The organism is Gardnerella sp. DNF01144, assembly GCF_049244245.1.
GTDB classification, from domain to species: domain Bacteria; phylum Actinomycetota; class Actinomycetes; order Actinomycetales; family Bifidobacteriaceae; genus Bifidobacterium; species Bifidobacterium piotii.
In genome coordinates this window covers 1,037,218-1,267,903 of the sequence record NZ_CP058390.1, presented here as the reverse complement: position 1 = coordinate 1,267,903, position 230,686 = coordinate 1,037,218, and the positions used below count along the sequence as shown (strand labels likewise).

Here is a 230,686-nt window from a genome sequence, read left to right as displayed (position 1 = left end):
TATTTATCGCTATCGCTTGTTGTTGTAGAAGATGAGTCAGATGTTGAAGTTCTTCCAGGCTTTGTAGTGGTGTCTACAGAAGTCTGAGGAGTTTTTACAGTAAGCGTTATTGTAGAGCCTTTATCTATCTTAGACCCTTCCTTTTCCGACATACTATCAACAATATCGTCATCTGTAGCGGAGCCATCAGCAACAACCTTAAAGCCCTTTGCTTCTAGTATTTGCTTAGCTTGCTTTAACGTTGATGTTCCAAGAGCAACATGAGGAACTTCTACCTTAGGCTTTCCTTTAGAAACATACACAGTTATAGCGCTATGAGGTTTTACAGCAGCTCCAGAAGACGGATTCATTTTAGTAACCATTCCTTCTGCAACAGTGTCGGATTCTTCTTCTACGGTATTAACAGTAAATCCAAGATTTTGCAATTCTCCAGCAACAATATCTTTGGACTGCCCAACCATTCCATCTGGAACCTTAGTTAAGCCAGAAGAAATGTACAAAGTTACCATTGAACCTTTATCGGCAAACGAATCTGCAACTGGGTCAGTTCTAGTAACGTGATTCTTTTTAACGTCTGTACTATCTTCCACTCTAACGTTAGAAATCTTAAATCCTGCACGCTCAAGAGCTTTTCTAGCCGCTTCTTGCGACTTTCCAGTAACATCTGGAACCTTAGTTGATTGAGGACCAATAGAGAACCAAACGCTAACTCTAGACCCAGACGCAACCTTCTCTCCACCTTTAGGAGATTGCTTGGTAAAAGTACCTTCTGGCTTAGTAGACTTATCGTCTTCCAAAATATCTGGAATAAGACCAAGCGCGCGAAGTTTTTCTTTAGCAGCATCTTGAGTTGTAGTTTCGCTAAACGTTGGAACAACAATATCTCCAGCTAGCTTACTGCGATTTAGCATAAATAGAATTCCGCCAACAACAATCGCGCAAACAATCGCAGACACAACAGAAGCAATAACAATTCGCTTACTTCTTTTTGCCTGATTTGCAGCGCGCTGAGCGGCTCTTGTGTTGTAGCCCGTATTTGGATACGCATCAAACTGGCCTGTAATCGCGCCAAAACTTTGAGTAGAGGCAGTGTCTGCCGCTCCAATAGCTTGAGTTGCAGCATTCTGCTCTGCCTGCTTTCTTGCGCGCATATTAGCTAAATCGGTTAGCGGATTAAAAGCTGCTGCAACAGGAACACCGCCGTTCATAAACGCTAATATGTCGTTCTTAAATTCAGCAGCCGTTGCATACCTATTCTGCCTATCTTTTGCCATTGCTTTTGCGCAAATCTTATCCCACATTGAAGGAAGACCTGGAACAAGCGTACTTAGAGGAGTTGCAACTTCTGAAACATGCTGATATGCGATTGCAACTGCAGAATCGCCAGTAAAAGGCGGCCTTCCAGTTAGCATCTCGTATAAGACGCATCCTGCAGAATACAAGTCGGACCTCATATCCACCTGTTCTCCACGCGCCTGCTCTGGAGACAAATATTGCGCAGTTCCAACAACACCTTGCGATTGTGTCATTGTTGTTGCAGAATCGTCTAGCGCTCTTGCGATTCCAAAATCCATAACCTTAACAATGCCCTGCTCGGAAATCATAATGTTTCCAGGCTTAATATCTCGGTGAATCACGCCCATTCTATGCGAATACTCCAGGGCGTTCAAAACTCCAAGCATAACTTGTTCGGAATCTCTTTGACTTAAAGCACCATTCATCTTAAGAATATCGCGAAGCGTTTTGCCTTTAACGTATTCCATAACAAGATACGGCAAATGCTCTTCTACGCCATTGTCGTCTACAACAGACTCTTCTCCAGAATCATAGATATTCACTATGTTTGGGTTATTCATTTGCGCAATCGAATGTGCTTCTCGGCGGAAACGAGACAAAAAGATTTCGTCATTTGCCAAATCAGAACGCATGATTTTAACAGCAACGGTACGACCCAAGCGCTTATCTTCTGCGACTCGCACTTCGGCCATTCCACCGCGGCCAATCAATTCACCTAATTGGTACCGTCCATTCGCTAATGAGGTAGGCATTGTATTACTCATTGCTGCTCCTTGCGGTCGTTATTATTCAAAATGTTAATAATATTAACTTGTGTTTTTGGAACACTTCTAACGCTGCGTTTAATGCGCTGAGCATTGGAAGAATCTATTGTGTTTTTATTGTTAAACGCTGTTTGCTGATCCAAAAGTCTTCTTTCAATTTTTGCAAGCACTTTTGAAACAACAAGAGCATCTTTAGGTCTATCTTTTGGATTCTTAGAAAGCATTGACATTACAAACTGTCTTAATTGAAGGTCAACACTATCTGGAAGAGGTGGAACAGGGTCATTAACGTGTGCGGCTGCAATATCTACAGGCGTAGTTCCAGTAAATGGCCTATGCCCACAAAGTCCTTCGTATGCAACAACTCCAAGAGAATAAATATCGGATTGTGCAGTTGCCTGCTCTCCTTGAGCTTGCTCTGGGGAAATGTATTGAGCTGTTCCAACAACCATTCCATCTTGAGTAATCTGCTCTTGGTCGCTAGAGTACGAAACACCAAAATCTGTTATCTTTACGCTTCCCGTTTCGGAAACCATAATATTTGCTGGCTTAACATCTCTATGAATAACACCGTGAGAATGTGCAACAAAAAGACCTCTTGCAGTTTGAATAAGTATAGGCAGCAATCGCGTTGGCTCAACAGTTTTTTCTTTATGATATAAGTCTGCTAAAGACTTGCTGGGAACATACTCCATAATCAAAAAGCCAATGCCATCATGCTCGTAGTAGTCAAACAACGCTGCAATATTTGGGTGAGCAAGATTGGCTGAATTATGCGCTTCTGCTCTAAGTCTGCGTAATTTAGCTTCAACATTGCTTGTATCGGTTCTAAGCGCTTTAACGGCAACAATCCTGCCGAGCTGTATATCAAAGCCCTTCCAGACTTCCCCCATGCCTCCTTGTGCAAGTCTTCTATCTAGTCTGTATCGATGATGAACTAACTGTCCTTCAACAAGTTTCATTGCTTAAGCGCCTCCTTCATCACCTGTCTCATAATTGGCCCTGCTGTAAGCGTTCCATACGTACTAGCGTTGTGAATAACAACTGCTACAGCTATTTTAGGATCTTGTGCAGGAGCAAATCCAATAACCCACCCATTAATAGCTTGATTTCTAAACCCAATTTGTGCTGTTCCCGATTTTGCTGCAACAGCAACATTTGGCAAAGAAAGATTTTGATTACTTTTTACAACTACACTTTGCATCATAGCATTGAGTTTTGCAGCACTTTGTGCGCTTAAAGCTTGACTCATAACGGTAGGCGTTGTTTGAGAAATAACAGACAAGTCACTAGACCTTACGCAATCAACAAGCGTTGGCTTCATAAGTGTTCCATTATTTGCAATAGCAGCTGCAATCATAGCATTTTGAAGAGGAGTAACCCTAGCATCTCCCTGACCAATTGACTGAAGAGCAAGTTTATCTTGCGTAGGCTTTTGATTAAGCAAAGACGCAACAACCCTCATTGGGAATCCTGTTGAATCAGATCCGTCTAAAGTAAATGAGCTAAATAATCCAAACTTTTTAGCCTGCTTAACAATCGCATCTGCTCCTAAAGAAACTCCTAGTTGTGCAAATGCAGTATTTGAAGAATAAGCTAGAGCATCTTCAAAAGATATTTGACCATTCAATCCGCTAGCGCTTGGAACAACATTTGTAAGATGAGTTTGCGTTCCTGGAAGAGTGTACGAAGATCCAGCTGGAATCGAAGTATTTAAATCATATTTTCCAGTTTCTAGCGCAGTTGCCGCAACAACCGTTTTGAAAGTAGAACCAGGAGCATAAAGTTCAGATATTGAATGATTTAGCATTGGATTATATATGTTAGATATAAGATCCTTATATGCTCTGTTTACTAAAGAAACATTGTGAGATGCAAGAGAAGAAGGATCGTAGCTAGGCGTACTAACCATTGCTAGTATTCTTCCAGTTTTTGGCTCTATTGCAACTAAAGCGCCATTCTTGTCTTTTAGCAGATTGTATGCAAGAGTTTGAAGCTTAGTGTTAATAGATGTTTCTATAGAAGCACCTCTGTTTTCTGCTCCTGTAAATAGAGACTTAAACTTTTGAAGGAATAGCGCGTCGGATTCTCCACTTAAAAGCTGATTTCTAGAAGCCTCTATTCCTCTATCTGCTCTTTGACTTATTGAATAATAACCCGTTATTGGAGCATAAGCAGGGCCGTTAAAATATGACCTTTGATACACGAATGCATCTTTAGATGGATCTGATTTCGCTAAAACAGTTCCATCGGATGCAAGAATTGCTCCTCTTGGAGCGCCAAATTCGTGATATAGCGCGCGCCTATTTCTAGGATCAGAATTTAATTCGTTTGCTTTTATAGATGTTATATACGTGCTAGAAATACATAAAACAACAAACAACACAATTACTGCACTAAAAAGCTGCTTCAAACATTTATTCATAAGATTCACCCCCATCTTCTTTAAGATTAGAGGAGTTAAGATTAGAGGACTTATTTTCTCTTTGCTTAAGCTCTCTTTCCCTAAGAGCAGCTAAAGCTTCGTATTGGAAAGTATCAGACGATATAGCAGCCTCTGGCTTATTAGCAGCATTAGATATAACAATCAAAATAGATGCAAGCAAATAGTTAGCAACTAGAGAAGACCCGCCAGCTGCCATATAAGGCATTGTTAAACCAGTAAGTGGAATAACAAGCGTGATTCCGCCAACAACAGTAAATACTTGGAACGCCATTGTAAAAACAAGACCAGATGCAAGAAGCTTTCCAAAACCGTCTTTAATCTTCATAGCAGTAATCATGCCCGACGCAATAATAATCATGTAAAGAATTAAGACTATAAACAAACCAGTTAATCCTAATTCTTCCCCAACCGAAGCGTAAATAAAATCGGAATTAGCAAGTGGCGTTAAAGAAGGATGACCTTGGCCTAATCCTGTTCCAGTTATACCTCCTGCAGCAAGGCCAAATAATCCAGTAACAATTTGAGCAGACCCACCTGGGAATCTGTTGTAAATAACTGGGTCGTATGGGTTAAGCCAAGCGTCAACTCTGTATTGAACGTGTGCAAAAAGCTTAACAGCAACTAAACATCCAATTATAAATGCTATAAAGCCTATTGCAAGCCAGCCTTTTCTTCCAGTTGCAACGTAAAGCATAGAAACAAACATTGCAAAGAACATTAATGATGTTCCTAAATCGTGTTGCACAACAAGCACACACATTGAAGCAGCCCAAACAAGCGCTATAGGACCCATATCTTTGAATCGTGGAAGATGAATTCCAAAAATCTTTGTTCCACCAACTGCAAGTCTGTCTCTATGATCAAACAAGTATGCTGCAAAGAAGAAAGCTAAGAATAGTTTTGCAAATTCTCCTGGCTGAATAGTGTGGTTTCCAAAGCCAATCCAAATTCTCGCTCCGCCAATTTCCTTACCGATTATTGGAAGCATTGGAGATAAAAGGAGAACAAGACCAATCACCATGCTAACGTACGAGAATCTTCTAAGAATCCTATAATCTTCTAGAACCATCACAAAAATTATGGATAATACAAGAGCAACACAAACCCAAATAAGCTGTTTCATAGCAACATTAGTGTTGTGCTGTTTATCTATTCTTGCAATCATAACAGTTCCAATAGCTGTAAGAAGAAGAATACAAGGGAGTATTACCTGACTAGAATAAGGCTTTTTTACAATCAAAACGCCCCACAAAACAAGGTATAACGCCGTTGTTAAAACAAGCATACCAACATAGTTTGCTGGAACGAATCCATCAATCCTTAGAAACATTTGTAAAAATGCTATTGAAGATATAATTACAGAAAACAGCAACAAAGATATTTGCTTAATGCGCATACTAAACATGTTCACGAGGTTTTACCTCCTGAATCATTGCTTGAATCTACAACTCCACTATTATTTCCGTCTTTATTATCTGAATTAGAAATAATACTTTTTGGCTTATTACCACGCTTCTCGTTTTCTCGAGCGCGCATTTCTCTTCCAATTAGCCTTGCATGACCTCTTGCTTCTTTAAGACTGCTAAAACTAATACCTTCATCAAGCTGATCTTGCCAAGACTTATCCAAATTCTTGACTTTAATATTTGTTTCTTCAATCTGGTGTGAAAGCTCTAATCCAAATATGTTAGTAGGAACACCTTGGTAAATAACTACTTTGCCGTTTCCCTTGCCAATGTAGTATTGCTTTTGAGTCCAAGAATAAACAAGATAAGCTCCACAAGCAACAATCGCACACACAACAAGCGTTGCAAAAGCAACACCTATTCTCATCCATCTTCTTCTAATTCTATTTGCTTTGTGTGCTTCTGCCTGTTCTCTTTTTACAGCACGCTGAACATCTGGATCCCTAGGATCTGTTGATATTCTACCGTTCTTCTTTTTTACAATAGGAATCTCGTTTGTGTCTGTAGACCTTAGCTCCTCTTCATTTCTTAAATGCGAAGGCTGCACAAGTCGAGTAGTTTCTACAATTTTCTCATCTTTTTCCGCCGATTTTGCGTCTGTTTGTATAAGAGCAGCAGCTCTTTGAGCAGGAGAATCCTTACCTTCACGCAATGGTGGCGTAGAAGAAACAGCCTTATTAACAATATCTGCTATAGACTCTAAATCTTTGCTTGCAGCACCGCCAATTAATGGAGTTTGGTGAGGCAAGTCAAAAGCATCTGCGTCTAGTGCCAAAGTTGCATCCGCTATAACAGCAGTCGCATTATCTGTGCTTCCTGCTTTAAGTGCCATAGAAACAAGTTTTTGAGCACACTCTTCTTGATTAGATACAGTGCTCATAACTTCTTGAATTGTGGAATCTTCTAACACTCCACACACACCGTCCGAGCATAAAAGCCAGCGATCGGAAGGGTGTGCCTGCCTAATAGCAATATCTGGCCTTGGGTCAATATCAAAATCACCTAAAACGCGCATAACAACATTTCGCTGCGGATGATTTCTTGCTTCTTCTGGCGTAATGTGACCCGTGTCTATTAAATGTTGAACGTAACTATGGTCGCAAGTCATTCTTATAAGATGATTATCTCGCAACAAGTACGCTCTAGAATCACCCAAATGTGCAAGAACCCAGTAACCATTTACAAGAGATACGGCTGTTACTGTTGTTCCCATTCCAGCAAGTCTGCGCTCTCTTTTGGCTTTGCCAACAATTGCGTCGTGGGCAGCCATAATCGAGGTTTCCATCATTGAAGAAACAGCTTTTACATCATTTGGCCTTGAATCTTGCTCAATGTGCGCTAAAGACCTAATTGCGATTGTAGAAGCAGTATCTCCTCCAGCATGACCGCCCATACCATCGCAAATAGCGGCCAATCTTTCTCCAGCAAACGCAGAATCTTGATTATTGCTTCTAACAGTACCAACGTCGCTAACAGCTGTTGAATACATAAACAACGCTTTGTCTATAAAATAGGCCTTATTTAAGTTTTGTTCTTCACTTTTTACAGCATTATTTACTGGATTATTATTTGTATCGCTGCTATTTGCAGACTCACTACTTACAACATTTGCAACGTCACTACTTGAAACGTTATTACTTGCACAATCAACTTGATCTTGCTGCTTTTGACTACTTGTTTTATCTTCAATGTTTGAATCGAATTGCGCCATTTATTTACCTCAATTCAAACATTGTTGCTCCGATTCGCACAGACTTGCGCGGAGGCAAAACAACAGGTTCATTAACTCTACTATGACCTATCATAGTTCCGTTAGTGCTACCTAAATCTTCAAGAACCCAAGAATTTACAGATTGATTAAAATACACGCGCGCGTGATGAGAAGAAACAAACTCGTCATTTAGAACAACCGTATTGTTTGCAGATCTTCCAAGAGTTACGCCAGAAGGCTCCAACGGGAATGACGAACCAGCTAAAGGACCATCAATAATAACAAGCAAAGTTGGCATTTCAGCTTGATTATTCTTCTCTAAATTAGCAGAAGCAATATTGTTATTTCTTAAAGATTCATCATTAGAAGGATTTGGTCTGCGATGAGACTTATTCTTCCAAGCTTTAGACTTTTTAGGACTAAAAATTTCAATATCTTTTCGTAAAGATCGAACAGCAAACCATACGAATACCCACAAAAGTACTAAAAAACTGTACTTAAGTATAGCAAAAGTCAACTCGGTTAATATCATGCGTGTACTCGTATCTCTTTACGTATTCGTCTACTACTCCTGATCTTGATCCGAAGCCCAATAAAGAATACGGGTGCGCCCAATAGTAATAGTGTTTCCATCTAATAGCGTTGCTGCTGGAGTTTGATGACCTTCAACATAAGTACCATTAGTGGATCCAAGATCCCTAGCAATAACACCATCTGGTGTAACGTCTATTCCAAGATGTCTACGAGAAATTCCAGGATCATCAATAACAATATCGCAACCAGAACCTCTGCCTAATATTGTGCGATCTTTTGTTAACAAATACCTATTCCCATTAATCTCCAGCATTGGATGATTTTCTGACTGCTCTTGAGTTGTTACAGGAACAGCGTTTCCTGGAACAGAATCAGAAGTTAAATTGAAATTACCTTTTGTAAGATCGGTATCTTCTTCAAAAATAACTGCAACTGGGCCAACAAAAGCATAATGCTGACTTTTTGCATACTGTGTAAGATTATCCGCAAGCTCATTTGCTAAAGCTTCACTACCAAGCTGATCAAAGTCTGGAGTACTAAGCTTAAAGTGATACTCATTTGGTGCAACCGTACGATCGCGATCAATTGGCATAGACTGGTTATCAATTTCTCGCTCTAATGCACTAGAAAGATCAACAGGTTGCAAGTCTTTAGACCCGAATTTTGCGAAGACTCCATTCATTGCACCTTCAACGCTCTTCTCAAGTCTGTCAAGCACGCTCATTGTAAACCCTTTCTACCTTTTCCTCATATTACTCGTCACCTCGTACGGTGTACAAATCACATCTAAATACCAAACATGCGTTTGCTAAATTTATTTACATACTTGTTTATATACTACATTTTTACAAAATTATGCAAAATAAACAAATAAAACTTATAAACCAATTTAATATTACAAGTTTATTATATATTTCTAAGTGTAATCTTTAATTATGAATCAAAAAAATAAGCTTTACGAATTTTTAGAAAAAATAAAGTTCTATATAACTAATAATAAGAAGTGTTCTACTGTTATACTTCTTGCGATTTTAGTTCCTTTAATTGGAAAACTTTTGCTTGTTAATAGTGCAGAAAGATCTTTTGAAGCAGGAATCGTAGCATTTTTCCACAACTATTCTCCGTCTTTTATAATGGCTCTTTCTAAATTGCTTGCAATAGTTTTTTCTACAAAATCATGCATTGTTATACTTTTTATTTTGGCTGTTATTTCTTATTTTATAAAACGAGATTGGCGCATAACTCTAATACAGCTTGCGACTTGCCTTTTGCCAATGATTTATATTTTTGCTGTTAAATTCATAGTTCATAGACCTAGGCCATTTATTGGTGTAAAAATTAAAGTTCCACCAGATCCAAGTTTTCCAAGCGGTCACACTGCAGCAGCAGTAGCTATTTGTTCAATGACTCTTATGATTATTTATATTGCAAATAAGTCTTTCTTAAGGCTTGGATTAATCGTTAGCATTATTATTGTTGCTATTGTTGCAATTTCTAGACTTGTTGTTGCAGCACACTTCCCTAGTGATGTTTTAACTTCTGCAATAATGTACCCAATACTTGTTTTGTCTATTCTTAATCTATCTAAAAGTAATAGTTTTATTTACAACAAAATATTAAGAAAATTAAAATAATATAGATATCAAAATAGACATAAAATATTAAATACCAGAAGGGATTTTCTATGTTTAATGGTTTCAAAAAATTTATTGCACGAGGTAGTGTAATCGACATGGCGGTTGGTGTTGTTATGGGCAGCTCCGTAACTTCCGTTGTTACTTCGATTGTTAAAAACATTATTAATCCGCTTATAGCAATGATTTGTGGAAAGCCAGATCTTGATGGTGTTTTAACAATAACAATAAATGGTGCAACAATATCATTTGGTGCCGTTCTTGGATCAATCTTAAACTTCCTTATTGTTGCTGCAGCTGTTTATTTTTGCATTGTTCTTCCTATTAATAAGTTAAGGGAGATTGGTCTTCCTTTCTTACAATTTGAAAAAGAAAAGAGTGATGAAGAAAAACGCAAAGATCGCGAAGAAAAAATGATTAAAATTTTGGAAGATATTCGAGATCTATCTTATAAAAAATAGTTTGTTTAATGATTTTTATAAATGATTTTTATAAAAACTAATCCCCACTAATCTACTTAAAGTTTAGTGGGGATTAATTTTATGAGATTAAATTATTAATTATAAGTGCTTTTGCTTTAGTCATCACCAAGAGTTAAGTGAATTCCACCAACTAATGATCCAACAACGTTATAAAGCAAAGATCCAATTGCAGATAATAATGTTGCAATAACTATTTCTACAACAGAAAAAATTATTACAGCACTTAAAACAGTTGGCAAAGAAAAAACGTCTGCAAGGTTAAAACCGTTGCTATTTAAGCCTGTTGATGAAACAATCTGTGTTACTTGATCAAAAACACCAATCATGTTTAGAAATAGCCAAACTAATCCCGCTGCAATAACTTGTATTATTCCGCCAGCAACACTTAGCAAAAATGTTACTTTTGCAACACTCCAAGCATCTACTCTAACTAGGGAAAGACTCATCCTTCTAGCTCTTGGTTGAGTAGATTTTCTAACGCTATACGCATTAGAAGAAGACGTAGCTGTTGCACCTACTGTTCTTGGAGAACTAGTATTAGATTCTCCACTAACTTTGCTATTGGATGCTTCAAAATCTTCACTCATCTAAGTTCCTTCCAATAGTTTTTTCTGATGATTCTTCATTTTGAGTTTCATCATCATCTCTTTCCTCGTTTCGAGCAATCGAGATGATTTCATCACCCTTATCTGGCTTTGCTAAAGTCACTCCTTGAGTGGTTCTACCTGTGCGCTTAACTTCGTTAACGTCGGAACGAATCACTTTACCAGACTTCATAATTGCCATTACTTGATCTGTTTCTTCAACAATCAAAGCACCAACCAAAGAACCGCGGCCTTCTGTAAGCTGTACCGCTTTAACACCGTAGCCGTTTCTTCCTTGCAAACGATACTCTTCAATAGCTGTACGCTTAGCAAATCCTTCGTTTGTAACAACAAGAAGATCTTTGCTTGTATCTACCGACACAACATCCATATCCAGCAGTTCGTCGCCTTCTCTAAATCTCATGCCTTGAACGCCTGCAGTTTGACGGCCCATTGGTCGAAGTTGCTCATCATCTGCTCTAAACTTAAGGCTCATACCAAGTTTAGAAACAAGAATAATGTCATCTTCTGGGTTGCACAAAGCTGCACCAATCAGCTCGTCTGTTGGCTCCCCAGTTTCTTCGTTTGCCATTAGTCGAACAGCAATCAAGCCACCTTGTCGTGGAGAATCATATTCTTGCAAAGCAGTTTTCTTAACTTTTCCAGAACGAGTTGCCAAAACCAAATACTTTGCTACATCATAATTTTGAATTGACAATACCGCTTGAATTGTTTCTCCAGGAGTAAATTGAAGAAGATTTGCAACATGCTGACCTTTAGAATCTCTTGATCCTTCTGGAAGCTCATATGCTTTAATGCGGTAAACGCGTCCGCGATTAGTGAAGAACAAAAGCCAATTGTGAGTAGATGTTAAGAAGAAGTGATCTACAACATCATCTTCACGAAGCTTTGCGCCCTTAATACCCTTACCTCCACGGTGTTGTGCGCGATACTCGTCTGCTTTTGTACGCTTAATATAGCCTGCGCGAGTAACTGTTACAACAACGTTTTCTTCGGCAATAAGATCTTCAACGTTCATTTCTCCCGAGAATGGAAGAATCTTAGTTCTGCGCTCATCTCCATATTTTGCTACGATTTCGTCAAGCTCATCGCCAACAATCTTGCGCTGACGCTCTGGGCTTGCAAGAATATCGTTGTAATCTTCAATCTTGCGCATTAATTCTTCATGCTCGTCGAGAATCTTTTGACGTTCCAAAGCTGCGAGCCTACGAAGTTGCATTGCAAGAATAGCATCTGCTTGAACTTCATCAACATCAAGCAAATTCATCAAACCAGTGCGAGCTGTTTCAACATCTTTAGAAGATCTGATTAATGCAACAACTTCGTCAATCATATCCAAAGCTTTTAAGTAGCCTTGCAAAATATGATCTCGCTCTTCTGCCTCGCGCTTTAAGTAGCGTGTACGCCTATCAATAACTTCAAGCTGATGACTTACCCAATGACGAATAAACGCATCCAAGCTCAAAGTTCTAGGAACACCATCAACAAGCGCAAGCATGTTAGCGCCGAAAGTTTGCTGCAATTGCGAATGCTTATACAAGTTGTTCAAAACAACTTTTGGAACAGCATCTCGCTTAAGAACAAGAACCAAACGCTGACCAGTACGGCCAGACGTTTCATCGCGCATATCTGCAATGCCTTGAATCTTTCCATCTCGCACAGCTTCTCTAATAGAAGCAGCTAAACGATCAGGATTAACTTGGTATGGAAGCTCAGTAACAACCAAGCACATACGACCCTTAATTTCCTCTGTATTAACAACAGCGCGCATTGTAATTAAGCCGCGACCCGTACGGTACGCTTGCTCAATTCCCTTATGACCTAAGATTGTTGCTCCAGTAGGAAAATCAGGACCTTTAATTCGCTGAATTAAAGCTTCAAGAAGCTCGGAATTACTAGCATCTGGGTGATCTAAAGCCCAATGTACGCCATCGGCAACCTCACGCATATTATGAGGCGGAATATTAGTTGCCATACCAACAGCAATACCTGCAGAACCATTAACTAAAAGATTCGGGAAACGAGATGGTAAAACTGTTGGCTCTTGAGTTTTACCATCGTAGTTTGGTAAGAAATCAACAGTATCTTTGTCAATATCTCGAACCATTTCCATAGCAAGAGGCGCCATGCGGCATTCCGTATAACGCATTGCTGCTGCAGGATCGTCACCTGGGGAACCAAAGTTTCCTTGGCCATCAACAAGCATGTATCGCATTGACCAAGATTGAGCCATACGAACCAAAGTGTCGTAAATAGCAGAATCACCATGAGGGTGGTACTTACCCATAACATCGCCAACAACGCGAGAGCACTTGTTGTACCCTCGATCTGGCCTATATCCGCCATCATACATAGCGTAAATAACGCGACGATGCACTGGTTTTAAGCCATCTCGAACATCTGGCAAAGCTCGCTCAACAATAACAGAAAGTGCATAAGCAAGGTAGGATTCGCGCATCTCTTGTTGCAAATCCATGTGCTTTACGCGAGCACCTTTCATTAAGCCATAATCAGTACTATCTGCTTCTTGCGGGCTTTGTGGTTCCATTGAACCATCAGGCAACTGATTTGGCTCTTCGCTATTATTAGCGGCATTTATTTCGTCTACCACTGTAATTCCTTTTTATTTAGCTTTAAGTTTATTTGCTTTAAATGCTTTTATTGACAATTTTTTGACTTTTTAAGCGTCAATAAATCTTGCATCGTGAGCATTACGTTGAATAAAGAGCCTACGAGGTTCCACTTCGTCTCCCATAAGCATTGAGAAAGTTTCATCAGCTCGAGCAGCATCTTCAATATGAATTTGCTTTAGGATTCTGTGCTCAGGGTCCATTGTTGTTTCCCACAATTCCTGATAGCTCATCTCACCCAAGCCCTTGTATCGCTGAATGCCTTCGCCTTTAGGAAGTTGTCTGCCTGCAGCTTTACCTTCTGCAAGAACTCTGTCTCGTTCTGCATCCGTATAAACAAAATCATGCGCACCCTTGCTCCACTTCAAACGATAAAGCGGAGGCATTGCAACGTAAACGTAGCCTGCTGTAATCATTGGTCGCATATAGCGGAAGAACAGTGTTAAATTCAATGTTGCAATATGAGCACCATCAACATCAGCATCAGCCATAATAATGACTTTGTGATATCTAACTTTGCTTAAGTCGAAGTCTTCACCGTAACCGCCACCAACAGCAGTAATTAATGATTCAATAGTTTCCGACTTCATCATTCTGTCGATTGATGCGCGCTCAGTATTCAAAATCTTACCGCGCAATGGCAAAATTGCTTGAGTAATAGGGTCTCGTCCTTGAATTGCTGAGCCACCTGCGGAATCACCCTCCACTATAAACAGCTCGCATTCTTCTGGATTATTAGACTGGCAATCCTTCAATTTATCTGGCATTCCAGCAGTTTCAAAAATCGACTTGCGACGAGTATTTTCGCGAGCTTTCTTAGCTGCAAGACGCGCACGCGATGCTTCAATTGCTTTTTGAATAATGTTCTTTGCTTCACTTGGATGAGCGTCGAACCAATCTCCAAGCTTTTCGGTCATAACTCGCTGAACAAAAGTCTTAGCTTCGGAATTACCAAGCTTTGTTTTAGTCTGACCTTCAAACTGTGGAGTTGTAAGCTTTACGGAAACAACTGCTGTTAAGCCTTCTCGAACATCGTCTCCAGAAAGATTGGTATCTTTTTCTTTTAATATGTTCTTTTCTCGAGCATAACGATTTACAAGAGATGTAAGAGCAGCACGGAATCCTTCTTCGTGAGTTCCACCTTCTGTAGTAGAAATCGTGTTTGCAAAAGTATGAACTGCTTCCGAATATGCAACAGTCCATTGCATAGCGATTTCTGCAGAAATACCAATCTCAAGGTCTTCTGCCTCAAAATCAATAACATCTGGCTCTACTGGAACAGCTTTACGAGATTTAACTAAGTAATCAACGTAATCTTTAATTCCGTGATCATACTTGTAGCTAACGCTTTGATGCTTTTCTTCGCTAATTGATTCATTTTCTCCAGTGACTTCATCCCCTGCTTCATCGGGTTTACGCAAATCGGTTAGAGAAATCTTCAATCCCTTGTTAAGAAAAGCCATTTGCTGGAATCTAGATCGCAAAGTTTCAAAATCGTACGTAGTTGTTTCAAAAATTGCGCCATCTGGCCAGAACGTTACAGAAGTTCCCGTAGATTCACCATCTTCCATTGGCTGACCTTTTTTAAGAGGAGCCGTTGGATGCTGATCTACATACGTTTGAGTCCAATGGAATCCTTGACGACGAACTTCGATTTCTACACGCGTAGAAAGAGCATTAACAACAGATATGCCAACGCCGTGCAAGCCGCCAGAAACAGCGTATCCGCCGCCGCCAAACTTTCCGCCAGCGTGAAGCTTAGTCATAACTGTTTCAACACCAGAAACACCTTCGCCTGGTACTTCGTCAACTGGAATACCACGTCCATCGTCCACAACTTTTATTGCATTGTCTGGCAAAATTGTCACTTCAATGTGAGAAGCATAACCAGCCAAAGCTTCATCAACTGAATTATCTACAATCTCGTATACAAGATGATGCAATCCTCTAGGGCCAGTTGAACCAATATACATACCTGGCCTAATTCGAACTGCTTCCAATCCTTCTAGAACTCGAAGATCACTAGCATCATAATGTTCAGGAGAAAGTGAATCATCTAGCTGAGCATCATCTAGTTTATGTTCTTCAACAGAATTTTCCATTGAATTATCTTCAGTGTTTAACACTTTAGATCCCTTCCCGTATTACCTCATGCCAAGAGGCATTTACGAGGTCTATACACGCTAGAAAGCACAAAAAAGGGTCTTCTAGCGATTTAACTATATTACATAACATTCTACACATGCATAATGACCGCTCTTTATTAAGAGCCATTATTAGTGATTCTTAATATTAAACCTACTGTTTATTGATTTTTTGCCTGTTTTTTGCAAAGATGGGCCAACTATTTTGACTTCTTTAATATTAATATTCTTAGAATATTCAAATATTTTTTTCTCAAGCATAGGCTTGCAATAGCTAAGTTGCGTATACCAAACATTTGATTTTGTTCTAACAATTAAAACGCCATCTTTTATTTTGTCTATATAACAATTCAATGATGCGCTTTTTCCAACTATTTTCCACCAATCTTCGCGCATTTTTGCTATAGAAAGTTGCTCATTCCAATTGTTTTGATTAGCAAAATTTGCAAGTAAAGAATAAAGATTTTGTGGATCTCTACCAGGTTTTCCAAAACTTTCTAAAGCTTTATAAGCATTCTGCTCGTTAACTACCTTTTTTATTGCTTTCTTTTTAATAGGCGTAAAAATTAGTTCTGGAAGCTTTCTTGTATCTAATTTTAGTATTTTATTTACGGGAATTTTCATCTAATATCCCCTAAGTCAGTAGATTTATTTTGGTTATTTTCAATATAATCAACACTATTTTTACGACTATTAACAATATTTTCCAATAAAATTTTATGATTAATATCAATATTGTTTTCTAAAGATTTAGAATCATCTTCATTTTGATCTTTTGCTATTTTAGACACATCAATAATCGAGTTTTCTAACACACTTTTATCTTTTGGTATATCACTTAAAGACGCAACAGTAATAAAAACTTGATCTTGATTTTTTGCAAATTCTAAAATTTGTTTTCTTCTAAACTCGTCTAATTGTGCAAAAACATCATCTAAAATAACAATAGGTTTTTTCCCATTCTTTTTTTCTAATGACTTAAATAAAGCCATTTTTAACGCTAATGCAAGAGTCCAAGATTCACCGTTTGAAGCGAATTCTTTTGCATTATAATTATTAAGCAATATAGTAAAATCGTCTCGATGAGGCCCTATTAGATTGTATCCTCTTGCAACTTCTCCATTATAAATTCTTTGAAAATGCTCACTAATCGCAAGCCTAATAGAATTATCATTATTTTCTTCAAAATCGTTTTCGCTAAAATCAATCTCACTAAAAGAAGGATTATATTCGATTGAAGCAAAATTAGATGAGTTAGAAAGATGTTTAACAATATTTGAAAAAACATTATTAAGTAACTCTATTATTTGTTTGCGTAATTTTGTAAGAATTATTCCAGTTTCAATAAACTTAGCAGTCCATACTTCTAAATCAGAAACCGTATTGTAATTATTCATTGAATTTGGTGAATAATTATTAGATAAACTTTTTAATAGTGCAGAACGCTGCTTTGCAATATGATTATATTCTTGCAAAATAGGCAAATAGTTTGGTATTAATAATGCTCCAGCTTGATCAATGAATGTTCTTCTAACAGTAGGATCTGAAACAATCAAATTTTGGTCTCTTGGAGTAAAAGAAACACAAGGAACTAAGCCAACTATATCTTTCATATATAGAGATTTTTTACCATTAATCCTTGCTCTATTAGCACCCTTTAGATTAATGCTTAGCTCAAATGTTGTTTCGTCTAAATTATCTAAATTATCTGAACCATCTAAAGTATTGATATTGCAAGTATTGCTAAAATCCTTAACATTTGCTCGTATTGTAGCGCAATTATGATTTATCTCTATTAATGGCGTTAAAGAAGATACTCTATGACTTGTTCCTGTTGAAATAACTTCTAACGATTCAACAACATTAGTTTTACCTAAACCGTTTGAACCTACTAGAACATTCATTTTGGGGGAAAAGTCGAGTACACAACTACTCCACGAGCGAAAATGGTCTAATGCAAGCTTTGAAACATACATTTATTTAACTACAGTGATTCGTTATAAGTATTTGTTTTAAGGATGCATTGGAACAACAAGATATCTGTAATTCATTGATTCATCGCCATCTGCTTCTTGTTGACCATTAAATTCAACAGCCTTAATAGTAGATGTGATTTTTACGTGAACAAATGGCTCACTAATAACGCTTAATCCTTCAATCAAATAATTAGGATTAAAAGCAACAATAATATCTTGACCATCCATATCTATGTCAATAGTTTCTTTTGCTTTAGATTCACTTTCATTTCCAGCACTTAAAGTAAGTTCATTTTCCGCAAAAGACATATAGATTGGAGCATATTTTTCTGCAACAATAGCAACGCGCTTGATTGCGTTAATAAGCATTTGTCGATTAATAATTGCGTGAATAGGATACTCATCAACAAAAAGACTATCTACAGAAGGAAATTCTCCATCAATAAGTTGAGAAGTACTAATTCTTCCAGAATTTTCAAATCCAAGAACAGAAGGTTCTTGCTCATCTAAGCTAATAACAACATTTTGATGCTCGTCAACAGAGCGTGAAATATCTTTAAGAATACTTCCCTTAATAAGAGTTGAAGTGTTTATATCGTTATGCTCTGGAGTCCATCTAAAGGTGGAACGAGCAAGACGATATCTGTCTGTAGCTGTAAAAGTAACAGTATCATCTTCAAAACGAGCATGAATTCCTGTTAAAACTGGCCTATCTTCTTCTCTAGAAACTGCTACAGAAGCTTGATTTACAGCTTGAACAAAAGTAGGAGCATCTACTTGACCAAGTTTTGAAGGAACTTCTGGTAAATCTGGATATTCTCCTTCTGGCATAAGTTGCAAAGTAAATGTTGACTTACCAGAAGTAATCGTAAGAGTTGTTTCAGTAGAAGATAAATACGTTTTTTCTGCTGGCAAAGATTTTGTTATATCTGCAAGTAGTCTGCCTAAAACGAGCACACTCCCTGCTTCGTCTACACCTGCTTCAATGTGATGACGGCTAGAAAGTTGATAATTAAATGCGCAAAGTTGCAAAGTTCCGTCTTTTGCTTCTAACTTTAATCCTGCAAGAATAGGATTTGCTGGACGATTATCTATAACGCGAGTAGTCCAAGATAGTGCGTCTGCAAAAGAAGCGGAATTAACTTCAACTTTCATATTTCCTCATTTCATTAAAACTGTGTTTATTCTATCTCATTGGCTAATGAAAATCTAATTTAGAAATAAATGCTAAGTGTTAATAAAAAATATTATTATTCAAAAAATAAAGTAATAGTAGTAATAAGCAATGTGGAAATGTTGACATGTGTCTAGAAAGGCTTTGTTAAAGCCGTTATCCACATAAGAAAAATGTGGATAACCTATGGGTAATTGTGTGCAGAAAGAGCCGAGTTATCCACAATCGAAGCTATTTTTTCGTTCATCCACATTTCGAGCTGCTTTATAAACAGTTTATTCACTTTTTCAACGGCGTTTTCCACCGCTTATTCGCAGGGTTTAACCACATTTGTGACTAACTATGTGGATAACTTTTTTTATTTTAATTAACAGAGTTGCACAGATTTGTGTAAAACTACTTTTTGTTTGCAGGATTTTGTTTTAATCTAACAGTTAATTCCATAACATAGTTATAGATTTCCTGCTTTTCTTGCATCTCTCCGCTAATTCGAGTATATGCATGCATAACAGTCGTGTGATCGCGCCCGCCAAAGACTTCGCCAATATCAACAAGACTCATGCTTGTCATTTCTCTAGCTAAATACATTGCAATTTGACGCGCCAAAGCAACATTCTTAGTTCTAGATCTGCCAACAATCTCGTCAAAAGTCATGTGGAAGTACTTAGCGACTTGACCAATAATATCTGTTGGGCGAATTTCAATATCGGAAGCAAAGAAGTCTTGTAAAGCTTGTTCTGCCAAGGCTTTGCTTACGGGTTGATTACTTAATGATGCAACGGCTGTAACTCTAGTTAAAGCACCTTCAAGCTCACGAATATTCTCTGTAAAACGTTCCGCAATAAGATCTAGAACATCGCTAGGAACGTTAGAATTATTCATTAATGCCATCATTCTTAGAATGGCTATTCGAGTTTCTAAATCAGGCGGCTTAATATCAACAGTTAATCCAGATTCAAATCTAGAAATAAGTCTTGATTCAAATCCTCTAAGATTTTTAGGAGCAACATCGGAAGCAATAACAATTCTTTTACTTGCTTGATAAAGAGCATTAAAAGTATGGAAGAATTGTTCCAGAGTTGCTTCTTTTCCTCCCAAAAACTGAATGTCGTCGATTAAAAGAACATCAACCTCGCGGAATCGCCTATTAAAATTAGCGATTTGACCCTGGTTTTGACTTGTATTTTGCAAAGCCTCAATAAATTCGTTAGTAAATTCCTCACTTGTAATATAACGAACCTTAAGTGAAGAATCCTTAACAAGAGCATAATTGCCAATAGCATTAAGCAAATGTGTTTTACCTAAGCCAGATCCGCCGTAAATACATAAAGGATTAAAGTCTTTTCCAGAACCTTCTGCAACAGCTAAAGCAACCGTGCGCGCAAAACGATTAGAATCTCCAGGAACAAAAGTGTCAAAAGTTGCGCAAGTATTTAAGTGAGTAACAGGATCCCTTTTTATTGAAGAAGGAATTTTTGCTTGTGAACTATTAATACCAGAATTAATACCAGAATTAACTAAACCAGTATTTTGCATGGTATTTAAGCCAGTTATGTAGTCAAAATCGTTTTGAATAGGAGCGTTGCTAGCTGAATCAACATTTTCAACACTATTAGTGTTTACAGGAATGCTAGTGTTTTCAACGGTTTGTGCACCAAAATCTGATTTTATGTTTTCTAAATAGTTGCTTTTAGAAGAAGATAAGTCTGAATTAACGTTTGTATTTTCTTCTAAAGATGTTGAAAATACTCGGGAATTCTCGTTTACATTCTGATTAAGATTGCTTAAATCGGAAGAGCTATTAGCGGCATTGATGTTAGTGTCTGTGCTATTAGTGGCAGTATTGTTGTTTTCTGATTGAGGAACAATCTTAAAAGCTGGAAACATATCTTTTCCAGTACAAATTTTTAATGACGTAAGCAACGCTGAACTAAGCTCATTTTGCAAAGCTTGCTGTGTTTCTATATTGGAGACACAAAGAACAATGGTAGTTCCAAAAATAGATTCAGGTTTTACACTTTCAAACCAGCTTTTATCGCGGTTGCTTAATAGAGCGTTATGACGCAATACTGCAAGGGTATTTGACCACACAATAGTGGCTTGCGCATTTGGATCACTAAAAGAATCCGTCATGCTACACCCCCTAAAACTGGCAGAAACATTTTATTTGATTCTTTACACTTAACCAACAGAAATGCACAACAGAATGCATATCTATTCGCGCGCGTAAAGAGTGCTAGTAGAATATGTTTACTCCAACCCTAAGAAGTTATCCACAGTCTCGCGTGTTGAAAATGCTTAATTGTGAATAACATGTGTGTAATTTGTGGATAAAATAAAAGCTGCTAATCCACATTTTTCAAGGCTTTTATAAGTAGTTTGATTTGGTAAAAATGGTACAGAAAATTTTACGGTATTAAAAAATTTGACTTACTCAAGCGCAATTGTAAACACGTTTATAAAAAGATTTTTTGACTCTTGGTGAGGGGTAATAGTAATTTAGTATAGCTTGACTCATACGGAGCCGTGCTTTTGCATGGCTAAATACAGGAGCGTTAGTTATGAAGAGGACATTCCAGCCTAACAACCGTCGTCGTCACATGAAGCACGGCTTCCGCGTTCGCATGCGTACTCGTGCTGGCCGCGCAGTGATTAACCGTCGTCGTGCTAAGGGTCGTAAGACACTATCTGCCTGATATGGAGCGCGTCGTAAAGCATGGATAGGCTGAAAAGCCATCGCGATTTTGTTGCGGTGCTCAAAAAACGACGCAAGGTGTGTTCACGGGATATCGTCGCGCATTACAGCATGCGTGGCGATATAGCCGTGTTAAACGCGCTTAACGAAGGCGAAAAAACAAGTCTGAATCAGATTGCCACGGGTTGTGATGGTAATACACCCGCGGCATTTTGTGATACCTTAAATCAGACTCAACAAAATGAAGCTGACTTAAGGCTAGGGCTTGCTGTATCTAAAAGCGTAGGAAAAGCTGTTGTTAGAAATAAAGTAAAAAGACGCTTTAGAGTAATAGCAAAACAGCATCAATCGTTACTTCCAAATGGTTGTGACGTAGTTCTAAGAGCTAAATCTACTGCTGCTAGTGCATCGTTTGAATCATTAAATGAGCAGATTAAAAAGATTTTTGGAAAAATAGCCAGAAATCAAGATAAAAATCAGGAATCCGCAGAAGTAGATCACAAATTAAATCAAGCAGCAGAACCGCTATTAATCAGCAAAAAACAACAATAAGTTGATTTAATAAGTTGGTTTAAGGAATAGTGATAGCTATGAGCAGCAGAAAAAGTGTTGTAGCGAATTTGATTATAAAAGCAATTCGCTGGTATCAACGCGCGATTTCTGCTAATAGACCAGCTTGCTGCCGATACTACCCAACTTGCTCAAGATACGCTATAGAAGCCGTTAGCCGCTATGGGGCGTTTAAGGGTGGCGTTCTGGCCGTTTTACGGCTATTGCGCTGTAGACCATGGACTAGTTGCAGTATTGACGATGTACCACGCAAATATTCAATTTTTTATCGTTGCGCTTGGTCCAAAGCGCATGAAGAGCCACGGTTAACTCCCTTGGCTGATCAAGACAAGGAAAACTAATGTTTAATCAAGACCACTTTTTACTTGATAACGGACCTTGGGGATGGTTCTATAAAATCCTTACGCCAGTTGAGTGGCTTATGACTCAAGTAATGGCGCTTTTCCACAAGCTATTTGTTCTTATTGGAATGAATGAAATTGGATTCTCCTGGGTTCTTTCAATCGTCTTTCTTGTGCTTGTTGTGCACGCGTGCATATTCCCTGCCTTTATAAAAAGCATTAAAGGTATGCGCAACATGCAAGCGATTGCTCCTAAAATGAAGAAAATTCAGCAAAAGTATAAGGGTAAAAACGATTCTGCTAGCAAAGAAGCCATGCAGCGAGAAATGATGAAGCTGTATCAGGAGAATAACGCAAATCCTGCTGGAAGCTGCTTGCCAATGATGATTCAAGGCCCAGCATTTATGAGTATTTGGTATACGCTTTCTGTTATTCCATTTATTGCTAGAGGCAAGCATACTGCTCTTGGTGCTTTTGATGTTGCTACAGCGCAGCAATTTGTTAAAACTCATGTGTTTGGCGTTGGTGTTTCCGACACGTTTATGACGGTTCAAGCGGGCGGAAAAGTTGTTATTGTAATCTTTGTTATATTGATGTGTGCTGCAATGTGGTACATGCAATTTAACAATATTCGTAAGAATCTTCCGCCAGAATCGAAGCAGGGTCCACAGTATACGATGCAAAAACTTATGATGTGGGGATTCCCATTAATCTATGTTTTCTCTGCATTTGCTCTTCCATTTGCAATGCTTGTTTATTGGCTTGTAAACAACATTATGAATATGCTTCGCTCTATTTGGCAGGTGTACGCCTTCCCAACTCCAGGATCTCCTGCAGCCGAGGAAAAAGAAGAGCGCGATTACAAAAAAGAATCCGAGCGCAGAGAGCGCGAAGGTTTGCCTTCTATTGAAGAAGAAAAGCTTCAACAGGCTCGAGAAGAGGCTAAGCGCAGAGAATCAGAAGGATTCCAACGTAAGCAGCCTAATCGCAAGAGAAAAACAAGTAAATAATGTAAAAACAAGGTAAATGTGAATTTATTTATTAGATTTATTAAAATTATTAAAATAATTTATAAATTTGGATTTATCTTCAGTTAAACTGTACACAGAATTGTGATTCTTGACATTTATTGAAATTAAGGAGTATGTAAATGGCACAAGACGAGACCAGGAGCATTGACCAGCTCAATGAGGAAGCTGATATAGCTGCCGATTACTTAGAAGGACTTTTAGATATTGCCGACTACGAAGGCGATATTGAAATGGGCGTTCGCAACAATAGGCCAATGATTCAAATTGTTGCGGATGATGATTCCGATATTAAGCATTTAATTGGTAGAGATGGAGAGGTTGTTGATGCTTTGCAACAATTGAGCCGTCTAGCTGTTCAGCAAAAAACTGGTGAAAGATCGCACTTAATTGTAGACGTTGATGGGTTCCTTAAGCGTAAGCGTCAACATTTGCGAGATATTGCGTTGGATGCTGTTGATGAAGTTCGCGAAACTGGTGATTCTGTTGATTTGAAGCCAATGAATTCGTTTGAGCGTAAAGTTATTCACGATACAGTTAGAGAAGAAGGCTTAAGGTCTAGGTCTCATGGAGAAGAACCACACCGCTACGTTACTGTTTATATGCCTGCAAGTGCCATTGAAGACGATGATTTAGATGAAGATGTGGATGTAGACATGGATGATGTAGACGTAGAGTTGGACGAAGAATATACAGAGTAGCAATTAGCTTAAATAAAAAGTAACACAATGGAACAAAAATGTTTTATTGTGTTACTTTTTGTTTGAGGGGCTGATTTGCGGAAAAGATTTTAGATATGGAACAGGCTGACAATTTACAAAACAATGTAGATAAAAACAATGTAGATGAATTAGATAACTCCCCTTTGTTGAGTGAAGTCTTAGGCAATGCTCTTGATAAATGTAAGATGTTTCACGTGAAACTTAAGGAAGAGGGATTAGTTCGCGGCCTTGTTGGTCCTAGAGATATGAATATTCTTTGGGAAAGGCATATTCTAAATTCTGCTGCAGTTGTTCCATTTGTTAAAAAAGCAGTTGAAAAGTCAAATAAAAAATCCATCGCAGATGTTGGAAGCGGCGGAGGTTTTCCAGGAATTGTTGTTGCTGCTTGTTTGCCAGATTGCAAAGTAACATTAATTGAACCAATGGAAAGACGAGTTCTTTGGTTAAAAGAATGCGTAGAGGTTATGGACCTAAAAAATGTTACAGTTTTTCATGGAAGATCAGACGAAGTTATTGCTAAAGTTAAGTCTCACGAAATTCCAGCCTTTGACGTAGTTACATGTAGAGCTGTTGCACCTATGACAAAATTGGCTGGATGGACCATTCCACTATTGGGCAAGAATGGCCAACTAATCGCGTTAAAAGGAAAGTCTGCACAAGCGGAGATTGATAAGGCTGAAAAGATGATTAAAAAAGTAAAGGGGTTAAATCCTAGAGTAGTTGATGCCCCTGTTGCTAAAGGCCTTCAATCAACAAGTGTTGTAATAATTGATAAAGGCTGATTTAAGTTTTGTGATTTAGTTCTGTACTTTTATGCGCATTTATTTTGTTGCGTTAATTTTCATTGAATGTTTCACGTGAAACTGAATAAAGATGTTATATGTTTCACGTGAAACTGTGTGTTTTTATAATATTTTTGTAGTATTTTCTGCAATTTTTATGGTGTTTTATGTCCATAGAAGAAAGGAAACTTGAAAATACTACGGTTAAGTCGGTTAGTTTGGTAATTTCCCATAGGTGGGCGGGGTGGTGTGAATGGTGGAATCAGCAGAAGATACAATTAAACGTATTTTTGGGGATTCTGGATCTTCCTTGGGCAGTGAGTTGGCAGATATAACCAGTCGCTTTCACGCCATTGATGGCGTTGTATTCCCTAAGCCGAAGACTACACGTTTTATTGCGGTTGCGAATCAAAAAGGCGGAGTTGGAAAAACCAGTTCCGCTGTGAATTTGTCGGCAGCAATGGCTGTTGGTGGGTCAAAAGTTTTATTAATTGATATGGATCCGCAAGGTAATGCTTCTACGGCAATGAATATACCACATTCTTCCGCAGATCCTTCTATTTATGATGTTATTGAAGGAAGAAAGACTATTGCTGATGTTAAACAAGAGTGCCCAGATATTGCAGGGCTAGATGTTGTTCCAGCTTCGATTGAGTTAAGTGGTGCTGAATTAGAAGTTGCTCAAATGGAAGATAGGAATAATCTTCTTAAGAACGCAATTGATGAGTTTTTAAGCTCTAGCAGCGAACATTACGATTACGTTTTTATTGATTGCCCACCTTCTCTTGGTCTTTTAGTAATTAATGCAATGTGTGCTGTGCACGAGATGCTAATTCCGATTCAAGCGGAATACTATGCTCTTGAAGGCTTAGGTCAGTTGATTAGAACAATTGGTTTGGTTCAAAAGCACTATAATCCTGCGCTTGTTGTTTCTACAATGCTTGTAACAATGTTTGATAAGCGAACTCTTCTTGGTAGGGAAGTTTTTCAAGAAGTTAAAAATCATTATCCAAATATTGTTCTTAATACCACTATTCCGCGAACTGTTAAGATTCCAGAAGCGCCAAGTTTTAATCAAAGTGTTATAACCTACGATCCGCATGGAACAGGTGCTGTTTCTTATAGAGAAGCTGCATTTGAGATAGCTAATAAGTCTGATGTAATTTTGTCTGTTATTGATTCAAAAAGAGAGGGTAATTAGTGATGAGTGCAAGTAAATCGCGTTTGGGTAAAGGATTGGGTGCATTATTCCCTGCACTTCCTGGAGAAGATAGTTTAGATGAGTTTGCTAACAAAAAGATTGAAGATGTTTCACATGAAACATTAGAGAGTAATGACACTTCGAGCACTGTTTCACGTGAAACAGACAGTAAAATCGTAGATAAAAATACGCAAAAAAATGTTTCACGTGAAACCAAAGTGTTTGTCAAAAAGACCGCCAAAGTTCCTAGCGTTGATGACTCAATTTCCCCGCATTTAAGCCAAAAATTGGGGGAAAATATTTCTGTTTCACGTGAAACAGTGTCGTCAACCGCTAGTAAAAATAAGCATTCAGCAAAGCGAACTTCTATGCCGTCAATTGATGACGTTACAAGGCCAATTGACTTTTTCTTTGGTGATTCTGCTTCTAAGTCATTTGTTTCTTCAAAGCAAAAGAACGAAGATAATGATAAAAATAAAGTTGCAGAAAAAATATCGCAAGATAAACAAACAAGCCAAGCGCAAGAGCTAAAGCCCATTGAAGGTGGCTATTTAGAGTATTTAGAGCCGAGCGATATTGTTCCAAACGCTCATCAGCCGCGTACGATTTTTGACGAAGAAGAGCTTCAAGAATTATCTGCTTCAATCAAAGAGGTTGGAGTTTTGCAGCCAATTGTTGTGCGAAAAATCAAGGATGTAAGTAAAGATGATTTACACAATGCTCATTATGAGTTAATAATGGGCGAGCGAAGGTGGAGAGCAACACAGCTAGCTGGTCTTAAAAAGATTCCAGCGATTGTTAGAACCACTTCGGATGAAAACATGCTTAGGGATGCCCTTTTGGAGAATTTGCACAGAGTTGCATTAAATCCGTTAGAAGAAGCTGCAGCTTACGCTCAAATGATTGATGATTTTGGACTTACGCAAATTCAGCTTTCTAAATCCGTTTCTAAGTCCCGTCCTCAAATCGCAAACACCTTGCGACTTTTGAATTTGCCAGCCAGCGTGCAAAAACATATTGCGTCGGGAGTGCTTTCTGCAGGTCACGCCCGCGCTCTTCTTGCATTAGCTTCTACAGAAGAAATGGAAAATCTCGCAAAACGTATTATTGCAGAAGGCTTATCGGTTCGCAGTACGGAAGAAATTGTTTCGATTAAAGTAGACAATGGAGACGATTCTTCTAGAAGAACTAGAGTTAAACGAAACAACAAGTGGGTGTCTTCTCCAATTAGAAAGCAGCTTGAAGATCGATTCTCCACAAAAGTTGCCATTAAAGGAAGCGAAAATCACGGAAGAATCGAAATAGTATTTTCTTCTCCAGAAGAACTGCATCGAATAGTCAATATTTTAGTAGATAAAAAAGATTAATAATAAACCCCCAATAAGCTGCTAATACAACTATTGGGGGTTATTGTTTCACGTGGAACAAAAATTATTCTTCGTTCAAATTAGTTAAATCATTCAAATAGGCTTGTGCATCAAGAGCCGCGCGGCAGCCCATGCCAGCAGCAGATATTGCTTGCCTATACACGCTATCTACAACATCGCCAGCAGCAAAAACGCCAGGAACTGAAGTTTTAGTAGATGCTCCTTGCACAGCAATAGTTCCATCTTCATTAAGCTCTAAAGCACCATTTAAGAAACTTGTAGATGGGGAGTGGCCAATAGCAACAAAAATTCCGCTTGCCTCAATATTTTGAGTCTCGCCAGTTTTAACATTCTTAACAGTTACAGATTGTGCATCTCCATCCACGCCGTTTACAGAGCAAACAACAGAATCTAAAACAAAATTGATTTTGCTGTTTTTGCGCGCGCGGTCAACCATAATCTTAGACGCGCGGAATGAATCGCGCCTATGAATAAGCGTTACGCAAGAGCCAAAACGAGTTAAGAAAAGCGCTTCTTCGAAAGCAGAATCACCACCGCCTACAACAACAATAGGCTTTTCCCTAAAGAAGAATCCGTCACAAGTTGCACAATAAGAAACACCGCGGCCCGAGTACTCCTGCTCTCCTGGAACGCCTAATTTGCGCACTTGTGAGCCCGTAGAAACGATTACAGCCTTAGATGTATAAGTTACACCATCGTCGGTTGTAACCGCTTTTAAATCGCCATTAAAATCTACGGAAACAACATCGTTAAGCAAGATTTGTGCTCCGAATTTTTCTGCCTGTTTTTGCATTGCTTCCATTAAGTCTGGGCCTAAAATGCCTTCTGCAAATCCTGGATAATTTTCCACTTCGGTAGTGTTCATAAGCTGCCCGCCAGGTGTTAGTGCTCCAGCAATAACTAGAGGGCTGTATCCAGCGCGCGCTAAATACAAAGCAGAAGTGTATCCAGCAGGACCAGAGCCAATAATAATTACGTTTTTTTGTACAGTTTTCATAAAATATTCCTAATATTCCTAATAGTTTTAATATTTTTTAGTAAATTCTAACGTAGTTTATATATAGCCCATTCATTGGTATAGACCCTTGTGGAACCCACAAGATAAAGTCTTGCGCAGTTATAGGCTTTTTGAACTTTACGTCTGTTACTCCGCTAGCGTCAAAAGTAAAGTCTGCAACTTTTTCTCCAGCGCTAGGATCGTTCTTGGAATTTGCAATCAAATACCCATGCCCGCCCGAAGAGCGAATCGAAACAACAAACCTGTATGCTTCTTGAGGCTGAGTTAAGTGCATGTAGTAGCCGTAGCCGCGCTGATTGCCCGTATCTTCCAAGAATTGCTGAATATCTATAGGGTAAGGCGTGTTGTTAGTAGGCATTTTAGGCTTTGGTACTTGCTTTACTTTCTTGCGTTTATTTTGTTTCTTATGCTTGTTTTTAAGGCTATTATTATCCTTATTGCTCTTATTCTTTTCGCCAGCCTTCTTTTCGCCAGCCTTACTCGTATTGTTCTTATTTGGTTGCTTTTCTTTAGATGAATCGCTTTTATCTTCCGAAAGAACGCCTTGACTTCCAAAAGGCACATTTTCAACACTTTGCGAATCCCAAGAATTAGATTTTGCAAAGTTTGATGGCGCTTCGTGAGAGTTAAAAAGACTATGCAAAGATATTGCAAAAACAACAACTACCAGCAATGCAACAACGCCAATAGCTAAGACTTTTGTAGAAAGTCCTCCAAAAATCTTAGCATCCGCAATATCTACATTGTTTTGATTTGAAGATTTCTTTGCTTTTAAGTCGTCTTGATGCTCGTGAGGCTGGAAGCTAGGAGGCATGGATGAGTGAGACAATAATCCAGCATTTTGGCTGCTGTAATCGCCATATTCCTCGTTTTCTAGCTCCTCTTCTCGCAATGCTCTAGCGGATTCTTCGCCAGGAGCAACAAAACGCCCATTGCTGTCTACAACAGGCACTCTTCCTGTTGATTCGGCTTCTAATGGCAAGATTTGCGGCTTAGAAAGCAACTCCGTGTGCTTTGTGTTACTGCTTAGAAGGTCTTCAAAGTCGAATCTTCTAGGCATTAGTGGAGAAGATAAGTCATCTTTTTGTGAATAATCGTTTCCAGAAGTTAGCGAGTCTAAAGTGTTTAACGCGCTTTTATTGCCATTTTCTTTTGCGTACGAGTCGTTTGTAGAATTATTGCCAATGTTTGCATTCTTGCTATTCTCGTTATTTTTATTTTCGCCAACCTTATTCTCTTCGCTTGCTTGCGATTTATCGGTTGAATAGCTAGGGAAGCTTGTGTATGTTGAAGACAAATTGTGGAAAATTGAATCATCGGCGTCTAGCTCAGTTGGAGCTAAAATATTCGCCATTTCTGCTGCAGCAATATCGTGGAAGTCGTAGTCTGTTCCAGTTGAATCGGACTCTGGCAAAGAATCAAGTTTTTTCCCAGAATTATCACCATTTCTTTTTAGCAAAGCACTTAAAGCACCAATGGTTTTGCTTGCATTTTTAAGACCAGTATTTTTAGCGTTTTTGCCAAACTTGTTAGGCTTTTCGTCTTCGTTTTTTATTGATAAATCACTTGAATCTAAAATACCAATAGATTCTTGACTTGATAGTTCGTTTTCAAGCAAATCTTCGTTCTTAGATAATCCTTCTGGAAAATCAATAAGATCATTGTCTTTGCAAGGTAAAAGTAATGCTTTTTGAATAGAAGATTCGCTTGCATCGTTGTTAAGAATAATATCTTTTTCGCTAAGCTTTTTAACAGGAGTATATGTGCCTAAAAGTGCCAGAAGCTCCCCAATAGATGCCATTGGAATAATGCTTGAATCCTTAGCAGAAGAAAGGCCTCTTTTGCAAATCATAACAAATTCGCCAGGAACGCCGTCTGCAAGTCTAGAAACGTTAAAAACTGTGTTATTTTGCGTGTATCCAGTGCGCGTAAGAAGAGCATATAAAAGCGCAGAAAGCTGATGTGTTGCAATGTTTTCTACACTTTGTGGCAAGTTTTTAGACTGTTCTTCGCTTTTATTTTGATTTTCGCTTTTGTTTTGCGAATCCTGCGAATTCTGTGAATCCTGCGCGTCTTGCTTATTTTTAGTACTCGGCTTATCTTGTTTGTCTTGTGAATCTTGCTTTGAATATTCAACAGTAATGTCTTTTAGTAGAGGGCTTATTGGCGCGCAAGCTAGCTCTACTCCATTATTTGTGATTCTTACTGTGTTTGTTGAAATAGCATAATGAGTTATTCCAGATGCAAGAAGTTTACTAAGTGCGTTTGCTGCTTCGGCAACAATAGAGCGTATAGCTTCGTAGCTAAGTGTAGAGCTATGTGATTTTATGTAGTCGTCTACAGTTATTCCAGAATCCAACTCAGTTATAATAATTGCAACATCATCTATGTTGTGAATTTTTAGAACTGGCGTAAATTTGCGGATTCTAGATAGTGCAAGAGTAGAAGATATTGTGTTTACTTCGGGAAGGAATCTACGGTCGCGCACAATAAAGAGCTGGCAATCTCTAGCAAGTATGCGGTCGCTAGCTTTCCATACTTGAATGCCTGCTTCTTCTCGCAAAGGTGATATTAGAGCGTAGCGATTAAGTATAATATCTCCCAACTGAGGTTTCATCTACTCCCCGGCTTCCTACATGAGTAATGAATATGCGTAAATAATAAATCCCATCAATTATTGTAATTGAAGAATTTAGTAAACGCTCCTTATTTTTGCAATTATTGTTGTTTAATTATTTTGATTTAATTATTGCTCACTGTGTTGATTTATGATTATCAACTTGTATTGTGACGATTTATTACACATCTGCACTGTTTTTGCCTATTTTTGAACGAACAACACGAGACGAATTATTTTTGTTGCCATTGTAGCTACTGCTTTCGCTGCTGTTTTTGGCATTACTTTTAACAGCATTTGCGCGCTCAAGATTTAGCAAGAACGACCATTTTACGCCGATTTTTTTAAGAATTGGATTAATAATGATCGCCAATTCGCTTGTTCTTAAAAGCAAAAGAGTAGATACGTAAACGATTACAAGAATAATAGTTATAATTGCGCAAACAAAAATCGCAAGCAACCATCGATTAACACCACGAAGGTTTGGTGAATCTAAAGAAATCCATTTGTAAATAAATTCTCTAGTCAAAATTCCAACAACAATAGAAACAATAGAAGCCGCAATCACCTTTATGTGAGTAATAATAAGCTGCTTATCGTCTAAATTATTGTTAAAACGAGACCTAATCATTTTAACAAGAGCAGGGAAAGTAAGAATGTAGCTAAATGATGCAGCTGCTGCTAAAGCGCTAACCCAGTAGTTTGGCGGAAGGAACTTTATGCAAGAAAACACAATAACAAGTTCTACGCAAAGTTGCGCTGCGCAAAACATAAATGGATGCTTTCCGTCTTCAAAAGCGTAGAATGTGCGTTGAATAATCAAATAGGCGCTAGATAGTGGCAAGCCAATCGAAAGCATCATAAGAGGATCGGCCATTAAGTACGCCTCTTTTATGCTAATTGAAGGAAGCAGAGCCAAAGAGATAGGCATTGGAATAACAATAAAAGCAACGCTAAAGAAGCACATTAAAATGCTAACGCTTCTAATGCAAGAGCTTAAATCTGCGCGAACTGTAGATAAATCGTGTTGCGCAATCGACTTGGAAATCTTTGGAAAAACAGCGGTTGCAACCGATACAGCTATAAGCGAATAAGGCAGAATAAACATTGTGTATGCGTTTTGAAAAGTGGCGTTTCCTGCAACATCAAATTGGCTTAATCCCAAGGTTTCTTCGGCTATAGAAGGTGCGCTTGTTGTTATGTGAGTTGTAGCCATTGTAGAAAGCTGGCTAACAGCCACTATTGCAAAGCTCCAAGCTGCAACGGGGCCCATAGAGCGCAAGCCAATGCCGCTAATGCCAAAACTTGGCTTATACTTTAATCCGATTTTTTTAAGAGGAATAAACAAAACAAGTGCTTGAGCTGCAACACCTAAAGTCCAAAAGCCTGCAGTTAAAAGCATTGTAGTGTTGTTCCAAAAATGTGCAGGCTGCCTACTTGCCTTTCCAAAAATCGCAATAAACACGCCAAATCCCGTGCAACTAACAATGTTTGCAGCAACAGAGCTCCAAGCGTACATTGCAAACTTGCCTTTAGCAGCCAGAACTTGGCCGAGTACTGTATAAAGGCCGTAGAAGAATATTTGAGGCATACACCATAGCGTAAAAGCGTTTGTAAGTGCAATCATTGCTGGGTTAGACCCAACGTAAAGCCATGTTAAAACAGGTGTGGCAATCGCCATTAAAGCGGTTACGCCTAAAAGAAGGATAATAGCAAATGTTATTAGCTTATTTAGCCTATTTTTTGCATCTTGTTTTTCTAGAGTCTTAACGATTTGTGGAACAAGAACAGCGTTGAAAATTCCGCCAGAAACAAGCGTATAAATAAGCTGAGGAATCATAGACCCAGCCTGGTAAGCATTTGCTGCTAAACCAGTTGTGCCAAGAGCTGCGGCGAGCAAAATTGTTCTAATCTGGCCAGTTATTCTGGAAGCAGCCGTGCCGCTTGCCATTATAATCGAGTTGCGGCCTACTGAATTCATTCGTCTGGATCCTTTTTACGATTAAACTGCCTGAAAAGCCCAAAAGCTCCAAGTGCAAAAGCAAATATTATAATAATCGTACCGCTTTTATCGCTGATTTGCAGCGTGCTTGTGATTGCCGTCTCTTTAGTGCTACTAAAAACGTTGTGGTTTCTATCTTCTAGAGCAAAAGTGGCTTTAACTTTGCTAGATGTTGTAGATCTAAGTGGCAAAATCACCTGGGATTCGCTATTTGCTGCGATTTTAACTGGTGTTTTTCTTCTAGTTACTATTTCCATAGAATTGGTATACGCAGTTAAATATACGCTAATCGGGTATGGGTTTGTGTTGCTGATTGTAATCGGCATGGTTGCTGTTTCGCTTACAAGAGTAACGTCTTTTGGAGGAATAATATTGATTCCAGAAATGAGCATTTTAGCCAAATCGTGAGTGCCATTTTTGGTTTGTGTCTGCGATTCGCTAGCGCTACTGTTTGATTGGCTGGCGCTATTTAACGTATTATCTAGCTCTCTTTGAGCCATTGCGTCAAAAAGTTTAATAAGATTTTCGCTCCAGATTTTGCTGTTTTGATTAATTTTTAACTTTGCGTTTTGTTTTGCAAGAGACTGAGCATCTGACTCGCATGTTTTATGGTTATTAAGCTCATTTTGATCAAGAATGCTGTTTATAAATTGGTTTACTAGCATTCTATCGGAAGCTAGTTGGCTAATCTTAGATTTGCTTGCGATTAATGATTTTCCTTCGATTGCACTTGCCTTAGGAACTGGGCTATATCCAAGGTGTTCTTTAGTAATAGCTTTTGAGTGTGTTAAAGAATTTATATCTAGAAGACTAATCCAAGGCGATTTTTCTAGAATGCTTACAACTGATTCGATTAAAGGTATAGAAGAATCTGGGCTAAACGTTAGTAGCAAATGCCTAGGCATATAAGGCTGTTCCATCTGGTAGAAGGCGCTTTGTGCTGCAAGTCTGTTTAGAAGTCCTGCGCTAGTAGTTTCTGCTGCCGATTGAACGCTCGTAAAATGTCCATTTATTAATTCGTTAAGCGTTTCTTGGCAAGAAAGCACTTTTACGCTTCCCGAAGATGTTTGAACCTCGTAAACACCATTTTTTACGGCAAAACGGTTTGCTAGAGGGTCGAATCCGCTAGTGGCCACTACTGTTTTGTATCCGTTTGCGGCAGCCTGTTCTAGTGCGCGTAGAGTCCATTTTTCGCCTGTTTGAAAAGCGTAGGAATCAATATTTAGCGGCTTTGTTGTTGAATTTTCTAATACAGATGATTTTTTACTCCAAGAATCTGAGTCAATTCCAGCTAGTTTATAAGAAACATGATTTTCAGATTCCGCATACCTGCTTATGTTAAAACCGTTATTTTGCATAAACACGGAAGGTGTAAATGTTGGTTCACTAAATTTAAGAGTGTTTGGGTCTGCTATTGTTTGCAACTTTGGATGCTTTTGAACAAGATTTATCAAAGAAGTAATGCGCTTAATACTGTTTTTACTAAGTCTGATTTTTTGGTTAGTTGTAGAGCCTGTTGTAGAGCCTGTTGTAGGATTTGATAAATCTTCTTGCGATTCACTAATCGTGTTAATAGAAGGAGAAATATTGTGCTTGCTAATGTTGTAACGCCAATCGGAAGATTTTGCGATTATTGGCATTAGTAAAGTCACATTAATTGGCGGAGTTTGAACGTTTTTAATGCCAATATTTGCTCGAGTTACAAACGATTTAACAGAATAATAATGCTTAAAATCTAAAGAAGAATACGTTATTGAAACAGGTTTTGGACCCCAATAAATAATGTTTGAAAGATTTTGACTGTTTGCATCAACGTCAATTTGCGCACTATAGGATTTTCCGCTTGCAAGCGCTGGAACACTAACTTCGCCTATTAGTTGAGGTGTTGGAATCCTAGACTCGTCTTGGCTCCATTTTTGCAAGTCGGTTCTAGACATAAAAGTGTACCAAGGGTTAAAAGTGACTTGAATTTTGCCTTCTGAAAAATCTTTAGAACTGTTGTTTTTAAGCAGAAGACTAATGTGGTATCCGCTTTTATCTGTAAGAATCGAAGTTGACTTTACGATTTTTAGCGAAATTCCTTTGGATTTTGTGTTATACAAAGAGTAGGAGCTTAGGGAAGACTGATTAGCATACGCGACTTTTGGTGCGAAGAAGAATGGGAAAGTCGCAAGCAAGAGTGCCATTAGAACTGTGGTTACGCAAAGTCTTAAAAACGCGTTTTTTTGCGACTTACGCAACTGGTTTTTTGAAAAATCAATCACATTAATCACATTAGTAACGTTAATCACGGTTTTGCCGCCTATTCGCCTTTTTAGCATACATCCATGCTATTTTTCGTTCGTTTGGGTAGCTTAAAATGTCGTTAAGGTTCTTAAAATCAACCCAAATCGCGTCTTCTGCTTCGTGATCTGGGTCTCCAAGAACAGATAATTCGCCGCTAACATACTTAAGCGCAAAGTGGTGAACAAGTTTATGCACACGCTGGCTTGTTCCAGTAAACCAGTAGTCGATAGTTGCAATTGAATCAACAACTTCGCCAAGAATACCCGTTTCTTCGCGAATCTCTCTAACTGCTGTTTGTTGCGGTGTTTCGCCTTTTTCAATATGGCCTTTTGGCAAGCACCATTCCATGTGTCCACTTCGCGAATGCCGTGCTATAATCGCGACACGCCCAAGAGAGTCAAAAACTAATCCTCCAGCGGAATATTCTCGAACAATAGGCAAATCCTGTGCGTCTAGAGAAGCAAAAGTTTTAGGGCCGTCATTAACTCTTCTTTGAGGCATTAATGCAGGAGAAGGAGCATTAATAGAAGATATTTGCTGCCTGGATTCCGTTATATTAACATGAATGTTTTCAACAGTGTAACTGCCCGAAAAGCCCGAAATATCAACAAAAATCGACTCCTCTTCTTCGGCCTGTTGTGGCTGAATTTTGCTTTTCATTCTAGCAACATCAAGAGGAGTGACTCTAATGCTTGGAGTGTTTTGGGTATGATTATCCGAGGCTCTGGCGAGCATGTGTCTTAAGTCTTTCGGAGTAACCATACACTCCACCTTACTCAATCCGCTGTGCATTGGGGTAACGGTATGCTGGAATGTAGTTTGATTTTTGCTGAAAGGGTGTTTTTAAGCGTGTCTGTGAACTTTGAAGTTTGGCCAGAAGCCATAGAGTTGGGTAAATTATTTGCCGATCACAATTACGAGTTGGCGCTTGTTGGCGGCCCTGTGCGAGACATGCTTTTGCATAGAGTTTCGCACGATCTTGACTTTTGCACATCTGCTAAGCCAGAAGAATTTGAGCCACTTCTTAGGTCTTGGGGTCATGACGGTTTTTGGGATATGGGTCGAAAGTTTGGCACGCTTGGAGCTTTGAAGCGCAGAAAAGACGGAACCGAAGTAAAAGTAGAGATAACAACTTACAGATGCGATGCTTATAATCCAGATTCTAGAAAGCCAGAAGTAAAATATGGCGATACTTTGGAAGGTGATCTTTCTAGGCGCGATTTTACTGTAAACGCAATGGCTTTGCGCGTGCCAAGTCTAGAATTTGTGGATCCATTTGGCGGAGCAAGCGACTTATCTAAAGGTATTTTGCGAACTCCAGTAGATCCACGTCAATCTTTTGACGACGATCCTTTAAGAATGATGCGTGCTGTTCGCTTTGTTGCTCAACTTGGTTTCACTATTGAAGCAAGCACGGCTGAGGCCATTTTGAGCATGGTTTCTAGATTAGATATTGTTTCTGCGGAGCGCGTTCGCGACGAAATAACAAAGATGCTTCTTTCGGCAAATCCGCGCGCTGGAATTGAAGCAATGGTTGATTCTGGTATTGCAGATAGGGTTTTGCCAGAAATTCCTGCTTTGCGCTTAGAAATCGACGAGCATCACAGGCATAAGGATGTTTTTGAGCACACAATGATGGTTCTTGAGCGCGCAATAGCGCTTGAAACAGATGACGAAGGTGCGGTTCCTGGCCCAGATTTAACTTTGCGACTTGCTGCTCTTTTGCACGATATTGGTAAGCCGCGCACTAGAAAGTTTGAAGACGGCGGAAAAGTTAGCTTCCATCACCACGATATTGTTGGAGCTAAAATGACTCGAAAGCGCATGAAAGCTTTGCATTTTGACCATCATATTATTGACGATGTAAGCGAGCTTGTGAATTTGCATTTGCGATTCCATGGCTACGTAGACGAGCCTTGGACGGATTCTGCAGTTAGAAGGTATGTTAAGGATTCTGGCCATTTGTACGAGCGTCTAAATCGCCTAACGCGCGCAGATGCTACTACTCAAAACAAGCGCAAGTCGCTTATGTTTGAGCATGCGATGGACGAGATGGAAGATCGCGTACGCGAATTAAAAAAGCAGGAAGATTTTAACGCAATTCGTCCAGACTTGGATGGCAATGAAATCATGAATCTTCTTGGTTTGGAGCCTGGTCCTATTGTTGGTAAAGCATACAAGCACATGTTGGAATACAGACTAGATAATGGTCCTGTAGAGCACAGTGTTGCTGTTGATGAGCTTAAAAAATGGTACGAAAGTCAAGCTGAATAAAGCGAATCGCGCAAAGCGTCTATATAAGCGTCTATGTAAGCTAGAATCTTACTGAATAGGCTTGTGGTTTGCAGCTTTTGGAAGATTCTTAATTGTGTTATACGCTGCGCAGCCTCTAATCTCGTTAATTGCAGCTCCAGCAGCAGGAACGTCGGTTTTAGGACGAAGATTGCTAAAAGTGGCTCCTAAAACAACGTCAATAAGCTTATCTTGACGGTCATCCATGCGCAAAATGGCGTCCTTAAAATTGGCTACTAGTGTATAAGCTTCGTTAATCGACTGTTTTCCAAAATAGATTGTTGTGCGCTTAACGCGTGTTTCGCTATTTCCAACTTCGATTAAGTTAAAACCGCGATTTCTAAGGCCTTCCCCGACTGCTCGCGCAAATCCGCGGAATTTTGTTCCATTTAGAACGCGTATAGAAACAGCGCGATTATCTATATAAGACGCTTTATTTTCGTCTTTGTTTTTTATAGCACAAGGCGCTTGAATGCCATAGTTGGGGTCTACTTCTGGAGTTCTAGGAGCAGCGATTCCAAAAAGATGCGATTGCACAATAAGAGCTAAAACAAAGGCAATTGCAACTCCGATTGCAACAGACGATAGCACAAATCGTTTTCTTTGATACATGAACTCTCTTCGGGCTAGTCGCTCGTCGTAAAACTGCGTCATGCTAACTTCCGATCTGTACTGTGTGCTTGTATTGTGCGCGTTGTGCGCGCGTATGCGTATGCATAAGTGTTAGCTATTTTACTTACTATGCATGACGGTGTGCTAGCAACGTATTTTAACTGTTAAAAGCTTTACAGAGAGCTAAAAATTCGTCGCAAGTTAAAGTTTCGCCTCGTCTTGTTGAATCAATCTTAGAAAGTTCGTAAGCTTCTTTAGGAACAATGCCTTTTAGTGCTGCGTTTAGCGTTTTTCTTCTCTGCTGGAATGCTGCATCAATAATCTTAAACACTTTTTCTTTTTCTTGCTCGCTGCCTTTTGGATTATCGTTTCTCTTAAAGTACACTAGCGCGGAGTCAACGTTTGGAGCAGGCCAAAATACGTTTCTGCCAATCAAACCAGCTTTTTGAGCAGTACCATACCAAGCCAACTTTACGCTTGGAGTTCCATACGTTTTATTGCCAGGCTGCGCGCATAAGCGATCTGCAACTTCTTTTTGAACCATTACGAGAAAGCTTGTAAGATTATCGAATTTTTCTAAAAGAGTAAGAATAATCGGTGTTGCAACGTTGTATGGAAGATTTGCAACAAGCGTAAAGTGCGCCGCTTTTGCTAAATCGGGAACATCTTGAGCGTTTACCTCTAACGCGTCTTTAAGAATCACATTAAACCGTTCTAAAGCATTAGGCATAAATTCTTTAACAGTACTCGGCAAACGTTTAGCAAGCGGAGGATCTATTTCTACAGCAGTAAGATTTGCGCCCGCTTGAAGAATCGCAAGTGTAAGAGAGCCAAGACCAGGGCCTACTTCCATAACAAAATCGTTTGAATTAATTTTTGACGCAGCAACGATTTTCTTAACTGTTCCAGGGTCAATAACAAAATTTTGACCAAACTTTTTTGTAGGCGTAATGCCCTCTTGCGCTGCGATTGCGCGAATATCAGCTGCTCCAAGAAGACGGCCTTGTTGATTTTCAATATTATCTTTCGTCAATTTAATACCATCCAAACTTTAATACCATCCAATTTCTTGTGAATGCTTCCACGCTTCGCTAGGATTTCCGTATTTACTTCTAATGTAACTAAGGCCCCACGTTATTTGTATTGATGCATCTTCATGCCAGTTTGCTCCCGCGCTCGCCATTTTATCTGCTGGAAGTGATTGCGGAATTCCGTACGCGCCAGAGCTTTTATTTTCTGCGTTCCAGCGCCAATTCGATTCTTTTGTCCACAATTTAACAAGGTCTTCCCACATTGCTCCAGTCCAACCAAGTTGTGCGCATGCTGCTTGAGCGTAAAGTTTTGCTTGTTCGGGCGTTGCATGAACCATGCCGTTTGGGTTATCTGCGGGTGCAGGTGCGGGTGCAGGGGTTGGTGTTGGTGCAGGTGTTTGTTTTATAGCTTGTGAAGTTTCAGCAGTTTGCTTAGAATTTTGCTGATTGTTGTTATTATTTTGTTGAATGTTTTGATTTTGCGCGCCCTGTTGTGCGCTCTTGTTTTGTGTATTTTGTTGATTCGTGTTTGTTTTTTGCGATTGAGTTTGATTATTTGGTTTCTTGTTTTCTTCTTGTTTATTGATTCGTTTGCTTGGCTTAGATTCGTTTTGTGTTCTAGGAGTAGACTTTGCGCCAATTGCAACAATTTGATCAATCGACGGCTTAACAATTGACTGCTTTATTAGCGTTGCACTTTGAGCTTTGCCATCCACATAAGTCACGTTATACAAATCTATGCGCTCGCCATTTGCGCCAGCTTGTTTAATAACTCTAGCTCCGATTGCAAGACTTGAGTCGTTTACGTTTATAGTGCTAAATGGAATAACAACGTTTCTAGATTCTTTTCCATGCGTTACTCTAAGAATGCGAAGCAAAGTTTTTCCGTTTTCTTCGCTAACAGTTACTTGGTCTTCTTTTCCTAAGACTATTCCTAAAGAATCAAGAATTGAGCTTGCTGGCAGTGTTCCGTCTGGAACAACTCTTGTTTTGTTATCGCAAATAACTGTGACTGGTCCTTTTTTGTTTATAGAAAGTCCACCAGTAAGCTTGTTATAAATGTTTTGCAAATTAACAGTTATTTTTGCAGCATGGTCTGCGTTTGCTTGGAAGAATCCGATTAATTGATCAATGCTTGTTGCAACAGTCCAAAATGGTATTGTTACACCGTCTACTGTAATGGATGTTTGATAAGCGCTTCTAACGGTAACAGTTGCGTGATCTGCTAATATGTCTCCTGAAGTACTAATAACTTGGTCGTGTGTTTTAACTGGTACTTTTTGTTCTTGTAGAAGTCTTTGTGTAGTAGATGCATAAGTTGTTACTACTTTAGTTTTGCCATTTATGATTAAAGCAATAGATTTACGCGCAGAAAGTGCAAAAATCCCAGTGCTAGAAATAACAAGAGCTAGAACGCATATAAAAACGCGTAGTCTTCTCATTATTACAAACCGCTGAGGCGTCCATCTGCGTGCCATTCAACCTCACTTTCAACGCAAAACTGAATTTTAATTATAGCAATGATTGCAATCAGCCAAAAAATAAGACTATAAGCATATTATCTAACTCATTAAAAATGCGTTAAGAAGAATCAATCTTAAACTATAAAACTATAAAACTATAAAAGGTAAAGGGGGGCAGGAGAGAAGGGGATTTGTCCTGCCCCCATGAGGAGGAGCTGGTTGGGGGACGCTCCATCCTCTTGCTCGGAAACCCTGAGTTGGGGGAAGGTTCCCGAGAACTTACTCAAGCGAAGTAATCAGCATAAATTGTTCTTGTAAGCTTTACGATTCGTCATACAATAAATTTATTTATGACTTATTATCTTATTATTGTTATTGTAAATTTACTAAAAACTTTTTATATGCTTATGATTCATAATATGCATACAAGTGGATTTTTATAATTTAGATTGTTTTTGTTATGCAAAACGCCTATAAAATGGAGCCTCCTGCCGGGATCGAACCGGCGACCTGCCGCTTACAAGGCGGCCGCTCTGGCCATCTGAGCTAAGGAGGCGAGTTCTTGCACGCTAGTTAAAAATCTTCGCGAGCAAAACATTGATTAGTGTATCAGCACCCGTTGCCAAGTGCAACTTTTGGAACCAACACACTAATCAACAAGAACTAGTCAAGAGGATTTGGCTGATCTTTATCTGTTACCTTTGGCATAACACCTTCAACTCCAACCTTAGACTTGTCTAATCCAATAGACTTAAGAATTGCATCTGGTGTACTAAGCTTCTTCTTGCCAACCTCAACCATATCAAGCAGCTTCCCGTTGATAGTGGTTGTAGGAGTTGTCATAGCTCCCTTATTTGATCCGCTAACATTCCACAAAGCCTTGCGATTTGGTGTATCGGCATTAATAGCGTTTTGCCAATCAAGATAATTTCTGTTGAATGCTTTGTTTGCAACTTCTTCGCTAACGCCAGCGTTTATGGCTTGCTCAATCAGCTTTTTGTTGCTAACAGGCTTGTAGTCGTCGCCTTCTTCTGGCTGGAAGTCTTCTGCAAAAATGTTGTTAATAAATTGAAGTAAGTGCGAAGGATTGTCGTCGTTAGAAGAAATGTATGCGATTGCGCCAGTTACGCGTGTTGAATAGTGGTCGCTAGAAATTCTATCCAAGAACGACATTGGGTGAATCTCAAGGTTGATTTGGCCAGCTTTCATCATTGCAATAAGCATTTGATCGGAATCGCGATTAAAATTACCGCATCCTGGGCACAGAGGATCGGCATAAACCGCTATAGTCGGAGCGTTTGGAGCCGTTGTGTTATAGCCGTTTTTGCTGATTAAAATTCCGCCTTGTTCGTTTGCGTACTTAGGCTTTTGATTAGTCGTAAGATTTTTAACATCTCGTCTTGCTTGTTGAGCTTGCTCGACATTCTTTTGATTTTGCGCATTAGTGGCGTTAAGAGCTGTAATTCCAATTGCTGCAATCATGCCAATTAAAATGACAACAACAATTCCAACGATTGTTTGTTGGCGTAATTCTTTAGCTTTGCGCGCTTGAAGATTTTGATTTGATTGATTTTGCGCGCTTCTGCTACTGTTAGGCATGCCTATCCTTCCCCTGATTTTTACAAATAACATACGTAAGTCAATTAATCTAAAAGAATAGTCTAGTTGACGGTATCAACGGGCTTAATCGCCATCGGTTGTTTGCGATTTTCCCGCGCCGCAAATGGCCCCTGCTCCAACGGCGAATATTTTAGTTTTACCCAATATAAAAGAAATAATCCATCCTGCAATAAATCCAATAATGTACCCAATTGAAGTTGGCGAACAAATATCTGGAGCGTATGTTGGTAAAATCACGCTAATTGACCAAACTTGAACTTTGATTAGTTGACTAGATGCATGTATTAAAATTGGATACACGTATGCGCCAATAATGCCTGCTATTGCAAGAGTTAGGACTTTTTCAATCGAGTATGCGATTGCTTTAATAAAATGCCACGGTATGCTAGCGATTCTTATGAATACGTCTTTTCCGCCAATGGATTCGTTCGCGCGTTTTCTGCGTACGCTTGAGCAAACATTGTATCCGATTGTTGCTGTAATTAGCATAAAAATAAGATTTGCAGCAAGCGCATCTATTGGAGAAATCGCAGCTAGTAAGCTTGCAAGAGTAATGAATACAGCCGCCGCCACTCGCCCGCGAAATAAGTATTTATTTACGTTTGGATGCGGATTTTCATCTAACTCAGGCGGCTCAGCAATTTTGGTTGCTTGTTCTGAGTTTGCGATTTGTTCTGGCTCTGTAACCTGTTCTGGCTCTATAGCTTGTTCTAACCCGTTTGCGTATACCTTGGTAGTGGATGTGCTAGTGGCGTCTAGTAAAGATGTTGGCTCGGGGTCTATTAAATCCGATTCTGTAGAGTGTAACAAAGTTGTATTGTCAACATTCTTAGAAACCCACATTTTTCTAGGGTTTTCTGGAAGCGTTCTTGTTTGAAAAGTCGTGTTAAAATCGTGAATTTTTGCATTATTAGGTACAGTTTCTCCACTAAAGCTGTGCTCAAAAGGGTAGCTTGAATCCTGCCAGTCTGTAGGGTTCATAGCATCTTGGAAAATTGCGTTTTCAAGCTGTTCGGGAGTGCATCTTTCGCTTCTTTTAGGATTTAATGCGCTTTTGAATGCTTGCATTGTTCTTATTGGAAGGCCATTAAGATTTGCGTTCCCAGATGCTGCTCTTTCTAAAACTGCCATTATTGGCTTGGTTCCAAAAACAGGCTTTCCTGTTGCTGCAAAAGCTAGAACGGCAGCTACGCTCCACCAATCTGTAAGTTCGCTCGATTCTCCGCCTTCAATGATTTCTGGAGCAATAAATCCAGGGGTTCCCATTACAAGGCCAGTTCGCGTAACATGCGACTCGCCCTGCCCCATAGATATTCCAAAATCAACTAAAACGGGGCCAGTAGTGGAAATCATTATGTTTGTAGGCTTAATATCTCGGTGAATTATGCCCGCGCTATGAACTGCTTTTACGGCATCGATTAGTTTGTGTGCAAGTCGTTCTAAATCGCCACCAGCGTATGGGCCGTTAATTGCAACGTCTTCTTTAAGATTGTGGCCGTCAATAAGTTCTGTGACTATAAAAGCGATTGAAGCATCAAGCTCCATGTCTACTATTGAGCACACGCCTTCGTGGTGTATTTTTTGCAAAGCTAGCGCCTCGCGCCTAAGTCTAAGTCTTGCTTGCTCTTGCGGATTGCTAACTTCTGCAGATTCCAAATCATCGTCTTGGTTTTCTAGCATTGATGCGCGCAAAATCTTCATTGCGTAAAAATGGCCACCGTCGTCTTTTACTCGCCAAACGGAGCCCATAGCGCCTCCGCCCAGTCGCTCAATAAGCGTGTATCCGCCAACATTTTGGCCAGAGCGCAAGTCAAACATGCTCACATCTTCCATAATGCATTATGTTAGTGTGCAGCTATGCCAATTTGTTTTTTAACACTAAACACGCGATTTTATAAACAAATGTTTATATATCTACTGTAAAAGTAATCGTGTTTATAAGCCTTTGTTTATGCGTGATTTTTATACTCGACACGCCGAAGTGTTAGAAAATACTGTAATTTTGCTGTTTTTACTGAATAAACATGATATATTGAATCATGGCTCAACGAAGAGAACCTTCAATGAACCATGTAAGTAAATGTGGACGATTGACGCCGCCGATGTAGGACTTGGGGTCTTTGGTGCACACCCTTCACAACGGATCGTTCGGCACGTACCTGCCGATGAAAGGAAAATATCATGGCAGAAGTTGTATTTGATCATGTAACTCGAATCTACCCAGGCAACGATAAGCCTTCGGTTGATGATTTGAACATGACTATTAAGGATGGCGAGTTCCTTGTACTCGTTGGTCCATCTGGTTGCGGTAAGTCCACAACGCTGCGAATGTTGGCTGGCTTGGAAGAGGTTAACAAGGGTCGCATTCTTATTGGTGGTCAAGACGTTACTACAATGCAGCCAAAAGATCGCGATATCGCAATGGTGTTCCAGAACTACGCATTGTATCCACATATGACTGTTGCAGATAACATGGGCTTTGCTCTTAAGATTGCAGGCGTAAACAAGGAAGAAATCCGCAAGCGCGTTGAAAAAGCTGCTGAAGTTTTGGATTTGACTGAGTACTTGGATCGTAAGCCAAAGGCTTTGTCTGGTGGTCAGCGTCAGCGTGTTGCAATGGGTCGCGCAATTGTTCGTGAACCAAAAGTCTTCCTTATGGATGAGCCTCTTTCTAACCTTGATGCAAAGCTTCGCGTGCAGACTCGTACACAAATCGCAGCATTGCAGCGTCAGCTCGGCGTTACTACTCTTTACGTAACGCACGATCAGACCGAGGCTTTGACAATGGGCGACCGCATTGCCGTTATTAAGCTTGGCATTTTGCAGCAGGTTGGCGCTCCAACCGAGCTTTATGACCGCCCAGCAAACGTGTTTGTTGCAGGCTTCATTGGTTCCCCATCTATGAACATTAACCAGCATCCAGTGGTTGATGGCAAGGCTCAAATTGGCGAGGATTCCATCACTCTTCCAGCAGAAGCTGTTGATAAGCTTACCGAGGAAGATAAGGATCAGATTATTGTTGGCTTCCGTCCAGAAGATGCAAGCTTGGCAACTTCCGACGATCCAAACGCCTTCTCCTTGAAGGTTGTAAACGTGGAAGATCTTGGCTCCGACGGTTACATCTACGGAAACATCATCACCGATGGCTCTCCAGAAGAGGCATCTACAATGATGAGCGACCAGAACAAGCTCACAACGATTCGCGTGAACCCACGTGCGCTTCCAAAGGTTGGTGACGTTGTAAAGATTAAGATTGATCCATCCAAGATGCACCTGTTTGCACCTTCTACAGAGTTGCGTTTGAACTAGCGTTTTCTTGAGCGCTTGATTCTTGTTTGATTCTTGTTTTAAGCGCTCAAGATTTCTGTATAAGGGTATGGCGGGGTTCGCTAGGCGAGCCCCGTTTTTGCATGATTTAGCCGTTTTTAATTTATATTTAATTTATATTTGATTATTTGCGTTCATCTTTACATGTAGACTAGATTTTATGGAATGGAACGAAACTCCTTTAATGGATCCGCGTGCTGCGCAAGCAACATCGGTTTCTGCTCTTAGCGAGACCGTATCTTCTGCGGAACCGCCAGCGTTGAAGATTACTGCTGCAAGCTCTAATCCTCAAATGTTTATGCTTCCTTGGGAGCTGCCGCTTTCTCAATGGCCTACAAATCTTTTTGTTAACCTTCCTCGAGGCATATCTAGGCACGTTGTGCGTTTTGTGCACGTAGGCGACGAAGTGTACGCAATGAAGGAGATTACTCGTCAAGTCGCTGAGCGCGAATATGAGCTTTTAAGACGTTTGCGCAAGCTGGAACTTCCAACAGTTAAGCCTATAGCAGTTGTTGCTGGTAGAAAAGATAAGAATGGTGAGCCGCTTGAAGCAATGCTTGTTACTCGTCATCTTAAATTCTCACTGCCTTATCGAGCACTATTTGCTAGAACTTTGCGCCCAGATACTGCGGAGCGTTTAATTGATGCGCTTGCTGTGCTTATGGTTCGCTTGCATCTTTCGGGATTCTATTGGGGAGATGTTTCGCTTTCTAACGTTCTATTCTTGCGCGATGCCGACGCGTTTACTGCGTTTTTGGTGGACGCGGAAACTGGAGATTTGCACGGAAGCCTTACCGAAGGTCAGCGAGAATACGATATTGACTTAGCTCGCACAAATATAATCGGCGAATTAATGGATTTGAGTTCTGGCCAGCTTTTGCCTGGAGAAGTTGACGAAATTAGCATTGGAAATAGGCTTGTAGACAGATATCACTCGCTTTGGAGCACACTTACAGACGTAGATAAGTTTAGTCCAGATGAGATGTGGCGTATTGAGCGCCGCGTGAATCGTCTTAATGAGCTTGGATTCGATGTAGACGAGCTTGAAATGAAGACTTCCGAAGATGGGCGAAGAGTTTTGGTTAGACCGCGAGTTGTGGATGCTGGATATGCTTCTAGAAAGCTTTTGCGCTTAACTGGCTTAGATGTGCAAGAAAATCAAGCTCGTAGGTTGCTTAACGATTTAGACGCGTACCGCACTTCTACATGGCGTCAAGGCGAAGAGCTGGAGATTGTTGCTACAGACTGGATGCGCGAAGTGTTTGAGCCTACAGTTCGCATGATTCCGCCTGAGTTTAGATCGCAAATTCAGCCTGCGCAGTTCTTCCACGAAGTTTTGGATCATCGTTGGTTTATGGCGGAACGCGTTGGGCATGATGTTTCTATGCAAGACGCTGTAACAAGCTATATTAAGAACGTTTTGCCACAATACAAGATGGATAAGCGCGTTTTGGCTGCGATTAATGCGGATGCGGATTCTGGCGTTGTAGACGACGAGTACACATATTCTACGCCTGTGCCTGCAGCTGCTCCTGCCGCTGCAGCGAGTGATGACGATGACGAGTACGATCAAGACGCAAGTGTTTGGGCAAGCTGAGCTTTTTGTGAGCTTTTTGCGTGTTTTTGTGAGCATTTTGTTTTGATAGCGTTTTAAGAGATTTCTTACTTTACATCTGTTTTACACCTGCTTTGCACCTGCTTTACTTTTGTTTAGTGAAGTGTGGAATTATTCTCTTTGAAATGTGGAATAATTCGTATTTATTTTAGGAATTTTGTTAATTTCTTTTGTGAATGGTGATAGAATTTTCTTGTTAGTTGTCAATGATTGCCAACTAATCATAGTTATTTATCAATTAATCAAGGGAGATTATTATGTTAAAAGGTGTAGATTCTATAATTCCTCCAGCATTGCTGAAGGTTCTTTGCGAAATGGGCCACGGAGATGTTTTAGTATTGGCCGATGGAAATTTTCCAACTGAGTCTGTAGGAAAAGACGCTATAGTTGTACGCTGCGATGGTCATGGAACTTCGGAATTGCTAACTGCAATCTTAAAGTTGATGCCACTCGATCAATACACCGATAAGCCAGCTACACTTATGGAAGTTGTTCCAGGAGACCCTTGCGAAACTCCAATCTGGAAGGAATATGAAGATATTATTGCTAAATACGATAAACGTGGAGCAAGCACTTTAGGAACTCTTGAAAGATTTGCGTTCTACGATGAGGCAAAGAAGGCATATTGTGTTGTTGCCACGGGTGAGCGTGCTCAATACGCTAACATTATGCTGCGTAAGGGCGTGGTGTTTGCTGGAGAGTAGCGTAAATAGGTAAATAAGTTTATATTTATATGCTATTTATCTGTTATTTGCTTGTTATCTGTTTGTAGAGATATAGAAATCTAAGTGTTATAGCATAAAAGCACTGCATGTAACAAGATGATTTGGAATTTAAGAACCATCTGCTACGTGCAGTGCTTATTTTGTGCCCCCTGTGGGACTCGAACCCACAACCCAAGACTTAAAAGGACTCTGCTCTGCCAATTGAGCTAAAGGGGCAACAAATGCTTAGTGTACTACATTTTGTAGACTAATCCAACTTCTTTGATGTTGGCGTGTTAGTTTGCAAGTTGTCCTAATTGCATAAGCTTATCTTTGATTTGACTTGCAGATGGCTCAACCATAAAGCTGCCGTCGCTAAAAGTCACAACAGGAATATGCTTCTGACCGCTAATCTCAACAGCTTTTTGAGCAGCTCCGTCTTCGGACTCAATATTGTGCCAAGTAAAAGCAACATTAAACTGGTTAAGCGCGGACTTTGCGCGAATGCAATCGCCACACCAATCGGCTCCGTAAACATTGACTAATGGCAAATTTTCCATAAACTATCACCCCAATTCAGTTTGATTGTAAAGTGGCCATTAAAGTGGCTTGCAAATGTAGCATAAATTTGCACTCATAATGGTCTGTAAAATCATTGTATTAGAACACTAATATTTGTGTAATTTTTGCGAATAATCAACAATTTTAACTAAAATTTGAGCAAATTCCCTTTAATGTGTCCCTTTAATTTCATAGGCTTATTATATGAACATGGTTATGGACTTAAATTTGGTTATATGGTTTACTGTTGGCGCAGTTATTTTAGCTGTTGCTTTAGTGGCGGTAGCTGTTGTTTTGCGAATTATTGGAAAATCGAATGGCCCAGTAATACCTACTAGCAAAGAAGACCCATTGTCTAGTAGCGCTGAAAATAATGGCGATTTTAGCGCGCAATTGCCAGAAAATGCAACGTCTAGAATGGCTAGGCTTAGAGGCAAGCTTGCGAATAGTCAAAATCCTTTTGGACGCGCGCTTTTTAACATTTTAAGCAAAGATAATATTAGTGAAGATGATTGGCAAGATGTAGAAGACACGCTTTTAATGGCAGATGTTGGCGCTCAAGCAAGCGAAGAGTTGGTTGAGTCGCTTAAAAAAGACGCCAGGATTTCTGATGCTGCCAGCGCGCAAGAGGTTCGCGAAACATTGCGCGCAAAACTGCTGGATGTTGTTGGAGTCAAAGCAGATAGAAGTCTAAAAGCAGATTTGCAAGATGCAAATAAGCCAAGCGTAATTATGATGGTTGGCGTAAATGGCACTGGAAAAACCACTACTGCTGGCAAGCTTGCGCGACTAATGGTTTCTAAAAATCGTTCTGTAATTCTTGCTGCTGCCGATACTTTCCGCGCGGCTGCTGCCGATCAGCTTGAAACTTGGGCAAATGCTGCAGGCGTTAAAGTTGTGCGTAGTCAAAAAGATGGAGCAGATCCTGCTTCCGTGGCTTTTGATGGCGCTACGGCTGCCAAAGAAGCAAACGCAGACGTTTTGATTGTAGACACGGCTGGAAGGTTGCAAAATAAAGCAAATCTTATGGAAGAGCTTGGCAAAATCCGCCGCGTAGTCGAAAAAACTGTTCCTGTAGACGAAGTGCTTTTAGTTCTTGATGCTACAACTGGCCAAAATGGAATGGCTCAAGCAAAAGTCTTTGCTCAAGCTATTGGAATTACGGGCGTTGTGCTAACAAAGTTAGACGGTTCCGCAAAGGGTGGAATTGTGATTTCTGTTCAACGCGAGCTTGGAGTTCCTGTAAAGCTTGTTGGGCTAGGAGAAGGTCCAGATGACCTTGCTCCGTTTGATCCAGAAAGTTTTGTAGACGGCATTTTGGCTTGAGTTGCTTTTAGCTTTAGTCGCAGTTTAGATTAAGTAATTTTGCTTTAGTAACTTTTAGCTTGAGTTGATTAGAATATAAATTAAATTGCAACCACCGATGGTTGCGTTTGTGAGGTGAAAAATGACCGCAATGGATCCGCAATGGGCGTTACTAGCTGCCGCATTAGTGTTTATAATTACGCCAGGAATCGCACTGTTTTATGGTGGCCGTGAGCGCGCAACATCAATGGTTAATATGATGATGCTTTCCGCTGGTGCAATTGCGGTAACAACCATAGTTTGGACGCTTTGGGGCTGGTCAATGGCCTTTGCTGGCAAAGACATGATTGGCGGCGTTGTTGGAGACCCTGTAAGCGGATTGCTGCTACGCGATTCAATGGTGGCAGATCATGGCATTTTTACTTCGATGGACGCAAACACTGGTCTTGCTGGCGGAATTCCAGCGGCATTTAGACTTGCGTGCGCGGTTGTTGCTGTGGCTCTTATAACTGGAGCGCTTGCTGGTCGTGTGCGCTATGCGATTTGGCTAATATTCGTTGCTGTTTGGGTAACGCTTGTGTTTGCACCTCTTGCGCACATGGTTTGCGGAGGAGGGCTGCTTTCGCCAAATGGCGCTATATCTCAGGCTCTTGGAATCCAGGTTCATGATTTTGCAGGCGGATCTTTGTTGCACGTAGCTGCGGCAGTTTCGGCTTTAGCAATTGTGCTTATTATTGGCGGTCATGCTCATTTTCCTCTTAAGAATTTTGTTTTGCATACCAAGTCTTTTGCGACTTTGGGTGGCGCAAATTCGGAGCACAAGGGCAATTTAGTTCGCGCACTTTTGATGGAAGTCGCAAAGTCTAATAAGACTAATGATTCTGCTGCTTCTAGCGATGATTCTAAAGCTAAGGGCGATTCTTCCTTAGAAAACGCTAGCGAGCTTGTGGCTAATGGCAATTTTGCCAATGTTTCTGCACGCGCTCCGCACAATGTTCCATTTGTTGTTCTTGGAATTTTCATCATTTGGTTTGGCTGGCTTGGCTTAATGATTGGTTCTTCTGTAGGTCTTCCAGGGGTTGCTGGGTACGCGTGGGTTAGCTCAACTATTACAGCGTCTGCGTCTATGCTCGCTTGGGGCGTTACGGAACGCTTGCGCTCGGGGTGCTTTAGTGCCGTTGGTGCAGCTAGTGGAATCATGGCTGGTTTGGCTGCTAGTGCTGCCGCTGCAGACGTTATAGCGCCTTTGTGGGCGGTTGTATTGGGTGCGATTGTTGGAGTTGTTACATGCCTTGCTACGCATTCTAAGACTTTTACTCGCTACGATGGTGCGCTACACGTTGTAAGCGTAAATGGCATTGCCGCTTTTATTGGCATTTTAGCTGTTGGATTATTTGCGGATGCAAGCGGATTGCTTTCTACTGGCGATTGGCATCAGCTAATTGCGCAAATATGCCTTCTTGCAATCACGATTCTTTATTCTGGAGCTGTTAGTGCGTTGCTTGCGTTTGGATTAGAGAAGCTTTTTGGTTGGAGAATATCGGAGGCTAAAGAGCGTAAGGGCGTTGATTTAGCGGATCAAGGTGAGCGCGCGTACGATTTTTCTGGTATTGCTCAAGAAAAATCTGCGATTGACGCTGAAGACAAGACGCAAATGTGACACACTCGGATTGCGCAATGTGGATAAAACTTTTAGTTATCCACATTTTAGGCGTGTTGCTGTGTATATCTATAAAAGTTGTCCACAAATGGGGGATAACTTTGTGGATATCCTGCGGATAACTTTTTTGAAATCATATTCAGTTTGCAATTCAAAAAGTTTTATGATAGCGATTGCATAATTCGAGATAAATGATTCAATTACCAAAAAGGCATGAAAAGGCGTTAAATAGGCCATTATTATGAGCAATCAGAGTGAAAACGTTAACAAAAAAGACCTACTGAAACACATATTTTCTCTAGCTATTCCTACATTTGGCCAGCTTATTGCAGAACCAGCGTTTGTTTTAGTAGACACTGCAATAGTAGGTCATTTAGGTAAAACGCAATTAGCGGGGCTTTCAATAGGCTCAACCGTGCTTTTAACCACAACTGGGCTATGCCTGTTTTTGGCGTACAACACAACAAGCCAAGTTGCAAGGCTATTGGGTGCCGGCAAAAATCGCCAAGGGTTAAGCGTTGGAATGGATGGATTGTGGCTTGCGCTCGCGCTTGGAGTTGTTTTAACGCTTGTTTTAATGGTGTTTGCGAGTCCGCTTTGCCAAAGCTTTGGAGCAAGCGGCGAAACGCTTAAAAACGCGATTATTTACACTCAAACTGTTATGCCAGGTTTGCCTGCAATGTTGCTAATTTACGCTGCAAATGGCATTTTTAGAGGACTTAGCAAAGTAAAAATCACGCTTTTTGCTGCAATAAGTGGAGCTGCACTAAACGCTATTTTAGATATTCTATTTGTGTTTGGAATGAACCTTGGCATTGCTGGTTCTGGAATAGCAACAATGATAGCGCAATGGTATATGGGCATTGTTTTAACGCTTCCAGCGATTTTTTGGGCAGCTCGCGAAAAAGCACGTTTGCGCCCGCAAGCACATAGCATACTTAAAAGCGCTGGAAGTGGCATTCCGCTGTTTATACGCACATTGGCATTACGCGCGTGCATGGTTGCAACTGTTGCAGCGGCTGCGCGACTTGGAACCAACACTTTAGCGGCATATCAAGTTGCAAATTCTTGTTGGAATTTTGTTATGAACATATTAGACGCTATAGGAATTGCAGCTCAAACAATAGTCGCATCTGCGCTTGGAGCTGGTTTATTAAAACGCGCTAATGTAATAACAAAAGTTTGTGCACAGGTAGGAGCATTAAGTAGCGTAATCGTTGGAATTCTAATGATATTTGCAGGATGGTTATGCTCTCCGCTGTTTAGCCCAAATGCCGAAGTTCAACTTTTGGTTTCAATCGGAATGACGATTCTTGGAATTTTCTTGCCGCTATCTGGATTTATGTGGGCGCTAGATGGAGTGTTAATCGGAGCTGGAGATCACAAGTATTTAGCTAAATCATGCTCAATTACAGCAGTTGTTTATCTTCTTGCAATTAGTGCGGTTTGTGTGGCAAATGTGGCTCTTTTTGCGGGAGATGTTACTAAAACAATATCGCTGTGGGTTGCTCTTAATGCTGTGTATATTGGCGGACGCGCGCTTGGAAATTCGCTTAGAGTTAAAACGGATGATTGGATGAAGTGCGCAAATCTGTGAAGTGTGATTTTTAAGTTGATTTGTGAATTGTGATTTGTGACTTGTGACTTTTAAGTTGATTCGTAAAATCGCAAAGCATTTAACTTACGATTTGTGTTAGTTTATATAAACTTTTGTTTGCGTGCTCCGTGCAGACGTTTATACTCGATTTTATGGCAGATAATGATATGTGGCAGTCAAATCGAAAAGACTCAAACCGATTAAACAACGCTAACGCTAATGTTAGCTTGTTTGACAAGGTTCCACCTCACGACGAAGACGCAGAAATGGCCGTTCTAGGCGGAATGCTAATGAGCAAAGATGCTATTGGCGAAGTTTCGCAAATCCTAGAAACGGCAGACTTTTACGTTCCAAAGCATCAAACAATTTACGACGCGATTATAAGCCTATTTTCTGGGTCGCAACCAGTAGACGTTGTTTTAGTTGCAAATGAGCTTCTAAAAGACGAAAACTTAGAGAAAATTGGTGGAGCAGACTACTTGCATAGCCTTGTAGCATGCGTTCCTACAGCCGCAAACGCGCTATATTATGCGGATATTGTGCACAAAAATGCGATTTTGCGAAACGTGATTGCTGCTGGAACAAAGATTGCGCAAATGGGCTATTCGGCCACTGGAGACCAAGCGGAAGATGTTGTGAACCTTGCACAATCCGAAGTCTACGAGATGAGCTCGGGCAAAGTTCATCAGGATTATTCTGCTATTGGTCCTGTTGTGCAAGACGCTCTCGAGCAGTTAGACAAGTTGCAAAGCAACGAGATTGAAAAAGGTGTTCCAACAGGATTTAGAGACATTGACGATAGTACGCAAGGCTTGCAGCCTGGGCAAATGGTAGTCGTAGCTGGTAGACCTGCAATGGGAAAGTCAACTCTTGGAATCGACTTTGCGCGTTCTGCAGCGTTGCATCACAATATGACAACAATAGTGTTCTCGCTAGAAATGAACAAATTGGAGCTTGCTCAAAGAATAATTGCAGCCGAAACGGATATTCCAATGACGGCAATGCATCGTGGAACTCCAGAAGACATTACAACCGATAGGTGGACTAAGCTAAACGCGTTTTGGTCAAAAATGAAGGATGCTCCGCTTTTTATAGATGACAGCCCAAATATGAGTCTTATGGAAATTCGCGCAAAATGTAGGCGACTAAAGCAAACGAACGACTTAAAGCTAGTTGTAATCGACTATTTGCAACTTATGACTTCGGGTAAAAGGGTTGAATCGAGGCAGCAAGAGGTCTCCGAGTTTTCGCGCGCGTTAAAACTGCTTGCAAAAGAGCTAGAAGTGCCAGTTGTTGCACTAAGCCAGCTAAACCGCGGACCAGAAATGCGAAACGATAAAAAGCCGCAGCTTTCGGATTTGCGCGAATCGGGATCTATTGAGCAAGATGCAGACGTTGTGTTTCTTGTGCATAGGCCTGATTTTTACAACAAAGAAGATCGCCCTGGCGAAGCAGACATTATTATGGCAAAGCATCGTAATGGCCCTACAGGAACGTTTAATCTAGCTTTTCTTGGAGCAACATCTAAGTTTAAAGATATGCCGCAAGACTACCAGTCGCAATCATATGCACAAGGGAACGATGCTGTTGGAGGCTATGATGGCCAGTCTGCTTGATGCTTTTATGCCTGCTGTAGGAAAGCTGGTTCGCGCGGTTTCTAGAGCATTGCATCACGGCGGAAGCGCTTTACCAGGCAAAGTTGTAGAAACACTAGACAGTGGGTTTTTAGCTAGAACGCTAGGGAGTTTGCCTTACGGAGTTGTGCTAATTTCGGGAACTAATGGCAAAACCACTACAACTCGCATGGTTGCGTCTATGCTTAGAGATGCTGGATTGCGCGTGTTTACAAATCCTACGGGATCGAATTTTACGCGCGGAGTCGTGGCGTCGCTTGTGCAAGAAATGCCTGTTTTTGGTACAAAGTTGAATGCGGATATAGCTGTTTTAGAGCTTGATGAAGCTTACGCTGTGCATTTTGTAAATCAAATAAAGCCGCGCTATTCGCTTCTTCTAAACGTTATGCGAGATCAGTTAGATAGATTTGGCGAGATTGACACTACAGCTAAATTGTTGAGTAATGTGGCTCGTGCGACTAAGCAGGTAGTTGTACTAAATCGCGAAGATCCGCGAATTTCTGCGCTTTCTAAAGACGTTTTGCCGCCTTGTAAAGTAAAGTATTTTGGTTTGGATGATTCGTTAAGAAGCATGTTTCCAACCGACGACGATTTGCATAATGATTTGGCTGGCGATTCGTGTGATGCTTTGCATGATGATTCGCGCAATCTTTTGCATGCAGATGTTGTGTTGGCAAAAGTTGATGGCAATAAGGCCGATTTTTTGATTGATGGGCGCAGAAAGACTACTAACGTTAAGTTGCGAGGCGTGTATAACGTTTTTAACGCGGCTGCTGCGTCTACGATTTTGCGCGCTATTTTGGCGGATGCTGCTAAAAAAGATGCAACGCTGGCAAAATTTAACGACGATGCGCTTATGGATGCGATTTCTCGCGTAACGCCAGCGTTTGGGCGAGGCGAAGTAATCGAAGTTAACGGCGCTCCTGTGGAGCTTGTTCTAGTGAAAAATCCTATTGGATTTAGACTTGCGCTCGCCTCGTGTGAGCCTGCAAATCACGATACCATGATTGCGATTTGCGACGAATATGCGGACGGGCGAGATATGAGCTGGCTGTGGGACGTTGATTTTACGAGCCTTAGTGGCGTTGGAGTCGCTTGCGTTTCTGGCACACGTGCGTGGGATATGGCTTTGCGTTTGCAATACAACAAAGTTGCTTCTAGAAATGTGAACACCGATTTAGAAGAAGACGTTAAAGCCTTTGTAAATGGCGATTTTAGTAGCAATGTTAAAAACGCAAAACGCATATATTGCACATACACTGCAATGCTTCGCGTGCGAGATACATTGGGGCAAATCGCAAGCGTTAAAGACGTTGGAGTTGGAAAGTAAAGAAAGTAGTCGTCATGAATAATGTTAGTGATGTTAGTCAAGCGAATACTGTAGTTGCAAGCAAAACCGAGAATCGCGTATTAGATATTGTGTCGCTATACCCAAAAGACATGAATATTTACGGCGACTATGGCAATGTGCTTACGATTATGCGTCGAGCGGAATTGTATGGTTACAAGCCCGTGTTGCACGAGTACAACGTTGGTGATGCTTGGCCAGAGCGAGTAGATATGATTCTTGGCGGCGGCGGCCAAGATCATGGTCAAAGCAGAGTTACAGATGATTTATTTGCGCGCGCAGACGCGATTCGGGAGCTTGCAAAAAATGGCGTTCCAATGCTTATGATTTGCGGGCTTTACCAGCTTTTTGGAGAGTATTTTGAAACCGTTGAGGGGCAAAAGCTTCAAGGAATTGGAATACTTGGCGAGCATACGGTTGGTCAAGATGTGCGCATGATTGGAAATCTTGTTGAGCATAGTGCCGATTTTGGTGATATTGTGGGCTACGAGAATCATTCTGGGCGCACAAGCTTGCAAGATGGAACGCAGCCACTTGGATTGGTTGATGGCGAAAATTGTGGAAACAACGGCGAAGATCATACGGAAGGTGCGCGCAAGTACAACGTTATTGGCACTTATATGCATGGATCGGTTTTGCCAAAAAATCCGCGTCTGGCTGACTTTTTAATTCGCACTGCTGCGCAAAATCGTTACGGAGAATTTGCGCCAAAGCAGACTGATTCTCAACGCGCAGAGCTTGCTAAATTAGACGAATTAGCCGAGCGCGCTCGAAAAGTCGCCATAACTCGTCCGCGGTAAATTAACATAGGCGTATGCATGATTTAGTAGAAATTTGATTGATTATTTTATTTTATGCGCATAGTGTGTATAATCTACGCATTAACCCATCTGTTGTTAAGTCAATTTGGCGTCAGGCGGGAATTAGTGAAGCAAAGGTGAAATGATGAAATTAGCGTATCCTGTTATTCTTACTCCATACGAAGATAATAGCGGAGGTTTTGTTGCAGAAGTCCCTGATTTGCCAGGGTGTGTAACTGGCGGTAGTAATCTTGCAGAGGCTCTGATTATGGCAGAAGATGCAGCAAGTGGATGGGTTCTTACAGAACTCGAAAGTGGTAAGACTGCGCCAAAAGCTAGTGATATTAGTGATATTGTTGTAGAAAATCCTAATTCAAAGTTGTCTATGGTTGCGCTTGATATGGATTCCTATGCTGCAAAATACGGTTCTCAGGCAGTTCGTAAAAATGTTACTGTTCCAGCTTGGCTTGACACTTGGGCACAAAAAGCTGGAATCAGCTACAGTGGCACTTTGCGCGATGCTTTAGAAGTCTTATATGCTAAAGGAGCTTATTATCGTGTTCGTCGTTAAATATTGGAAAGAATGGTTTTTACCATTATCTTTTGTATTTTTAGCAGTTTTATTGCTTATTAAAATGCCAGGAAAGTATCCAGCAGATTTTGATTTAAGTCTTTTGGGTGTTGTGTTAGTTTCAATTATTTCACCAATAATTCAAATGATTGTTGGGTTGTGTAATAGAGGATTAATTCGTAAGAAAATATTAATTATTATTGATATCATATTAATACTTGCTGGCTTTATTGAAATATTCTTTGGCCAATTTATTGTTGTACATGTTTTGAATCGTGGAATGGTCAAGTACACAATGGATCGTGGACCGCAAGTTAATGTTGCTACTGTTGCAGCTGCATCTATCGTAGTTGTCTCAATGGTGTTATGGAGTATTCACGAACTGGAATTTAATAGTAATAAAATTAAACGAATATGAGACCGACAAATAATTAAAGATGTAAATACAAAAGCCTGCTGAAGTTTGCAAAGTATTGCAAATCAGCAGGCTATTTTGTAGTTTTATTTCTAGATTTTGATTCTAGTTTTCGTTTGATTTAGCTGGTGATTATTAGTCAATCAAGCCGTACAAGCGATCGCCAGCATCGCCAAGACCAGGAACGATATAAGCTTTGTCGTTCAAATGCTCATCTACAGCGCAAACAACAACCTTAAAGTCAATAGAAGGATCAATCTCCTTCTCAATGCGCTCCAAGCCTTCTGGCGCTGCCAAAATGTTAATAGCAGTAACATCTTTAGCGCCGCGCTCTGCCAAGTAGTGCGTAGCAGCAATAAGAGTGCCACCGGTAGCAAGCATTGGGTCAAGAAGGAAGCATTGACGACCAGTCAAATCTTCTGGTAAACGGTTAGCATAAGTGACGATGTCGAGCGTCTGCTCATCGCGCTTCATGCCAAGGAATCCAACCTCAGCGGTTGGAAGAAGGCGAGTCATGCCGTCGAGCATACCAAGACCAGCGCGCAAAACAGGCACAACCATTGGGCGTGGTCGGTTCAAATGCTTGCCAGTCATCTTGCAAATAGGAGTTTCAATCTCGCGATCGCTAACTTCCAAGTTGCGTGTTGCTTCGTATGCTTCGAGAGTTACCAATTCGGAAACTAACTCGCGGAAAATATTAGATGGTGTATTCTTATCTCGCAAAACGGTGAGCTTGTGGTCCACCAGCGGATGATGTAAAACATGAAGATCCATACCTTCTAGATTAGTGCAAGCATTGCACGTTAAGCTAGCGGCGTGCCGTGATTATTTAGAAAAAATATAAACAATTGTTAATGAAGGTTGAATTTTGTGAATTGTTGGAGAATTTAAAACATCTTAAAAACGCTGACTTGCGAAAGCGCCTGTCGGCGCAAACGCCGCTCGCAGCGGCAAAAAATGGAGCCCGGGGCTTAAGCACAAGCCAGCGTCACTTCCCGAGTATACATGCTTTTTGATTTCAGCGCGCCGCGAATAATCTAATCAAGTTTGCCTGCCTGCCACAATTTTGCGCCGCTAGCAAAGTCTAAAGAAAGCGCGTGCATGTTAGCGCAAGTGTGCAAAACGTTGGCAATTTTTTGCGCGCTGCTGCTTTCAGAATTTTGCGTCTGGCCTAGTCTTTTTGCGTACGTGCGCATTCCGCGCGAAATAATCGCGCTAAACGCAGAAGCGCGATATAGCGCAACAGCAAAATCGCCAGTAAACGCGCCAGAAAGAATCGAGTCGGCAAGTCGCGCAATATCTTCTTTTGTAGGAGACTCGTCAACTCCAGTAATCGCCGAAGCGCTAGTGGCCTCTGGCTCGCCAATGCGCCAATATGCAGCATAAGAGTCGCCATTTTTGCGTAGTGATGTTCTAAGCAAATACAATCGCCAAAGCATTCCAGGAAGAGATTGAGCCTCTGCTTTACTCCATAAATCCGCAATAATTTCAATGCCCTCGTTTTCTACCAAGTTAAGCACGCGCTCAACAATTTCGGGAGTTTGCGTTTTATGAACGCGGTTTAGCAAAACGGCAGCTGAAGTGTGACTAATTTCGTTTACGATTTGTGGGTCTGTGCCGCCCTCAATTTGCGCGAGCATTGCTGGGTCCATTTGCGCTGGCCTGCTAGGGCGATTCGAGCCGATTGGGCTTGGCATAAACGCGGATCTGCTAGAGTGAATTGAACCCGATTGCGAATTAATATTAGTAGACAATTGGCAAAACCTTTTCTATGTTTACGATTTTAGGACCTTTTTTGGAGCTTACAATGTGCAAAATTACGGCACTTCCAGTAGGCATATATGGCGATTTTTGACTAAGTATGCGTTTATTTGCTTTTGGCTTAGAAATATCCCTTAAATGCGCAAAAAATGTTCCAATAATTGGGCGATGCAAGCACATAACTGTTGTTGCGGTTGGTGTTTCTGATTTTGTTTTTGTTTTTGTTGTTGTTTCTGTTGTGTTGCCATCGTTAGTTGTATCTATGAGATTTTTTATTTCACTTGTTAGCACGTTTAGAGTTGATTTTGGATTTTTCTCGTGAAAATCTTCTGTAAGTTCCGCCACTTTTTCTATATTGATTGAAGAGTTTTTTGCAAAAGCGTCTACAGTTTCCAAGCATCGCCTCCAAGGAGAAGAAACAATTTTGTTTGGAGCATAGCAAGCAAGCTCGCGACCGAGCGCGTATGATGCGGCGGACCCAAGAGGTGTGATTGGGCGAGTGGCTTCGCTGCCTTGCCAAGCTTTTCGCGATTCCGCTTTGCCGTGACGCACAAGAATAAGCGTTTTATAATTTGCTTGACCAGACTTTATTCGTTCAAGGAATGCGTCTAAAACAAGTTGATCACTATCGTGCGTAAGTTTTTTGCGAGCGTCTTCGGGTGTAAGCCAAATAACATTGCCAATTTCTGTAGGTTTTGCTGGTTTTATTGGGCCAAATGCTGGAAGTCGCTTTATTGCATCGCCTTCGCTGATTTCGCGCATCATCCAATAGTGAATTCGCTTGATTACTTCTGGCTGATCGTTATTTTGCGAGCCGTTTTTTGTGCTGCTTTTTATGCCGTTTTTTGCAGACGATTTTTTGCCTTCGTTTTCGAGTGGATACTCGATTTGCGCAATATGTGGTCCAAGTGTAACTGCGTAGCCAGTCTCTTCGCCAACTTCGCGCACAGCAGTGTGACGATGCGATTCATTGGCTTCGTTCTTGCCTTTTGGCCAGCTCCAATCGTTGTATTTTGGGCGGTAAACAAGGCAAAGTTCTATGTTGCTTTCGTTTAACACTTGATTACAAGCGTTGGATTCGCTGCCAACATTACCGAAATCTTTATTTGGATTTGTGATGTTCGGATTGCTTGACTTGCTTTCTTTGCTAGCAGTTTTGCGCAAGCGGTAGATAATACCGCCAGCTGCTTCAACATATCTCTTCGCTACTGTTGCACTCATATTCACTATTTTAGCGTTTTTCTTTTGTAACTTTTAGTTGTGCTTTAATGTTTTATATTTTGTACGCAGGCATGACTGGCATAAACGTGCGTAGCAAAAGTGTTGTTATTGTTTGCTAATCTTCCAAATATCCTAAAACTGGCAAATTATTGCGTAAAAAATATCCTAAAACTGGCAAATAATTACTCAAAAAACATCCCAAAACTGGCAAATAATGCTATAATCGTTGTAATATCAACATTAAAAAGAGTAAGCCATGAAACGACTAGCATTACAAAAATTAATCGCCTGGAATAGTAAACCAAATCGCAAGCCACTAATAATATGGGGTGCGCGTCAGGTTGGCAAAACGTATCTAGTAAAAGATCTATTTGCAGAAAAGTATTATAAAAATAGCTATATTTACATCGATCTTAAAAAAGAAGATGAGGTTCGTAACTTTTGCGAAAGCACAGCAAACGCAGAAAAGATTATAGAATACTTGTCTTTGCGATTTTCCAAGGCTATAGATGAAGGCACTTTGCTGATTTTTGACGAGATCCAAGAATGCCCAAATATTATTTCGTCGCTTAAATATTTTTGCCAAGATTTTAGAAGAATTCACGTAATTGCAACGGGTTCAATGGTGCGAATCAAATTGCATCGCGAAGCTCACAAGCAAAATTCGTCGAAATCAGCAGTTGGTCAATTCCTCTTTCCAGTAGGCAAAATTGACCAGATAACAATCTATCCAATGACTTTTGGTGAGTTCCTACTAAACAATAACAGTCTTTTATATTCTAAGGTGCGTGAAGCTTATGATTCTAAGCAAGCGCTTTCTTCCGAAATACATAATCTTGCGTTAAACGAGGTGTATAAATATTTGCTGATTGGAGGTATGCCAGAAGCAGTAGAAGCATATATTGAACGTAAAGATTTACTAGAATCGCGTGAGATTTTGCGCTCGCTTTATGACAATTATCTTGCAGATATGGAGTTGTATCAAGCAAGTAGCGAATCGATTTTAAGATCTCGACTTTTATTTGAGAATATTTTTAGAGAGCTTAATAAGGAATCAAAAAACTTTTCAGCTGGTCTTATTAAAAAAGATAGTAGAACTAGAGATTTTGCTACGTCCATTCAGTGGCTGCTTATGACCCATATTGTTAATCAGTCATTCCAACTCAAAGAGCATATAACCATGCCGCTTATGCAAGAAAACGAAAGTAATTTCCGACTATTTTTGTGCGATATTGGCATGTTCTCGTATCAAAGCGGAGTTAATGCAGCATCTTTTATTTCAAGCGAAAGAGACAATACGCTATCTGGTATTTTCTTCGAAAATTACGTTGCAAACGAACTTAGCGCAAATGGTTTAAAACTGTTTTATTGGCGCGGAAAATCGGATTCGGAATTGGAATTTATAATTGAATCAAATAACAAGCTTTTTCCGATTGATGTTAAAAAAGGCAGAGGAACTCTTAACTCTTTAAATAAGTTTGCAATGCACAACAAGTTTGAGTTTGCAATAAAAGTTTCTAAAAATAATTATGGCTATGATGCAAATCAGAAAATCGCGACTATGCCATTTTATTTTATGACGTTCGTGGCTGGCGATTTGGCTGCTGGAACGCTTGAGATTTAGCGACTGTGACTGTGTGACTGTGACTGTGTGGATGCGTGGATGCGTGCGAAACGCGATTCGTGAGTATGCCTAAAAAAGTCGCAGCTCGTTTGAATCAGCACCGCGCATATCGTCATAATCCAAAATAAGGCAAGTAAATCCTCTATCTTGCGCAAGAACGCGCGCTTGTGGACTAATCGTTTGCGCTGCAAAAATTCCGCGAACGGGCTTAAGAAGTGGGTCGCGGTTTAGCAATTCGCAATATCGAGTAAGCTGCTCAACGCCGTCAATGCCGCCATTTCTCTTAATCTCAATAGCCACGTGAACGCCGTTAGAATCCTTAGCCATAATATCCACTGGACCAATCGCAGTAGGGTATTCGCGTCGAACAAGCTTTGCACCTTTGCCAATGCGTTCAATCTGCTCTGCTAAGTAATGCTGCAAATGCTCTTCCACGCCGTCTTTAACAAGGCCTGGGTCCTCGCCTAAGTCGTAGGAAGAATCGCTATAAACGTGTTGCAAAACAATGCGAAGTATGTCGTTGCCCTTTTTTGCTGCGATTTTTAGAACAGTTCCGTTTGCAAAAACAGATTCGGCATTAGATTTGGCATTTTCGGCATTAGATTCTTCGCAAGATTCAATATCGGATTCGCCAGAATTGCAGGAATCGCCAGAATCGCCAGCCTCGCCAGAATCCTTCTCAACGTGCATCGTGCACGGAGCAACCATCCAATTTAGTGGCTTGTATGAGCCAATCTCCGAAAAAATAAGCACGCTTCCGTCTTCTTTAAGAAGCAAGACGCGCTTAGCTGTTGGAAGACTTGCATTAAGCCTACCAGTGTATTCTGCACTACAATCCGCAACAATAATTCGCACACAAAAAGCGTAGCATAAATAGCGTAATTACTTGCACAAAAACTATCTGCCCAAAGCAGCCGCTAAATCGCGATTCTGCCAGCGCTGATGCAACGCGCAATAGCCTCCAAAAAGCAAGAGCCAAATAAGGCCGCCAATCGCAGATCCGCGAGTGTCTTCGCTAATAAACAGCGTTATGTACACAAACACAAAGAAAGCAATCGTTAGTGAATTAAGCAGCTTATAGTGCGGCATAACAAATCCGTCTGGCATAAAATCAGCCGAAGCGCGGTACTTTCTATGCGTAACCATAATCAAAATGTAAATCATGATTATTACTGCCGAAGACGCAGAAGCAAACACAATAAACGCGCCATGCACTCCAGGAATTGAGTTAATAATCGGCGAGAACAGTATTAGTGCAGCAGAAAAAATGATTGCTCGCGCAGGAACCTTAGTGCGCGAAACTTTGCGCAAATGCGAAAGAACAGGAGAATTAGATTCTAACGCAATTTGATACATGTGCCTTCCTGCAGAATAAAGCAGCGAATTAAGCGCAGAAGACGCTGCCGTAATAACAACAAAGAACACAAGCGCAGAAGCCCAATGAAGCCCCGCATATTGGAAAACCATAATAAACGGAGACATATAAACGCCTTTAGAATCGGTAGCTTTAAATTGTTGCCAAGGAACAATCAGCATGATTGAAGCAAGCGCTCCAACGTAGAAAATCAAGATTCGCATAATAATCTCGTTAATCGCCTTTGGCAAAACTTGGCGAGGATTCTTAGTTTCCGAAACTGTAACGCCTACAAACTCAATAAGCTGGTATGCGTAGAACACCATTTGGAAGCTCATCAAAAATGCCAGCCACCCATTTGGCGCAAGCGAGAAGTTGTTGAAAATATTGTCAAAGCCTGCGTGTCCTGCAGGATTTGCAACGCCACTAATCTGTGTTGCAGGGTAATGGTAGCCAATAATAACCATAACTGCAGCAGTTGCAATAAGAGCCACAATCAGCGTGATTTTAATCATTGAGAACCAAAACTCTGTTTCTCCAAATAGCTTTACAGCAACCAGATTTATGCACACTAAAGCAGCCAAAAACGCTACTTCTATAAGCCATTTCCAGCTGCTAACGTCTATGCCAAAAGTTTGGAAGAAAGTAACGCAATACGTGCTAACTGCCGTAATCTCACTCATGCCAATAAGCACAAGCACTATCCAATACGACCATCCTGCAAAATTGCCCCAGCCTTTGCCTAAATATCTTGTAATAAAGCTAATAAAAGTGTGCTGATTTGGGTCTTTATACATGAGTTCGCCAATGCCACGCATAAGCAAAAACATGATTAAGCCAACAATTATGTACACCAACATAATGCTTGGGCCTGTAAGACTAATGGATTTGCCAGAACCCAGGAATAGGCCAGTGCCGATTGTTCCGCCTATAGCAATGAATTGTACGTGTCTTTTTGTAAGGCTGCGCTCCATCTTGTTAGTGTGACCATTGTTAGTTTGGTCAATATCACTCATTGCTATAACTCCATTCTTTTAGACGTGAGCTTTCAATTTTATAGGAACCCTTAAATATTGGATTATTATTCCACACTTTTAAGCGAGCTTACGGGGTCAATGCGGTCTAGCGCTGGGCTGGTTGACCATTGAACAATAAGAGCAAAGATCAGCGTTGCAAAGCCAGCAATCGCATAACTTAGCCAAGATACCTCGACTTCAAAATACAGTGCTGGCATTCGCAAGGCGTTTGTTAGCAAGCCAGCAACTAGTCTTCCTAGTGGTAAACCAACTAGAACGCCTATTACTGTGAGTGCAAACATCTCTTTATGCACGTAGGCATGAACTTCTTTTTGATAGAACCCAAGAACTTTCAACGTAGCTATCTCTCGAGATCTTTCCGAGATATTGGTGCTTGCCAATGTGAATAGCACGGCTAATGCTAAGCCAGCAGCCAAAGTTACTATAAGCGCAACAACTGCATTCATTAAATCGAAGCTAAAAGCGTGTTTCATACGCGTAATGCTCATAACAGCAAGAACACCTTCTTGGTTAGCAACATTATCGGCGTAACGCATTTTTGCGTCGTCTTTTCCGCGAAGTTGTAGCATTAAAGCGTTGTGTTTAATGGTTTTTCCATTCTTAAAGCCGAATATTTTTTCGTAGCAGCGCGAAGTCATGTATATGTTTGAGCCAATAAGATTGCGAACTACGGCTTGTAACTTTACTTTTGCGTGTTTAAAGTTGGAATTAGTTATTTTAATATAATCTCCGCGAGAAATGTTAAGCGATGATGCCGCGCTTTGAGAAAGAAGAGGCCCGTTATCGTTAAGCGAAATAGTTTGCAAATTGTTATTAACGTCTTGAAGATTAACCATTTTAGACAACGTTGCTGAATCTTTAACAACTACAATCTGCACGCTTTCGGAATCTTCAACGCTGCTGTTATGTGATTTGCTGTTAGATTTACCATTATCTGTATCGCTTTTTGCGATTTCTCCAGAGCTAATGTAGGCAGGCAAAATGGTATCAACAAGATTGTTGGATTTATCTTTTTGCACACTTTTCTTCATATTTTGGAATGCATCTGGAGTGGAAATAGAAATCATATCGTAGTGGTAAATGCCGTCATATTGGCGAATGCCAAGTGTTGCAACGGTATCGTTTAGTGCCAGCGCGCACACAATTAACGCCGTGCAGCCAGCTACGCCGCCAATCGTCATAAATAATCTGCTTTTAAAACGAGCTAGATTTCTTATAGATACTTTGTTTAGGAAGCTTAGACGATTCCAAATAAAAGGTAGATGTTCAAGCAGCACGCGAGCGCCAGCTTTTGGAGATTTTGGACGCAGTAATGTTGCTGGAACCTGCCTTGTTTCCCTCCAACTTACGATTATTGTGCATATTGCAACTGGTATTACAAACGCGAGCACACAAAGCGAGCCGTAAAGCCAATCGTATCGTAAAACAACTCCTGGCACTGTGTACAATCCGCGCAAAATCTTAAGTAGTAAAGATGGAATTGCTAAGAATCCCAGAATATCGCCTATGCCACCGCCTATAAAGCATGCAAAAATCGCAAAGAAAGCGTGCCTTGTTATTGCTGCGCAACGTCCATAACCTAAGCTTAAGTACGTTCCTATTAGCGCTCGTTCTTCTTCTACCATTCTTGCCATGGCTGTAAGGCTCATCATCATTGCCACTACAAGAAAAAGCACTGGGAAGGCATATCCAAGCGACTGAATTGAAGCTACGTCGGATCGCAAGCGAGCATAGCTGCCATTTTCAACGCGAGTAGCAATATACCATTTTGCTTTAGGAACGTTCTTTTTTACTTCTGGCTTAATTTTTGCGTAAATTTGCGCACGAGCCTTAGCTAAAACCGAGTCGGGAGCGTTTTTAAGCATTGGCATGTTGGCTATAGTCTGATTTACTTTTTGATTTGTCTGGTCTTCTATAACTTGATTTCTGCGCGTTTTTTGGCAATCGCTTTGTACGCTATTTTTAATCTGATTTGAAGCATCTGCCACAATTGCGCGATACTTTTGCGAAAAATCATTAACACGGCTAGGCTCTGCTAATCGCACCGATATAGATGTGTATGGGTGGTTATTAGTGCTTTTGCTAGCAGCAGATGTAAAAATTGGATATCTCGATATAACAGAGTTGCGGAAAGCTTTTGACTGATACCCGTTTGGATTGTCTAAATCGTTAACATCCAACACACTTCCCGTAATTAAAATCTTATATTTTTGCTTTTGACTAGTAGCATTAGGCAAACCAGAGTTTTGTTGCACACTTAAAAACAGCGTACTACCTATATTCAATCCACTATCGTGCAAAAATCGCTCAGTTACGGCAGCTTGGTGATTATTAGTTGGCATATTGCCGCGCAGTAGATGCAGTCGATTTAGATTTTTAGAATCGTGATTATATTGAACGAGGTTCATTGCGTAAGACAAACTGGCATTATTTAGCGGGTGGGCGGTGGCTTTAAAAGACTTTTCGCCCTCGGCTTCGCTAACAATGGGCAATTTTTTGATTGCTTTAACATCGTTTTTAGTTAATCCAAGAGTAGATACGATTTGCAAGTCGTAAGCTTTGAGATTTGTGTAAACATTGTTTGCACCAAGAAGCATATCGTTGCAGCCTGCGTAGATGCCTGTCATAACAGCAACTCCAAGCATTGCTATAACGGCGAGTACGCAAAAACGGCGCCATTCATGAATCCACATTCGTACGGCGCTAATAAAAACTATTGGCAAAATGGAGTGTGCGCGCTTAGTGCGAATCGCAGTTTTACGCTTGATTATCTTGGATTTTACGGTTTTGTTATTCACTATAAATCACCACTATGCATCACCCTTCTGCATTACCACTCAATGTCTGCGATTGCAGCGGGATTTTCTTGAACAGTTTCGCTTACGACTTTCCCAGAATGGAATCTCACAACTTTGTGTGCCATAGGAGCAATCGCCGCGTTATGCGTAATAATAAGAACCGTCATGCCTTCTTTTTGGCAAATATCTTGAAGTAATTGCAAAACAGCTTTTCCAGTTTCGTAATCTAATGCGCCGGTTGGCTCGTCGCATAAAAGCAGCTTAGGTTTTTTAGCTAGTGCACGCGCAATAGAAACTCGCTGCTGCTCGCCGCCCGAAAGCTGGGCTGGAAAATTGTTAAGTCTGTTTTCCAAACCTACGTCAATAAGTGTTTGAGCTGGGTCAAAATGATCCGCGCAAATCTGGGAGGCAAGCTCCACGTTTTCTAATGCCGTTAAATTTGGAACAAGATTATAAAATTGAAAAACAAATCCAATATCTTCTCTGCGATACTTTACAAGCCCACGGCCATTGAGCTTTGTAACATTTAAATCGCCAACAGTTACGCTACCGCTTGTTGCTGTATCCATGCCGCCTAAAATATTCAATGCTGTAGTTTTTCCAGCTCCCGAAGCGCCTAAAATAACAGTTAGTTTGCCGCGCTCGGCTGTAAAACTGGCATCATCTAGCGCTCGCACGACGCCTGTACCAGATGGGTACTCTTTTACAACATGATCAAATGTTATGTATGCCAAAATTACACCTTACTTATAGGACTTTTCTGGGTTTTCTGGGTTTTCTGGGTTTGCGGATGCTCTATTGGAACAGCGATACGCCGCGTCTTGCAGTACAATATGCGTTTCCAAGCCAAGTGTGCCTTGAATTTGGCCAAACAGCGCCAAGACGTGCGGCTCCTTGACTTATCCAAATACTTGGAACCCTTCCATCGGAGCTTTTTGAGCCTAAAAGATTAAAGCCATTTTTGCTTTCAAGCCAATCAGGATGCTGCGTTGCAATTGCTAATCCTTCTTCTAAAGTTAAAGGAAGGCGCTCGTCGGAGTCAATAAGCTTTCTAGCAACATCTGGCTCACGGTTCAAATACGACGTACCCGTATGCGGGTCAATCGCAAGGTAAAATGGCCCTTCTGGAGGCTCAAAACCATCTTGTGGCAAGAAGCTGGCAATATCTCTAGGCGGCATTGTTGTAAACCCAGCCATTCGCTCAATGCTAGTTCGAGAAATCAAAGATTCTGGCGAAACCAGCTCGCGAGTAGGCACAAGAAGAATGTTTGTTCCCAAATCGCTTTGCTCAAGCGCGCGAATAAGTGGCAATGCTAAAGCGCGGAACGCCGCTGCACTCATATCTGCAACATCTGGGTAGCCAAGGGCAACAATGCGGTCAAGCTGTTTTTGTATTTCTTGCGAAGCAATAGACATAGTTACATTTTACGTAAAATTTTCTACAATCGCGAGTGCGACTTAGCTTGATTAATACGCAAATCCGCGTTTTTTAGCTACGATTTCCGCCAATTGTACAGCGTTAAGCGCAGCGCCCTTGCGAAGATTGTCGTTTGTAATAAACATTGCTAATCCGCGCTTTCCATCAACCGCTTGATCTTGGCGAATGCGGCCAACGTAGCTCGCAGACTTTCCTGCAGCAAGCTGAGGCGTAGGAATATCGTCTAGTGCAACGCCAGCGGCCGATTTTAGCACTTCGCGAGCCATCTCTGGAGTTACATCGTGCTCAAATTCGGCATTAATGCTCATTCCGTGACCCGTAAAAACGCCAACGCGCACGCATGTGCAGCTTGCTGCGAGCTTTGGCAAGTGCAAAATCTTACGACTTTCGTTGCGAAGCTTTTGCTCCTCGTCGGTTTCTTGCGATCCGTCATCAACAATCGCGCCAATAAATGGCACAACGTTGAATGCGATTGTGCGCGCAACTTTGGTTGGTTGCGGAAAATCAATCGCATCTCCATCAAACACAAGCTTATCTGCGCCCTGATATAAAGCCGCTTGCGCTTCGTTCATAAGCTGCAATGCACCAGCTCTGCCAGCTCCCGAAACCGCTTGGTAGGAAGATACAATAAGTCGCTTTAAGCCAAAAGCGTCAGAAAGTGGCTTTAGAACAGGCATGCACGCCATTGTTGTGCAATTAGGATTTGCAACAATCCCACGCGGAATATCGTTCAAATCTTGCGGATTTACTTCTGCAACTACAAGAGGCACATCGTTATGCATACGCCATTGAGAAGAGTTATCGATTACTATTGCGCCAGCATCCGCAAATCGCGGCGCCCACACTTTGGATGTTCCGCCACCTGCGGAGAAAATCGCAATGTCTATTCCGCTTAAATCTGCTTTTTCCACGTCTTCTACAACAACATCTTTGCCGCGATAGTTCAAAACAGTTCCAGCAGAGTGCGCGGAAGCCAAAAATCGCAAGTTTTTAATTGGAAAATCGCGCTCGTCTAATACGCGACGCATAACCATTCCAACCTGGCCCGTGGCACCTAAAACCGCAAGGTTTACGCCTGTGTTGCTTATAATTGCCATTTTGTCTCCCTTATTTTTGCGATTTTGCGTGAGTTTCTTTGATTTTTACGATTATTTAAGCGGATTTTTGCGCGCGATCAGCGCCCGCTTCCTCCATAAACAACAGCTTCGACTTTGCTTGCGTCCAATCCGTAGGCTGTGTGAAGTGCGCGAACCGCTTCGTCGAGCTGCTTTACTGGAACAATCGCCGCAATGCGAATCTCGGATGTGGAAATCATAAGAATATTAATTCCGTGATCGCTTAGCGCTGTAAAGAAGGTGGCTGCAAGACCAGAATAAGTTTTCATTCCAACGCCAACAACTGCGACTTTTCCAACAGAAGGGTCCACATCCATAGACGTAAATTGCAATTCTCCGCGCGCGCCCTGCAAAACCTTGCAAACGGCGTCCAAAGCCGAGCTTGGAGCTGTAAGAGATATGTCTGCCGTCTCGGTAGATGCGCTTGCCTGAGCAATCATGTCTATGTTAACGTTTGCTGTAGCAAGAGTCGTAAACACTTTTGCTGCGTTTCCAGGCTTGTCTGGCACGCCTCTAAGAGTAATCATGGACTCGCTTCTATCGTGTGCAACGCCAGAAATTACAGGAGTTTCTGGTCCTAAGTCTGGGAATAAATCGCCCATTGTGGAGCGAATATCTACATTTGTCATTTTATTTGCTATTGTATTTGCCATTTTTGCCGCCTTCTGTCTATTGCTTCTGCTTATTTACTGTGTCTTACGTTTCGTCTTATTTTGTGTGTTTTATTTTGTGTTTTATTTTTGTGTATTATGCCTATATTTTTAATAAATAATTAGCTTAGATTTGGCAGGCTTTTTGGATCTACGCCATTAGGAACAACCAAAGTGCCATTTCTGTGCGAAAACGAGCTGCGAACATGCAATGGCATGCTAAATCGTTGCGCATATTCAACGCATCGCAAAGCCAAAACGCGCGATCCACAAGACGACATCTCTAGCATTGAATCGTAGTCAATAACGGGGATTCGCTTTGCTGTTGGAACAATTCTAGGGTCTGCTGTAAAAACGCCATCAACGTCTGTGTAAATCTCGCAAATATCTGCGCCCAAAGCTACAGCCAGCGCCACTGCAGAAGTATCTGAGCCGCCTCGGCCAAGCGTTGTGTCGTCGCCAATTTCGCTGATTCCTTGGAATCCTGCAACAATAGCAACACTGCCTTTTTTAAGCGCGTGTTGAACGCGATCTGGCTTAACAGCGCGAATATGCGCCGCTCCAAATTGCGCGTCTGTCATAAAACCAGCTTGCGACCCTGTAAAAGAGTATGCGTGCGAGCCTTGCGCGTGAATCGCCATTGCCAGAAGGCTCATAGAAATGCGCTCGCCTGCAGTCATAAGCATATCCATCTCTCTGGCAGGCGGATGCGCGTTTACACTCATTGCTTGGTCAATAAGATTGTCTGTTGTATCTCCCATAGCCGAAACAACAACCGCAACGTCGTTTCCAGCAGCTTTTGTGTCTAGAATCCTTTTTGCTACGCGCTGAATTGCGTCCGTGTCTTCTACAGACGAACCGCCGTATTTCTGCACTATAAGAGCCACTTTAACCCCTTATGTTCAGCTGTTATGCTTCTAAAGCACGCGCGTTAGAAGAACTAATCTAAAATCAGACTACAAAATCAGATTACCAAGCGTGCTCTATTTATTTTTATTTTTATTTTGCAATATATTAGTGGTGTGCATTCTGGCTAGCGGTTGCTTGCGACTTTTCAGCGTGCAATTTCCGCGTGCAATCTCTAAACATCTTGCCTTCCTGCAAAAGCGCGCCCAAGAGTCACTTCGTCTGCATACTCAAGGTCTCCACCAACTGGCAATCCGCTTGCAAGCCTAGTCACCTTTATATCAAGCGGCTCAAGCAGTCGCGCTAAATACGTAACTGTTGCTTCGCCTTCTATATTTGGATCTAGCGCTAAAATAACCTCTTTTACTTGTGCGTCTTTTAAGCGCTCAAGTAGTTGCGTTATTTTTAAGTCTGCAGGACCCACGTTTGCCATTGGATTAATCGCTCCGCCCAAAACGTGGTAAACGCCCGCGTACTCGTGCGTGCGCTCAATGCTCATAATGTCTTTTGGCTCTTCTACAACGCATATTTTTGTGTGATCTCTTCTAGGGTCTAAGCAAACAACGCAAGGGCTTTGTTCGCACACGTTACCGCAAATTTCGCAAAATCGCACGTTTTCTTTTAAGTCGTTAATCGAGTTTATTAGTTCTTGCGCTTGCGCGTTAGAAGACGAAAGTATGTAAAATGCAATTCGTTGTGCGCCTTTTGGGCCGATTCCAGGAAGGCTAGAAAATGCGTCTATAACTCTGCCGATTGCGCCTTCGTACGATGACACATTATGCATTTATTCCTCTTGCTTTCTTTTACGAGCGCGCGCGTTTTTAGGATTATTTGGGTCGCTTGCGCCGAATTCTTTTACAGATTTAACTTCAAACATTTTTTCCAAGTCATCTATGCTCAAATTTGTAGCGGATTCTAAAGACTCGTCTTGCATTGAGCATTCGTCTTCTTGAGCGCCATTTATGCCCTCTGCAGAATGAGTTTGTGCTTGTGACGACTCTTGCGACGGAACTTGTTCTTGCAATGATTCTTGCGATTGATAAGATTCTTGCGTTTCTTGCACGTTTTGCGCTCTATCAAAATCAACTGGCTTTATTGCTTGCTTTTCTCGCTGATTAGTAAGAGATTGCGATTGCTGAGTTTTATCTTGCGACTGCGTTTTATTTTGCGCTCGCGCAGGTGCAATTGCGTCTCCCATTGGAGCGGAAGCCATACTAGCCCAAGCGTCATCTTGCGATGCGTCTAAATGATCATCTAAAGGGTTATCTAAATGATCATCTAAAGAATTATCTAAAGGGTTATCACCGCCTAAAGGGCTATCAGCATTTAACTCGCTTTTCTCGCTTGTGTTTTTGCCAAATCCTTTTACAATTCCAGCTTTGCGCATAAGTAATTCGCGCTTAACTTGCGCAAGCTTTTGCGGATCCATTTTTGCTACAGACTCAACTTTTTGTCCATTTTCCGCAACAGAATCAGGCGCGATTGAAACATCTTTACCAAAAACGTCTTTTACTTTGCTCATAACAACAACTGGCACTTTTTTGCCATCGTAAGGAGCAGTCGTGCAAAGAGCAAGAGCAAAAGCATGCTGACTTATAGGCTCATCAAATGTTAAAACAAGCTTTCTTTTTAGCGGATTGCTTTCGTCTAATCTAACTTTTGGAACGTGATTTCTTTCTACGTATTCGCGAACATCGCTTGGAAGACTTTTAACAAGATTGTTCCAAGCTTCGTCAACGTCTAAAATTTGAGGCGCGCTTGTAGTTGCGCTTGCATTTGCATTTGTGCTAGCGTTTGCGTTTTCTGGCTGTTCTGGCCACTTTGCAGCTGTTTCTGCAGTTTCAATCGCATTTGCCGCAGCCGACCCAATAAAATGCTTTACGTTCGCTTTTGGCGCTTCAACATTTTTTGCATAAACTTGTGTTTGAATGTTTTCGCTCGAATCCGTTCTAGTGCAAAGTAAGCGTGCAACAAGAATTTCAAGATTCATTCTAGGCGAAACAGCATTTGCCATTCCTGAAAAAGCATTATTTACGATTTCTGCCATTCTAGACAAGCTTCGCAAAGTGAGCTGACTTGATTGACGTTGCAAAACTTGCATGTCTTCTGGCGATAAATCCCCAAGCAAGTTTTTAGCACTATCTACTCCAGCAGAAGCCAATAGTAACAAATCGCGCAAGCGACCAAGCAAATCTTCTACAAACTTGCGACTATCGAAGCCTCCAACAATAACCTTTTGCACAGTTTCGTAAAGTTTTGCTCCGTCTTTTTCAATAAGAGCGTCAACAACATCTCCGATTAAGTTAGAAGGCGTAAATCCAAGAAGAGCAACCGCAGAATCTAGCGATATAACGCCATCTACGGAGCCAATCATCAATTGATCTAACACAGAAAGCGTGTCTCGCATGGAGCCGCCGCCTGCGCGCATGGCAAGTCGAAGAACGCCTTTTTGTGCTTTAATGCCTTCTTTTTGGCAAATACTCTCTAAATACGGCCCCATTACTTCTGGCGGAACTAGTCTAAACGGGTAGTGGTGAGTTCTAGAACGAATTGTTCCAATCACCTTATCTGGCTCAGTTGTAGCAAAAATAAACATAACGTGCTCAGGCGGCTCTTCCACAATCTTAAGCAAAGCGTTAAAGCCTTGAGGAGTTACCATATGAGCTTCGTCTAAAATAAAAATCTTATATCTATCTCTTGCTGGTGCGAATCCTGCACGCTCGCGTAATTCTCTAGCGTCGTCAACGCCGTTGTGACTTGCTGCGTCTATTTCTACAACGTCTATAGAACCTGGGCCGCCTGTTGCAAGATCTTTACAGCTTTGGCATTTTCCGCACGGCTTAGAAGTTGGCCCTTGTTCACAATTAATGCATCGCGCTAAAATTCGTGCCGAACTTGTTTTTCCACATCCGCGCGGTCCAGAAAACAGATACGCGTGCGTAATTTTGCCTTGATCAAGTGCTCTAATAAGCGGAATCGTAACCTGATTTTGACCAATAACACCTTCAAAAGTGTCTGGTCTATATCTTCGATACAACGCAAGTGCCATAACTATAACCTACCGCCAACTAGATATTAACTTAAATCCGCTTACTGTTTAAGCAAATCATCTGTTCCATTTTAATCATCTAAGTACTAACATGCTAACGATGCGCACTCTACTACATGCTACATTATGGTTCACTCGCTACAATCCACTAAACCCGCTTTAGCGCTTACGGTTATTCTAGAGGCCATTGGAACGTGTAAAGGAACGCTTAATTTTAGCGATATGTCGTTATCTTTTTCCACACAAGACTCGATTTTTGCATTGTTTGCTGTAGCTGTGTTTTGCGCGATTTTGCAAGCGTCTCCGTTCATGTTCTGTATAGCAACCGCTCCCGATATTGCCGATGCATTTGCTAACGCATATGCGCGATGTTTTGAAACAAGAATCGTTCCAATAACCGCACAAAGAACCAGAATAGAGCAGATTGCGGTTACTAATCCTATGCCAAGCATAGTTCCAGATCCGCAATCCGCTCCGTGTAAATGTTTAGCTTTTAAGCATTGCGTTATTAATCGCTTAGCTCTTTTTTGATTCATATTAAAACCTGACTAATGCGCGCTTCTACTTGCATTGGCAAAATCTTCAGCGGGTCTGGCACAACCGGGCAACTAACAACAATATCTGCCATATTTCCAACATATTCGACTTTTACAGAACTATTTTTTCCAGATACTTTATGCACTATATTTTGAGCTTCTTTAGAATCGTGTGTAGATGCAATGTAGTAGGCAACTTGGCCTGCTGCATCGTTGCAATTCATTGTATTTACTACTGATTTGCCTACAAAAATTAACACTATAGCAAGAATCGCAACTGTAGGTAGAATAATCGCAAATTCTGCGGTTACTGCACCTGAATCTTTAACATCTTTAACATCTTTAACATCTTTAACATCTTTAACATCTTTAACATCTTTAACATCTTTAACATCTTTAGCATCTTTAGCATCTTTAGTGAATTTAGTGCTTTTAGTGTGCTTGTAACTATTTATGCTCGTATTTTTTGCATTCCTTTTGTTGAAAATATTCAAAAACGTATAATTCTTCATTTTTCTCATTTCTTTCGCATTAGTGAATCTCCATTATTAGTGTTTATGCTTAGTTCTTTAGCATTCGTTTAATCTTGTTTTAATCTTGTTTAATCTGAATCTTGTTTAATCTCATCGAATCTTGTTAAATATCAACAAGAGCTTCATAATGTTTCACGCAATGTTTCACGCAGTGCTTAACAACTTATATTCTTCTTTACATTAGCTAACGTGCAAAGCTCTTTTAACAAGTTCGCCAATAGCTTTGTGCACAGCATCCGACTTAGCAATAGCAATAAGAACTGTTGCAAAAGCTGTAGCAGCTATAAGAACAACCGCATATTCTGCAGTAACTGCTCCTTCGTCTAGTTTCTTTAGACTGTTATTCAAGCGGTTTTGCATACTATTGCACGCCTGTTCTGCTTTAATCAATCCTTTGTTTGCGTTTGTTGTAAACTCGCAACAAAGTTTTGAAAATGCTTTAGCAATTGTTTTCATGTTACTTACCTTCCTTTCTTTTATTTATTGTTTATTTTTTATTTATGTACCCAGTTTGGATACAAATTTTTTAAGTGCCATTTTTAAGACTTTTATATGCGACTTTTTATATAAAATCGTTTTCACTGCGATTTTTCACTGCGATTTGCAGCTAGTGCATAAATGATGCAACTGTTGGCAAAATGCCAACAAAAATAAACGCTGGCAAAAAGCACAATCCAACTGGCAAAAGAAGTCGCACAGAAAGTTTCGAACTTTCTTTTTTTGCAACATTCTTCATTGATTGCTCGTAGTTTTGCAAAACGGCGTTAAGTACTGGTACGGGGGAGCTTCCGTAAATCCAAGATTCACGCAAAGAATTTTTTAGCCATGTGCTTAAAATCAAAGATGCGCAAGCGTTCTTATCTTTTTTACTAAAGCAAACATGTGGCTCGCTCCAAGCTTCTCTCCAAGTGCTGCCAGAGATAAGCGCTTTAGAAACGCGACTTAGCCAAATTCCTTTTGATGCAGGCAAAGAACAACCGACTACGTCTAGTGCTCTAGTTATTGCAACACCACTTTTTAGTGCAACTATTATCATTTGCAAACCAAGAATCGGATCTATATCGCTTAGTATGTTTTGTCTAAAGTCGTAAGTGTTTTGCATAAAAACGCTCGGCTTAACAGCGCGCTCATAGAGTGAGCTAGATGCCATTTGCTTAGAAAAAAGTTTGCACAAAATAATTATGTATGCAACTAAAATAAGCCAAATAATAATTGCTCTTAGCATTTATCCTCCTTTACTGCATTAAGTTTTGACTAAAATACTTCTTTGATTACTTCGTAGATTATTTTTGATTGCGTTTTAATTGCCATTAAAAGAAGCGGATTGCATTGCGTTTCTAGAATTTTTAAGAATGCGCGCAACCCAAATAACTCCAACCGCGTAAAATGCCATTCCAACGCTTAAAAGCGTATATCCTTTGTAGCTAGTAAAAATCATTAGTATTGGGTTTGCTCCTAAAAGCTGACCAGTTAAAAGAGACAAAAATGGCAGTGCAATAAGCAACTTAATAGTGGCTTTTGGCATTGCAAAAACTTCCGCGCTTAAATCATCAACCCTTTTGTTTGCATAATAAGAATCCGCAACAGATTGAACGCAATCTGCCATTGGGCAGCCAATCGAATTACTTAATTTGTATACACTCATAAGAGATTGCGCTATTTTACGAATGTCTTTTTGTTTTTTGGCATTTTTATAATTTTTTGTATTCTTTGTATTCTTCGCGTTTTTGAAAGAGCTATCTAAACTAGACGTGATTGTGCTTTCGCTTAGTCTAGAATCAAACCACTGTAATATGGATTCTGCATTTATTTGCTTGTTGTATGCTTTGCGCGCATTGCCATTAGCATTGCAATCTGAGCATACGCCAATAATTGACTCAAACGAAGCTCCCGATTTTAATGATGCAACAAGAGATGCTAGCGACTCTTCAATACTCATGTTAAATCCTTTGTTAGCTTTTATTTTGCTTGTTAGTTTGCTTGTTAGTTTGCTTGTTAGTTTGCTTGTTAGTTTGCTTGTTAGTTTGCTTGTTAGTTTGCCTTATTTTTGCCCGTTTTGCTTTTTGCTTGTTAAGCTCTTAAAACTATTTGCGAATTTAGTGGCAAATGCCATTTAGACGAAAACTCTTTCCATGCTAAAGTGGCCTCTATTTGCGTGTCTTTAACTCTTAAAACAGGAACGCCTTCTAGTGCGCCAGAATCATTAGATCTTAAAACTCCAAGCTCCTTTACAACGCGTATCCCGTTTACGCGCTCAACGTGAATAACAACGTCGAATGCGTCTGCAGCAAGAGCGCAAAGTGCCATTGGCTCCAGCCCTGCGAGCAGACCAAGTGCCATTAATCGCGCTGGAACTTTTTGTACTTTATCTGCGTGCAAAGTCGTCATTCCGCCTTTGTGTCCGCATGTAAAAACGCGCAATAAATCAGCGATTTCTTTGCCTCTGCATTCTCCTAAAATGATTCTGTCTGGTCGCATTCGCAAAGTGGCTTTTACAAGCTCTTGTAAATCAATGCATCCTGCGCCTTCAACGTTTGCTTCTCTTGTTGCTAAAGAAACGTAATCGTTAGAAACACAGCCCAATTCCCTAGTTTCTTCAACAGTAACTATTCTGTCTTTTGGATTACAAGAAGCTAATAGAGCCTTCATAAGTGTTGTTTTTCCCGAACCCGTGCTACCTGTAATCAAAATATTTGCGCGACTCTCAACAAGCAAATAAAGAATCCTAGATAGCTCAATTGGAAACATGCCTTTGCTGCTAAGTTCCGTTAAACAGTAGTGCTTTAGCGCAGGGAAGCGAATCGAAATGGCAGCTCCGCTCAAAACTATTGGTGCAATAAGCGCGTGAATTCGCACACCAAGTGGACTAGAAGCGTCTGCAATTGGGCATGCGTCGTCTAATCGTTTACCCAATTGAGCACAAAGCCAGACGGCATATTCGCGCAAAACACTGGGATTATCAAACGGGATTCTTGGATTGTATTCATTAAGCCCAAGCCCAAAGTCTGCCCAAACTCTTCCCTCACCTGTAACAACAATATCTGTTACATTGGGATTATCTGCAATATCTTGCAAAATTCCAAAATCAATATCTTGTAAAGCCATGCCTACCACCCACTATTTTTGAAAATCTGCCAAATGCGTAAGAAGAATTACTTTGCGTGTTAGATGCCATTAAACCCGATTTACGCGAGTCGCCAAGCAGCCATATGGTGATTTTTTCTACCGCACTTTGCGCGCATTTTGGTATGCTTCTAATCCCATACCCACCAATTATGTCTTCGTACATCTTAGAATCGTGACCAATTGGGCCTTCTACATTGCAAAGTAAATAATCACAAGCTTCTGTAATCTCTACTGGGCAAAATCTGTTAGAAAGTCCGCGTGGATTTAAGCCTGCAACAATATAAGTTAGATTTTCCGCGTAATTTTTATGATCCAACTCTAGGTTTTGCAAATGCGCTCGCAATCGAGCTAAACCTAAAACGCTAAGCTCCGATGCAAAAATTGTTGGAACATTCGCTAGAGTTGGAAGACTTTGTAAAAGCCTTCTTGCCGAAAATCCAGATCCAATATCTACAATCACAACGTCGCAAGCTTTAGCAAGACCTCTAATTGCGGCCTCAATAACCCATGGCTTAGGCTCCTGATTTTTCCAAGGTGAGTAGGCCAGAATATCCACATTGTTCCAATGCAAAAGCTCGCAACGCAAAACGTAACCGTCTAGTCTTCCTAAAGGAGCTTGAACCTCTTGCAATCTTCTGCCTTCGTCTTGCTCCAATCCAAGTAGAACATCTAAACCGCCATTAGAAATATCTGCATCGATTAAAGCTACAACGTATTTTTTACTAGCAATATTGCTTGCAAGAAGTGCAAGAGTAGTGCTTAAGCCAATTCCGCTATTTGCTGCAGAACCAATTACAACATTTTTTGGAAAAGGCTTTAGCGAGTAGTTCAAGCTTCCAGTAGTTTTTTGAGCAACACTATTATTGCGATCGTCTTGAAGAACACGATTGCTTATAACGCCAAAATCTTTGTTAAACGTAGGATTTTCAGCCAGTTCACAACTGCGATTAAAAGATGCAATAACAGTTGAGTCGTTAACATTGTTAGACTGATTAATGGCGTTTTTAAGCGCACTAGCCTGCGGAGGGTACGTGTTAAGTACCCTAGCAGCGCACGAAGGTGCATCGTAGTTATCAATACTCATATTGCTCATGCAGCTATTGAATCGCATACAAAATAAATAAGCAATACTTTTGTAAGAATGTGGTTAAAGGCTCAATAAACGTTGCAAATCCGCCAAAAAGTTATCCACATTGCTGTTTTAGCGTATTTTTGTACAAGCGTATAAGCATATTAACGCACAAGTTTTGGATTGGAAGCCATGTACCTTTCCAGAAGTTCGCCATAGATTGGCTTAGTGTGCAAAATATCGGATACAAGAAGTGCAATAAAAGCAGATGCAGCAACTGGAAGAGTGTGAATCATTGTTCCCGACATTTCTACAGTTAGCAAAATCGAAGTGAGCGGAGCTTTTACAGAAGCCGAAAGCGTGCCAGCCATAACACACACTGTAAAAATTGGCATTAGCTTTGCGTCAATGCCAAGAATCGGAATGCTTATTATTGCGCGCGCAGCAACGCCGCCTGCTAGCGCTCCAACAGCAAGAATTGGCATAAAAATTCCGCCAGGCGCTCCGCACCCAAAGCTTGTAGAAGTAAATAGCATTTTTGCAACAAACAGAATGCACAGAAGCGCTATGCTTGCTTTTCCATATTCAGAGAGCTTAACAAGATTCGAGCCTCCGCCAAGAACTTCTGGCAAATATAAGCCAACAGGAATCGCGATTAAGCATGCTATAGATACAGGAGCCCACTTTGGCAAATATTTATACATCGTTTGCAATCCAAGTAAGGATCTATTCATTAAAGAGCCAATAAGTCCCGCAAAAATGCCAAGCGGAATCAGCCAAAAATGAAGTGTCATTGGTAAGTCTGGAATCCTTCCAAAGTCTAAAACAGGTCGAAGTCCAAAGCATGTTTGAGACACAAAGTCCGCGCAAATAGATGCAGCAGCAGCTCCCATAAGAACTGTAGAAGACAATCCGTGTTGAACTTCTTCCATAGCAAACATAAGCCCAGAAAGTGGAGCGCTAAATGCTGCAGATAAGCCAGCTGCAGCTCCAGCGGTTACAACATAGTGTTCTTGCGTATCGTTTTTATTGCCTTTTCTAAAAATGCGAGACATCATTTGCGCGCCGCAAGCTCCGATTTGAATCGAAGGGCCTTCGCGCCCAAGAGATAAGCCAAATAGCGAACCCAACAATCCGCCTACAAATCGAACAGGCAAAATAGTGTTCCAACACATTTTTAGACCGCGCTGAACGTATCCAACAACTTGTGGAATGCCGCTTCCAGACGCCATGCTTTCTTTGCGACTCATCCAGCCAATAAAGAATCCAGCAACAATCGCAAAAATCACGCAAGGCGCAATCCAAAGCATGTTTTGCAGCATTCGCGCATACATCCATCGCGCAAAATCGGTTCCGTACTCAATCCCAAGTCTATAAGTTGCTACAAGCGCTCCCGAAACAAGGCCAACAACTACGCCTGCAAGAACCATCTTCCATCTAAGATGCTTAAGTGTTTTAAGAATGCGATCCGAAAAGTCGCGCAAAAAGTCGCGTATAAAACCGCCTACGTTCTTTAAAGTCACAATAAACCTATTCTTAAATCAAATCGCAAACAAATACACAAAGCATTTTAACATTTTAATAACACAATAAACGTTAATTAATAAAATACATTAATTAATAAATAAAATACGTCAATTAATAAAATTAAAAACTAAGACTTTAGAAGTAAAAACATTACAAAACACGGTCCAGCGTATGCAATAAATGCGCACAAGAATGGCACTATTAGTTCGCTAATAAAAAGACATAGTCCAAGCTTGATTTTCTTTAGCTTAAACAGGCTTACGATTTCTAAGATTGCGGTTGAAAACGTTGAAAATCCGCCTAAAAATCCCAATGCGCACGTGTAGATAATAGTCGAAGCAAAAGTTAAATCGTATATAATCGAAGAACTTAAAAATACAACTAAGCCCATTATAAAAGACGCAAAAGCGTTGATTAGCAAAGTCGCGATTGGAAAATCATGGTTATAAACGCGCCCGATTGCGTCAGATATTGCGCAACGAAGAACGGCGCCAAGTCCCGCAAAAACAAGAGGCAGCCAAAAAAGAACGTATGCGTAAGACATCATTTTGCACCGCCCCTGTTAGCGTCTATTTTATTGATGGCGTTTGCATCACCAGCATTTTTTACGCTGCCATTGCCTTTAAAAGCAAAAATTTTATCTCCAATTAGACTCCCAACAAGCACTGCTAAAACGCCAAGAACCATAGACAACGCCATAATGGCAATTACTTCTACAATGTTCATTGCAGTAAATGCGGAATGCGCGCCCTCAAAGGCAAAAGTAGACATTGTTGAAAGTCCGCCGCAAAATCCTGTGCAAAAGCCGTATTTTATTAAGTCTTTATTTTTGCTGCGCAATCTATTTGCTACAAGCGAACTTACTAAAGCAAGAATAAAACATGCTAAAACGTTAGATAAAAGAGTTGCAAAAGTAAAGCGGCTAAAAAGCATAGAATATCCCGAATCCCAATGCATGCCGTACGTAAAAACGCCTATTTCACTACGCACAAAAGCGCCAAGCAATCCGCCAATAAAAACAACAAAATAGATTTTTAATCCAAGTGATTTATGCTGGCGCTTTTTAGGCAAATCTGGGCGATTTTTTCTCGGAACACTCATATTTTTAGCCGCCTTAAATCGCATTTAATATGTATTTAGTCAACTATTTAGTCAGCATTAATAGCATTAATCGATCAACGAATGAACGCTAATAATGTGGTCGCGCTGAGGGCCAGTGCCAATTGCAGAAACACGGCAATGGGAAAGTTCTTCCAAGCGCTTTACGTAGCTTTGAGTGTTTGCAGGCAAGTCTTCAAACTTGTGCACTTTAGAGATATCTTCGCTCCAGCCTGGAAGCATCTCGTAAATTGGCTTAGCGCTAGCAAACAAAGACTGATCTACTGGCATCTCGTCCACACGCTCAACGCTTCCGTCAGTTAAAGTTACATCGTAAGCTACGCAAACGGGAATCTCTTTTAAGCCAGTCAAAACATCTAGCTTTGTAAGAACAATATCAGTTAGGCCATTTACGCGAGTAGCATAACGGCTAACAACAGAGTCAAACCATCCGCATCGGCGAGGGCGACCAGTAGTTACGCCATATTCGTGACCCTGCTCGCGCAGCCAATCGCCGCTTTCGTCCAAAAGCTCTGTAGGGAATGGGCCTTCGCCAACGCGCGTAATATAAGCCTTAGCAACACCGATTACGCGATTAATGCGAGTAGGACCAACGCCCGTACCCGTGCAAGCGCCTCCAGCTGTAGGATTAGAAGACGTTACAAATGGGTATGTTCCGTGGTCAACGTCTAGCATAGTTGCCTGGCCGCCTTCAAAAAGCACGGTTTTACCATTTTCCATTGCCTGGTTTAGCACAAGCGAAGTGTCGGCAACGTATGGCTTTAAGCGCTTTCCAAGTTCTACGAGCTGGCTTGTAACGGCATCAATATCAATTGGGTGCTGGTTGTAGAGCTTAACAAGCATTTGATTCTTTTGATGCAAGCTGGCTTCTACTTTATCTCGCAAATGATCCGCGTTAAACAAATCGTGTACGCGAATTCCAACGCGATTAATCTTATCGGCATAAGTCGGTCCAATTCCGCGACCCGTTGTGCCAATCTTGTGCTTTCCAAGGAATCGCTCCGTAACTTTATCGATTACGCGATGATAAGGCGTAATAACATGCGCAGACTCGCTAACAAGCAGCTTCGAGCAGTCAACGCCGCGTGATTCTAGCGCGTCAATCTCTTCAAAAAGAACCTCTGGGTCTACAACAACGCCGTTTCCAATAACGGGAGTTACGTTTGGGCTGATTATGCCGCTAGGAAGTAAGTGCAATGCGTAAGATTCGTTTCCTACAACAACAGTGTGGCCAGCATTATTGCCGCCATTAAAACGTGCAACAATATCTACCTTAGAACCAATTAAATCAGTTGCTTTACCTTTGCCTTCGTCACCCCATTGAGCGCCAATAAGCACAATTCCAGGCATGCTGAACCTCCATTTTTGAGCTAACGTTGCCCAAATAAACACAATTCCTACGTGTTAAGATTATCGCAAAGCCAATACCGAATAATGCCAAATAATGCCTAATAATATTTGCGATTGCGCTATTTTAGAGCTGTTCTAAAGCTATTTTAAAGCTTTTCCAGCAGACCCAAGCTGCACGCATGCTTCAACAACACGCTGAGCCATTGCTTTTTCTGCCTCTTTGCCCCAAGACCTTGGGTCGTAAAGTTTCTTGGCACCAACTTCGCCGTCGATTTTAAGAACCGAGTCGTAGTTGTGGAACATGTGGTCGGCGATTGCGCGCGTAAAAGCGTATTGCGTATCTGTGTCAATATTCATTTTTACAACGCCATATTTTACAGCTTGCGCAATTTCTTCTGCTGTAGAGCCAGATCCGCCATGGAACACTAGCAAGAATGGTTTTGTTGGCACGCCAAACTTGCGATTGCACAAATCAAGCTTGTACTTGTTGTATACAGCGCTTTGAATGTTGTCTAATAACTGCGGCCTAAGCTTAACAACGCCCGGCTTGTATGCTCCATGAACGTTTCCAAACGTAAAAGCTGCCATGTATTTTGCGCAGTCCTCTAAACCTAATCGCTCAACAACGCGCATAGCGTCTTGGGGAGTGGAGTACAGCTTTTCGTCAATATCTGCTCTGTGGCCGTCTTCTTCGCCGCCAACTGCGCCAATTTCAATCTCTAAAATCGTGCGTGCTTTTGCAGACTCTTCTAGTAATTCTTCTGCAATATCTAAATTGTGCTCAAGTTTAACTGTGGAACCATCCCACATATGCGACTGGAAAATCGGCTCTTTGCCGTTCGCAACTTGATCTGCTTCATAAGCTAAAAGTGGCCTAATCCAATCGTCTAAATAGGCTTCTGCACAATGATCTGTGTGCAATGCAACCGTAATGTTTGGGTATTGTGCAGCAACTTGATGCGCGAATTGCGCAAATGCGATTGATCCAACAACGCGATTATTTACGCACTGGCCAGAAAAATATGCGGATCCTCCAACAGACACTTGAATAATTCCGTCGCTTTGTGCTTCGGCAAATCCTTGTAGTGCTGCGTTTAAGGTCTGTGTGCTAGTAACGTTAATCGCAGGGTAGGCGTATCCGCCTTTGCTGGCTGCATCAAGCATTTGTGCGTAACGTTCAACGGTTGCAATAGTCATATTTTTATTATGACTCTAAGCGCGCATATTTTTCAGATTTTGCTAGATTTGTTACTATTTTTGATTATTTTTGATTTCTTGATGACGCTTTTTTGCGGCAGCTACAACAAAATGTAGATACTCTAGCGCGATTTCTTCTTTTAATCCAGATTCTTCAGCAATTTTTTTAAGTCGATTCGCCTGGCGATTTTCCCTAGACTTATCTTCTGTAGCAAGATTTGCGCGAGCTTTTATTTCTCCGACTTTTTCCGTAACTTTAAAGCGCTCTGCTAGAAGCGAAACAATTGCATTGTCAATATTGTCAATCGACTGACGCAGCGCAAAAATCTCATTCATTGAATCGTTGCAATCACTATAATCGCTGCAATCGTTGCAATGCGATTCATCAAAATATTCGCGTGCGTCAATCGACTCTTTAGAAAAGTTGAACATGCTATTTTTAGTCAAAATAAGTTTGCAAAACCATTGTTGTTTCTGTGCTAACTGGAACAACACGATGAATTGTGTTGATTAGTTCTTCTAGCTTGCTAGGAGTTGCAACGCGAACAACAAGCATAAAGCTTGGGCTTCCAGTAATCGAATAGCACGCTTCAATGCCGTCAATGTCTTTCAACTTGGTTGGAACGGAAGCTTCTTGCTCAAAATCAAGAGGCGTAACCGCCACGAATGCGCTTACTGGCAAGCCTCTGCGCTCGTAGTCAATCAAAGCGCGATATCCAGTTATGATTCCTTTGCGCTCGAGCTTTTGAACTCTGGATTGCACAGCGGAAACAGACAGTCCAGAAGCTTTGGCTAGCTTGGTTAATGTTGCACGGCCATCGTGCTCAAGAATATCTACAATAATTGCATCCGTAGAATCGATCGGAGCAACTGTGCTCGCGCTGGTTTCTAAGCCAGAAGGAATATTATTTTCAATCCTATGAGAGTTTCCCGTCATGCGATCTCCATCCTCATACAGCGCCACCAAAATCTTTGTTTTGCTTCTTCGACTTTAGCTGCGCCCCCTGCAGTCTCTTCAATCGTATCGTATTTTTTAATGAAAAAGAACAAAATTAGATAAAAAATCACGGTTTTTCACATTATTTAACACATGTTTACATATATAAACTTTTGACCATTCTATTTTTATGTATGTTTTTTGTATGTTTTATGCATGAGATTATTAAAAATGCCTCATGATTATTAAATCAAGAGGCATTTAATTTAGATTATTATTTTACGCGAAAACTTTACGCGATTGCGCCTGTTCCGCCATTTGTGGAATTGTTGGCTTGCTGAACAATAGCCGCAAGAAAATCGCGATTAGAAGCGGTCTTCTTTAAGCGCGGAACCAAAGTCTGATAAGCCTGTTCTGGCTCCAGTCCGCCGAACAATCGCCTCAAGCGATAAATAATCGGCAACTCTTGAGCAGGAGTAATCAACTCTTCGCGGCGCGTGCCAGAAGAATTGATATCTACAGCTGGGAACAGTCGCTTATCTGCCAAATCGCGGCTCAAACGAAGCTCCATGTTTCCAGTGCCCTTAAACTCTTCGAAAATAACTTCATCCATCTTTGAACCAGTTTCCACCAAAGCAGAAGAAATAATAGTCAAAGAGCCGCCATTTTCAATGTTTCGTGCAGCACCAAAGAACTTCTTAGGAGGGTAAAGCGCTTGAGCGTCTACGCCGCCAGAAAGAATACGGCCAGAAGCAGGAGCAGCAATATTGTATGCGCGAGCAAGGCGAGTCATGGAATCAAGAAGAACAACAACATCTTGGCCAAGCTCTACAAGCCTCTTAGCACGCTCAATCGCAAGCTCTGCAACAGTAGTGTGGTCTGATGCTGGGCGGTCGAATGTAGAAGAAATAACCTCGCCCTGAACAGTGCGCTCCATGTCTGTAACTTCTTCTGGGCGTTCGTCTACAAGAACAACCATCAAATGTACTTCTGGATTGTTAACAGCAATCGCGTTAGCAATATTTTGCAAAGTGATTGTTTTACCAGCCTTAGGAGGCGAAACAATCAAACCACGCTGACCCTTGCCAATAGGTGCCACAAGATCAATGATTCTGCCAAGCATGCGATTTGGCGTAGTCTCTTGCTTTAAGCGTTCATGCGGATACAAAGGTGTGAGCTTAGCAAATTGTGGGCGATTTTGAGACTCTTCTACGCTCATGCCGTTAATGCTGTCAACACTTTGCAAAGGAACGAACTTTTGACGCTGATTCCTGCGATCTCCCTCGCGAGGAGCGCGAATAGAGCCTTGAACCGCATCTCCCTTGCGTAAGCCGTACTTTTTGATTTGGCTCATAGAAACATAAACGTCATTTGGACCAGGCAAATAGCCAGAAGTACGCACAAATGCGTAAGATTCAAGCACATCTACAATGCCAGCAACTGGAACAAGCTCTTCTTTTGGCTCTTCGCGACGTGGAGCTTGCTCGTGAATCTCGTGCTCTTCACGAATCTCGGAGCGTTCCGCACGTTCAGTACGTTCCGCTTTAGAATCGTAGTCGTCTCTAGTGCGTCGCGTTCTGCGCTGGAATCTATCAGATCTTTCTGCTTTAGAAGTGTAATCATTTTCTTCGCTAGAGCGAGTAGACATACGCATTCTGCGCGATTCCGAGTTGCGGTTAGCGTTTGGAGCAGAAGACTTTTCGCTTGGCAAAGTGGCAAGAATCTGATCTAAATTAGCATCCACTTCGTCTGTTTTAGCAAAATTACTACCATTATTTTGCTCAGCGTTTACGCTTGCATTTGTACGAGCGTTATCTTCTCTCGTAACATTTGCAGAGCCTTCTTTGCGATATCGATGAGTCTGATTTTCGCGCGCAAAATTGCGATTACGCGTCCCACTATTTGCATCGCTTGAATCAGAAGAATCATTAAAATCGCGATTCGTGTCAATGCTCGAGCGGAGTTCAAAAGAAGATGAATTGTTTTGCGTTTCGTCGTCGCTTTGAGAAACACGATTTATTCGTAAAGTGCTTTTAGGAACATGAACGCTAACACCAGCTGGAGCATCCCCACCATTGCGCGCAGCAGTTAGCGTAGCAACCAAATCTGGCTTGCGCATTGTAGACGTACCGCGTAGACCCATTTGCTTCGCAAGATCCTTAAGCTCCGAAAGCTTCATATCATCAAGATTTTGGCTTGTTGCCACAGTTATGCCTTTCCCTAACTCCAAGATAGATTGCTTGGAGCTTTACGTGGAAGATTACGGAAAATCCGTTGTGAATATAACGACAAACACATATCAATGTGTATTAGTCGCTGATAAATGTATGCTACTACACTCGTAAGACTCACAACAACACGCGCGGCAGGGTATGCACTATATGTGCGATATACGCGAATACGCTACAGACGCTACTTCTTTTCGTGATACGATTTTTCGGTATTAACAGACCAAACGTTATCTTTAGACTTCTTACCACTATTGATGTTTTGAACAGCTTCGATAGCAGTTGCCATTGAGTGATCCTGGTTATTGTAGCGATGCTGGCCATTTCTACCAACACAATACAAGTTGCCAAAACCGTCTAAGTACTTAACAAGATCAGGCATTTGAGCGTAAGTATCAAAGTAAGCAGGGTAGGCCTTTGGAACGCGTTCGCGATGAGCATCTAAAACGTCGTCTTCGCTGTCAATAACTTGCATGCGAATCAACTCGTCAATGGCGTTTTTGCGAGCTTCTTCGTCGCTCATATTCCAAAAATCGTCGCCTTCGCTGCAGAAGTATTCAAGGCCAATCCAAACGGTATTATCAACGTCTTTAACAAGGTATGGGCTCCAGTTGTTAAAGATTTGCAAGCGTCCGACCTTGTAGCCAGGGTCTTGAACGTAAATCCAGCAATCTGGCACAATAGGAGGGTTGCCAAGCGTTGGAATATCTGTAGTGTTGCGCAAACGCATGCGCTTAACAAGCAAGCCAACAGTTACAAAATCGCGGTAAGGCAAGCCTGCTGCAACTTTTTGCAAGTCTTGTGGAACTTCTGCATTTGCATCGCCATTCGCGCCTTGCTCAATAGATGCAACCAAATCTTTAATTGGCATAGACGAAATAAACTGATCTGCACGAAGCTCACTGCGTTCGCCATTTTGATTTTCAACAACAACACTGCAAATCTTGCCATCCGCTTGCTTTACGGCAACAACTTTAGATCCTGTTAAAACAGTGGCTCCATTTTCGCGGCAGCGGCGTTCAACGGTCTCCCAAAGCTGACCTGGACCAAGCTTAGGATACCAAAATTCTTCAATTAAAGAAGTCTCAACTTCTTTCTGACTTGCATTATTCTTAGGCATAAGCTTAGAAATAGCGTTCTTCAAAACTTCAACAATGCTCAAGCCTTTAACGCGCTGAGCGCCCCAATCAGCAGAAATCTGGCTTGGATGCCTTCCCCAAAGCTTCTCGGTGTAGCCCTCAAAGAACATGGAATACAACTTTTTGCCAAAGCGATTAATGTAGAAGTTTTCGAGGTTTGTTTCTGGCAACTTGTGAATCATGGACCAAAGGTAGCTAAAACCAACCTTCATTGTTAGCACAAAGCCCATAGATCGCAAGGTGGATGCCGAAAGAGAAATAGGGTAGTCGAAGAAATGATGATTCCAGAAGATTCTAGAAACACGATGACGCTTAAGCATAACTTCATCTTCGACTTCCGGGTCTGGGCCTCCAGCCTCTAAATCGTGATGCCTGCCAAGCTTCTTATCGTCGTAAGAAGGAGCGCCCTGAAGAGGCAACATATCTCGCCACCATTGCATAATGCGATCGTCTTTAGAGAAGAATCGGTGTCCGCCAATATCCATGCGGTTTCCGTTGTATTTTACGGTGCGAGAAATGCCACCAAACTCGCTGGTTGCCTCAAGAACAGTCACATCGTAGCGGCTAGAGCCGCCATCTTTTACAAGCTCCCAAGCTGCCGTCAACCCTGCCGGACCGCCACCAATAATCACTACAGATTGTTTCTGGGATTGTGTATCAGCCAATTTTCCTCCATAACTAAAAACCGCTTTATAAAGTCAAAAACGCAAAATTGCAAGCACGTATTTATACTGAAATCTAAATATAAGCTTTACTATTATACTCTTATCACGCGATAGATTCTGGAATATCAATATCTGTTTTTTGTACTTCTTCCACATTTACGTCTTTAAACGTAACAATACGAACGTTTTTTACAAATCGCGAAGGGCGGTAAACATCCCACACCCAAGCGTCTGTTAATTGCACGTCAAAGTACACGTCTTGACCTGCGGAGCGCACGTTAAAATCAACCTTATTTGCCAAGTAAAATCGGCGTTCTGTTTCTACAACGTACGTAAAAAGCTTAATAACGTCACGATATTCCTTGTATAACGCAAGTTCGGCGTCTGTTTCGTAATTGTCGAGGTCTTCGGCGCTCATTGCTTCCCTTCCGTTGGCGTGATTTGCGTATTTGATGTAGCTTTATTCGCTGCGTCGTCTTCTTGAGCACGCTTGCGGCCTCGTCCTATAATACGCCACCATGCGCGCTTAGAGGAATTATCCGTGTGCTTAACACTATGCTCGGCCTTATCGGCCGTTAACGACTTGCGCGAATCGCCATTTTTAACTGGGATTGCAATCGAATGTTCGTGCGCGCTTAGGGCCTCGCAAACTCCAGGATTATCTTCGATAACGTGTAATCCAAAAGCGTCTAGCGAGCGAATCGCATCGTACTCGTCTACAAGAGTGTCCATAACAACAAAATCTTGATACTTTTGGCTTTGAGAATCCCAAAGTGCATCGCGAGCAGTTCCCGTTTTCATAAATCCAAGCGACTGGTACACGGAAAGCGAGCGCGTGTTTGTTGCAGGAACGCCAACCCAAATTCTGTGCAAAGCAAGACCAACCTCGCTTGGCGCAAAACCGTAAGTCATAACTCTAGGCATTGCATCCCTAGAATACCCACGACCCCTATAGTCGCGTCCTAGAATCACCTGGATCCTAGCGGATTTAGACCAACCGTCAATGTCAATCAAAAATATCATTCCAATAATATTGCCATTAGCATTTTCGGAGTCATCAATAAAATCTGGCACAATTGACCATGCGATTGTTGGGCGCGATTGAGCGTCGCTAGAGGCGGCATCATGATTAGATTTTGCCTCAGTGCTTCCAGCCGAAGACCATTGCACCGAACGATTCACCCACGCGTGAACCATGGCGCGCTCCGATTGCGCATCTTTGCCTGTTATAACGGCTGCTCCATCAAAAGCATGCAATGCGTCCATTTGCGCCAAATCTTCGATTGTTGCTGGCCTAAGACGTGCCATTTCGCCGCGGATTGGCGGAATCGTAATATTTTCTGGCAACTCGCGGTGGCTTGTAGAATCAGCATTGAATCCTTGCATATTCACCTTTTTCGTACAATCGACTTACGTGTTATAAAAGCTTACAAAAAGCGCTACAGCGATTAGTAAAAACCGCGTTATAAAATCGCACTTTTTGCACCCTATACAATGCTATAAAACACAAAGTTAAAACGCAAAGTATAAAGCGCAAAAAGTGCAAAGTAAAAGCTAATCTAAACTAGCCTTTGATTTTTGCCATTACAATCTTAGTAACGGCTTTAGCGTCTGCTTGACCCTTAGTCGCACGCATAACGGCGCCAATAATTGCGCCCATCGGCTTCATATTGCCTGCCTTAAGCTTTTCTGCAACTTCAGGATCGGCTGCAAGAGCAGCGTCAACAGCAGCTTCCAAAGCGCCGTCATCGTTCATAACCTTGAATCCGTGCTTATTAACAACTTCATCAGGCTTGCCCTCGCCAGCCAAAACGCATGCAACAGTTTGCTTAGCGAGCTTATCGTTAAGCTTACCGTCTGCAATTAGCTTTTCAACTTGCGCCACATCTTGCGGAGTAATAGGCAATTCTTCCAAAGTTACGCCACGAGTGTTTGCTTCGCGAGCAAGCTCACCAAGCCACCACTTCTTAGCGCCAGCAGCACTTGCACCAGCTTTAACGGTTTCTTCAACCAAATCAAGAGCATCCGCGTTAAGAATATCTCGCATTTCAAGATCGCTAATGCCCCATTCGCTTTGCAAACGGTTACGGCGCTCGCGAGGCATTTCTGGCATTTGTGCCTTCATGCGCTCAATATGCTCCTTAGTGATGTGAAGCATAACCAAATCTGGGTCTGGGAAGTAGCGATAATCGTCGGCGTCAGACTTTACTCGGCCGCCAGCAGTAGTCTGAGTTGCCTCATCCCAGTGACGAGTCTCCTGCAAAATCTCGCCGCCTTCGCTCAAAATAGCAGCCTGGCGACGAATTTCGTATTGAAGCGTCTTTTCGATTCCGCGGAATGTGTTCACATTCTTAGTTTCCGAGCGCGTACCGAATGGATCGGTTGGCTTTCTGCGGAGCGAAACGTTTACGTCTGCGCGCATATTGCCCTGCTCCATACGAGCATGGGAGAGGTTGAGAGCGCGAACAATATCGCGAATAGCGCGCATGTATGCGCCTGCGATTTCTGGAGCGCGGCTGCCAGCACCTTCGATTGGCTTAGTTACAATCTCGATTAAAGGAACGCCTGCGCGATTGTAATCAACCAAAGAATGATTTGCGCCTTCAATACGACCGTCAGCGCCGCCAACGTGAGTATTCTTACCAGCGTCATCCTCAATGTGAGCACGCTCAATCGGCACGCGGAACACAGTGCCATCTTCCAGCTCAACATCCAAGTAGCCATTGCCATTAGTAGGCTTATCGTACTGGGAAATCTGATAATCGCGAGGCATATCTGGGTAGAAGTAGTTTTTACGAGCGAACTGGCTCCACTCAGCAATTTCGCAATGCAACGCCAAACCGAGCTTAATCGCGTAATCAACTGCAGTCTTGTTTACAACTGGCAGAGAGCCTGGCAAACCAAGGCTTACAGGTGTTAGCTGAGTGTTTGGTTCGCCGCCAAAAGATACTTCTGCTGGGCAGAACAGCTTTGTGCGCGTGCTAAGCTCAACGTGAGTTTCCAAGCCGAAAACTGGGTCAAACTGCTCCACAGCATCGGCGTATTTCATAAGTTTTTCAGCCATGAGAATCCTTCTTATTTAAGCTTTATTTCACTTTACTTAGCCAATGAATCGAGCCAACCAGCTTTAAGCGACTTCCAGATTGGGCCGCTCCACTTTTCTTCGAGCGCTGCTTCCAACGCTGCTGCAGGCTTGTACATCTTTTCATCATGGCATTGCGGAGCAATAATCTGAATGCCAACAGGCAAGCCATCATCGCTCAAGCCAGCTGGGAGGCTCAAAGCTGGAACGCCAGCCATGTTTGCAGGAATCGTAGCAATATCGTTCATGTACATAGAGAGTGGATCGTTCATCTTCTCACCAAACTTGAATGCCGTTGTAGGGCTTGTTGGGGAGACTAGAACATCTACCTTATTAAACGCTTCTTCAAAGTCGCGAATAATAAGCGTACGAACCTTTTGTGCCGAGCCATACCAAGCGTCGTAGTAGCCAGCGGAAAGTGCGTAAGTGCCAAGAATAATACGACGCTTTACTTCGTCGCCAAAGCCAGCTTCACGAGTTGCAGCCATCATGTTTGCTGCAGTTTGAGGCTTGTCTGCTGGTGGCATTACGCGCAGACCGTAGCGCATGCCGTCGTAGCGAGCCAAGTTGGAGCTAACTTCGGAAGGCATGATTATGTAGTATGCAGATAGCGAGTAAGGGAAGTGAGGGCAGGAGACTTCTGTTACTTCTGCGCCCATATCTTTAAGCAATTGCACAGCCTCATTAAAGCGTGCTTCAACGCCTGGCTGGAAGCCTTCGCCGCTAAGTTCCTTAACAAGACCAACCTTTACGCCCTTCAAATCGCGGCGAGCACCCTCGCGCGCAGCCTGAGCCATTGGAGGAACAGGAGCTGGAATCGAAGTTGAATCGCGCTTATCGTTGCCGCCAATGATTTCCTGCAAAAGTGCAGAGTCAAGAACGGTACGAGAAACAGGACCAATCTGGTCTAGCGAGCTTGCCATGGCGATTGCGCCAAAACGGCTAACTCCGCCGTAAGTTGGCTTTGCGCCGACTGTACCAGTTAAAGCGCCTGGCTGACGAATGGAACCACCAGTATCTGTACCCAAAGCAATAGGGGCTTCGAATGCAGCAACAGCAGCTGCAGAACCGCCGCCAGAACCGCCAGGAACGCGCTCGGTATCCCAAGGATTGCAAGTAGTTTGATAAGCAGAATGCTCTGTAGAAGAACCTTGAGCAAATTCATCTAGGTTAGTCTTGCCAAGAATTGGCATGCCAGCTGCCTTGAGTTTTTCAATAACAGTAGCATCGTAAGGTGGAATCCAGCCTTCGAGAATCTTAGATGCTGCAGTAGTAGGAATGCCCTTAGTAACAATCATGTCTTTAATGGCAATTGGAACGCCTGCAAGCTCAGGTAAGCCTTCGGCTTCGCCATTAGCATTCTTTTTATCAAAAGCATCTGCTTGCTCAAGTGCAATATCTGCAGAAACATGCAAGAATGCTTTGATTTCTGGTTCGGCTGCTTCGATTACTGCCAAGTGAGCTTCAACAAGCTCGCGGCTAGAAACTTCTTTAGCTTTTACAGCTTTTGCCATATCGGCAGCAGAAAGCTTTACTAAATCTTGAGTATTAGTCATGTTTATTCCTCCCCCAAAATTCGAGGTGCTACAAACATGCCAGACTCGCTTCTAGGAGCACCAGAAAGCGCTTCTTCTTGAGTCAATGGCGTAGCTGGCTCGTCTGGGCGCAAATACGCTTCAAGAGGTACTGGATTTGCAGTAGGTGGCACATCTTCGCCAGCAACTTCCTGCACTTTGTTAATAGATTCTGCAATGACGTTTAATTCGCCTTGCAAGCGACTGATTTCTTCGTCGCTAAGCGCAATCTGGGATAGAACGCCCAGATGCTCAATTTCTTCGCGTGTGAATGTTGGCATAACCTCAACTATATGTGTGATGCGTGACCTTCTTATAGAAGAAAAAAGCAATATTGATAAAAGATTTACACACGTTACTGTAGAAATATTTTCCCAATTTTAGAACATGATTGTCGATCCATATTTTCTAGGGAAAATTATGTGTAATATTAAAAAAATTTTATTAGTGAGACAATAAGCGAAATAACAATTATTATCACATACAGTTTTCATAAAATTAACGAGTATAAAATAGTGAAGACGAGGGTCTATGCATGTCAACACGCCATGAAATGGAAATAATTCAATAAAAGAATGTTGGCATTCCAACCTTCTTCATACGTTTATTTGCAGAATAAAAAAATTTGTTTTATTTCACTATCCCAGAAATAAAAAAGCATGTAATAATTAAATGCTATGAGATATTAAGCTAATGCAGCGAAGCATTCCATGCATAGAAGCAAATAAGTTACGGTATCTCATAAAAAATAACATAAAATATAAAATTGAAGGACACATATGAATAACACAAAGTTCTACCGTAATGCAGCAATGTTGCTCCTCGCGGGCGCAACTATTATTCCACAATGCTTAGCAGCACCAGCAATGGCCGCTCCTGCAGCTAAGGATTCTGAGCCAACCGCATCTTGCGCAGCCAAGAAGGACTCGTTGAATAATTATTTGTGGGATTTGCAATACGATAAAACAAACATTCTCGCCCGTCATGGCGAAACCATTGACAACAAATTCTCTAGCGATAGCTTCAACAAGGGCGATGAATTCGTTGTTGTTGAGCATCAGAAGAAGAACATCACAAATACAACTTCAAACTTGTCGGTTACTTCCGCCAACGATGATCGCGTATACCCAGGTGCTCTTTTCCGCGCTGACCAGAATTTGATGGACAATATGCCAAGCCTGATTTCCGCAAACCGCGCTCCAATCACGTTGAGCGTTGATTTGCCAGGCTTCCACGGCGGCGAAAGTGCTGTAACTGTTCAGCGCCCAACCAAGAGCTCTGTAACTTCCGCAGTGAACGGCTTAGTTTCCAAGTGGAATGCACAGTACGCTGCAAGCCATCATGTTGCAGCTCGCATGCAGTACGATTCTGCAAGCGCACAAAGCATGAACCAGCTCAAGGCAAAGTTTGGTGCTGATTTCGCCAAGATTGGCGTTCCGCTGAAGATTGATTTCGACGCTGTGCACAAGGGCGAAAAGCAGACTCAAATTGTGAACTTCAAGCAGACCTACTACACCGTAAGTGTTGATGCTCCAGATAGCCCAGCTGACTTCTTCGCACCATGCACTACGCCAGAAAGCTTGAAGAGCCGCGGAGTAGACAGCAAGCGTCCGCCAGTATATGTGTCCAACGTAGCTTACGGCCGTTCAATGTACGTAAAGTTCGACACCCGCAGCAAGAGCACCGATTTCCAGGCTGCTGTTGAAGCTGCAATCAAGGGTGTTGAAATCAAGCCAAATACCGAGTTCCACCGCATTTTGCAGAACACTTCTGTAACTGCTGTAATTCTCGGCGGCAGCGCAAACGGTGCAGCCAAGGTTATTACCGGCAACGTCGACACGTTGAAGGCTTTGATTCAAGAAGGCGCAAATTTGAGCACCTCCAGCCCAGCAGTTCCAATTGCTTACACCACTTCCTTCGTCAAGGATAACGAAGTAGCAACTTTGCAAACCAATAGCGATTACGTTGAAACCAAGGTTTCTTCCTACCGCGACGGCTACTTGACTTTGGATCACCGTGGAGCTTACGTAGCTCGCTACTACATCTACTGGGATGAGTACGGCACCGAAATTGACGGCACTCCTTACGTGCGTTCTCGCGCTTGGGAAGGCAATGGCAAGTATCGTACAGCTCACTTCAACACCACTATTCAGTTCAAAGGAAATGTACACAATCTACGAATCAAGCTGGTTGAAAAGACTGGCTTAGTTTGGGAACCATGGCGTACAGTATATGACCGTTCCGATTTGCCACTGGTTCGCCAGCGCACAATCAAGAACTGGGGCACCACCTTGTGGCCACGAGTTGCTGAAACTGTGAAGAACGACTGATACTTATCACAATTTCAAAAAATAACTTAATAAAGATAATTTAATAAATAATAAATTAAATATAAGTGAATACAATTAAGGGCTTTATCTTGTAGTCGGTTACGAGATAAAGCCCTTGTTGTTTGCTAAATATTATTTGTAGTTAAATATCGCGATGTTTTTCAACAACGTGGCCAATTGCATACATGACTACGCCCCAAGCGAGAACCACCAAGCCTGATTGCCACCATGTAAAAACATATGCGTTTGGTGGAAGCTGTGCACCCGAATTAGGGGAGCTGCCCAAGAATTTCTCCACCGCTGTGGCTGGCAAAAGCTGTATAAGTATTGAATTCCACTTCGCGAAATTGCTCGCAAACATAATAATGCTAAGAACACTAGGCAAAATCATCACGGCTCCAATAACGCACATAATTCCGCCAGCAGTTGACTTGCAAATCATGCCAAAGCCGTACGCCATTGCTGCTACAACAACCATAATTGCAGGAGATCCAAGAAACAGCGTAAGAGGCAATTTCCACGCGTTGCTTCCAGATAATCCAGAAGTGCTGTCTCCTATAAAAGCTAATTCTGCAGCGCCTAGCGAAACTGCCATTGCAATAAGTTGCACCACAAAAACGTAGATTGCAACAGCAATAAACTTAGCCGTAAAGAACATACCCCTTCTAGGTACAGCAGTAAGAGAAGCCTGAATCGAAGTTGTAGAATGCTCCGCGGTTACAGCAAGCACTGCAAAAATCGCTAGAACAATCAAAGATACAGAAGCAAAACTAATAACTAAGTGGAAAATGCTATCTTGAGATGCAATAAGGCTGCTTTTATTGCTTGGCCCAACAGTAATTGCAGCGCTTGATCTACCTTGATTTGCTCCATTCTTAATGTCAACTTTAGACATTGCTTTTTGCACAATCGCAATAATAAAGCTAAAGATTACTGGCAAAACAATAGCTAATGCCATGCACCACCATGTTGATGCAAGTCCGCGCAACTTAACAATCTCAGATTTAAGCGTGTGCATAAATGTAAGGCGCAAGTGCTGAGCGTTCATGCTGCGACCTGTTTTATACGCGTTAGACTGATGTGCGTTAGATTCAGAAGATTGCACTTGTTGATTTGCTACTTGCTCACTCATTTTGCACTCTCCTTATTGTTAGATTGCTCTACGTTTTGCTCACTCGGCTTCGATCCGCTGCTAGGAACAGTCTTAGTAACGTACTGCTCCTGGCCATGCGTAAGAGCCAAATATGCTTCCTCAAGTGATGCGTGCTCTTGATTTAGCTGATATACCAAAATTTGATTATCCGCAATTTCGCGAGCAAGCTGATTAAGCTCACATCCTGTTATTCTAAAAAGTTCGCCTTCTTGAACGTCTTGAGGCGTGCGATTATCTGGCAAAATCTTGCATTCAGGATTATTTTGAGCAAGCACAGACTTTAGTTTTTCGCCTTCTGGAGTTACAAGTCGAACAGCGTGCTGCGAATGCGCGTCAACAAAATCTTGAACCGTTGTGCGCTCCAAAATTTCGCCATGCGCAATAATAACCAAGTTATCTGCAGTGAGCGCAACTTCGCTCATTAAGTGCGAACTAAGTAGTATTGCGCGGCCTTCGCTTGCGTAATACTTGCATAATTCGCGAACCCACTTAACGCCTTCTGGGTCTAAGCCGTTAATCGGCTCGTCCAAAATAAGATTGTGTGGGTCTGCTAAAAGCGCTGCCGCAATGGAAAGACGCTGGCTCATGCCAAGCGAGAAGGATCCCGCTTTGCGGGTTTTAACACTTGATAATCCAGTAATATCAATCACTTCGTCAACGCGCTTTTTTGATATTCCGTGAGTTAAAGCCAGCGAGTACAAGTGATTGTAAGCAGTTCGGCCTCTGTGAGCGGACTTTGCGTCAAGAACTGCGCCAACTTCTGTCATTGGGGATGCGATTTTTGCGTAAGGTTTGCCGTCAATAAGAGAAGTACCACTATTGGCATGAATAAGATTTAATGCGCAACGCATGGTGGTAGATTTACCAGCGCCATTAGGACCTAAAAAGCCAGTGACTTTACCGTCTTCGGCGACGAAAGAAACGTCGTTAAGCGCTGTTTTTGCGCCGAAACGCTTTGTAATATGTTGAAATTCTAACATAAATTAACAATATCACAAATAGAAAAAATAAACATCAAATGTAAGCGTTTATGAGTACAGGCTGCTGCGTTTTGTAATGCGATTTTTGTTTTGTATTTGTTTGCGATTGTTTTTTTTTATATTCGCTTGTTTGTAGTTTGTGTCAGCAATTTGGTGCTGCATGTTGCGCAATCCACGCGTGCATGGAAACAGCTGCAGCAGCCCCTGCGTTTAGCGAGCGAACAGAGCCAAATTGCGAAATGTAAACAACGTCATCCGCCATCTCTAGTGCTTTTTTAGAAAGACCTGGACCTTCCGCACCAAAAAGCATAAGGCAACGTTTGGGGAACTTGTAGTTTTCCATAGCAACAGCGCCTGGAATAATATCAAGCGCTATAACGCGAGCGTTTTTAGCGTCTTGTTCCTTAATATTTGCGATTTTTTCGGCTTCTTTATTGCCTTCTGCTTGTGCTTTAAGCAAAAGTTGATGCGCTTCTTCTGCTTCTTTAAGCATATTTTCGCGCCAATTAGTTACTAGAGTTTCAATAGTTGGGCAGCACTCAACGTATTGGTAAAGCTCAGTCATTAACGAGCCTTTACGATTCCATTTATGAGGCCCTACAATATACACTTTTTTCGCTGTAAATGCGTTTGCAGTGCGAACCATAGAGCCTATGTTGAAATCGTGAGTCCAATTTTCTACAGCTACTTCAAACTCATGACGGCCTTTAGAATCGAGATCCGCTTTTATAGCTTCTACTTTCCAGTATCGGTAGCAATCTAGAACGTTACGCTGGTCGCCTTCGTCTAGTAATTCAGTGCTAAACTGCGCATCATAATTTGGCGATTCTGGATTATCTGGACGAGGCTCACCTGGGTGTTCTTCTTCCCATGGGCCAACTCCTATAGGTCGGAATTCTGGCTCATCGGAAGCTTTTGCAGCCAAAGTAATTGGATTCGGTTCGTGCATGTGTGAGTTTTGCTCCGTTTAATACTTTTGCTTAGTATTGGTAGCTAGTAATTGCAACTAGTCTTGGCAGCCGTCAGTTGCGCAATCGCCTGTGCAACCTGCCTTGCAATGGCCACCACAGCAATTGTCTTCACAACATGGCTCAGTGCAACCATCATGCTTGCAATCTCCTGTGCATTTAACCTCGCAATGACCGCCACAGCAGTTGTCGTTGCAGCAATCGTCGTGATCTGCATCTGCATGTAATTCTTCTTCACCGAAAGCTTGAACAAATGCCATTTTAGTACTCTCCTCACTTATTGGATTTACTAATTGAAGATGCCTTGTGCCTTGTTCGTCGGCGTCAACACCACCAATTAATGCAACTATAGCAAGAATTTGCGCGCCTTGCTTATTAACAATGCCAAAATCAAGACTTAATTCATTGCCGTGTCGTAAAGTCACAAGCGAAGAAGTTTGAACATACGATTTTTCAGAAAGCCAAGAGTCAAGTAACAGCACTCGCTTGCCTTTAACAGATGGACCTTTTGTTGCAGGAAAAACAAAATCCATAACAAAGCCGTCGAGCGCAATTCCTTTACGTTCTGCAGCATGAATAAGTGCAAAAACCATAGGCACTGCAGCAGCAGTTAACGCTCCAACTGCGTCAACATCGCGTTCTAACGAATACCCAGCTTTCTCAATCGCATCAAAAAGAACATCTCCAACCAACTTGGAGCCGCGCTGAGCAAATGTAACAGAAAACAGTTCGCTAAATGGTTTCGCACTCATATCTGCACAAAGCATGCGTTTAAGCTCAGCGCGTTCCTCTTGTAATTCTGTCATTTTTGCACTCCTTGGCATTTAGAGTTCTTCAATTTTTTATGCTTTGATGTTTTGTGCTTAACGATCTTCTACTGATACTTCCGGAGCGCTCAGCTCTTTAACATCAGCTTTATCAGAATCTATAAGATCTATTGAAGCAATAACTTTACTTTGATCTAACTTCTGAAGTTTACGCGCTGTTACCAACACTCTAGACTCAAGTGAAGAAGCAAATTTATTGTAAGCTGCGACTGTTCTTGCCAAAGATACGCCAAGCTTTGAAGCATTTTCTCCAAGAACCGCAAAGCGATCGTACAATTCTCGAGATAAATCGAAAAGTTCTTTTGCGTCATCTGTAAGACTTTGCTGCTGCCATGCGTATGCAACAGACTTAAGCACAGCCCACAAGGTAACTGGGGAAGTGAGGGCTACTTTTTGCGCAAAAGCATCATCCATAAGTGTTGGATCCGCCTCAAGGGCCGCCTGAAGCAATGCTTCGTTTGGAATAAATGCAACTACAAAGTCTGGTGCTGTTTCAAAAGCCTGCCAATATGCTTTAGCTCCTAATGCTCTAACGTGCTCTCGCAAAGCCTTAGCGTGCGCTTTTAGAAGCTCACTTCTTCTAGCTAATTCTTCGTCGCTTGCGTTATCTGGGATTTCGCAAGCGCGCTGATAATCCGCATATGGAACTTTTGCATCAACTGGAATTGTTTTGCCTCCTGGCAGATGCACAACCATATCTGGCCTCTGCTGTTCGCCATTTACTCCCGTTACAACAACCTGCGTATCAAAATCAACATGCTCAAGCAAACCTGCAGATTCCACAATATTCTTTAGTTGAGCCTCGCCCCAAGCTCCGCGAACCTTATTGTTTCGCAATGCTGCAGAAAGCGAACTTGTTTCGCGGTCAAGCCTTGCTTGCTGCTCGCTTAAGCCTTTAAGCTGAGTGTTCAGCGCACCCATTTCTTGCTTACGCCCTTCTTCAATCTGCGAAACTTTATTCTTCAAAGCTTCGAGATTGTCTTTTACTGGAGCAAGCGCTTCCAAGACTTTGCCTTGCTCTTTCAAAGTTTTCTCACGATTTAACCGTTCGCGTTCTTCTCGCTCTGTGCGCAATTGCTCTTCGCGATTCACTCGCAATTGCTCTGCTTGCGTGCGATATCGTATAGCCTGATTGCCATTTTCTTGCGCTTGAGCGCGCGCTTGTTCATACTGAGAGTGCAATTCGTTAAATTCGCGCTGGTTTACGCCATTAGCGCCTTGCGTTCCAGAGTTGTGCTTAACAATAGCCAGCACAACAATGGCGGTTATTACAACAGCAACCACCATTAAAACAAACATCACAATATTATCGAACATACGTTCTATTAAACACTACTGGTTCGACTTTTGAAACATAATTAGACACGCGTATTATTGCATAGAAAAATAAGCGTTATGCAACAAAATAGCGCGCTGCCTACTGGAAAATAATCCAACAAACAGCGCGCTTTGTTTTATTTGACTACATTATTTGGCTACATTGAAGAATGCAGGCACTACGCAATCTTTAGTGTCACATGGTCGCTAGTATTCTCACAATCCGCAACTACGCGAGCGCCATCATGCACCTTTCCAGAAAGCAGCAATCGCGCAAGTTGATCGCCAATTTCCGTTTGAACCAATCTGCGCAACGGACGAGCACCGTAAACTGGATCGTAGCCATGCTCTGCAAGCCAAGCGCGAGCAGAGTCACTCACATCCAAGCTAATGCGGCGGTCGCTCAAGCGTGCAGCCACTTGACGAACTTGAATATCCACAATTCCACCAAGCTCTTCGCGGCTCAACGGATGGAACATAACAAGCTCATCCAAACGGTTGATGAACTCTGGCTTAAACTCAGCGTGAACAGCGTTCATAACAGCCTTGCGTTTAGCAGTATCGTCCAAGCCTTCTTGCACAAGGAATTGCGAGCCCAAGTTTGATGTCATAATCAAAATCGTATTCGTAAAATCAACCGTTCTACCCTGACCGTCAGTCAAACGACCATCATCCAAAACCTGCAACAAAATGTCGAATACTTCTGGATGTGCCTTCTCAACTTCGTCAAAAAGCACTACAGAATACGGGCGCCTACGCACAGCTTCAGTAAGCTGACCGCCTTCCTCGTAGCCAATGTAGCCAGGAGCAGCACCGATTAGACGAGAAACGGAAGCCTTTTCCATGTACTCGCTCATATCGATGCGAACCATTGCACGCTCGTCGTCAAACAAAAAGTCAGCAAGAGCCTTTGCAAGCTCCGTCTTACCAACGCCAGTAGGACCCAAGAATAGGAACGAACCAGTTGGGCGATTTGGGTCTGCAATTCCAGCACGGCTTCTGCGCACAGCATCCGCTATAGCCTGGATTGCTTCGCTTTGGCCAACAACGCGCTTAGAAAGCTCCTTTTCCATGTTTAGCAGCTTCTCATTTTCGCCTTGCATTAAACGACCAACAGGAATACCCGTCCATTCGCTAACAACTCCAGCAATAGAATCAGCATCAACCTGGTCTGGAACCATTGGCTCTTTCGCTTCACTCTTAGCATTAGCAGCCTGTGATTCCGCTTCTTCCAAAGCTTTTTGAATGCTTGGAATTTCGCCATACAAAATACGGCTTGCTTGCTCCAAATTGCCTTCGCGCGTGAATTTGTCGGCTTCTACGCGCTTAGCGTCGAGTTGCGCTCGCAAATCACCAACCTTGTTGTGACCAGCTTTTTCCGCATCCCAACGCGCTTTCAAACCAGAAAGCTTTTCGCGCGAGTTTGCTAATTCTTCCTGCAACTTTTCTAAGCGTTCGCGCGCAGCAGCATCTTCCGCTTTCTTTAACTGCATTTCTTCCATTTCAAGACGCGTAACTTTGCGCTGTAATTCGTCGATTTCTTCTGGCTGAGAATCAAGCTCCATACGCAAGTGAGCTGCCGCTTCATCCACCAAATCAATCGCCTTATCTGGAAGCTGTCTGCCAGTAATATAGCGGTTTGAAAGCGTTGCTGCAGCTACGATTGCATCGTCACTAATAGTCACCTTGTGATGTGCTTCGTAACGTTGCTTAAGTCCGCGCAAAATCGTCACCGTATCTTCAACAGACGGCTCGCCAACAAACACTTGCTGGAATCTGCGCTCAAGTGCCGAATCCTTTTCAATATGCTCACGATACTCGTTAAGCGTAGTTGCACCAACCAAGCGCAGCTCACCGCGCGCAAGCATTGGCTTAAGCATATTGCCAGCATCCATTGAACCTTCTGCAGATCCCGCGCCAACAACAGTGTGAATTTCGTCAATAAACGTAATAATTTGACCGTCTGATTGTTGAATTTCCTTCAACACTGCTTTTAAGCGTTCCTCAAACTCTCCGCGATACTTAGAACCTGCAACCATCGAAGCCAAATCGAGACTGATAAGACGCTTGTTTTGCAAAGTCGTAGGCACATCTCCTGCAACGATTCTCTGAGCCAGTCCTTCTACAACTGCCGTTTTACCAACGCCTGGCTCGCCAATTAGCACAGGATTATTCTTCGTGCGGCGAGAAAGAATCTGAATCACGCGGCGAATTTCCTGATCGCGCCCAATTACTGGGTCGAGCTTTCCCTCACGAGCGCGCGCAGTCATATCAACCGAATACTTTTCGAGCGCTTTGTAGTTGCCTTCCGCGTCTGGGCTTGTAACTTTCGCTCCTCCGCGCACAGTTGGCACAGCCTTGCGCAACGCATCTGCGGAAACATTGTGCTTTTTGAAAATATCTGCAACAGCATTCGGCGCGCTTGCAACCATGCCAATAAGCATGTGTTCCGTAGAAACGTATTCGTCTCCCATTTCGCGCATCTCTTTTTCGGCTTGACTTAGCGCAGCTAAAAGCTGACGACTTGCATCTGGCTTAGTTGTAGTTGAGCCAGTAGATGAAGGCAATGCCACTAATGCGTTGCGAATTTCAGCTCCGATTTGTTGCGCATCTGCACCAGCCTGAGCAATAAGCGCGCGCACGACGCCCTGCTCTTGGCGAAGCAAGGCATCGGCCAAATGTAACGTATCAACTTGCGCATTGCCAGCTGCCGCCGCGCTTTGCACAGCATCACTTAATGCATCTTGCGCTAAGGTTGTAAACTTTTGTTCCATATTTACCCCCATTTGCACCGCTATCTAGCGGATTTTAGGTGATTTGCGTGCGATTTTTGCAATTACACTCAAACCACATTCTGTCAATTTCTAAAACTTGAGTCTACTACACTCAAGTTTTGTTTTCAAGATGTTTGTGGCGTTTCCTTAAATCTTCGCTTGCTTGCGACTTTTCCGCAGCAAAGTCGCAAAGTCAAATATCAAAAATAAATAAGTATCAAAAATAAATAAAAATAAATAAGTATTAAATATGTCGTAATCTTAAAAATATGAGAATTGCACGTTTTTCCTATAATGAAGTTCCTCAATACGCGTTTGTTCAAAAAGACGAAGCAGACGGCAAGGATTATTTAGTAGCGCTAGAAGGCCATCCACTAAGCCCTCAAGGAGTTAAGCCAACAGGCAAGCGCTACGAGTTAGACGCCGATGGTGTGCGCCTGCTTGCGCCAGTGATTCCTTCAAAAGTCTACGGATTGGCCAAAAACTACGATACTCGTTCTGCCGAAGAGCGCGCATCTTCTGCTGCGGCCGCGTCGCATACTGCAGCAGACATGGTGATTTTTACAAAGCCGAGCACATCTGTAATAGGGCCTGACGATCCAATTGTTATTCCTGCTTTCTCAAACGACATGAATTTTGAGCCAGAAGTGGCTGTTGTTATGGGCAAAATCGCCAAAAATGTGTCGGTCGATAAGGCAATGGACTATGTTTTTGGCTTTACTTGCGTAAATGACGTGACTTTGCGCGATTGCGCAGGTAGTGACCCAATGTTTACGCGCGCAAAGGGCTTCGACACTTCTTGCCCACTGGGCCCATGGATTACAACTGAGCTAAATTGGCGAGACGCTCATATCTCATTTACGCTTAATGGAAAAGATGTGCCAGAGGCGAGCGGCACTACAGCGCGATTGATTCACAGTATTCCAGAGCAAATCGCTGCAATTTCAAGCTTCTCAACACTTCTTCCAGGAGATGTTATTTTGACTGGAACTCCGTATCCAGCAGGAACTTTGCACGCTGGCGACGAAGCGATTGTGCATGTAGATGGCATTGGTTCGCTGCGCAATGTGATTATGCATGCGTAATTAAAATCATCAATTTGACTTAAAATTTTGACTTAAACTACACAAATGCGCGCGGGCCAAAGATTGCCGAACCGATTCGAACCATCGTCGAACCTTCGGCAATCGCCCACGCAAAATCGCCAGACATTCCCATTGAAAGCTCTAATTTTTTAGAGTTTCCATCATAATCCTGCGCAAGTTGCTCACTTACACAATCTCTAATTTCTCGCAATGCAGCGAAACCGCTTCTTACTACTTTTTCATCATTCACGCGCGCTCCGAGCGTCATGAATCCGCGCAAATTAAGTGATGGCAAACTAGATATAGCGAGCGCTTCGTCAATTGCGCGTTCTGGCGCGCATCCAGATTTTGTAACTTCTCCCGAAACGTTCACTTCCAACATAACGTCTGTGCAAAGTCCCAAATTTTGCGCGCGCGTAGATATTTTTTGCGCAAGCTCAATGCCGTCAATCGACTGAATTCCATTTGCAAGTGGTAAAACTTTGTTTATTTTATTGCTTTGCAACTGGCCAATTAAATAGAGCGGAATTTCGCTATTTATACCGCCATTTACGCCAACGCTTAAGCCTTCTCTAGCAGCTTCCTTGCGTAAAATCTCGGCTTTTGCAACGATTTCTTGCGGACGATTTTCCCCAATTACGCGCACTCCAGCTTTAAGCGCCGCCATAATCTCCCCAACATCTCGCGTTTTAGTTGCAGCAAGCAGCGTAACCGACTCAGGTTTGCGCCCATAATGCGATTCGGCTTGAGCAATGGCGTCTTGCACGCTGTGCACACCGTCGGCAATTTGACGCGCGCGAACACAATCGATCTCAGTATTCGCCAAATCTTTTTGCGTCATGTATGCCATTTATTGCCCCAATCTATCATTCTAAATACATAGTTTAGTCGAGGAATGGCACGGATTTGTCTGCTAAGTTTGCGCGAACAGAATCCCACGGCGTGTCAAGGCTTTCAAACAACGCAAGCGCATCTGCAGCGCTCATGTCTACTGGGCGAGTTTGACCAGGATTCCTGTATCCCAAAAGATACATGCAATAGCCAATCATGCGCTCGGCGCTCCAGCCAGATTCTCGAAGCGCACCAACATCAAGCGAATGCTTACTTTTTGCGAGTCGCTCGCCTTGAGCGTTATCAATTAGTGGCAAATGCGCAAATTGCGGATGCATATAATGCACGCCATGAGCCGCAAAAAATCCCGATTTTTCTAGCAGCTCACCAATCCAAATTTGAAGCGCCGCCGAACGCAGCAAATCGCGTCCGCGCACAATATCATTTACTCCCGAAAGCACATCGTCAACAACAACCGCAAGTTGATAAGAAAATACGCCATCAGCGCGGCGAATCACCATGTCGCCCAAATCGCGATTAATGTTAAATGATTGCGCGCCAAAAATCGCGTCTATAAAACTCACATTCGCTTGCGGCGAATCAGCCGAGGGAACAGCAAGTCGTAAAGAATGTTGCTGATTATTTTGCAAACGCTTTTCGATTTGTGCCAGGCCTTCTGCAGTTTTGCGCATATTTCTGCACGTACCTGGGTAGCGTATAAAGCCGTCGCCTTCTTGCGGAGCTGCAATCGCGCGAATATCGGAACGCGAGCAAAAACAAGGGTAAATCAGGGAATTTCCGTCGTCGTCTTGCAAAGATTCTAGCGCCTCAAGAGCTTCTTGGTAGATTGCATTGCGATTATGCTGATAAGTCGGCTCTCCAATCCAATCAAGACCAGCCCAACGCAAGTCGTCAATCACTCGCGCGCTAGCATCCTTCGGCATTCGCGCAATATCAAGATCTTCCAGACGCAAAATCATGCTTCCACCTTGCGATTTTGCAGAGAGCCACGCAGCCAACATTGCTACCATATTGCCAATATGCATACGCCCAGAAGGAGTTGGCGCAAAACGTCCAATTGCAATAGTTGACTTTGAAAACATTATTCCGTCTTTCTTAATGTCTTTCTTAAAATCTTTCTTAATAAGCACAAGCTTGCAAAACATAAACTTGTAAAATAAAAAGCGCGTAACGCATTCATACTAGCATTACACGCTTCTTACAACCGCAATTAATCGCAATTAATCACAATCAACCGCAATCAATAACAGTTAAAAGCAACCGTTTTACGCAAATAGCGACTTAAACATAAGTACGCCCAAGATTGCGCCAGCAGTAGGAGCAACCACTGGAATCCACGCCTCACCCCAGCGAGAAGAACCCTTGTGTGGAATCGGCAAAATGGCGTGAAGTAAGCGCGGCATAATGTCTCGAGCAGGATTCAAAGCAGGACCAGTCGGGCCACCCATAGAAGTCACCAATCCCCAAACAACAAAGCCAACTACGATTGAAGCGCCTGCCAAATTCTTCTCTCCCCAAGGAGAAGTAAGACAGCAAAGAGCTGCCAAAACAAGCACGAGCGTGCCAAAGAATTCGTTTAGGAAGTAGTTAAGCTTGTTATTGTAAGCATCCGTAGTGCAGAAAGTGCCAAGAATTGCTTCTGGCTCTTCAGTCTCGTTGTAATGTGGCAAATAAGTTACGTACACAATAAGCTGACCAACCAACGCGCCCAAAAGCTGAGCCACAATATAAGGTGCAACATTTTGCCAAGGGAACATGCCATTTACAGCTTGCGCAATTGTCATAGCAGGATTTATGTGTGCGCCAGAAATTCCGCCAAACATGAGCACTGGGAACATAACGCCAAAACCATAGCCCATAGCAATGTTTAACCAGCCTGCGTGATGACCTTTAGTGTTTTTAAGTTCAACATTGGCAACAGCTCCATTGCCAAAAATCATAAGAATGGCAGTTCCAATAAACTCGGCTGCCAACATTACTGTAAATGAATGTTGCATGGTCCTTCGATCCTTCTTAATTGTTTTGCTGTTTTGCTCTTATTCAATAAATCATTTTCAAAGAAGCTAAGAAAATGAATTTTAACAATATTCTTCCAACAATTATTCTTTGATAGTTTCCCCTAAGAGCCAGACAGTGTGTGCGTTGTGGGCGGGGCGTAGGCAACCAGTGCTCGCACGCATGTAAAACTTCCGAGCATCAAAAGAGGCTCACCACCTTGGCGAGCCTCTTACTACAAAAACAATCTTGCGGATTCATCTGCACAACATCCTCGTTGCAACGGTAAAAGTCTTAAGTATCCGTCCAACGTAATTGGAATCTAACATCCATACATTTTTGTGGGTTACCGCTCTTTTAATTTGTTCTTGTGATTATTATTATCACAACTTTTTACTCAAGAGTAAAGTGCAAAATTGCTTTTGTTAACATATTGTAATTAGTGTTCATTCGCACATAAAAAATAGATGGTTTTGCATCATTTTGTGAACATGCAATGGTTGTCATGTTCAAATGCGTTCACATATTGAAGATGTCGGCGTGTCGAGCACTAGCCGCCGCCGACACTCAGTCGCGCACATCCCTTACAGCGCATACAATTACGGAGTATGGTACAAATTTTTGACGCTCCCTCAAAGGCGATTCTGCGCGGCCAGATTGCAGAGCACATCGCCGAAGACGAAAAGGCAGAAAAGCGTGAAGCTCGTGAGGGCGAGCTACCGTTGCCAAAAGATCGCTTCTTTGACCGCGAGCTTAGCTGGTTAAAGTTCAATCGTCGCGTGCTTGAGTTAGCGCAAAATACCGATTTACCACTTCTTGAACGCGCTAACTTTGCAGCCATCTTTGCCTCCAACCTAGACGAGTTCTTTATGGTTCGAGTTGCAGGCTTAAAGCGCCGAATCGACTCAGGAATCGCAGTAACCGCTGCAAGTGGGCTTAGTCCACGTCAACAATTGCGCGCAATTAGCGAGGTTACGCATCGTCGTCAAGATGAGCATGCTCATTATGTTATTGACCACATTTTGCCAGAGCTTGCTAAGCAGCGCATTGTTATGCTCAGTTGGGATAAGCTCACTCAATCCGAAAAAGATAGGCTTTCAGACTATTATCGCAAGCAGGTTTTCCCAGTATTAACGCCACTTGCGGTAGATCCTGCACATCCGTTCCCATATATTTCTGGCAAGTCAATCAACTTGGCTGTTATTGTTGAAAATCCAAATTCTGGAAAGTCGCATTTTGCTCGCGTAAAGATTCCAGATAATTTGAATCGTCTTGTTCCAGTTGATGATTTAACAGACGAAGAGGGTCGCGAAGAGCGCTACGGATTCATTACTATGGAAAAGTTGATTGCAGCACATTTGGAATCGCTTTTCCCAGGCATGATTATTAAGGAAGCTCGCTCATTCCGCGTTACGCGTAACGAAGATATTGACGTTGAGGAAGACGATGCAGAAAACTTGCTCAACGCTATGGAAAAGGAGCTTTTGCGCCGCAGGTTCGGACCGCCTATTCGTCTTGAGATTTCCGACGAAGCTAGCCCATTCTTATCGCAGCTTCTTGCCAATCAATTGCGAGTAAGCCCAGAGGAAGTCTATCGTTTGCCTTCGCCGCTAGATATGACGGTTCTTTTTGAATTGCAAGCGTTGGATCGCCCAGATTTGAAGTATCGTCCGTTTATTCCTACTACAAATCGTCAGATTGCAGAAGTGGAAACTAGCCATGCGCAAGATATTTTCGCTTCGATTCGCGAGCACGATATTTTGTTGCATCATCCTTACGATTCGTTCTCTACTTCTGTTCAGGCGTTCTTGGCACAGGCGGCGGCAGATCCAAAAGTGCTTGCAATTAAGCAAACGCTGTACCGCACGTCGAGTAATTCGCCGATTATCGATGCTCTTGTAGACGCGGCGCATGCGGGCAAGCAGGTACTTGCGCTTGTTGAGATTAAAGCGCGATTCGACGAAGACGCTAACATTGCTTGGGCGCGTAAGCTTGAGCGCGCAGGCGTTCACGTTGTTTACGGCATTGTTGGATTGAAGACGCATTGCAAGCTTTCGCTTGTGGTTCGTCAAGAAGCCGAAGGATTGCGCCGCTATTGCCACGTTGGTACTGGCAACTACAATCCTAAGACTGCTCGCCTTTACACGGATTTGGGCTTGCTTACTTGCGATCCTGTAGTTGGTCAAGATTTGACTCGCTTGTTTAATCAGCTTTCGGGCTATGCTCCAAAGTCTAGCTTCCATCGCTTGCTTGTAGCTCCTCGCACAGTTAGAACTGGCATTATTGAGCGAATCCGCAGGGAAGAGGCGGCGGCTCTTGCTGGAAAAGAAGCGTGGATTAAGATTAAAGTCAATTCTGTTGTTGACGAAAAGACGATTGACGCTTTGTATCGCGCGGCTCAAGCTGGTGTAAAGATTGACATTGTGGAGCGTGGAATTTGCTCGCTAAAGCCTGGCATTGAAGGCTTGAGCGAGAATATTCGCGTTCGCTCTATTCTTGGCAGGTTCCTTGAGCACAGCCGAATCTACGCTTTTGCTAATTCTTGCGGTCCGCAAATTGGCGACGGCCCTGCAAGTGGACCAGAAGTGTGGATTGGCTCGGCAGATCTAATGCACCGCAACCTTGATAGGCGCGTTGAAACGCTGGTTCGCATAAGCGCTCCAGACCAGGTGGAAGCGTTGATTCAATACATTGACTTGCAAATGGCGGATTCAACGGTTTCTTGGTGGATGGATGGCGACGGCACTTACACGTTGCATTCTCGCGATGCAGAAGGCAGGCCATTGGTAGATAGCCAGGAATACTTGATTCGCACGCATACGCGTAAGCCGCGCGGTGTTAATTAGCTTACGATTAGCCAAAAGCCAGGGCATTTAGGGGCATTCACTTAGGGATTTAATTCCTAAAAAATTATCGGCGTAATCGGTATTACTACCGGCTACGCCGATTTTACTTATGGAGTGGAATATCAACTGCACCTATGTAATTCCACTGTATCCATATGGTTTGTTTCTTGGTTCTTGTACCTGCTACCTTTTCAGATTTTTCAACATAAATCTTATCTACAAAGGTTCGAATGATCTCTGCATTAAGTTCTTGTATATCTGTGTATTGTCGTACTAATTTCAAGAAAGAATCCACGTTGAGACATTCCTCTTGCGCTTTAGAAATAAAGGCTTCAAGGGATTCAATCTTGCTTTTCAGTTCAGCTTGTTCCTTGTCGTAGGACTCAGACATGCTTTTAAATCGTTCATCAGAAATTTTACCGTCTAAGTTGTCTTCATAGAGATGCTGAACAATTGTGTCAAGTTTGCTAATTCTTGCTTTTGCTTGCTCGAGTTCCCTATTAGAGGACTTTAACTTTTGGGTTAGTTCTTTCTCGCTTTTCTTCATCACAAGTCCCACGAACTCTTCTTCGTGCTGTTTGGCAAATGAAGTAATCATTCGTAGCTCGTGAAGCAGTATTGCTTCGATCTGAATATTTCTAATTTGATGTGATGAGCATTTGCCTTTTTGCTTACGATATGTAGCACAGACAAAGTATTCTTTATCATGGCTCCAACCTTTTCCTCGAACCTGATAAAGCTTGTTACCACAATCCGCACAAAATAGCATTCCCGATAACACCGGCATCTCTCCAAGATTGGTACGCACTCGTCTACCATCTCTTATACGTTGAACAATATCAAAAGTTTCCTGGTCAATAATTGCTTCGTGTGTGTTTTTGAAAATTAGCCAGTCTTCTTTGGGATTCAATAATGTTTTCTTGCACTTGTACGATTTCTTTCTTGTTTTGAAATTGACCGTATGCCCAAGATATTCTTGCTTTTCAAGCATATTAGAGATAGTTTTTTGATTCCAGACTCCCTTAATCTCCGATTTCGCGGAAGGAATTTTAATACCAAGAGAGAAAAAATGCTCAGAAGGTGTTGGAATATTCCTTTTGATTAGCTCATTGGCAATCTGGCTAGGCCCATACCCATTAACGCAGAGTCTAAAGATTTCACGCACTACACTGGCAGCTTCTTCATCTACAATCCAATGATTTTTATCTTCAGGATCCTTAAGATATCCGTAAGGAGGATTGATGCAGAGCGGCTTCCCACTTTGTCCTTTTGCTTTAAACACAGCTTTTATTTTTCTGCTTGTGTCTTTAGCATAAAACTCATTGAAGATGTTGATGAAAGGTGTCATGTCGTTGTCTGACTGATTATTGCTATCTACGCCGTTATTTATTGCAATAAAGCGAATATCAGCGTTAGGGAATACCATCTCTGTATACATACCAACTTGCAGATAATCTCTACCCAAGCGTGACATGTCCTTGACGATAATGGTTCCAATCTTTCCTTCGTCAATGAGAGCAGTTAATTTAAGCCAATCAGGTCGCTGGAAATTAGTACCCGAGTAGCCATCGTCTACAAAGAACATAAGATTGTTGAAATGATTATCCTCGGCATACTTTTTCAGCATGCTCTTTTGATTGATAATGGAATTGCTGTCACCTTGTAATTCATCGTCTTTGGATAAACGGCAGTAAAGTGCCGTTATCTTGCCTACATTATCTAGAGTATAAGAAGGCTGTCTATTTAGTTTATTCATCTGTTTTTCCTCCTTTCCGACAGCCTTCAAGCGGTCAGTATATATTCCCGTATAACTCAGAATTTATCAAGTTATTTAGCTTCTATTACATGGTTTAAATTGCTTAAAATAAGGTGTTTGATTAGGTCTTTGACACCTTTCTGAGCACTCTTGCTTTCAAGAGAGTTAACCGTAAATTCAGTATTTCCGATTCTTAACACTTCGGTTTTTACCGGTGTATCCTTAATTTGTTCATCCATGCATTTTGACCTCCTTGTTTAAGAAAGTTGCAATACTTTAATTGCTTCAGGATGTACCAGTTTCCCATCCAAATACTCAAAAGAGAGGTAACCTATCTGGTCTATAAGAGAAAATATTTCGTTTAGAACCTTGATGGTTGGGTTATGGCGTTCGATAATCCAATAGTTGGAAAAATCACCAAAGGCGATAACTTTTGCTCCCTTTTGCGAAGAAGGCATGGCATTGTCAATGACCACAGGTCTGCCCATTAAGTTGCCATCAAAATCAGGTAGGATGTATGCTCCGGTAGTGTCCTTTAAGGTTTGAAGATAAAGAGCAGTTTCATCATTCATAAGCCACGTGGCATTTTCTCGATACTTACTATCTAGCGAGAAGAATAAATGTTTGATGGTATCTGCGGAAATCTCTTTTGCTTGCACAGCAACCTCAGCACCTGATGTATCTGATAAAATTCCTGTCGGCTTAGTTATCCCATCGCCATTTATAAAAGCTTCCGACTCACTCAATGTAAATTGCTTTGTCAGTTCGCTTGTGATGAACTCTTCGATATCAAAGTCAAGATCAGCTGTAAAATCCGTACCCAAACGAATAAGGTTAACTAGGGTATAATCCGTTACATCAATACGCTTAAAGCCATCTTTAATAGGCATATGCGTAATGATATTCGCATCATAATCTTTCATCCATTTAGTGAACGGTGTACCTTCATAGATGAACAATTTGCTTGATTGCGAGTGTGCTTTTACCACTGTACACAGTTTTCTAAGATTACTTTTGTTTGCAAGTTTTGCTTCGAGTTTTGCTAGAGAAGAAGTCGGCAAATCATAGGCACCTGTATGAATGTGGCGCAGTTTTCCTGCAATATTGTTCGCATTACCATTTGCGTCGCGCAGTACGTTCCAAAACGTGTTGTGGTAGTCCTGACTTGCTAGTTTCATTTCTTTTTCAATATCTCTGTTAATCATAATTGTTAGTTCCTTTCATTACTGTTTTCTGCAATTACTGCAGTAATTTGCTTGATTTTGCCCATTTACCCTTTTGAATTCGCTGTTTTTGCACGCAAGACCCTGCGCCCGTTCCCGAAGGGGTACTCTTTAGAGATTTGACCCCCCCTAGGGGGTTAGGTTCAGAAAGTAGTATGCGAATAAATTTCTAACAGCACAGTACCTAGGCAGGTTTTCTTTCTTCAATGTTGTCAAAAAGCTGAAATCATTTCAGTATTTTGATTTGTGCATGATAGTATTTCTTCTTCATGTTCAACACAGGTTTGCGATACGAATTACGCAATCATAGGCACCACCTCCTTAAACGTGGCATGATGTGGCAGTTAAATTTCGTTATTGCCTTATAGGGTTATATGGGGATATAGGTTATTAACTGCCACTAGTTGCCACTTAAAAAATCGCTAAACTCACTTTTAAGCCTGTAGCCTTTAAGAAGCGTGGTTTTTTCTCCGCCTGTCTTGGGACGCTTTCTTACAACCTCGGCAAATTTTCTTAATTCCTGATTGAAGTTTCTGCTGTTCTCAGAAAAACAGCCGTTATCAATGCACCACTTCTTGTAGTGGTCGTATACAACTGCCGTTCGAATCTCAGAGCTCTGGTCTTTAACGAGTACATCTTCAGCAAACTGTGCCATCTTGTCACTGTCGTGGGCATAACTAAAAATGGCATCAAGAACGCTATTAGGCGGCTTAAAGCCTTCATCTCGGAGGTGGGTAAAGCCTTCAAGAAGCCAGTTTAAAATGGCACTTTGCACCTCTTTTTTAGAAAACTCCGCCTTTAAGGTTTTATCCTGTTCCCACGCTTCAAAATGCCTGTTAAAGGGAATAATCTGCATGCGGTCGCTACTAAACACTGTCATATCGCTGATGACGGGCAGATAATTGGTGTTCACGTACAGTTTGAACTGTGGTTTAAAGTCAAAACTGTTCTCATGCAGGAATCGAGCGTTTAAGGTATCACTTCCCGTCATGTATTTAACTTGGGCTGAATTAAGGAATAGTCCTCGGCTCGGCTCAGATATATTGGCAAAGCGAACACCGGCAAGGCGTGCTACATCCTCGGTCGGCTGTGAGCTATTAGGGTTCTTCTTTAGAGCAATGGTTTCCGCGCGTACCGCTTTTCCGTAATCGCCCATCACAGACAGAACGCTTTCCATGAGTGTGCCTTTACCGTTTCTTGTGCTTTCTCCAAAAAGAAAGAACATGCACTCATAGCGTGTATCACCGCTTAACGCATAGCCTAATGACTTTTGAAGATACAAGGCTTTCTCACAATCTCCGCTCATAATTTCATCGACAAACTGGCGAAAACGTTCACTTCTTGCCTTCGGGTCATAAAACACAGGTGATACTTTGGTAATAAGATCTGTTGCTAAGTGCTTGCGAAATACACCGTGCTGAAGGTCTAAAGTTCCGTTTTGGCAGTTAAATAGATAAATGTTCTTATCGAACGCTTCCATCGAAATGGGGTAAACGCTTTGAGCTTCCTTGATATAAATCTCACGGTTACGACGGCTGCTCCATTTGTTCCAATACTCAACAAGCATGGAACGGGTTCTCTCGTCTTTAATGACACCAGCATAACGTATAAGAGAAAGAGCTAAATCCTTGCATAGTTCCATCGTTTTAAGCGTTCCAATATCGCAAGTCCAACGTACACCATCGAAGATGAACCACATTTTGCGCTCCGGTACATAGTGCAGAATGTTTTGGAAAATATCAGCAAACAATCTGCCATTACCTAAATCACCGTTGCGATATCGTATATTTTCATCAGGCTTTAGTTCCTGTAATTTAGATAAGAGATCATCAAAGTCTTCCTCAGCACTTGCATTATGGAAAGGCTCATAGAAGGTATGACATTTAGAAACAGCTTTCTGAATGGTTGTGTTGCCATAAGTATCCGCGCCACGGTGTTCATCCCACTTAGGACGGAATAAAGCAGACTTACGAAAAAGTCGGTCTATTTGCTCCTTGTTACCGCCACAGTAAAAGGCAAGAATAGACACAAGCGCGGCATCTGCTTCGCTATGAGAAGGGTAAGCCGAAATGTCACCATGCCAAAGTGCTGTAAATTTAGCTCCATTTATGGCGTTGCCAGCTTTTTCAATAACAGATGTATCGCTTAAATATGACCTTGTACACGCGTTATTTTCTTTTTCATGAGTGTTTATGTTTCGCTTCATGTACGTGTCTAAAAGCCACATGATGGCTTCATCGTCTTCTAAAAGCTCGCCTTCCTGATACACGTCGCCCGTAACTGTTAGATAGCGATTCGTAGCTAGAGCGCTGTAAACCTCAATATCCCCATGCTTGATGTAATAAGACTTTTTATCGTATGCGCCGTTAAACAGAAGCAAGATATGAAAGCCATGCTTACTTGGGCTGTATTCGATATAAGCGTGCTTGAAATGGGCAATAATCTCTTTTGCCCAGTCTTTAATGATGCCATTATCGATGCAGTGGTCTAAATCGATGCCTAAGAGGTTATCAACAAGCTTTATACCAATTCCGTCGTATTGGTCTTTTACTTTCATGGCATCATCAAGCGAGGTGAAATCGCTTAAGTTGTCTGTAGCTGCTTTCTTTCCCGTTATGGGGTTATAAGGCGGCTTAGTGAGCCTACCGTTTTCTTGCTGCTCGTACTTCCATGAACAAAAGATATTCTTGTTCTTTAGTGCTTTTGGCAGTTTCTCTAGATCCATATTTGATCCTCCTTTTCTAGAAGGCTTATCCCTTCTACATCACAGGCAAAAGAAAAAGCCGACTTTTTAACCTGTCTTAAAAAGTTTTTTTGGTCTTCTACTTGGTAGCCATGAAAGAGGGTGTAATCTGACGGTTTTAGAAAAAATTTTTGACAATAAAAATCTCCTAAGCATTCATTAGGCATTTGCCTTGAATGAATAGCAAAGGAGACTTTTTTAATCTGCTATATTCCGGAGTGGCTAGCTCTTTATATCGTTGATATACTCACAGAATCGTGATAATATTTAACTATTAAAATAAGGAGGGAATTATGGCTGTTAGTTATAAAAAACTATTACATCGCATGATTGAAGAAGATATTTCCAATCAGGACTTAATGAGAATGAGCAATATTTCCGCCAACATTATTACGAAACTACGCACTGGGCAATATATATCACTGGAAAAAGTGGAAGGTATCTGCACAGCTTTACACTGCACGCCCAACGATATTTTGGAATTTATAGCGGAGGATGAAAAGTAATGGCTAATAATCAAAAACTGGAACTTACGTGGCTTGGTAAGGATAAAGAAATCAAAATAGAGCCTAGGATTCTAGTTGAGGATAAAGAAAAATCAAACTGCAAAAATGATCCTAATACAGAAAACATGCTCATACATGGAGATAACCTACTCGCACTAAAAGCGTTAGAAAACAAATATGCAGGTAACCGCGATCACTTCTTCATATTTGAAGTAAGTACCGTAGATGAGAATCCGCTAATCTATCATTATACATATAAGAAAACTACAATATATTTAGCAGAAAAATAGGAGCAGTTCAATTGACTGTTCCTATTTTTAATATTCATAAAATCTAAAGTCTTTATACTCTTTAACAATGGAGTCGCCAACCAGAACAGACTATACTGACCAGCGACTACCTTAAATTTAATGTTTCAGATTTATTTTCTTATCTCTAATTTCATAAACTACATCTGCTACATTTTCGAGTAATCGTTTATCGTGGGTGATAAACACGATAGTTCCGGTGTACTCCTTCATTAGTATTTCCAAAGCCTCTAAACTTGGTATGTCAAGGAAGTTACTGGGTTCATCCATTATTAGGATGTTATATCTACCCATGAGCATTTTAGCAAGCAACAATTTTATAATTTCTCCACCGCTTAAAACAGATAAACTTTTTCCAATATCGTTCTGTTTGAACCCCATAGATGCTAGCACTGAACGAATTTCTGATATATTGTAGTCACAATCCTTCTGCATAAACTCCATAACATTCTGATTACTGTTGTACTTGTAACCATTCTGTGCAAAGTAACCTATTTTTGCCTTAGGCGAAATAGAAATTCCTTCTTCATGGTTTAAGATCATTTGGATTAAAGTTGTTTTTCCGATTCCATTACCACCAGTTAACGCCACTTTTGCTCCTAACGGAATTTGAAAAGATGCATTTTCAAACAGAGCCTTATCCCCAAATACTTTATTAATTTCTGCACCGACTATAGGGTATGGATTATGGAGCTCCAATGCTTTACTTTGCCTGAAACGAATTCTGCGAATGCCTTCCGGAGCTTCTACTTTTCCTAAGGCCGCAATCCTGTGCTCTAGGGTTTTAGCAGCATTATACATCTTTTTTTCCTTACTTCCTATTGATTTTTGATGAGCTAAACGCCCTCCGTCTTCAGTACTTTTTTTCTTTGAAGAACCTTTTGCCTTCTGTTCTATTTTACGAGCCTGTTTTCGCTTTTCCTCCGCAGCCCTTTCCAATCGGGCACGTTCCGCAATAAATTGTTCGTATTCTGCAGCTTGGCTCTTACGTTCTTCCTCTTTCTGACGAAGATAATCAGAATAGTTTCCCCAATACTCAGTGATTTTGCCATCTTTCAGTTCCCATATTTTATCTACTATTTCATCAAGAAAATAGCGGTCATGGCTAATAACTAACAGTGCACCTGTAAAATATTTTAGCTGTCCTATTAGAAAATCAATTCCTTCACGGTCTAAATGGCTCGTAGGTTCATCCGCTAAAATACCATGAACCTGTGCCGATAAGGCCTGTGCTATTTTAAGCCTTGTTTCTTCACCACCGCTCATAGTCTGTATATTTAATTGCTCAACACCTAGCTTGCCTACAAGTGCAAAATCTTTTTCCTCCTGCAGAGTTACTTCGTCCAACTGGGGAATATAGGCAAGTTCACCCAGACGATTCATTTTACATCCTGGGGGAGTTAATTCTCCTAAAAGTACCCTGAGTAAAGTGCTTTTTCCAGCACCATTTGCTCCTACTAAACCAATACGGTCATAATCATATACTTCTAATTCATTTATATCTAAAACATCGCGTCCTTTGAATTCCACACGAATGTCTTTTGCTTTTAATATTAATTCCATAACATTTCCTCCTGTCTATAATCGCATGCTTTCATTTGCTTGTATGCAGGGAAAACCCTGCGATTTTAGCAGGAAGAGTTACATGAAAATAAGATACATAAATATTCCTCCAATATTGTTTATTTTAAATCTAATTTTCTAACCTCAGTTATCATTTGGCAAACTATAGCAATGCCAATAATTAAAATACCTGATAGTAAAAACCAATGATTTACACCGATTTTATCAGCAAAGAATCCAGAAAGAATTAACCCAATTGGCATAGCAAGTGACATGATACTTCCGATCAAAGAAAATACACGTCCTAAATATTCAGGCTTAATTTTCTCCTGAAAAAGAGCTGTTTGCACACCGCTATAAAATGGCACCGAAAGCCCCATTATTGCACAGCAAACTACGAATATTACAAATCCATTTGGAGGAAGTATTCCCGAAACGGCTAAACTGGTCCCCATTATAAAAAATGAACTTGTTATTAGTAATACATGCTTTTCGAAGCCCCCTAATCTTCCTAATAATAAGCCTCCTGCTAGCATCCCAAATGCAAAGGAAATTTCCGTAATAGAAATATGCACAGGCGTTCCATTAAAGTGTTCCATGCTTATTAAAGGAAATAGTGCATTGATTGGCATATAAACAAAAGTATATAGTGTTCCTAAGAGTAATAAGGCAAACAATCCTTTGTTTTGTCTCAGAACCACAACTCCTTCTTTCATCTCCCTTATGAAATTTGGTTCTAAACTTTGCACTTGATTACCCAGCTTAGGTATACGTACAATTGCTACCGTAATAGATGCAATCACAGCACCCAATACGTCGATGGCAATAATAGCATTTAAATCCTAAACGGAGTATAAGAGTGCTGCAACTGCCGGACTAACAATATAGCTTATAGACTGCAAAGACTGACTATAGCCTGCGCATTTCGTTAGCTGTTCTTCTGGTACTAAAAGTGGTGTAACCGCATTGAGTGCTGGGGTATGAAAAGCTGTTCCAATGCTACGGATAAACAATACTATCATAATCATCCAGACAGGTAGCTCCATACAGAATGCAACAATAGCAAGCACTGCACCAGCTGCTGCGATAATTAAATCGGCACCAATCATTATCTTCTTCCTATCATGACGATCCACTAGCACACCAATGGCAGGTCCCAAAATCGCATAGGGTAAAAAACCTACTAATGAAGCCATAGACAAGACCATCGCAGATCCTGTTTTTTCTGTAAGGTAAAAAATAATCGCCATTTGCAGGATGGCACTAGTGATTAATGATACTGCTTGCCCTGCCCATATTGCATAAAATTTTCGTTTCCAATTGTTGTATTTTTCCATTTATATTATCTCCTGCATATTATTTTGCTTGAATTTCTATTTTGAATAGCATTCTAGGCAATAAAAAATGCAGGCCAAACCCCACAATGTGGCTTTTGGTCTGCATACATACAATTTGGAAACATTCATATTAAAGACATAGTTAAATAAAGGTATAGTTAAATAACCAATATCCTCACCGTAACTAATGAATGCTCAATATCGTATAAATAAGCACAACAAAAAAGCCTATCATCGGGTATAGATTCTGCTTTTTTTATTGCCAGCTTATCTTAAACGCATTGAGGCTGTCATAGTTTCGGTTCCTCCTACATCTTTGTTTATATCAATTTATAGTATAACACAACAAGATGATATGTTCAATATAAAAGTTATGGAATGAGACTCATACTTCCAATTCGATGCCAGATTTAAAGGATATGACGAAGTTTTCTTCATAGACTGTAACGCTCTGGATTATCTTCCTTAGTAGCAAGCGATTAGCTTTCACAAAATCTTCTGTTTGTAGTTTTAAAAATTCATCAGGATTTTCTAACTCAACCTCAAAATATTTCATTTTACATTCCCTCATTTCATTTATTGATAAATTGAGTTTGCAAAAAAGAGTGGACAATTTTTGTCTACTCTTAACCTTTAAAATAGTTTTTTTTAATCGATTTGAAGTTGCCTAAATTATTACTTATTCGGTAAAATGAAGTATTGCTTTCAACAGATTTCCTTCAACTACACTTCACTTGATTCAAACAAGGTGGGTACATTTCTATTCCCACAAACTCCTTGTCAATGGAAACAAACACGTACCCACAGGGTAAATGGAAATAGAAACTGATAATTTCTAGCTATCACTTCTACTCATTCCAAAAATTTTCTCACTCTGATACTTACCCACCATAAAGCAAAAAGCCTTGCAATCAAGGCTTTCATTATCCCTTTCGTTCAAAGGTTTCTAAGCTTTTACGAGCAGAGCGACACACTCAGCGGTTCGCTATCTCCGTTCTGTCTGCGTGCTAGCACTTGTCAATCACGGACAGCTATCGCATGGGCGGAAGTAAATGCTAATCTTCGTCGTTTTACTCCTTGACTAGCAAACTTACCGCCTCAACATGCTACGTTTGTAGGTTTCACAGGAACTCCTATTGCCGAAACATATCAGACCTTTGGTCAGGAAATTGATAGATACACTATGGATCAGGCGGTCGCAGATGGACTAACTGTTTCTATTAAGTATCATCCTCGTATTGCCAAGGTGTTACTTGATAAGACCAAAGCTAAAGAAATTGAAAATTACTATAAAAAGTGTGCCGATGATGGTGCAACGTATGATGATATTGAAGCCAGTAAACGTGCAATGAGTTCTATGGAAGTTATCCTTGGCGAGCCTTCTCGCTTGGAGAGGCTTGCTATAGATATTCATGACCATTATATTTCATCTTGTGATAGTGACCCAGATAGAATTCAGAAAGCAATGATTGTCTGCTCTAGCAGAAAAATTGCATATTCACTTCTTTTGAAATTCAAGGATAAATATCCGGAATGGTTTGAAGAAAAGAAAACTCCTGACGGAGTTACTGCAACAGATGAAGAACTTAAAGAATTAAAGCCTATGCCATTTATGGCTATGGTATCGAGTGTTGGAAGTAATGATGAAGCTGAGATGTATAACTATCTTGGTGGAGTTAAAAATGATAAACGTTGCGAAGAACTGGATGCAGCCTTTAAACAGGAAAGGTCTAATTTCCATATTGTTATCGTAGTTGATATGTGGATTACGGGATTTGATGTTCCGTCACTTACATATTTATATAACGATAAGCCTTTGAAGAAGCACTTGCTGATTCAAACTATCAGTCGTGTAAACAGAAAATATCCCGGCAAAGAATATGGTATGGTTATCGACTATATTGGCATTCGCGATAATATGCGTGAGGCCATGAAGGTTTACGGTGGTGATACATCAGTTGCTCCCACATCGGATGACGTTGAGCAGGCTACCTCTGCATTCAGGGAGGAGATTGAAATACTTAAAGCACTGTTTACAGATTATGACTTAGCTCCATTCCTTAATACGAAATGTGACCCTGTTGAAAGATATAAATTACTTTCCAAAGCCGCTGAGTATGTCTTTACATCAGCACAGGTCTTGCAGACAGAAGGAAACGGAAAAACTAATCAGGTCTCATTTAAGACATATTTCTTAAAGTCTGTTAAGAGAATGAGAAGTGCTTTTGATATTTGCCAACCTTCTGGAAATCTGGGCGAAGAAGAATCTGCGCTTGCACAGTGCTTTATGGCTATAGCAGGTTTCGTTCGTAAAATGAGCGGAACCAGCGATGTTGATGCTGAAACTATGAATCTTGTGGTATCAAAGATGGTTGAAGAGGCATTAAAATACAATAAGGTAGAAAGTGTTCTTGAAAGTGGCGAGGAAGAAGATATCTTCTCTCCTGAATACTTTGAAAAATTATCAGATGTAGAAATGCCTGCTACAAAGTTAGAATTACTTATCAAAATGCTCCGTAAGCAAATAAAGGAATATGGCAGGGTCAACCAATTAGCAGCGAAATCTTTCCAAGAAATGATTGAAAAGACTATTGATGAGTACCATGAAAGACGTAAGCACCTTACTGCTGAAGAAGCCGGGGCAACACAGGAAGCTGCCTCAGAAGATATTATTAAGGCTGCAACTAAACAAGCTTTAGTGATACTTCGTCAGATGAACGAAAATCGTGAGAGTTTCCGTAAAATAGGATTAACCTTTGAAGAAAAGGCATTCTATGATATTTTGATTGCTCTTCGTGACCAGTATAAGTTTGAATATGGCATTGACAAAGAAGTTAACGGTGTTGTGGTAAACGATAAATGCAAGATACTTGCTAAAAAAGTTAAGGAAATAATAGATACCGAGTCTTCATTTGTGGACTGGCTCAACAATCAGAATGTGCGTAATCAGTTAAAATTGAAGATAAAGATTTGTTTGGTTAAGAACGGCTATCCTCCACAGTATAGTCCTGAAGTGTTCACAAAGGTTATGGAGCAGGTAGAAAATTTTGAGGAGCATTCTGAAACAACTTCAGAAAGTTAGGTTATTCCTTTTCCTTATTGCTTCTATGTGAAGAACTATGATGTTTGCTGAGAATAGTGCCCCATATGGCAGAAAGAAAGATGGTGAATAACATGGGAAGTATTGTTTTAGAATTACAGAATGAAATTGTGTCATCAAATTGCGATGTTGTTAATATATTACGCAAAGCACATTTGATTGCATCAAAATTAAAGCTTAATGATTTTGATCAATGGATTCAACACGAATTAAATGGTTATCCTGACCAAGAATCTTGCCCTGAGTATAGAAAGGTTCGTGGAAGTTTAAAAACTTTCAATCCTTATCGCGGTTGGATTCCAACCTCAATACAGGATAATGAAGTCGAAAAAAAGATTTGTGAAAGAAAGTTAGTAAATTCAATTTCTGAAATCATTTCTTTATGTCAGTCCTCAGGAAATGTATTAACTTTAGATTTTTCAGGCGAACAACTTGCATTGTTTGATAAAATGGCTGATTCGCTGCTTCCAATGATGTATGCATTACATATACCTACAACTGCAGTTAAAGACATTGAAGAAAAAGTAAAAAATACTATTTTAGAATGGACATTGAAATTAGAATCGGAAGGTATTGTAGGGGAAAATATGGTTTTCTCTAAGACTGAAAAAGAATCCGCAGTGAACATGCCACAAACCGTGAATAATTATTACGGAAATACAAGTGTGATCAATTCACCATCCGATAATGTACAGATAGTGTCTGGAAGTGAGAATACAGTTACATTTTCCTATGATAAAGTTAAGGATGTAGTTGATGCCGTTGAAAAAAGTATTAGTGAATCTGATTTATCAAAAGAGGATATAGAAACCGCAACAGAATTATTAGCTGACATCAAATTAAAAATTGAAGAAGAGAAGAAACCGCATATTTTAAAATCAGCATTGGTTGGACTAAAAGACTTTTTAATTAATACAGGTGCCAGCGTTACTGCAGTGTTAATACAAGCTCAAATACAAGGTTTGTTCTAAAAATCTCAAATACTATTTCGGTATCTGAGTATAAGAAAACGGCCACACAGAGTATCTCTACTCTTGTATGGTCGTTTTATTTCTTATGTTCCCGCTTAAAGGCTTTCAGTTGGTTTTCTTTTAATCCCTTACTGAACACTCCTTTAGCTCTGGCTTTTTTGCGCTCCGAATTCGTTACATTTGTCTCAGCGGTGAGACGTTTGTAACGCTGGCGGTTTCCCGACTTTGTACCAAATCTTTGTACCAAATTTGGCAAATAGTTCGCGCGTTACAGCGCGCTCACGTCTTCGCTTGCGTTGAAAGCACACTGTGCTTTCAACTTTGAGCAAGCTCAGCGAATCGAAGTGCATTCGCGCGCTACGCTCTAAGCGAAAAAGGCAGATCCTGTCGTTAGCGCGGTCTAAGCGCGCTAACGTCTTCGCAGCGCAGAAGCAATGCTTCTGCCTTGAGCTGCTCAGCGCTCCGAATTACCTTTTCGCGCTACGCTTTAAGCGAAAAGGCAGGTCGGAGCGCACGGCTATTAGTAGCCGCTCGGCTGATTTGGCATGTAAAGTCCACTGGACTTTACATTTGAGCCAAATCACGCTTTGAAGGAGCTTGAAATGCGTTATGCAATTTCAAGCTCAGTCAAAGCGCTTTTCGCGCTACGCTCAAAGCGCTCAGGCAGGTCGTCGCGCATACAAAAATGCCGCGCAAGATTTATTCAAGCGCGGCATAACATTAATCGCAGCTTAATCGCGAGTTGAATTCGCGACTAATCACGAAGCGTAGAGAATATCTACAACAAAGTAAAGCGTTGAATTTGCAGGAATTGTTACATTTCCTTTTGCATCTTTCTTGTCTTCTTTGCCATATCCATCTTCTGGCGGAATAACTAAAAGAACCTGTGACCCAACCTTCTTTCCAGCTAAGCCTTTAGTCCATCCTGGAATAACTTGACCGGCTAGCGAGAAGTCCGCAGGCGTGCCGCGCTTCCATGATGAGTCAAATTGGTACAATTTTCCGTCTTTGTCTGTAGTCCATCCAGTGTAGTGAGCGGTTACTGTGCTTTTTTCGGTAACCACTTTGCCGTTGCCTTCAATCAAAGTTTGAGAAATCAACTTTCCATTTGGCACGTAGTTATTCTTATCTAACGACGGTGCGCCAGACTTATCGAGAGTTACCTTCGGCAGATTTTGCGGAATATCTTTAACTTTGTTGCCTGTTGCGCGATCAAGAGTTTTCATTGCAGAAACAAGAGTTAACACCATTACGTACGCGTCTTGCTTAGTTTGCGGATTTGCAGGAATACCAAACGCAATCGTGGAATTAATCTTCCTTCCCTTAAGCAGCGTGTAGTAAGACTTGCTAGTAACGCCCTTTTTAACAACAATTGAGCAGTCTGGTTTGCCTTGCTTCCAGGTGTTCATAAGCTCTTTGCCGCTTTTAGCGTTGTACACAATGCCATTAGCGCATACGCGACTATTTTCTGGAATTTTAGCGCCATTTCCTTCTTGCAAAATTGCGTAAGAATTTGGCTTAACATCTATAGGTGCTGTTAACTCAACCTTTGGCTGCTTTCCTAAAGCTCCGCTAGCCTTAACGCCACTTAAAACACTCATTCCAGCTGCATTTGCTTCGCTACTTGCTGCGCCATTGCTTGACTCGCTGTTTGCGCTACAAGATGCTAATCCAAAGCACATGGCAATTGCGCTCGCAGCGCAGATTGCTCGAGTTATAAGTGATTTAGTCAAATTTAATTTGGTTTTTGTCATAAGTTTAAGACTATAACTTGCATGTGATTTTAGTGTGATTTAACTAGCGATTTGTGTGCGATTTGGTGGCAATTTAGGCGTGATTCTAGCGTGATTTATTGCGCAAAACAGTAAACCTTATAAAAGATTAGTAAAGATTGTAGAATAGATATCAGTAGATGCATATAACGAATTTAAAATTACGTTAATAAGTTTGTGCGCGTGCGGGGTTGAATAATTGGCGGCGTGCCAAGCTTAAGAAAGAGGTTTGATGCAACGTCCTACAAAACGAGCTAGGTTTATGCGAGGAGTAGTGGCCCCAATTTTTGGCCTTCTTGCTGCTCTTAGTATTGTTCTTGGTGTGCTTAACGCAACTGTTTGGAAGCCAAGCTCTATTGTTTCGGCGCATGCAAACGTGTATGGGTCTAGGTACATTGTTACGGATCCAGGCGTTTTGAATCTTGTTGACTATAGAGTAAAAATTAGCGTTGCGGCACTAAATAGTCGCAAGCCAATTTGCGTTGCAGTTGGTTTAGCTAAAGATGTTCGTGGATGGACTAAGGGTTATTCCGTTCAGCGAATAACGGGTCTTAATAATTGGAATAGTCTTTCTACAGATGTTATGCAAGCAGATGACGGTGCTCGCATAGATAGCACAAAAACAGACGATTCTAAGGTTTCTAAAGACGCTGCTAAAGACGTTGATTTTAAGGATTCCGATTTATGGACTAATGCCACTTGCCAAATGGGTTTAGCAAAGTTGTCTATAAATGCTGCCGACTTTGAGCAAGCGGGGAATGCGGCGGATTTAGCGATAAAGCAGGAGTCGCAAGAGCGCTCGCAAGATCAAAATAATGCGCAAAGCAATACTCAAAATGGCGCGCAATCGCAGACTTCTCGCCAAAAATTGTCGTCGGAGTTGCAATCAAAAATTGCTCGCAGGGTTCTTATAATCGATCTTGGTAAGAATTCTCCCGAAGCTTTCGTTGAATTGCGTTGGCGCAGGCATAATCTTCCTGATTTTGCTACTCCTATGTATTTTGTAGGAGCGTTGTTTATTTTGCTATGCGGTCTTTCGGCTTCTGTGTTTGCAATGGCTCCGCATCGCAGGCGAAACAAGCGACTTGTTGCAAGTAGAACGGGCTTGATTAGTGTTGAAAACAATAGTCAAGAAGAAGTTAAGTTCTCGGAGGCTTTGGCTGGAACAATAGCTGGCATTTTTGGTAGCAATAAAGACAAAAAGTCTAAGCACAAAGTGGGTTCTGGCGCGCATGCGCGTCATGGAGTTCACGCAAGAACGCGTACCGCAAAGTCTAAATCCGCTGTAGATTCTTCTATAAGTGTAAAGTCTGGTCTAAATTCTTCTAAGACTGCCGCTTTAGACGAAACAACTGTTATTTCTAAAGATGACTTGCAAGCTTATTTTGCAAGGCTTGCTAGTGAGTCGAGTTCTGATTTTAAGGGTGATTTTGCTGCTGGGAATAAAGCGTCGGCGGCTTTCGATTTGTCTAGCGCGAATCAGTTGGAGCAATCGGAGGATTTGCGTGAAGCTGCTGAATCTGCGGAATCTTCGGAATCTAGTAAATTTAGGAATTCGGGAATCGCAGGGAAGCCTGGAAAATCACAAAAATCACAAAAATCAGAAAGTGCATCTAAATCGGAATCTGGATTTGCAAAAAAGCGCTACAAGAAGGAATCGTATAAAGATCGCAACGATCGCAATAATCGCAAAGAAAATTCTGCTGGAGGCTCCAAGAAAGCCAATCGCGGTGAGCGTAAAAATCGATATGGCAGAATGGATGCAGAGTATTATAAAGACGACGATGGGCGTAAGAGCGATAATCGCATTGGCGAAAATCTTGGCAAATCGTCGGAGGCTTTCGATTCTACTAGTGCAAAGCCTGGTGAAGCAAAGTCTGGTGAAGCAAGGCGAAAGTCGCGCAACCAGTTTAACCAGCGTGACTACAGAAGCCAAAATCGTGGCAAAAATCGCAAGTATAAAGGCTCAGAGAATCGCACGAGTGGCTCTGCAAGCGGCGGAAATGCCAACGGCAACAAGGACGGAAACAAGGCCAGTAATAACGCCAATCATGATGTAAATGGCTTTAATAATGCTAGCCATCAAAATGCCAGCCGCCAAAATGGTTCACAAAATGGCACCTCAAAACCTTCAAAAAACCGCAAAAAATAACGTATTTTGGAAAGTGTGACTATGTTTTATGCTCATAAAATCAAGCACTATGCGCGTTTTGCGTGTGCTTCGGTAGTTGCTTCTGCAATGTGCTTTACACTTTGCGCTTGCGAAGGCCAAGTTCCTAAAGCTGCAGAAGGCTCTAGCGTTAAAGAGCTTCCAGATGTAACGCCAATCAAAGAAAAAGATATACGTTTAAGAGTTTTGCGCTCTTTAGAAAAAGCTAACGAAGAGAAAAACGCAAGTAATCTTGCAGAATACATGAGCGGACCTTCGGCTCTTGTGCGCGCAAGCGAGCTGGCGATTGCTGCAAAAATGGGCAAGCTAGATGCAAAAACCACTATTCCGCGTGAAGTTGCTCAAACAATTGTTCCAACAAACGCAAGTTGGCCGCGCGATTTAATGACAATTACCACAACAACAAAAGACCAGCAGTCTAAACGATTGTTGGTTATTCGCCAAGATAGTGCGCGCTCAAACTACAAGCTTTGGGCTGTTGCAAGGCTTTTCCCTGGCGTGCATTTGCCAAAATTCCCAGTTCCTTCAATCGGAGCTTCTATGGGTAAAGCTAATGATTCGGGACTTGTTATGTCTCCACACGCGGCTGCTGCAGCGTATGCGGATGTTTTACAAAGAGGAGAATCGAGCAAGTTTGCAAAGTATTTTGCTAATGATTACTTGCGATCAAAATTAAGCGAGCTTTCTAAAACAGTTCAAGCTGGAATGGAGCGAAATAAGGGATCTCAAGAACAAGTTTTTACTCCTGTAACAAACCAGATTAGCGTTATGCGCGCAAGCGATGGGAGTGATTTGGTTATTGCTCGCATTGATTCAGTTTGGACTAGAAAAGCGGGAGAAGGTCGCGAATCTAGGCCAGCTTCCGACGAAGAAAAAGCGTTATTTGGGGATTCTAAGGCCACTTCTACAATGCGCGTAACTTATGTGAACGTTATTGCGATGGTTGTGCCTCCTGCTGGCTCGGACGCAAAGATTATTCCAGTTGGAGCAGAACGTCAGCCTATAAAGGTAGAAGCGTTGTAGAAGCGTTGTAGAAGCGCCTTAGGCTTGTTGTAAGGCCGTTTTAAGCGCTTTAGACACTTTGTAGAAGAAATACAAGCAAAAGAGGAAATATGGTTGATTCACAATCTATGGGTATGAACCCAGGCGGATTTTCGCTTGCTGGTGCAGTAGACCTAGAAGGCGTAAAGCGCAAGGCGGAGGCTCTTGCAAAGCGCGAAGCTGCCGAAAAATCTGGCAAACCGCAGTCTAAAATTCCACTTGCAGGCGGATACGTGATTGATGTTAACGATCAAACTTTCCAGGCAATGGTTCAAACTTCCGTAAGTTTTCCAATTATTTTGCTTGTTTGGCAAAAAAGTGACGAAACTTCTTACGACTTAGCGCAAAAACTTGCGGATTCCGTTAGTGCCTTAGATGGCAGAATGCAACTTGCGCGAATTGATGCGGATGAAAGCCCATCGATTGCTCAAGCTTTGCGCGCGCAGCAGCTTCCAGCTGTATATGGATTGGTTGGGGGCAGGCCAATGCCTATTTGCCAAGGATTGCCTAGCGAAGATGAGTTGAATCAGATTTGTAGTGCCATTTTGCCGCAATTAGTTAAGGTTGCAGAAAAGTCTGGTGTTGCTGGAACGGCTCCTTATATTGATTCGGCAGATTCTGGCGTAGATGATAATGCGGCGGATTCTGGCGATTCTGCGGATTCTGGCGATTCATCCAGCATTCCCCCTGAACACAAAATTGCACACGATGCAGCTATGAATGGCGATTATGCTCTTGCTGCGCGCGAGTATGAAAAAGTATTGCAAGATAATCCGAATGATTCTTTGGCGTCTCGTGAGCGTGCAAAGGCTTTGCTTCTTAGCAGAAATACGAATACAAATGTGGAGGCTGTGCGCAAGGCTGCTGGCGATAATCCTGGCGATGTTTCCGCTCAGCTTGCTGTAGCAGATGTAGATATGATTGATGGCCACATTGATGATGCTTTTGGCAGGCTTCTTGATTTTCTTGCTTCTCACAAAGATTGCGCAGAGGTGATTAAAGACCGCATGCTTGAGTATTTTGCAATGCTTCCTGCTGGCGATGAGCGCTTGAATCGCGCTCGCCGCCGCCTAGCGATTCTTCTCTATTGATATATCAGATATACCACGCTAAAGACTGCGCCAAATAAAAAGATTAAAAGAAAAGCCAAGAGCGCATTCGTGAGAAATATGCGATTCTTGGCTTAAGTAGCGGGGCATGGATTTGAACCATGGACCTCTGGGTTATGAGCCCAGCGAGCTACCGAGCTGCTCCACCCCGCGTCGGCTGCTTTTAGCAGCTCTATCTACGATAGGTGTAAATTTGGATTTGTCAAGTCTTCGGCGTGTTTCTAGCGTAAGTTTATCGCGTAACTAGTTTAATTCTAAACAAATGTGGAGTATAATAAACAAGTGACTAAAGCGAGTTATTAATAATTTGCGTACTTGCTATAATCGCAACACTCGTTAATAATCAGCAATATAACTCAAATGTACAAACTAAGAGTAGAATCAGCTTTTTAGAGATATATTTTCGTTTCGCACATATGTCAACGAATGAATTTACAGGATTTACGGTTTTACAAACTAGCTTGTGAATAACTTTATACTTAACGCAACTGTATTGTAAAAGAGTCCTACAAGGAGGCACGAATGAGTGGAGCTATCGAAGTTTTAGCGAAAGCTGCGCATATAAATGTTGCGGCGTTGCTAGCTTCAGCAAAGCCAGAGATGCCAAGCATTAATGACTTTTTGCCGCCAGAGATTTTATTCCAAGGCACACCTTTTGCCATGAATCGAATTGTTATGGTGCGTCTTATTATGGCCGTAATCGTTATGATTATTTTTGGCATTGGTGCATCTCGCGCAAAAGTGGTTCCAGGAAGATTCCAAAGCGTGCTAGAAATCCTAATGGACTTTGTGCGATTCAACATTGTGTACGAAATGATTGGCGAAGAGCGCGGCAAGCGTTATGTGCCAATGATTACAACTCTTTTTATAACAATATTCTTCTTTAATCTTTGCTCAGTTATTCCAGGCTTAAACATGGCTGCAACAGCAACTATTACAGGGCCATTAGTGTTTGCTCTTTGGGTTGTATGCCAATACTTAATCACTGGAATTAGAGAAAAAGGATTCCTAACGTTCTTCCGCGAATCCTTGTTCCCAGCAGGAGTGCCATGGCCGATTTACTTTATTCTTACGCCATTGCAGCTGCTGGAATTGTTGATTGTGCGACCACTTTCGCTTACAATCCGTTTGTTTGCGAATATGATTGCTGGCCATTTGCTGGTGGCCACTTGCCTAGTATTCACCAACTTCTTTGTGGTGGATTCCAGCAATAAACTCCTTGCCTTAGGCGGTGCATTATGGCTGCTTGGTGGCATTCTGTTTACAGTATTCGAAGTAATAGTCGCAGGTTTGCAGGCGTTTATTTTTACAGTTCTTGCATCTGTGTATATTTCGGAAAGTTACCCCGAGAAAGAAGAAAAATCTGCTGTTGCTATTGCATAAATAGTTAAATCTAGTTAAATCTAGTTAAAATAAACAGATAAATCAGGTTTAATAATCTTAGGGTTTATAACTGGTTACTGTTCCTAAAGAAAGGAAACCAATGAATAGTATCATCGCTCTCGCAGGATTGACGGGCAACCTTAGCATTCTCGGCTTTGCCGTTGCTACTCTTTCCCCTGCTATCGGAATGGCAATGGTTGTATCCAAGGCTATGGAATCCACTGCACGTCAGCCAGAAGTCGGCAACCGTATTCAGTTGTTCATGTTTATTGGCTTGGCATTCATCGAGGTTCTGGGCTTGCTCGGATTCGTTGCCTACATTATGGGAAGCTGAACCGAACGAAACAACTCGTTCCAACGCATACAAGTGTTGAAAGAATAGAAAGGACAAGCCATGGCATATGCAGCCGAAACTAATAAACTGGCGTTGTTCTTGCCGGAGCCTTACGACGTTATATGGTCGCTGGTTATTTTAGTTGTTCTTGCAGCGTTTTTCTACAAGTTCGTTATGCCTAAATTCCAGGCAATTCTTGATGAGCGTGCAGAGAAAATCGAAGGCGGAATGGCCAAAGCAGCAAACGTGCAGCGTGAAGCTGATGAGTTAAAGAGCCAGATGGAAGAAGAACTCTCTAATGCTCAAGCAGATGCTGCAAAGACTCGCGAACAGGCTCGCGCACAAGCTTCCAAGATTGTTGATGAAGCAAGACAGCGTGCAGAAAAAGATGCTGCGAAGATTATTAGTGAAGCTCAGCATTCCATTGAAGCTCAGCATAAGCACGCCATGACTAGCCTCCAAGGAGAAGTCTCGGTACTCGCTGCGGCATTAGCAGGCAAAATTCTTGCGTCTAAGCTAGACGACGATACCGTAGGCTCTAAAATCATTGATCATGTGATTGATGAAGTAGGAGACGTTAAGGATTCGGCGCAAAACAAGTAGTTAAAGCAAGCTTTCACTAAGTTTTATGTCTTAGTGTTGCTAATTGCTACTTAGTTTTGCATAAATGAGGAGGTACGGATGCCAGAAAAGGCATCGCGAGTAAGCGAAAACTTATCGCGTTCTTCGCTTGCGCAAGCCATTTCAGACGCTCATGATGAAGCTCAGCGCATATCTGATGAGCTTTCAACAATGATGGATACGATCGAAAAGTATCCAGAGCTTTCTGATGCCATTACCGATCCAAATAGGTCTTCGGAAGATAAGTCTCGCTTAATCGACGAGCTTATTGGAGGTAAGGCGCATCCCGTTGTTTTGCGCATTATGCACTACCTTGTAGGAACTTGGCATGGTGGCGCAGAAAGTGGCAAGACGGGCAGCTTTGGCGGCGCATGGTCTGGTTTTGAGCGCGAAGCAGGCGAAACTTTGGTTACTGTTACAACCGCTCAGCCTCTTACGGATAAGCAAATCAAGCGTTTGATTGAGATTTACAGCAATAAGTTGGGTCATCGTGCGTACATAAACCCAATCGTAGATCCAAACGTGCTTGGTGGAATGCGTATACGTATTGGCGATCAAGTAACAGACCGCACAATGTTAATGCAGCTTAAGCAGCTGCAGCGTTCTGCGCGCAATGGCGCTTGGACACAGGCAGTGAAGTAATAAATTAAGGAGAATTATGGCGGAACTATCTATTGATCCCGCCCTTATACGCAAGGCACTTGACGGGTTTGTTGACTCGTACAAGCCAGCAGACATGCCAACACAAGAAGTTGGCTATGTTGTTACGGCTGGTGACGGCATTGCGCACGTAGCTGGATTGACTGGCTGCATGGCAAACGAGCTGCTCACCTTTGAGAACGACACACTGGGCCTAGCGTTTAACCTTGATGCTCACGAAATCGGCGTGGTTATTCTAGGCGATTTTACGGGCATTGAAGAAGGGCAGGAAGTTTACCGCACTGGCGAAGTGTTATCTGTGCCAGTGGGAGACGCCTATCTTGGTCGTACAGTAGACCCATTGGGTAATCCAATTGATGGTCTTGGTGCGATTGAGTGCAAGGAGCGTCGTATTCTTGAAGCCCAGGCTCCAGACGTGATTCATCGTCACCCTGTGGACGAGCCTTTGTCTACTGGCTTAAAGGCTATTGACGCAATGACGCCAATCGGTCGCGGTCAGCGTCAGCTGATTATTGGCGATCGTCAAACTGGTAAAACCGCAATCGCAATCGATACGATTATTAACCAGCGCACAAACTGGGAAAGTGGAGATCCAAAGAAGCAAGTTCGTTGCATTTACGTAGCAATCGGACAAAAGGGTTCAACAATCGCATCTGTACGTCAAAGCCTCGAAGAAGCAGGCGCTATGAAGTACACAACAATCGTTGCAAGCCCAGCTTCGGATTCTGCAGGTTTTAAGTACATTGCTCCATACACTGGTTCTGCAATTGGACAGCATTGGATGTACAACGGCAAGCATGTTTTGATTGTTTTCGACGACTTGTCTAAGCAAGCAGAAGCATATCGTTCGATTTCTTTGCTTCTTCGTCGCCCACCTGGGCGTGAAGCTTACCCAGGCGACGTGTTCTACCTTCACTCTCGTCTGCTAGAAAGATGCGCAAAGCTTTCCGACGATATGGGCGGCGGCTCAATGACTGGCTTGCCAATTATTGAGACCAAGGCAAACGATGTTTCTGCATACATTCCAACCAACGTGATTTCTATCACCGATGGCCAGATCTTCTTGCAGTCCGATTTGTTCAACGCAGGTCAGCGCCCAGCAGTCGACGTTGGTATTTCCGTGTCTCGTGTTGGTGGCGCAGCTCAGGCCAAGGCTTTGAAGAAGGTCTCTGGCATGCTTAAGATTTCGCTGGCTCGTTACAAGTCTTTGGAATCCTTTGCAATGTTTGCTTCCGATTTGGATGCAGCTTCCAAGGCTCAGCTCACTCGTGGCGCTCGCTTAACCGAGTTGCTTAAGCAGAAGCAGTTCTCTCCTCGTTCCATGGAGCAAGAGGTTGTTTCCGTGTGGGCTGGTACTCATGGAAAGTTAGACGACATTCCTGTAAAAGACGTGCTTCGCTTTGAGCGCGAAATGTTGGATTATCTCGATAAGGGAACCGACATTTTGCAAGTGATTCGTGATACCGAGGACTTTACAAAAGAGACAGAAGCAAAGCTTGATGCAGCAATCGAAGATTTCCGTAAGTCGTTTAAGACTTCTGCAGGAAAGCCTTTGATTGTTAAGGATTCTTTGCCTCCTGCCGAGAATCCTGCTCCTGTTGAGAAGGAAAAGCTTGTTGCAAAGCCAAAGTCGGATGGTCGCGATTCAAGCAATAACGAGTCTGAGGGGAAGTAGCGTATGTCTTCCCAACTTGCATTGAAATCGAGAATTATTTCCACACAGTCTTTGGGTAAAATCTTTAAGGCTCAGGAAATGATTGCGTCTTCGCATATTGCAAAAGCGCGAGATATTGCGCTTAACGCTAAGCCATACAGCGACGCAATTTTCGATGCCGTGCAGGCGTTGGTAGCTCATCACGAAGCAAACATTAAGCATCCAATCTTTGGAAAAGAGCGTGCAGGCAATCGCGTAGCCGTTCTGGCGTTGACTTCCGACCGCGGAATGGCGGGCGCGTTTACGTCTTCGATTATTCGAGAAACCGAGGCGCTGCTTACAAAGTTAGACGCCGAAGGAAAGCACGCCGAGTTGTATGTGTATGGTCGCCGAGGTGCAACCTATTACAAGTATCGTAATCGCGACGTTGCAGGCACTTGGGAAGGGTCTACGGATCATCCTGATGTAACAATCGCAGAGCGAATCTCCGATACTTTAATGGACGCGTATATGACTCCCGAAGAAGATGGCGGTGTTAGCGAGCTTTATATTGTGTTCACTGAGTTTATAAACATGGTGAGGCAAAAGGTTCGTACGCTCCGCATGCTTCCAGTTGAGCTGGTTCCGTTAAAAGACGGCGAAGAGTTTGCTATGCATAGGCCTGACTACGAGGCGGCTTCTGGCCCTTCGGCTTCGCTTTCGTCTACGGGTGCGGTTTCGGCGCGTGAAGAAGCTGTTAGTCGCAGCAATCCAGATGCTGTGGAATATTGCTTTGAGCCTAGCCCAGACGAGGTTTTGGATGCGGTTTTGCCAAAGTATATTCAGTCGCGTATTCACGAATGCTTGCTTACATCTGCAGCTTCCGAGACGGCTAGTAGGCAAAATGCTATGCACACGGCTACAGACAACGCCCGCAATTTGGTGGATGATTTAACGAGAAAGCTTAATGCTTCTCGCCAGGCTTCCATTACACAAGAACTTACCGAGATTATCGGCAGCGCTGATGCGCTGAATAATGAGGAGGAATAGGAGCATATGGCTGAAAATCAGACCACAGCACCTCCAGAAGATGCAAAGGAAAGCGACCCAACGGCTGGCCGCGTAACCCGTGTTCAGGGTTCCGTGATTGACGTTGAGTTCCCAGTTGGCTATCTTCCAGATATTTACAATGCTCTCAAGGTTGATATCAACACCGTTGGAAATACGGAGGGAGATACCGTCCACGAGATTACATTGGAAGTTGAGCAGCACCTTGGTGATTCAACTGTGCGAGCAGTGGCGCTTAAGCCTACGGACGGTTTGGTTCGTGGTGCTTTAGTGCGAGATACTGGCGGCCCAATTTCTGTGCCTGTTGGAGATGTTACAAAAGGTCACGTTTTTGACGTTACTGGCAATATTTTGAACGCTAAGCCAGGCGAGAATATTGAGGTGACTGAGCGTTGGCCAATCCACCGCAATCCACCTGCTTTCGATCAGCTTGAGTCTAAGACTCAAATGTTTGAAACGGGCATTAAGGTTATAGATTTGCTTACGCCTTACGTTCAGGGCGGAAAGATTGGTCTGTTCGGCGGCGCAGGCGTTGGTAAAACCGTGTTGATTCAGGAGATGATTCAGCGCGTTGCACAGAATCACGGCGGCGTGTCTGTGTTTGCTGGTGTTGGCGAACGTACTCGTGAGGGTAACGATTTGATTGGCGAAATGGCTGAGGCTGGCGTTTTGGAGAAGACGGCGCTTGTCTTTGGTCAGATGGATGAGCCTCCTGGGACTCGTCTTCGCGTGCCTCTTACCGCTTTGACTATGGCTGAATACTTCCGCGATGTGCAAAATCAGGATGTGTTGCTGTTTATTGATAACATCTTCCGCTTCACTCAGGCAGGTTCCGAGGTTTCTACGTTGCTTGGTCGTATGCCTTCTGCAGTTGGTTATCAGCCAAACTTGGCGGACGAGATGGGTGCGTTGCAGGAGCGAATCACTTCTACGCGCGGTCATTCCATTACGTCGCTTCAGGCTATTTACGTGCCTGCAGATGATTACACCGATCCTGCACCTGCAACAACCTTTACACACTTGGATGCAACTACCGAGCTTTCGCGAGACATTGCAGCTAAGGGTATTTACCCAGCTGTGGATCCTTTGGCTTCTACTTCTAGAATTTTGGATCCTCGTTATGTTGGCCAGGCTCACTACGATTGCGCTAACCGTGTAAAGGCCATTTTGCAGCGTAATAAGGAGCTTCAAGACATCATCGCTTTGATTGGTATTGATGAGCTTGGTGAGGAAGATAAGACCACTGTGAGTCGCGCTCGTAAGATTGAGCAGTTCCTTGGTCAGAACTTCTACGTGGCCGAAAAGTTTACTGGCCGCCCAGGTTCTTATGTTCCAGCAGACGAGACGATTGAGGCGTTTACGCGCATTTGCGATGGCGTTTACGACGAGATCCCTGAGCAGGCGTTCTCTGGCATTGGTGGCATTGACGATCTTGAGCGTCGTTGGCACGATATGCAGCAAGAGTTTGGTGCGTGATTATGGCAGAAAAGCAAGTGAAAACGCTGCACGTTAGTGTGGTTGCAGCCAGGCATCCTGTTTGGGAAGGCGATGCTAAGTTTGTTGTTATTCCTTCTGTGAATGGCACAATGGGTGTTCTTCCTGGGCATGAGGCTGTGCTTGCGTTGATTGATCACGGATTTGTAAAGGTTGACGATTTGCAAGGCGTTCGTCACGTTTTTAAGGTGACTGACGGCTTTTATTCCGTTGACAACGATCACATTACGATTGCTGTTGAGCATAGTTGCAATGTTGATAAAGACGGCAACGTTTTGCCCAATGCAAAAGTGATTTAAGCCTAACTCTTACGGTTTTATAAGACCTAAGTTTCATATATTGCAGGAGTTTGCGATTATTTATCGCGACTCCTGCTTTTGTTTTATTTGTGTTTTATCTGTTTTAGCGTTTGATCTGTTTTATTTCTGTTTTATCCCTGTTTATCTGTTATGGAAAGGTTATAACAATACATTAGGGGGGTAGGGTATCTGTATACTTTGTAATGATTTAATTTAAGCCTAAGTTGAATCACTTATTGTGCTGTTTTAGCAAATAGGCTCTTCGCACGATGATTCGTGATGAGAGGAAAGGAAAAGTATGTTAAGTAAAAAAGCGATTGCCGCATTTGCAGCGGTAGCGACTTTTGTTTCGGGAATTGCGTTTGCAATGCCAGCGTTGGCTAGTAGTGCGACTCCAGCTCAAGTGAGTAGCACTGGAGGATCTGCTAATCTCTCTCCTCTAGAGACGCTTAAAAAACGCGTTAATGGTTCTGGTCTTCTTAAAAGTGAAATTGATGAGCTTGTAAAATATCTCGACAATAACGCTTCGAAAGTTACTGGTTATGGTGACGGTAACGCTAGTGTTGTTAAGTACGTAGAGGATATGATTGTTAAATATCGTGCTATGCATCTTGATGTTATTGGTTTGCATGAGCTTGCTAATAAGGTGCGTGGAGAAAAAGACTTTAAGTTGTCATCTGATATTTTCTTTGGCGCCAATGGTCAACCTGCTACTAAAGATGATCGCGATAAGGCTCAAAGCGCATATGCTAATGGCAAAGCTGCCTTAGTTAAAAAAGCTAAAGAATCTGGGCTCGATTCTCTTGCTAACAAGATTAAAGAGTCTAATTACAGTTCTTTAGATTCTTTGAAAAATTTGCTTAACGAAGCAGAGAAGTATGCTAAGGAAGATTTAGTTAAGCAAGCAAAAGCTAAAGGTTTCAACTTTACTGCTACTCTTATCAGCAAAGCCGCAACTCTTAGTGGCGCTCGCGCACTGCTTAATGAAGCTCAAAAAACAATTACAGATAGCGCAATTAAAGGCATAGTAGACCTCGGAACATCAGAGGAAGAGTTTTTGGCGAATTTAAAAAAAGCTGGTAAAACGGCTACGCCTTCCCAGATTGAATTCTTTAGAAAAGAATTGCAAAAGCGTCGCGATGGCCAAGAAAAATCTTATACTAATGCCGTTGAATTAGCTCAGCTAGTTAACACGGGAATGTTTACTGCTACTAGCAATGAAAAAGCTGCTGTTGCACAGTTCCTTGAAGTTGTAAAGAATTTTGGCAATAAGACTTTCAAACAGTTTAATAATGCTGAAGCAAATCAAGCTGGCGCTGCTGCTGTAAACTTTAATAATAAGATTTCTGCAGGTCTTAAGAATGCTATTAAAAACTATAAGGACGAAAAGGAAGCTTTGGCTAAGCAGGCAGACGATCAAGGCTTCCACTTTATAGCTAATTTGATTCGCAAATCTAAGAAGTCTAGATTGCTTTATTTGGAGAATCTTCTTGCAGAAGCTAAGAAGAGCAAGAATAGTGAGCGTGAAAAGAACCCAGGAGCTTCTGGTGATGTTCTTCCAGATAAGTCTGAAGAAAAGCCTGCAGATAAGCCTGCAGAAAAAGCTCCATCTGCTCCTTCTGCTTCCGATTCCAATGCTACTCAAGATTCTTCCACTAAGACTGAGTCTTCTGAGAAGACAGCTCAAGCTAAAGCCGTAGTTCCTTCGGCTCCTGCTAGCGTTGATCAGCTTAAGCCAGAATTAAAAGGTACGCTAAAGGTTGGCTCCAACAACATTGCTGTTGCAGGTTCTGCAAACAAGGTTTCTGTGAACGTTAACAACAAGGCGTTCCTTGATCGCTTGCATCGCGAGGGTTCTGCCAAGGCTTACGCGTTTATGTATTCCACTCCTAAGCTTTTGCGTAGCGCGGATGGTAGTGATTACGTGACTGTTAAACTTGGCACTGATGGCGTTCCTTATTTTGATGCGCAATTCCCTGCTGGCTATTCTGGCAAGCATACTGTTGTTCTTGTTGATGAAGATGGTAATCAGCTTGCTTGGACGGATATTACTGTTGCGAACAATACAGCTGGCCAGGGTGATGGTAAGAGTGTTTTGCCTGTTACTGGTGCTGCTGGCGTTTTAGTGGCGTTTGCTGCTTTGATGTTTGCGGCTTCTGGTGCAGTGTTGCGTAAGGTGCGTAGCTAGGTTTTGCTTGCTACGTGTTAGCGCTAGTGTTTTAGGACTTTCGTTTGTGTTCGCTTGCTTGTTTTCTTTCTTGCTTGCGTTCACACTCGAAGGCCCTTTTTGTATTCTGCTTATGTGTTTTTCGATTGCATTCTGCTTACTGCGTTCTGGAATTTGACTTAGTTTGCGTTAAGCAGCCACTGTGCTATGTCTATTACGCGTATTCCTTCAATGTCGTAGGAATCATGGCGAGTGTTTGCAAGCAGTATTTTAGTGTAAGAGTCTTTTATTGCTTTTAGTGGCGAAAGTTCGCGCTCCAACGTTGCATTGTCACTAATGTTGTCTGAAACTTGAATATAAAGCTTTTCACTCGCTTTTACTGCTACAAAATCTACTTCTTTTTGGTAAAGTTTGCCAACATAAATCGCGTATCCTCTTCGCATAAGCTCAAGTGCCACAATATTCTCGTACGCTCTACCGTAATCCATGTTGCGTGTTCCTAGAATTGCGTAGCGTAGCGCGGTGTCTGCTAAATAGTATTTTTCGTTTGTTTCTAAATATTTTTTACCACGAATATCGTAACGTTTTACTTTATAAAACATGAATGCATTGCATAAATATTTTAGATAATTGCCAACTGTTATGTGTGTTGTTTCAATATGATTCTTCTTAAGTATTGAGCTTACATTGTTTGCGGTTGTAAGATTTGCAATATTATCCATTAAAAATTCGCATATTGAGTCAAGAAGTGACACTTCCGATATTGCGTATTTGTCTACTAAATCGCGTTTAACAAGAGTTGTATACACGTTTTTTATGTACGCTTGCGCATCGTCTTGGTTAGCGTAAACGTATGATCCTGCAAGTCCGCCGTGTTGTAAATACTTTTGCAATGCATTGTTAAAGTTGTTTTTTACTTCAAAGTATTCGCAATATTCTGCAAAACTAAACGGGAATACTGGTATTTCAATGAATCTTCCACTAAACAGTGTTGCAAGGTCCGAGCTAAGTAAGAATGCGTTAGATCCCGTTAAATAAATATCGTATTTATTGCTATTGTGAAGGCTGTTAATCGCAAGCTCAAATTTTGGGCATAATTGCACTTCGTCAATCATAAGAACGTTGTACGCCTCGGGTATGTAACGGCTTTCAACGTATTCAAAAAGGCTTTTGTAATTTTTTAGATTTTCGTAATTTAGGTTATTGAAGTCAATGCTGATTATGTTAAGTTCTTGATTGTTTGAGTTGTTTTGCTGTTGTAGCTTGTTTGGCTGCTGTGCGTGTTTGGCTGATGCGTAAAGTTTGCTATTTTGATTGCTATAAGTGTTTTCTAAATATTTGCTATAAGCTCGCAACAACTCCGATTTTCCACTGCGTCGAATACCAGTAATGATTTTTATATCTGGAGTGCCTTTAAGTCGCTTTAGGCGATTTAAGTAATCTGTTCTCTCAATGAGTTTCATTGCAATCACCTTTTATATTCAAAATCGTAGTATTTTTCACTTTTGAAAGCAAACACGTATTTCTACTTTCAAAACTTTAATTTTATTTTACTTTTGAAAGTATTATATCATTTTCACTTTCAAAACTGTAATATTTTTTAAGTTTTGAAAGTGAACCGTCTTGTGTAAAATTCAAAGTTTGAGTTATCAATGACTTAAACTTACGAAAAATAAAAGTTTAGGTTATGAATGACTTAAACTTGTAAAAAGTGGATTTTGTTGCGACTTCTGTTTGCGTTAACACTCGAAGGCCCTTTTGTATTATGTTTATTGCGTTTTTTGATTGCGTTCTGTTTATTGCACATAAATGCATTGCGAATAGTAAAATAGTTGGTAGTTATTTTTGATTTGAGAGAGGGTGTTGGCAGGGAGTAGAAATGATTGATAAAGAAACGCAAAAGTTCCGACTGGAAAACGTTGCAATAGCATTATCTTCAGCAAAATTAGAAGGTGGTACGGTCTCTTCTGCATGCTTGGCTGATACAAGAAAATATATTCGCGGTTCTATAAGCGCAGATGAGCTTATATCTCTGACTCGTAAGCGTTACGGTCTGGAATAATTAATCTTAACTTGTTCAAGGATTAATCATGGTTGATGAAGTTTTTGACCCATATCTTATTCCTCATACGCGAGTGCTGAAGAACAAACTTAATGTACAAACTCAGGAAGATCTTGATTTCTTTGAAAACGATTTAGTTTCAGTCCGTAGCTATAAGTTGTACGAAAACTTGCCGCATGCAGAAGGCACTGTTAGGCAATTGCAGTGGATTCATCATTATCTTTTTCAAGATGTTTACGATTGGGCTGGTCAGATTCGTACTATAGACATGACTAAAGGTGGTGGCGAGCCGTTTCATCCGCTTGAATACATGGGCGTTGGGATTCGTTACTGTGAGCAAACGCTTAAAAATGATAATTTATTGCAAGGTTTATCTATTTATGATTTTATTAGTAAGCTAAGCGTAAATTATAATAATTTTAATGTTTTGCACCCATTTCGTGAGGGCAATGGCAGAACGCAGCGTGTTTTTTGGGATATTGTTGCGCGAGATGCTGGATATCATTTCGATTGGGGTTTAATAACGCAGCGCATTAACGACAAGGCTTCGATTCGGGCTAAAGATGCTAACGATACTAAGCTTCTTGAAGACATGTTTCGCATTATTACAAAGCCACTGAATGTTGAGCTTTTAGCTCAGCAGCAGTTTGCGCATCTTGTTGAAGAAGAATACGAATACGCGCCGAATGTGGCTAGTGTTTTGCAAGATAAGGATTACGCGGCGTATAAAACGCGTTACGGCATAGATTGAATGTAGCGCTTGCGCATTGCTAACGATGATATCTTGGTTATTTCTTTTTGATGCATATTTTCTTTTGCGAATCTTTACTTTTGTGTGCGTAAAATCGCAATTATCTTTACTTTTGATGTTGATTATGGGAAAATAAGTAAAGATTTTAGCTATAGTATGGCGCTGGCATGTAGATTCGCAATAATTCATCTCAATAAAGCAGGGCAAGTGGAAGAAAGAGAAGCGTTAAAAATGTATGATTACACGGGATTTAACAACATGCTGCGTGAAAAAGGCGTTAAAAAATCGCAGTTAGCAGCCGAGTTGCATATTTCTTCTCGTACGATTGCAAAAATCTCAAAAGGTGAAAAACTATCAAATTTAGTAATCGCAAAAATCAGCAATTATTTACAATGTAAGCCAAGTGAATTGTATTGCGTAATCTCGGGTAACCCTATTTTGCAAAGGCTTAGGGAAGAAAAGGCGCATCGTATTCCAGGCGGAATTTATCACGAGCTTCAAATTCGCATGACGTACAACTCGAATCATATTGAAGGAAGCCAGCTAAGCGAAGATCAGACTAGGCGAATTTTTGAAACTAATACTATCGGCTCCGAAGAAAAAGCGGATGGTGTAGTTGATAGCGCGGATTCAAGTGTTGGCGTAGTAGGGAATACGGGTATTAAGGTTGACGATATTGTTGAAACAGTGAATCATTTTCGCGCGATTGATTACTGTATTGACGTTGCTGAAGAGCCTCTTAGTGAAGACATGATTAAGCATTTACATTTGCTGCTTAAACGTGGAACAAGCTACGAGCTTCTGCCTTGGTTTAGTGTTGGCGACTACAAGTTGCGTGCGAATGTTGTAGGCGGTGTGCAAACTTGCGATCCGAAAAAAGTGCATGAGGAGATTAGCAAGTTGTTGGCAGAATACCTTGCTAAAACTGATTTGCAGCTAGAAGATATAGTTGATTTTCATTACAGGTTTGAGCGAATTCATCCCTTCCAGGATGGTAATGGCAGGGTTGGTCGTTTGATTGCTTTTAAGGAATGCTTAAAGCATAATATTGTGCCGTTTATTATTGAGGATAGAAAGAAATATTACTACTATCGCGGTCTCAAAGAATACAGCAATGAGCGCGGATTCCTAGTTGAAACTTGCTATGATGGTCAAGATACGTTCCGCGCGCTGTTGAAGCTTTTTGGATTGTGACGCGAGCTTTTGTAAAGAGACTGTATTGTGTAACGTATGTGTGGCGTGGTAGCGTGTTTCATACGATTTGAAAACGAAAGTTTTGCGGGCGATGCATTTATGCGTCGCCCGATTTTTTTCACTTACCATCAGCTACGCCGAAACGAGTGGCGTGATGTTGCCGATGCTATCAATATTTCTATAGTGCGTTTTTGCGAAAATGTCGGTATAGACGAATGTTTTTTACTCGCTATGCCTTCATTTTGGCAAAATGTAGGTATAGAATAGATTTTTACATTAGCTATGCAATCATTTTGTGATAAATGCATTATTTGCGTATAGGCAAAGATATCGCAAGCAAGATATAGCAAGCAAAATATTGCAAGACATTACTACAAAATCTTCAATAACGTAAACGCAATAATGTAAACGCAATAACATAAATGGAGTCGCATTATGGATTACAAAACAATACGCAAAATAGTTGCAATGTCTAAAAGTAATGCAAAACCTTGTGATATTGCGGAAGAAGAGTATTGCTTGCGCATTGATAATCCTGCAACGTATCGTTCTGGAATCGTATTTGACGCTCATGAAATTTTTGCAATGTGTGTAACGGATCTTGTGACGCACATGAATGATATTGCGTATGCTGAAAAAGCGGTTGAAAAAGCGTGGAGCAGGTTGCCGCGGTTTGCTCAGCGCGAGTATTTAATGCAACTTATTGCAAAAGAAGTGCAAAATACCAACATTATTGAAGGTGTTCACAGTACTAGAAAAGAGCTTTCCAAAGCGCTTGCTGCTGCGAGTGAGCAGAATAAGCATACGCGTTTTAGTGAATTTACTAAGCTTTTTCTTGAGCTTGCAGATTCTAAAGAAAAGTCGGTTGCGGAATCTGTTGTGGATTTGAATGTAAAGTCAGTTGCAGACTCCAATAAGAATGGCACTTCAATTCCGCAAACATTGCAAGATATACGAAAAATCTACAATAGCATTATGCAGTGCGAATTAGAATCAGGTGATATTCCAGATGGTGAGATTTTTAGGAGTGGAAAAGTAAGTATTCGTGATGGCGCAAATAATGTAGTGCACGATGGCGATGCAACGGAAGCAGAAATTCAAGATCATTTAACGCAGATGTTGAGTTTGATGAATAGTAACAAAGTTCCAACGCTTATTAAAGCGTGCATGTGTCATTATGCTTTTGAGAGCGTGCACCCGTTTTATGATGGAAACGGCAGAACTGGGCGGTTTTTGCTTGCTTTGCAATTGCACGAGCAGCTTTCGATGCCAACAATTTTGAGCTTAAGCTCTGTAATTTACGCAGAGAAATCTGGATACTATGCCGCTTTTTCTAAAGCTCAAGAACTGTTTAATTGCAATGATTTAACTATGTTTTGCTGCACAATGTTGAAATATATTAAAAAAGCACAGAACGAAGTATTCAACAATATTGTTTTGCAATTAAAACAGATTATTTACTGCATGAATAAGCTGTTCAAGTTTTCCAAAAAAACAGCGATTTCTAAAGTTCAGTACGAAGTTATGACCATTTTGTTGCAAAATAAGCTTTTTTCGTATAATCCAACTCCAATGACTCGCAAGCAATTAAGCGAATACGTTGGAAACGCAATTGATGAGCAGGTTGGTGAGAGAAAGATTGTGAGCGCGCTTAACGGTTTGATTGAGCTTGGAATGGTTGATTCTATTGGCGAACGCCCTATTAGGTATGAGCTTTCTAAAAAAGCGAATGAAATGTTTGCGTGAGGCAAATAATGTTTGGGAATGTGACGGCTTTTGAGCGCGCGCTTGGAACGGGGATTATTATCTCTAGCAGCGTGCCGATTTCGCAGCGCGTGCAGAAGCGGATTCGTGCCTTTGTTGAAGAGTATGAGCAGACTCTTTCGCGCTTTCGTGAAGATTCGCTAGTTTCGCGCATGGCTAGTGCGGAGCATGGCGGCGAGTTTGAGTTTCCAGCATGGGCTGGGCCACTTTTTGCACTTTATGGCGAGTTTTACGCTGCTACTCGCGGAGCTTTCGACGCGTGCATCGGCGCGGATCTGCTTGCGCTTGGCTACAACAATTCTGTGCAGTTCGTTCCAGAGTCGGCAGCTAGCGCGAGTTCTAATATAGGCAGTTGGGCTAATTATCGCCGCGCTTTGCCGATTACGTGGGCAGATATTTCGCAAGATAGCGGCAGTGCAACGCTTTGCACAAATCAGCCAGTGCAGCTTGATTTTGGTGCAGCTGGAAAGGGCTATTTTGTAGATCTTGTAACACAGATTATTAAAGAGGAGCTTGAAAGTGATTCGCCTGCGGATAGTGATTCGCCTGCGGATTTTGATTTTCTTGTAAACGCTGGCGGAGATATGCGCGCTTGTTTTAGCGAAGAGAATGATCAAATAAAAGTGGCTCTGGAAAATCCGTTTGACACAACTCAAGCAGTTGCAGTGGCATCAATCGCAAGCGGAGCATTGTGTGCGTCGTCTAGTGCAAGAAGGCGTTGGAAAGTAAAAGAAGCAAGTTGCTTAGGTAAAGATGCAAGTGGATTTGAGTCTAATTTAATTGCGACTCACTTGATTAATGCGCTTGATGGCATTCCTGCTTGCGATTTATGCGCAAGCTGGGCGTATGTGCCTAGCAAAACTTGCGCTTTTCCAACTGCTTATGCCGATGCGCTCGCAACTGCGTTGTTTGTATCGCAAGAAAGCGATTTGCAAAAAATCGTGCAAACTACCAGTGCTGAGTTTGCTGTAATCTCGCCAAATAATGCGCTTCGCAAAACGCGCGCATTCCCAGCGCACTTTTTTGCGGAATCAATTTAAAAAGATTGATAATTATCGTTATCAATATCATTTTTGCAAATTTGCGTGTTTTTTGCTCTGAACTATATCAATCTACTTGATATATCGATATTATGTTGATGGGGTTACTTGCGAGGCGACTTCGAATATAACAAAACGGAACAAGTTCTAGCAAAACAGAACAACCGCGTAGAAATCGCCAAAAAATTTGAACGATTAAAACTGAAAACTGAAGACTGAAGCTAAAACTTAAAGATAAAAGCTCCAGCAAAACTAAAAAATAGAACGAAAATAAAAGAAGTTGGGTGCGCTCGATGGGGATTAGAGCCAAAGGAGATATGGAGACATTATGCACGCGTGTGCAAAAGCGCGCCAAAAAGCACGGCAAGTGTATGCATTTTTACTTGCAATATGCGTTTTTGTAAGCTGCGCAATAGGGTTTGCTGGTGTTGCTGGGTTTGCTGGAATTGCGGGGCTAATCGCAGCTCCAACGCCTGCTTATGCTACGGATGCCAATAAAACATACAACACTTGGTCGGAAGTTTCTTTAGCTATTAAAAGTCAGCTAGAACAAGGCAAAAGCGAGTATGCAAACGCAAATATGGCAGGAGCTGCAACCAGGTTTCAAGCTGCATACAACTCTGTTTATGTAGCTTCAAACATGATTACAGTTGTGCGAGATACGATTAGTCAGAATAAAGTTCAATCGCAAAGTGACCAATTCCAACAGTTGCAAACGCTGGTATATCAACAAAATCAGGCCGCGCAAATTAGTGAAGTCGTATCTGCTCTAGAAGAAGACGTTGCACAAACAGCATCTCAATTAGACTCAAACGCAAATCTAGATAAGCCGAATGTTTATGCATCCAAATTGCGCGCGCAAATCGCAAAAGAACGCAAAAAGCTCGATGCTGCAAAAAAGAAGAATCTTGGACGAAACGGCAGAACTTGGAGTCAAGTAGCGCGAGAAATGAACGTTATACTCGACAAATCTGCATCAACGTATAAAGCAGCAAAAGCAAATAAGCAAGAAGTTGCAAAAGCTGTTGATTTAGTGAACGAAGCCTATTACCAGTATTACGAAAAGCTCGGTTTCGAGAAGAACGTTATGAACGCAATAAGCGGAAGCCGAGTAAGCGCTGTTGAATATCAATTCAAAGAGTGCAGGCAGGCTATGAACAGTGGCAAATCATTTGCGCAAACAAAAAAGCTGTTTACAGATCTTGAGTCAATGCTTATTGAAGATGCATCCAAGCTAGACGGCGGTGCGGCGGCTAATGCCAATGTGTTTATGCAATTTATAACAAGCTCCTTTGGTCAGGCTTTTATAATATTGTTGCGCGAAGGGTTGGAAGCTCTGCTGGTTGTTGCTGCAATAATCGCGTATCTTATTAAATCTGGGCACAAGCACATGGTTAAGTACATTTACATGGGTCTTGTTGCTGGAATTGCGGCGTCGCTTGTTGTTGCTGCGCTATTTGGATTGTTATTCAATGGCTCTGGACCGCAGCAAGAGATTACGGAAGGCGTTGTGGCGCTGTTTGCAATGCTTATGCTGCTGTACACAAGCAATTGGATGATTTCAAGATCTTCTGTGCAAGCTTGGAACGAGTATATTCGCAACCAAACAACGGCAGCCGTTTCTAAAGGCAGCCTGATTTCTCTAGCGTTGCTAAGCTTCCTAGCAGTGTTTCGCGAAGGTGCAGAAACTGTGATTTTCTACCAAGCGATTTTTGCTGTATCAAGCGGAGCTGACTCCATGATTTGGGGCGGATTCGTGGCCGCAGCTGCTGTTCTAGTTGTAATCTTCTTGCTGATTCGCTTTGCATCTGTGCGCATACCGATTCGCCCGTTCTTTGCAGGAACAAGCGCGCTTATGTGCATTTTAGTGGTGATTTTTGCTGGCGGAGGTGTGCATGCGCTTATAGAGGGCGATGCGCTCGCTGGCGCGTATATTCAAGGCTTGCCAACTAACGATTGGCTTGGATTCTATCCGTACGTTGAAACGATTTCGGCGCAAGTCGTAGCTGCAATCGTAGTTGTTGCGCTGTTGTGTGTGAGTTTTGCGCGCGCGCAAGTCGCAAGCAACCGTTGGCAACAGTTAACGGATAAGTCAAAACTAAAAATCAAAACTAAAAATCAAGCAATAATAAACAATAACTAATAGAAAAGGTTAGATATGAAGAATAAAAAGATGATGGCAATTGCAGCCTTAGCGCTTGCAGGAATGCTAACACTCACTGGCTGTGGCGCAAACGGAAACGCAGCAAAGTCTGCGTCAAAGCCACAATCATCTGAGCAGAAGGCCGACGATAAGGGAGGAGACAAGGGCTTTGAAGAGGTTCCAGTTGGACCTCACCAAGACCAGAACATTGGCCCGCTTACGATTGGCGCTGTGTACTTCCAGCCAGTCGACATGGTTCCAGCAGGCATGGGCTTAAAGGCAAGCGAGGCAAGCTTCCACCTTGAGGCAGATATTCACGCAAACAAGAAAGGTGCACAGCTTGGCTATGGAAAGGGCGAGTTTATTCCAGATTTGACTGTGAATTATCAAATTATTGATAAGGCGAGCGGTGACGCTGTTGTAAAGGGCACGTTTATGCAAATGAACGCTTCCGACGGCCCACACTACGGCGCAAATGTTAAGCTCGATAAGGCTGGAAACTACAAGTTAGTGCTTTCTGTTGAATCGCCAGAAAAGAAGGGTTGGATGCTTCACGTAGATCCTGCTACGGGCGTGACTGGCCGATTCTGGACTGAGCCAATTACCGCTACATTCGACGATTGGAAGTACACTCCACGTCAGTGGTAGTTTTGCCAGTAGAATGCATGAGTAATGCATAAATAGTGCAAAATGGCGCATAAATAAAAAACAAAAATAGATAACAAATAACACATAAATAGCAAAGGAGGGAACATGCTCAGGATGTTCGTTACAGTACTTCCAGGGCTGCTCCCTCTTGCGCTGCTTACAATGGGATTAAGCGCAACGCTAAGCGTTGGCGAGGGACGAGATAAGCCAATCAGCTGCCGCTGGCGACTTTTTGGTTTGATTTTTGGAACAGTTGCGGCGCTTGTTTTTGCATTTTTGCGCGCAAGCGTGGTGATTAATCAGCGCAATTTTGTGAATCTTCCAGCGCTTTGCATTGCAGTTCCGCTAGATATTGCAACAATCGCTTGTGTTGGCGCATCTGGCAAAACGGTTGCAAAATGGCGCAAAAATCCGCTGCCTTTGCACATAAGTAATGCAATTGGCGCGCTTTGCCTAGCGTTTACAGTGTTTTACGCGCTTCCAGACGTGATTTTGCAGCTTACGATTTTCGTTGACTCCAGCACGCCTCCGTTTACTTCCGATATGCTTCTTCGCGCGCTAGGATTTATTCTTGGCGCGGCTGCTGCGATTTGCATAAGTCTTATGGTGCGATCTTTGCGCACAACCGCGAGTATTGGCGCCTTTAAAATCGCAATTATTCTAAGCTTAATAATCTTGCTAATTCAGCATTTAACATCCCTGCTGCAAATTATGCAAGGAAGTATTTTGCTGTATATAGACGATTTTTCGTTTAGCATTCTTGTTTGGCTTATAAACAACGCTCCGCTTATGATTATTGCGCAAATTTGCGTGTTTTTGATTCCTGCATTTGCGTCTATTGTAATTGGTTTTAAGACGCCTGTAGATGGAGAAAATCCTGCACAAATCCGCGCAAAGCGAGCGTTTAAGCGCAAGTCTAGAAGGTCTGCGCTTGCGGCGCTAATGGCTGCAATCGTAGTAATACTTACGCTTACTGCTGGCGTGTATCTTATGAATATTAAGCCAACGCTTACGCCGCCAGAACCGTACGAGTTGCATGATGGCGTAGCAACAATCAACTTTGTGCAAATTAGCGATGGCCACTTGCATAGATTCCAATACAAAGCTAAAGATGGCACTGTTATGCGCTTTATAATCATCAAGAAAAATGGTGGAGCGTATGGAGTGGGTTTGGATGCTTGCGAAAATTGCGGAGACGCAGGCTACTACGAAAAAGACGGCAAGATAATATGCCGAAAATGCGATGTTGCAATAAATTTGGCGACTATTGGTTTTAAGGGCGGATGCAACCCGATTCCATTCCCATACAAGGCTGGTGGCGGAAAAATTACCATTCACACAGCCGATTTAGACGTGCTTAGCTCGCACTTTAAGTAGGAGTGCTTGCAAATGTTTATGATTCGAATGGTTGCGCGATCTCTTGCAAGGCAGATTAAAAAGCGAGTTCTTATAGCGATTGTTGTGTGCTTGAGTGCGTGTGTAAGCGTTGCAATGCTTAGCGTTGTTTACGACGTTGGAGACAAAATTAACGCGGAGCTTAGCTCTTACGGATCCAATATTATTGTTCAGCCTAAGTCGAATGCTGTTGTGAACGATTTGTATGCGTCTCGCACAAAGTCGGACTATAGTAATTCGCAAGCTTTGCAAACTTCTCAAACTTTGGCGGATGCTGAAAGTCAAGAATCTACCGCTTTTTTGAAGGAATCGGATGCTGCAAAAATCAAAATGATTTTTTGGGCGTTTAACATAACGAATTTTGCGCCAAAACTAACGATTTATGCAAATCTTAAAGCAAATCTTAAAGCAAATTCTTCTGCTGAATCTGCTAATTCTGCTAATTCTTCTTCTGCTAAATCCACTAATTCCGCTAAATCTGCTAATTCAGTAGTTCCGATTGTTGGCACGTGGTTTAATCGCAAGCTTGCGCTCGCTTCTGGAGAGACAACAGTTGTTGGCGTGCAAGGAATGCGGTCTTGGTGGAAGATGCTTGAAGGCAGATTCCCGCGCGATTTTAAGCACGAGGCCGCTGTTGGTGCAAATCTTGCTAAAAGTCATAATCTAAAAGTTGGTCAGCGAATAAAACTAACTCGTTCTGGCAGGCAAATCTCACTTAAAATTGTTGGCATCTACGATTCTGGAGATATCGACAATAACGCGATTTACGCGGATTCCAGCCAGGCACAACGCCTTTCCAATAGGCCAAATATGGTTGAGGCGATTGAAGTTAAAGCATTGACTACGCCAGAAAACGATTTAGCGCGTAAAGCGGCGAAGAATCCAGCGGCGCTTAGCCAAGAAGAGTGGGAGACGTGGTATTGCACAGCCTACCCAAGCTCGATTACTTACCAAATTGAAGAAGTGATTCCAGGAGCTGTTGCAAAGCAAGTGCGGCAAGTTTCGGCTATGCAAGGCAGCGTGCTTAACAAGACGCGCGCTGTGATGGTGCTTATGACGGCGCTTAGCTTGGTTGCTGCGGCTGTTGCTGTTGCAAATCTTATGGCTGCTGCGATTTCGGAGCGCTCGGGGGAGCTTGCGCTGCTCAAGGCGCTGGGTGCGCGCGATGGCGCTGTTGCGCGGCTAATGCTTATGGAAACAGCGGTTATTGCGTGCGTTGGTGCGCTTATTGGTATGATTGCAGGCTTTGGCGTTGCGCAAGTGATTGGATTTAGCGTGTTTGGTTCTGCGATTTCGCTTCGACCAATGGTATTTGTGCTGGTGTTTGTGCTTCTTGCGATTACTGTTCTTGCTGCTGCTGGCTCTTCTATTCGCTCTATTTTGCATGTGCGTCCTGCGGAGGTGCTTCATGGGCGTTAAATCTGGTTCGGGTATGACTTCTAATAGCGCAATGTTTGCGACTATGCTTTTTGGCGCGGTTTTTCGCCGAAAGTCGCGTGCGCTTATGGCAGTAGTTGCAACTCTTGTTGGTGCCGCTACGCTATTTTGCTTGGCTGCAATCTGCATTGTTGTTCCTCAACAAATGAGTGACGAAATGCGCACGTACGGAGCGAATATTATTGTGACGCCGCTTGCAGGCGAGTGGAAAAATGGCATTGATCGCGCAATGGTTTTGCACACTAACGACATGGTTCTTGCAAAAGGTGCTATGCGATCTGCTACCTACCGTTACGAAAATGTGCGCATTAATGCGGCTCCGTACGTGCTTGCTGGAGTGGATGTTTCCGCTGTTAAGTCGCTTAATAAGCATTGGAACGTGGACGGCGCTTGGCCTAGCAGTGGCAACGTTATGGTTGGGCGAGATGTTGCTTCGGCTATGGGATTGAAGATTGGTTCGCGCATTGCAATCGCGTATCGCGCTGGCGATAATTCCTCGGATTCGCACAAGCCCGCGCAAAAGTCGCAAGGTAAGTCGCAAGGTAATCAAGCAGAAAATCAAACAGATAAATCTTCCTCAAAAAAGCTTGTTGAAGGCAGAGTTTCCACAGATATTATGGATACTCACGGCACAACTTTCCGCGTTTGCGGCATTCTAGACACGGGAGACGCCGAAGATTCCATGCTTTACGCAACTAACGCGGATTTGCGTGTGCTTACAGGCGTTAAGCGCGGTGCGGACGTGATTGCTTACTCGTCTTCTGCGCCGAATGTAGATGCTGTTGTGCGCAGCATTAACGATATGACTTCTATGCGCGTTCGTGCGCAACAAGTTACTAAAGTTACAGCGGCAGATACTGGCATTATTGCTATGCTTCGCAGCCTATTTTGGATTGTTTCGCTGGTTGTTCTTGCGTTGATGATGGTTGGTGTAAGCACTACGATTTCTTCGATTGTACAGCAGCGCCGAAATGAGATTGGCTTGCGCAAAGCTTTGGGTGCGAGCGCTAAGAGCATTGGCGTTGAGTTCACTGCGGAATCTGGGCTTTATGGTTTTATTGGCGGAATCTCTGGTACGGCAGTAGGGTATGGATTTGCGCGATTGCTTGCGTCAATGGTGTTTGCGCGAGATTTGAGCGTGAATTGGTGGCTGGTTGCCTTTTCTATTGCGTTTAGCGTTGCGGCGTCTTGCGTTGCTGCGTTGCCGCCTGTTTTGCGCGCTTCAAAAATCGACCCTGCGATTGTGCTTCGAGAAGAATAGCTTTTATAGTGATTTTAGAATGATTTTAGAATGTTTAGTTAAGGATTTTTAAGGATTTAATATGGCAGAGAATGTAGAAAATAGGCAGGAAAATACAGATTCCAAGCCAGAAATGCTGTTGACTTTGGACCATGTTTCCAAGATTTACGGCTCTCTTCGCGCTGTTGACGATTTGTCGCTTACTGTGCCGCAAGGCGAGTGGCTTTCGATTGTTGGCTCGAGCGGCTCTGGCAAAACTACGCTAATGAACATTATTGGGTGCATGGATTCGCCGTCTAAAGGCTCCGTTGCTTTGCAAGGCCGAAAACTCGAGGATTTGAACGCGGGCCAGCTTGCAGACGTTCGCAAAAACGTAATCGGTCTTGTGTTTCAAAAGTTTTATCTTGTGCCACATTTAACAGCCGTAGAAAACGTGATGGTTGCGCAATACTATCATTCTGTTGTAGACGAATCGCAAGCAATGGAAGCTTTGGAACGCGTGGGATTAAAGGACCGCGCACATCATTTACCAAGCCAGCTTTCTGGCGGTGAGCAGCAGCGTGTGTGTGTTGCGCGTGCTCTTATTAACTGCCCGAAGTTGCTTCTTGCGGATGAGCCGACTGGTAATTTGGACGAAAAGAATGAGCAGATTGTACTCGACTTGTTTAAGCAGCTTCATTACCAGGGCACTACGATTATTGTTGTAACGCACGATTCTTTGGTAGCTCAATGCGCGGATCGTGAAATTATGCTCAACCACGGTGTGCTTGTTGGGGAGCGTTGGAATAATGAGGATGCGCGCAAAGCGTACGAGGCGATTGGTGGCAAGCCTGCGTTTACGAGTGCGCATGTTGATGAAAGCGTTGCGCAATCTTTGCAAAATCATGAGCCTACTAAGTCGCCTAAATTAGCGAATTTAGATGATTAGTTTTTAGATGATTAGTTGCGTATAGTTTTAATTTAAGATTTAAAGGCGATGATTTATGATTTTAGACAATATGTTTCACAATGTTTCACGCTGCAATAATTTGCGTGATGATTTGAAGTCTAAAAAAATTGCAAAAACGGTTGCTGCGATTGCGGTTTTGGCTAGCTCAAGTGCTTTTCTTGCATCTTGCGGTGAGCCGAGCGCTGTTCCAATGAATGATGAGTTTGCAGGAAACTCTGGTCAAAGCGAAAACGATAGTGGCAATTCTTCAAAATCTTACGATTCTGGCGCTCAACAATCGCACGCTTCTGCGCAAAGTGAGGATTCACAAAATCAGCAAAATCAGCAAAATTCGCCTAAAACAGACACTGGCAATTACAAAGATGGCGATTACAAAATCAAAGCTAAGTATGGGCCAGTTGCAGAAGATAGTATTGATGTGAATTTAAGCGTTGCAAATGGAAATATTAGCAGTGTGCAAATAACGTCTCATCCGTTTACGCCAATCTCCAAAAAACACATGAGCGCTTTTAGTGAGGCTATTCCAGGAAAAATCGTTGGAAAGCCGTTGAAAGATTTGCATATTTCGGTTGTTGCTGGAGCAAGTTGGACTAGTGATGCCTTCAATAAAGCGCTTGACGTTGCTCGTCAAGAGGCTTCAATCGCATCTGCAAAATAATCTTGACTACCTTAATCTTTGACTTCAAGAATAGTGCCTTCGTCGCGAATCATCGCTGCTGCCATAGCTCCAGTTGCTGCCATAAATGGAATAATCGCATTTCTGTATTCGTTCATGAACTGTGCAAAATCATGATTCCAAGATATAAGCGCAACGTACAAAAGAAGGAATTCGATTGCTGTAAATATTGCCCACTTAAGAATCCAAATAAGCGTTTTTTTAATAAGTTTTATAGAGTCCTTGCTCATGAGTTGTTTCCCTTCCAATTTGCTGTTTTGTTTGTGAGCATTGTAGCTAATTCGCGTACGCTGCTTCTCGTTCGTATGCATTTTGTATTTCTAGTATAAATGCTGCAAGTCTTCGAGAAATACTATGTACTCAAAACTCAGTACTCAAGATTGCACGGAAAATGTTTGTAATTAGACTTAAAGCAACGCACAAATATATTGAAAATATGTGTTGCGAATATAAGTTGTGAATATATTACAAATACAAGGAGATACAAACATGAGTAGCGCAAATATTGGTAGTGTAAGCATGAGTGATTTTGGCATAAACTCTTGGCAGCCAGAAGATAACGTGAACAAAATAGGAAAAGTTTGCGAAAATAGCATTAATCAAATTCAAAAGCAGGAAGATAACCTTGCGGAAAATAGTAGCGAAGAGCTTTCACAATATGAAATTGATGAATTAGCTAAGCAATTAGAAGAATTCTTTACAAAATATATTGTGCTAGAAAATGGCTCTTTTGTTGTAAAAGAGGATGCTATTATTGCAGACGGCTATGGCGATTACATAGAATATTTTCGCAATGCTGCAAAAGGATTAAATCTTTCAATGGAAGATCAACAATAAGCTTAGATCCTTAAAAGCTTAAATCCTTAAAGTCTAAATCCTTAAAAATCGCTTTCATCAATAGGGTGACCTTGTGGGCGCTTTATTACTCGCCATAAAATTACCAATGTTACAACGCCATTTGCAATTCCATAGTAATAAATCCAAGGAACGTGAATAAGCCCACAAATAAAGCATGTAATAATATTTGTTAAATTATTTAGATAATTGCTACGTATTTGCTTATTTTGTGATTCGACTTTTTTGCGCTCTTGCTCAAGAGTAATTATGTAATCTTTGTTGCTTTCTATATTCTCAACATCATTACTTGTTCTGTTAGCGCCTGCGCCATCAATCTTAGATATATTATTTGCGATATACGCATTTTTTTCTTTAATAACGCTTTTACGCAAGAAAAAATATGCATAAGAATACAATGCAACAGAAAGAAGTCCTGGTACAAGCCACAAAACGAAGAAGCCAAAGCTACGCATAAAAGCAGCTGTTGAGGCAAGCGCCACCGCAGCTACTTCTGCGGAGTGCAATACTACTAGTCGTTTTGTCATATAATCCTGCTGCAATCATTATTGAAAATGAATTTTCAACGCAACTAAAAGTCACATATTGTTACTTATTATAACCAAATTTGACTTACATGCATTACTTGTAATCATTTATTACTACACGATTTGCTCTACTTTGCGCATGATTATAAAGTAGAATATAAGAAAAGTAGCATAAGATTGCAAGAAAGCCATTATGCCAAAAACGTATGCAATAGTAGATAACGACCCATTAGTTTTAGCGGTTATGCGAAACGTACTCAGCAAGCTTTTGCCAGGCGAGTACGCGTGCAAATGGTGTGTAAAATCGGGCGTGCAGGCTTTGAAATATTGCCAAGTAACAAAAACAACTCCAGATTATATTTTGATTGATATGTCAATGAAAGACATGTCTGGAGTAGACGTAATACGCGCAATTCGTGAGAAAAACAACAGCATTATTTTAATTGGCATGACTTCTTACGATTGTAGATCCTACGCTTCGATGGTTTCGCAAGTTGGCGGGCAAGCGATGGTTGCTAAAGACAATTTCAAAGGACTAGCAGAAGCTTTGCAATATTGCGATAAGCAGAATGTGTATGGCTGCCGTTGTGTTAAAGACGTTGCTTACGATTTTGCTACACCGCAAGAATCTTTTATTAGGCTTTCTAAATCAAGATTGCGTAGCGTTTTGCCTCCTCAAGAACTAAAAATTATGGATCTGCTTGCTAAAGGTTACACAACGAATCAGATTGCGTCTCAACTTTGTCTTATGCCAAACACTATTAACACGCATATTCATAGAATTTACAAAAAATTGCATGTTTCTAACCGAGTGCAAGCAATATCCGCATTTGCTGCAATGCAAAATCGTGAGCAAAATAGCAATATGCAATATTTTAATGATTCGCTGCAAAATCATCAGAATCTTTTGCAAGAAACGGATAATGCATGTTAATGAAAACATTTTCGCGCGTTATTGAGTTGGTTAAAAGCTGGAAAATTCAGCGAACTTTATTCATAATATTGGCGATTCTTGTAGTGTCAATGGATGTGCAATCTTGCAATACAGCTGGGTTGTGGCATAACCCGCAGCAATCTGTGTGCCAATACGTTTGGATGTTCGCAATATTTCTTTTGATTGCTTTTTCACGTCAAATATCCCTCGTAACTCCGATTTTATATTGCGTAACGTTAGCAGTACCAGGCGTAAATGCAACTTGCTTTCTTTTTTCATTGATCGCTAGCATGTTTGTTGCAGGCTTTTACGATTCGTGGAAGTATTTGCTTTGTGCGTATATAGTTTCGCTGAATATTATGTACTTTGCAAAAATGGCGTACATTCCGCTTACTTTCCCTTGTTTTATTCTTATTTCCATGATTTGCGGTTACGCTTTGCGCAAGTATTTGAACATGTTGGAGGAAAATAATCGCGCAAAAATGGATATTGTGCGCAGTGAGTTCCAGTCTTATATTGCTTCTGTTGCATTGCAATTGCATGACGATGTGAACAATGAGATTACGGATATTACATTGCTTGCGACTGATGCTTTGTATGCCGAGAAAAGTAATCATACAAAAGAGTCGCTAGAGCAGATTGTTGAGCATTCTCGTAATGCGCTTTCTAAAACGCGACTTGTTATTAATCTACTTGAGCAAGCTGAGCATAAGTATGATGATTCTTTAGATTCAAATATTGCTAGTATTGCTGGCACGCAGTTTATTTATGGTTCTAATGGTAATAATTGCATGACTTTGGCTGATTTTCTATGCAATATTCGCGCGCGATTGCAATCTGAGAGTAAGATTTGTGAGCAGCTTGGGTATTACGGCTCTCTAACAGTAAATGATGAAAGTTCGGGAAGTAACGATTTTGCTGCATCTGCAACTGTTAGTACTGAAAAAGCTCAATGTGCTATTCGCATGTGCAGCGAGCTGCTTACTAATATTCGTAAGCATTGCAATACTAGCGTTGATTTTTCTATGAATGTTACGGTTGATGAGCGCGAATGCAAAATAATGTGTATGAATTCGATTTCGATGTTGAATAAGTTTGGCGAAAGGCTTGTTTTTGGAAAAGGACTATTGTTCCACAAAAAATCTGTGGAACGTTTAGGTGGATCTTTAAGCGCTCAAAAAGATGATGATACTTGGCTGGTCAATGTTGTTATTCCGCTAAACTAGCATCACTCAAATCATGCGTTATCGTGGCAGTTTTTGCTAGATTTGCAATTTCTGCCACGATAACGCTTATAACATAGCAACGAAACAGCATTCTGCATAACAGATTAACCGCTTACTTGCATCTGCTGCGCAAAGGTTCGTCCAAATACTCGGTCGAAATACTTCCAAATACTCGATTAAAGCGCAAGAAAGCACAATAATTTATTCTTGCACAATGGCTATTTCTCTGCATGAAGAGGAACGTGTACATTAATAATCCACGAATCGTCATCTTCAATAACTTTAAAAGTTCCGCCAACTCGTTCCGCAAGCATCTTATGAAAACGCAGTCCATATCCTAATTGCAAGTTAGCAAGAATACCGCGTTGCGCACTATTTATACACGTAATGTGACATTCATTGTCATTAAGCATTACATTCATAGCGTATTCTTTAGGCTTTGCAGCATGCTTTTTTACGTTTGCAAGTAGTTCTCGGCAAATATATTCAATTTGAGCACATTCTTCAAAAGGCAAACGCATTGATTGAGAATCTTCAGCAGTTAAATCACTACTCAAGTCAATGGAACCAATATAGCCAAGCTTTTCAAATGACTTTTGTTCACAGTCAAATAGAGCGCGTAAGCCTGTGCAAAAATCTTTATAACATGTAGTCGATTGCATAACATCTCTAGTGCTTGCAGTTGTAGCATTGTCAAGAAGAGAAATGATATTGCGTGCTTTATGAATAGTTGTAGTAGCACATTGAAGAATCTCTCGCGAATTTTCGTGCTCTTGGTCATGAGTTGTTTGAGGTTCAATAGATTGTTGGGCCATCATCATAATACTGGAAAGCTCATTAGTTACTTCATCATGCATGCGAATTGCCGCAATAGTGGCATATTTTTGAAAAACGTTGTAACGCTGTGCAAATAACTGTTCCTGTTGCTGGTGAATAGTAGAAATATAGTATTTTACGATTGCGCTAGAAATAAGAGTGATAAGAAGCCACCACGCTAACACATAAGCGTTTTGAAAATCGCATATAACAAAGAACCATAAAGATACTCCACAAGAAGAAAGCACGGTGTACCAAGGTTGAGTAATTATAGCAATTGCCAAACAAATCAATATGGTAAGCATCATAGATGAATAGTTGATATTGGGCGCAACAATTACCAACGGCATCCAAATGAGCACAATAAAAGATGCTTTACGTGGCCATATTGCAATGCATAAGCAGATTACAATCCATACTATTTCAACCGTAATTGCATGCCAATTAGAGTAGTAATGAAGATTATTATAGGAACAAATTTCAAGAATCAAAGTACAACTTATGACTGCACCAATTCCAATTTTCTGCCAAGCATCATGCGGCAAAAAATTTATCATACGTGTTAATAATTTCATAACTACCTACTTTTACACGTTAATTTCTTACACGTTATATGTCATGCGAGTATTTTGCGAGCGCAGCGAGCGCCTGCATGCGACTTTTAACTTGAAGTTTTCCATAAATACGCCGTAAATGCGTGTTGACTGTTGAAACTTTCACATTAAGCTGATCTGCAATCTCTTTCGTAGAATACCCCTGTTTGCACAAGCGCATAATTTCCGATTCTTGAGGAGACAAAACCGAAGTCTTCGGAAGTTGAGAAATCATATTAAATGATTCTTGCGGAGTGTGAAAATAGTCAATATATTGTGGCAATTCTGGGCAACCGTAGCTTGTTGTGCGCGATTGGATAGCTGCAACTACGTCTGATAAATTGTCTTTATGTATTAACGCTTGACCACCCGACTTAGCAACTTGCAATACGTATTCATCCAGCATGTAGGAAGTAATGCCAATTAAAACAATATTGCTATTGCGCTCGCGAATTGCCTTAATTACACCAACACCACTCATTTCTCTCATTGACATATCTACTAAAAGTACGTCAGGAGTATTTTCTGTAACGCAACGATGAATAGCTTGTTTTGCAGAAGAACACATCCATGCACAAACAAAATTTTCAGGCAAACGACTTTTTAGAAGAAGTCGCATATATCGCAATACAAGCGTGTCATTATCAACAATTGCGTAAGTAGTGTTCATACAATATATGGTATCTTGTTTTGGAATCCGATTATCAAGAGATGTGCGATTGTATTGTTTTTCTCAAATTATCAAGATTGTACACATTAAAGTGCCATACGCTAGCACTTTCCGTTGGCACACTCCATTCTTCAGTTTTGCCATTTGCAGTAAAACGAATTATTTGAGTTGTTGGCTTATTTATAACTTCAAAATTAGTGAGTTGATTCCACGCAATACAACGAAGATGCTTATCGTCTAATTTAGCTAGATTACCCGAGCCTAAAATGACATTCGGATTAACAATAATAAACTCATTATTAGTGGCAGCGACAATACGTGTAGCAGTACCTTCCATGGCGTACCACAGCGTGTTGAAGACAAACAATTTTAGTAAATCTTTCCACCAAGGGTTGTACTTCATAGTAAGCACATATGTTTTACCAACTGAAAGATTATGCGCTTTAAAGTACTTAACAATATCTTCTTCTCGTATACCGCGCAAAGGATTGGTCATAATAAGCACCTCCTTGTGATTCTTGTTTTGTAAATTACCAACATACTAACGTGCAGATTTTATCTACACAAATAGGCGTACCTATTTTTAACGATAGTGCTTTTAGAAAAACTTTTAAAAAACTTTTACTATTGGCAGTTTGCATGTTCTCAACAATCAATATTTAATAATATTTCCGTTTTGGAACTATTTTTAAATATCCGCGTACTTACTGAGTTATCGTGGCAGTTTTTGCTAGATTTGCAATTTCTGCCATGACAACTTGCTTAAAAATATAGCGTTACAATTCTTTGTTGCTTTTACACTACAAAAAAGATAAAATATTAGTATAAAAGCAACAGAAGTGAGGCTATTGTGTCAAACAAAGAGATACTCCTTAACTATTTAGATAATAATCATGGAATAATTACATACAAGGATTGTAAAACATTAGATATTCCAACTATATATTTAACTCGTTTGAAAAACGAAGGTGTTCTTAATCGAATTGAAAGGGGGATTTTCCTCTCTTCCAATGGTGATTATGACGAATATTACTTCTTTCAATATCGTTATCCACAGGCCGTATTCTCTTATGTTTCAGCTCTTTATCTTCAAGGTTTTACAGATGAAATTCCACAACATTTTGAAGTAAGCGTTCCTAGAGGATATCGTTTTAATAATCCACCCTCAAATTTAGCTATTCATTGGGTTTCAAGATTGTATAGCAAGTTAGGCGTTATTACAACGGCTACCCCAATGGGGAATAAAGTACGTGTCTATGATTTTGAACGTATTATTTGTGATTTTATAATAAACAGAAACAGCATTGATTCTGAACTCTTTGTTAAAACTCTTCAAGCTTATAGTAAGTACAATGGGAAAGATCTTATAAAACTTCATGAGTATGCAACAAAAATGAATATATCCAATAAAATTAAGCAAACACTGGAAGTGCTACTGTGAGTAAGGCAAAATTAACAGTGGCAAAATTATTCGAAAAAATATAGTTATACAAAAGGAATAACATTTTCAAGCGTACTTGATGAAATTATAAACTTATTGAACGTTCTTAACGCTAAGCAAAATGACTAAATTTTGTATCCATTGGTGACAAAGCGACAATTCTGGCGACATAAAAATGTCGCTTTGCGTCATATCTCTTATGTTTATTCTTGACAAACTCATACAACAACTTTAATATTTTTAATAAAAGTTTAATTTAATTAAAGTTTATAGTCTGAAGAAAGGGGTGATATGGATCATATTCCAAAATGGATGGCTAATCTCACAGACGAAGACATGTCGTTTATAAAGAACTTTGTATTATCGTCTGGATCGTTAAAAGAAATGTCGCAAATGTATCAAGTCTCTTACCCAACGACGAGAATCAGACTTAACAGGCTCATTGAAAAAATTCGAATAAGCAACAATGAACCAGAAGACCCGTTCGTTCTTTTAGTAAAGAGTCTTGCCATTGACGATAAATACGATGTTGACACAGCTCGAACACTCATAAACGAATATAGAAAAAGAAAGGATGAATCATGAGCTATGCATTATTTGGTCCGATAATCGACATTCTTATTGCACTTGCTATATGTGCTTTAGTGTTCTTTATTGCAAGAAGTCTTATTCGCTATGCGCATTCTCTTAAGAAAAACGATAAGTCATCTAAGCAGTCTGCAGAAGATAAAAGAATTGCGTTACAGGACTTATAAAACACAAAAACCGAGTTATCGTGACAGAAATTGCAAAAATCACAAAAACTGCCACGATAACGTGCAATTTAGTAATAATTGTGTGTACAATGGTGCTACTTTGGTATTACATTGGGTGCGGTAGGTCTGTTATAATAAAGCAAATCATGAATAACAATTTATGATTTTGAGCTTAAAGGAAACGACATGACTTCTACAAAAACAGCTAGAACAGGCAGATTAAGTGTAAGAGTTAATCCAGAAATACGAGATAGCGCATCGCAAGTTCTTGAACATTATGGTCTTGATATGAGTTCAGCAGTCAACCTATTTTTGTATCAGATTGTAAATACGCAACGTTTCCCATTTTCACTTGAAAGTTCTCCATACGAGCACGCTCTTGATGAAGCTATGAAAGAAAAACCAATAGCTGCAGGCACTGTAGACGATTTTGCTGAGCTGATGCGCAATGCCTAAACCGCCATTTTATAGTCCAATCTATCTGCGAGATGTTAAGAAATATAAGCAGAAGCATTACGATATTGAGCAAGTAATCAATATTGTAAGACTTATTTGCAATGGCGCAGATTCTCGCGAGCTTGCAACTTATAGAGATCATATTCTTAAAGGCTCATACAAAGGCGTGCATGAATTGCATGTGTCTGCAGACGTTCTACTGTTGTATCAAGTTAAAGAAGATTGCATTATATTTCTACGCTTAGGATCTCACGATGACTTATTCTAACTAGCAAAAACTGCCACGATAACTCAGTAAGTACGCGGATATTTAAAAATAGTTCCAAAACGGAAATATTCTTAAATAATTAAATAAAAAAGGTTGCTTATGAAAGTGCATAAGCAACCTAATTAATTAGTAAAGCGACTAGTGGTTAGCGACTAGCGACTAGAAATCCCAATCGTCGTCATCGGTTTCAACAGACTTGCCCATAATGTAGCTGGAACCAGAGCCAGAGAAGAAGTCGTGATTTTCGTCGGCTGCAGGAGAAAGAGCCGCAAGAATTTCTGGGCTTACGTGAGTTTCTTCTTCGCTGTACTTAGCAGGATAGCCAAGGTTCATCAAAGCCTTGTTAGCGTTGTAACGTACGAAGTCAAAAACGTCATCGTGGAAGTCAAATCCTTCATAAATCTGACCAGAATACTCAACTTCCAAATCGTACAAAGTATCAAGCAAGTTCATAGTGAACTTTTCAAGATTCTTCTTATCGTTCTCGCTTCTAAGTTCCAAACCGCGCTGGAACTTGTAGCCAGAATAGTAGCCGTGAATTGCTTTATCGCGCAAAATCAAGCGAATCATGTCGGCAGTGTTCATCATCTTTCCGCGAGAAGCAAAGTAAAGTGGCAAATAGAAGCCCGCGTAAAGAAGAAGCGAAGAAAGCATAGTTGCAGCAATCTTGCGCTTAAGCGGATCTTCGCTCTCGTACTCGCAAAGCACGGTGGTAACGCGCTGCTGCAAAACGTCGTTTCCAACAGCCCAACGGTAAGCCTCGTCAATCTCCTCGCTAGAGCAAAGAGTGGAGAAAATAGAGGAGTAGGAGCGCGCGTGAATCGATTGCATAAAAGCAATATTCGTGTAAATAGCCTGCTCGTGCTCTGTGCGCGCGTGCTCAATCTGGCAAAGCTCACCAATAGTGGCCTGGCTGGTATCAAGTAAAGTCAAGCCAGTAAAGACGCGAGTAGTTGTCTTGCGTTCAAGATCGGTTAGGGAACGCCAAGAAGGAATATCGTTGCTCAGTGGCACTTTTTCTGGAAGCCAGAAGTTAGCAATAAGACGATTCCAAACGTCCAAATCTTTGTCGTCAACAATATTGTTCCAATTAACTGGGCGCACGCGAGATCCGTGATGATAGCGATACTGAGCTGGAGTGATGGAAGCTGCCATCATAGCGTCATCTGCGATCACGCGATTTGTGCCGAAAGGCTTATCGAGGCTACTTCTAAGCTCGGTTGGGCTGAGTTCTGTCATAATTACTCCTGATTTTGTGTTTACGTTTTATAAAATTTTTAAGTTTTTGATTTAATTTGCGAAAGATTTGCAACCATAAGGTTTACAGCGTGCAGCTTACGCAACCTTCGATTTCCGTACCTTCCAAAGCCTTCTGGCGAATACGAATGTAGTAAAGAGTTTTAATGCCCTTACGCCATGCGTAAATCTGAGCTTTGTTCAAATCGCGAGTAGTCGTAGTGTCTGGGAAGAACAAAGTAAGTGACAATCCTTGATCCACATGCTGAGTTGCCTCCGCGTAAGTGTCAATAATTGCCTTCCAACCAATCTCGTAAGCATCCTTAAAGTACTGCATATTGTCATTCGTCATGTATGCGGCAGGGTAGTAGACGCGTCCAACCTTGCCCTCTTTACGAATCTCAATGCGAGAAGCAATCGGGTGAATCGAACTCGTGGAATGGTTGATGTAAGAGATTGAACCAGTTGGAGGAACAGCTTGCAAATACTCGTTGTAAATGCCGTCGCGCAAAATCTCGTCGCGCAACTGCTCCCAGTCCGAAACGGTTGGAATTGCAACGTTAAAACGCGCAAACAAATCGCGAACCTTTTGAGTTTTAGGCTCGAGCGAGCGGCTGCCATCAGTGTACTTATCGAAGTAGTTGCCTTTGCCTGCAGGCTTAGCGTAATCGCTAGTCTTAAAGCTTGCAAAAGCAGTCCCGCGCTCTACAGCCAAAGTGTGAGAAGCCTTATAAGCGTGGTAAGCAACAGTCATAAAGTACATGTCTGTAAAGTCAAGAGCTTCCTCGCTTCCGTATTGCATGTGCTCGCGAGCAAGGAAACCGTGCAAATTCATTTGACCCAAGCCAATAGCATGGCCTTCTGCGTTTCCGCGACGAATCGAAGGCACAGAATCAATCGAAGTGTGCTCGGATACAGAAGTGAGCGCGCGCACAGCCAAATCAACGCTTGCACCCAAGTCACCGTCCATCGCCTTAGCAATATTAAGAGAGCCAAGATTGCAAGAAATATCGCGACCAACGTGGCTATAAGACAAGTCAGCGTTATAAGTGCTTGCTTCTTGAGTTTGCAAAATCTCGGAGCACAAGTTGCTCATAGTAATGCGGCCCTCAATAGGATTCGTGCGATTCACAGTATCTTCAAACAAAATGTAAGGGTAGCCAGACTCAAACTGAATCTCCGCAAGCGTCATAAAGAATTCGCGAGCATCAATATACTTCTTGTGAATACGAGGGTTTGCAACCATCTCATCGTAATGCTCGGTAACGGAGATGTCTGCAAAAGGCTTTCCGTACTCACGCTCAACGTCGTAAGGGCTAAATAAAGCCATCTTTTCCTTACGCTTAGCAAGCTCAAAAGTAATATCTGGAATCACAACACCCAAAGAAAGCGACTTAATACGAATCTTCTCGTCTGCGTTCTCGCGCTTAGTGTCGAGGAAACGCATAATATCTGGGTGGTGAGCGTTAATATACACGGCACCAGCGCCCTGACGAGCGCCAAGCTGATTAGCATAAGAGAATGAATCTTCCAAAAGCTTCATAACAGGCACAACGCCGCTCGACTGATTTTCGATGCGCTTAATAGGAGCGCCAAGCTCGCGCAAATTAGTAAGAAGCAGAGCAACGCCGCCGCCGCGCTTAGAAAGCTGCAAAGCAGAGTTAATTCCGCGCGCAATAGACTCCATATTGTCTTCCAAACGCACAAGGAAGCAGCTCACAGCCTCTCCGCGCTGAGCTTTACCAAGATTCAAGAACGTTGGGGTAGCTGGCTGGAATCGGCCTGCAAGCATTTCGTCCAAATAGTTGAGCGCTGCTTTTTCATCGCCATCTGCAAGTTCCAAAGCTACGGCTGCTGCGCGCTGAGCGAAGTTTTCCAAATATTGCTTGCCGTCAAAAGTCTTTAAAGCGTAAGAAGTGTAGAACTTAAAAGCACCCAAGAATGTGCCAAAAGTGTGGTGAGCGGATTCTGCGTGCTCGTAGAACTTATCTAGAAACTCGTCGCTGTATTTGTGGAAAACGTTGCCGTTGTAGTAGTAGTTGTTAATCAAATAATTCAAGCGCTCGCGAGTAGAAGCAAACTTCATGCTGTGTTCTTGCACGTAACCCGAAACGTAAAGCTTTTCTGCTTCCGTGTCTTTATCAAACTGAATACCTTTTTCTGGATCAAAAAGACCGAGCATAGCGTTAAGAACGTGGTAGTCGCGGCTGTTGCGAATGCGCTCTGCTGTGCTGCTAGCAGTGTTGGTGTCGTCAGTGTGATCAAGATTAAGCGAGGTAGATTCGCTCATCGGATCCGTGCTATTCATGGGTTTTTATTCCTTTCCTAGTGCGTTGTTTTTGCTTTTCAAACGCTGTTTTTTGTTGATTTTGTTTATTTGTTTATTTCGTTTCTTCTGTTTCTTTTAATTGCCGTAAAAATCTTGGTATTCCCTGCGCTACTTTTTCTATATCTTCTTGAGTTCCCGTAAGCTCAAACGAATACATGTTTGGAATTGCGCATTTTCCAGCGATTTGACCGCCTGCAGCGCAATATGCGTCTCCAAAATTCGTATTTCCAGAAGATATTACGCCGCGAATAAACGAACGATTTTCGCGATTGTTTAGGAATTTGCGCACTTGCATTGGTATTGCTTTCTTAATATTTCCGCCGCCGTAAGTTGGCACAATCAAAACGTATGGTTCGCGAACGTGCAATTCTGGTTCTTTTGGACGAAGCGGTATGCGATACACGTTCACATTGCTGCTTGGAAAATCGCAATTTTTCACGAATCGTAGTGTGTTTTCGGAGACGGAAGAAAAATAAACTACAGCTCCGATTGATTCGCCTTGTGCGCGCGCTTCTGGTTCGCTTGGTTGTGACATATTTTCTTGATCACACATTTTTATACTTCTTGATTGCTTTGATTATTTTGCGTATCTTGCTTATTGTTGATTGCTTTAATCGTTTTAATCGTTTTTATTTTCGTCTTCTAGTTGGCTTGCGATTTGTGCAATCAAATCTGGGCGATACCCACTCCACGACGAGTTTGGAGTAATCACCACTGGCGCTTGGCGATATCCTGCAGCGCGCAATTGGTCTAAAGTAGAAGGGCTTTGAGTTAAATCTACTGTTTCAAAATTCACGCCTAGCTTAGTGAATTGACGCTTTGTGGCATCGCACTGTGGGCAATGTGGCTTTGTGAAAACTGTAATAGTCACGGTTCGTCTCCCTTCGTTGTGTGTATTGTGCGTATTTAACGCTTTTTCTTTATGATTATTTAAGTTTGTGCTTTTGGGCACGATTTAACAGTCTACTACCACTTAACACTATTTGTAGTGGCGTGTTGTATGGATAATCCCTATATTTAGTGTGTCCAAATTTTGATTATCACGCGTGTCTATAAGATTTAAGCGGTATTTATGCTTTCTAAATAGCGACTAATAAAAGTAAAAATGTAATCTTTATCACAAAATTGCCATTAATGCGCGCGCTATGCAGTACGCCTTGTTATCGCAACAAAAATGCTTGTGCATATAGGCAGATAAACTTTAAAAAGTGTGTTTTGATTGATTAAGTGTTAAAAATAAAACAATCATAAAATAATAAAACGGTTATAAATATTACGATTATAAATATTAAAAGATAGAGGTGCAAAATGGCGGAAACTCAAGCTAGAGCAAATATTGGCGTTGTTGGCTTGGCTGCAATGGGATCGAATTTAGCGCGTAATCTTGCGCATCACGGAAATACTGTTGCTGTTTATAATCGTCATTATTCGCGCACAGAAACCTTGATGAATCAGCATGGCAGCGAAGGCGATTTTGTGCCAGCAAAAACTGTTGAAGAATTTGTGGCTTCGCTTAAGCGCCCACGCACAGCAATCATTATGGTAAAAGCTGGTGCTCCTACAGACGCTGTTATTGAAGAGCTTGCAAATGCTATGGAGCCAGGAGATATTATCGTTGACGGCGGAAACTCCTACTTTGAAGACACGATTCGCCGAGAGAAAAACATTCGCGCGCGCGGTCTTCACTACGTTGGTTGCGGTGTTTCTGGCGGAGAAGAAGGCGCTTTGCGCGGCCCTTCGATGATGCCTGGTGGCACGGAGGAATCTTGGAAGACGCTCGGCCCTATCTTAAAGTCGATTGCAGCTGTTGCAGAAGGCGAGCCTTGCGTAACGCATATTGGCACCGATGGCGCTGGCCACTTTGTAAAAATGGTTCACAACGGCATTGAGTATTCAGATATGCAGCTTATTGCCGAAAGCTACGATTTAATGCTTCGCGGCTTGGGCATGAAGTCCGAAGACATTGCAGATGTGTTTAGCGAGTGGAACAAGGGCGAGCTTGATTCTTATTTGATTGAGATTACTGCGGATGTTTTGCGCCAGAAGGATGCTAAGACTGGTAAGCCTTTGGTGGAGATGATGGTGGATCACGCTGGAATGAAGGGCACGGGTACTTGGACTGTGCAATCTGCGCTTTCGCTTGGAATCCCTGTAACGGGTATTGCAGAAGCTGTGTTCGCTCGCGGACTTTCTAGCCAAGTTGCTTTGCGTGAAGCTGCAGAAAACCAGGGTTTGACTGGTCCAGATATGCATTTTGATTTTAGCGATTCTGAGCGCGAGGCATTTATTGAGGATATTCGCCAAGCTTTGTACGCTTCTAAGATTGTTTCTTATGCGCAAGGATTTGACGAGATTGCTGCTGCTGCAATTGAGCATGATTGGAAGATTGACCAGGCTGCTGTTGCTCGCATTTGGCGAGGCGGATGCATTATTCGTGCGCAATTCTTAAACCGCGTTTCCGAGGCATTTGAATCTGGGCAGGCAAGTGTTTCCTTGCTTTTTGCACCGTACTTTAAGGATGCTATTGAAAAGTCGCAAGCTGCTTGGCGCCGTGTTGTTGCGCGCGCAGTGGAGCATGGTGTGCCTGTTCCAGCATTCTCCAGTTTGCTTGCATATTATGATGGCTTGCGATCAAAGCGTTTGCCAGCATCACTTATTCAAGCTCAGCGCGATTTCTTCGGCGCGCACACTTACGGTCGCATTGACGAGCCAGGAGTATTTCACACTTTGTGGGCAGAGCCTAATCGCCCAGAAGTAAAGCAAGATTAAATCAAATAATATTTAGAACTAGCAGGCCTTTGCGTAACAATGCAAAGGCCTGTATTTTATTGTTCTAAATATTATGCACGATGTTAGAAGGCTATGCAGATTACTGGATTGCTGCTTGCAAAGTTTCGGCGGTAGTTAGCCAAGCGATTTCTTCTGTGCCGTTGGCAAAAGACGCAGGATAGTCTGGGTTATTGCTCCCAGAAAGCGCGTTCATTAAAGCTTTTCCTTTTTGCTCGCCAGCCGTTAAAAACCAAGTGCGGCGGCTATGAGCCAGCACGGGAACGCTAAGCGTTAATCGCATTGGCGGCTGCTTAGGGGAGTGGTTTACGCCTAAAACTATGCGATCGCGATTATGAATTTGCGGCAATCCTGGGAAAAGTGAAGCCATATGCGCGTCTGGTCCCATGCCAAGAATCGCCAAATCAAACACTGGCTCTTTGCCAAGTAATCCTATAATTTCTTCTTCGTATTCGCGTGCAGCAGCGTCTAAAATAGCGTCATTTTCAGCGTCGCTGGCTTTTGCAAAATCAACGGCATTACGCTCATCTGCAGGCATTTCGTGAATATGAGACTCCTGCAAAACTTTGTGATCGCTAAGCATGTTAAGAAGCAACTCGCGAGCCTTGCGCGCATTACGATCTTCGCTGTTATAAGCTACAAAACGCTCATCTGCCCACCAAATATGCACATTAGACCAGTCGATTGCTGGAAGCAATGGGTTGCTAGCTAACATTTGAAACATGCGAATCGAATCTGTTCCACCTGTTAGCAAAAGATGGAATGGCTTATTAAGATTTTCAACATTGTTTTGCCATTGCATAATCAAAGTCACAAGTTTTTGTGCAGAAACAGCAGCTATAATATCTTGATTATCGTAGCCGTACACTGTTGCGTTATGCGCAAATCTAAAATCTTTAGCCATAATGAATCCTTTTATTATTTTTACTTGTTGTATTAGAGTTCGTTACATTGCAAGTTCGTTATTTTGCATTGTGCAACAATTTTCGTGAATAAGCTGTGCATAAATCTCATCTGGGTCAATTCTGCGTAATTCTTCACTTAAGCAGTCTTGCAAAGAACGAATCGGCATAGAAATCGGCTGAGAAGCTTGCCCAGGAAGACTTATTATTGCTTGACTGCTGCCAGAAGGTCGCGTTAAAGAAAGCTCGCCATCTTGCCTCTTAAGACTTACTTCTGTAATTGCATGCGCGCTTGAATCTTCAACAATTTCTACAGGAACATTAAGTGAGATTTTTAGCCATTGCGCAAGCAAATGCAACGGAACGTAGTGCTTAGGGCCGCTAACTTTAACGCTAAGAATCGGCAAGTGCGGCGGCTGATCAAGCATAGAAGCGAGCATTGCGCGCCAAGACGTAATGCGCGTCCAAGAAAGATCCACGTCTTTAGAGGACCAATTTTTGCGCAGATTTTGTACAGTTTCAAGAGTGTTGCTTGCGCGTTGAGCGTCTGTGATTCTGCTACTTGCCATAGCTCCAAGCAAGTCTTTAGCAGGATTTTCGGGCGCGTTTGTAGGCCACCATGCAACAATCGGTGCGTCTGGCACAAGAAGCGGAATAACAAGCGTATCTGGGTGGCGAACAAGGTCATTATGTGGGTAGAGAATAATGATTTCGCCTGCGCCAGCATCTGCTCCAAATCGCACTTGAGCGTCTAAGTTTGGCGTTTCTTCTTCTTGATTTTTTTGATCTTCTTGATTGTCTTGATTTTGATTATGCAAACTTGCATTAGCGCTTTGCCAATCGCGAACAATCGCAATAACTCTGCAAGGATGCTCGCGGCTAGCTGCATTTGCTGCGCCCAGTGCGTTTTCAAGCTCTTTAAGAGTGGTGTCAATAAGAAGAGTGAGCACGCGTCCAGTAGCTGATTCGCCTCGTTCTTCGTGAAGCTCATCGATTTTTGCAGAGATTTTAGACGTGTTTGTGTTAGGAAGATTAATAATCATGGCAGCCTCCAATGGCGATTATCGCGAGCAAGCATGGCATCAGCTTCCGCTGGTCCCCAAGTTCCAGCGCGGTATGGTTGCGGACGCGTGTTAAGCGAAGCCCAAAAATCTTCAATCGGATCCAAAATCTTCCAACTTAAATCAACCTCTTGCGTTGTTGGGAAAAGTGGCGGCTCGCCAAGCAAAACGTCTAAAATAAGGCGTTCGTAGGCTTCTGGAGAGTTTTCTGTAAAAGATCTTCCATAGCTAAAGTCCATAGAAACATCGCGAACTTCCATAGACGTTCCGCCTGGTACTTTTGCGCCAAATCGCATTGTTACGCCTTCGTCTGGCTGAACGCGAATCACAATAGCATTGTTTCCAAGTTCGCGAACAGCAGTAGTCTCAAAAGGCAAGTGTGGAGCGCGCTTAAAAATCACAGCAATCTCTGTAACGCGCTTACCTAAGCGTTTGCCAGTTCGCAAGTAGAATGGCACTCCAGCCCATCTGCGAGTGTCTACGTCTAATCGCACAGCAGCGTATGTTTCTGTAGTGCTATCTGGGCTAATTCCTTGCTCTTGCAAATATCCAATAGCCTTATACGACCCCTGCCAGCCTTCTGCGTATTGGCCTCTTGCAGTGTTTGCGCACAAATCTTTAGGCAGGCGTATAGCAGACAAGACTTTAGTTTTTTCTGCTGTTAAATCGCCAGCGCTAAAACTTACAGGCTCTTCCATAGCGGTGAGTGCCATTAGTTGAAGCAAGTGGTTTTGAATAACATCTCGCGCAGCGCCAATGCCGTCATAATATCCAGCTCTGCCACCTATGCCAATGTCTTCTGCCATAGTGATTTGCACGTGGTCAACATAATTAGCGTTCCAAATTGGCTCATACATTGCGTTTGCAAAGCGCAAAGCAAGCAGATTTTGCACAGTTTCTTTGCCTAAATAGTGGTCTATGCGGAACACGGAATTAGGGTCAAAAACCTCGGAAACTACGCGATCCAGCTCTTGTGCGCTTGCTAAATCGTGGCCAAATGGTTTTTCGATTATCACTCGTCGCCATGCGTTTTCGGAGGAGTGTGAAAGCCCCGATGCAGCCAATTGCTGCGCTACAACAGGGAAGCTGGATGGCGGAACCGACATGTAGAACGCGTGATTTCCGCGAGTTCCGCGATCTCTGTCTAGTTCGCTTACGGTTTTGCTTAATCGCTCGAAAGCGCTTGCGTCGTTGAATGTTCCGCGAACAAAACGTATGCCTTTTGCAAGATTAATCCAAGTGGATTCGCAAAATGGCGTACGGCAATGCTGTTGAATATTTTCTCGCACAAAGTTTACAAAATGCTCATCTGTCCAGTCGCGTCTGGCGAATCCCGTAAGTCCAAAGCCAGGCGGCAAAAGTCCGCGATTTGCTAAATCGTATACGGCTGGCATTAGCTTTTTTCTAGCTAAATCGCCCGTGATTCCAAATATAACAAGGCTGCACGGGCCTGCGATTTTGGCTAGTCGCAAGTCGCGCGGGTCTCGCAGAGGATTCTTCCATTCTGCAATCGAATCGCCCTTATTGCTTTGGGAAAATGGGGTTATTAACTCACTCATATGTACCATCGTAATATTTTGGCGTGATTTGGGCGGTTTGTTTTGCTAGTCGCAAGTCATCCGCCGCACACGGCTAGTCGTATCATTCGTGCGTATTGTGGCCCGCCAATAGGTGTTAAGTGTATTCCGTCGTCAGTTAGAAACTCGCTATGACCTGCACTCGTGCCATTCCAGTCAATAATTCCAACGTTTTTACGCTTTGATGCAAATGCGCGCAATTTTGCGTTCGTCTCGTCTTGCCAAGGTTGCGGCACGCGAGTTGTTACAAAGTACACGGGCTTTCCGCCAGTAATATTCACCATGTTTTGTAAAACTGACTCATCTCTAGGCGGCCCGTTGGTTCCAAGTTCGTAGATTACAACGCTTCCAGGGTGTTTTTCGGCTATGTCTTTTTGGTAGTCTTCGGCTCCGTGGAAAATCTGCCTGCTAACTTTTCCGTCAATCCAAGCGTTTGGTAGAGCTTTTATAAGGTACGGTTTTGCGCCTTCGGTTACGGAGTCTCCAACCATTGTTATATCTGCCGTGCAAACGTCTTGTTTTGAGTCAATTTTCCAAGGTTTTGTGTTTATGTTTGCTGGCACTTTTTCTGCGATTGGGTTTAGAACTCTATGCGCACTTGGCTTTGTTGGAAGTGTTTGTTTTGTTATATTTTGGCGCTTTCCGCCCACTTTTCTTTTTTGATTTTGCTTTGACTTGTTGTTTGACTTTGTGTTTGTCTTGTTGTTTGAGTTATTGTTTGACTTTGAGCTTTGGCCTGATTCTGGCTTTTGCTTGCCATTTTGCGAATGAGTCTTATTGTTTTGTTCTTGACTTGCTAGTTCTGGCCTTAATTGTATTGACCTTTCTTGCGCAATGCTGCTCCAATTTAGTGGAGCTGCGATTAGCGCTATGCAAGCCGCTGCACACACAGTAGTCGCAAGCTTTCGTAGAACAAATGGGAGCTTAATGTTCTTGCTTTTAACGCTTAAAGTATCGCTAGAAAGATCAAGGTTTTTATTTTTATCTTTTGAGTTATCTTTTAAATTATCTTTCGCATCTTCTGATTTTGCGCTAACACTGCTAACGCTAAAAGTCATATATTTACTTGCAAATGGCATTTCAAAAATTCTGTAAAAAACTTCAGCTATTGCAACAACAATCACGCATTGCAAAATCTGCTCAAACAGCGTTATGTGAGTAGTTCTAGTTGCAGGATTTAAGACTTCGAGTATAGGAAAATGAACAAGATAAATCGCAAAAGATCTCTTACCTAAGTAGCTTAATATGTTAGTGCCAAGTATCTTTGCGCAAATGTTGTTTTTTAGCATGCAAGCGTGCATTAAAATCGCGCAAACTATTGCAAAAAGTGCGTAACCTCCGTACACAATCCACGTTTTTAGTCCGTCTTGTTTAATAAAGCAGAACAAAATAAACGCTAGTGCAGCAAATCCTACAATGGATTCTAAAATTGGCTGTCTGCCTTTGTTTTTGCCATTTTGCGAATCGTTTTCTTGATTTTCAATTTGTTCTTTTTCGCTTTTGCTTCCAACAATGTAGCGGAACGCGTCTGAAATGATTTTTATAGCAGATTTTCCACTAAACCACGTGCAATACATTGCTAGAAGCGCGCCGATTAAGAATTCACATGCGCGCGTATCTAAAGAGTAGTACACGCGTGCAATGGTTTGTCCTTCTCCATAAAGAATTGTTATTGCAATGCTTGTAAGCGCAGACACAATCGCAAGCGTTGCAGTAACAAGCATTCGCACAAACTTTGATTTAACTATTTTAAGAATTGTGCATAGAATAATTGGCCAGCAAATAAACATTTGCATAATCAGGCCTAAGTACCATAAATGCTTAATAGGAGAAGGTAGTCCCGACTGCTCAAAATACGAGACTTTTCGCAAAACATACGCCATGTTGCTGCTAAATGTTGCTCCGCTTAGAGCATCTGATTGCAACTTTGTTAAAAGGCTTGGCGAAAACAGCCACATAAGTGGTGCGCTTAGTGCAATAATGCCTAGCGTAGAAGGCCATATTCGTTTTACGCGCTGAAATAGGTACTTAAAGTAAGTGATAAGTTTTGATTTTTTCTTCTGGCTTTCTTGGCTGCTATCTAAATGCGAATTTTTATCGTTTTTCTCGCTGAACATTTTTAGCAAAGACACGGTGCTAAAGTATCCTGCCATAACAAGAAACATTGTTACGCCTAAAAAGCCGCCGTTGAATACAATTGGACGCAAGTGGAACGCTACAATTCCAATAATTGCAATCGCGCGCATGCCGTCTACTGCAGCGTTGCGTTTACTTGCAGCGTTTGTTGCGTTGTTCAATTCTTTCATCTTGCCTACAACTTAATACGTGTTTGTGTTCAGTTTTGTGTTCGGTTTTTTGTTCAGTCTTACAATTGTTTATGTTCGATTTTTTCCATTAACATCGCTCCAAAACGTAGTCATATTATCTATGTATTAAGACACTAAAGACGCCTATAGCGTGTCTTAGTTTTTCCTTGATTTTTCGCGTATTTTTGCCTGATTCACGAGAGTTTTTTTAATGTGAACTAAAATATTTTTCAAATGTTTTACTGTTTTTATTAATATTTTTTATTAATATTTTTCTTTATGTTTTTTCGCATCGGTTAGTTGACACTTTCTGTGTCTTATATAAATCGCGCATTATTGCGCTTTGCTTCGATTCGCTTGTGCATATATCGTAAAGCGTATTGCGCACTATTTTCCACATGTCGCAAATATATTACACAAATATGTCTCGCATATAGTCCGCATATAGTCCGCATATCTAACTGGTTCTGAATCGCTATCGTGTGCGTAGTGTTTTATATACTCTTTGCTGCGCGCTAAAGTTAGATTGAACAGTCTAAGTTAGATGTACAAACGTTAGATTGATAAACAAATGCTTAAACGTACTAATGTACTTAAGCATTAAGTTTTACGTTAAGGAGTAAAAATGGCAGAAACATTTAACGTTGTGGTAGAGATTCCACGCGGCTCTAAGAATAAGTACGAAGTTGATCACGAAACTGGTCGCGTATTTTTGGATCGTACTCTATTTACCGCAATGGGCTATCCAGATGATTACGGCTACATTGATGGCACTTTGGGCGAAGATGGCGATCCGCTTGACGCTCTTGTTATGATTCCAAATTCCGTATTCCCTGGTTGCGTTGTTGAATGCCGCGCTGTTGGTTTGTACCACATGGTTGACGAAGCTGGCGGAGATGACAAGGTTTTGTGCGTGCCAGCAGATGTTCGCTTTGACGATATTAAAGATATTGATGACGTTAACGAGTATCACAAGGCAGAAATCAAGCACTTCTTTGAGCAGTACAAGGCTTTGGAGCCAGGCAAGGAAGTTCTTCCTGGAGACTTCTGGGCTGGTGTAGAGCAGGCAGAAAAGGAAATTGTTGCAGCTCGCAAGCGTTTGGAAGAAAGCGAAAAGTAGTTCTTGCGATTAGTCGCAAAGCTTCCGAACGTTTTAACAACGTATCTATTAGTGTCTAACGCATTTTATGTGTTAGACACTTTTTAATATCTTTAATATCTTAATAAGTAATTGCTATCTATAAAACATTGCTATCTATAAAACATATTGCGTGAAACAGTGCGTGAAACAACGTGTGAAACGTAGTGTAAAGCAACGCATGAAACAGTTAGCATTAACTTTAATCGCTTACGCTACAAGCAACATTGCCAATCCAGCTCCGTAAACAACCATTCCGCACATCATAATTGGAATCAAAGCTGTTCCAATTTGTGGAAAAACTGTTCCAGCATTGTATTGCGCGTCTTTAATCCAAAGGTGAGAAAGGCCAGCCAAAACAATCACAACAAACAATCCAAGAATTGCCACTAACACGCCAAGTTCCAATACGCGTACAGAAAAAGTGAATCTAATAATTGATGGCAAGAAAAGCCATCCAGGCAAAGCTGCGCATGCAATGCTTGCAGTAAGGCAATGAGATAGGTTTCGTACAAGATTAGACCTATCTTCTCTAAACATTTGTCTAGCAAAGCTAACAAATGTTGCTGCAACAAGAATTAGCGCAAAGTTTACTGCCCATCGTTCGTACGGTCTAATAGCAGCAACAAATTTGTGAATACTAATTTCTGATTCTCCATCAATCACACTGCTTGGCAGCCATCCTTTTAAGGCCAGCGTTGCGCACCACATAGACGCTAATGACGCAAGAAAAGGAATAGCTTTATCGGCTGTAGAGCCTTTGAGTGGCCAAAAAGTTATTAGAGCAAGAAGAATAAGAATGCAAACCGTTAAAACTGCTTTTGTTGTTGCAAACGGAAGCATTGCAGCAGATGCTAAAAGAACTATAGCAACAAATTGAGTTACAGCAATCGTAATGTGACCATACATTTTGTTGCGCTGAATATTGTTGCTCATTGTACGCTCCTATCGCGTTTACACTGTGATTTACACCATTTTATATGTAAGCGTACACTTGCGCTTTTTGATTCTTCTTAAGCATGGATTACAATTCTTTTTTATAACAGCTTGATTTTGAATTTTCATTCAATTCTATGCGCTATGGAGGTGTCAATATGACGGATATTACATTGATGACCTCTTGTGCCGCGCCTGCAAAAGTTTTGCCATCACTAACGCTTCTTTCGCATCGCGTGCGCGTAGTGCCAATGGAACCTTCTAGCATGCTTAAAATGCCCGAAGATACCATTCTTCTTGTTGACGCTAGAGAAGACTTATCTTTAGCAAAATCGCTGTGTTCTCTTGTGCGCGCGTCTAATTTAACAATGTCTATTATTCTAATTCTTACAGAGGGCGGTTTTACAGTTGTAAACCCATCTTGGGGCATTAGCGACGTTATGCTAACAACCGCTTCTCCTGCAGAAGTAGAAGGAAGATTGCGATTAGCCGCCAAAAGAGCAGTTTCTACCGATTCTTCTTCTAGCTCTACTGTTGCCGATTCCACAAGCGTTGAAGTTAACAGCAACGGTCAAATGTGCTCTGGAGACTTAGTTGTAGACACGCAAAGCTATACAGTTAGCTTGCACGGAAAGCCTATTGATTTAGCGTATAAAGAATTTGAGCTGCTTAAGTATTTTGTTCAGCATCCTCGTAGAGTTTTTACGCGTGCGCATTTGCTTCAAGAGGTTTGGGGCTACGATTACTACGGCGGAACGCGAACGGTAGACGTTCATATTCGTAGGCTTCGCGCAAAGTTGGGCGTTGAATATGAGCATGTTATTGGAACAGTTAGAAATGTTGGATATCGTTTCGACCCATTAGAAGCTCAAGTTGACGAAGTTGAAAATGACGATTACGCACAAAATGGCAATAGTGCGGATGCTGGCGATTCACGTGCCGATGATTCAAGCGTTTCCAACGATTTAGACTAGGCTTATATTGTCTAAGATAGATAAAATAAACAAAATCCGCAAAATGCGCGAAGAATATAGGATTTTATGCGAAGAAATCCCAAATCCAAAATGTGCGCTAAATTTTACGAACCCATTTGAGCTTTTAATCGCAACTGTTCTTAGCGCGCAAACAACCGATAAGCGCGTAAATCTTGTTACGAGTAAGCTTTTTAAGGCATACCCAACGCCAGTCGATTTGGCAAAAGCACAAATATACAACGTGCAAGAAATAATTCATTCGCTTGGATTTTATAGAGTAAAATCGCAACATATTATTGAGCTTTCGCAAAAACTTGTTAAAGATTTTAATGGCATTGTTCCAAATAATATGGCTGATCTTACAAAGTTACCAGGAGTGGGAAGAAAAACAGCAAACGTTGTTTTAGGGAACGCTTTTAAGATTCCAGGATTTCCAGTAGATACGCATGTTATGCGCGTTACGTCAAGACTCGGCTGGGTGAGTGAGGCTAGCGCTAAGGCTAAAGATGCAGCGAAAATCGAGAGAGAAGTCACAGCTTGTTTTGCGCCAGAAGAATGGACTAATCTTTCACATCGTCTTATTTTGCACGGAAGAATGTTTTGCACTGCTAGAAACCCTCGCTGTGGCGATTGTCCGCTTAGGTTTTTGTGTCCTTCTGTTAGATTGTAGAAAATAAATTTGCACAAGATTAATGGCGTCTAGTAAACTCTTTTAGAATATTTTTAGAATATTTTTAGACTATTTTGTGCATAAATTCGGCAATCAAATTCAAACGGTGATATAAACTTTTAATCATGCCTGAATTTGAAAGATACTCATCTGCTTCACATGCGCGTAGTACAAGATATGCGCATAAAACTAGACGAAGCACTAAACCATGGGTTGTATTTATTGTTTTAATCGGCATTCTATCTGCAATAATTTGGGGCGGATGGCGGTTTATAGATGGAAGATCTTTAATACCTACAAACATTTTTCCAGCGTCAAATTCAACTTTAACAATAGGATTACGAACGTCTCCAGCCTCGCTAGATATTAGAACAGACGATAGTGATTCCTTACAACAGGCACTTTTAGAGAACGTTTACGAAACACTTGTAAAACGAGACGAAAACAATGCTTTACACCCAGGACTTGCGCAATCTTGGAGCGTTTCGAACGATGGATTGAATTATAAATTTAGGCTCCGCAGCGGAATTAAGTTTGCTAACGGAGACCCAATGGACTCAAGCTCCGTTCTTAAATCGCTTCAGCAAGGCATTACAAAGAATTATCCTGGCTACGAAAAGCTAACAAACATAACAAGCGTTTCTAATTCTGGTCCTAGCGTTCTAAACATAACTCTTAAAACTCCAGACCCACTTTTGCCAAGACGATTAGCTGGAAGAGCTGGAATTGTTTACAACACAAACATTTTTGTTAACTACGCTTCCGATGCTATTGGAACAGGTCCGTTTACAGTAAAGGGATATAACAAGGGTGGGGATCTCGTTCTTGCTAGAAACAACAATTACTGGGCAGGGCAAGCTGGATGCCAAAGCATAACGCTTAAGTATTTTAACGATGACACGTCTTTAGCAAACGCTGTTAAAGATGGCAGCGTGCAAATGGCAATTCCACTAGACGGAAATGAAAACAAGCGAATGGCTGCAATGCCAAACACTAAGCTGGTAAAGGGAAAAAGCACAAGATTAAGAATGTTTGCTTTTAACACGGGAATGTCATCTATGTTCTGCGATCAGCAAATTCGTAGAGCTGCAAGACATGTGATTGAGCCAAATGTTATTCTTGCTTCCGATCCTTTTGGAGGCCAACTTGTTGGCGGGCCAATCGACCCTATGTCTCCTGGGTATGAAGATTTTAGTAACACATATCCTCACGACGTTCAAAAAGCTTATGGTATGTACCACTACTTTGTTGCAGGATATTTGCGCGGAATTACAATGCTCGTTCCAACTGGAATGGCTAGTGTTTGCGATCAAATGGCAAAAAACTTAAGCTATGCAGGTGGATTCCCAGTAAGACTAGAAGAATTAGACCAAAGTGTAATCGATCAACGAATACGCGAAGGTAAATACGACTTAGCTCTTACTTGGACTAATCACACTTTGGATTCTGGAATGTATGCAGACACTAAGTCTAACTATTTGTTCCAAGATCACGCTTCGCAAAAGTATTTTGCAGACGCAATGAAGTCTACAAGTCCGCAAGAGTACGAAGAAAACATCAAAAAGTACGCTAAAGAATTATGCGATTACGCGGTTTCGGGATGGTTGTACGCAAGAAACAGCGTTGTTGTTGCAAAGAATAATGTGAGTGGATACCCTACTAACATGACCGATCAGCTGCTTCCTTTGCATGATGTGACTGTTAAATAGTGCTGGCTTAGTGAGTTCTTAGTGCTCTGTTATAGTGCGATGTCTCAGTGAGTTTCTAATATTCAGTTCATGAGTGAACAGGATAACACAGTAAAACACGCACATTTAACACCATTGCCTAATAAGGTTGGTGTTGATGGTCTTGAAGACAAATGGCGTAGCAATTGGGACGAAGCTAAGACTTACGCGTTCCACAATTCTCGCGACCGTAAGGCCGTATATTCAATCGATACGCCGCCTCCAACAGTTAGTGGCCACTTGCATGTTGGTCACGTATTCTCTTACACGCATACGGATGTTATCGCGCGATATAAGCGCATGCAAGGCTTTGATGTGTTCTACCCAATGGGTTGGGATGATAACGGCTTGCCAACAGAGCGCCGCGTGCAAAATTATTACGGCGTGCGCGTAGATACTTCGCTTAAGTATGACCCTGATTTTAAGCCGCCATTTGAAGGCACAGAAGGCAAGAAGATTGAGGCAAAAGACCAGGTTCCTGTAAGCAGGCAGAACTTTATTGAGCTTTGTGAGCGCCTAACTTCCCAAGATGAGAAGCTTTTTGAAGCTTTGTGGCGTAGGCTTGGTCTTTCTGTTGATTGGTCGCAAACCTACCATACGATTGGCGAGCAGCCTCGCCGAGTTGCTCAAAAAGCATTCTTGCGCAATCTTGCTCGCGGAGAAGCTTATCAAAAAGACGCTCCAGGCTTGTGGGATGTTACATTCCAGACTGCTGTTGCACAAGCAGAGCTTGAAGCGCGCGAATACCCTGGTTTCTATCATAAGATTGCGTTCTGCTTTGAAGATGGTACGCCAATCTACATTGAAACTACGCGCCCAGAATTGCTTGCTGCTTGCACGTCTTTGATTGCGCACCCAGACGATGAGCGTTACAAGAAGTATTTTGGCAAGGAAGTTTACTCGCCGCTGTTTAAGGTGAAGGTGCCGATTTTGGCGCATCCTGCTGCTCAAATGGACAAGGGCGCTGGCATTGCAATGTGCTGCACTTTTGGTGACGTAACCGACGTTGAGTGGTGGCGCGACTTGAGTTTGCCAACTCGACCAATTATTCAGCGTAACGGCCGCATTGTTATGACTACTCCTGATTGGATTACGGACGAGTCTGGCCGCGAAATGTTCGAGAAAATTGCTGGTAAAACCACGTTCTCTGCTCGCAAGGAAGTTGTTGAAGCCTTGCAAGCTGCTGGAGATATGGAAGGCGATCCAAAGCCAACAAAGCGTATGACGAACTTCTACGAAAAGGGCGATAAACCTTTGGAAATCGTCACTTCTCGCCAATGGTACTTAAAGAACGGCGGTACGGACGAAAAGTTAAACGCTGAGCTTATTGAGCGCGGCAAGGAACTTAACTTCCACCCAGACTTTATGCGCGTGCGCTACGAGAATTGGGTTCATGGCTTGAATGGCGACTGGCTTATTTCTCGCCAACGCTTCTTTGGTGTGCCATTCCCACTTTGGTACCTAGTAAACGAAAATGGGGAAGTGGATTACGAGCATCCTTTGACTCCTAGCGAAGATCGTTTGCCAATCGATCCAACTATTGACGTTCCAGAAGGCTTTGATGAATCTCAGCGTAACCAGCCAAATGGCTTTACTGCCGAGCAAGACATTATGGATACTTGGGCAACATCTTCCTTAACTCCACAAATTGTGACTCGTTGGGAAGAGCCAGGTGAAGAAAATCAGGCTTTGTTTAAGGCTACTTTCCCAATGGATTTGCGTCCACAAGGCCAGGATATTATTCGTACTTGGCTGTTTAGCACGGTTGACCGCGCGCATCTTGAAAACGGATGCTTGCCTTGGAAGCACGCTGCGCTTTCTGGATGGATTCTTGATCCAGACCACAAGAAGATGTCTAAATCTAAGGGAAACGTGGTTGTACCAAATAAGCCAATTGAAGAGTTTGGTGCGGATGCTGTGCGCTACTGGGCGACTTCTGCAAAACTCGGCTTGGATGCGACTTACGACGAAGGCCAGATGAAGATTGGCCGACGCCTTGCGATTAAGCTTTTGAACGCTACGAAGTTTGCGCTCGCGATTGGCCGAGAAAACGATGAACATCAAGTTTTGGAGCCTGCTAGCGCGGATTGGGATTTTGCAAACGTTACAGAAGTTTTGGATCGCTCTGTTATGGCAAAGCTTGCATCCGTTATTCGTACCGCAACTGATGCGCTTGAATCTTACGAGCATTCCAAGGCTTTGGAAGCAATTGAAACCTTCTTCTGGGAGTTCTGCGACGATTACATCGAGCTTGCAAAGAATCGTGCTTATGGTACTGCAGAATCCACTGGACGCACTCCAAGCGAAGCTGCTGTAAAGTCTGCTCGCACAACTCTTGGTCTTGCGCTCGACGCTTTGGCTCGCTTGCTTGCTCCTTACTTGCCTTACGCTACGGAAGAAGTGTGGAGCTGGATGCATGACGGCGAAGGCTCTGTGCATCGTGCAAGCTGGCCATGCGCTAAGGCGTATGAGGCTGCTGCAAACGGTGTTTCTGCAGACACTTTGGCTTACGCGGGCGAGGCTTTGGCTACTTTGCGCAAGATTAAGTCTGAAGCAAAGGTTTCTATGAAGACTCCTATTTTGCAAGTGACTTTGAACGTAGCAGAAAATGCTTATAAGGCTGTTGAGGAGACTTTGGATGACGTTGCGGAGGCGGGTCGCGTTACTGGAGAAGTAAAGCTTAACGCTGTTAAGGCTGCAGATGCTGGCGATTCTTCTGAATCTGAATCTGCGGAATCTGATGCAACTAACGTAAACGTTTCTGTTGCTCAAAGCGAACTCGGTGAAGCTCCTGCAAAAAAGAAGTAGTCGCAAGTAATTGCAAATAGTTAATCGCAAAACAAAAGCGCTGGAAGTTAACCTTCGACCCCAGCGCTTTTTGTGTATTTAAGCACTTAGTAATAATCACTTATTGTAGATTCTGCTGCGATGATCAATATCTACAACAAAAACGGTCAGCACATTATTTTCAATTGCACAAATTATTCTGTAATCCCTTACTCTATATCTCCAAAACCCCGAATAGTTGCCAGTTAGCGCTTTGCCTCTGATTCGAGGATTGTCGAGATTGCTAATTTCGCGAAGTTCCTTAACGATTTGCTTAGCAATTGTTTTGTCAATTTTCCCTAGCTGTTTTTCAGCCCTTTTAGATAAATTAATCTTCCAAACCAAGGCGCTTCACCACGTCGTCGAGTGGAGACGTTTCTAATTCTCCACGTTTGTATGCTTCAATATCTGCCATTAGTCCATATTCATGTTCAAGTTCATCGATTTGGGCTTCTAGCGCTTGATTCATGTAAAATGAACGAGTGCGGTGAGTGGTTTTAGCGAGCTGATCATAACGATCTAAAACGTTGGAGGGTACTCTTAATCCTGTAATTGTTGCAGCCATTTCTAATCTCCATTGTAAAACATGTAAAACATATATTACCTTATATGCTGAATAACGCAATCCAATACGTTATAATCGCGAAGCATCGCGCGGTAACGCTAGACTGTAAATCATGAATCCAGAAAGCTTAAGTGAATTAATTGAAAAAATTGCTAAAGATTTAGTAGCAAGCGGTAAAGCTGGCAGTCTAACAGAAGATTTGATTCCTGCTGCCGAAAAACTTGCAGTTATGAGGCCAAAAGATCGCGCACACGGCGATTGGGCTACGAACGTTGCTATGCAGCTCGCTAAAAAAGCTGGTATGAAGCCTAGTGATTTAGCGGAACTTTTTGCAGAGCGCTTGCAAGATGCGGAAAGTATTGCGCGCGTAGAAGTGGCAGGCCCTGGCTTTATTAACATAACGCTTGATTCTGCGTCTGCCGCGGCTGTTGTAGAAGAAGTATTAAATCAGGGCGCGGATTTTGGCAAAAATACGCATTTAAGCGGCAAAACTTTGAATCTTGAGTTTGTTTCCGCAAATCCAACTGGTCCAATTCACATTGGTGGAACTCGCTGGGCAGCAGTTGGCGATTCTATGGCTCGAGTCTTGGAAGCAAACGGCGCAAAAGTTGTGCGCGAATACTACTTCAACGATCACGGTGAGCAAATCAACCGTTTTGCAAAGTCTTTAGTCGCGGCAGCTCACGGCGAAGAAACGCCTGCAGACGGCTACAAAGGCGCGTATATTAACGAAATCGCGGATGCTGTTATAAAAGAAGCGCAAGCAGACGGCGTTGACGTTCTTTCTTTGCCTAGAGTCGATCTTGGAAAAGACGAAGAAGGCTTGCCACTTGGCGAAGGCGATTCCGAGCAGCGAGAAGAGTTCCGCAAGCGCGCAGTGCCAATGATGTTTGCTGAAATTCGTAAGTCAATGCGCGATTTTCGTGTTGGTTTTGACGTGTGGTTCCACGAGAACAGCCTGTATGAAGATGGCGAAGTTGAGCGCGCTATTACAGACTTGCGTGAGCGTGGAGATATTTTTGAAAAAGATGGCGCAACTTGGTTTGAATCCACCAAGCATGGAGACGATAAGGATCGCGTAATTATTAAGTCCGACGGCAATTACGCCTACTTCGCTGCAGATATTGCATACTATCGCAACAAGCGTCACCGTGATCAGAATCCTGCAGACGTAGCAATTTACATGCTCGGCGCTGATCATCACGGCTATATTGGCAGAATGATGGCAATGTGCGCGGCTTTTGGAGATAAGCCAGGCGAAAACATGCAGATTCTTATTGGTCAGATGGTAAACGTTATGAAGGACGGCAAGCCAGTGCGCATGAGCAAGCGCGCTGGAAACGTTATTACGATTGACGATTTAGTTGATGCAATTGGCGTTGATGCTTCTCGCTACTCGCTTGCGCGCACCGACTACAACACAAGCGTTGATATTGATTTGGATTTGCTTGCTTCTCACAGCAACGATAATCCTGTGTACTACGTGCAATACGCTCACGCACGCAGCTGCAATGTGGCTCGTAACGCTGCAGATGCTGGAATTAGTGCAGATGGAGCCGATTTAAGCTTGCTTAATACCGAGGCAGATGGAGAAGTGTTGGCTGCTTTGGCGCAATGGCCTGCAGCTCTTGCACAAGCTGGCGATTTGCGCACTCCGCACAGAGTTGCGCATTATCTTGAGGATTTGGCTGCAAGCTACCACAAGTGGTACAACCTTGAGCGCGTAGTGCCAATGGAGTTGAGCGACCCAGAAAATCGCTTGCCAGAAGCAGAGCGCGAGGCTATTCGCATTGCAAAGTGCCCAGAGCCAGCGCGCGCGGCAGCTCGACTTAAGCTTAACGCTGCTGTGCGCACAGTAATTGCAGAAGGCCTTGATTTGCTAGGCGTTAGCGCTCCAGAAAAGATGTAGTTTTTACTATTATTGCGCATTTACGCTTTATTTAGGACGTTAGTTTTTATGCTAGCGTCCTTTTATTTTTAATTAGGAGACACGCGCGGATTATAACTTTTTCCGATTAAGTACATGCGATTTATTAATATACCCCCTAATATTATTTTTCGGTTTCAGTTTTGTTATTCAATGCGTTAAATAATATGCTTAAACAATTTTTCACCATATAGGAGGTGTAAGCATGAGCGTCACAACACAAAGTGTCAGCACAGACAGTGCCACGAAAAAAAGGAACTTGACAATTATTGAGTCCGCATACGTGGCGGTCATGTTGTTTGGCATGTTCTTTGGCGCTGGAAACCTTATTTTCCCAGTATTTCTTGGTGCTAACGCAGGAAACAATTCTGCTCCTGCAACAATCGGCTTTATTGTTACTGGCGTTGGTTTGCCATTACTTGGTGTTACGGCTCTTGCAATGAGCCGCGCAAACGGCCTTTTTGAGCTTTCGAGTAAAGCTAGCAAAAAATACGGCATGTTCTTTACATGCGTTCTTTATTTAACAATCGGCCCATTCTTTGCAATTCCGCGCTGTGCAACAACTTCATACACTGTTGGATTGGAGCGAATTATTCCGCAAGATGGAAACGGGCAATTGTACCTGTTCTTGTTCTCTGTAGTGTTCTTTGCACTCGCGTTCTTCTTTGCTATGAAACCAAGTGGCATACTTACGTGGGTTGGTAAAGTTCTTACGCCAATCTTCCTTGTGTTCCTAGCGGTTTTGGTATTTACTGCACTATTTTCTCCTATAAGCGGCGCTTCTTCGGATGCTGCTCCTATAGGAAATTATGTTAATAAGTCATTCTTTACAGGATTCTTAGATGGCTACAACACAATGGATGCTTTAGCTAGCTTGGCATTTGGAATTGTTGTTGTTAGCACCATTCGTCAGTTTGGTGTAAAAGATCCTAAAGATGTGGCAGTAAATACTGCTCGATCTGGATTCTTTAGCTGCTTGCTTATGGCGTTGATTTACGTTGCGATTGTCGTTGTTGGTGTGCGTAGCCGCGCGCTGTTCCCACCTGCGGAAAATGGTGGCGTGACTTTGGCGCAAGTTGCACGCTATCATCTTGGTAACGTTGGCTTATTTGTGCTTGCTGCAACTGTAACTCTTGCATGCTTAAAGACGGCAGTTGGCTTAATCGTAAGCTGTTCGGAAACTTTCTCTAAGTTATTCCCTAAAGGTCCTAGCTACAGAGTTTGGGCTGTATTGATTACGCTTGTTTCGTTTGGTCTTGCAAACTTTGGTTTGAGTGCAATCATCGAATACGCGGTTCCAGTATTGATGTTCTTGTATCCGCTGTCAATCGTATTGATTCTTTTAGCTTTGTGCGGTCGACTTTTTGGAAATTCCAAAGTTGTGTACGCTTGGACACTTGGTTTTACTGGTGTTGCAGCTGTATTTGACTTTTTGAATAGTTTGCCAACAGCTTTGCGCAATGCATTGCATATAAACGATATGTTGATTGTTGCTCAAAACTGGTTGCCGTTCTCGGAATATGGCATGGCTTGGGTTTGCCCTGCTGCTGTTGGATTTGTTGTTGGCTATGTTCGTATGGTTTTATGTGACAACAAAGGTATGGAAGAGGTTGCTCGTGCAGCTGCTGGCCCAGATCTTGAAGGCAGCGTTGCTAGTAGCGATGATTATTCTTCAAGCAGCTCTGAGTTTGACGAGTCGAATTTTGGCAATCAATCTTAGCAACTATTGGTATTGTGTAAAAGCGCATAACAGATAAGAAAAAAGTCAGTTGTCGACATTTTGTCGACAACTGAAACTTGCATCTTCTGATGGAAAAATATGAGACAGATGCCGATGATATGTAAGGAATTTTGCGCATTATTCAATCAATACCATATCCCAAAGCTGAACAATTAAAAATCAAAGCCTACCGTCTTGTTTGCGGTAGGCTTTTTGGTTAGGTTTTTGATGTGATTATTTGCGAGTTGCCACGTGCGACTTGCGATTCTCGACGTGCGACTTGCGACTAGAAGTTGCCGCCGTTCCAACCCCAGTCAGTGGTTGCAGTGTAACGAATGTAAGTGCGGTCTTGTGGCACTCCAAGCTCGCTCTCCAAAGCTGCCATAATCTGCTCTGTCAACTTTTCCCAAGCAGACCCAGGTACGCTAGAGCCAAAAACGTTCACTTCAACGTAAGCTGCAGGCTTAGTATTATCTCCAGCAAAATAAATTGGCATATTGTCTTCAAATGGGCACATAAGCCAATGCTCGCTTTTTCCTGGAACTGCGCTAATCGCCTTGCCGTATGCTGCTTTTAATGCATCGCGCTGAGCAGGTGTAGTGCTTACAGAAACGTGAGTGTGAATAACTGGCATAATCGCTCCTTTGCTAAATTTTATGGATTTTCTAAGTTTATAAACTTGTGTTGCGCAACTTATGTTACGCAATAATAAACCTGTGTTACGCAATAATTATAGTAAATTGTTAACCTCCGCGTGTTTAATTGAATGTATGAAAAAACTTATTGAACAGGTTGTTAAGTTTGGAATCGTAGGAATCATTGCGCTTATTATTGACGTAGTATTGCTAAATCTGCTTCTTCTTGTGCATCTTAATAACGTTGTTGCTGGAACAATATCTTTTATAATCTCGCTTATTTTTAACTACATTGCCAGCATGAAGTACGTGTTTAAACACCGCGAAGACATGGCTCGTTGGATGGAATTGCTGATTTTTGTTATTTCTGCAGTTATTGGTTTGCTTATTAACGATGCGATTATTTGGCTTAGCACGCTTGGAATGGTTGAAGCTTTGCGCGGCACTGCGATTTACATGCTTCGCACAAATATTGGCAAGCTTATTGCAACAGTTGTTGTAGCTGTGTGGAATTTTGTTATTAGAAAGTGGCTTTTAGACGACACAAAGTCGCAAAAACCTGATTATGATGCCGCTAAAGATAATACTTTTGCTCACAAGTTGGGCGAGTGGTCGTTAAGCCACACTCCAAAAGGCTGGAAGTAGGTTTGGAAGTAGGTTTAGAGAATATGCAAGCTACGACTATTCATTTTGTGCGTCACGGGGAAGTGGAAAATCCAAATCACGTGCTTTACGAGAGATTGCCAGGATTCCATCTTTCTGCGCGAGGCGTGCGAATGGCAAGAGCTACTGCGCAATATATTGCGACTGTTCCGCAAATGCGTGGGATTAGCGCGATTTACTCGTCTCCTTTAGAGCGCACGCAAGAAACAGCGCAACAAATCGCAAGCGCTTTGCAAATCGGCCCGATTATTTTAGACAATCGTCTAATTGAAGCGGAAAACAATTTTCGCGGGAAAAGAATCGGCTACGGCGAAGGCGCGTTGTGGAAAAACAACAATTGGAAGCTTGTATCTAACTTGTGGAAGCCAAGTTGGGGAGAATCCTACAAAAGCATTGCTGCGCGCGTTGGTGATTTTGCGTGCGAGCAAGTGAAAAATCACCCAGGAGAGCAAATCGTAGCTGTAACGCACGAATCGCCAATATGGTCTTATCGTCATTTGCTAGAAACGGGTCACGCGGAGCACAATATGCTTTTGCGCAAAACGGCCTTGGCGTCGATTACTTCGATTACGTTCGATTGCGCAAATATGAATGTGCTTTCCATCACATATGTGGATTCTGCGGCGCGTGTGCAATAGAACGTGTGGAATAATAAGCAGTAGACTTTAAAATATGCATAAAAGATGCGTAGAAACCGTGTTTTTTACAGCTAATGCGAAGGAGCGTTATTATGGGTGATTCTGTAGAAGAGCTGGATTCAAAGGCTTTGAGTCTGCTTGAGTCTGCTGCAAAGTCGGCCGCGGATTTAACTAAATTGTGGCCTTTAAGCGAAGCTCGCCATTTAGATAATGACGCAAAATATGCGGAAAATCTTGAGGTTAGGGCGATTCGCGCTATTGCTCGAATTGTTACGGATTTAGACGTTACTGTTCCAGATGCAGAGTTTGTGTATGAAGGTGCAGACGAAATTCCAGGACGCCCACAAGAGATAGTTGACGCGCTTTTGGCTGCTGCAAGCGCTTACGATGATATGGATTTATGCTACGAACCAGACTATAGCGAAGCGCAAGAAGAGCTAGAAAACAACACGAATGATGTTAATGCTATTTTTAGCAAGCTTGAATCCAATCTTTCTAACGATGTTAACGCAATCAATGGTGCTGCGGATTCTTTAAGTGTTGCTGGTAATTGGAGTGTTGAGAGCTTGCAAGATGCGTTTAGGTGCGCAAAACAAGAGTGTGATTTTTGCGGACTTAATTCTGTAGAATCGCAAAAAATTACTGCAATACTGTTTATTCTTAAAAGTCTTATTGAAAAAACCAGCAACATTTACGAAACTTTGCCTATATTCCTATATATTAACGAAGTGTGTGAGTGTGCTGGAATTCCTCGAATGATGTTTAAGGATAATCAGTGGCGTGAGCTTGTTGATTGCGTAAAAAGTGGTAAAGCTAGTGAAAATGGCGAAAATAGTATGAGCACGCTACTTGAAATTGCAGCCCCATTGCTTGAGCGTGAATGGTCAAAGCATAAGGAAGACGTTCTTTGGGATCCAGAAGTTGCTAAGAAGCTTGCAAAAGAAGAAGACGATAGAAAGTCTCGCGAAGCTCTTGCTGCTAAGTTTGCGCACGTAGAAGGTAATAAGGAATCAACGCAAGCGCTTGACTAGATAGGCATGTCCGCAGGCACGTCCGTAACGCGCGGCACAATGGAACCTATGACTGATACAGAGGAAACTCAAGAAGTTGCTAATAATGCAACAAAATCCACAAAGCCTGAACTTCCAAAGAATGTTCGCGTGCGTTTTTGCCCTTCGCCAACCGGCACGCCTCACGTTGGCATGGTTCGTACCGCGCTGTTTAACTGGGCAGAGGCTCGCCACACGCATGGTAAGTTGCTTTTCCGCATTGAAGACACGGACAACGAGCGAGATAGCGAAGAAAGCTACCAGCAGATTATTGAGGCTCTTCGTTGGCTAAATATTGATTGGGACGAGGGCATTGATGTTGGCGGAGAAAATGGCCCGTACCGCCAGTCTCAACGTATGGAGATTTATAAAGACGTAGCGAAAAAGCTTTTTGAAGCAGGATACGCTTACGAGTCCTTCTCTACTCCAGAAGAGATTAAAGAGCGCAATATTGCTGCAGGTAGACCAGCTGAGTTTGGTTACGACGGTTACGACAGAAACCTTACTGAGGAGCAGAAGCAAGCTTTCCGCGAGGAGGGTCGCAAGCCTGCACTTCGCTTAAAGATGCCAAATGAAGACATTACTTTTAACGATTTAATTCGTGGCGAAATCACGTTTAAGGCGGGTTCTGTTCCAGATTATGTGATTGTGCGCCCGAATGGCGATCCGCTTTACACGCTTACAAATCCTGTTGATGACGCGTTGATGGATGTGAACGTGGTTTTGCGTGGTGAGGATATTCTTAGCTCCACACCTCGTCAGATTGTGCTTTATCGCTATTTGATGGAAATGGGAATTGCTAAGGAGACTCCGCTTTACGGCCACATGCCTTACGTTATGGGCGAAGGCAAGAAGAAGCTTTCTAAGAGAGACCCTGAGTCTAACTTGTTCTTGCATAGAGATAACGGCTTTATTCCAGAAGGCTTGCTGAACTACTTGGCTTTGCTTGGATGGTCGATTGCGCCTGATCGCGATGTGTTCTCTATGGACGAGATGATTGAAAAGTTCGATGTGCGAGACGTTAAGGCAAACCCTGCACACTTCGACTTAGACAAAGCAATTTCCATTAACGCTGAGCATATTCGCATGCTTGAGCCTCAAGATTTTTTGAATCGTTCTGTGCCTTACTTGCATAAGGATGGCGTAGTTAGCGCGGACAATTGGGATGCGTTGACTAGTCGCGAGCGCTGGGTGCTTAGCGCTGCTGCTCCTCTTGTTCAGCCTCGCGTGCGCTTGCTTGGTGAAGTTGCTGGTATGGTCGGTAGTCTGTTAAGCGAAGATGGCTACATTGAGCCAGATGACGATGCGCGTAAACAGCTTAAGGAATCTGCTGGCGATGTGCTTGACGCTGCGCTCTCTGCTTTGAAGGGTGTTGATTCTTCTGATTGGCATACGGATTCTTTGCACGAGCTTTTGAACAAGAAGCTTGTTGAAGAAGCTGGTTACAAGCCGCGATTGGCGTTTGGTCCTGTGCGCGTGGCTCTTTCTGGCCGCAGAGTTTCGCCTCCGCTTTTTGAGTCCATGGAAATCGTTGGCAAAGACGTGACTCTGGCTCGCTTGGCTGGATTGCGTGAGCATTTGTAAAATGATTAAGCTTTAACGCGATTTGCCCCCATGCTTGTTGATTTTTGACTTGCGTGGGGGCATTTTGTAGCTGATTTGTTGTTGATTTGGTTGTTGTACGACACGCCGCTAGTTGCATATACTTGCGTTATGTTGTAAAGTCGACATTTGTTGCGTCTAGAGGCGTAGCAAATAAATTAAGCCCCCGTCGTCTAGCGGCCTAGGACTACGCCCTCTCACGGCGCCAACACCGGTTCAAATCCGGTCGGGGGTACAAAGACTGAACGGTTCCAAGAGCCGCGAAGCCTGCCAATTGGGGTATGGTGTAATTGGCAACACAGGTGATTCTGGTTCATCCATTCTTGGTTCGAGTCCAGGTACCCCAGCGAATAGCTCTCGTAATCGCGGGGGCTTTTTTGTTCGCGAATGCACTTCGATTCGCTGAGCCGCTCAAATGTAAAGTCCAGTGGACTTTACATGCGGCGAAGACGTTCGCGCAACTAATCCGCGCGAACGATGTGACGGGTTTTGTACCAAATTTGGCCTAAATCACGTACAAAGTGCGTCAATTGGTTTCTGTTTTGCCGCTTACGCGCCTCTTGTGCGAATATTCATCAGCTTAGCTTTACATACTTTTTGGCCTATAACCCATCTAACCCGCCTCTTGTGCAAGTCTTGCGCAAAACAAAACCCCCGAGTGATTGGCTCGGGGGTTTGAAAGAAGAGAAGAAGAGAGGTTCAGTTATTAGTTCTAAATCACTGATTATTGTGATTTATTTCGTCTATGTTTTATATGTAACCACTCTTTTCTTAATGTGAATAGGTTATTAGCTTAAAGTTATCTTAAAGTATTGTAAAAAAACGCTATTTTTGTGGTGTTTTGCTGTGTTTTGCGTCATCTTGCCTTGTTTTGCGTCGTCTTGAATAATCATTAATGATTTTTAGTGTTTTGCCGTGTTTTGTTGATACGCCAGATGCTGTGCCGTATGCTTGAACTATGTTAGAAATTGCAGAATCTGATAAAAGCGACTCTAAGATTTTGAAAAGCAGCCTAAATGAGCAGGAGACTTTTCAAAATGCTAAGTCGTCAAGTTTTGCTAAGTCGTCTAATGCATCTAATACGTCTAATTTGTCTAATTCGTATAGCGCATCTGATTCGTCGAAGCTTCCAACATCCGTCTCTGCAAGATTTGGTAAGTTGCAATTTCATCTTTCGGGAAAATTCCGCGTTTTACAGTTTGCAGATGTTCAAGATGCGCCAAAAATCAGCAAAGACACGATTAAGCTAATAGAGTCTGCTTGCGATGCAGTTAGGCCAGATATTGTGATTTTTAGTGGCAATCAAATTGCAGGATATGCTAAAGATTTTGCGAACACATTTGTGCGAAGACGCTGGGATGAGTCGCAAGATAACCGTGGAGCAGATAACCGTGGAGCAGATGCGCGCAAGTCGCATGAAAAAGATTTGCAAAATACGCGCAAAAAAGTCTTAGATCATATTAAATGCATGGTAAAGCCTTTAGAAGATCGCTCAATTCCTTGGGCGCTAACGTACGGGAATCACGATTTTCAGTGCGGATTAAGCAACGCGGAGCTGGATTCTTTGTATCAAGAGTTTTCGGGATGCTTGAATCGCCAGCAAACCGATGGAGAATTTTCTAGCGGATCCGCAATGTCTCTTCCAAAAAGCATTTTGCCAAATCAAATCATATTTCCTTGTAAAGCAGGAACATTCGCTTTGCCTGTTATGGACGTAAATCAAGAAAAAGTCGTATTTTCTATTGTTCTTGTAGATTCTGGCGATTATGAAAAGCGCGGCGGCTACGGAAGTCCTTCTAGTAAGACACTTGACTTTTTAGCGGATTTGCCAAACTTTTTGCCACCAAGATTTTGCGTTTTTCAGCATTTTCCGCTTCCGCAATACTACGATTTGCTGCGCGAAGTTGCTAAAGATTGCGCTGCTAAAGAACACGCAATCGAAGGATATAGGCGTTTTGCTGGAAAATACTACGCTTTAGACGATAATCGCGTTTTGCCAGATGGATATCTTGGAGAAGGCGTGAGCTGCCCAGATAAAGACAGCGGTGAATACGATATTTTGCAAAAGATTGGTGCTTTTGCTTTTTGCGCAGGGCACGATCACAGAAACGCGTTTGCGGGCAGGTGCGAGGATTCTGGCATGCTTCTAATGGCCACTGCAACGTGCGGATTTGCGTCTTACGGGCCAGTGGCTTCTAAATGCGGAGCAAGGCTTCTTGAGTTTGACATTCGTCACCCTTACGAGCCTAGAACGCAAATGCTGGAATTTGGCGATTTAGTTGGCAAAGCATCGTCTAAGAAAGCGTACACGTATGGATTAAACGCGGATTGTAGCCACGATTTGCCAGAAGTCGATTTATTGCAAAAGCCTTCACTCTTTGCAAGGATCTTAAGAAGATGGCGGTCTATGGTTGCAAAATAGCACGGATTATTTAGCATTGGCGCGAATTTGAGCGCGATTGCAACGTAATTTACATGCGATTGGCACGCGTATCGGTATTATAGTTAATTAGTTTTAGTTGCAAACGAAAGAGGTAAATGTGTCTGCGCAAAACACGGCTGAACATAACGAAAGTGGCATCGACGCTGCAGACGTTTTACATGTAGAAGGTGGCAAGCCGCTTAACGGAACGATCAAAGTTCGTGGCGCAAAAAACTTTGTTAGCAAGGCGATGGTTGCAGCGCTGCTAGCTCCTGGAAAATCCGTGTTAAAGAATGTTCCAGAGATTAGAGATGTTCATGTTGTTTCGGATTTGCTTCGATTGCACGGCGTAAACGTAAACGTTGATGGCGCTGCAGGCGTTGTTAGCATTGACGCAAGCAACGTTCAACTTGCAGATGTTGCAGACGTAGACACGCTGTCTGGGTCTTCTCGTATTCCTATTCTGTTTTCTGGCCCGCTTCTTCACAGGCTTGGCGAGGCTTTTATTCCAGCGCTTGGTGGGTGCAATATTGGCGGTCGCCCTATAGACTTCCATCTTGAAACTTTGCGCAAGCTTGGCGCAAATGTAAACAAAGACCACGAAGACGGTATTCATATTACTGCTCCAAACGGTTTGCGCGGAACTAAAATCCATCTTCCTTACCCTTCGGTTGGTGCCACTGAGCAAACTCTTCTTGCAGCTGTTCTTGCAGAAGGCAAAACGGAGCTTTCTGGAGCTGCAATCGAACCAGAGATTATGGATTTGGTGGCCGTTTTGCAAAAAATGGGCGCAATCATTTCTGTAGACGTTGATCGCACATTTAGGATTGAGGGCGTAGATAAGCTTCAAGGTTACAATCACACTGCTTTAACAGATAGGATTGAGGCGGCATCTTGGGCTTCTGCGGCGCTCGCAACTCACGGAGATGTGTTTATTAAAGGCGCAACTCAGCCAGAAATGATGACATTCTTAAACGTTTTCCGCAAAGTTGGCGGCCAGTTTGACGTTGCAGATAACGGTATTCGATTCTGGCATCCAGGCGGAGACTTGCATCCAGTTGCTATTGAAACAGACGTTCATCCTGGTTTTATGACCGATTGGCAGCAGCCGCTTGTTGTTGCTTTAACGCAAGCTAAAGGCTTGAGCATTGTGCACGAAACAGTGTATGAGAATCGTTTTGGCTTTACAAAGCCGCTTGTACAAATGGGCGCAATGATTCAGCTGTATCGTGAGTGCTTAGGCTCTCTTCCATGCCGATTCCAGCAGCGCAATTACAAGCATTCTGCTGTGATTTTTGGGCCAACGCCTCTTACTGGTCAAGATATTGATGTTCCAGATTTGCGTGGCGGCTTTAGTCATCTTATTGCAGCTCTTACAGCAAAAGGACCGTCTAATGTTAAGGGCATTTCGCTTATTGACCGCGGTTATGCAGATTTTAGAGGCAAGCTCACTGCTCTTGGTGCAGACATTGATTGATTAGTGTTATTAATGCTAGCAATGTAAGCAATGTAAGCAATGTAAGCAATGCAAGCAATGTGGATAACTTTTCCCTTATTTTTCTAGGGCTTTGATGGCTTTGGTACACATTTTCCATTAAGTCTTTTCTTTGCATGAATTAGTGCATAGAGTTTAGCGCACAGGATTATTATCGGTTTGATTTTATGAAAGTGCGGTAAATATGGTTTGTGTAGGTGGAAAATATCAGCTTTTGGGAAAGCTTGGTTCGGGCGGAACTTCTAGCGTTTATCTTGCAGTAGACAATGTTTTACACAAAAAATGGGCTGTTAAAGAAACATCTAATGAGAATTTAGATAGTGATAAAAAAGCTTTGATTTTGCAATCGCTTCGAGCAGAAGTCGAGGTTTTGAATCATTGCAATCATCCTAGTATTCCTAGAATCGTTGATTTCTTTGAAGAAAATGGCAGAGCGTACGCAGTTCGCGACTATGTTGAGGGAAGTTCGCTAAAAACGATTATTGCGCAAAGCGGAGTTATTACTCCTAGTCAAGTATGCGCTTTAGGAATCCAGCTATGCGAATTATTGCAATATCTTCACTCGTTAAATCCAGCTGTTGTTTATTGCGACTTAAAGCCTTCTAACGTTATGATCTCTAATGATTCTAGTGTGCATCTAATTGATTTTGGCTCTGCATTAGAGCTTAAAGGCGAAGATGGTGTTTTGGTGCAACCAAGTCGATTTAAGCAAGATGCGCGTTTTGCAACATGTGGATTTGCAGCTCCCGAGCTTTTTGAGCAGGATGCTAAAATCGGCGTTTTTACAGACGTTTATGCGCTTGGAGCAACGTTGTTTTACGCGCTTACGGGTACGTGCTATTGCGAGAGTTCCAATCATTCTGATTCCTCTTTAAGTTTTAACAATTCCAATTTTTCTAGTTTTTCTAGTAATCAGACTTTAGATTTTAAGGATTCTAATAAATCTCATCCGCTTACTAACTTCGACTTGAGCTGCGACGATTGCGATAGTGGTGTGCGCTATGTGTTAATGCGCGCATTGGCGCATAATCCAAAGGATCGATACGAAGATTGTGCGGAGTTTTCTCAAGCGCTAAAAGATTGTTTAGAAGATTTAGAATTTGGCGAAAAAGTTGAATCAAATATGGGAGAATCTGGTCTTGTTTTGCGCAATAAAAGGCGTGCAAGAGGTGCGCAAACGCGCAAAAAATATGATGCAAGTCGTAGCAGCCGTGCTAGAGCGCGATTGCGCGTAGAAAGTGGTAATCAAAATATTGGCAAAAGACACAAGAAAAATGGTGTTAAAAATGGTGTTAAAAATGGCAAGAAAAATATTTTTAAGATTGTTTGTTGCGTCTTAATGGCATTTATTGGATGTGTTGTTTTTGCATTTGCTTGTAAATCTGTAATAACAAATGCAAGTAGAGCAAAAGTAATAGAGTCGCGATTATATGTAAAAAGCGGAAATATTTCTACAAAAAACAAGCATGCGAGCAATATAACAAGCAATGTGCAAGAGTATAAAAAGTACATGGTTAAGGCTGCAAAATCAGCAGATTCTAAGCAGATTGTTGAATACGTTAACAAAGCTATGTTTTTACAAGTAAAGCTTTTTAACGCAAATGTTCAGCCTATGTCTATTCAGCCAGCGTTGCGACTTTTAGTAAACCAGATTGAAGATTTTCGGTGGAGCGCAAGCGAAAGAGAAGATTTTACGTCGTTTGTTAATAAGTACAAGTCGGATCTTAAAAAATCTGAAGATTGGTATGAATTATGCTTATCTGTTGGAAAAGCGTATTGGTATTACGGAGTTAAAGATAAAGAAGAATCAAGTAGTGCGAATAGAAAGGAGCGTATTGAACAGTCTGTAAAGTGGTTTGAAGAGGCGTTAAAGGGTGTTAAAGCAAAGGATTATGAGTCGGCGTTAATGTATTCTACGCTTGGCAAAGGCTACTTAGATCTTACAAACTATTCGCAAGGTAAGCCAATGCCTAAAGTGCGAGAGTATGCTGGGAAGCTGCGCGCTTTTGTTGAAAATGCAAAGAAAAACGAAAATGAGATTGTAAAAATAGATGCAAGTGAGATTGTGTTTGAGTCACTGAACTCTTGGAGTGCGCAATTTAAGGCAGATGGCGTAAATCAAGATATTGTTGAAAAGATTTTTGACGATGCGTTGGATTTAGCACGGTCTTTGAAGTCGCAAAATAAAAACGTTGATAACAGAGTTAAGAGCATAATGAGTCAGGCAGATCCGCTTATAGATTCGATTGAAAACACATTTGATAACAGCGGCGTTTAGGATTTGCAAAGAAAAAGCCCACTGCGGTGGAATGAATGCAGTGGGCTTAGTGGAGCTAATGGTAATCGAAACCACGACCTCTTCGATGCGAACGAAGCGCTCTACCAACTGAGCTATAGCCCCAATGTTTTACACAACTCTGCACACTGTACTACAAAATGCGTAAAAGTACAACGCTAACAGCGTTGGAGTGTTGTAAAACGTTGCTAATTCTTTAGTTAATCTTGCTGCGATTTGCCTTCCGATTGCTTTTTAGCTTTGTTTGCAGCATGAGCTTTGTAAAGTCCAATAAAAGTTGGCACAAGAGAAATAAGCAAAATCGCCACTATAACAAGCTCAAAATTCTTTTGAACAAAAGGAATGTTGCCAAAGAAGTAGCCTAGAAGAGTAAAAAGCGACGACCACACTATTCCGCCAAGAACAGAAAAAGGAGTAAAACGAGTCCAACGCATGCCAGAAATGCCAGAAATAAAAGGCATAAATGTGCGAATAAATGGGAAGAATCTGCCTAAGAACACTGCAATTGGCCCCCACTTATCAATCATTTGCTCTGTTTTAGCAATGCGTTCTGGAGTTAGGGCCTTAACTTTGCCTGATTCAACGATTCGCCTGCCAAAAAAGTGGCCAATAAAGTAGTTGCATTGGTCGCCAATAATTGGTGCAAGCCAAACAGCTACGAGCAAAATCGCAAGTGGAAGCGAGCTTTTACCAGTTTGTGCATCTGGAGCTGCAAAGAATCCAGCTGCAAAAAGCAAGGAATCGCCAGGCAAGAATGGGAAGAACACAACGCCTGTTTCAATAAAGATGATTAGAAAAATCAATCCTAGTGCGGGTGCAGTTCCCATAGCAATCCAGCCAGCTATAGCAGAGCGCGGATCTTTAAGAAGGTTAAGAATAAAATGAATAAAACCCATGTGTGTACCTAAATCTGTTTGTGATTGCGAATTTTGTTGCAATCGCGTGGAGTATCATTATATTGCACGCTTTAGATAGGGGAATGTGGCTGGTAAGGTATTCATTTAGAATTTAGCACGTTAAAGGAGAATGCAAGAGATGGCTCAGTGTAAAGCAAACGCTAATGCTGCTAATGCTAACGCAGATGAACCCCTTGAGTCGCCTGGCGAATTGGAGTCGGAGCTGTCTATAGCAGATATCTCCAAACGCCACTCAAATCCTAAGCGCTGGGTGCTTTATTTTGCGATTCTTCTTGTAGCGGTTGTTGTTCCTTATTGGGCGGGTAGAACTTTGGCAGTTCAGCATACTGCTTGGGTTGTTAAGAATTTTTCTGGATTATCTGCACAGGGAGTTGTGTTTATTGCTTGGGTTACAACAGTTGCAACTGCTACAGTTTTAGCAATGGCGCTAATTGAGTCTGGTAGATGGCTTTGGCGATTTTTGTTTGTTGTTTTTCTAGCGATTGAACAATTTATTAGCGGATTATGCTTATTGCGCTTAAGTTTTTGGTATTCAACATACGTAGTTTACGGACCAGCAAGTGGGCTTGCGAATGCAGCAAATCTTGGAATAATCTCTGCTGGATTTGGCGTTGCTGTTTATGCGATTTTATTTGTTGGATTGCTTGTAACGGTTCCTAAAAAATCGCGATTAAACGTTTTGACTCGCAGCTGGGCTTCGTTCATAATGTTTTACGCTATTGAAGTTCTTGCGATTCTTGTTGTGATTTTTGGTGGATTTATGACTGCTATGTAGTCTTTATAAGCTTGTTTGGGCATAGTTGTAACATTGAAACTCGGCGTGTAACGCCCGCGGATTTGCAAGCGCTGTATTAAAGGATGCGGCACCGCGCAGTAACTACATAAGGAGGACGCCGTGGCATTAACGGCTGAAGATAAGAAGAACATTATCAACGAATACGCAACGCACGAGGGTGACACGGGTTCCCCAGAGGTTCAGGTTGCTTTGCTCAGCAAGCGCATCTCCGACCTTACCGATCACTTGAAGGAGCACAAGCATGATCACCACTCTCGTCGTGGTATGATGCTCATGATTGGTGACCGTCGTCGTCTTCTTGATTACTTGAAGCGCGTAGACATTAATCGCTATCGTTCTTTGATTGATCGACTCGGATTGCGTCGATAAGTCTTTTTGCCCGAGCATAAGCTCGGGCTTTTGTATTTATGCATCTGTATTTATGCGTATTGTTTATGCAATTCTAGTGAATTTAGTGTGTTTGAAGTAGAATTAAAAAGCTTGATTAAATGGCTGAATTTGAGGTTTGAAGATTTAAGTTTGAAGATTTAAGTTTGAAGATTTAGGATTAACGATTTAGATTCTAAGCTAAATAATTTAAGAATAATTGATTTAAGGTTAAACGATTAAGATTTAAGTGATTTAAGATTTAAGCGATTTAGTTTTAGCAAGTTCTTAAGTTTGCAGGATTTATAACTGAAGAATAAAACATAATTGAATATGGATGATTGAAGTAACCGAAACAAAAAACTACGAAATGTTGGTTATGCATTTTGCAAAGATTCGCGCGGATGTTAGGCAAAGGTAACAAAAAAGCGAGTCTGCCAATGACGACGCATGTTGGTTGATTAGGTAAGTTAAGAAAAGGAGGAACCCGTGGAGGGTCCCGAAATTAAGGCTGTAGAAGCCGTTATTGATAATGGTTCATTTGGAAAGCGCACGCTGCGTTTTGAAACAGGTCGCCTCGCTCAGCAGGCGGATGGTGCTGTTGCCGCATACTTGGATGACGATTCCATGATTTTGTCGACGACGACTGCAGGATCTAGTCCAAAAGAAAACTACGACTTCTTCCCACTGACTGTTGATGTGGAAGAAAAAATGTACGCTGCTGGTAAGATTCCAGGATCTTTCTTCCGCAGAGAAGGACGCCCGTCAAATGAGGCAACGCTTGCGTGCCGTATTATTGACCGCCCATTGCGCCCGCTTTTCCCACACACTTTGCGTAACGAAGTGCAAGTTGTAGAAACGATTTTGGCAATTAATCCAGATGATGCTTACGACGTTATTGCTTTGAACGCTGCATCTGCTTCTACTATGATTTCTGGTTTGCCATTTGAAGGTCCAGTTTCTGGTGTGCGTTTGGCTTTGATTGATGGCCAGTGGGTTGCATTCCCTCGTTGGAGTGAGCGTGAGCGTGCTGTATTTGAGATTGTTGTTGCTGGTCGCGTTATTGAAAATGGCGATGTTGCGATTGCAATGATCGAAGCTGGCGCTGGTAAGAATGCTTGGAATTTGATTTATAATGAGGGTCAAATTAAGCCAGATGAGGAAGTTGTAGCTGGAGGCTTAGAAGCCGCAAAGCCGTTCATTAAGGTTATTTGCGAAGCGCAAAATGAGTTGAAGCGAATTGCGTCTAAGGAAACCAAGGAATTCCAGCTGTTCCCAGAGTATACGGATGAGCTTTATGCAAGAATCGATGAGATTGCTCATGCTGATTTGAACGAGGCTCTTTCTATTGCAGAAAAGCTTCCACGCCAAGACCGCATTGCGGAAATTAAAGAAGGCGTGCGCGAGGCGATTGCGCAAGAGTTTACTGATATGGACGAAGCCGAGAAAGAAAAGGAACTCGGCAATGCGTTCAAGGAGTTGCAGCGCCAGATTGTTCGTCGTCGTATTTTGACGGAAGATTACCGTATTGACGGCCGCGGCTTGCGCGATATTCGTACGCTTAGTGCAGAAGTTGATATTGTTCCTCGCGTTCATGGTTCGGCGCTCTTCCAGCGCGGCGAAACCCAGATTTTGGGCGTAACTACTTTGAACATGCTTAAGATGGAACAGCAAGTGGATGCGCTTTCTGGCCCACAAACTAAGCGCTACATGCACAACTACGAGATGCCTCCATACTCCACTGGTGAAACGGGTCGCGTTGGTTCTCCAAAGCGCCGCGAGATTGGTCATGGTGCTTTGGCAGAGAAGGCTTTGGTGCCAGTTTTGCCAAGTCGCGAAGAGTTCCCATATGCTATTCGTCAAGTATCGGAAGCTATTGGTTCCAACGGCTCTACATCTATGGGCTCCGTGTGCGCGTCTACGCTTTCCTTGCTCGCTGCTGGCGTTCCTTTGAAGGCTCCAGTTGCTGGCATTGCTATGGGCTTGGTTTCGGGAGACGTTGATGGCAAGCACATCTTTAAGACTTTGACCGATATTCTTGGCGCAGAAGATGCGTTTGGAGATATGGACTTTAAGGTTGCTGGTACGTCTGAATTTATTACTGCTTTGCAGCTTGATACTAAGCTTGATGGCATTCCAGCAGACATTTTGGCTGCTGCTTTGCAGCAAGCTCACGAGGCGCGCACGACTATTCTTGAAGTGATTAACGAGTGCATTGATTGCCCAGCAGAGATGAGCCCATTTGCTCCACGCATTATTACAACTACGATTCCTGTAGATAAGATTGGCGAAGTAATTGGCCCTAAGGGTAAGATGATTAACCAGATTCAAGAAGAAACTGGTGCCGAGATTGCTATTGAAGATGACGGTACTGTGTACATCTCTTCCGAAGGTGGCGAAGCTGCTCAAAAGGCTAAGGAAATCATTGATTCTATTGCAAATCCACGTATTCCAAAGGCTGGCGAGACTTTTACTGGCAAGGTTGTTAAGACTACGAGCTTTGGTGCTTTTGTAAACTTGACTCCTGGAAGCGACGGCCTGTTGCATATTTCCCAGATTCGTAATCTTGCTAACGGTGAGCGCATCGACACTGTTGAAGATGTGCTTAAAGAGGGAGATACCGTAGAAGTAATCGTGCAAAGCGTAGACGAGCGCGGCAAGATCTCTTTGGCAATTCCAGGTTTTGAAAATCAAGAGTCTTCGGCGCCAGCGCCTCGTGAAAACCGTGGTCGTGGATCTCGCGAAGATCGTGAAGATAGGGATGATCGCAGAAGTGACCGTAGGCGTGCTCCACGCGACGATAGGGATGATCGTGGAGACAGAGGAGATAGAGATGATCGTCCTCGCCGCCGTAGCGTTCGCGATGATCGCGATTCGCGTTATGACGATAGGGAAAATCGTTCGGATCGTTCAAGCCGCTACGATGAGCGCTCTTCTAGAAGAGATGATCGCAGAAGCGATCGCTACGATAACAACGATTATGAAGACCGTCCTCGCCGCCGCGCTCCTCGCGACGACCGATACGACGAGCGAGATGATAGTGCAAGTGAGCGCGCAGAACGTTCCGATCGTTCCGACGACCGCGCAGAGCGTCCTCGTCGCAGCTCGGATCGCAGAGTGAGCGACCGCAATTTGCGCTACGCTGCAGACGACGACCACTACGATGAGTATCGCGCTGCTCGCGAGGAGCGCGCAGAACGCCCTCGTCGCAGGATCCGTCGCGATTTTGACCCATTTGACGAGGACTAATCGCAAGATAAAGACGCAAGCGCATAAGCGCCTAGTCATATAAAATAAAAAATCTAAATGCCTTCAAGTTGCTTTTGCGCTTGGGGGCATTTTGAAACATTTTTTGAAACATTTGAACAGGAGCAAAATGGCCATGAATCGTACTATAGGATCGTTTAACACTACAGCTATTGGCTTTGGTGAGATGCCATTAACGATTGAAAACAATCTTGGGCACAGTATGGGCATTGAAACAATCCACGCGGCTCTAAACGCTGGATGCACGCATATAGATACGGCATGGGCGTATTATTGCTCGGGCGGTGAGGAGCAAACTGGCGAAAAGCTTGTGCGCGAGGCGTTGGATAGCTGGAATGGAGACAAGTCTTCGATTCTTGTTGCAACAAAAGTCGGTCACTTCCGCAACTTTACAGATGGCAAGCCAACGTGGGGTAAAGATGGAAAGCCAGAGCATTTGATTGCGCACGCTAAAGAGTCGGCAATGGCTCTTGGCGTAGATACGATTGATTTGCTTTACTTCCACAGGCCAGATCCAGAAGTTCCATACAACGAGTCGATTGAAGCAATGCAACAGCTGCTTGATGAGGGCGTCGCGCGAGAAATCGGCATTTCTAACGCATCTGTTGAGCAGATTGACATTGCGCGTGGGATTTTGGGAGAAAAGCTTGTTGCTGTTCAAAATCAGTATTCGCCAGTGCATCTAGAAAACGAAGACACGTTGCAATATTGCAAGAAGCTTGGAATTGCGTTTGTTTGCTGGAGTCCGCTTGGAGGGTTCCGTCACCCGTACGACGAGCATCTTTTTGACCCATTCCGCAAAGTTGCAAATGATCACAACGTTAGCTATCAACAGGTTGTTTTGGCTTGGGAGCTTGCTAAAGGAAACAATGTTTTTGTTATTCCAGGCGCGCATAGGCCAGCTACGATTTTAGATAGCTTAAAGGCTGCAGATTTGCAATTAAGCGATGAAGAATTAGCTTATTTGGGTTAGTTTAATTTTGATTAACTTTTACATCAAATAAGACAAAACGAATAAGACAAAACGAAAGCGAATAATATGCAAGAAACTAGCGTAGCAGGAATGCCACTTGCACACGAAGACGAAGACGGCTTGCCAATTCCAGTGACGATTCCAGTGCCACTGGGCGCACGCGCTCATGCCGTTTTTACAACGCGATTAGGTGGAATTTCTGAAGGTGCGTTTGCTTCGCTTAATTTAGGAGGCAAAGCTGGCGATGATGCTAAATCTGTGTTTAGCAACCGTTGCGCTTTGCAACGCGCACTTAAATCTGATTTGTGTCTTGTTAGCCAAGTTCACGGAAATAGCGTATTTGATGCAGATCCAATAGTTGATTCGTGGAACACTCCGTACGGTTTTGATGCTACAGGTTTTGCAGATTCACACGCTAGAATCGAAGCAGATGCGCAAGTTTCAACTGCTTGCTCTCTTGCTTTAGGAATGTTTGCTGCAGATTGCTTGCCAGTTTTGCTTGCAGATAGTGAATCTGGCGTAATTGCTGCAGCGCATTGTGGCAGAAAAGGCTTAATGGCTGGCGTGCTTGATTCTGTTATTGAAGCAATGTGCGAAAAGGGAGCCGAACGCTCGAATATAACAGCTGTTTTGGGGCCATGTATTTGTGGTGATTGCTACGAAGTTGGCGAAGAAATCGCGCGCGACTTTGAGCGGCGCTACCCACAAACTGTAACGCAAACGCGATTTGGTGGACTTGGAATTGATATTGCAGAAGCTGCTCGCATTGATTTAGCGCTTGCAGGAGTTGCAAATATTGTTGACGCTTTGCCGCGCGTTACTGCTGCCACGCAATATTTGGCTAAAGATGAAGAGTTGCAAACGATTTGTAAGGTAGACGGCGAAGGCGAAGCGCTGGAAAGTCGCCTTAAGGCGTTGCAAAACCCAATGTGTACGCTGGAAAATCCATTATGGTATTCTCACAGACGCGCATGTCTTGCAGGAAAATCTCACGAAGGACGATTGCTTGCGCTTGTAGTCAAAGACAAGTAAAAAGCAAAGCTATTGCGTAGAAAGCTATTGTTATGAATCAAATTAACGTAGTGATTTCTGGGTTTGGACCATACGAGGATTTAGAAATAAATCCGTCGCACGAAGTGCCACTGGCGCTTGAACACGCCAAAAATGGCGATTTAGCATCGGATTTTAATCTTCCAGAAGATGTTAGCGTAAAAATTACGTCTGTAATGTTGCCAATCAGCTTTGCAAACGCTTGGCCGCATCTTTTAGAAACGATTAACGCGCAAGACGCGGATATTGTGATTGCAACAGGCGTAAAACACGCGGCTCGTGGAGTGCAACTAGAACGATGTGCTACAAACATAATGGATGCAAATAAGCCAGACGTAGATAACCACACTCCTCAAAGCGTGCAAATCGTTGAAAATGGGCCTGCTGCGTACTGGACTAGGCTGCCGCTAAGAATGATTCTAAACGATTTTGCTCATAGTGGGATTGCGTCTACGCTAAGCTCGGATGCAGGAACATATGTTTGCAATTCGCTGTTTTATAGATTGCTAGATTGGGCGTCGAATAATTCTAAAAAGCGCATAATCGCAGGGTTTGTAAGTTTTCCGCCAGTGGTTGCGTTGCATGATGCACGCCACGGGCTGCCATTGGACGCGCAAATAAAAGCTGGAAAAAGCATAATTTGCGAAGCTGTAAATTACTATATGAAACCTTCGTCTTCGGGAATATTGCTCAAGTAATTCGCGCGACACGCTCGAGTGTTTTAGCAACTAAAGTGATAGCGTTATTGCTGATGGAGTGTGCACGATAAGTAGAGTCGTGCGGGGGTTTGTGAAAGGAATAAACATGGTGCCAGATCGTTTCCCAACTGCTTTGCGAGGGTACGACAAAGATAAAGTCAACGAAGCCTTTACCAACTATGAGCGCACAATATCGCGTTTGCGTGAACAAGTGCGATCTAGTGACGAATCTATTCTTCAATTGCAAGCACAATTGCAAGAAGAAAAAAATAATGTAAAACGCGCAAAAAGCGGAAATACTTTTGCATCTTTGGGCGCAAATGCGCAACAATTACTTGCTTCGGCAGAGCAAACTAGTGCGCAATTAATTGAGCGTGCAAAGCAAGACGCTGCGTCTATTAAAAAGACGGCTCAAGCTCAGGCAGGAACTTTACTGAATAATGCAAAATTAGACGCGGAACATTTGCTTCAAGAAGCGCAAACTAAGGCAGATACGCTACTTTCTACAGCCAGCAATAAGGCAAATCAGATGACGAGCGCTGCGAAAGAGGATTCAGAGCGTTTGCGCGAAACAACGAGTAAAGATGTTAATGCACAAAAAGATGCTGCAACGCTAGAAATCAACAATGCGCGTGAAGAGCACACGAAGCGAATGGCATCCGAAAAATCCGAGCAAGAACGTGCAATTGCACAGCTGAAGGCGGATGCAGCGCAAAAAATCGCGGAACAAAGGTCGGCTGCAAACGCGGAAATCGCACATGCTAAAGCAGAAACGAATGATCAAATTGAATCGGCTTTAGCAGAGGCGAATAAGAAGCTTGCAGATATGCAAGAGCGCGCAACAAAGATGATGGCGGATGCTCAGCGCAAGGCTGGAGAAATCACGGATGCTGCAGCTGCAAAGGCCCAAGAGATTGCAGACGAAGCGCAAGTTGAGCGCACGCGTACTCTTAGCCAAGTTAGTGCAGAAGTTGAGCAAATTAGAAACGATATTGCCGCTCAGCAAGAAGAGGCCACAAAAAAGGTGAACGAGCTTATTTCTGGTCTAAAAGAGCGTGAGCGTGCTGCGCAAGAAGAGGCAGACGCGCTTGTTGCGCGCGCAAAAACTGTGCATCAAGATGCAGATGATTATGCTGCTCAAGCGCATAAAGATGCGGATGCTCAAGCTGCGCAAATCGTTCGCAAAGCTATGCAAGATGCTACGGCTCAGGTGGAAGAGCGTAGGGCGGCAGCTCAAAAGGAGCTTGACGGCATGACGGCGCGCTTAACGCAGTTGCAGCATAGGGAAGCGCAAATCACGCAGCGCGTTACCGAGCTTAGGTCTTTGTTTGCAAACGCATTCTCGGGATTTGATTTTGGAGATGCTGCTTCTGGACAGGGGCATTCTGGCGATTCTGCAGATGCGGATGCTTCGGAGCATAGAGATGCGGATGCTCAAAAGCAGGCTAGAAAAGATGCTCAAGCTCAAGTGGAAGAGGCAATTGCGCAGGAGTCGTGAGCTTCTGGCGTGATTTGCGCTGCGTGATTTGCGTTGCATGAGTTGCGTTGAGTGATTTGCGCAGAAAAATCGCGGAAAAATCGCAAGCAGACGCAAGATTTGCGAAAAAAGCTAAAATAAACTATAAAAAATAAACATAAAACAAGAAAAACAAGAAAGGTTATACAGTGACTGAGATCTGTGAATTAAGTGCAGAAGCTTTGCAAAATTTGCGTGACGATTTTGACGCAAATCCATTGAATCGTTTGGCAATGAACGGTGTTACGGCTGCAGGAATCGATAAAGTGGCGCGAAACTACGACCGCGCTCGCCTGCTGCAGCGCCGATTCTCAACGGTTGTGGATAATGGCGACGCAAGGCATCAAGATCATTCTGGTCGCTGCTGGCTATTTAGTTCTTTGAATGTTGCGCGATTTGTTGCTAAAAAATCGCTTAAAGTTAAGGATTTTGAGTTCTCGCAGAACTACGCAATGTACTTCGATAAACTTGAGCGAATCAACTACTTCTTAAATGACGTTGCGGCTCTTGTTCGCTCTGGCGAGCCTTCTGATTCGCGTTTGCTGCAGCATTTGCTCAGTGACGTTATGGGCGACGGCGGCCAGTGGACCATGGCTATGAACATCTACAAGAAATATGGTGCTGTTCCTAAGGATTTGTATCCAGAAACAGAGTCTTCTAAAGACACTGGAGATATGAATACTCAGCTTAAAAAGCTCTTGCACACAGCTGTGGCTCATATGTATGCTAACGCTGCAGATATTGACAATATTATTGAGACGACTATGGCTGCAGGTCATAGGATTCTTACAATTCACTTGGGTGAGCCACCAAAGAGCTTCGATTGGGAGTGGACAGACGAGGACGGAAAGTTCCATCGTGATGGCGAAATTACGCCAGTTGAGTTTTGGAAGAAGTACGTTACTGCTGGTTTGGAAGACTACGTTTGCTTGGTGGACGATCCGCGTGCGGAGCATCCAAAGGGCAAGAAGATTGCGATTGAGCACTTGGGCAATGTTGCTGGCGGAGATGCTACGGAATATTTGAATGTGCCAAACCAGTTTATGAAGGATTGCGTGCGTAAGATTCTTGTTGAGCAGGGTATTCCAGTTTGGTTTGGTGCGGATTGCCACCCTATGATGGATCGCGATAATGGCGCGTGGGCTACGGATTTGTTTGAGTACGATCGCGTTTATGGCGTTGATTTTGATTTGAACAAGGAGCAGCGAGTGCGTTTTGCTGATTCGGCTATGAATCATGCTATGGCGTTTGCTGGAGTTGATGTTGCGGATGACGGCACGACTACTCGCCGCTGGCGTGTTGAGAACTCTTGGGGGCCAGAGATTGCGGACAAGGGTTACTTTACTATGAGCGACGATTGGTTTACTGAGTACGTGTACGAGGTTGCTGTGCCTAAGGCTCTTTTGCCAGAAGAATATAAGAAAGCACTAGAAGAACCAGCAATTGTTTTGCCGGCGTGGGACCCAATGGGCGCACTCGCCTAGGCTAATTTCACTAGGAAATTAGCCTAATCGAGCGCGCCGCGTTCGCTATTTGCAAAAAGCACGGTGTGCTTTTTGCGCGAACGCGGCCTGCTGCGTCTCGATTGACGCAGCAGGTACCACGCCAAGTGTGGTTTAGCCTACTCGAGTGCGCCCGAGCCGCGTGAGTTATTTTCCGCTTTTTGTACCAAATTTGGCCTAATTTGGTACAAAAAGCGGAAGTTTTTCCCGAGTTTGTACGTGTTTTTGGTCAAATATGGTACAAAATGCGTAGTTGTTTTCCGGGTTTTGTACGTGTTTTAGGCCAAATTTGGTACAAAAAGCGGAAAGGCGGTTCGTCGCGCCTGCGAGGAGAGAAATACTCAAACCTCGCGCAACATCAAATAGGAGAGTTGCGCTACGCTCTAAGCTCGAAGGCAGGTCTGAGCGACTACATAAACTTGTAGTGCTTTGTAATTGCGTCAAATCTTGCCGCATTGAGCGCAGTTTATTCTATAGGATGGTGACAAATGGAATCTACGCCTGATCAGCGCATTTCAAGCGCAGTCAAGCAAGCTGTTGAAAACGGCATGAATCCGCTTGACTCGTCTAAATTCGAGCGCTGGGAAGACCAGGTTGGAGTAGATCGTATAATCAACCGTCGCGTGTTGGAGTTGGAGCCGCTTCCCACTCCTGCTCAAGTTCTTGGCGAGTTGCCACTTTCTCCGTATGCGCAAGATATTGTTGCCGAGTCACGCGATGAGATTCGCGAATGCCTTAACGGAGATGACGATCGCTTGCTTGTAATCGTTGGGCCTTGCTCGGTTCACGACCCCGCTGCAGCTCTTGACTACGCGTCTCGTTTGGCTGATTTGCGCGCAAAGCTCGAAGGCGAGCTTTTGATTGTTATGCGCGTTTACTTTGAAAAGCCGCGCACAACAGTTGGCTGGAAGGGCTTGATTAACGACCCAGATATTGACGGCACGCACGATATTCACAAGGGTTTGCTTTTGGCGCGTCGCACGCTTCTTGGCGTGCTAGACGCTGGTTTGGCTGCAGCAACCGAGTTTTTGGAGCCGACTAGCCCGCAGTTTATTGCGGATGCGGTTAGCTGGGGTGCGATTGGCGCGCGCAACACGGAATCGCAGATTCATCGCCAGCTTGCTAGCGGTCTTTCTATGCCAGTCGGATTTAAGAACGCTACGGATGGCTCTGTTACAGCCGCCGTCAATGGTTGCCTAGCTGCCAGCCAGCATCACACTTTCTTTGGAATTGACCATCTTGGACGCGCGTGCGCTGTGCAAACGCTTGGAAACCCTGATTGCCATGTTGTTTTGCGCGGCTCTAGCAAGGGCCCAAACTACGATGCGGCTTCTGTTGCGGCGGCCGTCGCGTCGGTTCGTTTGAGGCTCGGCGCGGATTGCGTGGCGTCTAATGGCGTTGTAATCGACTGCTCGCACGGAAATTCAGGCAAAGATGAAAATCGCCAGATTCAAGTTGTGCAAGATATTGCGGATCGATTTGCGCACGGAGAAAAGGGCATTAAAGGCGTTATGATGGAAAGCTTCTTGCAAGGCGGAAACCAAGATCCTGCGCCTTTGAGCGAGCTTGAATACGGAAAGTCTATTACAGATCGATGCATTTCTTGGGAAGATACTGCGCGATTGCTTAACACTCTTGCACAGTCTGTTTCTTCTCGCCGACTTAAGTCTTGATTTTGCCGAAAATGTTGTGTGATTCCTATTTACTGTTGCGCGAGGTTTGAGTATTTCTCTCCTCGCAGGCGCGCCAACCTGCCGGAGCGCTTAAAGCGTAGCGCGCGAAGGCAATTTGGCACGCTGAGCAGCTCAAGGCAGAAGCACTGCTTCTGCGCTGGGAAGACGTGAGCGCAGCTAATCTGCGCGAACGATTTTCCTTACTTGGTGTGTAGGAGGGCTGGGTGTTTCTTGTCTCACAACGCTCCGCCTATTACGTGTAGTCTGTCGTTGCGGTTGTTCCGATTTGGCTTTGATTTTTTGTTTTTGGTTGAAGTTTGTTTGTAGGCGTGAGCCATTGGATTATTTGGTATCGGCTGCCGCTCTTATACTGTTCGACCAAGAATCACCCAGCCCTCTTACGTGCTTGAACAATTGCGTATTGCTTAATCGCCTGAGATTCTCGATTTTTCTTGCTGCTTCAGCGAATCACCATTTCATGCTGAGGTTCGCTTCATCCGCTGCGAAAAATTTCGAATCTCTACCGCGCTTAGCGTAATCGTGTAGTGCGTTTGTACCTGATTTACGGCGTGTCGTCATACAATCGCACTACATAAACACGCAGAACTGTAGTGCGATTGTACTGAATTTCCGTGTTTTTTGATACAAACGCACTACACAAACAAACAAACAAACAAACAAAACTGTAGTGCGATTATATTGCGACACGCCGTGTTTTTTTTTTAGTTGTAAACAATTACAATAAATCCTCAAATAGTCAGCATTTTTGAACAAAGGAGTGCAAAATGTGCGAATCGCCTGCCCCCGAGTACAACAATATTCCCCAAGATAAAGATGGTGCTTTAAGCCGCGCTCTGCCAATTGCGCGATACGCGATTTTTGCGCTTTTGCTTGCTGGCGCATTTCTTCTGGCGTTTGCGTGGTATCGCGGCACTCACAGCAAAGGCTACACTGTTGTTGCCTGTTCCGCACTATGGTTTAGCGTTATTGTTCCGTTTATTACGTTGATTGTGCTTTGCGTTTTTGTGCGCGGATGGCGTCTTGTTGTTGGCTCTACGATTTGCGTTTTGCTAATAGCGTCTTTCTTTGGGTTTATTGCGCTTCAAAATCAAATCATGGAGTTTTTGAATGTTCCCGCTACAAATCCTTGGTTTGAATTCACGTGCAGCGCTTTGCTAAAAATTGCAACCGCGTCTTTTGTTATTATGTGTTGTGTAAGCGTATTTTTGATTAGACGCAATGCAACGCGCGAGATTAAATACAATGCGCGAGATTAAATACAGCACATACGATTAAGACTAAAGGATGATTTGACGAATGCCTAAGTTTACAAAAATTGCCATTATTGGCGCTATGGAAGAAGAAGTTGCGCACATTTCCGCTTCTCTTAGCAATGTTAAGCATAATAAGGCAGCCAGCTTAGACGTATCTTGTGGCGTGCTTGAATGCGAAGATGGCGGAAAAATCGAAGTGGCTGCAACGGTTGGCGGAATGGGACTTGTAAATGCCGCTGCAACCGCACAGTATTTAATTGATACGTACAAGCCGCAGGCCGTAATCTTTTCGGGAATTGCGGGAAATCTTAATAAAAATTTGCATACAAATGATGTTGTTCTTGGAAAAACATTAAGATATTTAGACACCGACATGCGCATGATTAATCAGTGGAAGCCGTTTACAAACGAATATCATTCAGACGATTATCTTCTTAAAACAGCAGACAGCGTTTTAACAAAGATGGGCATTAACCACATTTTGGGAACAATCGCATCTGGTGGATATTTTGTAGACACGCCCGAAAAAGTGGCGGAAGTTATTGAGGCGACTCAAGCAGATGCTGTAGAAATGGAAGGCGCTGCGATTCTTCACGTTGCTGCAAGAAACGACGTTCCAGCGCTAGTTGTGCGCGCAATGAGCGACAATGCAGACACAAAATACGAGGAATTCCACACTTTCGACATATCGGAATACGCGGATACAGCTGCAAAAATGACAGTAAATATTGTTAGGAATTTGTAGAGTTCAACACGCCGATGTGGTCGCCGACGCGCAGCATCGCCAAACAAAAGGCGAGTAGCGCTAAATGCCGCCATTTTTTGAGTGCAATCAGATTTTGGCGGCAAGGTTTTTACCCCACTCTTAAGATTGGCATCGTTAATAGAAGAAAAAAGGTAATAAGAAATAAAAGATGCCAGTTTTAAACATTAGTTAAATAGTTAAGAGGAAAATTTGCGGTAGGTTATACGAGAAACGCAGATTGACTGGCATAATGGCAATTCTTCTTGAAAGGAAATGAAGAATATGCGTAAAAATGCAGTAAATAATGCAGTAGAAAATCAATCAATAAAGTCTAACACAAAGTGGAATATGCGCGCGATTGCAGCAGGATTGTTAGCGTCCGCAACTTTAGTGAGCTTTGCGGCTTGCGGAGATAATGTTCCTGCAAGTAGTTCGCAATCGTCCGCAAATACTAGCGCAAAAATCGTAGGAAACTTCCAAGGCTCGGGTGCGTCTTCCCAGCAGGTTGCTGTAGAAGCGTGGATTGCAGGATTCCAATCCAAAAATCCTGGCGCAAAAATAGCATATAATCCAACTGGCTCGGGTGCAGGAGTTACAACGTTTATGACGGGCGCAACAGCTTGGGCTGGATCCGATAAATCGCTAAGCGACGACGAGTTAGAAAAATCAAAGTCGGTTTGCGCAAATGGCACTACGGCTTTCGACGTTCCAGTATATGTTTCTCCAATCGCAGTAATCTTTAATCTAAAAGGCGTTTCGGATGCTGGAAAACACATAAATATGGACGCTTCTACAATCGCAAAAATCTTCGACGGCAAGATTACGCGTTGGAATGATGATGCTATTAAATCGCAAAATCCAAAGCTAAAGCTACCAGATAAGCCGATTACAGTTGTTCACAGGTCCGATAAGTCTGGCACAACGCAGAACTTCTTAAGCTACATAAAAGACGTTGCACCAAGCGATTGGGCCTACGATCTTAGCGAAAATTGGCCAAATAGCGTAGGTCAGGGCGCAAAAGGCACGTCTGGCGTTGTTTCCACAATCCGCATGGCAGACGGAGCGATTGGATACGCGGACTTCTCGCAAGTTGGAAAGCTTGGAACTGTGGCAGTAAAAGTGGGAGATTCTTACAACGAGATTAGCCCAGAAGGTGGCTCTATAACCATTAACGATTCAAAGGTTGACGAAGATGCTGCAGCAAAATCAAAGCATCGCGTTGTTGTTAAAATAAACCACAAAACGGAAGAAAAAGGCGCTTATCCGATTGTGCTAGTTTCTTACGATATTGTGTGCGGTGCTTACAAAGATGCTGCAACAGCGCGATTCGCAAAGTCTTGGCTTAGCTACGTTACTAGCAAAGATGGCCAGGCTGCGTCTCAAGATGCTGCTGGAACTGCGCCTTTGCCAGAAAAGCTTATGGGCAGGATTAACAAGTCTATTCAGTCGATAGGCAAGTAAAAATAGCATTTTGCAAAGATTTTAGAGTAGTTAATATAGTAGTCAATATATTGCTGCTGATAGCATTTATATAATGACTACAAAAGGAGCATGAGTGAGTTCTAAACAAAGAACTGAAATCAGTAAAGATGCGCACAAAAGTGGCCATTTTGCAGGTGGTTTTGCAGGTGGTTTTGCAGACCGCTTGTTCAAAAGCGTAGCTCTTGCTTGCGGATTGCTGATTTTAATGGTGCTTACAGCTGTTGCATTGTTCCTGCTGTTTCAAGCGTGGCCTATTATAGGCGCAAACAAAAGCCAAGTAAGTCAAGTATTTTTGGACTTTACTGGCGGCAAAGCGCACGATTTTCTAGGCTACGTAGCGCCAATGGTTTTTGGAACTGTTCTTATGTCTGCGCTCGCTCTGCTCCTTGCTTTCTTTGTTTCGATTGGAATCGCGCTGTTTATAAGCCACTATGCTCCGCCAAAAATGGTGCCGCTTTTAAGTGGTGTAGTCGACTTGCTTGCTGCGATTCCATCCGTAATCTACGGTCTTTGGGGCGGATTGGTGCTAGTGCCATCCATATACCCGTTCTGGAAGTTTATTTCGCACATCTTTGGCTGGATTCCGCTTTTTGCAGGTCCTGCTGCAAGCCCTTCTCGTAGTGCTGCAACTGTTAGCATTGTTCTGGCAGTTATGATTTTGCCGATTATAACCTCTATGGCGCGAGACATTTTCCAGCAAGCTCCGCGATTACAACAAGAAGGTGCTCTCGCGCTTGGTGCAACAAAGTGGGAGATGATAAAGCTAGCGGTTTTGCCGTTTGCAAAGTCGGGAATTGTTTCCGCATCTATGCTTGGTCTTGGTCGCGCTTTGGGCGAAACAATGGCAGTTCTTATGATTTTGTCTCCAGGATTCACCTTTAAATTCAATATTTTGCAAGCTTCGCAAAACCAAACGATTGCAGCAAACATAGCAGCGCAATACCCAGAAGCAAACGGATTGGGTGTTAGTGCGCTTATTGCTACAGGCTTGGTGCTGTTTGTTATTTCATTCGCTGTAAACCTTATTGCGCGCAAAATCACGGGAAAGGCGAGTGCATGATGCAAAATTCGCAATCGTTACAAGTTGGCGCTGCTGGCTCTGATCAGACTGTTAGCGCAAGCAGCGAATCTCCAAAAATTGACTTTAACAAGTTTCGCCCAACGCGCTCTAGAATCGCAAGTCGCAAGCGAAAAGACTTGTTTATGCGCGTGCTAATCTTTTTGTCTTTTGTAGTTGCGCTAATTCCGCTTCTTTCTTTGCTTTTTACGACTATTGTAAACGGCATTAAGCGATTAAACCTTGACTTTTTAACGCATAATATGACTTATGTTGTTGGTGGCGCTGCTACTGGTACGGGCGGCTACGGTGGTATTTTGCACGCCATTATTGGAACTTTGGAGATTACGCTTGGCGCAATGGCAATTTCGATTCCGATTGGAATTATGTGCTCCGTGTATTTGATTGAGTACGCGCGAGGCAGCCGCTTAGCTAGGGTGATTAATCTTGTTGTAGACGTTATGAGCGGAATCCCTTCGATTGTGGCTGGCTTGTTTGCGTTTTCTAGCTTTACGATTTTTGTAGGCCCTGGAACAATCAACGGTTTTGAAGGGTCGGTTGCGCTTTCGCTGCTTATGCTGCCAACTGTTGTTAAGTCGTGTCAAGAAATGTTAAAAATTGTGCCGAACGATCTGCGTGAAGCGGCGCTTGCTCTAGGCGTTACAAAGCAGCGAATGATTACAAAAATTGTGTTGCGAACCGCGTTGCCTGGCATTGTTTCTGGCTGTATTCTTGCGGTTGCGCGCGTGGTTGGAGAGACGGCTCCGCTTTTAATGGCAGCTGGGTTTATTGCATCCACGAATTTCAATCTTTTTGACGGGCAAATGACTACTTTGCCAGTGTACGTTTACCAGGAATATTCAAAGCTTTCGGCGAATTGCCCAGCTAACGCGCCATCTTCGTGCGTTACTACGATTCCAATGGAGCGTGCGTGGGCAGCGGCGCTTGCTTTGATTGTGGTTGTTTTGCTGCTGAATATTATTGGGCGAGTTGTAGCGCGCGTGTTCTCAGTAAAGGCGAAATAAAGCGAAGTGAATCAAGGTAAATCAAAGTAAAGCGAAATAAAGCGAAGTAAAGCGAAGGATTTTAGAAAGTGAGGCGCAAATGGGTCAGCGCATTGATGTTAAGCATTTGAACATTTACTATGGTGATTTTCTAGCAGTAGAAGACGTTAACATAAGCATTGAGCCAAACAAGGTTACGGCTTTTATTGGGCCTTCGGGATGTGGAAAATCAACGGTTTTGCGCACTCTAGACCGCATGCACGAGATTACTCCAGGCGCTCGCGTAGAAGGTCAGGTGTTGCTTGAAGGCCGCGATTTGTATGGCAAAGATGTGGACCCTGTGGCAGTTCGCCGAGATGTTGGAATGGTGTTTCAGCGCCCAAATCCTTTCCCAACAATGTCTATTCGAGAAAACGTTCTTGCAGGAGTTCGCTTAAATAATCGCCATATTTCAAAGCAAGATGCCGACGACCTAGTTGAGTGGGCTTTGCGCGGCGCGAATTTGTGGAACGAAGTTAAAGATAGACTAGATAAGCCAGGAATCGGGCTTTCTGGCGGCCAGCAGCAACGACTTTGTATTGCGCGAGCAGTGGCTGTGCATCCGCAAGTGCTTCTTATGGACGAGCCTTGCTCTGCTCTTGACCCTATTTCTACTCTTGCTGTAGAAGATTTGATTAACGAGCTTAAGCGCGATTACACGATTGTGATTGTAACGCACAACATGCAGCAGGCGGCGCGCGTGGCCGACTACACTGCGTTCTTTAACCTTAAGGCGGTTGGAAAACCAGGGCATCTTGAGTATTTTGCAGATACAACCACTATGTTCAACAATCCGCGCAATGCGGAGGCGGAGCGCTACATTTCTGGCCGATTTGGGTGATTTTTGCAGCGATTTCTGGGTGTTTTCTGCGCGATTTTTAGGCGATTTTTGCATAATTTTTGCGCGATTTTTCTTTGGTCAGCACGTGCGCGTAAGGTCGAACCTGTTCGGTTGTTCAAAGTTCTATAAGTCGTTTCTAATTCTCGCGAGTTTTCTAGAGTGTTTATTCGGCTTGTGCTTTGCGCGCCGAGCGAGTCGCAGTAACCTCTGCGTGAATGCCCAAATGTAATTGCGTCCGCGATTGCTCAAGTGCTCTCGCCACGCTTTTTATGGTCTTTTGCGCTGTAAAACCAAGGAACAGAGAGTTTATGGAAAAGTTCTTCCATCTCAAAGAAAACGGCACGAATGTATCAACGGAGATCACTGCAGGTCTCACTACATTCTTTGCAATGTCGTATATTATTGTTGTAAACCCAATGATTTTAAGCCAAACTGGCATGCCTAAGGGTGGCGTTTTCCTCGCTACAATCATCGCAGCAATTATTGGCACGCTTGTTATGGGCTTGTTTGCTAACGTGCCTTACGCTCAAGCTGCTGGCATGGGTCTTAACGCATTCTTCACATACACAGTGTGCTTTGGCTTGCATTTTAAGTGGCAAGAAGCCATGTGTATGGTGTTCTTGTGCGGTTTAATTAACATTATTATTACCGTTACCAAGATTCGTAAGATGATTATTCGTGCCATCCCAACTTCGCTGCAACACGCGATTGGCGGTGGCATTGGTTTATTCGTTGCATACGTTGGCATTATGAGCGTTGGCTTAATCACCTTTACTTCTAAAGATCCTGCAGCCGCCGCTAAGAGCAAGCCAACCGCTGCTATTCCAGGCCTTGCTGTTATTAATAATCCTATTTTGTGGCTATTCCTTATTGGACTTGTTTTGGCTATTGTTCTTACCGTTCTTAAGGTTCGCGCAAGCTTGCTTATTACGATTATTGCAACATCTTTGATTGGTATTCCGCTTGGCTTAACTTCGCTAAATAATGCCGTTTCTGTTACGGATGCTTTTGCCCAGCTTCCAACCACCTTTGGTGCTATTTTTGGCCCGCAAGGTTTCCCTGCTCTCTTCTCTAATCCAGCACGCATTCCGCTTGTTTTGGTAACTATTTTCGCCTTCTCTATGTCGGATACTTTCGACACTTTGGGAACGTTTATTGGTACAGGCCGCAGAACTGGCATTTTCTCGGAGGCAGATGAGAAGGCTTTGGAAAACGGCTCTGGCTTTAGCTCCAAGATGGATCGTGCGCTGTTTGCTGATTCGATTGCAACTTCGGTTGGCGCAATTTGCGGTACTTCTAACACCACTACTTACGTTGAGTCTGCTGCTGGTATTGGTGCTGGTGGCCGCACTGGTTTGACTTCTGTAGTTGTTTCCGTGTGCTTTGCGCTTTCGATTGTTCTTGCGCCATTTGCTAGCGCTGTTCCTGCTGCTGCTACGGCTGGCGTGCTTGTAGTTGTAGGCTGCATGATGGCAAGCTCGTTGAAGGAGATTGCTTGGGACGATATTTCCGAAGCTATTCCTGCGTTCTTTGCTGCCGTGTTTATGGCGTTCTCTTACTCGATTTCTTACGGCATTGCCGCTGGATTCATCATGTACTGCTTAGTTATGACTTGCAAGAAGCGTGCTAAAGACGTTCATCCAATGCTTTGGATTGTTTCTCTTTTGTTCATTCTTGACTTTGTTGCTAACGCAGTTTTGTAAATCGAATAGTTAGATATTAGTTAAGTTAGATATTAGTTAGATATTAATTTAATTAATTATTTTAAGAGCGTATTTGATACGTACGGTTGCTTGCGATTTTTCCGCGTTAGTTTGGGATAAGTCGCCAGCAACCGCGCGTGTTGAGTACGCTCTTAAATAATCTTAGATAAATAATCCTAAATAAAAATAAATTATAAAGTTTGCGAAAAAATATTGACATTGTCGCGCGTGGGTATTAAACTTGCCCAACGTAAACCACAGACCGTTGGTGGAGTCGAAAGATTCCTGAAAATGATGTGTCATGCCAGCACAGGTTGAGCAGTGATTGTTGCAGTTGATTTGCGATTTTTCACAAACTTTTTAACACTATGTGTTTTTTGGATGCTCTGCCGTGCGCAGGGCTTTTTTGATATGTTATTTCCATTCCAGCGGCCAATTTAGGAAGGAACGCCATGAAGAGGCCCGAAAAGGAAGCGGTAGTTGCAGAGCTTACGGATTTGTTCCGTAACGCCGACGCTGTCTACCTTACCGAGTACCGCGGGCTTACAGTTCCGCAGATTTCTTCTCTGCGCGAAAAGCTAGGCCGCGATACTTCCTACTCTGTGGCTAAGAATACGCTTGCTCGCATTGCCGCTAAGGAAGCGGGCATTGAAGGTCTTGATGAGCTTCTTGCTGGCCCAACTGCAATCACCTTTGTAAAGGGCGATTTCATTGAGGCTGCTAAGACCTTGCGTGATTTTGCCAAAGAGAATAAGACCCTCGTCATTAAGGGCGGTTTCGCAGATGGAACCGTTTACGATGCCGAAGGCGCCAAGCAGCTGGCAGACCTCAAGTCTCGCCCAGAATTGCTTTCCGAGATGGCTGGCGCGCTCAAGGGCACCATGTCCAAGGCCGCCTACCTGTTCAACGCTTTGCCAACCAAGGCAGTGCGTACTATCGACGCTTTGCGCGAGAAGCAGGAAAAGGCCGCTTGATTCCCTTGCAGCTTGCTGCATGAGACCAAAAAATAATAAAAATGTTATGGCTCTAAGGCACAAGGTGTGTCTGGCCAAGTAAGAAAGGAAGCCATTATGGCTAAGCTCACTAGCGAAGAGCTTCTTGAAGCTTTCGGTGAAATGACCCTCGTCGAGCTTTCTGAGTTCGTCAAGGCCTTTGAAGAGAAGTTCGATGTTGAGGCTGCTGCTCCTGTAGCTGCTGTTGCTGCTGCTCCAGCCGCTGCCGCTGGCGCTGCTGAGGAAGAGAAGGACGAGTTTGACGTTGTCCTCGCTTCTGCAGGCGCTCAGAAGGTTGCCGTCATCAAGGCTGTTAAGGCTTTGACTGGCCTCGGCTTGAAGGAAGCTAAGGACATTGTTGACAATGCTCCAAAGCCAGTCCTCGAGAAGGCTAAGAAGGAAGATGCCGACAAGGCTAAGGCTGCTCTTGAAGAAGCCGGCGCAACTGTTGAACTTAAGTAGTTCTAGGCTCTTTTGTTAACGCGAGCGGCTGGTTGCTAGCGTGATTTGCTGGTTAGCGATTTGCTAGCGCATTAGTCGCGGATGCGTTTTGAATGCGGCAAGGTTTTTGTGGTTATCACGAATTCCTTGCCGTTTTTGCTTCTCTGCGTAGCTAATCCGTACTAGCGCTATTTCCGCTTTTTGTACCATATTTGGCTTAAATCGCGTACAAAGTCGGGAAAACATTTCACCAAATCGTCGCGGCAAAGTGGCATAATAGGAAAGCTTGTGACTGGAGGAGTAATCCGCTAGCACAGCACAGCAATATAAGTTGCGGGAGGATCCTTAAAACGGCTTAATATCAACGTTTTAGGGCGCCGATTTAACCGCTTCAAAAGAAAGAAGAACCATATTATGGCTCCAAAAAAGAAAGTCTCTGCGCTTATTAAGCTCGAGATTCAGGCTGGTAAAGCAAATCCAGCCCCACCACTGGGTCCTGCATTAGGCTCCCACGGCGTAAACATCATGGACTTCTGCAAGGCCTATAACGACCAGACGAAGGACAAGATGGGTCAGATCGTTCCAGTAGAGATTACTGTTTACGAAGATCGTTCCTTTACATTTATTCTTAAGACTCCACCAGCTGCTGCTTTGTTGCTTAAGGCTGCTGGCATTCCTAAGGGCACCGAGAACCCATTGACCCACAAGGTTGGTTCTGTAACCAAGGCTCAGGTGCGCGAAATCGCCGAAATCAAGATGCCAGATCTTTCTGCACGAGATGTTGAAGCTGGTATGAAGATTATCGCGGGCACTGCTCGCTCGATGGGTATTACCGTTACCGACTGAAAGTGAGTGGAAAAAATGGTGAAGCGTTCTAAGAAGTATCGTGAAGCGGCTGAGAAGATCGACCGCAACAACCTTTACACCCCAGCTGAGGCTATTGCTTTGCTTAAGAGCATGCCAAAGTACGCTTTTGACGAGTCTGCTGAGGCTGTTATGCGCCTTAATGTGGATCCTCGCAAGGCGGATCAGTTGGTTCGTGGCGTTGTGAACTTGCCTAATGGCACTGGTAAAACCGCTAAGGTTTTGGTGTTTGCTCGTGGCCCAAAGGCTACTGAGGCTCAAGAAGCTGGCGCAGACATTGTTGGTGATGACGAGCTTATCGAGAAGGTTGCCGGTGGCTTCCTTGACTTCGATGCCGTTGTTGCAACCCCAGACATGATGGGCAAGGTTGGTCGCCTTGGTCGTGTGCTTGGTCCTCGTAGCTTGATGCCAAATCCTAAGACTGGCACCGTTACAATGGATGTTGCAAAGGCTGTTGCCGATATTAAGGGTGGTAAGATTGAGTTCCGCGTTGATCGTCAGGGCAATCTTTCCTTCCTGTTTGGCAAGCTTTCCTTCGACGATAAGGCTCTTGAAGAGAACTTCAAGGCTGTTGCCGATGAGATTCGCCGCTTGAAGCCTACAACCATTAAGGGTCGTTACATCACTAAGGTAACGATTACCTCTACAATGGCTCCTGGTGTTCCAGTGGATATTGCAAGCATTGCTGCGTGATTTTTAGCTAAGCATAGCTGAGTAATTTTTTAGCGCTGAAAATGGTGTGTTCTTTTTTAGAGCACATTGTTTTCGGCGCTTTTGCTTTAGAGCGCAGAATCGCGGATGCGCCCAATCGTAATCGCAGTTTGTAAAACGTACGCCTCTCTAGGGTCAGTGGCATCCCAGCCTGTTGTTTGCGCAACTTTGCGCAAGCGGTATCGTATTGTGTTTGGATGCACGTTAAGATTGTGTGAAGTTTGATCCAGCGCGCCGCCAAAGCGCAAGAAAGCGTCGACTGTTTGCAAAGTCGGGTCGTCTGGGTTGTACGGCGCCAAGCTTTGATACACCTTAGTGTATAAGGTTTCTACGGCGGTTTCATCACCTATAAGTGCGCGCTCTGGAAGAACGTCGTCGCAGCGGATTATTTGCGGCAAATGTGTTACAGACGGCGCAACGGCAAGCGCTGCAAGTGTTGCTGTGATTTCTTTGCATATTTTTTGCGCGCCGACTACAACTTCGCTTATGCAAACGGGTTTTCCCGACTTTGCAAACACTTCGCACATCTTGTTTAATGCTGTTGGATTTGGGTTTTCTCTTAGCGCAAGAATGATTATGTGCGAAGGCGCTGCATCTTTGCGTTTGCTCGCGTCGACGCTTTCTTGCGATTTTCCGCCGATTTTCCACGTTTTTGCACGCGCGCTAATGGCGTCTAGCTGCACGCTGTCAACTATCGCATCGTATGCTCCGCATGCGCCGAGTTGCGTCCATATTGCGCGTCTTAAAGAGTCTGTGTTGTTTTGCGCAATGTGCGCGCCCGCGTTTTGCGGTGTTGGATTTGGGTTGTCGTCGTTTGAGTTCGATTCCGTTTTATACGTGCCTGCAATCGCCACAAATCGCGTATTTTCTTGCCATTGTAAGAGGTGCATTAGCGCGCTTACGCGACTATCTGCAATGCCGTTCATAAGGCACGTTCCGATTAGCGCGTGCAATCGCAAGCGTGTTGCCGCGTCAAAAATTTTGCCGTCTCGAATGTCAAAAATTCCGAGTGCATCTTCGCTTTTTGGAGCGCATGGCATTGGCGTAAAACTTGGTGTAAAGCTCGAATCATCACTTGAAGAATCAGTATTATTATTTGCCACATCGCATTCGTCATTCGGCTTTACGCCTGTAAGAATTGTAAGAAAGTCAGCGTTTCCGTCCATTCACTCCCTCAATTCTTGTGCGAATCCTCGCGTGTATTGTTGTGCGAATCCTCGCGCGTACTATCATGCACCAAATCGCAATTTATTTTATCACTTTGACGGCATGTGTTATCGCACGTATTACTGCATGAGATGCAAACGCTATCCCTTGCAAACATTAGAACCGTAAAGAAGAACACAAACGCAATCGGCAGCATGTGTCGCTCAAAATTGTTTGCAGGAGCCAACACCATTACGCCCATCAAAAGCGCAAGAGGCGCGTGCAAAACCAGCGTTTTCCACCTGCGCAATGCTATTTCGGCAACGCCAATCAGCAACGTTGCAACAACATACAAGTTTCCGTGAATAATCCACCCAAGAATCGGCGTATTGCTCCACGCTTCCACGCTGCTCGCTACAGCGCCACGCCACTCGGGCAGCCAGTAGCGAATCCACTCAGAATTCTTTATATTCTCGGTGTTTACATAGTATTCTGGGCCAACATAAGGCACGTCTAGAATGTCGAAGTAGCCGTACGACTTTGCTAGCAGCGCATCCGTTGCAACAATCGGGCTGTGTGTAATCATAAGCAACCATGCGTGATTAAACTTTTTCATGTTGTCTTTTGTAATATAACGCCAACGGTAGCTCACTTTTTTAGATTGCAAGCCAGAAGATTTTACAGGGTCCGCGTCTTGAGGAGTGTATGCTTCTGCAGTTTGACTAAGATTGAAAATTGGCGATATTGCGCGCTTTGCTGCATGCGGTATGCTTTTGGGGTCTAGCTTTGCGATTCTTGCGATTTGCTGAAGTTGCACTCCGCGGCTTTCGATTGGGTCGCCATTTATAATAGCGCCGCTAGAAATCGCAAGCATAATCGCGCCGTGTATAAGAATTGTTGGTAGCAGAATGCATAAAACCCATATTTTCCAACGTTTTCTGCTAGATATAATCATCAACACAAATTGAATCGCAAGAATGTACCACGCGTATTTTGCGGCAATCAGCATAATGCATACGCTGATTATTAGTTCGACGATTGTGTGTGCGGCTGGCTTTTGCTTGAAATCAAGACGATTAAGCTCGTACATTATGCCAAACCACCACACAAATGCAAACGCGAACAGCGGCGATTTTGTAAGCGAAATTGTTGAAAATACTACGAGTGGGCTGAATAAAAATGTGATTATTACGGCGGCGCGCAAGGCGATTGGTGTTGTTTGTATTGATGCTGTTGCACATGGCGCGTGTCCAGATTGCGATTCGCCTGTTTTAGCACTAGCCCACGGCGTGTTTAAGAATCGGTTTGCGGTTGCAGCGCAACAAAATGCCGCGAGCACAAATTGCATAACGGCAAGAAGAACGATTCCTGCGTCGTTCGACTCTGTAAAATAGCGCGATATTGCGGCTGTAGCGCCGTAAATAAGCGTTAAAACAATGTTGTGTTGGTCGCTTAAGTACGTTGGTTTTGCGGGCCAAATGTAGTGCGCCGTAGGGTAAATGTCTGCTGGAACAAAGCTAAAGAAGCCAATGTATGGCTGTTTTAGGCCAGTTACTTGATTCCACGCCCAGCTGTATTCGCGGATTTGCGAGCAAATGTCGGCTCCGTATGCGGCGAGCAGCGTTACGGGCGCCCATAGCCAGCCGATAATCAGCGTTAGAAAAATGTTTCGCTTGCGGCAGGTTGAGTGGTAAAAACACCACTTTAGGGCGCGTTTTGCGTTAAAAAATGCGGAGCGTAGGGTTGTTGCGATTTTTGATTTCGATTGTTTTGTTTTTGATTTTTCTGGCGATAATTCTGCTTGCGATAATTCTGGCGATGATTCTGCGCGCATAAATCTTACGATTTTTGGCATAACTCCGTTTTTGCCAAAATAAATAAGAACTCTCAAAATCGCGTAATATGCGCAAAATGCGATTGCAAAAATCAGCGCATTTAACCAGTTAAAATCTGTTAAACACCCTTGCGCGCGGTAGATTACGCCCAGACTTGTGCAGGTTGCAAGAAAGATACATGTAAAAACGATTAGCGAGTTTGCGGCGATTTTGCTTGCCGCGTTTGTGCTCGTGTTAATTCGTTTCATGTTCCACCTAATGCTTGTGTTTTGTTTGGTCTGTGTTTTTCTTGCACTCTAATTATACCCGCTATGCTTCGCTCCGACCTGCCTTCGCGCAAACTCTGGAAAAGTTGACGGTGTTTGTACCAAATTTGGCTTAAATCACGTACAAAGTCGGGAAAATAACTCCGCATTTTGTACCATATTTGACCTAATTCACGTACAAAATGCGGGAAAGCTGACGGGTTCTGTATTGAGTTTACGGTGTGTTGCGCGTGGATCGCACTTGATGTTTTCATAGGGGGGGGGGTATATTATTAAAGGCTTATGATAAGTGCCCATTTACTGGCCGTAGTTAGCAGATGATTATTTAATCTGTAAGTTTTGCGTTTTGATTTGCAAACTTAGTAAATACGCGTGGAGGGAGGTGTGCTGATGCGTAATTTACATTGCGGTGGCCGTTTCCTTCGGTTTTTGCGTTCAATTTGCTCTAAAACTGCGTGTGCTCGTCGCGCTATTGTTGCGCTTTTTGTTGCTGTTGCTACGATTCTTGCCACTTTTATGATTATGCCATCTGCCTCTATGGGCGCTAGCCAGCAGGGCGAGCCTAAACAGGCGCAAACTCAAACCGAAAAGCCTGAGAATAAGACTGCGGAAACTGCTGGAGCGCCTGCAAAAAACGGATCCGCTGCACAAGGCGATGCTGCTGCAAAGGGCGATGCTGAAGAATCTAAGACTGAAGAATCTAAGACTGTAGACCCTAACAATTCGCAAACTCCTTCCAAGCAAGGCGGCTCTAATGCGGACCACGCCCAAAACGTTGACTCAACGAAGAAGCAGCAAAACAGTGATGTAGAAGGCGTAAACAAGAGCCTTAATAAAGACACTGCCGCTGCTAAAGACGCTGAAAAATCCGCTAAAAAAGATGAGGCTGCAAATAAATTGCGTCTGCAAAAGCGTGAGCTGGGCAACACTCGCGCCGCCGCGGACAGTACTCCGCTTCCGAAAGAGTGCAGCGATGCTGGCATAACAGAACTCGCAAAATGTTATGTAGCAGAGTATTTTTATACTATTAGAAAGAAAAAAAGGGTTGTAATTAAAAAATCTATTACAATAAACAACATAGGTGAATCTCATACTATAACGCCAGTGTTTCGTCGTGTTAAGAAAATTAATGATAAGGGTATTCCGACAATAGACGAAGAGACAGACGCATCTAGTAGTGTTAAAGGCCTTATTGAAAGTTTTTCTTTAGAGAGACTTTCAACTGAAAGTACTGCACTTGAGTCAAATGTAGAAAATAATGATTTTGTTAAAGTAGATCCTACTTCTGGCGAAATTAAAATACATGCTAATAAATGGTTGAATAATGGCAGTTATTATGTGTTTGTAAAGGTAAAATATAAAGACAATTCTACTCTTACTCGTTCGCAATGGTGCACTAATAGCTGTAGTCCTTCATATAATAAATATTCACGCTTTAGTATACAGATTAGATACAAAAATCCTACGAATGATGTTTTATCGTTAAAGGTTTATAATCACCAGGACTCTAAAGATCGTGCTGAAGTTAAAGATAACGGTATTGCCGCTACTGTTGAATCGGATGATAAAGGAAACTTTAGCCCAATAACTCCGATTTTTATTGACACTACATCTTCTAAGAGGCCAAATCTTATTTATCATCGCATGGTTTGCCATAAAGACGGAGATGAAACTAAAGATAGTGATTACTACCTTAATTCAATTAATGGCTTAACTCTTAGCGATAGTGCTACGCCTGCTGGTGGTTCAACTAGTCATAATCCACCGCCTACACAAAAGCAGTGGGATCATGCTTTAGGGAAACGCCCAGATGACAATAAACTTAGCGAGTCTAGTGGCAACTTATATGAAAGTGATGATATTATCGAGCGCTCGCAAAGCTGGATTACTGGCACGCCTAAAGAGGCTGGAACTTTTATATGCAAAGTTCTTGCGCTTAAGGGTGTTAGTGTATCGTCTAGCAGTGTTAAAACGTATCATTATACATTTGATCAAGTATTTGATAGCAAAATTAGCGATAGTAGCACGCATCTTAAACAGAATCTTTTTGATACGAATGTAAAAGTGGAAGATATATTCAGTGCGTATGTCCCGGAAAAACAGAGCCCGGAAGATCCGACTCCTAACCCGTATGGCATTTTTGAATCGGGTGCATATGACAGAAAGAAAGTCTGGGACGTTAAGACCATTAAGATTGTTTTTGAGTCGAAGAAAAAGCAGAAGCTTGAGGTTAAAGATGGCGATCTTAAGCTGAATGTGTATCCGTTTAAGAACAATGATTCTGGCTCTGGTGGCGCTTCTTCGGCGTTGGCGGATGGCGACATTGTTTCTGTTATGAAGGGAATAGAGCTTAAGCCGTTTATTGAAGCTACGTCTAAGGCGGATTCCACAAAACAAATTACGCTTAAAATGTTGTGCTCGAAGGGTGAGAAGCCGCAAAAAACTAACGCAGGCGCTGCAGGCGGCGCAAGTAACGCATCCAAAACAGGCGCTGCAGATCTTGAGTATACAAAATGGGTAGATCCAAGCAGCCTTGGCTTTAGTTTCCCAGATGACAAGGCTCAAAAACCATGTACTTCAAACGAAGGCGAGCAGGATTGTAAGCCTGATGGATCCGATACCAAGTTTGCGGCTAGAACTAACGCCAGCGCTACGTTTATGTCAACGGAAGCTGTAGATTATCAATGCGTTGTGTACGCGCTTAAAAAACCAGATGCGCT

General features: G+C 42.5%; 196 protein-coding genes, 6 tRNA genes and 2 pseudogenes (2 of these 204 running past the window's edge). 103 read left to right on the top strand and 101 right to left on the bottom strand.

The genetic code is table 11. The features are described 5' to 3' along the window. The 7 genes in view from pknB to HXT36_RS05235 are tightly spaced (at most 33 nt apart) and all read right to left on the bottom strand, a layout consistent with a single transcriptional unit that may run on beyond the window. On the bottom strand, nt 1-2,060 hold the 5' portion of the coding sequence (pknB, locus tag HXT36_RS05265) for a Stk1 family PASTA domain-containing Ser/Thr kinase (protein WP_016801864.1). The gene continues 1 nt to the left of window position 1, outside the view; only the first 2,060 of its 2,061 coding nucleotides appear in the window; its start codon is at nt 2,058-2,060; only part of the stop codon is in view: it crosses the left edge, with 2 bases visible at nt 1-2. Beyond that, complete coding sequence (locus HXT36_RS05260) at nt 2,057-3,022, bottom strand: serine/threonine-protein kinase (RefSeq protein ID WP_004131203.1); 966 nt, start codon at nt 3,020-3,022, stop codon at nt 2,057-2,059. Before HXT36_RS05260 ends, pknB begins: the two co-directional genes overlap by 4 nt. After that, on the bottom strand, nt 3,019-4,485 hold the full coding sequence (locus HXT36_RS05255) for a peptidoglycan D,D-transpeptidase FtsI family protein (RefSeq protein WP_032835980.1): 1,467 nt from the start codon (nt 4,483-4,485) through the stop codon (nt 3,019-3,021). Before HXT36_RS05255 ends, HXT36_RS05260 begins: the two co-directional genes overlap by 4 nt. Then, entirely contained in the window at nt 4,478-5,917 is a 1,440-nt protein-coding gene (locus HXT36_RS05250) for an FtsW/RodA/SpoVE family cell cycle protein (RefSeq protein WP_004131199.1), read from the bottom strand. Before HXT36_RS05250 ends, HXT36_RS05255 begins: the two co-directional genes overlap by 8 nt. After that, nucleotides 5,914-7,683, bottom strand: a complete 1,770-nt coding sequence (locus tag HXT36_RS05245; RefSeq protein WP_421778696.1) for a PP2C family protein-serine/threonine phosphatase — start codon at nt 7,681-7,683, stop codon at nt 5,914-5,916. Before HXT36_RS05245 ends, HXT36_RS05250 begins: the two co-directional genes overlap by 4 nt. Nucleotides 7,684-7,687: 4 nt before the next feature. Beyond that, on the bottom strand, nt 7,688-8,215 hold the full coding sequence (locus HXT36_RS05240; protein ID WP_004131195.1) for an FHA domain-containing protein FhaB/FipA: 528 nt from the start codon (nt 8,213-8,215) through the stop codon (nt 7,688-7,690). A 33-nt stretch (nt 8,216-8,248) separates the two neighbouring features. Further along, nucleotides 8,249-8,941, bottom strand: coding sequence for an FhaA domain-containing protein (locus HXT36_RS05235; RefSeq protein ID WP_004131193.1), 693 nt, complete (start codon nt 8,939-8,941; stop codon nt 8,249-8,251). A gap of 211 nt (nt 8,942-9,152) precedes the next feature. On the opposite strand from HXT36_RS05235, the gene HXT36_RS05230 reads away from it, so the two are divergent. Next, the gene (locus HXT36_RS05230; protein WP_004131192.1) at nt 9,153-9,851 is read left to right on the top strand and encodes a phosphatase PAP2 family protein; all 699 of its coding nucleotides are present in this window, start codon (nt 9,153-9,155) and stop codon (nt 9,849-9,851) included. Between the two features lie 50 nt (nt 9,852-9,901). Then, entirely contained in the window at nt 9,902-10,312 is a 411-nt protein-coding gene (gene mscL / locus HXT36_RS05225; RefSeq protein WP_004131190.1) for a large conductance mechanosensitive channel protein MscL, read from the top strand. 116 nt (nt 10,313-10,428) lie between these two features. Here the strand turns inward: mscL and HXT36_RS05220 are convergent, their stop codons facing one another. The 7 genes from HXT36_RS05220 to dnaA form a co-directional block, all read right to left on the bottom strand. Beyond that, nucleotides 10,429-10,920: a DUF3566 domain-containing protein gene (locus HXT36_RS05220; protein WP_004131188.1), complete on the bottom strand. Its 492-nt coding sequence runs from the start codon at nt 10,918-10,920 to the stop codon at nt 10,429-10,431. Beyond that, a complete protein-coding gene (gyrA, locus tag HXT36_RS05215) occupies nt 10,913-13,549 on the bottom strand; it encodes a DNA gyrase subunit A (protein ID WP_016801861.1) in 2,637 nt (878 codons plus the stop codon). The genes HXT36_RS05220 and gyrA overlap by 8 nt, the downstream gene beginning before the upstream one ends. Before the next feature lie 69 nt (nt 13,550-13,618). Continuing rightward, nucleotides 13,619-15,694 carry a DNA topoisomerase (ATP-hydrolyzing) subunit B gene (gyrB, locus tag HXT36_RS05210; protein ID WP_004131183.1) on the bottom strand — a complete coding sequence of 692 codons (2,076 nt, stop codon included), beginning with the start codon at nt 15,692-15,694 and terminating at the stop codon, nt 13,619-13,621. A 150-nt stretch (nt 15,695-15,844) separates the two neighbouring features. Then, nucleotides 15,845-16,336: a DciA family protein gene (locus HXT36_RS05205; protein ID WP_004131181.1), complete on the bottom strand. Its 492-nt coding sequence runs from the start codon at nt 16,334-16,336 to the stop codon at nt 15,845-15,847. Further along, entirely contained in the window at nt 16,333-17,688 is a 1,356-nt protein-coding gene (gene recF / locus HXT36_RS05200) for a DNA replication/repair protein RecF (protein WP_421778695.1), read from the bottom strand. Before recF ends, HXT36_RS05205 begins: the two co-directional genes overlap by 4 nt. 36 nt (nt 17,689-17,724) lie before the next feature. Beyond that, nucleotides 17,725-18,843: a DNA polymerase III subunit beta gene (gene dnaN, locus HXT36_RS05195; RefSeq protein ID WP_116285336.1), complete on the bottom strand. Its 1,119-nt coding sequence runs from the start codon at nt 18,841-18,843 to the stop codon at nt 17,725-17,727. 415 nt (nt 18,844-19,258) lie between these two features. Beyond that, nucleotides 19,259-20,995: a chromosomal replication initiator protein DnaA gene (gene dnaA, locus HXT36_RS05190; RefSeq protein WP_421778694.1), complete on the bottom strand. Its 1,737-nt coding sequence runs from the start codon at nt 20,993-20,995 to the stop codon at nt 19,259-19,261. A 428-nt stretch (nt 20,996-21,423) separates the two neighbouring features. Here dnaA and rpmH point away from each other — a divergent pair, with 428 nt between their 5' ends. From rpmH to HXT36_RS05150, 8 genes are all read left to right on the top strand, one after another. After that, nucleotides 21,424-21,558, top strand: coding sequence for a 50S ribosomal protein L34 (rpmH, locus tag HXT36_RS05185; protein WP_004114029.1), 135 nt, complete (start codon nt 21,424-21,426; stop codon nt 21,556-21,558). Between the two features lie 20 nt (nt 21,559-21,578). Continuing rightward, entirely contained in the window at nt 21,579-22,109 is a 531-nt protein-coding gene (gene rnpA, locus HXT36_RS05180; protein ID WP_421778693.1) for a ribonuclease P protein component, read from the top strand. Between the two features lie 38 nt (nt 22,110-22,147). After that, nucleotides 22,148-22,468, top strand: coding sequence for a membrane protein insertion efficiency factor YidD (yidD, locus tag HXT36_RS05175; RefSeq protein WP_032812863.1), 321 nt, complete (start codon nt 22,148-22,150; stop codon nt 22,466-22,468). Further along, nucleotides 22,468-23,478: a membrane protein insertase YidC gene (gene yidC, locus HXT36_RS05170; RefSeq protein ID WP_421778692.1), complete on the top strand. Its 1,011-nt coding sequence runs from the start codon at nt 22,468-22,470 to the stop codon at nt 23,476-23,478. The genes yidD and yidC overlap by 1 nt, the downstream gene beginning before the upstream one ends. A 140-nt stretch (nt 23,479-23,618) precedes the next feature. Next, a complete protein-coding gene (locus HXT36_RS05165) occupies nt 23,619-24,197 on the top strand; it encodes a protein jag (RefSeq protein ID WP_016635500.1) in 579 nt (192 codons plus the stop codon). 95 nt (nt 24,198-24,292) lie between these two features. Next, nucleotides 24,293-25,000, top strand: a complete 708-nt coding sequence (gene rsmG / locus HXT36_RS05160; RefSeq protein WP_421778691.1) for a 16S rRNA (guanine(527)-N(7))-methyltransferase RsmG — start codon at nt 24,293-24,295, stop codon at nt 24,998-25,000. A 253-nt stretch (nt 25,001-25,253) separates the two neighbouring features. Then, nucleotides 25,254-26,201: a ParA family protein gene (locus HXT36_RS05155; protein WP_004131167.1), complete on the top strand. Its 948-nt coding sequence runs from the start codon at nt 25,254-25,256 to the stop codon at nt 26,199-26,201. A 2-nt stretch (nt 26,202-26,203) separates the two neighbouring features. Beyond that, nucleotides 26,204-27,568 carry a ParB/RepB/Spo0J family partition protein gene (locus HXT36_RS05150; RefSeq protein ID WP_421779244.1) on the top strand — a complete coding sequence of 455 codons (1,365 nt, stop codon included), beginning with the start codon at nt 26,204-26,206 and terminating at the stop codon, nt 27,566-27,568. Between the two features lie 64 nt (nt 27,569-27,632). Here HXT36_RS05150 and trxB read toward each other — a convergent pair whose 3' ends face one another. From trxB to HXT36_RS05125, 5 genes are all read right to left on the bottom strand, one after another. Beyond that, the gene (gene trxB, locus HXT36_RS05145) at nt 27,633-28,586 is read right to left on the bottom strand and encodes a thioredoxin-disulfide reductase (RefSeq protein ID WP_421778690.1); all 954 of its coding nucleotides are present in this window, start codon (nt 28,584-28,586) and stop codon (nt 27,633-27,635) included. Between the two features lie 37 nt (nt 28,587-28,623). Beyond that, the gene (locus tag HXT36_RS05140; protein ID WP_421778689.1) at nt 28,624-31,224 is read right to left on the bottom strand and encodes a kinase; all 2,601 of its coding nucleotides are present in this window, start codon (nt 31,222-31,224) and stop codon (nt 28,624-28,626) included. Nucleotides 31,225-31,405: 181 nt separating this feature from the next. Then, nucleotides 31,406-33,205: a murein biosynthesis integral membrane protein MurJ gene (gene murJ / locus HXT36_RS05135; RefSeq protein WP_421778688.1), complete on the bottom strand. Its 1,800-nt coding sequence runs from the start codon at nt 33,203-33,205 to the stop codon at nt 31,406-31,408. Then, on the bottom strand, nt 33,202-35,547 hold the full coding sequence (locus HXT36_RS05130) for a DUF6049 family protein (RefSeq protein WP_421778687.1): 2,346 nt from the start codon (nt 35,545-35,547) through the stop codon (nt 33,202-33,204). Before HXT36_RS05130 ends, murJ begins: the two co-directional genes overlap by 4 nt. Beyond that, nucleotides 35,510-36,274, bottom strand: coding sequence for an NUDIX hydrolase (locus HXT36_RS05125; RefSeq protein WP_421778686.1), 765 nt, complete (start codon nt 36,272-36,274; stop codon nt 35,510-35,512). Before HXT36_RS05125 ends, HXT36_RS05130 begins: the two co-directional genes overlap by 38 nt. A 42-nt stretch (nt 36,275-36,316) precedes the next feature. Here HXT36_RS05125 and HXT36_RS05120 point away from each other — a divergent pair, with 42 nt between their 5' ends. Further along, complete coding sequence (locus HXT36_RS05120) at nt 36,317-37,786, top strand: CCA tRNA nucleotidyltransferase (RefSeq protein WP_050567582.1); 1,470 nt, start codon at nt 36,317-36,319, stop codon at nt 37,784-37,786. A gap of 48 nt (nt 37,787-37,834) precedes the next feature. On the opposite strand, the gene HXT36_RS05115 is transcribed toward HXT36_RS05120, so the two are convergent. From HXT36_RS05115 to HXT36_RS05090, 6 genes are all read right to left on the bottom strand, one after another. Next, entirely contained in the window at nt 37,835-38,458 is a 624-nt protein-coding gene (locus tag HXT36_RS05115; RefSeq protein ID WP_016635491.1) for a LytR C-terminal domain-containing protein, read from the bottom strand. A gap of 115 nt (nt 38,459-38,573) precedes the next feature. Next, nucleotides 38,574-39,464 (bottom strand): 16S rRNA (adenine(1518)-N(6)/adenine(1519)-N(6))-dimethyltransferase RsmA, encoded by an 891-nt coding sequence (gene rsmA / locus HXT36_RS05110; RefSeq protein ID WP_016635490.1) that lies wholly within the window; start codon nt 39,462-39,464, stop codon nt 38,574-38,576. A 3-nt stretch (nt 39,465-39,467) separates the two neighbouring features. After that, nucleotides 39,468-40,925, bottom strand: a complete 1,458-nt coding sequence (locus HXT36_RS05105) for a G5 domain-containing protein (RefSeq protein WP_421778685.1) — start codon at nt 40,923-40,925, stop codon at nt 39,468-39,470. A gap of 464 nt (nt 40,926-41,389) precedes the next feature. Next, nucleotides 41,390-41,466, bottom strand: a tRNA-Thr gene (locus HXT36_RS05100). Nucleotides 41,467-41,573: 107 nt separating this feature from the next. Next, on the bottom strand, nt 41,574-42,509 hold the full coding sequence (locus HXT36_RS05095) for a DsbA family protein (RefSeq protein WP_421778684.1): 936 nt from the start codon (nt 42,507-42,509) through the stop codon (nt 41,574-41,576). An 84-nt stretch (nt 42,510-42,593) separates the two neighbouring features. Beyond that, entirely contained in the window at nt 42,594-44,363 is a 1,770-nt protein-coding gene (locus tag HXT36_RS05090) for a serine/threonine-protein kinase (protein WP_421778683.1), read from the bottom strand. A gap of 348 nt (nt 44,364-44,711) precedes the next feature. On the opposite strand from HXT36_RS05090, the gene HXT36_RS05085 reads away from it, so the two are divergent. The 3 genes from HXT36_RS05085 (at nt 44,712) to HXT36_RS05075 (ending at nt 48,176) form a co-directional block, all read left to right on the top strand. Beyond that, nucleotides 44,712-45,839 carry an ABC transporter ATP-binding protein gene (locus HXT36_RS05085; RefSeq protein ID WP_421778682.1) on the top strand — a complete coding sequence of 376 codons (1,128 nt, stop codon included), beginning with the start codon at nt 44,712-44,714 and terminating at the stop codon, nt 45,837-45,839. Between the two features lie 178 nt (nt 45,840-46,017). Beyond that, on the top strand, nt 46,018-47,454 hold the full coding sequence (locus HXT36_RS05080) for a DUF4032 domain-containing protein (RefSeq protein WP_421778681.1): 1,437 nt from the start codon (nt 46,018-46,020) through the stop codon (nt 47,452-47,454). A gap of 275 nt (nt 47,455-47,729) precedes the next feature. Continuing rightward, nucleotides 47,730-48,176: an RbsD/FucU family protein gene (locus HXT36_RS05075; protein WP_004131125.1), complete on the top strand. Its 447-nt coding sequence runs from the start codon at nt 47,730-47,732 to the stop codon at nt 48,174-48,176. Between the two features lie 164 nt (nt 48,177-48,340). On the opposite strand, the gene HXT36_RS05070 is transcribed toward HXT36_RS05075, so the two are convergent. Continuing rightward, nucleotides 48,341-48,413: transfer RNA gene (locus tag HXT36_RS05070), tRNA-Lys, on the bottom strand. Between the two features lie 59 nt (nt 48,414-48,472). Beyond that, the gene (locus tag HXT36_RS05065) at nt 48,473-48,736 is read right to left on the bottom strand and encodes a mycoredoxin (RefSeq protein ID WP_016635485.1); all 264 of its coding nucleotides are present in this window, start codon (nt 48,734-48,736) and stop codon (nt 48,473-48,475) included. A gap of 205 nt (nt 48,737-48,941) precedes the next feature. On the opposite strand from HXT36_RS05065, the gene ftsY reads away from it, so the two are divergent. From ftsY to HXT36_RS05025, 8 genes are all read left to right on the top strand, one after another. Continuing rightward, on the top strand, nt 48,942-50,063 hold the full coding sequence (gene ftsY, locus HXT36_RS05060) for a signal recognition particle-docking protein FtsY (protein ID WP_421778680.1): 1,122 nt from the start codon (nt 48,942-48,944) through the stop codon (nt 50,061-50,063). 121 nt (nt 50,064-50,184) lie between these two features. Continuing rightward, on the top strand, nt 50,185-51,702 hold the full coding sequence (locus HXT36_RS05055; RefSeq protein ID WP_119529083.1) for an ammonium transporter: 1,518 nt from the start codon (nt 50,185-50,187) through the stop codon (nt 51,700-51,702). A gap of 241 nt (nt 51,703-51,943) precedes the next feature. Then, nucleotides 51,944-53,299, top strand: coding sequence for an MATE family efflux transporter (locus tag HXT36_RS05050; protein WP_421778679.1), 1,356 nt, complete (start codon nt 51,944-51,946; stop codon nt 53,297-53,299). A gap of 152 nt (nt 53,300-53,451) precedes the next feature. Further along, complete coding sequence (dnaB, locus tag HXT36_RS05045) at nt 53,452-54,915, top strand: replicative DNA helicase (RefSeq protein ID WP_119529085.1); 1,464 nt, start codon at nt 53,452-53,454, stop codon at nt 54,913-54,915. Further along, the gene (locus HXT36_RS05040) at nt 54,899-56,263 is read left to right on the top strand and encodes a MurT ligase domain-containing protein (protein WP_421779243.1); all 1,365 of its coding nucleotides are present in this window, start codon (nt 54,899-54,901) and stop codon (nt 56,261-56,263) included. Before dnaB ends, HXT36_RS05040 begins: the two co-directional genes overlap by 17 nt. 14 nt (nt 56,264-56,277) lie before the next feature. Next, the gene (locus HXT36_RS05035; protein ID WP_421778678.1) at nt 56,278-57,081 is read left to right on the top strand and encodes a type 1 glutamine amidotransferase; all 804 of its coding nucleotides are present in this window, start codon (nt 56,278-56,280) and stop codon (nt 57,079-57,081) included. A 145-nt stretch (nt 57,082-57,226) separates the two neighbouring features. Continuing rightward, nucleotides 57,227-57,652 (top strand): type II toxin-antitoxin system HicB family antitoxin, encoded by a 426-nt coding sequence (locus HXT36_RS05030; RefSeq protein WP_032812859.1) that lies wholly within the window; start codon nt 57,227-57,229, stop codon nt 57,650-57,652. After that, nucleotides 57,639-58,070 carry a hypothetical protein gene (locus tag HXT36_RS05025; protein ID WP_016635920.1) on the top strand — a complete coding sequence of 144 codons (432 nt, stop codon included), beginning with the start codon at nt 57,639-57,641 and terminating at the stop codon, nt 58,068-58,070. The genes HXT36_RS05030 and HXT36_RS05025 overlap by 14 nt, the downstream gene beginning before the upstream one ends. A gap of 132 nt (nt 58,071-58,202) precedes the next feature. Here the strand turns inward: HXT36_RS05025 and upp are convergent, their stop codons facing one another. From upp to HXT36_RS05010, 3 genes are all read right to left on the bottom strand, one after another. Further along, the gene (gene upp / locus HXT36_RS05020; protein WP_004120306.1) at nt 58,203-58,841 is read right to left on the bottom strand and encodes a uracil phosphoribosyltransferase; all 639 of its coding nucleotides are present in this window, start codon (nt 58,839-58,841) and stop codon (nt 58,203-58,205) included. A 263-nt stretch (nt 58,842-59,104) separates the two neighbouring features. Then, complete coding sequence (locus HXT36_RS05015; RefSeq protein ID WP_116286121.1) at nt 59,105-59,764, bottom strand: thymidine phosphorylase; 660 nt, start codon at nt 59,762-59,764, stop codon at nt 59,105-59,107. Nucleotides 59,765-59,810: 46 nt separating this feature from the next. After that, on the bottom strand, nt 59,811-61,049 hold the full coding sequence (locus HXT36_RS05010) for an NUDIX hydrolase (protein ID WP_421778677.1): 1,239 nt from the start codon (nt 61,047-61,049) through the stop codon (nt 59,811-59,813). Between the two features lie 256 nt (nt 61,050-61,305). Here HXT36_RS05010 and HXT36_RS05005 point away from each other — a divergent pair, with 256 nt between their 5' ends. After that, the gene (locus HXT36_RS05005) at nt 61,306-62,673 is read left to right on the top strand and encodes an ATP-binding protein (protein ID WP_346284157.1); all 1,368 of its coding nucleotides are present in this window, start codon (nt 61,306-61,308) and stop codon (nt 62,671-62,673) included. A 69-nt stretch (nt 62,674-62,742) separates the two neighbouring features. Here HXT36_RS05005 and nucS read toward each other — a convergent pair whose 3' ends face one another. From nucS to gatC, 31 genes are all read right to left on the bottom strand, one after another. After that, nucleotides 62,743-63,528, bottom strand: a complete 786-nt coding sequence (nucS, locus tag HXT36_RS05000) for an endonuclease NucS (RefSeq protein ID WP_421778676.1) — start codon at nt 63,526-63,528, stop codon at nt 62,743-62,745. A 42-nt stretch (nt 63,529-63,570) separates the two neighbouring features. Then, nucleotides 63,571-65,043 carry an amino acid permease gene (locus HXT36_RS04995; protein ID WP_016794337.1) on the bottom strand — a complete coding sequence of 491 codons (1,473 nt, stop codon included), beginning with the start codon at nt 65,041-65,043 and terminating at the stop codon, nt 63,571-63,573. A 65-nt stretch (nt 65,044-65,108) separates the two neighbouring features. Next, the gene (locus tag HXT36_RS04990) at nt 65,109-67,862 is read right to left on the bottom strand and encodes an ABC transporter permease (RefSeq protein WP_421778675.1); all 2,754 of its coding nucleotides are present in this window, start codon (nt 67,860-67,862) and stop codon (nt 65,109-65,111) included. Nucleotides 67,863-67,894: 32 nt separating this feature from the next. After that, entirely contained in the window at nt 67,895-68,596 is a 702-nt protein-coding gene (locus HXT36_RS04985; RefSeq protein ID WP_060787039.1) for an ABC transporter ATP-binding protein, read from the bottom strand. Between the two features lie 61 nt (nt 68,597-68,657). Next, nucleotides 68,658-69,278 carry a DUF5701 family protein gene (locus HXT36_RS04980; RefSeq protein WP_004131086.1) on the bottom strand — a complete coding sequence of 207 codons (621 nt, stop codon included), beginning with the start codon at nt 69,276-69,278 and terminating at the stop codon, nt 68,658-68,660. Nucleotides 69,279-69,329: 51 nt separating this feature from the next. After that, nucleotides 69,330-70,397 (bottom strand): aspartate-semialdehyde dehydrogenase, encoded by a 1,068-nt coding sequence (locus HXT36_RS04975; RefSeq protein WP_060785795.1) that lies wholly within the window; start codon nt 70,395-70,397, stop codon nt 69,330-69,332. 77 nt (nt 70,398-70,474) lie between these two features. Continuing rightward, nucleotides 70,475-71,044 carry an ACT domain-containing protein gene (locus tag HXT36_RS04970; protein WP_032835986.1) on the bottom strand — a complete coding sequence of 190 codons (570 nt, stop codon included), beginning with the start codon at nt 71,042-71,044 and terminating at the stop codon, nt 70,475-70,477. A gap of 143 nt (nt 71,045-71,187) precedes the next feature. Further along, on the bottom strand, nt 71,188-71,952 hold the full coding sequence (locus tag HXT36_RS04965; RefSeq protein ID WP_004131083.1) for an aspartate kinase: 765 nt from the start codon (nt 71,950-71,952) through the stop codon (nt 71,188-71,190). 194 nt (nt 71,953-72,146) lie between these two features. Further along, entirely contained in the window at nt 72,147-72,755 is a 609-nt protein-coding gene (gene recR / locus HXT36_RS04960; protein WP_004131082.1) for a recombination mediator RecR, read from the bottom strand. Continuing rightward, nucleotides 72,756-75,020, bottom strand: coding sequence for a DNA polymerase III subunit gamma and tau (locus HXT36_RS04955; protein ID WP_421778674.1), 2,265 nt, complete (start codon nt 75,018-75,020; stop codon nt 72,756-72,758). Nucleotides 75,021-75,151: 131 nt separating this feature from the next. Next, nucleotides 75,152-75,556 (bottom strand): Rv3654c family TadE-like protein, encoded by a 405-nt coding sequence (locus tag HXT36_RS04950; protein WP_018632981.1) that lies wholly within the window; start codon nt 75,554-75,556, stop codon nt 75,152-75,154. Further along, the gene (locus HXT36_RS04945; RefSeq protein WP_421778673.1) at nt 75,553-76,077 is read right to left on the bottom strand and encodes a TadE family protein; all 525 of its coding nucleotides are present in this window, start codon (nt 76,075-76,077) and stop codon (nt 75,553-75,555) included. The genes HXT36_RS04950 and HXT36_RS04945 overlap by 4 nt, the downstream gene beginning before the upstream one ends. A gap of 192 nt (nt 76,078-76,269) precedes the next feature. Next, complete coding sequence (locus HXT36_RS04940; protein WP_004132315.1) at nt 76,270-76,545, bottom strand: DUF4244 domain-containing protein; 276 nt, start codon at nt 76,543-76,545, stop codon at nt 76,270-76,272. A gap of 151 nt (nt 76,546-76,696) precedes the next feature. After that, the gene (locus HXT36_RS04935) at nt 76,697-77,314 is read right to left on the bottom strand and encodes a type II secretion system F family protein (RefSeq protein WP_115757037.1); all 618 of its coding nucleotides are present in this window, start codon (nt 77,312-77,314) and stop codon (nt 76,697-76,699) included. A gap of 75 nt (nt 77,315-77,389) precedes the next feature. Next, nucleotides 77,390-78,028 carry a type II secretion system F family protein gene (locus tag HXT36_RS04930; protein ID WP_016795458.1) on the bottom strand — a complete coding sequence of 213 codons (639 nt, stop codon included), beginning with the start codon at nt 78,026-78,028 and terminating at the stop codon, nt 77,390-77,392. Between the two features lie 131 nt (nt 78,029-78,159). After that, nucleotides 78,160-79,194: a CpaF family protein gene (locus tag HXT36_RS04925; protein WP_020757980.1), complete on the bottom strand. Its 1,035-nt coding sequence runs from the start codon at nt 79,192-79,194 to the stop codon at nt 78,160-78,162. Next, a complete protein-coding gene (locus tag HXT36_RS04920; RefSeq protein ID WP_020757981.1) occupies nt 79,175-80,308 on the bottom strand; it encodes a hypothetical protein in 1,134 nt (377 codons plus the stop codon). The genes HXT36_RS04925 and HXT36_RS04920 overlap by 20 nt, the downstream gene beginning before the upstream one ends. A 140-nt stretch (nt 80,309-80,448) precedes the next feature. Next, entirely contained in the window at nt 80,449-81,807 is a 1,359-nt protein-coding gene (locus HXT36_RS04915) for a ClC family H(+)/Cl(-) exchange transporter (RefSeq protein ID WP_421778672.1), read from the bottom strand. 131 nt (nt 81,808-81,938) lie between these two features. Beyond that, nucleotides 81,939-82,358 (bottom strand): fluoride efflux transporter FluC, encoded by a 420-nt coding sequence (locus HXT36_RS04910; RefSeq protein ID WP_020757983.1) that lies wholly within the window; start codon nt 82,356-82,358, stop codon nt 81,939-81,941. Then, a complete protein-coding gene (locus HXT36_RS04905; protein WP_115761457.1) occupies nt 82,355-82,912 on the bottom strand; it encodes a fluoride efflux transporter FluC in 558 nt (185 codons plus the stop codon). The genes HXT36_RS04910 and HXT36_RS04905 overlap by 4 nt, the downstream gene beginning before the upstream one ends. A 66-nt stretch (nt 82,913-82,978) precedes the next feature. Continuing rightward, complete coding sequence (locus HXT36_RS04900) at nt 82,979-84,280, bottom strand: adenylosuccinate synthase (RefSeq protein ID WP_115761458.1); 1,302 nt, start codon at nt 84,278-84,280, stop codon at nt 82,979-82,981. Nucleotides 84,281-84,421: 141 nt separating this feature from the next. Then, nucleotides 84,422-85,477, bottom strand: a complete 1,056-nt coding sequence (fbaA, locus tag HXT36_RS04895; RefSeq protein WP_102704821.1) for a class II fructose-bisphosphate aldolase — start codon at nt 85,475-85,477, stop codon at nt 84,422-84,424. Between the two features lie 54 nt (nt 85,478-85,531). Further along, nucleotides 85,532-85,909: a chorismate mutase gene (locus HXT36_RS04890; RefSeq protein WP_102704890.1), complete on the bottom strand. Its 378-nt coding sequence runs from the start codon at nt 85,907-85,909 to the stop codon at nt 85,532-85,534. A gap of 7 nt (nt 85,910-85,916) precedes the next feature. Further along, on the bottom strand, nt 85,917-86,414 hold the full coding sequence (locus HXT36_RS04885; RefSeq protein WP_004132301.1) for an Lrp/AsnC family transcriptional regulator: 498 nt from the start codon (nt 86,412-86,414) through the stop codon (nt 85,917-85,919). A gap of 292 nt (nt 86,415-86,706) precedes the next feature. Continuing rightward, entirely contained in the window at nt 86,707-88,620 is a 1,914-nt protein-coding gene (gene rho / locus HXT36_RS04880; protein ID WP_032819478.1) for a transcription termination factor Rho, read from the bottom strand. Nucleotides 88,621-88,826: 206 nt separating this feature from the next. Continuing rightward, nucleotides 88,827-90,446: an NAD(P)/FAD-dependent oxidoreductase gene (locus HXT36_RS04875; protein ID WP_016841732.1), complete on the bottom strand. Its 1,620-nt coding sequence runs from the start codon at nt 90,444-90,446 to the stop codon at nt 88,827-88,829. Between the two features lie 103 nt (nt 90,447-90,549). After that, nucleotides 90,550-90,864, bottom strand: a complete 315-nt coding sequence (locus HXT36_RS04870; protein WP_004105898.1) for a DUF2469 domain-containing protein — start codon at nt 90,862-90,864, stop codon at nt 90,550-90,552. Further along, the gene (locus tag HXT36_RS04865) at nt 90,861-91,832 is read right to left on the bottom strand and encodes a GNAT family N-acetyltransferase (RefSeq protein WP_004131491.1); all 972 of its coding nucleotides are present in this window, start codon (nt 91,830-91,832) and stop codon (nt 90,861-90,863) included. Before HXT36_RS04865 ends, HXT36_RS04870 begins: the two co-directional genes overlap by 4 nt. Before the next feature lie 178 nt (nt 91,833-92,010). Then, nucleotides 92,011-93,510 (bottom strand): Asp-tRNA(Asn)/Glu-tRNA(Gln) amidotransferase subunit GatB, encoded by a 1,500-nt coding sequence (gatB, locus tag HXT36_RS04860; RefSeq protein WP_421778671.1) that lies wholly within the window; start codon nt 93,508-93,510, stop codon nt 92,011-92,013. A gap of 32 nt (nt 93,511-93,542) precedes the next feature. After that, complete coding sequence (gatA, locus tag HXT36_RS04855) at nt 93,543-95,084, bottom strand: Asp-tRNA(Asn)/Glu-tRNA(Gln) amidotransferase subunit GatA (protein ID WP_004131494.1); 1,542 nt, start codon at nt 95,082-95,084, stop codon at nt 93,543-93,545. 2 nt (nt 95,085-95,086) lie between these two features. After that, nucleotides 95,087-95,383 carry an Asp-tRNA(Asn)/Glu-tRNA(Gln) amidotransferase subunit GatC gene (gene gatC, locus HXT36_RS04850; protein WP_004114131.1) on the bottom strand — a complete coding sequence of 99 codons (297 nt, stop codon included), beginning with the start codon at nt 95,381-95,383 and terminating at the stop codon, nt 95,087-95,089. A gap of 498 nt (nt 95,384-95,881) precedes the next feature. Here gatC and vly point away from each other — a divergent pair, with 498 nt between their 5' ends. Next, complete coding sequence (gene vly / locus HXT36_RS04845) at nt 95,882-97,432, top strand: cholesterol-dependent cytolysin vaginolysin (protein ID WP_020757501.1); 1,551 nt, start codon at nt 95,882-95,884, stop codon at nt 97,430-97,432. A gap of 142 nt (nt 97,433-97,574) precedes the next feature. On the opposite strand, the gene HXT36_RS04840 is transcribed toward vly, so the two are convergent. From HXT36_RS04840 to clpB, 6 genes are all read right to left on the bottom strand, one after another. Continuing rightward, entirely contained in the window at nt 97,575-98,564 is a 990-nt protein-coding gene (locus HXT36_RS04840; RefSeq protein WP_020757502.1) for an ABC transporter permease subunit, read from the bottom strand. Continuing rightward, nucleotides 98,561-99,565: an ATP-binding cassette domain-containing protein gene (locus tag HXT36_RS04835; protein WP_004131497.1), complete on the bottom strand. Its 1,005-nt coding sequence runs from the start codon at nt 99,563-99,565 to the stop codon at nt 98,561-98,563. Before HXT36_RS04835 ends, HXT36_RS04840 begins: the two co-directional genes overlap by 4 nt. 142 nt (nt 99,566-99,707) lie before the next feature. Further along, nucleotides 99,708-100,514: a TrmH family RNA methyltransferase gene (locus tag HXT36_RS04830; RefSeq protein ID WP_004131498.1), complete on the bottom strand. Its 807-nt coding sequence runs from the start codon at nt 100,512-100,514 to the stop codon at nt 99,708-99,710. 57 nt (nt 100,515-100,571) lie between these two features. Continuing rightward, the gene (locus HXT36_RS04825; RefSeq protein WP_032819010.1) at nt 100,572-101,339 is read right to left on the bottom strand and encodes a hypothetical protein; all 768 of its coding nucleotides are present in this window, start codon (nt 101,337-101,339) and stop codon (nt 100,572-100,574) included. 57 nt (nt 101,340-101,396) lie between these two features. Further along, nucleotides 101,397-102,677, bottom strand: a complete 1,281-nt coding sequence (locus HXT36_RS04820; RefSeq protein WP_421778670.1) for a DNA recombination protein RmuC — start codon at nt 102,675-102,677, stop codon at nt 101,397-101,399. A 179-nt stretch (nt 102,678-102,856) separates the two neighbouring features. Beyond that, nucleotides 102,857-105,451, bottom strand: coding sequence for an ATP-dependent chaperone ClpB (clpB, locus tag HXT36_RS04815; RefSeq protein WP_421778669.1), 2,595 nt, complete (start codon nt 105,449-105,451; stop codon nt 102,857-102,859). Between the two features lie 269 nt (nt 105,452-105,720). Between clpB and HXT36_RS04810 the strand changes: the two genes are divergently transcribed. Next, entirely contained in the window at nt 105,721-106,536 is an 816-nt protein-coding gene (locus HXT36_RS04810) for a fumarylacetoacetate hydrolase family protein (protein WP_020759573.1), read from the top strand. Nucleotides 106,537-106,573: 37 nt separating this feature from the next. On the opposite strand, the gene HXT36_RS04805 is transcribed toward HXT36_RS04810, so the two are convergent. The 3 genes from HXT36_RS04805 to HXT36_RS04795 form a co-directional block, all read right to left on the bottom strand. After that, a complete protein-coding gene (locus HXT36_RS04805) occupies nt 106,574-107,386 on the bottom strand; it encodes a YggS family pyridoxal phosphate-dependent enzyme (protein ID WP_421778668.1) in 813 nt (270 codons plus the stop codon). A 34-nt stretch (nt 107,387-107,420) separates the two neighbouring features. After that, a complete protein-coding gene (locus HXT36_RS04800; protein ID WP_421779242.1) occupies nt 107,421-108,470 on the bottom strand; it encodes a glutamyl-Q tRNA(Asp) synthetase in 1,050 nt (349 codons plus the stop codon). 183 nt (nt 108,471-108,653) lie between these two features. Then, nucleotides 108,654-109,385 carry an MIP/aquaporin family protein gene (locus HXT36_RS04795; RefSeq protein ID WP_032815209.1) on the bottom strand — a complete coding sequence of 244 codons (732 nt, stop codon included), beginning with the start codon at nt 109,383-109,385 and terminating at the stop codon, nt 108,654-108,656. Between the two features lie 606 nt (nt 109,386-109,991). Between HXT36_RS04795 and HXT36_RS04790 the strand changes: the two genes are divergently transcribed. Then, nucleotides 109,992-112,229, top strand: coding sequence for an RNA degradosome polyphosphate kinase (locus HXT36_RS04790; protein ID WP_004131519.1), 2,238 nt, complete (start codon nt 109,992-109,994; stop codon nt 112,227-112,229). 103 nt (nt 112,230-112,332) lie between these two features. Here the strand turns inward: HXT36_RS04790 and HXT36_RS04785 are convergent, their stop codons facing one another. The 4 genes from HXT36_RS04785 to HXT36_RS04770 form a co-directional block, all read right to left on the bottom strand. Beyond that, nucleotides 112,333-113,985: a recombinase family protein gene (locus HXT36_RS04785; RefSeq protein ID WP_050567752.1), complete on the bottom strand. Its 1,653-nt coding sequence runs from the start codon at nt 113,983-113,985 to the stop codon at nt 112,333-112,335. Nucleotides 113,986-114,056: 71 nt separating this feature from the next. Next, nucleotides 114,057-114,224, bottom strand: a complete 168-nt coding sequence (locus tag HXT36_RS04780) for a hypothetical protein (RefSeq protein WP_004121940.1) — start codon at nt 114,222-114,224, stop codon at nt 114,057-114,059. A gap of 18 nt (nt 114,225-114,242) precedes the next feature. Further along, nucleotides 114,243-115,190 (bottom strand): phage major capsid protein, encoded by a 948-nt coding sequence (locus HXT36_RS04775; protein ID WP_004121942.1) that lies wholly within the window; start codon nt 115,188-115,190, stop codon nt 114,243-114,245. 418 nt (nt 115,191-115,608) lie between these two features. After that, entirely contained in the window at nt 115,609-117,933 is a 2,325-nt protein-coding gene (locus HXT36_RS04770) for a phage/plasmid primase, P4 family (protein WP_004121944.1), read from the bottom strand. A 311-nt stretch (nt 117,934-118,244) separates the two neighbouring features. Here HXT36_RS04770 and HXT36_RS04765 point away from each other — a divergent pair, with 311 nt between their 5' ends. Together HXT36_RS04765 and HXT36_RS04760 are read left to right on the top strand one after the other, a co-directional pair. Then, nucleotides 118,245-118,457 (top strand): helix-turn-helix domain-containing protein, encoded by a 213-nt coding sequence (locus HXT36_RS04765; RefSeq protein WP_004121956.1) that lies wholly within the window; start codon nt 118,245-118,247, stop codon nt 118,455-118,457. Next, nucleotides 118,457-118,747: a DUF5960 family protein gene (locus HXT36_RS04760; RefSeq protein ID WP_004121959.1), complete on the top strand. Its 291-nt coding sequence runs from the start codon at nt 118,457-118,459 to the stop codon at nt 118,745-118,747. The genes HXT36_RS04765 and HXT36_RS04760 overlap by 1 nt, the downstream gene beginning before the upstream one ends. 117 nt (nt 118,748-118,864) lie before the next feature. On the opposite strand, the gene msr(D) is transcribed toward HXT36_RS04760, so the two are convergent. The 3 genes and pseudogenes from msr(D) to HXT36_RS04745 all read right to left on the bottom strand — a co-directional run bounded on the left by msr(D) (nt 118,865) and on the right by HXT36_RS04745 (nt 122,221). Continuing rightward, nucleotides 118,865-120,328: an ABC-F type ribosomal protection protein Msr(D) gene (gene msr(D) / locus HXT36_RS04755; RefSeq protein ID WP_000420313.1), complete on the bottom strand. Its 1,464-nt coding sequence runs from the start codon at nt 120,326-120,328 to the stop codon at nt 118,865-118,867. A gap of 119 nt (nt 120,329-120,447) precedes the next feature. Continuing rightward, nucleotides 120,448-121,665: pseudogene (gene mef(A), locus HXT36_RS04750) on the bottom strand (macrolide efflux MFS transporter Mef(A)). 385 nt (nt 121,666-122,050) lie between these two features. Next, nucleotides 122,051-122,221, bottom strand: coding sequence for a hypothetical protein (locus HXT36_RS04745; protein ID WP_000873143.1), 171 nt, complete (start codon nt 122,219-122,221; stop codon nt 122,051-122,053). Between the two features lie 555 nt (nt 122,222-122,776). On the opposite strand from HXT36_RS04745, the pseudogene HXT36_RS04740 reads away from it, so the two are divergent. The 4 genes and pseudogenes from HXT36_RS04740 to HXT36_RS04725 form a co-directional block, all read left to right on the top strand. Next, nucleotides 122,777-122,947, top strand: a pseudogene (locus tag HXT36_RS04740) (hypothetical protein); the annotation flags it as partial. Nucleotides 122,948-123,013: 66 nt separating this feature from the next. Next, nucleotides 123,014-124,747: a type I restriction enzyme endonuclease domain-containing protein gene (locus HXT36_RS04735; RefSeq protein WP_421779241.1), complete on the top strand. Its 1,734-nt coding sequence runs from the start codon at nt 123,014-123,016 to the stop codon at nt 124,745-124,747. 65 nt (nt 124,748-124,812) lie between these two features. Continuing rightward, complete coding sequence (locus HXT36_RS04730; protein WP_421778667.1) at nt 124,813-125,736, top strand: ABC transporter substrate-binding protein; 924 nt, start codon at nt 124,813-124,815, stop codon at nt 125,734-125,736. Nucleotides 125,737-126,345: 609 nt separating this feature from the next. Beyond that, on the top strand, nt 126,346-126,471 hold the full coding sequence (locus tag HXT36_RS04725; protein WP_421778666.1) for a hypothetical protein: 126 nt from the start codon (nt 126,346-126,348) through the stop codon (nt 126,469-126,471). Nucleotides 126,472-126,494: 23 nt separating this feature from the next. Here the strand turns inward: HXT36_RS04725 and HXT36_RS04720 are convergent, their stop codons facing one another. Continuing rightward, on the bottom strand, nt 126,495-127,490 hold the full coding sequence (locus HXT36_RS04720; RefSeq protein ID WP_115757012.1) for an FKBP-type peptidyl-prolyl cis-trans isomerase: 996 nt from the start codon (nt 127,488-127,490) through the stop codon (nt 126,495-126,497). 250 nt (nt 127,491-127,740) lie between these two features. Here HXT36_RS04720 and HXT36_RS04715 point away from each other — a divergent pair, with 250 nt between their 5' ends. The 3 genes from HXT36_RS04715 to HXT36_RS04705 all read left to right on the top strand — a co-directional run bounded on the left by HXT36_RS04715 (nt 127,741) and on the right by HXT36_RS04705 (nt 131,810). Next, nucleotides 127,741-129,660, top strand: coding sequence for a hypothetical protein (locus HXT36_RS04715; RefSeq protein ID WP_421778665.1), 1,920 nt, complete (start codon nt 127,741-127,743; stop codon nt 129,658-129,660). Between the two features lie 21 nt (nt 129,661-129,681). After that, nucleotides 129,682-130,701 carry a hypothetical protein gene (locus tag HXT36_RS04710; protein ID WP_016795906.1) on the top strand — a complete coding sequence of 340 codons (1,020 nt, stop codon included), beginning with the start codon at nt 129,682-129,684 and terminating at the stop codon, nt 130,699-130,701. 89 nt (nt 130,702-130,790) lie between these two features. After that, the gene (locus tag HXT36_RS04705) at nt 130,791-131,810 is read left to right on the top strand and encodes a tetratricopeptide repeat protein (protein ID WP_016835943.1); all 1,020 of its coding nucleotides are present in this window, start codon (nt 130,791-130,793) and stop codon (nt 131,808-131,810) included. Between the two features lie 97 nt (nt 131,811-131,907). Here HXT36_RS04705 and HXT36_RS04700 read toward each other — a convergent pair. Continuing rightward, nucleotides 131,908-131,981, bottom strand: a tRNA-Met gene (locus HXT36_RS04700). A 369-nt stretch (nt 131,982-132,350) separates the two neighbouring features. Between HXT36_RS04700 and atpB the strand changes: the two genes are divergently transcribed. The 9 genes from atpB (at nt 132,351) to HXT36_RS04655 (ending at nt 141,508) form a co-directional block, all read left to right on the top strand. Then, nucleotides 132,351-133,211 (top strand): F0F1 ATP synthase subunit A, encoded by an 861-nt coding sequence (atpB, locus tag HXT36_RS04695; protein WP_020757275.1) that lies wholly within the window; start codon nt 132,351-132,353, stop codon nt 133,209-133,211. Nucleotides 133,212-133,311: 100 nt separating this feature from the next. After that, nucleotides 133,312-133,545 (top strand): ATP synthase F0 subunit C, encoded by a 234-nt coding sequence (atpE, locus tag HXT36_RS04690; RefSeq protein ID WP_004105752.1) that lies wholly within the window; start codon nt 133,312-133,314, stop codon nt 133,543-133,545. Nucleotides 133,546-133,605: 60 nt separating this feature from the next. Beyond that, nucleotides 133,606-134,148, top strand: a complete 543-nt coding sequence (locus tag HXT36_RS04685) for a F0F1 ATP synthase subunit B (RefSeq protein ID WP_004133623.1) — start codon at nt 133,606-133,608, stop codon at nt 134,146-134,148. A gap of 78 nt (nt 134,149-134,226) precedes the next feature. Further along, nucleotides 134,227-134,808, top strand: coding sequence for a F0F1 ATP synthase subunit delta (locus HXT36_RS04680; RefSeq protein WP_004131534.1), 582 nt, complete (start codon nt 134,227-134,229; stop codon nt 134,806-134,808). 16 nt (nt 134,809-134,824) lie between these two features. Further along, nucleotides 134,825-136,501: a F0F1 ATP synthase subunit alpha gene (atpA, locus tag HXT36_RS04675; RefSeq protein WP_016635637.1), complete on the top strand. Its 1,677-nt coding sequence runs from the start codon at nt 134,825-134,827 to the stop codon at nt 136,499-136,501. Between the two features lie 3 nt (nt 136,502-136,504). Next, nucleotides 136,505-137,509 carry a F0F1 ATP synthase subunit gamma gene (locus tag HXT36_RS04670; protein WP_004131536.1) on the top strand — a complete coding sequence of 335 codons (1,005 nt, stop codon included), beginning with the start codon at nt 136,505-136,507 and terminating at the stop codon, nt 137,507-137,509. Between the two features lie 6 nt (nt 137,510-137,515). Beyond that, entirely contained in the window at nt 137,516-139,003 is a 1,488-nt protein-coding gene (gene atpD / locus HXT36_RS04665; protein ID WP_004133619.1) for a F0F1 ATP synthase subunit beta, read from the top strand. A gap of 2 nt (nt 139,004-139,005) precedes the next feature. Continuing rightward, nucleotides 139,006-139,320 carry a F0F1 ATP synthase subunit epsilon gene (locus HXT36_RS04660; RefSeq protein WP_004131539.1) on the top strand — a complete coding sequence of 105 codons (315 nt, stop codon included), beginning with the start codon at nt 139,006-139,008 and terminating at the stop codon, nt 139,318-139,320. Between the two features lie 298 nt (nt 139,321-139,618). Next, nucleotides 139,619-141,508: a hypothetical protein gene (locus HXT36_RS04655; RefSeq protein WP_421778664.1), complete on the top strand. Its 1,890-nt coding sequence runs from the start codon at nt 139,619-139,621 to the stop codon at nt 141,506-141,508. Between the two features lie 158 nt (nt 141,509-141,666). On the opposite strand, the gene HXT36_RS04650 is transcribed toward HXT36_RS04655, so the two are convergent. Continuing rightward, a complete protein-coding gene (locus tag HXT36_RS04650; RefSeq protein WP_421778663.1) occupies nt 141,667-142,950 on the bottom strand; it encodes an ATP-binding protein in 1,284 nt (427 codons plus the stop codon). A gap of 416 nt (nt 142,951-143,366) precedes the next feature. Here HXT36_RS04650 and HXT36_RS04645 point away from each other — a divergent pair, with 416 nt between their 5' ends. The 13 genes from HXT36_RS04645 to HXT36_RS04585 all read left to right on the top strand — a co-directional run bounded on the left by HXT36_RS04645 (nt 143,367) and on the right by HXT36_RS04585 (nt 156,768). Then, entirely contained in the window at nt 143,367-143,549 is a 183-nt protein-coding gene (locus HXT36_RS04645; protein ID WP_016635642.1) for an antitoxin VbhA family protein, read from the top strand. 28 nt (nt 143,550-143,577) lie between these two features. Next, nucleotides 143,578-144,300 carry a Fic/DOC family protein gene (locus HXT36_RS04640; protein WP_421778662.1) on the top strand — a complete coding sequence of 241 codons (723 nt, stop codon included), beginning with the start codon at nt 143,578-143,580 and terminating at the stop codon, nt 144,298-144,300. Between the two features lie 156 nt (nt 144,301-144,456). Further along, the gene (locus tag HXT36_RS04635) at nt 144,457-145,494 is read left to right on the top strand and encodes a Fic family protein (protein WP_082258581.1); all 1,038 of its coding nucleotides are present in this window, start codon (nt 144,457-144,459) and stop codon (nt 145,492-145,494) included. 36 nt (nt 145,495-145,530) lie between these two features. Then, on the top strand, nt 145,531-145,761 hold the full coding sequence (locus HXT36_RS04630; protein ID WP_016635645.1) for a hypothetical protein: 231 nt from the start codon (nt 145,531-145,533) through the stop codon (nt 145,759-145,761). Between the two features lie 168 nt (nt 145,762-145,929). Continuing rightward, nucleotides 145,930-147,240 carry a Fic family protein gene (locus tag HXT36_RS04625; RefSeq protein ID WP_016635647.1) on the top strand — a complete coding sequence of 437 codons (1,311 nt, stop codon included), beginning with the start codon at nt 145,930-145,932 and terminating at the stop codon, nt 147,238-147,240. A gap of 8 nt (nt 147,241-147,248) precedes the next feature. Then, nucleotides 147,249-148,298 carry an FAD:protein FMN transferase gene (locus HXT36_RS04620; protein WP_421778661.1) on the top strand — a complete coding sequence of 350 codons (1,050 nt, stop codon included), beginning with the start codon at nt 147,249-147,251 and terminating at the stop codon, nt 148,296-148,298. A gap of 328 nt (nt 148,299-148,626) precedes the next feature. Beyond that, nucleotides 148,627-150,441: an FTR1 family iron permease gene (locus tag HXT36_RS04615; protein ID WP_421778660.1), complete on the top strand. Its 1,815-nt coding sequence runs from the start codon at nt 148,627-148,629 to the stop codon at nt 150,439-150,441. A gap of 15 nt (nt 150,442-150,456) precedes the next feature. After that, nucleotides 150,457-151,089, top strand: coding sequence for an iron transporter (locus HXT36_RS04610; protein ID WP_004131558.1), 633 nt, complete (start codon nt 150,457-150,459; stop codon nt 151,087-151,089). A gap of 105 nt (nt 151,090-151,194) precedes the next feature. Beyond that, the gene (locus tag HXT36_RS04605; protein WP_421778659.1) at nt 151,195-152,466 is read left to right on the top strand and encodes a Fe-S-containing protein; all 1,272 of its coding nucleotides are present in this window, start codon (nt 151,195-151,197) and stop codon (nt 152,464-152,466) included. A gap of 12 nt (nt 152,467-152,478) precedes the next feature. After that, entirely contained in the window at nt 152,479-153,903 is a 1,425-nt protein-coding gene (locus HXT36_RS04600; RefSeq protein ID WP_421778658.1) for an ABC transporter permease, read from the top strand. After that, nucleotides 153,893-155,182 (top strand): ABC transporter permease, encoded by a 1,290-nt coding sequence (locus HXT36_RS04595; protein ID WP_421778657.1) that lies wholly within the window; start codon nt 153,893-153,895, stop codon nt 155,180-155,182. Before HXT36_RS04600 ends, HXT36_RS04595 begins: the two co-directional genes overlap by 11 nt. A gap of 61 nt (nt 155,183-155,243) precedes the next feature. Further along, nucleotides 155,244-156,089, top strand: coding sequence for an ABC transporter ATP-binding protein (locus HXT36_RS04590; RefSeq protein WP_016792839.1), 846 nt, complete (start codon nt 155,244-155,246; stop codon nt 156,087-156,089). A gap of 55 nt (nt 156,090-156,144) precedes the next feature. Continuing rightward, a complete protein-coding gene (locus HXT36_RS04585) occupies nt 156,145-156,768 on the top strand; it encodes an FMN-binding protein (protein ID WP_016635749.1) in 624 nt (207 codons plus the stop codon). 11 nt (nt 156,769-156,779) lie between these two features. On the opposite strand, the gene HXT36_RS04580 is transcribed toward HXT36_RS04585, so the two are convergent. Next, nucleotides 156,780-157,016, bottom strand: a complete 237-nt coding sequence (locus tag HXT36_RS04580; protein ID WP_032813307.1) for a hypothetical protein — start codon at nt 157,014-157,016, stop codon at nt 156,780-156,782. Nucleotides 157,017-157,275: 259 nt separating this feature from the next. Between HXT36_RS04580 and HXT36_RS04575 the strand changes: the two genes are divergently transcribed. Continuing rightward, on the top strand, nt 157,276-157,623 hold the full coding sequence (locus HXT36_RS04575; protein WP_020757080.1) for a hypothetical protein: 348 nt from the start codon (nt 157,276-157,278) through the stop codon (nt 157,621-157,623). Between the two features lie 41 nt (nt 157,624-157,664). Here the strand turns inward: HXT36_RS04575 and HXT36_RS04570 are convergent, their stop codons facing one another. Continuing rightward, on the bottom strand, nt 157,665-158,168 hold the full coding sequence (locus HXT36_RS04570) for a hypothetical protein (protein ID WP_016792835.1): 504 nt from the start codon (nt 158,166-158,168) through the stop codon (nt 157,665-157,667). Nucleotides 158,169-158,361: 193 nt separating this feature from the next. Between HXT36_RS04570 and HXT36_RS04565 the strand changes: the two genes are divergently transcribed. Both HXT36_RS04565 and HXT36_RS04560 read left to right on the top strand, forming a co-directional pair. Then, entirely contained in the window at nt 158,362-159,102 is a 741-nt protein-coding gene (locus tag HXT36_RS04565; RefSeq protein ID WP_421778656.1) for a response regulator transcription factor, read from the top strand. Next, nucleotides 159,096-160,328 carry a histidine kinase gene (locus HXT36_RS04560; RefSeq protein WP_421778655.1) on the top strand — a complete coding sequence of 411 codons (1,233 nt, stop codon included), beginning with the start codon at nt 159,096-159,098 and terminating at the stop codon, nt 160,326-160,328. The genes HXT36_RS04565 and HXT36_RS04560 overlap by 7 nt, the downstream gene beginning before the upstream one ends. A 218-nt stretch (nt 160,329-160,546) precedes the next feature. On the opposite strand, the gene HXT36_RS04555 is transcribed toward HXT36_RS04560, so the two are convergent. From HXT36_RS04555 to HXT36_RS04545, 3 genes are read right to left on the bottom strand one after another with little or no spacing between them, the layout of a single operon-like run. After that, on the bottom strand, nt 160,547-161,719 hold the full coding sequence (locus HXT36_RS04555) for an exodeoxyribonuclease V (protein WP_421778654.1): 1,173 nt from the start codon (nt 161,717-161,719) through the stop codon (nt 160,547-160,549). 34 nt (nt 161,720-161,753) lie between these two features. Then, a complete protein-coding gene (locus HXT36_RS04550) occupies nt 161,754-162,407 on the bottom strand; it encodes a response regulator transcription factor (RefSeq protein ID WP_020757085.1) in 654 nt (217 codons plus the stop codon). A gap of 34 nt (nt 162,408-162,441) precedes the next feature. After that, nucleotides 162,442-162,903: a hypothetical protein gene (locus tag HXT36_RS04545; protein ID WP_421778653.1), complete on the bottom strand. Its 462-nt coding sequence runs from the start codon at nt 162,901-162,903 to the stop codon at nt 162,442-162,444. A 354-nt stretch (nt 162,904-163,257) separates the two neighbouring features. Between HXT36_RS04545 and HXT36_RS04540 the strand changes: the two genes are divergently transcribed. From HXT36_RS04540 to HXT36_RS04520, 5 genes are all read left to right on the top strand, one after another. Then, entirely contained in the window at nt 163,258-163,848 is a 591-nt protein-coding gene (locus tag HXT36_RS04540) for a type IV toxin-antitoxin system AbiEi family antitoxin domain-containing protein (RefSeq protein ID WP_016796971.1), read from the top strand. A 291-nt stretch (nt 163,849-164,139) separates the two neighbouring features. Next, nucleotides 164,140-164,433 (top strand): DUF2089 family protein, encoded by a 294-nt coding sequence (locus HXT36_RS04535; RefSeq protein ID WP_016796972.1) that lies wholly within the window; start codon nt 164,140-164,142, stop codon nt 164,431-164,433. Beyond that, entirely contained in the window at nt 164,430-164,603 is a 174-nt protein-coding gene (locus HXT36_RS04530) for a hypothetical protein (protein ID WP_004131597.1), read from the top strand. The genes HXT36_RS04535 and HXT36_RS04530 overlap by 4 nt, the downstream gene beginning before the upstream one ends. 186 nt (nt 164,604-164,789) lie before the next feature. Beyond that, the gene (locus tag HXT36_RS04525; RefSeq protein WP_016796973.1) at nt 164,790-165,059 is read left to right on the top strand and encodes a type II toxin-antitoxin system RelB/DinJ family antitoxin; all 270 of its coding nucleotides are present in this window, start codon (nt 164,790-164,792) and stop codon (nt 165,057-165,059) included. After that, nucleotides 165,052-165,327, top strand: coding sequence for a type II toxin-antitoxin system YafQ family toxin (locus HXT36_RS04520; protein WP_012913985.1), 276 nt, complete (start codon nt 165,052-165,054; stop codon nt 165,325-165,327). The genes HXT36_RS04525 and HXT36_RS04520 overlap by 8 nt, the downstream gene beginning before the upstream one ends. A 159-nt stretch (nt 165,328-165,486) precedes the next feature. Here HXT36_RS04520 and nrdF read toward each other — a convergent pair whose 3' ends face one another. The 4 genes from nrdF to HXT36_RS04500 form a co-directional block, all read right to left on the bottom strand. Further along, entirely contained in the window at nt 165,487-166,566 is a 1,080-nt protein-coding gene (nrdF, locus tag HXT36_RS04515; RefSeq protein WP_016635885.1) for a class 1b ribonucleoside-diphosphate reductase subunit beta, read from the bottom strand. An 82-nt stretch (nt 166,567-166,648) separates the two neighbouring features. Then, nucleotides 166,649-168,871, bottom strand: coding sequence for a class 1b ribonucleoside-diphosphate reductase subunit alpha (gene nrdE, locus HXT36_RS04510; protein WP_421778652.1), 2,223 nt, complete (start codon nt 168,869-168,871; stop codon nt 166,649-166,651). Nucleotides 168,872-168,944: 73 nt separating this feature from the next. Next, complete coding sequence (gene nrdI / locus HXT36_RS04505; protein ID WP_421778651.1) at nt 168,945-169,445, bottom strand: class Ib ribonucleoside-diphosphate reductase assembly flavoprotein NrdI; 501 nt, start codon at nt 169,443-169,445, stop codon at nt 168,945-168,947. A 66-nt stretch (nt 169,446-169,511) separates the two neighbouring features. After that, nucleotides 169,512-169,763: a glutaredoxin family protein gene (locus tag HXT36_RS04500; RefSeq protein ID WP_004114274.1), complete on the bottom strand. Its 252-nt coding sequence runs from the start codon at nt 169,761-169,763 to the stop codon at nt 169,512-169,514. A gap of 437 nt (nt 169,764-170,200) precedes the next feature. On the opposite strand from HXT36_RS04500, the gene gndA reads away from it, so the two are divergent. Then, on the top strand, nt 170,201-171,661 hold the full coding sequence (gene gndA, locus HXT36_RS04495) for an NADP-dependent phosphogluconate dehydrogenase (protein ID WP_119529143.1): 1,461 nt from the start codon (nt 170,201-170,203) through the stop codon (nt 171,659-171,661). A gap of 100 nt (nt 171,662-171,761) precedes the next feature. Here gndA and pgl read toward each other — a convergent pair whose 3' ends face one another. Genes pgl through HXT36_RS04475 form a run of 4 tightly spaced genes read right to left on the bottom strand, consistent with a single transcriptional unit; the run spans nt 171,762 to nt 177,525 of the window. After that, complete coding sequence (gene pgl, locus HXT36_RS04490) at nt 171,762-172,583, bottom strand: 6-phosphogluconolactonase (protein WP_421778650.1); 822 nt, start codon at nt 172,581-172,583, stop codon at nt 171,762-171,764. Nucleotides 172,584-172,625: 42 nt separating this feature from the next. Continuing rightward, on the bottom strand, nt 172,626-173,624 hold the full coding sequence (locus HXT36_RS04485) for a glucose-6-phosphate dehydrogenase assembly protein OpcA (RefSeq protein ID WP_421778648.1): 999 nt from the start codon (nt 173,622-173,624) through the stop codon (nt 172,626-172,628). Next, entirely contained in the window at nt 173,621-175,201 is a 1,581-nt protein-coding gene (zwf, locus tag HXT36_RS04480) for a glucose-6-phosphate dehydrogenase (RefSeq protein WP_421778647.1), read from the bottom strand. Before zwf ends, HXT36_RS04485 begins: the two co-directional genes overlap by 4 nt. A gap of 56 nt (nt 175,202-175,257) precedes the next feature. Then, nucleotides 175,258-177,525 carry an acyltransferase family protein gene (locus tag HXT36_RS04475; RefSeq protein ID WP_421778646.1) on the bottom strand — a complete coding sequence of 756 codons (2,268 nt, stop codon included), beginning with the start codon at nt 177,523-177,525 and terminating at the stop codon, nt 175,258-175,260. A gap of 625 nt (nt 177,526-178,150) precedes the next feature. Here HXT36_RS04475 and HXT36_RS04470 point away from each other — a divergent pair. Next, nucleotides 178,151-178,645, top strand: coding sequence for an inorganic diphosphatase (locus tag HXT36_RS04470; protein ID WP_004105658.1), 495 nt, complete (start codon nt 178,151-178,153; stop codon nt 178,643-178,645). 228 nt (nt 178,646-178,873) lie between these two features. On the opposite strand, the gene HXT36_RS04465 is transcribed toward HXT36_RS04470, so the two are convergent. Beyond that, entirely contained in the window at nt 178,874-179,599 is a 726-nt protein-coding gene (locus HXT36_RS04465) for a beta-carotene 15,15'-monooxygenase (RefSeq protein ID WP_421778645.1), read from the bottom strand. Nucleotides 179,600-179,757: 158 nt separating this feature from the next. On the opposite strand from HXT36_RS04465, the gene HXT36_RS04460 reads away from it, so the two are divergent. The 4 genes from HXT36_RS04460 to valS all read left to right on the top strand — a co-directional run bounded on the left by HXT36_RS04460 (nt 179,758) and on the right by valS (nt 185,778). Beyond that, on the top strand, nt 179,758-180,573 hold the full coding sequence (locus tag HXT36_RS04460) for a winged helix-turn-helix transcriptional regulator (RefSeq protein ID WP_421778644.1): 816 nt from the start codon (nt 179,758-179,760) through the stop codon (nt 180,571-180,573). A gap of 43 nt (nt 180,574-180,616) precedes the next feature. Next, on the top strand, nt 180,617-181,243 hold the full coding sequence (nth, locus tag HXT36_RS04455) for an endonuclease III (protein ID WP_060785893.1): 627 nt from the start codon (nt 180,617-180,619) through the stop codon (nt 181,241-181,243). A 125-nt stretch (nt 181,244-181,368) separates the two neighbouring features. Next, complete coding sequence (locus HXT36_RS04450; RefSeq protein ID WP_421778643.1) at nt 181,369-182,952, top strand: ABC transporter substrate-binding protein; 1,584 nt, start codon at nt 181,369-181,371, stop codon at nt 182,950-182,952. A gap of 69 nt (nt 182,953-183,021) precedes the next feature. Continuing rightward, nucleotides 183,022-185,778 (top strand): valine--tRNA ligase, encoded by a 2,757-nt coding sequence (valS, locus tag HXT36_RS04445; RefSeq protein WP_421778642.1) that lies wholly within the window; start codon nt 183,022-183,024, stop codon nt 185,776-185,778. Nucleotides 185,779-185,874: 96 nt separating this feature from the next. Here valS and HXT36_RS04440 read toward each other — a convergent pair whose 3' ends face one another. After that, entirely contained in the window at nt 185,875-186,141 is a 267-nt protein-coding gene (locus tag HXT36_RS04440) for a type II toxin-antitoxin system RelE family toxin (RefSeq protein WP_016636006.1), read from the bottom strand. Continuing rightward, nucleotides 186,125-186,361 carry a type II toxin-antitoxin system RelB family antitoxin gene (gene relB, locus HXT36_RS04435; RefSeq protein ID WP_016636007.1) on the bottom strand — a complete coding sequence of 79 codons (237 nt, stop codon included), beginning with the start codon at nt 186,359-186,361 and terminating at the stop codon, nt 186,125-186,127. Before relB ends, HXT36_RS04440 begins: the two co-directional genes overlap by 17 nt. A gap of 112 nt (nt 186,362-186,473) precedes the next feature. Here relB and argS point away from each other — a divergent pair, with 112 nt between their 5' ends. Together argS and brnQ are read left to right on the top strand one after the other, a co-directional pair. Continuing rightward, complete coding sequence (gene argS / locus HXT36_RS04430; protein ID WP_421778641.1) at nt 186,474-188,270, top strand: arginine--tRNA ligase; 1,797 nt, start codon at nt 186,474-186,476, stop codon at nt 188,268-188,270. A gap of 223 nt (nt 188,271-188,493) precedes the next feature. Then, a complete protein-coding gene (gene brnQ, locus HXT36_RS04425; protein ID WP_421778640.1) occupies nt 188,494-190,008 on the top strand; it encodes a branched-chain amino acid transport system II carrier protein in 1,515 nt (504 codons plus the stop codon). 286 nt (nt 190,009-190,294) lie between these two features. Here the strand turns inward: brnQ and HXT36_RS04420 are convergent, their stop codons facing one another. Beyond that, nucleotides 190,295-190,642, bottom strand: coding sequence for a phenylpyruvate tautomerase MIF-related protein (locus tag HXT36_RS04420; RefSeq protein ID WP_016796989.1), 348 nt, complete (start codon nt 190,640-190,642; stop codon nt 190,295-190,297). A gap of 136 nt (nt 190,643-190,778) precedes the next feature. Between HXT36_RS04420 and HXT36_RS04415 the strand changes: the two genes are divergently transcribed. The 9 genes from HXT36_RS04415 (at nt 190,779) to HXT36_RS04375 (ending at nt 200,790) form a co-directional block, all read left to right on the top strand. Beyond that, the gene (locus HXT36_RS04415) at nt 190,779-191,288 is read left to right on the top strand and encodes a GtrA family protein (protein WP_016796990.1); all 510 of its coding nucleotides are present in this window, start codon (nt 190,779-190,781) and stop codon (nt 191,286-191,288) included. Between the two features lie 23 nt (nt 191,289-191,311). Further along, nucleotides 191,312-191,944, top strand: coding sequence for a histidine phosphatase family protein (locus tag HXT36_RS04410; protein WP_421779240.1), 633 nt, complete (start codon nt 191,312-191,314; stop codon nt 191,942-191,944). Nucleotides 191,945-192,036: 92 nt separating this feature from the next. Then, entirely contained in the window at nt 192,037-192,975 is a 939-nt protein-coding gene (locus HXT36_RS04405; protein ID WP_421778639.1) for a hypothetical protein, read from the top strand. A 39-nt stretch (nt 192,976-193,014) separates the two neighbouring features. Beyond that, complete coding sequence (gene gltX / locus HXT36_RS04400; RefSeq protein WP_421779239.1) at nt 193,015-194,577, top strand: glutamate--tRNA ligase; 1,563 nt, start codon at nt 193,015-193,017, stop codon at nt 194,575-194,577. Between the two features lie 180 nt (nt 194,578-194,757). Then, nucleotides 194,758-194,830 (top strand) — tRNA-Glu (locus HXT36_RS04395). Between the two features lie 40 nt (nt 194,831-194,870). Next, nucleotides 194,871-194,942 (top strand) — tRNA-Gln (locus HXT36_RS04390). Between the two features lie 611 nt (nt 194,943-195,553). Continuing rightward, a complete protein-coding gene (locus HXT36_RS04385) occupies nt 195,554-197,017 on the top strand; it encodes a serine/threonine protein phosphatase (protein WP_421778638.1) in 1,464 nt (487 codons plus the stop codon). A 118-nt stretch (nt 197,018-197,135) separates the two neighbouring features. Then, nucleotides 197,136-198,494: a UDP-N-acetylglucosamine 1-carboxyvinyltransferase gene (murA, locus tag HXT36_RS04380; RefSeq protein WP_050566871.1), complete on the top strand. Its 1,359-nt coding sequence runs from the start codon at nt 197,136-197,138 to the stop codon at nt 198,492-198,494. Nucleotides 198,495-198,696: 202 nt separating this feature from the next. Further along, the gene (locus HXT36_RS04375) at nt 198,697-200,790 is read left to right on the top strand and encodes a serine/threonine protein kinase (protein WP_421778637.1); all 2,094 of its coding nucleotides are present in this window, start codon (nt 198,697-198,699) and stop codon (nt 200,788-200,790) included. Between the two features lie 50 nt (nt 200,791-200,840). Here HXT36_RS04375 and HXT36_RS04370 read toward each other — a convergent pair. Both HXT36_RS04370 and HXT36_RS04365 read right to left on the bottom strand, forming a co-directional pair. After that, a tRNA-Ala gene (locus HXT36_RS04370) sits at nt 200,841-200,913 on the bottom strand. A 95-nt stretch (nt 200,914-201,008) separates the two neighbouring features. Next, on the bottom strand, nt 201,009-201,704 hold the full coding sequence (locus HXT36_RS04365) for a DedA family protein (RefSeq protein ID WP_415701249.1): 696 nt from the start codon (nt 201,702-201,704) through the stop codon (nt 201,009-201,011). 139 nt (nt 201,705-201,843) lie between these two features. Between HXT36_RS04365 and HXT36_RS04360 the strand changes: the two genes are divergently transcribed. The 20 genes from HXT36_RS04360 to rplA all read left to right on the top strand — a co-directional run bounded on the left by HXT36_RS04360 (nt 201,844) and on the right by rplA (nt 224,701). Beyond that, nucleotides 201,844-202,500 carry a teichoic acid transporter gene (locus HXT36_RS04360; protein WP_421778636.1) on the top strand — a complete coding sequence of 219 codons (657 nt, stop codon included), beginning with the start codon at nt 201,844-201,846 and terminating at the stop codon, nt 202,498-202,500. Nucleotides 202,501-202,620: 120 nt separating this feature from the next. Then, nucleotides 202,621-202,890 carry a 30S ribosomal protein S15 gene (gene rpsO, locus HXT36_RS04355; protein ID WP_004131651.1) on the top strand — a complete coding sequence of 90 codons (270 nt, stop codon included), beginning with the start codon at nt 202,621-202,623 and terminating at the stop codon, nt 202,888-202,890. Between the two features lie 486 nt (nt 202,891-203,376). Then, nucleotides 203,377-206,136 carry a polyribonucleotide nucleotidyltransferase gene (locus HXT36_RS04350; protein ID WP_119529153.1) on the top strand — a complete coding sequence of 920 codons (2,760 nt, stop codon included), beginning with the start codon at nt 203,377-203,379 and terminating at the stop codon, nt 206,134-206,136. A 127-nt stretch (nt 206,137-206,263) separates the two neighbouring features. Continuing rightward, a complete protein-coding gene (locus HXT36_RS04345) occupies nt 206,264-207,127 on the top strand; it encodes an aldo/keto reductase (protein ID WP_421778635.1) in 864 nt (287 codons plus the stop codon). Between the two features lie 66 nt (nt 207,128-207,193). After that, on the top strand, nt 207,194-208,159 hold the full coding sequence (locus HXT36_RS04340) for a polyphenol oxidase family protein (protein WP_421778634.1): 966 nt from the start codon (nt 207,194-207,196) through the stop codon (nt 208,157-208,159). Between the two features lie 32 nt (nt 208,160-208,191). Beyond that, nucleotides 208,192-208,875 (top strand): pyroglutamyl-peptidase I, encoded by a 684-nt coding sequence (locus HXT36_RS04335; protein ID WP_016636472.1) that lies wholly within the window; start codon nt 208,192-208,194, stop codon nt 208,873-208,875. Between the two features lie 106 nt (nt 208,876-208,981). Then, complete coding sequence (locus HXT36_RS04330; protein ID WP_016636471.1) at nt 208,982-210,373, top strand: hypothetical protein; 1,392 nt, start codon at nt 208,982-208,984, stop codon at nt 210,371-210,373. Nucleotides 210,374-210,540: 167 nt separating this feature from the next. Beyond that, nucleotides 210,541-211,875 (top strand): C1 family peptidase, encoded by a 1,335-nt coding sequence (locus HXT36_RS04325; protein ID WP_018621737.1) that lies wholly within the window; start codon nt 210,541-210,543, stop codon nt 211,873-211,875. Nucleotides 211,876-212,381: 506 nt separating this feature from the next. Further along, a complete protein-coding gene (locus HXT36_RS04320) occupies nt 212,382-213,566 on the top strand; it encodes a 3-deoxy-7-phosphoheptulonate synthase (protein WP_248901391.1) in 1,185 nt (394 codons plus the stop codon). A 785-nt stretch (nt 213,567-214,351) separates the two neighbouring features. Further along, the gene (locus tag HXT36_RS04315; protein WP_421778633.1) at nt 214,352-214,843 is read left to right on the top strand and encodes a hypothetical protein; all 492 of its coding nucleotides are present in this window, start codon (nt 214,352-214,354) and stop codon (nt 214,841-214,843) included. Nucleotides 214,844-214,883: 40 nt separating this feature from the next. After that, entirely contained in the window at nt 214,884-215,585 is a 702-nt protein-coding gene (gene mtnN / locus HXT36_RS04310) for a 5'-methylthioadenosine/S-adenosylhomocysteine nucleosidase (RefSeq protein ID WP_248901390.1), read from the top strand. A 282-nt stretch (nt 215,586-215,867) separates the two neighbouring features. Further along, entirely contained in the window at nt 215,868-217,046 is a 1,179-nt protein-coding gene (gene pstS / locus HXT36_RS04305) for a phosphate ABC transporter substrate-binding protein PstS (protein ID WP_032813093.1), read from the top strand. A gap of 118 nt (nt 217,047-217,164) precedes the next feature. Next, the gene (pstC, locus tag HXT36_RS04300) at nt 217,165-218,127 is read left to right on the top strand and encodes a phosphate ABC transporter permease subunit PstC (RefSeq protein ID WP_050566883.1); all 963 of its coding nucleotides are present in this window, start codon (nt 217,165-217,167) and stop codon (nt 218,125-218,127) included. Continuing rightward, nucleotides 218,124-219,149, top strand: a complete 1,026-nt coding sequence (gene pstA, locus HXT36_RS04295) for a phosphate ABC transporter permease PstA (RefSeq protein WP_421778632.1) — start codon at nt 218,124-218,126, stop codon at nt 219,147-219,149. Before pstC ends, pstA begins: the two co-directional genes overlap by 4 nt. Nucleotides 219,150-219,228: 79 nt before the next feature. Beyond that, on the top strand, nt 219,229-220,008 hold the full coding sequence (pstB, locus tag HXT36_RS04290; protein WP_004131665.1) for a phosphate ABC transporter ATP-binding protein PstB: 780 nt from the start codon (nt 219,229-219,231) through the stop codon (nt 220,006-220,008). Between the two features lie 308 nt (nt 220,009-220,316). After that, entirely contained in the window at nt 220,317-221,711 is a 1,395-nt protein-coding gene (locus HXT36_RS04285; RefSeq protein WP_421778631.1) for an NCS2 family permease, read from the top strand. A 452-nt stretch (nt 221,712-222,163) separates the two neighbouring features. After that, nucleotides 222,164-222,685, top strand: a complete 522-nt coding sequence (gene rplJ / locus HXT36_RS04280; protein WP_004112001.1) for a 50S ribosomal protein L10 — start codon at nt 222,164-222,166, stop codon at nt 222,683-222,685. Between the two features lie 96 nt (nt 222,686-222,781). Continuing rightward, entirely contained in the window at nt 222,782-223,165 is a 384-nt protein-coding gene (rplL, locus tag HXT36_RS04275) for a 50S ribosomal protein L7/L12 (protein WP_004112006.1), read from the top strand. 393 nt (nt 223,166-223,558) lie between these two features. Beyond that, nucleotides 223,559-223,990 (top strand): 50S ribosomal protein L11, encoded by a 432-nt coding sequence (gene rplK / locus HXT36_RS04270; RefSeq protein ID WP_004112010.1) that lies wholly within the window; start codon nt 223,559-223,561, stop codon nt 223,988-223,990. A gap of 15 nt (nt 223,991-224,005) precedes the next feature. After that, nucleotides 224,006-224,701, top strand: coding sequence for a 50S ribosomal protein L1 (gene rplA, locus HXT36_RS04265; RefSeq protein ID WP_115794021.1), 696 nt, complete (start codon nt 224,006-224,008; stop codon nt 224,699-224,701). An 86-nt stretch (nt 224,702-224,787) separates the two neighbouring features. Here the strand turns inward: rplA and HXT36_RS04260 are convergent, their stop codons facing one another. Next, nucleotides 224,788-225,885: a helix-turn-helix domain-containing protein gene (locus HXT36_RS04260; protein WP_421778630.1), complete on the bottom strand. Its 1,098-nt coding sequence runs from the start codon at nt 225,883-225,885 to the stop codon at nt 224,788-224,790. 8 nt (nt 225,886-225,893) lie between these two features. Next, the gene (locus HXT36_RS04255; protein WP_421778629.1) at nt 225,894-227,948 is read right to left on the bottom strand and encodes a DUF6020 family protein; all 2,055 of its coding nucleotides are present in this window, start codon (nt 227,946-227,948) and stop codon (nt 225,894-225,896) included. Nucleotides 227,949-228,356: 408 nt separating this feature from the next. Between HXT36_RS04255 and HXT36_RS04250 the strand changes: the two genes are divergently transcribed. Beyond that, nucleotides 228,357-230,686, top strand: the 5' portion of a protein-coding gene (locus HXT36_RS04250; RefSeq protein ID WP_421778628.1) for a hypothetical protein. 280 nt of this gene lie beyond the right edge of the window; only the first 2,330 of its 2,610 coding nucleotides appear in the window; its start codon is at nt 228,357-228,359; its stop codon lies off the right edge, out of view.

Bases quoted from the DNA above. Each gene is read 5' to 3' on its own strand.
- HXT36_RS05260 (WP_004131203.1), bottom strand. From the start codon at position 3,022: ATGAAACTTGTTGAAGGACAGTTAGTTCATCATCGATACAGACTAGAT.
- HXT36_RS05255 (WP_032835980.1), bottom strand. From the start codon at position 4,485: ATGAATAAATGTTTGAAGCAGCTTTTTAGTGCAGTAATTGTGTTGTTT.
- HXT36_RS05245 (WP_421778696.1), bottom strand. From the start codon at position 7,683: ATGGCGCAATTCGATTCAAACATTGAAGATAAAACAAGTAGTCAAAAG.
- HXT36_RS05240 (WP_004131195.1), bottom strand. From the start codon at position 8,215: ATGATATTAACCGAGTTGACTTTTGCTATACTTAAGTACAGTTTTTTA.
- HXT36_RS05235 (WP_004131193.1), bottom strand. From the start codon at position 8,941: ATGAGCGTGCTTGACAGACTTGAGAAGAGCGTTGAAGGTGCAATGAAT.
- HXT36_RS05230 (WP_004131192.1), top strand. From the start codon at position 9,153: ATGAATCAAAAAAATAAGCTTTACGAATTTTTAGAAAAAATAAAGTTC.
- mscL (WP_004131190.1), top strand. From the start codon at position 9,902: ATGTTTAATGGTTTCAAAAAATTTATTGCACGAGGTAGTGTAATCGAC.
- HXT36_RS05220 (WP_004131188.1), bottom strand. From the start codon at position 10,920: ATGAGTGAAGATTTTGAAGCATCCAATAGCAAAGTTAGTGGAGAATCT.
- HXT36_RS05205 (WP_004131181.1), bottom strand. From the start codon at position 16,336: ATGAAAATTCCCGTAAATAAAATACTAAAATTAGATACAAGAAAGCTT.
- recF (WP_421778695.1), bottom strand. From the start codon at position 17,688: ATGTATGTTTCAAAGCTTGCATTAGACCATTTTCGCTCGTGGAGTAGT.
- dnaN (WP_116285336.1), bottom strand. From the start codon at position 18,843: ATGAAAGTTGAAGTTAATTCCGCTTCTTTTGCAGACGCACTATCTTGG.
- dnaA (WP_421778694.1), bottom strand. From the start codon at position 20,995: ATGACGGATTCTTTTAGTGATCCAAATGCGCAAGCCACTATTGTGTGG.
- rpmH (WP_004114029.1), top strand. From the start codon at position 21,424: ATGAAGAGGACATTCCAGCCTAACAACCGTCGTCGTCACATGAAGCAC.
- rnpA (WP_421778693.1), top strand. From the start codon at position 21,579: ATGGATAGGCTGAAAAGCCATCGCGATTTTGTTGCGGTGCTCAAAAAA.
- yidD (WP_032812863.1), top strand. From the start codon at position 22,148: ATGAGCAGCAGAAAAAGTGTTGTAGCGAATTTGATTATAAAAGCAATT.
- yidC (WP_421778692.1), top strand. From the start codon at position 22,468: ATGTTTAATCAAGACCACTTTTTACTTGATAACGGACCTTGGGGATGG.
- HXT36_RS05165 (WP_016635500.1), top strand. From the start codon at position 23,619: ATGGCACAAGACGAGACCAGGAGCATTGACCAGCTCAATGAGGAAGCT.
- rsmG (WP_421778691.1), top strand. From the start codon at position 24,293: ATGGAACAGGCTGACAATTTACAAAACAATGTAGATAAAAACAATGTA.
- HXT36_RS05155 (WP_004131167.1), top strand. From the start codon at position 25,254: ATGGTGGAATCAGCAGAAGATACAATTAAACGTATTTTTGGGGATTCT.
- HXT36_RS05150 (WP_421779244.1), top strand. From the start codon at position 26,204: ATGAGTGCAAGTAAATCGCGTTTGGGTAAAGGATTGGGTGCATTATTC.
- trxB (WP_421778690.1), bottom strand. From the start codon at position 28,586: ATGAAAACTGTACAAAAAAACGTAATTATTATTGGCTCTGGTCCTGCT.
- HXT36_RS05140 (WP_421778689.1), bottom strand. From the start codon at position 31,224: ATGAAACCTCAGTTGGGAGATATTATACTTAATCGCTACGCTCTAATA.
- murJ (WP_421778688.1), bottom strand. From the start codon at position 33,205: ATGAATTCAGTAGGCCGCAACTCGATTATAATGGCAAGCGGCACGGCT.
- HXT36_RS05130 (WP_421778687.1), bottom strand. From the start codon at position 35,547: ATGCTAAAAAGGCGAATAGGCGGCAAAACCGTGATTAACGTTACTAAT.
- HXT36_RS05125 (WP_421778686.1), bottom strand. From the start codon at position 36,274: ATGGTTACTCCGAAAGACTTAAGACACATGCTCGCCAGAGCCTCGGAT.
- HXT36_RS05120 (WP_050567582.1), top strand. From the start codon at position 36,317: ATGCTGGAATGTAGTTTGATTTTTGCTGAAAGGGTGTTTTTAAGCGTG.
- HXT36_RS05115 (WP_016635491.1), bottom strand. From the start codon at position 38,458: ATGACGCAGTTTTACGACGAGCGACTAGCCCGAAGAGAGTTCATGTAT.
- HXT36_RS05105 (WP_421778685.1), bottom strand. From the start codon at position 40,925: ATGGCACGCAGATGGACGCCTCAGCGGTTTGTAATAATGAGAAGACTA.
- HXT36_RS05095 (WP_421778684.1), bottom strand. From the start codon at position 42,509: ATGCCTAACAGTAGCAGAAGCGCGCAAAATCAATCAAATCAAAATCTT.
- HXT36_RS05090 (WP_421778683.1), bottom strand. From the start codon at position 44,363: ATGGAAGATGTGAGCATGTTTGACTTGCGCTCTGGCCAAAATGTTGGC.
- HXT36_RS05085 (WP_421778682.1), top strand. From the start codon at position 44,712: ATGGCAGAAGTTGTATTTGATCATGTAACTCGAATCTACCCAGGCAAC.
- HXT36_RS05080 (WP_421778681.1), top strand. From the start codon at position 46,018: ATGGAATGGAACGAAACTCCTTTAATGGATCCGCGTGCTGCGCAAGCA.
- HXT36_RS05075 (WP_004131125.1), top strand. From the start codon at position 47,730: ATGTTAAAAGGTGTAGATTCTATAATTCCTCCAGCATTGCTGAAGGTT.
- HXT36_RS05065 (WP_016635485.1), bottom strand. From the start codon at position 48,736: ATGGAAAATTTGCCATTAGTCAATGTTTACGGAGCCGATTGGTGTGGC.
- ftsY (WP_421778680.1), top strand. From the start codon at position 48,942: ATGAACATGGTTATGGACTTAAATTTGGTTATATGGTTTACTGTTGGC.
- HXT36_RS05055 (WP_119529083.1), top strand. From the start codon at position 50,185: ATGACCGCAATGGATCCGCAATGGGCGTTACTAGCTGCCGCATTAGTG.
- HXT36_RS05050 (WP_421778679.1), top strand. From the start codon at position 51,944: ATGAGCAATCAGAGTGAAAACGTTAACAAAAAAGACCTACTGAAACAC.
- dnaB (WP_119529085.1), top strand. From the start codon at position 53,452: ATGGCAGATAATGATATGTGGCAGTCAAATCGAAAAGACTCAAACCGA.
- HXT36_RS05040 (WP_421779243.1), top strand. From the start codon at position 54,899: ATGGCCAGTCTGCTTGATGCTTTTATGCCTGCTGTAGGAAAGCTGGTT.
- HXT36_RS05035 (WP_421778678.1), top strand. From the start codon at position 56,278: ATGAATAATGTTAGTGATGTTAGTCAAGCGAATACTGTAGTTGCAAGC.
- HXT36_RS05030 (WP_032812859.1), top strand. From the start codon at position 57,227: ATGAAATTAGCGTATCCTGTTATTCTTACTCCATACGAAGATAATAGC.
- upp (WP_004120306.1), bottom strand. From the start codon at position 58,841: ATGGATCTTCATGTTTTACATCATCCGCTGGTGGACCACAAGCTCACC.
- HXT36_RS05015 (WP_116286121.1), bottom strand. From the start codon at position 59,764: ATGCCAAGCCCAATCGGCTCGAATCGCCCTAGCAGGCCAGCGCAAATG.
- HXT36_RS05010 (WP_421778677.1), bottom strand. From the start codon at position 61,049: ATGAGTGCAACAGTAGCGAAGAGATATGTTGAAGCAGCTGGCGGTATT.
- HXT36_RS05005 (WP_346284157.1), top strand. From the start codon at position 61,306: ATGAAACGACTAGCATTACAAAAATTAATCGCCTGGAATAGTAAACCA.
- HXT36_RS04995 (WP_016794337.1), bottom strand. From the start codon at position 65,043: ATGAGTGATATTGACCAAACTAACAATGGTCACACTAACAAGATGGAG.
- HXT36_RS04980 (WP_004131086.1), bottom strand. From the start codon at position 69,278: ATGTCTATTGCTTCGCAAGAAATACAAAAACAGCTTGACCGCATTGTT.
- HXT36_RS04975 (WP_060785795.1), bottom strand. From the start codon at position 70,397: ATGGCAATTATAAGCAACACAGGCGTAAACCTTGCGGTTTTAGGTGCC.
- HXT36_RS04970 (WP_032835986.1), bottom strand. From the start codon at position 71,044: ATGACAAATGTAGATATTCGCTCCACAATGGGCGATTTATTCCCAGAC.
- recR (WP_004131082.1), bottom strand. From the start codon at position 72,755: ATGCATAATGTGTCATCGTACGAAGGCGCAATCGGCAGAGTTATAGAC.
- HXT36_RS04955 (WP_421778674.1), bottom strand. From the start codon at position 75,020: ATGGCACTTGCGTTGTATCGAAGATATAGACCAGACACTTTTGAAGGT.
- HXT36_RS04950 (WP_018632981.1), bottom strand. From the start codon at position 75,556: ATGAATCAAAAAAGAGCTAAGCGATTAATAACGCAATGCTTAAAAGCT.
- HXT36_RS04945 (WP_421778673.1), bottom strand. From the start codon at position 76,077: ATGAGAAAAATGAAGAATTATACGTTTTTGAATATTTTCAACAAAAGG.
- HXT36_RS04940 (WP_004132315.1), bottom strand. From the start codon at position 76,545: ATGAAAACAATTGCTAAAGCATTTTCAAAACTTTGTTGCGAGTTTACA.
- HXT36_RS04935 (WP_115757037.1), bottom strand. From the start codon at position 77,314: ATGCTAAGAGCAATTATTATTTGGCTTATTTTAGTTGCATACATAATT.
- HXT36_RS04930 (WP_016795458.1), bottom strand. From the start codon at position 78,028: ATGAGTATTGAAGAGTCGCTAGCATCTCTTGTTGCATCATTAAAATCG.
- HXT36_RS04925 (WP_020757980.1), bottom strand. From the start codon at position 79,194: ATGGCTTTACAAGATATTGATTTTGGAATTTTGCAAGATATTGCAGAT.
- HXT36_RS04920 (WP_020757981.1), bottom strand. From the start codon at position 80,308: ATGAGCAATATGAGTATTGATAACTACGATGCACCTTCGTGCGCTGCT.
- HXT36_RS04910 (WP_020757983.1), bottom strand. From the start codon at position 82,358: ATGATGTCTTACGCATACGTTCTTTTTTGGCTGCCTCTTGTTTTTGCG.
- HXT36_RS04905 (WP_115761457.1), bottom strand. From the start codon at position 82,912: ATGAGTGTTCCGAGAAAAAATCGCCCAGATTTGCCTAAAAAGCGCCAG.
- HXT36_RS04900 (WP_115761458.1), bottom strand. From the start codon at position 84,280: ATGCCTGGAATTGTGCTTATTGGCGCTCAATGGGGTGACGAAGGCAAA.
- fbaA (WP_102704821.1), bottom strand. From the start codon at position 85,477: ATGACTATTGCAACCGTTGAACGTTACGCACAAATGCTTGATGCAGCC.
- HXT36_RS04890 (WP_102704890.1), bottom strand. From the start codon at position 85,909: ATGTTCAACTTTTCTAAAGAGTCGATTGACGCACGCGAATATTTTGAT.
- HXT36_RS04885 (WP_004132301.1), bottom strand. From the start codon at position 86,414: ATGACGGGAAACTCTCATAGGATTGAAAATAATATTCCTTCTGGCTTA.
- HXT36_RS04870 (WP_004105898.1), bottom strand. From the start codon at position 90,864: ATGAGCGCCGAAGACCTCGACAATTACGAAACAGACGCCGAACTTGCG.
- HXT36_RS04865 (WP_004131491.1), bottom strand. From the start codon at position 91,832: ATGCAAGGATTCAATGCTGATTCTACAAGCCACCGCGAGTTGCCAGAA.
- gatB (WP_421778671.1), bottom strand. From the start codon at position 93,510: ATGGCTGAAAAACTTATGAAATACGCCGATGCTGTGGAGCAGTTTGAC.
- gatA (WP_004131494.1), bottom strand. From the start codon at position 95,084: ATGACTAATACTCAAGATTTAGTAAAGCTTTCTGCTGCCGATATGGCA.
- gatC (WP_004114131.1), bottom strand. From the start codon at position 95,383: ATGCCAACATTCACACGCGAAGAAATTGAGCATCTGGGCGTTCTATCC.
- vly (WP_020757501.1), top strand. From the start codon at position 95,882: ATGAATAACACAAAGTTCTACCGTAATGCAGCAATGTTGCTCCTCGCG.
- HXT36_RS04840 (WP_020757502.1), bottom strand. From the start codon at position 98,564: ATGAGTGAGCAAGTAGCAAATCAACAAGTGCAATCTTCTGAATCTAAC.
- HXT36_RS04835 (WP_004131497.1), bottom strand. From the start codon at position 99,565: ATGTTAGAATTTCAACATATTACAAAGCGTTTCGGCGCAAAAACAGCG.
- HXT36_RS04830 (WP_004131498.1), bottom strand. From the start codon at position 100,514: ATGCACGAACCGAATCCAATTACTTTGGCTGCAAAAGCTTCCGATGAG.
- HXT36_RS04825 (WP_032819010.1), bottom strand. From the start codon at position 101,339: ATGACAGAATTACAAGAGGAACGCGCTGAGCTTAAACGCATGCTTTGT.
- HXT36_RS04820 (WP_421778670.1), bottom strand. From the start codon at position 102,677: ATGTTCGATAATATTGTGATGTTTGTTTTAATGGTGGTTGCTGTTGTA.
- clpB (WP_421778669.1), bottom strand. From the start codon at position 105,451: ATGGAACAAAAGTTTACAACCTTAGCGCAAGATGCATTAAGTGATGCT.
- HXT36_RS04810 (WP_020759573.1), top strand. From the start codon at position 105,721: ATGAGAATTGCACGTTTTTCCTATAATGAAGTTCCTCAATACGCGTTT.
- HXT36_RS04805 (WP_421778668.1), bottom strand. From the start codon at position 107,386: ATGGCATACATGACGCAAAAAGATTTGGCGAATACTGAGATCGATTGT.
- HXT36_RS04800 (WP_421779242.1), bottom strand. From the start codon at position 108,470: ATGTTTTCAAAGTCAACTATTGCAATTGGACGTTTTGCGCCAACTCCT.
- HXT36_RS04795 (WP_032815209.1), bottom strand. From the start codon at position 109,385: ATGCAACATTCATTTACAGTAATGTTGGCAGCCGAGTTTATTGGAACT.
- HXT36_RS04790 (WP_004131519.1), top strand. From the start codon at position 109,992: ATGGTACAAATTTTTGACGCTCCCTCAAAGGCGATTCTGCGCGGCCAG.
- HXT36_RS04785 (WP_050567752.1), bottom strand. From the start codon at position 113,985: ATGAATAAACTAAATAGACAGCCTTCTTATACTCTAGATAATGTAGGC.
- HXT36_RS04780 (WP_004121940.1), bottom strand. From the start codon at position 114,224: ATGGATGAACAAATTAAGGATACACCGGTAAAAACCGAAGTGTTAAGA.
- HXT36_RS04775 (WP_004121942.1), bottom strand. From the start codon at position 115,190: ATGATTAACAGAGATATTGAAAAAGAAATGAAACTAGCAAGTCAGGAC.
- HXT36_RS04770 (WP_004121944.1), bottom strand. From the start codon at position 117,933: ATGGATCTAGAGAAACTGCCAAAAGCACTAAAGAACAAGAATATCTTT.
- HXT36_RS04765 (WP_004121956.1), top strand. From the start codon at position 118,245: ATGGCTGTTAGTTATAAAAAACTATTACATCGCATGATTGAAGAAGAT.
- HXT36_RS04760 (WP_004121959.1), top strand. From the start codon at position 118,457: ATGGCTAATAATCAAAAACTGGAACTTACGTGGCTTGGTAAGGATAAA.
- HXT36_RS04745 (WP_000873143.1), bottom strand. From the start codon at position 122,221: ATGAAATATTTTGAGGTTGAGTTAGAAAATCCTGATGAATTTTTAAAA.
- HXT36_RS04735 (WP_421779241.1), top strand. From the start codon at position 123,014: ATGAGTTCTATGGAAGTTATCCTTGGCGAGCCTTCTCGCTTGGAGAGG.
- HXT36_RS04730 (WP_421778667.1), top strand. From the start codon at position 124,813: ATGGCAGAAAGAAAGATGGTGAATAACATGGGAAGTATTGTTTTAGAA.
- HXT36_RS04725 (WP_421778666.1), top strand. From the start codon at position 126,346: ATGCAATTTCAAGCTCAGTCAAAGCGCTTTTCGCGCTACGCTCAAAGC.
- HXT36_RS04720 (WP_115757012.1), bottom strand. From the start codon at position 127,490: ATGACAAAAACCAAATTAAATTTGACTAAATCACTTATAACTCGAGCA.
- HXT36_RS04715 (WP_421778665.1), top strand. From the start codon at position 127,741: ATGCAACGTCCTACAAAACGAGCTAGGTTTATGCGAGGAGTAGTGGCC.
- HXT36_RS04710 (WP_016795906.1), top strand. From the start codon at position 129,682: ATGTTTTATGCTCATAAAATCAAGCACTATGCGCGTTTTGCGTGTGCT.
- HXT36_RS04705 (WP_016835943.1), top strand. From the start codon at position 130,791: ATGGTTGATTCACAATCTATGGGTATGAACCCAGGCGGATTTTCGCTT.
- atpB (WP_020757275.1), top strand. From the start codon at position 132,351: ATGAGTGGAGCTATCGAAGTTTTAGCGAAAGCTGCGCATATAAATGTT.
- atpE (WP_004105752.1), top strand. From the start codon at position 133,312: ATGAATAGTATCATCGCTCTCGCAGGATTGACGGGCAACCTTAGCATT.
- HXT36_RS04685 (WP_004133623.1), top strand. From the start codon at position 133,606: ATGGCATATGCAGCCGAAACTAATAAACTGGCGTTGTTCTTGCCGGAG.
- HXT36_RS04680 (WP_004131534.1), top strand. From the start codon at position 134,227: ATGCCAGAAAAGGCATCGCGAGTAAGCGAAAACTTATCGCGTTCTTCG.
- atpA (WP_016635637.1), top strand. From the start codon at position 134,825: ATGGCGGAACTATCTATTGATCCCGCCCTTATACGCAAGGCACTTGAC.
- HXT36_RS04670 (WP_004131536.1), top strand. From the start codon at position 136,505: ATGTCTTCCCAACTTGCATTGAAATCGAGAATTATTTCCACACAGTCT.
- atpD (WP_004133619.1), top strand. From the start codon at position 137,516: ATGGCTGAAAATCAGACCACAGCACCTCCAGAAGATGCAAAGGAAAGC.
- HXT36_RS04660 (WP_004131539.1), top strand. From the start codon at position 139,006: ATGGCAGAAAAGCAAGTGAAAACGCTGCACGTTAGTGTGGTTGCAGCC.
- HXT36_RS04655 (WP_421778664.1), top strand. From the start codon at position 139,619: ATGTTAAGTAAAAAAGCGATTGCCGCATTTGCAGCGGTAGCGACTTTT.
- HXT36_RS04650 (WP_421778663.1), bottom strand. From the start codon at position 142,950: ATGAAACTCATTGAGAGAACAGATTACTTAAATCGCCTAAAGCGACTT.
- HXT36_RS04645 (WP_016635642.1), top strand. From the start codon at position 143,367: ATGATTGATAAAGAAACGCAAAAGTTCCGACTGGAAAACGTTGCAATA.
- HXT36_RS04640 (WP_421778662.1), top strand. From the start codon at position 143,578: ATGGTTGATGAAGTTTTTGACCCATATCTTATTCCTCATACGCGAGTG.
- HXT36_RS04635 (WP_082258581.1), top strand. From the start codon at position 144,457: ATGGCGCTGGCATGTAGATTCGCAATAATTCATCTCAATAAAGCAGGG.
- HXT36_RS04630 (WP_016635645.1), top strand. From the start codon at position 145,531: ATGTGTGGCGTGGTAGCGTGTTTCATACGATTTGAAAACGAAAGTTTT.
- HXT36_RS04625 (WP_016635647.1), top strand. From the start codon at position 145,930: ATGGATTACAAAACAATACGCAAAATAGTTGCAATGTCTAAAAGTAAT.
- HXT36_RS04620 (WP_421778661.1), top strand. From the start codon at position 147,249: ATGTTTGGGAATGTGACGGCTTTTGAGCGCGCGCTTGGAACGGGGATT.
- HXT36_RS04615 (WP_421778660.1), top strand. From the start codon at position 148,627: ATGCACGCGTGTGCAAAAGCGCGCCAAAAAGCACGGCAAGTGTATGCA.
- HXT36_RS04610 (WP_004131558.1), top strand. From the start codon at position 150,457: ATGAAGAATAAAAAGATGATGGCAATTGCAGCCTTAGCGCTTGCAGGA.
- HXT36_RS04605 (WP_421778659.1), top strand. From the start codon at position 151,195: ATGCTCAGGATGTTCGTTACAGTACTTCCAGGGCTGCTCCCTCTTGCG.
- HXT36_RS04600 (WP_421778658.1), top strand. From the start codon at position 152,479: ATGTTTATGATTCGAATGGTTGCGCGATCTCTTGCAAGGCAGATTAAA.
- HXT36_RS04595 (WP_421778657.1), top strand. From the start codon at position 153,893: ATGGGCGTTAAATCTGGTTCGGGTATGACTTCTAATAGCGCAATGTTT.
- HXT36_RS04590 (WP_016792839.1), top strand. From the start codon at position 155,244: ATGGCAGAGAATGTAGAAAATAGGCAGGAAAATACAGATTCCAAGCCA.
- HXT36_RS04585 (WP_016635749.1), top strand. From the start codon at position 156,145: ATGATTTTAGACAATATGTTTCACAATGTTTCACGCTGCAATAATTTG.
- HXT36_RS04580 (WP_032813307.1), bottom strand. From the start codon at position 157,016: ATGAGCAAGGACTCTATAAAACTTATTAAAAAAACGCTTATTTGGATT.
- HXT36_RS04575 (WP_020757080.1), top strand. From the start codon at position 157,276: ATGAGTAGCGCAAATATTGGTAGTGTAAGCATGAGTGATTTTGGCATA.
- HXT36_RS04570 (WP_016792835.1), bottom strand. From the start codon at position 158,168: ATGACAAAACGACTAGTAGTATTGCACTCCGCAGAAGTAGCTGCGGTG.
- HXT36_RS04565 (WP_421778656.1), top strand. From the start codon at position 158,362: ATGCCAAAAACGTATGCAATAGTAGATAACGACCCATTAGTTTTAGCG.
- HXT36_RS04560 (WP_421778655.1), top strand. From the start codon at position 159,096: ATGTTAATGAAAACATTTTCGCGCGTTATTGAGTTGGTTAAAAGCTGG.
- HXT36_RS04555 (WP_421778654.1), bottom strand. From the start codon at position 161,719: ATGAAATTATTAACACGTATGATAAATTTTTTGCCGCATGATGCTTGG.
- HXT36_RS04550 (WP_020757085.1), bottom strand. From the start codon at position 162,407: ATGAACACTACTTACGCAATTGTTGATAATGACACGCTTGTATTGCGA.
- HXT36_RS04545 (WP_421778653.1), bottom strand. From the start codon at position 162,903: ATGACCAATCCTTTGCGCGGTATACGAGAAGAAGATATTGTTAAGTAC.
- HXT36_RS04535 (WP_016796972.1), top strand. From the start codon at position 164,140: ATGGATCATATTCCAAAATGGATGGCTAATCTCACAGACGAAGACATG.
- HXT36_RS04530 (WP_004131597.1), top strand. From the start codon at position 164,430: ATGAGCTATGCATTATTTGGTCCGATAATCGACATTCTTATTGCACTT.
- HXT36_RS04525 (WP_016796973.1), top strand. From the start codon at position 164,790: ATGACTTCTACAAAAACAGCTAGAACAGGCAGATTAAGTGTAAGAGTT.
- HXT36_RS04520 (WP_012913985.1), top strand. From the start codon at position 165,052: ATGCCTAAACCGCCATTTTATAGTCCAATCTATCTGCGAGATGTTAAG.
- nrdF (WP_016635885.1), bottom strand. From the start codon at position 166,566: ATGACAGAACTCAGCCCAACCGAGCTTAGAAGTAGCCTCGATAAGCCT.
- nrdE (WP_421778652.1), bottom strand. From the start codon at position 168,871: ATGAATAGCACGGATCCGATGAGCGAATCTACCTCGCTTAATCTTGAT.
- nrdI (WP_421778651.1), bottom strand. From the start codon at position 169,445: ATGTGTGATCAAGAAAATATGTCACAACCAAGCGAACCAGAAGCGCGC.
- gndA (WP_119529143.1), top strand. From the start codon at position 170,201: ATGGCGGAAACTCAAGCTAGAGCAAATATTGGCGTTGTTGGCTTGGCT.
- pgl (WP_421778650.1), bottom strand. From the start codon at position 172,583: ATGGCTAAAGATTTTAGATTTGCGCATAACGCAACAGTGTACGGCTAC.
- HXT36_RS04485 (WP_421778648.1), bottom strand. From the start codon at position 173,624: ATGATTATTAATCTTCCTAACACAAACACGTCTAAAATCTCTGCAAAA.
- zwf (WP_421778647.1), bottom strand. From the start codon at position 175,201: ATGAGTGAGTTAATAACCCCATTTTCCCAAAGCAATAAGGGCGATTCG.
- HXT36_RS04475 (WP_421778646.1), bottom strand. From the start codon at position 177,525: ATGAAAGAATTGAACAACGCAACAAACGCTGCAAGTAAACGCAACGCT.
- HXT36_RS04470 (WP_004105658.1), top strand. From the start codon at position 178,151: ATGGCAGAAACATTTAACGTTGTGGTAGAGATTCCACGCGGCTCTAAG.
- HXT36_RS04465 (WP_421778645.1), bottom strand. From the start codon at position 179,599: ATGAGCAACAATATTCAGCGCAACAAAATGTATGGTCACATTACGATT.
- HXT36_RS04460 (WP_421778644.1), top strand. From the start codon at position 179,758: ATGACGGATATTACATTGATGACCTCTTGTGCCGCGCCTGCAAAAGTT.
- nth (WP_060785893.1), top strand. From the start codon at position 180,617: ATGCGCGAAGAATATAGGATTTTATGCGAAGAAATCCCAAATCCAAAA.
- HXT36_RS04450 (WP_421778643.1), top strand. From the start codon at position 181,369: ATGCCTGAATTTGAAAGATACTCATCTGCTTCACATGCGCGTAGTACA.
- valS (WP_421778642.1), top strand. From the start codon at position 183,022: ATGAGTGAACAGGATAACACAGTAAAACACGCACATTTAACACCATTG.
- relB (WP_016636007.1), bottom strand. From the start codon at position 186,361: ATGGCTGCAACAATTACAGGATTAAGAGTACCCTCCAACGTTTTAGAT.
- argS (WP_421778641.1), top strand. From the start codon at position 186,474: ATGAATCCAGAAAGCTTAAGTGAATTAATTGAAAAAATTGCTAAAGAT.
- brnQ (WP_421778640.1), top strand. From the start codon at position 188,494: ATGAGCGTCACAACACAAAGTGTCAGCACAGACAGTGCCACGAAAAAA.
- HXT36_RS04420 (WP_016796989.1), bottom strand. From the start codon at position 190,642: ATGCCAGTTATTCACACTCACGTTTCTGTAAGCACTACACCTGCTCAG.
- HXT36_RS04415 (WP_016796990.1), top strand. From the start codon at position 190,779: ATGAAAAAACTTATTGAACAGGTTGTTAAGTTTGGAATCGTAGGAATC.
- HXT36_RS04410 (WP_421779240.1), top strand. From the start codon at position 191,312: ATGCAAGCTACGACTATTCATTTTGTGCGTCACGGGGAAGTGGAAAAT.
- HXT36_RS04405 (WP_421778639.1), top strand. From the start codon at position 192,037: ATGGGTGATTCTGTAGAAGAGCTGGATTCAAAGGCTTTGAGTCTGCTT.
- gltX (WP_421779239.1), top strand. From the start codon at position 193,015: ATGGAACCTATGACTGATACAGAGGAAACTCAAGAAGTTGCTAATAAT.
- HXT36_RS04385 (WP_421778638.1), top strand. From the start codon at position 195,554: ATGTTAGAAATTGCAGAATCTGATAAAAGCGACTCTAAGATTTTGAAA.
- HXT36_RS04375 (WP_421778637.1), top strand. From the start codon at position 198,697: ATGGTTTGTGTAGGTGGAAAATATCAGCTTTTGGGAAAGCTTGGTTCG.
- HXT36_RS04365 (WP_415701249.1), bottom strand. From the start codon at position 201,704: ATGGGTTTTATTCATTTTATTCTTAACCTTCTTAAAGATCCGCGCTCT.
- HXT36_RS04360 (WP_421778636.1), top strand. From the start codon at position 201,844: ATGGCTCAGTGTAAAGCAAACGCTAATGCTGCTAATGCTAACGCAGAT.
- HXT36_RS04345 (WP_421778635.1), top strand. From the start codon at position 206,264: ATGGCCATGAATCGTACTATAGGATCGTTTAACACTACAGCTATTGGC.
- HXT36_RS04340 (WP_421778634.1), top strand. From the start codon at position 207,194: ATGCAAGAAACTAGCGTAGCAGGAATGCCACTTGCACACGAAGACGAA.
- HXT36_RS04335 (WP_016636472.1), top strand. From the start codon at position 208,192: ATGAATCAAATTAACGTAGTGATTTCTGGGTTTGGACCATACGAGGAT.
- HXT36_RS04330 (WP_016636471.1), top strand. From the start codon at position 208,982: ATGGTGCCAGATCGTTTCCCAACTGCTTTGCGAGGGTACGACAAAGAT.
- HXT36_RS04320 (WP_248901391.1), top strand. From the start codon at position 212,382: ATGGAATCTACGCCTGATCAGCGCATTTCAAGCGCAGTCAAGCAAGCT.
- HXT36_RS04315 (WP_421778633.1), top strand. From the start codon at position 214,352: ATGTGCGAATCGCCTGCCCCCGAGTACAACAATATTCCCCAAGATAAA.
- mtnN (WP_248901390.1), top strand. From the start codon at position 214,884: ATGCCTAAGTTTACAAAAATTGCCATTATTGGCGCTATGGAAGAAGAA.
- pstS (WP_032813093.1), top strand. From the start codon at position 215,868: ATGCGTAAAAATGCAGTAAATAATGCAGTAGAAAATCAATCAATAAAG.
- pstA (WP_421778632.1), top strand. From the start codon at position 218,124: ATGATGCAAAATTCGCAATCGTTACAAGTTGGCGCTGCTGGCTCTGAT.
- pstB (WP_004131665.1), top strand. From the start codon at position 219,229: ATGGGTCAGCGCATTGATGTTAAGCATTTGAACATTTACTATGGTGAT.
- HXT36_RS04285 (WP_421778631.1), top strand. From the start codon at position 220,317: ATGGAAAAGTTCTTCCATCTCAAAGAAAACGGCACGAATGTATCAACG.
- rplJ (WP_004112001.1), top strand. From the start codon at position 222,164: ATGAAGAGGCCCGAAAAGGAAGCGGTAGTTGCAGAGCTTACGGATTTG.
- rplL (WP_004112006.1), top strand. From the start codon at position 222,782: ATGGCTAAGCTCACTAGCGAAGAGCTTCTTGAAGCTTTCGGTGAAATG.
- rplK (WP_004112010.1), top strand. From the start codon at position 223,559: ATGGCTCCAAAAAAGAAAGTCTCTGCGCTTATTAAGCTCGAGATTCAG.
- rplA (WP_115794021.1), top strand. From the start codon at position 224,006: ATGGTGAAGCGTTCTAAGAAGTATCGTGAAGCGGCTGAGAAGATCGAC.
- HXT36_RS04260 (WP_421778630.1), bottom strand. From the start codon at position 225,885: ATGGACGGAAACGCTGACTTTCTTACAATTCTTACAGGCGTAAAGCCG.
- HXT36_RS04255 (WP_421778629.1), bottom strand. From the start codon at position 227,948: ATGAAACGAATTAACACGAGCACAAACGCGGCAAGCAAAATCGCCGCA.